This is a genomic window from Thermogemmatispora carboxidivorans (assembly GCF_000702505.1).
In the GTDB taxonomy this organism is placed as follows: Bacteria; Chloroflexota; Ktedonobacteria; order Ktedonobacterales; family Ktedonobacteraceae; genus Thermogemmatispora; species Thermogemmatispora carboxidivorans.
Window position 1 is genome coordinate 2132030 of the sequence record NZ_JNIM01000001.1, and the last position, 230686, is coordinate 2362715.

The window sequence follows — 230686 nt, forward strand, 5'->3', positions numbered from 1 at the left end:
ACGCGGCTACGCGATCGCATCGCGGCCCATGATCCGCACTTGAATGAGGTCTTTGCTCGGGCCCAGGAGCTGCGCCTGCAATGGCAGGCCGCCTTTAGCGCGCCAGACACCGCCGAGTCACGGCGTCGCGAGCCCGACCACAAGGCCTCTTCGGATCGCTAGACACTGCTCTATGGCCCTGGCCTTGACAAAGCAGCAAAAATATGGTATACTGCTAAAAGCACTGAGGAGCGGGCCACGGTCGGCGCTGCTCCTCATGCCAAGTGGTCCTTTTCTCTTTTTTTTGGTGTGGGTGTTGTTAACAATCTTGTAGACAAAATTGTTGAGTATGGAAGGGTGGTCTGTGAGGCGAAGAGGTGCCAGTGAGGTGCGCGGGGCAAGCGAGCAGGTGGTGGGGGTGTGCGCTTTTATTGTTAACAATTTTGTGGACAAGATTGGTGACAATACTCTGCTGGGTGAAGGGGCCTGGCGTCTAGGTAGCACAGCGCAGTCATCGGGAGTCGTGACCCGCTACAAAGGAGGTTCCGGAGCCATGTCCGAAGCGCTCTGCTTTGACATTGCTCACCTGGGGCATGTTGAGCTATTGACCCCGAGCTTTGACGAGAGCCTCTGGTTTTTCGTCGAGGTCCTGGGCATGGAGGAAGTAGCCCAGCTTGGGCGCTCGGCCTATCTCCGCTGTTGGGGCGACTATGAGCAGTATTCGCTCAAGCTAACCGCACATGAGCACGCTGGCGTTGGTCATACAGCCTTGCGGGCCATGAGTCCGGAGGCGTTAGAGCGGCGCGTGGCCATGCTAGAGCAAGGAGGCGTACGAGGGACATGGATTGAAGGGGACTTCGGTCATGGTCGGGCCTATCAGTTTCGTGGTCCCGACGGCCATCTGCTAGAACTCTATTACGAGACCGAGTATTATCAGCCTCCCATCCATCTACGTCCTGCCTTAAAGAACCAGCCCCAGAAGTTGACCGGGCGAGGGGTGGGAGTCAAGATGCTCGATCATGTCAATTTTCTCTCTTCGTATGCCGAGGAGGACGGTGAGTTCGTCGAGCGCTATCTGGGTCTGCGCCTGACTGAGCAGATTCTCCTCAACAATGGCCGGCGCCCAGGATTGTGGTACCGGGCCACCAACAAATCCTACGACCTGGTCTATACACAGGATGCCACAGGTGCCAGGGGGCGTCTCCACCACATCGCCTTTCACGTCGAATCCAACGAACTGATCTGGCGAGCGGCCAATCTCTTTGTGGATTACGGCGTCTTCATCGAGTTCGCGCCTAGCAAGCACGCTATTAACCAGACCTACTTTGTCTATGTCTATGAGCCAGGCAAGAATCGCATTGAGGTTTGCTCTGGCGGCTACCTGGTTCTGGCTCCCGACTGGAAGCCTGTTACCTGGACAGAGGAGGAGCGTGCGCGCGGTCAAGCCTGGGGGAACAAGACCGTTGAGACCTTCCATACCTATGGCACACCGGTGGTTTGAGGAAGATGGGAACGCAACTATTGAATGAACAGACCTGCTATGAGCGTCTTCGCAACTGGATCATTGACGGCACGCTGCAGCCGAATGAGCGGCTGATCGAGCTTGAGCTGACGGCGCGGCTGGGAGTCGGACGGGCGACCATCCGCACCGTGTTGGCCCGCCTGGAGCAGGAAGGGCTGGTGGTACGCGAGCCGAACCGTGGCGCGCGCGTTCGTTTCGTTTCGCACGAGGAGGCGCTGGAGATCTTAGAGGCGCGCACCGCCATCGAATCGCTCCTGGCCCGCTTCGCTGCCATGCGAGCCCAACCGGCAGATGTTGCCCAGATGCGCGACCTACTGGAGCAGATGCGGGCCTGCATTGAGCATGGAGACCTCGTCTCCTACTCAACCCTGAATACGGCTTTGCATCGGGCAATTGCGGAGGCCGCTCGCCATCGTACAGCGGCCAGATTACTAGAGACGCTTGGCTCGCAGAGTGTGCGCTATCAGTATCGCACCATTCTGGCGCCCGGTCGTCCTGCTACCTCGTTGACCGAGCATTCGGCAGTTGTTGAGGCCATTGCTGCCCATGATCCTGATGCCGCCGAGCAGGCTATGCGCGCCCACCTCTCAGGCGTCTGTGAAGCCCTGCGACGTCTGAGACAGGGTCTCTGAGGACCCCCAGCCACAACAGTCGGTCCGGGCTTGCTTATGGGCGGCTGTCTGATGCCGATGCTGAGGTCATGCCGTATGGGCAGGTGGGCAGTCCGGCCTGCTGGATAGAAAGAAAAGGGTAAGAGAGGCTTCAGCAAATCACAAGTCAAAGCGTAGAGGAGAGTGAACCGGTTGATCGACAGAGAGCGTGACGATCTCGTGCGCTTACTGGCTGGCGCTCTTGATATGCACCTTCATATTGAGCCAGACCTGATTGAGCGCAGCACGGATGATCTCTCGCTGGCTCGCGAATTTCTCGCTCTCGGTTGGGGCGGCTTTGTTCTGAAGTCGCACTACTTTCCCACCGCCGAGCGCGCCAGGGTGGTCTCCACTGCCGTTCCGGGGGTTCAGGTCTTTGGAGCGATCGCTCTGAACCATGCCGTGGGCGGCTTCAATCCGGTGGCTGTCGAGATCGCTGGCCGGGCTGGCACGCGCATCGTCTGGCTGCCGACGGTTGATGCGGCCAATGAGTCGCCAGAGAGGCAAGCGGCCCGTGGCGAGCGTCACCAACCATTCTGGACCCGCATTCAGCAAGAGATTCGAGCCAAAGGCTATGCTCCGGAGCCGCTCAGCGTCTTTGATGAACGTGGCCAGCTGCGGAGCGAAGTGCGGGCCTGCCTTGCCGGTGTTGCCGAGTACGATATGGTGCTAGCCACAGGGCACCTGGCGAGGGATGAAATCTTTGCCGTCGTGGCAGCGGCGCGAGAGAGCGGCGTGAAGCGCATTGTGGTTACTCACGCTCTCTTCCCCTCACAAGCTCTCTCCATTGAGGAGCAGCGACGGCTGGCCGACATGGGAGCCTATATTGAAGGCTGTTATACCACCTTCTATACCAACAAATGCCCGTGGGAACGACTTTTCGCGGCTATTCGCGCCGTTGGTCCCGAGCGAACCGTGCTCTCATCCGATCTTGGCCAGCGCTCGAATCCACCGATCGTCGCCGGCCTCCTCGATTTTGCCGCTCGTCTGCTTGCGGCTGGCTTCACGCCGCGAGAGGTGCAGTGCATGCTCGTTGAGAATCCGGCCCGGCTGGTGGTAGACGGATAAGCGCGATCTCTGGGCCTGCGCGACCCTGGGTGGACCCCTCGTCGGGCAGGTAAGGGGACGGAGGGCAGTGTAGTGGAGCCGGGCAAGGCCGACAGGTAGTGAGCATTGTGACAAATCCTTTGTGTTGAGTGAGGAGACAACATCTATGGCGAAGGCTGCAGATACGGGTACCTTGATGGTGGTGAGTGCCCATGCTGCTGACTTTGTCTGGCGTGCTGGGGGAGCCATCGCCCTCTATGTACAGCGTGGTTGGCGCGCACGGGTTCTCTGTCTTTCCTTTGGAGAGAGGGGCGAATCGGCGCGCCTGTGGGAAGAAGGCAAAACATTGGAGGAGATCAAAGCCATCCGCCGGGCTGAAGCCGAGCGGGCCGCGGCGATTCTAGGAGCAGAGGTACGTTTCCTGGACGCCGGCGATTATCCACTCGACGTGACGTCTGAGCTGCGCGATGCCCTTGTCCAGGAGTTTCGCCAGCATCGACCAGACATCATCTTGACCCATTCTCTGCAAGATCCCTATAACATGGACCATCCGCGCACGACCCAGCTTGTGCTGGAGAGCCGCATTCTGGCTCAGGCGCATGGCTATCCTTCTTCCTATCCCGTCATTGGGGCGCCCCAGGTCTTTCTCTACGAGCCGCATCAGCCAGAGCAGTGTGGTTTTCGCATAGATCTTCTGCTTGACATCACACCGGTCTTTGACAAGAAGCGTCAAGCTATGGAGTGTATGGCCGCGCAAGAGCACCTCTGGGCCTATTACACTGACGTTGCCAAGCGACGTGGCGTACAGGCGGGACGCAACTCCGGCCAGCGTGTCGTTTACGCGGAGGCCTATCAGCGTATCTATCCCAGCGTTGGAGGTGAGTTTGTATGAAGCGTCCCGTCGTCGTCACAGAGGTGCCACGACCGGAAGCGGCCCTGGTTGAGCAACTAGCGGCCTATGGCGTAGCTACCGTGCACGAAGCCCTTGGCAAAGAAGGCTTATTACAGCCGTATCTGCGTCCTATCTATCCCGAAGCGCAGGTAGCGGGGAGCGCTGTGACTGTCCTCTGTCCTCCTGGCGATAACCTCATGGTGCACGCGGCGATCGAGGTCTGTCGGCCCGGTGATGTACTGGTAGTGGCGACAGAAGCCCCATCGACCGATGGCATGTTTGGTGAGCTACTGGCTACCTCGGCGCGAGCGCATGGAGTAGTTGGTCTGGTCATTGACGCGGGAGTGCGCGATGTAGCGGCGCTGAGCGCCATGCGCTTTCCTGTCTGGTCGCGGGCCATCTCGGCGCGAGGAACCGTCAAAGAAACGGCAGGGGCAGTCAATATTCCGGTCGTCTGCGGTGGTGCGCTTGTCAGGCCAGGTGATGTCATCCTGGGCGACGCCGATGGGGTTGTATGTGTTCCTCGCCAGGCCCTGGCTCAAACCATTGCCCAGGCCGCTGCCCGTACTGCCAGAGAGAATACCACCCGCGAGCGTCTGGCTGCTGGCGAGCTAGGTCTCGATCTCTACGATCTGCGCAGCAAACTCAAGGCCCTAGGTGTCGAATACGTCCGCTATGACGAATGGGAGGGGTGAGCCATGCGTCTCGGCTTCGTCGGCTTTGGTGAGGCCGCCTCGGCGATTGCCGCTGGGCTAGCCGAGGAAGGGCTGCGTGAGCTATACGCCTATGATGTGGTCTGTGGCCCAGCCCTTATGGAACGGGCGGCCTGCTGCGGCGTCCACCTTGTGACCAGTCTAGCTGAGCTTGCGGCCCAGGCTGATCTTCTGCTCTCGCTGGTTACAGCGAAGGTCGCCTTGACGGTAGCGCGCGAGATTGCCCCGCACCTGCGAGTGGGAACGCTCTATGCTGATCTCAACTCGTGTGCTCCGAGAATCAAGGCTGAGATCGGCCAGGTGATTGCCCAGCTGGCTCCCGGAGCCAGCTATGCCAGTGTTGCTGTCATGTCTGCTGTACCTCCGCTGCGGCACCGCGTTCCTCTTGTAGCTGACGGGCCGGGAGCGAGACGCCTGCGTGAAGTTCTGGAACCCTATGGCATGAACATCGAAGTTCTGAAAGGGCCACTGGGCGCAGCCGCTACGCTCAAGATGTGTCGCAGTATTGTGCTCAAGGGCCTGGAGGCCCTCTTTCTAGAAGCCTTGCTAGCAGCCGAGCAGGAAGGTCTGACCGAGCAGGTGCTGACATCGCTCAATGCCTCTTTCCCCAATAAACCCCTGGGTGACCTCGGAGTCTATTTGCTTGACCGGCATCGGCTTCACGCCCAGCGCCGGGCCGATGAGATGCAGGAAGCAGCAGCGACCCTGGTCAGTCTCGAGATTGATCCCCTCGTTTCCGAGGGAGCTGCTCAACGCCTGCGCTGGTCGGCTGAGCGACTGACTCGTTTGGCGGCTCCGTCCGAGGCCGAGACCGAGGTGGGTGGTGGAGGCACCCAGGATGGAGGCTATCGTACCCTATTGCGCCAACTCAGCAATGCTTGAAAGCGGAAAGGAGGTGCAAAAACAGCAGACATTCAAATCTTGGTAGGCAGGGTAAGCAGATGATATGCTCCATAGTAAGAGGAGGAAAGTCTCATCATAGGCGATGGTTGGTCTTCCTCAGTGCTGAGGAAAGAAGCTGCAGATCGGGCCAGGTAAGCTGATGCTGAAAGACGAGGTGCCAGCCTGATGGAATTCAGCGAGCCAGGGTTGAGGCTTCCGTGGCTGGCATGCCCAGATCAGCAAGGGCACACTACGTATCAGACGAGCAGCGTCTTAGAGGATTGTTCATCGGGTCAAGTGAACAAGTGAACGAGCAGATAAGAAAAAGGAGTTTGCCGGTATGGCTTCGCCGCAGAAGAGGTCTTGGTTCCGTTACGAGAACGGTGTCGTTCTCATGATGTTTTTCACCTTTGGCTTCGTCTTTATGGAGCGACTCAGCATTGTCTACCTCTTCCCCTTCATAGCTCCTGATCTGAAACTCAACAATGCTGAGATTGGCATGATCGCCTCCGTGCTTGCCGTATGCTGGGCGGTCTCCGGGTTCATCTTTGGCTCGATCTCCGATCTCGTTGGTTCGCGGAAGAAGGTTTTGCTACCCATCACCCTTGCCTTTTCGCTCTTCTCGTTCCTCTCAGGGTTGGCTCGCAGCTTTTGGCAGATGATCCTCGTACGCGGTCTTATGGGGGTTGCTGAGGGGCCGGTGCTGCCGCTGGCGCAAGCGAGCGTCATTGCTGCCTCCACGCCCGAGCGTCGTGGTTTCAATCTGGGTTTTGTCCAAAGCTCGTTAGGGCTGATTGGCTCATTTCTGACGCCGATCATCGTCACGCAGATTGCTGTCCATTACTCATGGCATGAAGCCTTTTATCTGGTCGGTGTCCCTGGCCTGGTGATGTTCTTTGTCCTGCTCAAGTGGATGCGCGAGCCGGGTCGGGGGACGGCTCAGGAGGCCGAAGCGGTTGAGCACACCAAGGTACGTCTGGCTGACATCGGGGCAGTCTTTCGCCATCGCAACATGTGGTTCTGCGTGCTCATCGCGATCTTCTCAATGACCTGGCTGTTTGCCTTTACCACCTTTGCACCGACCTTCCTGACAGAAGTAAGCCACTATTCGCCCGATGAGATGGGGCTGATCATGTCGGCGGTAGGTTTGGGAACCTTCGTGTGGGGCTTCGTTGGACCGGCCATCTCCGATCGCCTGGGTCGCAAACCTACCTTAATCCTCTTCGCCTTCATTGCCTGCCTGTCACCGATCTGCCTGGCGTTGTTGCGGGCCCCCGTGGGGATCATGATGGTCGTTGCTTTCCTGACGACCGTTGGTCAGGCCGTCTTCCCGCTGTTCCTGGTGATCATTCCTGGCGAGTCCCTCCCGTATCGACTGGTGGCCAGCGCGGTCGGCCTGACCCAATTCATTGGGGAGCTGGTGGGTGGTACTTTCGCCCCCTGGCTGGGCGGCGTGGCCGCAGATCACTGGGGGTTAGTAGCTCCAATGTGGATTGCTGCCGCTGGCATGCTAGTCAGCGCACTGCTGGCCTTTGGCCTCAAAGAGACAGCTCCTGCGAAGGTCGGACGTGGAGCACTTGAGGCCCAGGAGATCGTAACCACGGCCTAACCCCATTGCCCTGCTCCCTTTTCCTTTGCTAGAAGCGAGTCCTTTCTCGGGACTCGCTTCCCTTTTTAGGGAAAATTTCTGCCAAATTGGCCAATACCCTCTTGACAACAGATCCAGGCTGTGAGATAATCTCACTCGCCTCGCAGAGAGAAACAAAAAGACAGCGAGCGAGGCCACTCAGCGAAAGCCGGCCATCCCGCTCATCGCTGGTGGGCCGTCCAGATCTACCACTGGCGGTCATTGCCAGTTACCTTCTCTTCCCAGGTGTTCTACGTGGTGGGGGTTTATGCCCTCAGCGAGACGGCGCCGGAAGGGAGTGGGCGGTGAGGTAACGGCCTGAGTGAGGCCAGGTGACTGCACCTTGACAATTGAAGAGTGGAAAACAGCAGAGGCGGATGTGCTGTGTTCGCTACTGATGAATTGCTGCGGAGGTGATCCTCTGTAGAAGAGGTTCGCCAGTCGACGCAGATCAGTTCGTCAGACGAGGCAGCGCAGATAGCCCTGACGTCCAGAAGAACAGTATAGCGGGTGGTTCGCTCAGCAGAGGCTGAGGAGCCAGCCGCTGGAGATAGAAGCTCGACATCGTACGTTCAATTAAGAACTGGATGGCGAGTTTGATCCTGGCTCAGGACGAACGCTGGCGGCGTGCCTAACACATGCAAGTCGAACGTCCTTTCCGCGAGGGGAGGGCGTGGCGGACGGGTGAGGAACACGTGGGTGACCTGCCCTGCAGTGGGGGATACCGGTGCGAAAGCGCCGACAATCCCGCATACGGTGGCGTCTTGCAAGAGGCGCCAGGAAAGCTCCGCGCCGGAGGGCGTGGGGCGCTGCAGGAGGGGCCTGCGCCCGATTAGCTGGTTGGTAGGGTAACGGCCTACCAAGGCGACGATCGGTCGCTGGTCTGAGAGGACGACCAGCCACACTGGGATTGAGAGACGGCCCAGACTCCTACGGGGGGCAGCAGTGAGGGATCTTCGGCAATGGGCGAAAGCCTGACCGAGCGACGCCGCGTGCAGGAAGAAGGCCTTCGGGTTGTAAACTGCTTTTCTGGGGGAAGAGAGAGGACGGTACCCCAGGAAGAAGCCCCGGCAAACTACGTGCCAGCAGCCGCGGTAAGACGTAGGGGGCGAGCGTTGTCCGGAGTTACTGGGCGTAAAGGGCCTGTAGGCGGTCGGGCAGGTTCCGGCTGACAGCCCGCGGCTTCACTGCGGGAGAGGCAGGAAGACGGTCCGACTTGAGGGCCACAGAGGGACAGGGAATTCCCGGTGGAGCGGTGAAATGCGTAGAGATCGGGAAGAACACCGAAGGCGAAGGCACTGTCCTGGGTGGTACCTGACGCTGAGAGGCGAAAGCTAGGGGAGCGAACGGGATTAGATACCCCGGTAGTCCTAGCCGTAAACGCTGACCACTAGGTGTGTGGGGAGATCGACCCCCTGCGCGCCGAAGCGAACGCATGAAGTGGTCCGCCTGGGGAGTACGGCCGCAAGGCTAAAACTCAAAGGAATTGACGGGGACCCGCACAAGCAGCGGAGCGTGTGGTTTAATTCGATGCAACGCGAAGAACCTTACCAGGGTTGGACAAGCGCGCTGAGGGTCCAGAGATGGGCCGGCCCGCAAGGGAGGCGCGCTCAGGTGCTGCATGGCTGTCGTCAGCTCGTGCCGTGAGGTGTTGGGTTAAGTCCCGCAACGAGCGCAACCCCCGCTCTCGGTTGGAATTCTCCGAGGGGACTGCCGCGCACAACGCGGAGGAAGGTGGGGATGACGTCAAGTCAGCATGGCCCTGACATCCTGGGCGACACACACGCTACAATGGTCGGGACAGCGGGCAGCGACCCGGCGACGGGGAGCCAATCCCTTAAACCCGATCTCAGTGCAGATTGCAGGCTGCAACCCGCCTGCATGAAGGAGGAGTTGCTAGTAACCGCCGGTCAGCACACGGCGGTGAATACGTTCTCGGGTCTTGTACACACCGCCCGTCACACCACGAAAGCCGGCAACACCTGAAGCCGCTGGGCGAACCCCTCAAGAGAGGGGAGGCAGGCGTCGAGGGTGGGGTCGGTGATTGGGGTGAAGTCGTAACAAGGTAGCCGTACCGGAAGGTGCGGCTGGATCACCTCCTTTCTAGGGAGTCGGAGCGTGGTGGCTCACGGTAAGGGAGACCTTGCTTCCTGATGAACCCGCTCCCTTCCAGGTCGATCCGTTTCATTGGCTCGCTGATTCGAGGAGGAGTCTCTCGAAAGGCAGCTCTGTGAGACGTGTCCAGAGTTCTACCGAGATAGATGGGCGCTGCGTGAGTTCAGGGCCTTGGAGCGAATGCAGTTACAAGCCTCTGCAGGTTTTCCACTTTTCAGGTGTCGGGGGCGGTGGCTTGCGTGGTTGCTGTGCAGCAAGGGGAAGAGCAGCGCGAGCCGCATGGCACTGGCACCAGCACCTTAACAACTGAGCGCAATTCTTGTTTCAATTTTGCCGAGAGTAAACAGGTCGTAGACAACTGTAGCAAAGGCCGAGTAGAGATAGATAGAGGACGCACAAGCGAGAAGCGTACGCGGGGGATGCCTAGGCGCTGAAGGCCGAAGAAGGACGCGGCGAGCGGCGAAACGTTCAGGGGGAGCTGCTGGCAAGCGATGAACCCTGAGTCTCCGAATGGGGCAACCCCTCCGGCGTGATGGCCGGAGATCGGCGGTCTGACAGGACCGCACGAGGGGCAGCGGGCGAACTGAAACATCTTAGTAGCCCGACGAAGAGAAATCAACCGAGATTCCCTCAGTAGTGGCGAGCGAACGGGGAAGAGCCTAAACCGTCACGCGACCTGGCAACAGGTCCGAGGCGGGGTTGTAGGGCCGGCGTGGGGCCAGGCCCGAGCGCTGGGATGCTGGACCCGAAGTGGCTGGAACGCCACACCAGAGGGGGTGAGAGTCCCGTAGGGGGACAGCAACCCCAGGGCTTGACGTCGGACCCTGAGTACCACAGGGCACGAGGAACCCGGTGGGAAGCAGGGGGGACCACCCTCCAAGGCTAAAGACCTTCAGCGACCGATAGCGGACAGAGTACCGTGAGGGAAAGGTGAAAAGCACCCCGAGAGGGGGATGAAAGAGTGCCTGAAACCGCGGACGCGAGCAGCAGTCAGAGACCCATGCCGTGGCAGGCCGGCGAGCGGGTCCCAGGCGACTGGGGCCGGCCCGAGCAGGCGCCACGTGCGGGTTGATGGCGTGCCTTTTGTAGAATGATCCGGCGAGTGCATCGTCGTTGCCACAGGTTAACCTCCCCACAGAGGAGGGGAGCCGGAGGGAAACCGAGTCTGAACAGGGCGCAGCCACCAGCTCTCTGGTGGCAGGTAGCGGCGATGGGACCCGAAACCGTGTGAGCTACCCATGGCCAGAGTGAAGCGGATGTGACAATCCGTCGAGGCTCGCACCCACTGGTGTTGCAAAACCAGGGGAGGAGCTGTGGGTAGGGGTGAAATGCCAAGCGAACACGGAGATAGCTGGTTCTCCCCGAAATGCATGGAGGTGCAGCCCGCCGCGGCAGCGTTGGGAGGTAGAGCGCTGTGTGGGTGCGGGGCCAGGAGCTGGTTACCAAGCTCATGCAAACTGCGAATGCCCAGCGCGAGCAGCGGGGCGGCGGAGTGAGTCTGGCGGGGATAACCTTGTCAGACGAGAGGGAAACAACCCAGACCACCGGCTAAGGTCTCCAAGGGGCTGCTGAGTGGCAAAGGAGGTCAGCTGGCCCAGACAGCCAGGATGTTGGCTTAGAAGCAGCCATCATTGAAAGAGTGCGTAATAGCTCACTGGTCGAGCGAGCTGGCGCCGAGAACACCAGGAGGCTGAAGCAGCCGACCGAAGCCGTGGAGCCTCTCGCAAGAGATGAGAGGCTGGTAGGGGAGCGTTCCGTCAGCCGAGAAGCCGGACCGCAAGGACCGGTGGAGCGGACGGAAGTGCGAATGCCGGAATGAGTAGCGCCAAGGAGGGTGAGAATCCCTCCCACCGAAAGCCTCAGGGTTCCTGGGCACCGTTGATCGACCCAGGGTTAGGCGGGCCCTAAGCCGAGGACGGTAGGTCGTAGGCGATGGAGAGCAGGTGGACAATCCTGCCCCAGAGGACGTCGTCAGGAGCGAAGGGGGGACGCGGTAGGGAAGGTGAACCCATCGAGTGGACAGGATGGGCTGCCTGGTGGAAGCGAGGCATCGAGGAAAAGCCCGATGCCACCAGACGTGACCCCAGGCACGAGCCTCCGCGAGGAGGCGACAAGTCATCGACCCCCAGGCCGCCAAGAAAAGCCTCTAGCCAGACGTACCTCTGCCCGTACCGCAACCCGACACCGGTAGGCAGGGGGGCAATCTCCCCAGGTGAACGAGTGAGCCTCTGTCAAGGAACTCGGCAACTTGGCCCCGTACCTTCGGAAGAAGGGGCGCCTTCGTAGCTGGCGCTGACCGGAGGGGTGCCCGCAAGGGCATCCGAAGCAGGTCAGGGTTGGTGAGGAGGCCGCAGGAATAGGCCCAGGCGACTGTTTACCAAAAACACAGGTCCCTGCGAACGCGGAAGCGGAGATATAGGGGCTGACTCCTGCCCAGTGCCGGAAGGTGAAGCTGGCGGGTGCACGAAGCTCGCCAGGGAAGCCCCGGTGAACGGCGGCCGTAACTCTAACGGTCCTAAGGTAGCGAAATTCCTTGTCGGGTAAGTTCCGACCCGCACGAAAGGAGGAACGACCTGGGCGCTGTCTCGACAGAGGGCTCGGCGAAATTGCAGTACCCGTGAAGATGCGGGTTACCCACGACAGGACAAAAAGACCCCGTGGAGCTTGACTCTAGCCTGGCCTGGTGCCGAGGGCACACCTGCGGAGGATAGGTGGGAGCCGAAGAAGCCGCCCTCGTGGGGGCGGTGGAGGCGCCGGTGAAATACCACTCTGGTGTGTTGTCGGGACTCATGCTGAGGCGGTAGAACCCGCCAGCAGACAGGGCTAGGTGGGGAGTTTGACTGGGGCGGTCGCCTCCTAAAGGGTAACGGAGGCGCCCAAAGGTTCCCTCAAGGTGGATGGACATCACCTGAGGCGTGTACAGGCAAAAGGGAGCTTGACTGCGAGGCCAACAAGCCGAGCAGGGACGAAAGTCGGGCTGAGTGATCCCACATGTCCGAGTGGAAGGCGTGTGGCGCAACGGACAAAAGCTACCCCGGGGATAACAGGCTGATCCTGCCCAAGAGTTCCCATCGACGGCAGGGTTTGGCACCTCGATGTCGGCTCGGCGCATCCTGGGGCTGGAGTAGGTCCCAAGGGTTGGGCTGTTCGCCCATGAAAGCGCCACGTGAGCTGGGTTCAGAACGTCGTGAGACAGTTCGGTCTCTATCCGTCGTGGGCGAAAGGAAGCGTGAGGGGAGTCCGCTCTAGTACGAGAGGACCGAGAGGGCTTGACCGCTGGTGAGCCGGTTGGCCTGCCCAGGCCAGAGCCGGGTAGCTACGTCAGGTGAGGAGAAGCGCTGAAAGCATCTAAGCGCGAAGCCGACCCCAAGAGCCGCTTCCCCCTCCAGGCTGGACCCCCAGCCGGAGATAAGGTCCCAGGCAGATCACCTGGTCGATAGACCGGAGGTGGACACCTGGTAACAGGTGCAGCTGACCGGCCCTAATGACCGAACGGCTTGTGCCTCTTATCTGTCTCAGCTCTGCCGTGTTACGCTGTCTACGGCTCCTCTCGGCAAAATTGAGGCAAGAATTGCTGCAGTTGTTAAGTGTTCTTTAAGAAGAGCTTGTCGTTTGACTCATTGTATAATGAGAAGGGGCCTACTGGTATCTTAGCTGGTAGGCCCCTCTCGTTGTGTTTATCGCTGATTGCCCCGTTGGAGGTGGCTCGCGTCAGGCGCTGAGCAAGAAACCTGTCTCATGGAGGAAAGATCAACCACGCCTGTCGGGAGTCACTCGATCGCTTAGCGTAAGCGACGTGCCAGCCAGTAGCCGATCACGGCACCAGCACTAGCTCCCACCCCAGCTAGCAACGCGCGCTGCCGCCGTCTCCGCCTACGAGCTACCGCTACCGTAGCGGGCCAGCGGTAAAGACCAGCGGCTCGATAAGCCTGATCGAGTAGCTCGACTGGATGCAGAACCTGCATTCTCAAGCCGCGCTCGCGAATACCCAGTGCAATCTGCATCATGCAGCCAGGGTTACCGGTAACTACCGCCTCTGCCCCCGCAGCTGCAATATTGTTCATTTTTCTCGCCAGCAGCTTGCCAGCCAGATCCTGGTTGGTGATATTGTAAATACCCGCGCTGCCACAGCACCAATCGGCCTCTTTCAGCTCCACCAGTCGCAGCCCTGGAATGCTTTGCAACAGGCGGCGTGGCTGCTGCTTAATCTTCTGACCGTGGATCAGGTGGCAGGCATCATGATAGGTGATCGTGAGCGGTACCTCGCCCATCTCTCGATTGAGATCGATCGAAGTCAAAAACTCGCTGATATCTTTTACCTTAGCGCTAAAAGCGGCAGCGCGCTCGGCATAGAGCGGATCATCTGCCAGCAAGTGACCATATTCCTTCAGATTGGAGCCACAACCTGCCGAGTTAATGATGATCGCATCGCACTGATAGGCCTCGAAAACATCGATATTGTAGCGCGCCAGCTCCCGCCCACGTCGTGCTTCTCCGGCGTGAACGTGTAAAGCACCACAGCAGCGCTGTTGTGGTGGCGTAATGACCTCGCAGCCGTTAGCAGCCAACACGCGGATAGTAGCCTCATTCACATCGCGGAATACCTGATCCATAATGCAACCGCTGATGAAGCCGACGCGATAGCGACGCTGGCCCAAGGCCGGCGTAATCTCCGGCAGGGGGCGAGCGAAAAGAGGGCCGCGTGCTGGGGCCATTAAAGCTTCCGGAGTCTTCAGCCGACCCCGAAAGGGTGTCGGGAGCGCATTCACCATGTCCAGTAAGCCAGTAGCATGGACCAGAGCCTGTAGACCGCTGCGCTGGTAAACCTTAAGAGCAGCAAAAAAAAGCGTCGTTATCAAGCGCGAAGGCAACAATACATCGAAGAAAGCCTGACGCAGGAGGCGGGTAGTACCTGACTCCAGAGCTGCTGTGGCAGCCCTCGCAGTTGGTAGACCCGCTGGCTCCTGCTCGGCTCGCTCGATCTCTAGCTGAATCTGCTCGCGCGCAGCCTCGATGAGCTTCCCGAACTGCACGCCAGACGGACAGGCGGTCTCACAGGCACGGCAGCCCAGGCAGCAGTACATGTGCTCCACAAACTCTGGGCTGATGGCGATTCGACCCTCTGCCACCGCCTGCATCTGATAGATGCGCCCACGTGGTGAATCCATCTCGACCCCAAGCAGCGCATAGGTGGGACAGGTGGGGAGGCAGAAGCCGCAATGGATGCACTGACGCATTAATTGGTAGGTATGCGTATGGCGGCGGAGTGGGCCTTCAGTAGGCGCAGTAACAGCCAGCGTCGTTGCCAGCGCCGTGGAGTGACTGGACATAATTTCCTCCCAGAGTAGTCTTACTTGCAGAGGACCGACCGATGAAGACGGTTAGGGTCGGGAGCACTTTTTCCGCGGCAGGGACGCCTCTCCTCCTTGATAGGGCGGCCAGCCCTGCGGCGCCCTGCAGCCTTTCGGCCTCATAAAGGGTCTACCTATCGCTCTCTCGCGAACCGGTCTCAGCTGAGTCATGTCGAGTCAAGAGCGGAAGACCACGTTGCGCGCCCCAGGCTTCTGCTCGTGATCGGTGACGACCCGCAAAAAGTCGGCTCTGACGAGGCGAGCCAGCCACAACAGTGACCTCCTGGCGATTGTGAAAGAGCTGACGAGCCTTCACGATCGCGTATGTTCCCTGTAGAATCGCCAGTGCCTCGCGAAGGACAGGTAGCGGCTGGATGTGCTTCGTGGCATGTGGCAACTTGAGCACGCTGAGGACAAAGCCATCACCTCTGAGCAGGTCTGCGGCTCGGACCAGTAGACGGGCTGCATCGCGAGCATCCATCCGCATATCATTGGTAATGACAGCGAAGCGCCGCGATCGATGTAGGGCCTCAGCGAGATAAACCTCGGCGGAGCAACGCTTATGCTCAAGGCGCAACCGAGCCTCCTCGTGCAGAGCCGGGGCGAGCGCGGCGGGATCAACGGCCACCACGTGCAGGCCAGCCTGAAGCAGAAGGCGAGTCCAACCGCCAGGAGCAGCCCCCAGGTCGAGGGCCTCGCCTTCCGTTGGCAGAGTCAGGTTAAAAACCTCGAGCGCCTCTAACAGCTTCAATTCCGCACGACTGATCTGCTCAGGCAAGCGGGCGAAATGGCGCTCGCCTCCTGGCCACGAACTGAGATTCTCCTCTGCCAGAGAGATCCCGACAAAGCCCCGCTCAGCGGTCAAGGCTATTGACAGCACGATACGTGGCTTACGAATCGACTCAATAGCTCTTGTTTCCTCGCTGATCACGCTTGCCAGCTTCTGATTGAGCTGACCGCTCGTATAGGCCAGTGAGCGGACTGGCGGCTGTTTGGCGGGAGGCAGCAGGCGTGCCTGGACCGCGAAATACTGTCCTGGTCCCAGCCAAGCGAACTCCGGCAAAGTGGCCAGAGCCAGGGCAAGGCGGGCGCAATCGTCTTCTATCGTCCCCCTCAGTTCAACAATGGCCTGTGCTGGTGCCAGATGACGCACAAACACGGGCGGATGCTCCATTGCCTGGCGCAATAACCTCCGCATCGCCGGAACGGCGCACAAAGCGATTCCTGGACCCAGCTCCTCCACCACTGTCAGCGCGCTACAGAGCGACTGCAGCTCAGCCAGTGCAGGCTGAAGGAACTCCGGCTGAGCCGTGGCAATCACCTGCTCTCCATCGTAATCACAAGCGTTGAAAAGCATCGCCTTCACTGCTGGCTAGAGACCTCCCACAAAACGACCCGTGACAAAGACTCCACTGGGATCGAAGCGCTGCTTAAGCCGCTGCATCAGCGGAAAATCAGAGCCGACTGGTCCCCAGACATCGATCTGGCGCTTTAAGGCTGTGGAGGCGCGTTCGATGACCAGGCTCCCTTTACCCTCCTGAGCCTGCTGCCGCAAAAGCCTGAGCGCTTCTAGCAGTTCGCTGCTCACCTCAACGGGGCGCAGTTCGAGATAAACGATGCCGCTTCCGGCATGGGCCACGGCAGCCATTTCCAGATTTAAGCGCCGACAGAGCTGCTCTGCGAACTGCAGGTAGGGGGCAATCGAAGTAATCAACATAGTCGCCTTACAGGTCAACTCGCCGCTTGTCTGGGCCCGCACGGCCTCCCAAAACGCCTCTTGTTCCGCTCCCGACAAATCCTCCCCCATCAAGGCCCCATGCTGGCGAGCTAACAGGCGTGTCTCATCCATTTGACGATGAATAGAGCTGAGGCTCCCCTCAAAATCGAAAGCCAGTGTATAACCGTTGGCTGGCAAGGCGAGGCTGGCGCGAGCCGCAATTGCCCTGGCAGCGCTTCCATCCAGCAGCTCAATGGCTGTTGGAGTCAAGACAGAGCCGAGCACCGCGCATACCAGGCGCATCGCATCGGTCACGGCTGGAAAAGTGAGCAAGAGCGTGCGCTCCGCCGCTGGCAAAGGGTGGAGCTTAAAATTGGCCTCAACAATGAGTGCCAGCGTTCCCAGCGAGCCAATATAGAGCTTATTCAGATCGTAGCCTGCCACATTTTTCACGACCCGGCCCCCGCTACGGGCGATTTCACCATTGGCCTGGATAGTGCGCAACCCAATGACCAGGTCGCGAGCGGTCCCATAGCGCAAGCGACGGGGGCCACTGGCATTGGTAGCCAGAATACCCCCGATGGTAGCCTGCTCGGCATGAGGGGGGTCCAAAGCCAGACGCTGACCACGAGTAGCCAATTGACTCTGGAGGGCTGCCAGCGTTATCCCGGCTTCGGTCTGACAAGTCAGATCGGCTGCCTCGTGTTCCTGCAAGCGTGACAGGCGAGTAAGCTCAATCACAGCATCGAGGCTCGTAGGAATACCTCCCAGGCCGAGGTGAGTACCACCCCCACGTGGCAGCAGGCTCACCTGATACTGGTGAGCTAAAGCCACTGCTCGCGCTGCCTCCTCCGTACTCGGCGGCAAGATTACGGCGCGGGGCTGTCTCTCATCGACCGCATAGCGCTGCAATCTTGCAGAATCAAGAAGGACCTCTGTCTGGGGTGCCTGCTCTTGAAGGGCAGCAATGAAGCTGGCGAAGTCACCCATCAGGCTCTGCTCCTCCAGAAAGAAAAAGTTAGCGCCAAACCCACGGCGCGGGGCGGAACCACCAGCCCAGTCACCGGACCAGCCGGCTGGCTTTGCCTGGCGCCGTCGCCGACATTATAGCATAATCGCCATTTCTCTCTCTTCTTCCCAGTGGTGGCCCTCACTCTGAGAGAGGGCGCAGCGGCTCTGCCAGCAGCAGAGCGACAACTGTGCGCAAGCGAGCCATCTAGCGGCCATACCTGCTCTCCATTACCTTGCCTGGTTTGCTAGCCACTGAGGCCAAGAGCGTTTATAATGGAAGCTATGACGAACGAGGCCCGGCAATTTTCCAGTGAGTTTGATCGCATTGCGCATGAAGTGCTTCAACTGCTGCAACAGGTCCCTGCGGCATTGCTTGACCATCCTTTCCCGACACCTGAAAGCTACTCCATCTTCATGCTGGCCACCTACTTAGTCGAAGTCGGGGAATTTTGGATCGTCGGCCAAATTGGCAAAAAGCCCTATTCATCCACGAGCCTGGCCGAATTTTGCGCCGCGGGAACCTTACCGGCGCTGGTCTCCCGCTATCAGCGCTGGCTCAAGGAAGTCCACGACATACTTGATAGCCTTTCGGACGAAGCGCTTGATGAGCCGCTAGCCTTTGCCCTGGCGCCGGGGGGGCTTGCGCACATGGCCTCAATGACTGCGCGAGCCTGTTTGCAGCAAGCGATCCGTCACTGTGGGCTGATCCTGGAGCATATGCGCACTCTTTCCCGTTCGCTTCTCAGCAGTGCCGAAGGGGGTGCGCCGGTCAACATCCCGGGCATCTCAGCGACAGCTGAGGAGCGGCAGAATCAGGACGGGCAGACCTGAGTCTGGAAGCAAAAGGTGAGTCAGCTTTCAGGCCAGCTTGCCGGCCCATCTCTGGCTTCTGCCTTGCGCTCTAACGCAGCTTGCTTGCTAGAGGGCAAACAAGCTAATGAGGGCAGTCAAGCGCGTATAGGCAAGTGCATGAAGGCAGAAGAAAAGCGAGCAAGTTGACCGGAGCGTCAAAGAGGCTGTTGAGTTCGACAGAGCTATCGACCTCAGAACTCGAACAGTTCCTTGTACTCAGAGCTGCTTCACCTCTGCACAACGTCCTGGGCGAGGGAAGAGCTTACCCGGATTAAAGAGCTGCTCCGGATTCCATGCTTCGCGAACCTGCTGCATCACACGCAGATCGACGGCACTGAAAATCAGGGCCATCTCCTCCTGTTTTTCCACACCCACACCATGCTCGCCGGTGATTGACCCGCCGACCTCTGCACAAACCGCCAGGATCTCATGGCCGGCCTGGCGTACTCGTTCGACCTCGCCGGGCACCTGTGAATCAAAGAGAATCAGCGGGTGGAGGTTGCCATCGCCGGCATGAAAGACATTCCCTACACGCAGGCCATAGCGTGTGCAGATCTCACTCACACGGCGCAGCACATAAGGCAGCTTCGTGCGGGGTACGACCCCATCCTGTACATAGAACTCGGGGCTGATGCGACCAACGGCTCCGAAGGCATTCTTGCGCCCGGCCCACAACAGCTGGCGTTCTGTCTCATTAGCGGCAATGCGTACAGAGCGAGCATGATTGCGCTGGCAGATCGCGACGATGCGCTCTGTCTGATCTTCCACCTCCTCACGCAGGCCCTCAGCCTCCAGTAGCAGCACAGCGGCGGCATCCAGCGGATAGCCGGCGTGCATATCTGCCTCCACAGCCTGCAGGATCATCTGATCCATCATCTCAATGGCGGCGGGGATCATCCCGCTGGCAATAATTTCAGAGACTGTACTTGAGGCATCGTCTATGCTATTGAAGACCGCCAGCATCGTTTTCACCTGCTCTGGCAGGTGAACGATGCGGGTGATGATCTTTGTCACCACACACAGAGTGCCCTCGGAGCCAGTAATCAGGCCCGTCAGATCGTAGCCTGGCCGATCTGGTGTCCAGCCACCAACCTCCACAACCTCGCCATCGGCGGTCACAATTTCAAGGCCCAAAACGTGGTTGGTGGTTACCCCATACAGCAGCGTATGAGGCCCGCCGGCGTTCTCTCCCACATTGCCGCCGATTGTGCACGAGCGCTGACTGCTCGGATCGGGTACATAGTAAAAACCGCGCGGATTCAGCGCATTGCTCAAGTGGAGGTTAACCAGGCCCGGTTGCACCGCGGCGCGCATATTCTCATAGTCGACCTCCAGAATGCGATTCATGCGCGCGAAGGCAATCACGATCCCCCCATAGAGGGGGAGCGCCCCACCGCTCAAGCCAGTGCCGGCGCCGCGCGGTACCACGGGAACGCGGTGGCGGGCCGCAATCTTCACGATGCCTGCCACCTCCTCAGTTGAGGAAGGAAGCACCACAATATCTGGCCGGCTCCGATCGATCGAGGCGTCATACTCATACAGCATCAAATCATAGGGATCATGGAGCACATAGCGCTCCCCCAGGAGAGCGCCTAGCTCGCGCACCACACTGGCCTTGCGCTCCTCCGAGAGGCGCTCAAAGGGAGGGGCTACCGATTCCTGGGTGGTAGTAGTCGCTGGCAACTCTCTAATGCTCATAAGCCAGGCCCTTCTTCCAGAGGCGCCGCTGCACAGCTGCGCCCTTGCTTCTGTGTTTCGCTCAAGCTCCGTGCTTGCTCTAACTTGCAACGAGGCCGTGGGAAGGATGAGGAGCACTTGCTTGCTCATCCTTCCAAGAGAATGATATCACCTTGGTGGACAATCTGGAAGAGAAGCTGAGGAAGAAGGCTGGTTTGCCACCCGCCGCCACCGGCAGCTGGCAACTGCTGGTAGAGCGCGGCCAAGGCAGCAGCTTTATCCTCCCGTGCGAGGAGGAGAGCGGAAGAGACGCCAGCACCAGAAACAACTAGCAACAAGAGCCAGCGCCAGGCCCGCCACTACCACCAGGTGCACGAAGCCCGCTCCACTGGTTGACTCTTCCTCCTGTGGAGTCATGCTAGACGAGGAAGAGAGAGAGGACAACGCAGAGCGGTCAGCATCGCTCGTGCCGGTAGCCGTCCCTGTAGCCGTAGCAGCGGAAGATGGCAGCCGCAGCGTGTCCCAGGCTGGCTGGGTACCGGTAATGGCGGGTGTAGGAGTGGCCTGACTCGAAGAGGCTGCGGTCCCTCCTGATCTCGTTCTTTGGGAGGAGCTTGAGGAGGCCGTTGGACTAGCCGCCTTAGAAGTAGGTGGTGGTGAGGGCTGAAGCGAAGGGGCATTACTACTACCGGGCGTGGGGTCGGTCGTTGAATGCCAGACCGGCGCACCATCGCTGATGCGGGCGAATGACTCATCGCTGTTCAGTAGGGGGACATTCACCTCATCAATGACAGCCGAGCCGTTGAAGAGCAACCGAAGCGTAAAGGGGACATTGGGGAAAAAGAACTGTGAGTCTGGGAAAACTACCAGAAAGCCGTGAGCTGGCAAGACCGAAGAGAGCGGTAGCAGAAACAGCGGAGTTTGAGGGCCAGTATCGAGCGCAGCATGGACTGCATACAGATCGACCGGCTGGTTAAGAGGATTATACAACTCCACCCAGGCATCGCGATTTGGGGTTGTCAGACTGGCTGAAGAGCAGTTCCAGGAGCTGGCGGGCCAGGTCAAAACCTCATTCAGCAGAATGGCATGAGGGCGAAGCGGTGGAGGAAGAGCGCTGGAGACCGCTGGGGGGGGAAGGGAGGCGCAACCATGAACGGCGGCAGCCTCACCTCCTTTCGCGCTCAAAGCAGACAAAAAAAGAAAAAAAGCCAGAGCAAGTAAGACTACCGTATACCGCACATGTGCCTCCCTACTATCCTTCTTCGCTATGCTTATGAGCGGATATACATTAGTAAACTCATTGAAGAGGAGAACAATCGAATAACTGGCCAGGGCCGGCCTCCACAGCCATCTTTGCGGAGGCAATGAGCTAACAAGCTGGACCAGCTGGGGGGAGCCTGGCAGGCTCGATCTCCTTCGTCAGCCGCGGTGCGGTGGCGCTAGCGCTACGCTCTTAAAATCACTGATACAGGTACTCAAACGGAATAGTGCGCCGCCGGTGCAGCAGCTTACGCAGAGCTTCGACGCTGCTTTCTCCGAGTGTAAAAGCGATCACCGAGCCGATGATGAAGCCGCAGATGCCGCCGAAGGCTACCCCTTCGAGGAAGACGCGATTGCGCAGAAACGTCATCATTGACCACCTTTTCTAGAGTAAAGTCTGCTATTGCAGGTAGACTACCGTTTTCGCCTCGTTCCAGAGGCGTTCGAGCCGGTAGTACTCCCGCTCTCTTGGCCCGAAGATATGGACGATCAGGGCGCCGAAATCCAAGAGGACCCAACCGGTGGCGGCATCGCCCTCTTGATGGAGCAGGCTAGCGCCCTGTTTCTCCAGCTCCTCCTCCAGGGCGTCGGCGATAGCCTGGATCTGGCGCTCATTGCTTCCGCTACAAATGACAAAGTAGTCGGCGATACTGCTCAGGCCCTGAAGGTCGAGCAGGACGACATCTGACGCCTTTTTATCAGACGCCACGTCGACCGCCGTCCGTGCTAGCTTACCTGGGTTGAGAAGCACTTGTTCCACAGTGACTCTTACAGGACCTCCGTCTTATCTGCAGCCAAGGGTGAGACAGACCCTCTCAGACTGATTCGAATTCATTGTGCGCTCTATTGTAACGGCATTATAACACGTTGGAGAGCAGTTGTTAAGAGTCTAGCCCCGAGAAAAAGAAAACTCAACCGATTGGGGGAGGGAGAAAAGAGAGCCAGCCCGGAGAGAACCGGGCTGGCCGGTGACTGATGAGCTCCTGCTGGAAGCCGCCAGCGACTCCCCGGAGGGATCGCTGCAAGTTGCCGGAGGACGGGGAACCACGACGGGGGGCCACAAGGCTGGGTCTATTCGATGCTCCTGAGCCACTCCTCGCGGGTGGTATGGTGTTCGAGCGTAGCTTGCTCACGGATTTCTGCTCGTAGTTCAGCCAGTGTGCCCCAGCCCTCGGCCACTACATCATATTTGTGGATGGTCTCCTCATTGCGTTGGCTGGCCCAGACAAAGGTATCGGGCGGGAGATGCTCATAGCGCTCAATAACCAAGCGTAGCATCTCGCGCACAACATCCTCGACGAAGCGCGGATTAGCGTGGGCTTTATTGACCACATACAGCTCATCAGGCCGTTTCAGCAGCGCATAGTTCTCCGAACTCATGGCATTCTCAGCAATAGTGATTAGCTCTTGGGCATCGATCAGGGCTTGAGTCCCGACCATGAGCGTTGCTCGTCCACGCTGATTATGGGTAGCGAGCGGCGTGACATCGAGCATCTTCTCGATGGCCTCGTCCGGGAAGCCCTCCTCACGCAGGCGCACGCGGGCGAGGGAATGCACCATATCCTGGGCGCAGGGGCAGGCGACCATACCCTCGACCTCGACGCCCACCAGACAACGTGTTCCTTTGCGTGTGGCCACGGCCTGGGCCAGCAGACCGTAGATCTCCTGAGTAGGGCGTCCCGAAATAGGGGTCCATTTCTGGAGCGGGTAAGTCGTTCGCAGATGAACCTCAGCCCGTAGCACCTGTTGTCGTTCGACAATGCGGCGTGCCAGGTGTTCAGCGAGCAGTTCGACTCGCGGCCAGGTTGTCAGGCTGATCTCGTCCAGAACCTCCTCCAGGGCCTCGCTGAAGCGCGACATATGCACGCCCGCCTTGACGGGACCAAGGTCGGCATAGAGATCAAAGACCACGTGAAACCACTGGGCTCGCTCGCCTCCGCCGACCAGAATGGCCCTTTGGAGGCCAGTCACACCTACCCGTCCCAGGCGCACGTGTACTGCTGGTCTGCTATTCTGGATATCATGCTCCAGTGGAACACGCAGGCTTTCCGCCAGCTTTTTGACGCCATCCTGGGGCACCGCATCCCGCAGTTCGCTGATGCTGCGCCCGCTACCTGGGTCAATGAGCTCGGGAGCAATCTCCGCTAGCGGCACCAGCACAAAGGCGCGCTCTCTCATTCTTGGATGAGGAATAATCAGATCCTCTTTGTCCATCTGCAGATCATCATAGAGAAGGATATCGATATCTATTGGCCGCGGTCCATTGCGCACGGTTGGACGGCGTCCCAGGGCGGTCTCGATGCTTTTGGCATAGGCCAGCAGCTGCTCAGCGGAGAGGGCGGTGCGTCCGGCACAGACCATATTAAAAAAGCGGGGCTGCTCAGCGTACCCCACCGGCTCTGTCTCGTAAACCGAGGAGACCCTACTGATCTCCACTACCTCCCGCAATCGTTGGAGTGCCGCAGCCAAATTCGCCCGTCGGTCTCCTAGATTTGAACCAAGTGCCAGATAGACGGTATGTGTTTTGACTGGAGATTTGCCATTCGACGAATACCCGGCTGAGGCAGTCAGGTCTAAGCTCATAAAAAAAGTGATCCTCCTGGAAGCCCCTTCCATTGTTGAACGGATAGCATCCTCATCGTATTGTAACACCGGGCGGAAGGTTTTCCTTCCACCCGGGCAAGCTGGCAACGTTTGGGGAGAGGGGCATGGGTCTGGATCGGGTCAGGGAGGGCGTGCTGTGGAGCAGGAGCGGAACGTGGGTGAAGTGAGCGAGGCTAGTTCCGGTATTCGAAGACCCAGATGTCGCTAAAAACGGCTTCACTACCACTATTGCTGTCGCCTCCCACGAGTAGCCCGATCAGACCTTCGCTGTAGGCGGAATCTGAGTAGCTGTTGATGACGAGCTGATTGTTGATGTAAAAACGGAATGAAGAGCCGTGAGCCAGAACCATGAGCATATTAGGGACGTTATAGCCAGTCTGAATGGCGTTGGAGTGGGTCCAATCGATGAGCGTCAGCCAGGCCTGGGGATTCGTTCCCGTGGCACGTACAAAGCGATACTGCCCCTGGCTATTGATTTCAAAGACATAGAAACTAGGAGTAGTCGGGTCGAGACGGAAGACCAGGCCGCAGAAGTCGCCGCGTAACAGACGGGCCTGAACCTTGATGACGGCATCAGTCATATGCTCCTGGCTTGAAAAGCACCAGGCGGCCTCATGTGGTCCCAGTGTCTGCACATGGTAGCCCTGAGCCGAGAAGAAGCACTGGCTGCCGGAGCTGGCCCAGCCGCCACCGGGGCTGCGCAAGTCGTACTGATAGAGCAGGTTTCCAGCTCCGACCGAGGAGGAGATACCGGCGGTCGCCTGAGCCCGCGAGCGTGCCAGCTGAGTAGCCATCGAGTTGTTCTGAGCAATAGCGGTCTGCGTGGCCTGGAGCTGTTGAGGGCTGAGTGGGCTGCCACTAGGGCTGGTACCTTTGCCGGCGGACGGTGAACCCCGCCAAAGGCTGACCAGCGGCACAAGAAGCAGGGCTAATAACAAGCAGGCAGCGATAAGGGAGAGCAGGCGAAAGCGGCGGCTGGGCAAGCGCCTGATAGTGGTGCTCGCTGCTAGCAAGGTGCTTTCGCTGGCAACCACCTCCTGGGGAGGATGGGCGGCTGAAGCGTTCTCTCTATCGCTTTCCTCGATCTGGCTATCAAGCTCGGGCCGTTCTGGCAGATCGGTGAGAGGAAAAAGCTGAGGTGTGGCCGGAGGGCGCACCATTTCCCGCTCTTCGTCAGGAACAATAAAGGTCTCTTGCTCTGCCAGGCGGGAAGGGCTGGGGGTGGCCTCGGCCTGGTTCTCCTCGGCGATCAGCGTTGAATCATCGTTGCCTGGTGTGGCGGTGGCAACGTTTTGGTCTTTCAGGGTCAATGGTCCAGGTCGAGACCGTGGACTGCGACCGCGCTCCTGCTGTAGGGCGCGCCAGTAAGCGGCGGCCAGCTCCTGGGCCTCCTGAAAGCGCTCGTTCGGATCTTTGGCGAGAGCTTTGAAGATCACTTCTTCAACAGCGGGAGGAATCTCGCTGTTGAATTCGCGTGGCGAGGGTGGTGGCGTTTGGATATGGCGCAAGAAAATCGCGACTGGTGACTCGGCGGTAAAGGGTACGCGCCCGGTGAGCATCTGGAAGAGCACGACCCCCAATGAGTAGATATCGCTGCGATAGTCGCTGATGCCGTTTGACTGCTCTGGGGCCATGTACTCTGGTGTGCCGACGATGGTGCCGTCGCTGGTCAGCGATTCGGCTCCCATGATGGCCTTGGCCAGGCCGAAATCGGCCAGATAGGCATAGCCGTCGGGCCGCAGCAGAATATTCGACGGCTTGACGTCGCGATGGAGCACACCATGATCATGGGCATACTGCAATGCTGACGCAATCTGATCGAGGAAGCTTGCAGCCTCTTCCAGAGTCAGACGCTTGCGCCGGTGCAAATAGTCGCGCAGCGTTCCTCCCTCGACATAGGGCATCACCAGATAATACCAGGGACTTTGCTCTCCAAAGTCGTAAAGCGGTAAAATGTGATCGTGCGAGAGAGCACCGACAGCCAGGGCCTCCCGCTCAAAACGGCGAATAAACGACTCATCTCGTCCATAGAGGACTTTGATAGCGACCTGTCGTTTGACACGGCGGTCGTAAGCCACATAGACTTCGGCCATGCCTCCTTGGGCGATGCGGCGGCGTAGCTCATAGCGCCCAAGCGTGAGTCCTTCGATCCCCTTCATCCTATGACTCCTGATCCGTTGCCTCGCTCCGGTAAAATGATGGCTACCTCCAAGCTGGCCGTTCTATTCTTGCTCTTTTCAGGCTAGAAAGCCCCTCTGGCCTATAACGCACTTGTTGATGATCGGGCCTTATTATATCTATTTTTCGGAACAAGTATGGATCATTTTATGACCATCATACCATATGGAAGGCCCCCGGCAGGTGGTTCGCACCACCTGCCTGCAGGAAAGTACCGCTCTGCTGGTCTAGCGGTAGCGGGGGGTCCAGTAACGTTCGAGATGGACGGTTTCCACCGGGCGAATGTTGTGGGTGTACTCGTCCATCAATTTGGACATGGATTCTTTATCGCCGAAAATCGCGGCGATCTGCGAGGCGTACATCTGGGAGGCTTCCTGGCGCAGGGGAAGCAGCTCAGACATCTCGACGTAGGCTGGTTCCAGCGTATCGCCAAACTCGTGCAGGCGCCGCTCCAGCTCGCCCAGGCGGGTAACGTACGGGAAATCTTCATAGAACTTGACATTGGCGTGGCGCTGCACCAGACGATCGGCTGCCGAGCAGACCAGCTGATGGTCGACGTGGTGACCCACGCCAAGAGGGGCATACCAGACGGTGTCGGGGAGCTGCTCGCTCAGGCTGACCAGCAACTGGCCGAGCTGCTGATCGATACTCAGATCGGCGGGATGAATGGCGCCAAACAGTTCCTCTTCGCGAGTATAATGGGGGGGATTCCCGCGATAAATGGCGTCGGGGTAGTCCAACCAGAGATAGTCTGCTCCAAGATAGGCGAGAGCGCGAGCGTCCTCGCGCTGGCGGGTCTCAACTGCCTCTCGCACATCGTGGCCGAAGCCCATGCTCTGGTGAACGGCGGTGGCCAGCGCACTGAGAGGCTGGTTCGCCGGTGGCAGGCCGGCGAAGACAGTAATGACCAGAGGATGCAGGCCGCAACTGGCCTGCAGGGCGATCGTTCCACCGCAGGAGAAGACGACGTCATCGAAATGAGGAGAGAGAAATATATGTCGATGCTTTTTGGCGATATCGGCAACACTTTGTAGCTGCAAGGGTAAGCCCTCCCGTGAGTAGTTCGATCAAGACCACTGGATGCAGGTGGCCCCGCGGGATGCTGGTGGGGCCGCGGTCTCCACGCAACATATCATACACTATGTTGCAATGCAATGGAGACAGTTATTGCCTCAGCAGGAGGGCCAACCGACCGGAGCTGACGCTGCGGCGAGACCAGCACCTCTGGCGGCCCTCAGAAGCGCCGAGCGAGTGGAAACGAGACTATGGCAGCCGTACCCCCTCTTCCTCCTGGTAATCAACCAGGCCGTCGCGGGCCAGGCGACTGACGAGCCGTTGGAGCCAGGGGAGATCGGCCTCCGTGTAGGATGGCTTGATGCGTGGCCCTAGCTCGGCCAGGGGAAGGCGCTGCTCTGGTGGCAAGGTTCGCAGCAGGGCGACGATGCGGCCCCGAAAATAGCGATCGCTTTGCGTGAATGGCTGAGCCTGATAGCCGCCCTTCTTCTCGGCCACTTTGCGCAGGGTGCGTAGGACTGCTCCCGAAGGAAAGAGGCTCTGAGCACTCAGCTCGCGGTAGGCCGCGCAGGCTTCGCGGATGGGACAGCGCTCGCACTGTGGGCTGGCGCTCGTACAGATCGTGGCTCCCAGGTCCATGAGGGCCTGATTCCACTCATAGGCCCGACCAGGAGGCAAGACCTGCTCTGCCAGGGTCAGCGTCTCGGCATCGCTCAGGCGTGGCTCAGGATGCTCCAGGCCGATGAAGAGTCGGTGGAGCACACGGCGGATGTTCGTGTCAACAGTGGCAACCTGCTGACGGTAAGCGAAGCAGGCAATGGCCCCGGCAGTGTAGCGTCCGATCCCTTTGAGCTTGAGCAGCTCCTCCAGGCTGTCAGGAATGCGCCCCTGGTAGTAGTTGACCACCTGGCGAGCAATGGCCTGCAGACGCACAGCACGCTGGTTATAGCCCAGGGGCACCCAAGTTGAGATAACTGCTGCCGTTGGCGCGGCGGCAAGGTCCGCAATGGTGGGAAAGCGGCTCAGAAACTCGTGATATTTGGGAATGACACGCTCTACCTGTGTCTGCTGGAGCATGATTTCGGAGACCAGGATGGCGTAGGCATCGTTTGTCATGCGCCAGGGCAGCGGTCGCTGCTCGCGGGCGTACCACTCTAGCAGAAGATGATGAACCCGCGCGAGCTGTTCGGGCGCGGGTTGCACGGCGGTTGAGGATGACGGTGAGCTTCGACGCATAGTCCCCTACCTGCTTCCTCCCTGGCGGATCAGCCTCTGATGCTGACAGCCGCCGGCTGCTTAGCCGCGTTGCACGACGGTGTCGTCAGATCTTCCCCGCCTATCGGAGCCGTTGGGGGAACCTGCAGCTCCTCCACGACGACCCGCCAGCGAGAAGAGTGTTTCACCACCTTCCTGCCAACAGCGGGCATCGGGGGCCGGTAGGTTTTCACAAAGAATCCAGTCATTGGCATCTCTGAGGACATGCCCCTTGATGCACTTGGCGTACTCGATATGCTCATTCAGCGCAGGATCATCGGGCCTGATCCCGGCAGTAGCGATCTTAGGCACAAAAAATTTACACCAGGGCACGGTATGGTACCTTCCTTGTTGCGCGTGTGATGAGATGAAAACATGACTGAGCGGCTAGACTGCGCCCAGGCTGTTTGCATTATACCCTATCTGCCGGCTCTGAATCTAGAGGAGAGGACCCTCGCTCGGCTGCCGGCTCGCCCGCGGCTCGCCAATCCTACTCGCGCCAACGACGTCGCCCGCCGAAAGAGAAGATGATATGATAAGGAGGTCAGATCTATTCTCCTTGGAGAGGTGTGCTCTGTGTTAGCACAAGAGGTAGCTGTGATTGATGGGGATTCGCCCCTCTGGGAACGTGCCAGGGGCCTCTTGAATGCCGCTCTCTTGTTAGAGCAGCAGAATGATGAGGGCTATGTCTGGCATGGCTGGACCAAAGGGCAGATCGAGGCCTTCCTACGTGGATTGCCCTCGCCCTGCTGCCTGGTGGTGGCTGTGTGGCAGGCCGCCTTGCCGGAGCAGCTCTCTGCTCAGACGCCGGGGGGGGAGGCCGCTGAACAGCTCATGCTGGGCCTGGTTTGTGAGGTGGTGGAGGGCGAGGTCCGCTCGCTGCGTACGTTTGAGGCCCTACGGGCGGCGGGCCTGAAAGCGGTGGATCAGTTGGAGCCGGGCTATGAGGATGGCCTGGCTATTCTGCGCGCGGCTCATGCTCTGGTCGCTCCAGTGGCCTGGGCCTTGTTTACTGACTGGCAGACCTGGAACGAGTGGCTGCTCGGCTCGGATGAGGGACTGCCGCCGCAGAGAGTGGTCGATAAGGGCGCGCTGTTGACTGCCCTGGCCCAGGCCGGTCGCTGCGTGCTGCTGGGAACGCAAACGGCCCATCGCTATCTGTGAACGCTATCTTCTCAGGATGCAGGCAGGGATGATATGTACGACGATGCGAAGGCTCTGGTATGGAATCCTATTTTGCGTCACTATGTGGTGAACGCACCGCATCGAATGCATCGCCGGGAGGGGACGGATCAATGCCCTTTCTGTGCCGATGTGCTCGAAGGGCGGGTTGGGCCTGAAACTCAGGTGTGGCTTCACCCTAACGATTTCCCTCCCTTTCATCCGCCGGTCGGAGAGGCTTATGTGGTCATCTACCACCGCGATCACGAGCGAACGTTTACCCGTCTGAGTGTGTCGGAGGTCTGTGCCGTAATGCAGCTCTGGCGCGAGCTGTATCGCGATCTGAGTCAGCGCTATGCCGCGGTGATGATCTTCGAGAACAGTGGCACGAGCATCGGCCAGACGCAATTGCATCCGCATGGTCAGGCTTATGGGGTCTCGGTGGTGCCGCCGCTACTGGAGCGGGAACTGGAGACGGTGAGGTTGGAGCTGGAGGCGGGGCGCGGCTGCCCTTTCTGCCGAGTGAGAGCCGAGCTGGACAACGGTCCTTATGAAATAGTGTCTAACGCAAGCTGGCACGTTTTTCTCCCTCCTTATGTGCGCTATCCTTACGAAACCCATCTCTATCCGCGCCGCCATATTGCCAATCTGGCGGCGGCTAGCGATGAGGAGCTGGCCGATCTGGCGGCCCTGCTGTTGCAGGTGGTGCGCGCCTACAATGCCCTCAGCAATGGCCTCATGGCCCCCATGCCCTATATGCTTGGCGTTCATCAGTTGGCCGATGAGCGTTTCCATCTCCATATTGAAATTCTGGCGGTTGGAAGAGCGCCGGGCAAGCTAAAGTATGCAGCCTCCTCCGAGATGCTCTGGTCGCTGTGGACCAACGATTCATCTCCTCTTCAAAAGGCGCGGGAATTGCGAGAAGCGATCGAGAGGATTGCTCATGGTGGCGAATGATCCAAAAGAGTTACCGTCTGCCGCGCGGCTAGCGCTGGAACTTTTTTCGACGGTCTTTGGCGCGGACGAGGAGCAGACTAACGAACGGGCTGTTCTGGGTGTGGCCTGGGCGCCTGGGCGGGTCAATCTGATAGGTGAGCATACCGACTATAATGAGGGCTTTGTGCTGCCCTTGGCGGTTGACCGTGTGGCTGCCTTTGCCGGGCGAGCGCGGGGTGATGGCCGAGTGTGCCTCTGGTCGCGACAGTTTCAGGAGCTGGCTGAGATCGAGTTAGAAGGTCTGCCAGCCACCTTCAACGCTCAGGCTGCGCGGCTGCCGTCCTGGGCGCGCTACGTGCTGGCGGTCTTGAGCGAACTCAAGGCGGCTAGTCTGGAGCTGCAAGGCTTCAGCGCGGTGCTTCATGGCGATGTTCCCCTGGGAGGGGGGATGAGTTCCTCTGCGGCTCTGGAAGTAGCGACGGCCTGGGCGGCCTCGTTGTTTTCAGGTGGCCGCTTTGCTATCGAGGAAGGGGTGGCGGCGCCAACGAGCCTGTCCCCCCTGGAGGTCGCTCGTCTCTGTCAGCGGGCTGAGCATCTGGCCTCGGGAGTACGCTGTGGCATTCTCGACCAGGCCGCCTCGTGCCTCGGGCGTCCCGGTCAGGCCCTGCTGCTCGATTGCCGCTCGCTAGACTTCCGCTATCTGCCCTTTGAGAGCGAGCGGGTGGCTCTGCTAGTGGCCGATACCCAGGTGCGGCGTGAGTTGGCGGCTTCGGCTTACAATGAGCGGCGGCAGCAGTGCGAGGAAGCGGCGCGTTTGCTCGCAGCGCTGGTGCAGGCTGAGACGGAGCAGGAATCTGACAGCAAAGCTGCCGGGCCGCAGATCACCTCTCTCCGCGATGTAACGCCGGAGTTGTTCGCGCGCTATGCCTCTCGGCTGCCCGAGGTGCTCCGAAGGCGGGCTGGCTATGTCGTAGCTGAAAATGAGCGAGTGCTGGCGGTCGCGCGTCTGCTAGAGCGTGGTGAGGTGGAGGCCGTTGGCCCTTACCTCTGGCAGACGCATGCGGGACTGCGTGATGAGTACGAGGTGAGCTGTCAGGAGCTTGACGCGCTCGTAGAGATTGCGCGTGGAGTTGAGGGGGTGCTGGGAGCGCGTATGATGGGGGGAGGGTTTGGGGGCTGCACCATCAATCTGGTGCGTAGCGCGGCAGTGGAGCGATTGAGAGAGGCGATCCTGAGCGAATACCCGCGCCAGACCGGGCGGCAGGCGAGTGTCGAGATCTGTCGGGCGGCTGCTGGCCCGGGCGCTCTCTCCTTGCCGGCGTAAATTGCACAGTCTAAGGAGCCAATTGACGATGAAGCTCTTTCTCTCGACTGATTTTGAAGGGACCAGTGGCATTGTGGCCTGGGAACAAATCATCGAAGGGCAGCCGGAATACGCGCAAGGGCGTCTCCTCTTGACACGTGAAGTCAATGCCGTCATCAGTGGGGCCCAGGAGGCCGGAGCCAGCGAGTTCGTAGTCAATGATGCTCATCATTTTATGCGCAATCTCCACCCGCAGGAGCTGGCTGGGGAAGCTATCCTCATCAGCGGTCGCCATAAACCTCTCTATATGATGGAGGGACTCGACAGCAGTTTCGCGGGCCTCTGCTTTGTCAGCTATCATGGCTCGATTGGAGCGGAGCGAGCTGTCCTCGGCCATACCTATAGCCCGGCTGCCATTTTGGAGGTCCGCCTCAACGGGCAGATCGTAGGTGAGGTGGGCATCAACGCCCTGGTAGCGGCTCATTATGGGGTCCCGATCGTGCTCGTCAGTGGCGACGACGTGACGGCCCAGGAGGCTGAAAGTGTGGCGCCTGCCGCCGAAAAGATCGTCGTCAAGCACTCCCTTGGACGCTTTGCCGCTGCTCACCTTCATCCAGACAAAGCCTGCGAACTGCTGCGCGCGGGAGCACAACGTGCCGTTGAGCGTCTGGCCCGCGGTGATGAGCGTCTGGTCCCTCCCAGTTTCGAGTTGCCAGTGCGGCTGGAGGTCACTTTCTTAGTGGCTGACATGGCTGAGATGGCCTGTAGTGTGCGAGGCGTTGAGCGGAGAGCAGCGCGTACGGTCTGCCTCAGTGGCGAGAATCTGTTAGACATCTACCGCCAGTTTGTGGCGGTTGTCATGCTGGCGCGGGCCCTTGCTGATCGCTAAGACAAAGCAGAGTGGGGTCCGCCTGGCAAAGGCTCTTCCCGATGCGCTCTTCTCTCCTCTGGAAACGCGAGGTCATCGATGGTTGAGTTTGTGTATCGCTACTGTCCTTTCTGTGCTACGCCCTTGCGGGAGCAGACCGTAGGAGCGGTGGCGCGACCGAGCTGTCCGGCCTGTGGCTTTGTGCTCTATCTTGGTCCAAAGGTAGTGACAGTTGTTATCATTGAGCATGAGGGGCAACTCCTGCTGGGCCGGCGCGCTATCGAGCCTGGGAGGGGAAAGTGGAGTTTCTGCAGTGGCTATGTTGAGCGCGGGGAAGAGCTGGAAGAGGCGGCACTGCGCGAAGTGAAAGAAGAGACCAATTTGCGCGTCGAGCTGCTGAACCTGCTCGGTCTCTACAGTCGGAAGGGCAGCCCCCATCTGCTTGTCGCTTATCGAGCGCGTCCATTCGCCGGCTCGCTAGAGGAGCTGGCTCCCCAGGCGAGCGAAGTTAGCGAACTGGCCTTTTTCCGGCCTGTGGCGATGCCTGAGCTGGCTTTCCCTTTTGACTATGTCATTTTGCGCGATTGGCAGGCGCTGATCAATGGGATCAGGTCGCAGGGTCCGCAGGGTCTCTAAGCCAGGACCAGGGAGCAGGTCGATGGCGATGAGGAGTGAGAGGCCTCATGCTTCGTTTCCTTGCCCCTGGCCCTGTGAGGCATAAAGACGTCAGGATTGACTGGGCCGATACTCTGGCGACTCGGCTCCGGCGCCAGTTCCGGCCTCCGTTGGGGCTGGCAGCGAGCGCTCGATACGCTCCACGACCTGTATCAGAGTGTTCAGGTGCTCTTCTAGCTCTGCTGACTGCTGATGAAGAGTACGGAGCTGGGTCGCCAGGGTATGCAGCTCCGGGTTCAGCAGAGCCAGTTCGTGGGCCCGAGAGTGCTCATGGTGATCCTCGCCAACGGGCAGGGCCTCCCGCTCCTCAGACTCGAGGGCGGGAGCCACCTCCACGCGCGGTGCAGCTGAGGTCGAGCCTCGTGCTGGAAGCTCCTCGGCTGCTGTGCTTCTGATTACCCAGATCAGGGCCACAATGGCCAGCAGACCGAGGACAAGTAAGCCTCCTGAGATGAGCAAGACCACTGTTTTGCTCCTTTTCTTGAGCGCTTCGAAGCCTTGATAGGTAAGCTTCTTCTACCTCTTATCTTTTGCTTTCTGATTTCCCCTCCAGCACAGCAATTCCAGACTGGGCTGAGTTAGTTGCTCTGTAACGGAGGCGAGGCCAGTCCCCTGGCGGGCTAGCGTTGCGACGCGACAGACGACTGTTAAGGGCGTCCTCAGTAACTGAGGGAAGGAGTGTTTCCCCTGAGCCAGCCCGGCCTTGGCTGTCGGAGTCTTGGCCGCTAAAACCAGGCTGCTGGATCTGGCCTCGCATCGGCAGCGGGCGAGTATCTGCCTCCATCATCGCTCCGCTCGCCTGGACGCAGCTGTTGAGCCAATGGTGAGCGGCAGCAGCTCGCCCGCGGAGTCTCCTTTAGTGAAGATGGATCGTCACTTCAGCGCTCATACCGGGCATCAAGGTCTTACCGGCGCTGCCATCCAGGCTAATAATCACCGGGATGCGCTGGCCGACCTTGGTGAAATTGCCGCTAGCGTTATCCTGCACCGGCAGGAGCGAGAACTCCGAAGCGGCAGCCTGGACAATCTGCTTCACATGGCCCGTAAACTTTGTGTCTTTATAGGCATCGATTGTTATATCGACACTCTGGCCAATTTGGATATTGTTGATAGCATTCTCGTCGACGTAGGCCGTTACCGTCAAGTGGCTGGGATCATAGATTTCCAGCAGTGGGGAACCGGCGACCAACTGCTGGCCGGGGACAGCCGCGACCTGGATCACCGTCCCGCTGATAGGGCTGGTCAGAGATACAGCCCGGGCTGCGTTTGTGCGAGTAGCCGCCGTAGACGCAGAGGCATTCTGTGCTGGTGAGGCAGCGCTTGCGCTCGCGCTAGTGGTCGTGGTCGCCACAGGTGTTAGCTGGGCTACGGCCTGACCGGCATTCACATGGTCACCCAGGTTAGCGCTCAGAGTAGTCAGCGTGCCGCTAGTGGGCGCGTTGATCGTAACAATCGGGGCAGTTACCTGAGCGTCGTCGGTGCTATAGTACGTGTAGTTATAGTAAATCCAGTAAGCGATCCCGCCGGCAATCGCAAATAAAGCGACCACCGTCAGGACGGGGATCAGAATCAAGCGTCTCATCTGAATCACACTCCTCCAATTAGTCCTTCTGGATTGCGTGAGGCGAAGTAAGCAAGCTCAAACTCCGTGCGGGTTGTGTTGGTCGGATAGTCATGTAAGAATCAGGCTGTCAATAGGGCGAGCGAGGCTAGCCGGCAAACATGGTCTCCATAGCGGCAGCCGTGCGCTCCTCGCTGGCCTGGGGGGTCCCACGACGGCGTGCCCAGCGAGGACGAACACCCGAGCGTACGAAGAGTGTCGCCACCATAGCCAGCAGCGTGGCCAGCAGGGTCACACGGAAAGCATCCTGCATGGCCAGCACGTAGCTGCGCTGCTGCAGCAGCTGAGCGATCAGCTGGAGAGCCGCGTTATAGGCCGAGCGAGCGTCAGCTCCATGCAGGATAAAGAGCGCCTGGATGCGCGGGATCAGCTGTCCCAGGGGAGAGCTGGGCGTCACCATCTCCGCCAGGTGGCCGAAATGGATCTGATTCTGCGTTTGGACCAGCGTTGCCAGCACGGCGATGCCCAGGGAGCTAGAGACCGACCGGGTGACCGTGCTGATCGAAGAGGCCTGAGCCAGCTTCTCGGGGCGAATCGTCGAGAGACTGGCCACGGCCAGCGGCTGCACCGAGAGGCCGAGGGCCACGCCACGCAGGACCAGAATCCACTGGAACCAGCCGAAAGGCGAGTGGACCGTGAGAGTCGTCAACTCCCAGTTTGCCAGCGCCAGGGCCAGCAGGCCCGGAATCATCACCGGGCGCACTCCGAGCCGGTCGACCAGTACCCCACCTAACACCGAGCTCACCATCGAGGCCAGAGCCTGTGGCAGAAGGAGCAGGCCGGCCTGGAAGGCGCTCAGTCCACGCAAATCCTGCAAGTAGATCGGGAAAAGGAACAGACCTCCAAACATGCCGAAGATGATGAAGACCTGGGCGATGGTACTGGTTGTAAAAGGACCATTGGCGAAGATGCGTAAGTCGAGCAGTGGCTCGCCTCCGCGCGCTGCTAGCATCAGCTCGATGGCTGTGAAGATCGCCAGTGCCAGTACGCCAGCGATCAAGAAGCCGCGTACCAGTGTCGAGCCCCAGCCGTAGGTACTGGCCTCGGAGAGAGCATAAAGCAGGGAGGCCAGGCCAGCAGCGGCAAAGACAAAACCCGCTGCGTCGAAGCGCGGCCTGCGCTCCACTGGCTGCTCGCGCAGCAGGAAGATCGCCAGCAGTACAGCCACGATCCCGACGGGCACGTTGATGTAAAAGATCAGCTGCCAGCCGGCATACGTGACCAGGTAGCCGCCCAGGGTTGGGCCGATGGCGGGCGCCAGCAGAGCCGGCACTCCGAAGAGACCCATGCTCATCCCGCGCTCCTCGGGAGGGAACTCCCTGAAGGCTAGAGCCATTGAGAGCGGGAAGAGCGAGGCGCCGCCGATGCCCTGCAGGATGCGGAAGAAGATCAGGGCTGGCAGACTCCAGGACAGACCGCAGAGAGCCGAGCCAAGTGTAAAGGCTGCCAGAGAGATGATATAAAAGCGTTTGATCCCCAACGTGTCGGCGAAGAAGGCCGCCGTTGGCGTGACCACGCCCTGGGTTAGAATATAGGCTGTCAGCACCCACTGGACGGTGTGCAGATCGGCTCCAAAGGCCGCTTGCAGATGGGGGATAGCAATATTGACGATGGTCTGGTCCAGAATCGACATGAAGACGCCGATGATCACCACAATCGCCACGATCCACTTATAGGCCAAACCACCCCCACGCCCCCTTGTTTGCTCGCTTGCTTGCATATAGCAAAGCTCCTCTTCTCTATCGCGAAACTCGCTCACTCACTCACTCACGCAGAGCGGGAACCAATCTTGGCTTGCAGGACTCCTTTTTAGCTAGACTCGCTTGTCTGGATCACAGGGTACCATGCCGTAAAAGAGCAGATCGACCACCTGCTCGATCAGCTCTTCGCGAGAAAACTGTCTCACGGACAGCTGGCTGAGCAGGCCACGGGCCACGACCCGTGAGACGAAGATCGAAGCCAGGATCTGCACGATCAGCTCCGGGGCAAAGGTGCGGCGAAAGCGACCTTGCTCCTGCCGCCTGCGTACAAAGCTGATCAGGATCTTGCGATTCTCCGTCAGCACCCTTGCCAGAATCTGAGCCGCGTCAGGGTGGCTATGGATCACCAGCATGGCCAGGCGCAACAAGTCGCGCTGAGGAGTAGCCATGAGCGTATCGTGGAAAGCCGCCACAATGCGGTAGAGTGCCGTACGGTCGTCAATCTGGCCTTCCTCGGCCTGCTGCACGGCTTCGGCAATAGCGGACTGCAGCGTCCCATGCGGAATGTAATGCCTGATCAGGGCTGCGAGCAACTCCTCTTTGCTGTGGAAGTGCCAGCAGAGGGTGCCGCGTGAGACCCCAGCCTCAGCGGCGATCTCATCCATCGTCGTAGCCGAGATCCCCGAGCGCGCAAAGGCTCGCAGCGCTGTCTCCAGGATCAGCTCGCGCGTATCCTGGGCCGGCCTCTCGCGTAGTAGCCCGCGCTCTACCAGCGTCGCCCGCAGCTGCTCTTTGCCGCCAGCAAAGTGGTAGTAAAAAGCCGGACGCGATAGCTTGGCCTCTTTGGCGATCTCCTCAACGGTCACTTCCTCAAAGGGACGGCTGCGCAGCAAGCTCTCCGTTGCCTGAATCAGGCGCTCTTTGCCCCTGGCTCTGGCGTCGCCAGGATCAGGATCACGCTCAGCCATGATGACTTCGGCTCCCCAGAAGCAAGCATACTGTACTATCCAATAACAGTGACTGTACTGTTTAGTCCAGACGTCTGTATAATATAGAAAAGATAGTTTGGGGTGTCAAGAGGCAAGCGCTGATCGCAGGTCGGGAGAGGGAAGAATGGGGCAGGCAGAGGGGCGCTGAACGTGGTATATAATGGGCAAGGGCAGGGCCTGCCAGGGAGAAGCCGAGGCTAGAGGCTGGTGAGACCCTGCTGGAGAAGCGAGCCGTTTCCCTGGCTTGCTTGACGGAGAGACGCACGTGAGGAGAGAGCTATCATGGCGTTACGATTTGGCCTATTGGTCCCCCAGGGCTGGCGCCTCGATCTGGTAGGTATTGCTGATCCGATTGAAGCCTATGAGACGATGACGCGCGTGGCCCGTGAGGCTGAGGACCTGGGTTTTGATTCGATCTGGCTCTTTGACCACTTCCATACAGTGCCGCAGCCGTTGCAAGAGGTGACCTTCGAGTGTTGGACGAGCACAGCGGCCCTGGCCCGCGATACGCGGCGGGTGCGTATTGGGCAGATGGTGACCTGCAGCGCCTATCGCAATCCGGCCCTGTTGGCCAAGATGGCGAGTACGGTCGATGTACTCAGTCACGGACGACTGGACTTCGGGATTGGGGCCGGCTGGTACGAGCACGAGTGGCGCGCCTATGGCTATGGCTTTCCAGCAGCTCCGGTGCGCCTGCGCATGTTGCGCGAGGCCGTGCAGATTCTTCTAAAGATGTGGACCGAGGAGGAGCCCTATTTTGAGGGGCGCTATTATCAGGTGCATGGCGCCATTAATCAGCCCAAGGGGGTGCAGCAGCCGCATATTCCCTTGCTGATCGGTGGTGGGGGTGAGCAGGTGACCTTGAAGCTGGTAGCTCAGTATGCCGATGCCTGCAATGTCGGCCATCTCGATCCGGCGGGAATTGCCCACAAATTCGCGGTACTGAGGCAGCACTGCGAGGCTATTGGGCGCGATTATCAGGCGATTAAGAGGACGGTGCTCTTTAATTGTGCTATTGCGGAGACCGATGAGGAGGCCATGCGCAAGGCTCGGCAGTCCTACATGGGGCGCAATGTGCTACCTGAGCAGCTGTGCGAGCGTGAGCTGGTGGGAAGTCCCGAGACGATTCGCCGGCGTTTGGCGGCCTATGAGGAGATTGGGGCGCAGGAAGTGATTGTCTATCTCCCTGATGTGGCCCAGCTTGAATCGGTGCGTCTCTTTGCTCACGAGTGTATGGCCAGGCTGCGCTAAGAAAGTGCCTCCGCAGGGGCGGACACAGACGCCACGCCTGCTGTATACTAGCAGCAGCAGAGCAGGCACGAGCTGACGGAGCGGAGGTTGTCTAGATGGACCTCCCGTTCCGCTCAGTGGCGAGCTGTGTTCAGAACCAGCAAGGAGGGTCCCTATGGATATCAGCGATGTGGTGCGTCAGGCTCGGGCGGCCAATGTGCGCCTGGTGCGTTTCCTCTATTGTGATAACGGGGGGATCATTCGGGGCAAGGCGACGCATGTGGAGAAGCTGGCGACGCGCATGCGCGAAGGCATCGGGCAGACCCTGGCGATGCAGGCTTTCACGGCGGTTGAGACCCTGGCGACAGTCGAGGGGATGGGGCCGGTGGGTGAGTTCCGCCTGATTCCTGATCCACAGACCTTTGTGGTGCTGCCCTATGTTCCGGCCAGTGCCAGTATGCTGTGCGACATGGTGCGTCTGGATGGTCAGCCCTGGGAGGCTTGTCCGCGCACCTTTCTGAAGCGTATGGTAGCGCGCCTGGCTGAGCAGGGCATGCGGGCCGAGGCGGCCATCGAGCATGAGTTTTATCTGGCGCGTGACGTGGGAGGCCGCTTTGTGCCGGCGGACCAGAGTCTCTGCTACAGTAGTATCGGCCTGGATGAGCAAGCAGAGGTGATCGATGCTATTCTTGCCGCGCTGGAAGCGGTCGGGCTCTCGGTGGAGCTGTTTCATACGGAGCTGGGACCAGCCCAGCAAGAGCTGTCGATCCGCCACGCCGAGGTCGTGACGGCGGCTGATCACGTCTGCCTGGTGCGTGAGGTTGTGCGTGGGACGGCGCGTCACTATGGCCTGTATGCGACCTTTGCCCCCAAGCCCTTTCTGGATCAGGCCGGCAGTGGGGCCCACATTCACTTCAGTCTGTGGGGCGCTGAGGGGAGTTCCCAGGCTGGCAAGAATCTCTTCTATGACCCGCAGCAGCGTGGTGGCCTGAGCCAGACTGGCAAATATTTCATTGGTGGGGTGCTCCGTCACTTGCCGGCGCTGGTGGCGCTGACCTGTGGCAGTCCTAACTCGTATAGCCGCTTGCTACCGCACTTCTGGAGTTCGGCGTATACGGCCTGGGGCTACGATAACCGTGAGGGGGCGATTCGCGTGCCATCGTCTTTCTGGGGACGGGAGGCCGAATCGGTCAATCTGGAGCTGAAGCCCTCTGATCATAGTGGTAATCCCTATCTGGCGCTGGGGGCTTTGATCGCTGCGGGTCTGGACGGCATCCAGCAGCAGATTGATCCGGGAGAGCCGGTCGAGGTTGATCCGGGCAACCTCAGCGATGAGGAACGCGAGCGGCGGGGCATTCGTCGGCTACCGGCGACGCTGGATGAGGCCCTCGATGAGTTGGAGCGCGATACGGTCCTCGTGGAGGCTCTGGGGCCGTTGCTGGCAGGTTCCTATGTGGCCGTGAAACGGGCCGAAGCCGATTTCTTCCGCGAGAAGACTCCGGAGGAGGTGGCCAGTCAGCATTTCTATAAGTACTAGCCGAAAGTACTGGTAGCGCCAGGCGGGCGGAGCAGCGCTGAAGATCCGCTTGATCGTGGAGGGCTGCGGCGACTGCAGCCTGCCTGCCCTGGCTGGAAAAGGCGATAGTCTGCGCAGGGATGATACAATAATGTGCAGGCTGTCGCATTTTTCTGCCTCTGTTACGCTGTTACAAGAACATGTGCAGGGAAGAATGAGCTGAGGACGAGGCGTTCTCAGCGGAAGTGTGTGCTATTGGGAATGATGATGCCTATGCCCAACGCTTTAGGAACATCACAGCAGACGACCTACGCCTATCGCATTGAGGGCGGCTATCCTGTCGTGGGCGAGATTACCTGTCTGGGAGCGAAGAATTTTGCGACGAAGGCGATGGTGGCGGCTCTGCTGGGAGAGACGCCGACGGTGCTCACCAATGTGCCGCCCATTGGGGATGTCCAGATCACGGCAGAGATGCTGATGGGGATCGGGGCACGGGTGGAACAGCTTGATGAAACAACGCTGCTCATCGATCCGACAACGGTCCATGCTTCGACGGTGCCCCTGGCTCAGTCTGGCAGCAACCGGGCGCCGATCTTGCTGCTGGGGGCCTTACTCCATCGGTTCGAGCGCGTCGCGGTGCCGGTTGTGGGCGGCTGCCAGATTGGGGCGCGCAAGGTGGATTTCCATCTCGATGCCATTCAGCGCTTTGGTGGTCTGGTGGAGGAGACCCCCGAGGGCTATGTGGCGCAGCGTGTGCAGTCCTTGCGCGGGACCCATATTCATCTGCCCTATCCAAGTGTGGGCGCGACCGAGACCTGTCTGTTTTTGAGTGTGCTGGCCGAGGGGCGCACGCTGATTTCGAATGCGGCGATCGAGCCGGAAATCTTTGAGCTGATTACGATGCTGCGTTCGATGGGGGCGATTATCTTCACCTCCCCGGGGCGTGATATTCGGGTCGAGGGGGTCAGGCGTCTGACAGGAACGCGCATGACGGTGCTGGGAGACCGCATCGAGGCGGCTTCTTGGGCGTCGCTGGCCTGTGCCTCCGACGGCAATGTGACGGTACATGGGATTCGCCCCGATAGTCTCGGCAATTTTCTCTCCTATTACCAGCAGGTGGGTGGGGGCTTCGAATTTGTCGACGCGAACAGTATCCGCTTTTTCCGCCGACGCATGCTCAGTCCGGCCATCATTGAGACCGATGTCTATCCGGGCTTCTCGACAGACTGGCAGCAGCCCTTTGCCGTGCTGCTGACGCAGGCCGATGGCATCTCGATTATTCACGAGACCGTCTATGAGAAGCGTTTTGGCTATCTTAAGGCCCTCAATCGTCTGGGGGCGCGGACGCAGCTGACGACGCATTGTTTGGGCAGCGTACCGTGTCGCTATCGCGATATGAATTATGAGCATAGCGCCATTATTATTGGCCCGACGCCCTTTACGGCGGTCGATGAGGAGATTGTGATTCCCGATTTGCGCGCTGGTCTGGCCTATGTGATCGCGGCGGCTATTGCGCGCGGTACCTCGGTCATTACAGGAATTCACTTCCTGGAGCGGGGTTATGGGAATATCGTGCCGCGGCTGGCGGCGATGAACCTGAAGATTGAGCGGATTCCTTATCGTACGCCGGCGGTGGCAGAGGCGTGAGCTGGAGGGCCGGGCCTGAGCCTCCGGCCTGGCTGGGGGGAGGGTGCTGTCACCAGGAGCCAGGAGCAGAGCCGCCTGCCCCTCGAAAGAGGCAGGCGCTATTGGGATAAGGCTTTGCGCGGGCCGCAAGCTGACCTGGGTTGGGCATGCTCGACCCAGGTGCAGATGCGGCGCTGCCGGACCGACTCCAGAACGATCAGGTTGGGCTAACTTTGATTGGATGGTTTGAGGGAGCGTGCGGTCTCGCTGACATCCTGCGCCGACTTCTGGGCCAGGCTGCCCAGTTCCTCGGCAGTGTCGCGCACGCGCGTGGCGGCCTGGCGCGCGTATTCCTTGACGTTACCAGCGGTCTGCGAGACGCGGCTGGAGACCTGCTGCATGTATTCATTCAGTTGCTCGTTGTCAGGGAGATAGCCGCGCAACTGCTGCAGCCGCTCGCCGAGTAGCTGGCGCATCTCTTCGCCGCGCATAGGAGCAATCAACAGGCCGATGCCAACGCCGACCAGAACTCCTCTAAAGAAGTTGTTCATCCTGCCCTCCTTCCTTCCTGCCAGATAGAGAAGGCATGGCCAGTCCAAGCTGGGCCATCATTGCTGATGGTCGCGACTGCCCGACTGCTGCCTTTCTTCTCTGTCAACACGCCTGAGTATGGCAAACGGTTTCAACGGTGAGTTTGGGCGAGCGTTACTAACATTTCGATATAGCGGACGAAGGCGGCGTAAGGTCCGACGAAAGGGATCTCCTGCGTCACTTCACGCAAGCGTACGGGCGGAAAGCCCTGCCTGGCCAGCTGTCTCAGCCAGGAGCAGGCGCGAGCGACGCGCTGGCGGTCCGCTTCCCGCACCGGCTGCTCAGGAGTTCCTCGCCCATAGTTATAGCGACGCAGCAGGTCGGGATCGCTGCGATAGGCCCGCAGCAGGGGACGGAGCACGCGCTGAATCATCTCAGCACTAACTGTATTATAGAGATAAGCTGCAAGAAGATCCTCATCAACGCTGTCGGCGAAGGTCATCAGATGGCGGAGGCGCAGGCGGCGCTCGTGCTCGACGCGCAGCGGATGATTGATCGCTCCCTGGTCGTTGAGGCGTAACTCGCCAAGAGTGGTACTCAAGGTCATGCCGTAGCCCAGGCGCCCGACCCAGCCGCCAGTGCTCAGATTGGGGGCCTGGGAGGAGCTGGGTCTCTCCTCCTGCCAGGCCTGCAGGGCTTGGGCGCTCAGGGGCCAGCGCAGCCAGGCGCGGGCGGGAGTAAGCAAGGGATCGAGAAAGACGAGGGTGCCGCTGACCTCGAGAATGGCCTCTTGGAAAGCCTCTTGCTTGTCGCGCCGATTGCTGCCGATGATCCAGAGATCGGTGATGCCGGCCTGCTGATAGGCCAGGTGGCGGCGCTGCCACTCTTCGAGTTCCAGCGGAGCGCACTGGAACTCAACGGCCAGCTGGCGGCCATCGGTGTGTTTCACGAAGACGTCGGCGATGCGATTCGGCTCGGGGAGCCGTTCCTCCAGAGTGACGCGAGCGGCGGGAAATTGCTGGCCCAGCCAGGCGGCCAGCACGGCCTTGCCACGCATGTGCCGCTCTGATTCCTCTTCGGTGCTCCAGGGGCATTCTCCTTTGCGGTGAGCGAAATGGAGCTGCGTCCGTCGTGCCGGACCGCCGCGCAGGTGCAGCACAGCGCGGCAGTTGGGGCAGAACAGCTGGCGCTGCTGCGACCATTCCTGCAGCTGATTCAAGGCCCGCTCATCAGCTATCACGGGCTGACCGTCTGGTCCATAGGCGACGAGCATGGTCCGCATCCTCTCCTCAGTGAAACGAGACCTGACCCTGATGCAGGGAGAGACAGACGGATGCTCTCCCTCCTTCTGATTCTATTCTGTCGCGCTGGCGCCTGGAAGGTGATAAGCTCCTTCCTTCTCCTCTCCGGTCAGGCTGCCTCGAGTGTGCGGCTGCTTGACGGATAGCTCTGCTTATGGCTTGCGCTGGGGGGTGGAAACGTGGTAGCCTATGAGCACAGCCCCCAGTCGTGCTGGCTGGGCGGGGCGCCCTTGTGGCGGGAGACTGGGCTGAACGAAGAAGATTGTTGCTCTGTTATTTCAGGAGGATTAGCTCAACCGTGGCCTGCAATTTGAGCAAGCGGCACTTGCTAAAATTGGAGGACCTCAGCGCTGAGGAGATTCGCGCCCTGTTGGCGCTGGCCAGCCGGCTGAAGGCGGCCAAGTCTGCCGGGAAAGAAGAGCAGTATTTGCGCGGCAAGAATATTGTCCTGCTGTTCGAACAGGACTCGACGCGCACGCGCACAAGCTTTGAAGTGGCGGCCTTTGATCAGGGGGCCCATGTCACCTATATTGGTCCCAGCGGCTCGCATGTCGGGCAGAAGGAGAGCATCAGGGATACGGCGCGTGTGTTGGGGCGGCTCTACGATGGCATCGCCTACCGTGGTCAGGCTCAGGAGACGGTCGAGGAGCTGGGCCGCTACGCCGGGGTGCCGGTCTGGAATGCCATGACTGCCCACTCACATCCGACGCAAGTCCTGGCCGACCTGCTCACGATACAGGAGCATGTAGCGAAGCCGCTGGAGGCGGTGAGCTTCTGCTTTGTGGGGAATGTGAGCTATAACATGGCCGATACGCTGCTGGTGGGTGGGGCCTTGATGGGGATGGATGTCCGCCTGGCCGGGCCGCGTCAGCTCTGGCCCGGTGAGACGCGCCTGCAGGAGGTACAGGCCCTGGCGGCAAACAGCGGTGCCCGCCTCACGGTGACCGAGGATGTCGCGGAGGCTGTGCGTGGCTGCGACGTCATCTATACTGATGTCTGGGTGTCGATGGGTGAGGACCCGGCACTGTGGGGGGAGCGCATCCGGCTCCTCACGCCCTATCAAGTGACGCCCCAGCTCATGGCCCTCACTCGCAACCCGCAGGTTCTCTTTATGCATTGTTTGCCAGCTCTCCACAATACCGAGACGGGCCTGGGTCGCTCCATCGCGGCACGCTATGGATTGGAGGCTCTGGAGGTCACCGACGAGGTCTTTGAATCGCCAGCCTCCATTGTCTTCGAGCAGTCTGAAAATCGCATGCACACCATCAAAGCTCTCATGGTGGCCACGCTGGCTGCGTTATCGCTCGATAGTTAGCTGGCGGGCGCTCGCTTCTGAGCGCCCGCTGACCCTCCCCTCATCCGCTGGCTCTCCACCATTCTTCTCGCCGGTCGCTCTTGACTTTCTCCGCATTTTGTTTATACTCAATTATTGAGTACTCAATCGATGAGCAAGATACTGCCGCCCACTTCGCGCTTCGTCGTCACGGCAGTCTTCACCAGCAGAGCGAGTTTCAGCGTGGTTAACGCTCATCGCATTGGGACTCTTCTTTTGTGCGGCATTTTTTGGGACGGGCCTGAAGAACGGGCTGCGTGCGAGGCGTTACGGACGGCGCGGTCAACCAGCAGCAATGAAGAAGGAGAACTATCATGACGCTGGCCGAGAGCAATGTCGCTGTCTTACCGGAAGTCCAGACCTTCGTCGGAAGTGGGCCGAAGAAGCTCTTTATTGGGGGGAAATGGGAAGAGGCCGCTTCGGGCAAGACCTTTCCCGTTTACAATCCTGCCACGGGCGAAGTGTTGGCGCAGGTTGCCGAGGGAGACAAAGAGGATATTGAGCGGGCGGTGCAGGCGGCCCGGCGCAGCTTCGAGAGTGGTCCCTGGCGCAGGATGAAGCCCTCGGAGCGTGGGCGCCTGATCTGGAAGCTGGCCGATCTCATTGAGCAGCACAGCGAGGAGTTTGCCCAGCTTGAATCGCTTGACAACGGCAAGCCCTTGCGCATTGCGCGCATCGGCGATGTGGCGCTAACCGTCGACATGTTCCGCTATATGGCGGGCTGGGCGACCAAGATCGAAGGCCATACCATTCCGATCTCCACGCCGGGCGACTATTTCGCCTATACCTTGCGCGAGCCGGTAGGCGTGGTTGGGCAGATTATCCCCTGGAATTTCCCCCTTTTGATGGCGGCCTGGAAGCTGGCCCCGGCTCTGGCCGCTGGCTGTACCATCGTCCTTAAGCCGGCTGAGCAGACCCCGCTCTCGGCCCTACGCCTGGGCGAGCTAATCCAGGAGGCGGGTTTCCCCGATGGGGTCGTTAACATTGTGCCCGGTTTCGGGGAGACCGCAGGTGCGGCCCTGGCGGCCCATCCCGACGTCGATAAGATTGCCTTCACTGGTTCGACTGAGGTTGGCAAGCTTATCGTCCACGCTGCCGCTGGTAATCTCAAAAAGGTGACGCTGGAGCTGGGCGGCAAGTCGCCGAATATCGTCCTCAAGGACAGCGACCTTGACTCTGCTATCAAGGGGGCGGCCCATGCCATCTTTTTCAACCACGGGCAGTGCTGCTGCGCCGGGTCGCGCCTCTACGTGGAGCAGGAGGTCTTTGATCGCGTTGTCGAGGGCGTGGCCGAGGAGGCCAAGAAGATCCGCCTAGGGCCGGGTTTTGATCCGCAGACGCAGATGGGGCCGCTAGTCTCCGAGGAGCAGCTGCAGCGTGTCTCGGGCTATATTGAGGCCGGCCTGGCCGATGGTGCGACGCCGCTCTGTGGGGCCAGACGGCACGGCGACCAGGGGTACTTTGTCGAGCCGACGGTCCTGGTCAATGTGCGCCAGGATATGAAGGTGGTGCAGGAGGAGATCTTTGGACCGGTGGTCACGGCCATGCCCATCAAGGAACTGGACGAGATCCCGCCGGTGGCCAATGATACAGTCTACGGGCTGGCGGCAGGCATCTGGACGCGCGATATCAGTAAGGCCCATCGTTTGGCACAGCAGCTGCGCGCCGGTACGGTTTATGTCAACTGCTATAATGTCTTTGATGCCGCGTTGCCCTTCGGTGGTTACAAGCAATCCGGTTGGGGGCGCGAGATGGGCCACGAGGTCCTGGAGAACTATACCGAGCTGAAATCGGTCTGTATTGGACTCTGAAGCCTCGGGCGCACTGGCGCCGTATTGGATAGTGTAAGCGCAACGAAACGACGAGCGAGCATGGCGGAACTCCTCGCGAGCAGGGAGGCGCTGCCATGCTCGCGGTTTGTGTGGGCAACGGAGCGGACAGGCGATACGTTGGAGCGTGCTCGCTGACCGGGTACGCCAGGCGAAAGGGGGACGATGCATCATGACTTTGCAGTTTAGTGCACGCAATCGTTTGCAGGCCACGGTCAAGGCTGTCAAGCTAGGCGATGTGATGGCTGAGGTGACGGTCGCTCTGCCTGATGGTCAGGAGCTGGTTGCAGCGATCACGCGCACCTCAGCGGAGTCACTGCAGCTGCAGCCAGGCGATCAGGTGGTGGCGGTCATCAAGTCGACCGAGGTCATGGTCGGCAAGGAAGTCTGAACAGCAAGAGGCTGGCAGTGAGCCTGTGCTGATCGGACGCCAACAAGGTCGGCTTTTTGAGAGGCCCCCTCGCTTGCGGGTGGTGCCTCATCGTGAAGGGGGCCACTCGCAAGCGGGCGGGCGCTGGCCCGGCAGGGCTTGATTGTTGACCCCCGAGGCTGCTATCATGAGCGGGATAACTCCAGTTCATAAGATAGCGCGCGAGGGTTACCATGCTCGATCTCAGCGATATACCGCTCGTTGATAATCACTGCCATCCGGTCTTGCTCGATCAGCAAATGGATCTGCTACGTTTCCGCAGCTATTTCACTGAAGCCGCCGATCCTGGCTTCGTCCAGCGTCATGTTGGCGAGTCGGTCTACTACCTCTGGCTGGTACGCCAGGCGACAGCCTTCTATGGCTGTCCGGCGAGCGAGGAGGAGCTAATCGCAGCTCGCAATACCCTGGAGAGCGATGCCCTGCTAGCGCGCCTCTTGCAAGCAGCAAACTTTGCCGCCCTGGTTATCGACACGGGCTTCCCTGAAGGCCCTCATGTCTACTCGCCGGAGCGGATGGGCGAGCTGGGTCACTGTCGCGCCGCCAGGCTCTTTCGTCTGGAGCCGCTCATGCAGCGCCTGGTCATGGCCTACAGCGACTTCGATGAGATGGTGGCTCACTATGAGCAGGAGGTGAGCACCATCCGCGAGCGTGGCTACTGCGGCTTCAAAAGTATCGTGGCCTATCGCTCGGGCCTGAATATTTTGGAATGGACCAAGGATGAGGCGGTGGCTGCCTTTGCTCAGGCCCGAGCCGAGGGATTGCGTCAGGGCACGCTGCGCATCAATCATAAGCCGTTGCTTGATTATTTGCTCCATATTGCTTTCCACTATGCTTCTCAGCAAAAACTGCCGGTGCAGTTCCATACGGGCTATGGGGATAGCGATACGAATCTGCTCCTGGGTAACCCGCTGCATCTGCGGAACATTATGGAGCGCGAAGATTATCGGGGGATGGCCATCGTCTTACTGCATGAAAGCTATCCCTATGTTCAATTGGGTGCCTATCTGGCGGCAATCTATCCTCATGTCTATTTCGATCTTTCATATTGTATCCCCTTTGTCGATCGGCTGGAGATGCTAGCCTTTACGCGCCAGGCCCTTGGAGTAGCCCCTGTTAGTAAGCTCGTCTATAGCTCTGATGGTATTCATCTACCAGAAATGCACTGGGCGGCGGCCCTGCGCGGACGCGCGATTCTGGCCCAGGTTCTCCAGGAGATGATCGATGCGGACGAGTTGGACTACGAACAGGCCCGGCATATGGCCCAGCTCATCCTCCACGATAATGCCTGGCAGCTCTATGGCCTCAGCGACTGAGCTGAGCTAGGGCGCGAAAGATCACCCTGCTCCGCCGGGCACCTGAATGAGAGGCTGGGATCATGTGGGCGTAGGCCACGCACGCTCAATCAGGGAGGAAAGGAATGCAGAACGCCGAGGTTGGGGCAGAGGCACTGGTGGGCGGCTCTGCCCGCTTCCGTGTGGGGGTTTTTGCCCTCATTTTCGATGACGAGGGACGAGTTTTGCTCGTGCATCGCAACGACATCGATTGGTGGAACCTTCCTGGGGGAGGGATGGAGCTGGGGGAGACGGTCGATGAGGCGGTACAGCGTGAGGTGCGCGAGGAGACCGGCCTTGAGGTGGTCGTCGAGCGGCTGGTGGGTATCTACTCCAAGCCTCAGAAGCAGGAGGTGGTCTTGACCTTCCGCTGTCGCGTCGTAGGTGGGGCGCTCACTCCTACCGACGAGGCGCGCGACTGTCGCTATTTCCCGCCCCAGGCTCTGCCGGCCAACACTCTGCCCAAACATCGACAGCGCATCGAGGACGCGCTCCTCAACCAGGCCGAGGCCGTGCTGCGGGCCCAGCGCAGCAGTACCGCCGAGGATCAGGGGCTGACGCAGTAAGTCAGTCGGCACGACAACGTAGAGAAGAACAACAGGCCGGGAGGCGGGCGAGCGAGACGCCCGACCGACGCCGGTGCCACGGCCTGCTAGTCCTCTTCTCGCAGCACCAGCGCGCTGCGTGGAGCCAGGCGTACCTGTCCACTGAACGTTTCTCCCTGGGGCAACCGTCGGAAATGGCCGTTGGGCAGGGAGAGCGTGACCTCCTGCTGGTTATAGTTCAGAAGAAAGTAGATGTTGCGTGCATCTGAGGTCAGGCGGCGCGAGACCTCGACGCCGGGAGGAGCCTCCAGCAAGGGGGTCAGGCCCGCCTCCTGACAAAGCTGGGTCAGGAGACGCTGCCGAAAGGCCTCTTCCGGCTGGGTTGCCAGGTAGTAGGCCCGGCCCTGGCCAAAGTGGTGGACGGTCAGCGCAGGGCCGCCAGCATAGTAGTCGCTGGCGAAACGCCCGAGGGCCTGGGCGCCTTCCAGCTCCAGCACCTCGCCCCACAGGCTGCAGGCGTAGCGTCCCTGCAGCGGACCCTCTTCGATCACCAGCGTGTTACGCATCTCCGCGGTCCAGGGATCGAACTCGGCCACACGCAGGCCCAGCAAACGCCGCAGTTCAGCCGGGTAGCCCCCAGTCACCACGCGGTCGTTGGCATCGACGATGCCGCTAAAGAAGGTCGTCAGCAAGATTCCGCCTTCAGCGACGAACATCTCCAGCCTCTGAGCCAGGCCGGGACGCAGCAGATAGAGCAAGGGGGCGATCAAGAGCCGGTAGCCTTGCCAGTTGCTCTCTGGCGAGACTACTGCCACAGGGATATTCGCGGCGTAGAGAGGCTGATGGTAGGCCAGGAGCAGGTCCCAGTAGCGAAGGCGATCGCTGGGGCCTGGCTGATATTCCACTGCCCACCAGTTTTCCCAGTCCATCAGCAAGGCCGCCTGAGCCGGTACGCGACTGCCAGCGACGATGGGGGCGAGCTGCTTGAGTTCGGCGCCGATCTCTTCGACCTCGCGGAAGGTGCGCGCGCGCTCGCTGCCGTCGTGGGAGACGATGGCGCTGTGGAACTTCTCCGCGCCGGCGCGCGACTGGCGCCACTGGAAATAGAGAACGCCATTGGCGCCGCGCGCTACGGCCTGTAGGCTTTGCAGGCGCAGCTCCCCAGGGCGGCGCTGGGGATTCTGCGGGCGCCAGTTGACGGGGCCAGGGGCCTGCTCCATGACCAGATGCGGCTGACCGCTCTTGAGCGAGCGCATCAGGTCATGGACGAAGGCCACCTCGTTGGGCGGTGTGGTGCGTGCTGGATAGTTATCGAAGGCGATCACATCCAGATGGGGGGCCCAGGCGAAATAGTCCAGCGGCTTAAAGGCCCCCATCAGGTTGGTCGTCACCGGGACGTGGGGTGTGATCTCGCGCAGAATGCGGGCTTCATTCAAAAAGCACTCCAGCAAGGAGGCGGACATGAAGCGCTGGTAATCCAGGCAGAGACTGGGAGAGGGCTGAGCTGGCGTCAGGCGCGGGGGGAGGATCTCTTCCCAGTGGGAATAGCGCTGGCCCCAGAAGGTGGTTCCCCAGGCCTCATTGAGGGCCTCCAGCGAGCCGTAGCGCTGCTGGAGCCAGGAGCGGAAAGCCTCGGCACAGTTATCGCAGTAGCAGGCCGGAACGTGGCAGCCATATTCATTGTTGACGTGCCAGAGGCGCAGCGCAGGATGCTTGCGGTAGCGTTGGGCCAGCTGACGGACCAGCTCGGCGGCCTCGCGGCGATAGTTCCTGCTGTTGGGACAGAAATGCTGCCGCGAGCCGTGGGAGAAGCGCAGGCCCTCGCGGGTCACTGGCAGGATGTCGGGATACTGCCGACTCATCCAGGGAGGGGGGGCAGCAGTGGCCGTGCCCAGATCGGCGGCGATGCCGTGCTCGGCCAGCAGATCCATCACGCGGTCGAGCTGCGAGAAATCGTACTGATCCAGGGCTGGCTCGAGCAAGGCCCAGGAGAAAATATTGATCGAGACCATATTAAGACCCGCCAGCTTCATTAAGCGCATATCCTCTGGCCAGAGGGAGGCGGGCCACTGCTCGGGGTTATAGTCGGCCCCGTAGAGCAGCGTTTCAAAGAGCGCGCTGGGACGGTTATTCTGACGTCGCAAGGCGTATCATCCTCCTTCGCGGTCGCGGCGCTGGGGTGCGAGATTGGCGGATTGGGTCTCAGCAGACTCGCTCTGCTGGCTATCGCGCAGTGCGTCCTCTAGAGCCTGCTCGACCTCGGCGCGCAGGCGAGCCGTCAGCTGAGCGTGCCACCCCTCGTCCCAGGCTCCGCTGTTCTCTAGCAGGCGCCGGCAATGGGAGAGCGGATCACACTCGGCTTCATCCTGCTCGGGGGAGCCGCGCGTCACCAGCATCTCCAGCAGGATTGGCCCCTGACCGGCGCGAGCCAGCTCCAGCGCCTCGCTGGTGAAAGCGTAGACCTCGCGGATATCGCTGCCGTCGATGCAGCGATAGGTGAGGCCGGAGGGGAGGCGGGCGGGGGAGAGGCGGAACACCTGGGCGTCGAGAGAGCAATCCTGTTCGCAGATGAAGAGGACGGGCAGGCGTTGCTGAGCGGCGAAGGTGAGTCCTTCCAGGAAATCCGGCTCGGCGGTGGCGCCGTCGCCGCAGTAGGCAATCGCTACGGCTGAGCTTTTGCGCAGCTTGCAGGCGAAGGCGATGCCTGCGGCGTGCAGAATCTGGGTTGCCACCGGGACGGGGCCGCTAATCATATTGTGCTTATGATAGCCCCAGTGCTGGATCGGGCGATGGAGACGCTGGTCGGGGTCGGTCAGGCTGCCTGGCCAGCCCTGCAGGTAGGTGCGGAAGATCTCGTAGGGAGTCATCCCGAGGGTCAGCACGACCCCCAGGTCGCGATAGTAAGGCAGGGTAAAGTCGAAGCTCGGGCGGATGCAGGCGGCGCTGCCGACCTGGGCCGCCTCGTGGCCACGACAGCTGGCCACGAAGCCGATGCGCCCACTCTGGTGGAGTTGCCAACAGTAGCCGTCAACCAGGCGCGTAAGTAGCATGCGCTGATAGAGGTCGCGTAGCTGCGTCGTGGATAGTGAAGGCTGAGTAGTCGCTAGCTCCACGTCGACACCACCAGATGCGTTTTCATACGATTCACGCCTTGATCTTCTCTTGTTGGATCGTAGAAGGAAGCCGGTGCATCGCCAGATGCACTGCTCATTATACGCCCTCGTCGCGCGGGCTAGCAATAGCGCGGCTAGTGAAGGGGAGGGTCAAAGGGGGTCAAGCTGGCCTGCTGAGGGCCTCCAGCTGATCAGCAGACGAACAGAGAAGGGGTTAGGCTGCTGCCTGTTTTGTCTGCTCTGGCCGATGTTTCAGGTTGGGCTTGTGGCTCCAGTGGTTGCTTTTCGCGAAAGTCGATTCTATAATGCCAGTGAAAAAAACCCTGGACAATGGAGCCGGGTCGAGATGTCAGCGTAGACGATTGGAGGCAGTAGCAATGACTCTGGAAGTGCAGGCAGCGGAATCCAGAACGGGCGCGCGGCCTGACGATCCCGTTGCGCTTTACCGCACCATGCTGATGGCGCGCAGCATCAACGAGCTGCTGAAAGTGCGCAAGACGCAAGGGAAGTTCCCCTTCTATATTGGGTGCGGTGGGCACGAGAGCATGGCCGCCGTAGTAGCTGCCGTTGATCCGCAAGACTGGCTCTCCCTCTACTATCGTGACCTGGCGGCGTGGCTGCAGCGGACAGGTGACATTTATGGTCCGCTGCGGGAAGCCTATTCGCGCACGACAGGACCGATGTGTGCTGGTCGCAACATGCCCTCGCACTACAGCAGCCGACGCCATCGCATTCTGCCGACCTTTAGCGAGGTGGCGGCGCTGGCACCCTTTGCCGGCGGGGTGGCCTTCTCGCTCAAGCGGCACGAGAGCAAGGAGATTGTGGTCTTCACGACCGGCGATGGCGGCGTGGCGACCAACGATTTCAATGTTTTGTTCCGTCTGGCCTCGGTCCATCGCCTGCCGATCCTCATGATTGTTGAGGATAATGGGTGGGCCATTACGACTGAGTCGGCGATTCAGTGGGCTGGTTCGCTGGTCGAGTGGGCGCGCGCTGCCGGAATCTTTGCCGAGGAGGTTGACGGCACGAATGCGATTCCGGTCTTTGAGGCGACGGCCCGTCTGGCTGAGTATGTGCGCTCGGGGCAAGGCCCGGCCTTGATGCATCTCAAGCTTGGTCTGCTCGATCCACACTCCAGCAGTACGGACATCTATTCGTACCGCAAGCGGGAGGAGGTCGAGTTTACCAAGGCGACCAAAGATCCGGTGGCTAACTATGGCCGCTGGCTGGTTGAACACGGCTATCTGCAGGAGGCTGATCTTGAGCGCCTGCGCCGTGAGGTACGAGCCGAGCTGCAACAGGCCGAGGAGCGTGTGCTGCAGGAGCCGGAACCGACGCCCGAGCGAGTCCTGCAGCATGTGGTTTATGTCCCGCAGTGGCAGGAAAATACGCCACGTGGTACTAAGCGCCCGACGACGATGTTGGGTGCGATTAATGAGGCGCTGGCTGAGCTGGCGCAGCGTGATCCCGATTTCTTCGTCTATGGTCAGGATGTGGGGAGTCCGAAAGGGGGCGTTTTCGGCGCCACTGCCTCGCTGGTTACGCATTTCCCTGGGAGAGCCATCAGTAGCCCCCTCAATGAGCAGTTGATCATTGGAGTCGCCGCCGGGGCGGCCATGATTGACGGGCGCGCGCGCTGTGCCGAGATCCAGTTTGTGGACTACCATCAGTCGGCGTCGCAGACGATTCGCCTGGCGGCGCGTATCTCCTACCAGAACTTTGGCGATTGGCGGGTGCCGTTGCTGATCCGCACGAAGTCGGGGAGTGGAGGAGGCGGTCCCATTTCGAGTAGTGCCGCCGGTGGTGGGGCCTTTGGCCACTCGAATGCGGGCGAGCAGTGGTTTACGAATGTGCCAGGGATGATCACGCTCTGCCCGGCGACGCCGTTCGATGCCAAGGGGCTGCTCTTGGAGGCAGCGCGCTCACAGTCGCCGGTAGTTTTTCTGGAGCGCGGACGCCTCTATCGCTCGGAGCCGCCGAAGGATCGCCACGGGCGCCCAATTGAGGTGATGGCCCAGTACTGGCAGGTGCCCGAGGGCTATTATACGCTGCCGATTGGCCAGGCTCGTCGGCTGCGCCTGGGCGAGGGAACGCCGCGGGTGGCGATTGTCAGCTGGGGGACGATGGTGCTGGAGGCCTGTATTGCTGCTTCCAGTGTGATCGAGCGGTATGGCGGAGCGATCGAGATTGTGGACCTGCGGACGCTGATGCCGTTCGATGAGGAGGCGCTGCGGGAGGCGGTGCGCGAGGCGAATCGGGTGGTGGTGGTGACGGAGGAGCCAGATCTGACGAGCTTCGCGCGCCATGTGCATTCATGGATTGTAGAGCATTGTTTCTATGATCTGGATGCAACGCCGCGCTTGATCTCGGCCCTGCCGGCGCCGGCGGCCCCCTATAACGAGCCGGAGGAGACGGCTTACTATCCTTCGGCCAGCACGATTGAGCGCTGCCTGGAGGAGTTGCTGGTCGAGTAGGAGGAGAGGCGAGGCGCGGAGGCGCACGCTGGCAAACTGGCGTGAGCCTGATGCTGATCGGCAGGAATCAGGCGGTTCGCTCTCGCTAGAGGGCAAGGTGAGCCAGAACGAGGAGCTATCTGCTCACGGTGGCCTCGGATTGAGTTGAGGCTCGTCCGTGGCGGGTGGCTCCTTTGTTGTGACGGTGGCTCGGCGCCTGCTCGCTCTGCGTTGCGGGGCCGGCAGGCAGGGTTGTAGTGCGGACTCTGACCAGGTGGGCCAGGCTGCCTCTACATGCCTGGTGAGGGGCTACCCGGGGCGCTGGCCTGGGGCAGCCCATGAAAAGGGGGAAGGCGTCATCCCAGGAGCCGAGGGTCAGGCTGAGGAAGAGGCCAGGGTCCTGGGTGGAGGGGGCGCTGCCTGCGTGGCCAGAGCGGCGCTCAGCCAGCCCGCGATAGCTTCCTGCCCTCGTCTCACGGCTTCCTCGTGGGTGCTCCCATGTGTCTGGCAGCCGGGCAGTTCTGGTACCGTCACTACGTACGCCTGGTCCTCTGCGCTCCATTGGATGGACAGCGCATAATGCCTTGGGTCGACTGTGCTCATGAGGGGCCTTTCACTTTCCTGAGCGCGGCTTGAACTGCTTTCAGCTGATAGGGCTTGACGCTCCCTTTTCTCTTCAGAGAATACCCCCTTTATGGTCATCCGGCAACCTGGCCCACGTGCGAGGGCCTTGCTCGGCGGCTTAGTTAAGGTGCTCGCGACGGGGATGGTCGCGCAAGGTGCGGGCCAGGTAGCGGATGAGCCGCTGACCAAGCTTCAGCTGCAGGGTAGCTGATTCGGGACTCACGCTATGCACCTGCTGCAGCATGCGGTCTGTCAGGCTCAGCAGCCGGCGCAGGCGCGGGATCTCGCTGGTGTGGAAATAGATGGGTTGGTCGGGGTCGCGCGCGATGGTTTCCTGGCAGCGGGCCTGGAGCAGCTCCAGACCTTGTTGTAGCTCGACCAGGAGTTTGAGCAGGTGGCGGTCGCCCTTGCCCAGGCGTCCGCTGGTGGACGTGGCAAAGTGTGGGTCGCGCTTCTCTTGCCAGTGCTGCCAGAGTTGTTGAGCGCGTGGCGAGAGGAGCGTGATGGTAAGGAGCTGGAGATCTTCGATGGTGCGCCCAGTCAAGGCCCACTCCAGTGGCCCGGGGATGAGTACGGGAGAGAGGCCGGCCAGCAGGTCGTTGGTGGGGCGCCTGGAGCGCTGGCGGCGATGGCGGTGGCGATGGCGGCTCATGGCTTGCACCCCCAGACGGTCAGGAGGCCGCAGCAGGTGCGCTGGCGCTCCCATTCGGCGGGGAGGGCCCTCAAGGTCTCTTCGACCAGGCTCAGAGGGACCTGGTTGACGCTGGCCAATATGGGGGCGACGCTCTGCAGGGAGGCGAGCAGGTCGCGGCGAAAGAGGGGGGCGCCGTAGGCTTTGCCAAAGAGGGGGGTCTCATAGGCGCGAACGGTGGGATGGAGACCGAGGGAGCGCAGCCAGTCGGGGATTTGGAGCGGTGCGGTCAAATGGAGGCCGCGCCGGGCGGCCAGGGTTTCGAACCAGGCGCGGACGCGGGCCTGGTGTGGTCCCTCGTGGAAGACCTGGCCGGTGGCCTCGACGAATTCGAGCCAGCCACCTGGAGCGGTGACGCGCAGGAGGTCGCTGAGAACGCCGGGCCAGGCGGTGAGGGGGATGGCGGCGACGAGCAGGCGCTGATGGATGTAGTCGAAGGAGGCGTCGGGGAAGGGGAGGCCGCTGAGCAGGTCGGCCTGCACGGGCTGGCAGTTTGGCGGTAGGGGAGTGCGCAGGAGGGAGAGGTCTTTGTCGAGGGCGATGAGGCGAGCCTGGGGCCAGCAGCGGGCGGCCTCGCGGAGCCAGATGCCGCTGCCGGTGCCGACGTCGAGGATGGCGCGCGGGTCGCGGACGGGAGCCAGGAAGTGGCTGCCAAGGAACTGGCGTAGGGCGAAGTGTTGCAGGTCGAGGCGGTTCTGTTCCTGGCGGGTGCGCGGCAGCACGTAGGTGTCGCCGGGACCGGTTGGGGTCAGGGCGCCGGGAGCCGTCGGAGACGGCGCGGCTGAGGCTGCAGTGGTGGAAGGGCTAGGAGAGGCCTGCAAGAGGTGCCTGAGCCAGTGGCGGATCATGCGCGGCCCTCCTCTCGCTCTGAGCAGAGCAGACGGCGTAGTTGCTGAAAGCAGTGTGGCGAGGGATGCCGCGGCAAGAGGATCAGGTGCGGCTGGCTGAGGTCGATGGCCTGGTGCAGGAGCAGGCGCTGATGCTGATGGCAGCGCGCACAGGCATGTGAAGACCGCCCGTGCGCATCTGTTAAAGGCTGGGGTGACGTAGCCATAGGTTGTATGTCTCCTTTCCTTTCAAGCTCCTAGAACAGGATAGTCAGGAGAGGAAAGGAAGCCTCTCAGAGCCTGTTCGAACTTTTTCCGAAGGAGGGGAGGGGTGAGAAAAAAACGCCTGTGCTATTCCTGTCTGAGCTGTTACTGCCAGGGGGAGATGCCTGTCCAGGACCACCCGCCGCTGAGCAGATAAACGCCGCTCAGGAAGGCACAAGCGCGTTTTTCGGTGCATAGCGGACGCGTCTGTCGAGCTGAATCGGTCAGGCCAGCAGCAGAGAGATCACGGTCGATCAGACACCAGAGAACGGGGCGTTAGCGGTAGACCCCTCTCCGATGCTGCCTGGTCTGAAGTACCATCCCCTGCCGGCGATGGCAGGCCGGGCGGTCGCTGCCCCTATCGGTTGATGAACAGATCAGCCAGCTCGATCAGAGAACGTTCGTGGTGCCAGGGGTGGTCTTCTGCTCGCACCCGGCGATACAGGGCTAAGGTTTCTCTCTGCAGGCTTAGACTTTTCAGCGCGGTCGCTTTGTGCATGCACTCTATCAGCAGGCAGGTAAAGGTCTCTCGCTCCTGCTGAATGAGCGCTGTCTTGGTTTCATCTAGGAGAATCTCCACCTCCAGGCGGGCAGGAGTCGTTACCCTCACAGGCATGGTTTTTAGCTGGCTGTACGTCTCCCATGCTCGCCGACTATAGCCCTTCTCGGGAAAACGCATGGCTAGGTAGAGGTAGACCCGGCCAGTCCACAGTATAAGGTTATCTTCGCGAAAACGGAAGTCGGGGAGAGCTTCGCTCTCGCCTTCCAGCTCAAACCGCTCGTGTGCCTCTCCGAGAAGATGCAACGCAGTTTCTTCGCGGCCCAGATAGGCCCAAGCCGTTGCCTGCAGACAAAGCACACTGCTTTGCATCACTGAAGGGCATGCTGCCAGCAATGGTGTGGCTGGCTCCAGATGGGCTAGCATAGAGGATACCTGGAGCCTATCATAGTAGAAAGCTAGACTCAAGTCGCGTAAGGCTGCTATCTGCGCCGGTGCATGTCCGCTCAGGGCTGCCAGGTGTGCCGCCTTTCGCGAGAAGAGCTGTTTGGCCCGAAGGTCTCCCTGATGGTGGCTGGCGGCGATGCCCGCAATACGGTTGGCTTCTGCAGCCAGACGGGCTGCCAGGGAGTGCTGTGGCTTGCCAGGCTGGGCTAGGCCTTCTAGTAATGGCAGATAGCGGGGAAGGATCTCTTGGACGATGCCAATGCCTTGGCTGTTGAGTAGTTGCCAGCAGGCGGTGTTTGCTGCCGCACAGAGGGGCAGCAGCTCCTCAGCAGGTGGGAGAGCGTTCCGAGCTCCCGTCAGGGTGGTCAGTGGCAAAGCTGCCAGCGCGCCCAGCATCTGCCGGCGCGAGATGGTGTAATCGCGATCATGCTCGTGTGGTGGCACAGTGGCAAGCTCCTCTTGGAGACGACGGCGCAGCTCAGCCCAGGCGGTTGGGTCCAGCCTGCCCCGGCTGCGCTCCTGGAAATGGATCAGCAGGGCTTCGACGCGCCGCTGTTGCCAGACAAACCACAGAGGGCTACCAACGGGCAAGGGCAGCGTCGGCAGGGCCGGATCAGGAGACGCTGCAGGCCCGAGGCTGCCAGGCTGGCGCAGGGGAGCAGCGGGGATGAGCAGGCTGGGCTGCGCTTCCTCGGCTGCATCTTCTGTCTGGGTCAAGCATACCATATCGGCAGGGGGCTTGACCAGCCGGAGCTGCTCCCAGGAGGGGAGGGAGTCACCTTGCTGGGCAGCGAGGGCCAGGACCTCCTCGTAGCAGCGGCGGGCTTCCCGTTCCTGGCTGTGCTGCAGCAGCACGTGTAGCCAGTCGCGCAGCGCCTCCTCATCGGCAGGATCGGCCTGAAGCAAGGCGCGGAAGTGCTCGCTGACCAGCCAGAGCCGTCCTTGCCGGGTGTAGATCTGGGCGAGCCAGCGGCGGCACTGGCGCAGCATGGCCTGACCGTGCAGACGGGCCGCATGCACCCAGAGGCCGCCCTCCTCTTCGAGCAGCTCACCGCGAGTGAGGTAGGTGAGGGCCTGCTCCAGGAGAGGGAGAGCTGCTTCGGTGGTGCGGCCATGCTGCTCGGCGGCGGTCAGGAGGGCCTGGGAGGCGTCATAGTCGGTCCAGATGAGGGAGGGATCGGCCAGGGCATAGGAGGACTCGATGGTGAGGACGAGGTCCTTGCCGATGGCGCGGCGGAGCTGGTTGATGGCGTTGTAGAGGGTTTTGTCGAGAGAGAGGGAGTCGTCGGGGGAGGGCCAAAGGTCGTCTTGGAGGGTGCAGCAGGAGAGGCGGCGAGAGGGGGAGAGTAAGAGGCGTTTGAAGACGGAGCGGGCGGGGCGGCCTTTGCCCCAGGCGTGCTTAGGGAGGGGGAGCCAGGAGAGGTCAGGGGAGCGTTGGAGGACGAGCAAGGGGCCGAAGAGGAAGACGCGAAGGCGGCACGAGGGAGCAGGCTCCCAGGCAGGTGAGGGAGAGGCTGAGTGAGCCGAGACCATCACAAACCTCCTCAGAGAACGGACGAGCCGAGAGCGCCGGAACGGGAGCGGGCGCGCTCGTGAGACGGATTGTTGGATAGGCGAAGAGAAGTATGGACATACGATAAGGGAGGGGGAAGGGAGTTGTCAAGTGGAGAGGGAGAGAAGAGGTGGCAAGGGGAGAGAGAGGCAGGCGGTGTTTCTGGGGGGAAGGTGATGCGCTGGGGAGCACTCCCTTGCTTCGGTCAGATACCCACGTGCTGGAAAGCCTTCGCAAAGCGATATTGGTGTTCCACGCCGGCGTTTCTCCCTTTCTGATAGACATAGTCGGTATCTATCACATATCAGAACAGGGCGTCTCGGGCTTAAGCTGGCGGGAGAGGGTTGAGGGGGAGGCCGAAGGCTCCTTCCTCCACCTTCAAAGTCGCAGGCTGAGCCGAGACCCCTGGCGATGAGGGCCGTTTGAGCGATCGATTCGAAACTCTCCGGAGCCAGCAACTAAATGCGGTCAGATTCTGACCGCATTACCGTGAAAGCATGCATGTTTTACTCTTTATATGATAAAGATAAGACTTATGCACTCTCGAAACTCGCCCCTTGCGGCTTGCAAAAAACGAGTTTCGAGAAATATCGTAAGGCGATGTATTTTGAGAGGGGGAGGGAGAGAAAAACGAGGCTCTTAGATGCCAAAAACGGGGCCTCAATCGTTGTAGTCTATGGAAGAAGTATCCCGGGTTCGCTTTCGTTGGGCGCGGTTGCAGAGGGGACGATCCGCACGAGGATACTGAAAGAGACGAATGAATACCTGGCGAGAGGTATTGCTCATGAAGTTGCAGAGGGGACGATCCGCACGAGGATACTGAAAGCGGTAAGTTTTCTGGACTTGATCCAGGCTGGCAGCATTGTTGCAGAGGGGACGATCCGCACGAGGATACTGAAAGTCCTGGCTCGGATGGTTGTTGAGGTGAGTCAGGGAGTTGCAGAGGGGACGATCCGCACGAGGATACTGAAAGTTCGTCAAAGTAAGGATGTTGTTTCTTCTCTATACTGGCGTTGCAGAGGGGACGATCCGCACGAGGATACTGAAAGACTTAAAGGAAGCATCTACTTGCTGGCTGCAGAAATGTTGCAGAGGGGACGATCCGTACCGAGGATACTGAAAGGGTTGTAGCCAGCGAGTGTGGCAGGCTTCACGCGAGTGTTGCAGAGGGGACGATCTGTACCGAGGATACTGAAAGGTCTTGCTCGTATTCCAGATAGTACAGGTTGTGACATTGCAGAGGGGACGATCCGCACGAGGATACTGAAAGGGCAGACTCCCATCAAGACCAGGCTCCATTCTTTACAGTTGCAGAGGGGACGATCCGCCTGAGGATACTGAAAGTCGCTCGTTCATGATGGACAGCATAGAGATTAAACCACGTTGCAGAGGGGACGATCCGCACGAGGATACTGAAAGCGATATAGGAGCAATATCGCACTGGGAAAAACTGCCGCAAGTTGCAGAGGGGACGATCCGCACGAGGATACTGAAAGATACGTCCTACGCTTGGGCTAGGGGAGTCACTTGTACGTTGCAGAGGGGACGATCCGCACGAGGATACTGAAAGATCAATCCGCCGGCGGCATCGCATTTAGATATTTTAGTTGCAGAGGGGACGATCCGCACGAGGATACTGAAAGAAAATTCGCGCTGTAATGGCCGAGAAGCCGCCTTACTTGGTTGCAGAGGGGACGATCCGCGCGAGGATACTGAAAGAAGAGCCTGCAAGATCCTTGCTAGGCGGGGACTCCGAGAGTTGCAGAGGGGGTGATCCGTACGAAGATACTCAAAAGAAGATACTAAATGGGATATCTCGAAAGAAGTATGCTGAACAGTTGATGAAAGAAATAAGAACGCTCCATCGGAGAATGCCCGCAGAAAGGCGAGAGATCACTGTCTGCACATAGCCATCGGCCAGCAATGGCGGATGGTGCTGATCCCTGGCAAGGGTCTCGCCTGCCGGCCAGCCATTAGCTTCCCTTAGCCCTCGCAGCACCTGCCAGAGACACAGCTTAGGCTTCCAGCTCCTCAAGGAGATCCTCGCGCCCCTGCTCCCGCGTAAACTCCACTAGCTCTGACCACCCCAGCACCGGCACCGCCAGACGCTTACAAATATGCCCCATTACCTGAAGCAAGGACCCGCGGAAAAGCGGCTGTCTCCGACGCTGCTCGCGCTCCACAAAGAGCAGCGTCTGCTCCAGAGCACTGCGACGCCGCAGCTGCTCGTCCTTACACCAGAGCTGGAAAAAATACCCATCCTCCTGACGCACATTGCCCACATCGCTCGGGCGCAAAGGCTGCCGCTCGCCTGTGCTGGCCGCCTGAAAAAGGCGCGGCGAGAGCACAAGCTGCCACAAGCCGGCAGCGTTGCGCGCAATCCGCGCCTCATCCGGAAGCTGCAACCCCTGACGCGAAGCATAACGTTCGATGACCTTGGGAACGTTGTCCTCGTCCAGCTCAGGAAACGAATAAGCAATCGCCGGCTTCTCCTGAATCAGTCGCTCGAAAAAGAGATCACGATGACCAGCGACAAGAGAGAACGCCAGATAGCGTTTCTTTACAGCATGCCGATAGTGCTCATCATAAGCGTGAGCCTCGACCACCGTCAACGGAAAGTAGGCCCGCGCCACCTGCCGGATTGCATTAGGCCCCAGCTCCAGCTCAGACGGCAAATTATACTGTTCCCGATCACCTCGCCTGGCCAATTGCCGCAACCGTTCAGGATCGAAGTACGAGCCACTGTACAGGCGCGTAATCGTGCGGTCGCCCAATCGCACCGCCTCCACCTCCGAGAGAATCAGAGACTCACGCTCATAGTAGCTCCGCGGCAGCGGCTGCGAATCAAACGCCTCAAAATAGAGCAAGCGCTGACTTTCCAACGGACGCAGAAACAACCCACTCTGCAGCGAAGCCTGTCCCAGCTCGGTCAGACGCAAATCCGCATCATCGCCGCTGACGTGGCCCACCGTCCGCAGAAAGTCCAGCGTCTTCGCAACGACTGCCGGTGGCAGCCCAAAAAAGCGCACCAGCTCTGCTGCTGTTCGCAGCTCCGCCTCACCGATCGCACGCTCAAGAAAACGCTCCAGCAGCTCATAAGGACGCTTCTCATACTGACGACCACTGATACTCACCCGCCACAAAGGCAACAGCAGGCGAAACTGGCGCAGCGGCACCAGCTCCCCCATAGCCTGCACGATCTCAACGACGCGGTTGGGAGAAACAAAAAGATTCCTGAGACGCTCCCCTCTTGTCTCCATCAGACGGACCCCTCTCCTGCTTCTCGCCCGCCTGCCGCACAGTGCCGCCCAGCTTCATTCAGGCCACGCTGCCGCGCGCCAGGCGGGCCCGGCAGGTGCGGAAACTCAAGCATTCCCCCTGACAGCGAGCATACTCAAGTAGATCCCGCATCAACCGGCGAAAATCCTCGGCGGGCCTGCCTCCGCTCATCGCATTGAGCAACGTATCGCTGTCCCCGACGAGGATCAGCTGGTCACGCGCCCGCGTCAGCGCCACATTCAAGCGCCGGTGCTCTTGCAGAAACCCGATCGCATGACGGCGGTTACTGCGCGTAAAGCTATAGAGCACCAGATCACTTTCGCCCCCCTGGAACGAGTCAACCGTCGCAATCAGCGTCTGCGGCTTAAGACCGTCCTCGCTCGCCGCCTGCCTGAGTAACTCGCGAATGTAAGTGGCCTGCTCCTGATAGGGCACAATAATGCGCCAATCCCGCCCCTGCTGCTGTGCGCGTAGCACCAGCTCAACAATGATCCTGGCCTCGGCCTCGTTGTAATAGTGGCCCCGCTCCATACGATAGGAACTCTCCATCTCCGCCGTATCAATAAAGGTAAAAGAGGCAGGAAACAAAGGATCGCTTTCGCAGTGAGCATGCCACAAGCGAGGGAGACTGGCAGTCCGGAGCCTGTTGCCATAGAACTGCGCTGAGACAAAGCGGGCAATGCGCTCGGGCATACGATACTGCTCAGTAAGCATGACAAAATGCTGCTCATCGACCCGCTCAACCAGCATCTCGAACATGCTCTTAGAGAGCAGGGTTTCAATATCACTCACCGCTTCCTCAGCGCCCTCTTCTTCGCTTATCGCCGCCTGTTGGCTCAGAGCAGCCAGGCGCTGGCGCACCGTCTGATCGACGATCGGCGGCAACTGCTGATGGTCGCCGAGCAGCACAGCGCGTTTGCCGCGCACCAGCGGTACTAGCAGATCAGCGAGACTAATCTGGCCCGCCTCATCGACAAGCACCACATCAAAGGTCACATCTGAAAGGATGCGTGCCGTCGCCGAGCCAATGCAGGTAGCGCCGATCACGTTAGACATACGCAACAGAGACGGATAAAGGTCCTGATGGCGAACCTCCAGCGTATGATGCCAGTCCCGTAACAACTGCAGCCGGTGGGTGAAGAGAGAACGCAGGCGACGCGACCAGCCCTCCGCAAAGTCCTGTAGCGACTGCAGCAACGAAGCATAATCGCTGGCCGGCGCGGGTAATTCCTCAGGAGGAAGCAGCGCCCTCAGCTCCATTAGAAAGCGCTGGAGCTGGCGAGCGACAGCCCCTTGCTCCTGCTGGAAAGCGCTCGCTGCCTGATTGTAGCGGCGCCGCAGAGAGCTGAGCGGCTCCTCCTGCTCAAGCTGAGCAAAGCGTCTGTCCAGGACAGCCAGATGAGAAGCTAGCTGCTGTAACTGCCCGCTGGTGGTCTGAAAAGCCTGTTGCAGCTCTGTCAGGCGCCGTTGCAAGCGAGGGAGGCGCCAGCGCCAGAAAGCGCCCAGCAGCGGCCAATGCAGACGACTCCTGGCCCTGGTGATGCTGCGAGTCAGACGCTCACCGCGCCGGCGGATCGTCTCTAGCCGCTGTTGACTCGTGGCATAACGCTGCTGGAGAGACTCGCGCTCCTGGTTGAACATCGCCTGTAGGCGCTGCTGCTCCTGACTATAGCGCATCCAGCTCATCCTACAGGCAGCGTTCAGCTCCGCGAGCCGCGCCTGAATCCGAGGGCTCAGCGCCACAAAACGATCGATCTCATCCTGGTGTGCGGCCAGCTTCTCAAACGCCTGGTGCAGTTCTGCCGTTCTCGTGAGCAGGCTAGTCTGCAGCGAACGGGCCCGCTCATCGATCAAGAGCGATCTCACTTCTGGCGAGACCAGCCGCTCCTGACCAACACGCAAGATATCCAGCTCTGAAGGAAGGCTCTGGAGCACGTTATCGACCGCCTTATGCGTACGCGCTGTGACCAGCACGCGCTCACCTCGGCGGGCACAGGCGCGCACAATCTCACTGATCGTATGCGTTTTGCCCGTCCCCGGCGGTCCCTGCACCAGCAGCAGATCCTTGACAGCTAAAGCCCGCCGGAAGGCAGTCGCCTGAGCCGCGTTGAGGTGCGGGTGAGGTTGGGGCAGAGGTTCTGAATAGGGCCGATAGCGACCTTCTGCCAGGACCGCCAGCAGAGCAGGATTCTCCGCCCCCCCGGAGCGCAGCCTCTCGACCGCCTCCTGCTGCACGCGAAAGGCCGCCTCACTGCCAAGCGGTAGAAAGGCTTGCGGCGGGCGCAGATCGTCGAGGTCGATGGCGTGCTCAAACTGAACGATGAAGCGGTCGCCCTGAACGTCCAGGACATGGCCGCGTAGCTCTCTGCGCTCTTCCAGCGCCAGAAAGAGGCCGCGCTCTAACTGCGCTGCCTGGGACGGATCAACCAGGCTAAAGATATAGATATCGCGACTGCTGTAGCGAGCCTCACCGGCGGCGTCGACCTGCCTGTAGAAGATGGGCCGTTTGCTCTCCTCGTTGGCCTTCTCAATCTCGTGGGTCAAGTTGATGGTGCGCTCCAGGGTCGCTAGTAGCGATTCCTGGGCCGGCGTGAGAGCCTCCTGTTCTGCCTGAGCGAGCAGGGCCTCTGCCAGAGCCGCCTGCTGGGCGCGCAGCCTCGCCTGGTGTCTCTGACTGGCCTTGATGATTTGCTTATAGTCATTGCTGAGCCACTCTTGCCATGCCCGCGGGATCTCCTCAAACCCGTTGACAAAATACCACCTTTCCACTTCCAGCATGAGGGCCTCGCCGCGGGCCAGGGCGTCATGCTCCCGGTGGCCAAGCGGCTGCAGGCTCAGGGCGATATAGGCGTCGCCTTGGGATGAGGGGACCACTTTCAGGGCATAAGTACTGGTGCAGAGCAAAAGATACGGCTGTCCGCGCTCCCGATCAGGGCGCACCAGAACAGGAATCCGAGTGTAGGAGCGCTGCAGCTCCTCCTGGAGACGCTCCACATTGGCAGGCCAGGCGGGATAGCGCCGCCGCAGCTCCGGCAAGATCAGGGCGAGCTTACCAACGACAAGCACAAGGACACGGAGTTTGAAGCTGCTTTCCTGCATTCCCCGGCTGCCTCCTCCTCACGCGCGAGACCAGTTTTGCAAGACGCCGTTGAGAGCCTTGGCAAAAGTGGCCAGGTCCGGCCAGCGCTGCGCCGGCTCTCGTTCAAGCGCGCGCATGATGACAGAATCGAGCGCCGGGGGAAGCTCCGGCTGCAAGCTGGAAGGAGGCGCTAACCCATACATGAAGGAGCCGGGCAACTTGCCGGTCAGCAGATGGTAGAGCAAGGCCCCCAACTGGTAGAGGTCGGTGCCAGGTGTTGAATATCTGGCGTTGAGCTGCTCGGGGGCGGCATACCCTCGGGGCCCCTCACCAATGCGGGCGGGTCGTGTGGCCAGTCCAAGGTCACGCAAGCGCAAGACAGGCGGGCCGTGCCGGCGCGGTTCCATGATCAGGCTGTCACCAGAAAGATAGCGATGGGCAGCCCCAAGCCGGTGCAGAGTGGCCAGGTGACGGCAGAAAGGCGGCAACGCACGTAACAGCTCCCGCGCTCTAAAAAGGTCAGCCGGCTGATCTTGCTCGGGAAAACAGCGACTTACAGGTCGGCCTGGAGGATAGCGCTGTACGAGCGTGCAGCTCTGAGAACCGGTCTCGGTCACCAGGAGAGCAGGGAAAATCGTACCCGCTGGAAGCTGCATCAGAAGCTTTCTCTCATTTTGCAATAGCTGTAACAAACGCTCTCCCCTTGCCATTGGGAGGCGAAGGACGATCTGTTTGATGAGCACATGCTCAATGCCCCGGCGTCGTTTCTGCTCCTTCGGCAGAAAAGGGCGAGCCAGATACCAGCGCTCCACGGCTGGCGGGTCGGAACTGGTCTCTTCTCGCAAACGCTCGGTCAGCAGATACTGCCCGCTGGCAATTGTGATGAGCTGACCAGGCTGCCACTCTTCCTCTACGAAAGGATCGGCGGGAGGCCGGGGCGCTGCAACAGGCGCAGACGGCTCGCGAATGAGGTAGGTAGTGAGTTCTGGCCAGCTCTGGCACAGGCTCCCGAGAGGCAGCATCACGGGGCGGCTGGTATACGAGCCCCACCAAATGACCTCTTTCACCATCCCAACCACGGCCTCCTCTGTCTCATCCCAAATGGGCGCGCCGCTGAAACCTTCCCGAATAATATGCTCAGAACCCGGATCGCTGGCCATCTGAACGCCGCCCGTCCTATCCTCTCCCTTGAGTTGGCCCTCGGCCCAAACGCCTTCTCCAGACTGATCGCTGAAGCCCAACACTCGATAGGGGTGATCCCAGAAAGTCCCGAGCCGCTTCAGAGGCATGGGCCGGGCCTCCGCCGGCGCCCGATCGCGCAACTCAAGGACGGCCAGATCGTGCTGTGGAGAAGGGTCCACGTGGACAATGGAGGCACGCAACGGCTCGCGAGCATTGAGGAAGGGGAAGTCAAGCAGTAAGGTGCGTCTCTTCAGTTCCTCTGGCTCCTGGCAGTCCAGGGCTGCGCTCACCACGTGAGCACAGGTCAGAAGCCGACGTGGGGCGATCAGAAAACCGGCACCGCAGACACTTGTCTGCTCAGACGCAACAAGGATGCGGACAATGGCGCACCGAATAGCATCTTCGAAAGCTGGCATCGAGATGACTCAGCATTCCAGACAGGTCGGTATTGCTCCTGATGAATGCGTCTCAAATATACAGCTTGTCAGCCTGGATGTCAATGGGCCGTAGGAACGGCGCGACAGCTCCCACGGCCCGCAAAGTGTCGCTAGCGCACTGGGCGATCTTTGCCATACCAGTGCAGCGTGATATCAAAATTGGCCTCACTGCCAGCCGTGGCGAGAATAGCGCCCAGTGAAGCATTGAGCTTGATCCCAAAAGCGATCTCAACCTCATCGGGCTTGAGATCCAGATGGTGTAATTTCTCCGCCACTGCCTTAATGGCCGGTAGGACCTTCTGCAGCGCCTTCTCCAGCGTTTCCGGCGCCTGCTCCGGCCTCGTCAGAGAGCGGGCAACCGGGGTCCGCTTGCCCCCTTCCGGCTCCGGCTCCTCAACCTCAATCACCACCTGCCCACCATCCTCCAGGGGAAAGGCAACCAGCTTCTTCATAGGCTTTTCTCTCTCCTCATGCTTCTCTTTTCTGACAGAAACGAAATAGTCAGAGATAAACAGCGTACAACTTCGATGGGAAAAGGACAGCCTGCGACAAGCCTTGCACCCCTTGCCCTGGCTGTGCTTCTATAGAAAAGACGGACGAGAGCAGCACTCTCAAAGGGCGGAAGGAGACAGAAGATGAAGCCAGCAGAAGAGCACCGGATCGAACTTGCGGTGACAGGGATGGATTGTCCTGAGTGCGCCGGACAGGTGCGCCAGGCTCTGGAAGCGCTGCCGGGCGTGCACGAAGTGACCGTCCTCCTGAGCGCCGAAAAGGCCCTTCTCACAGTCGATCCCACACGTGTTGACCTGCCAGCCCTCTGCCAGGCTGTAGAGCAGGCCGGCTACCAGGCCAGCCCCCCGCTTCTTCGGCAGAAAACAGCGACAAGCCTCGCCGAACAGTCCCAGCGGCGTCTGACGCGCACCCTCTTCACCCTCTATGGCCTCCTCTTCGGGGCCGTACTCTTGCTGATCATCGTTGGCGAGTGGCTGGGCCTGCTCGATCGCCTCACCGATCGCCTGCCCTGGCCGATTGGGGTCGGCCTGACCCTGCTCGCCGGGGTCCCCATCTTCTGGGACGTGCTGCAAGCGGCCCGACGCGGACGCATCATCTCGCATACCCTGATGTCGCTCGGCGTCCTGGCGGCCCTCTTCATCGGCCAATGGCCCACGGCTGCCGTCGTGGTCTTCTTCATGCACGTCGGCAAATACAGCGAACGCCTGACCAGCGAGCGCTCGCGCCAGGCCCTCAAACGCCTGGCCGCTCTGGCGCCCCAGCAGGCGCGCGTCATCCGAGAGGAAGAAGAGCAAGTTATCCCGGTCGAAGAGGTAGCCCCTGGCGAAATTGTCGTCGTGCGTCCTGGTGAGGCCATCCCCGTCGACGGCGAGGTCGTTGCCGGCCAGGCGACCGTTAACCAGGCTGCCATCACGGGCGAAGCCCTCCCTCTGGAAGCCACCCCGGGCAGCCAGGTCTTTGCTGCCACCCTCGTGCAAGGGGGGAGCCTGCGCATCCGCGCGACGCGAGCCGGTAGCAACACCACCTTTGCCCGTATCGTGACGCTCGTCGAGGAGGCCGAGGCCCAGCGCGCCCCCGTGCAACGCCTGGCCGATCGCTTCTCAGCCTGGTTCCTGCCGATCGTTCTCGCCGTTGCCCTGCTGGCCCTGCTGCTAAGGCGCGATCCACTGGCCGCGGCGGCGGTGCTTGTCGTGGCCTGCTCCTGCTCGCTGGCGCTGGCGACACCGGTCGCCATGCTGGCCTCGATCGCCGTCGCCGCCTCGCACGGGCTGCTGATCAAGGGCAGCGCCCATCTGGAGCGCCTAGCCCGGGCGGACGTCCTGCTCATCGATAAGACAGGAACGCTCACCAGCGGCACACTGCAGATCTGCGATGTGCTGCCGTTAGCAGGGATGACGCGCCGGCAGCTGCTGCACCTGGCCGCCAGCGCCGAACGCTACTCGGAGCATCCGCTGGCCGAGGCCGTACGGCAAGCAGCGCGCGACCAAGGGGTGACTCTGAGCGATCCCGAGACCTTCGAAGTGCTGCCAGGACGAGGCGTCCGCGCCAGCATCGAGGGCCGCCTGGTGAGTGTGGGTAATGCTTCCTTGCGGCCAGAGGGACAGCAGCTCGCTGAGGCCCGAAACCTGGCCGCGGCGGGCAAAAGCCTGCTCTTTGTCTGTTGCGAGGAAGAGCTGATCGGCATCCTGGCGGCCAGCGATAGGCTGCGTCCCGAGGTGGTGGAGGCCCTGGCCCAACTGCGCGCCCTTGGTTTCCAATCGATCGAACTGCTGACCGGCGATCACGAGGAGGCCGCCGCCAGCCTGGCGGAACCACTGGGAATCAGCTATCGCGCCCGGCTGCTGCCCGAAGACAAAATCGCCATCGTCAAAGCCTATCAGGCCCAGGGGCACTGCGTCATCATGGTAGGCGACGGCATCAATGATGCTCCAGCCCTGGCGCAGGCCGACGTCGGCGTCGCGCTCGGCGTGGTAGGAACAGATGTCGCCCTCGAAGCGGCCCATATAGCGCTCCTGCGTGAAGACTGGAGGCTTCTGCCAGCGCTGGTACAGATCGCGCGGCGCACCATGCGTGTAGTGCGGCTCAACCTGGTCTTCACTCTCCTCTACAACCTGCTTGGGCTGAGCCTGGCCGCCTGGGGCCTGCTCCCGCCCATCATCGCCGCGGCGGCGCAGTCCCTGCCCGACCTGGGCATCCTGGCCAACTCAACGCGCCTCCTACGCCAGCGGATCACGTCCGGCCCCAGAGGCTGACCAGACGATGCGCCCGCCCTTGATCACATAGAGACGGGCGGGCAGATCCGCTAGAATATCCTCGCCGCGCTCACAATCGAGCACCACCAGATCGGCAGGCTCTCCCACACCTAACCCGGCCTGCCGACCCAGGGCTGCCGCTGCCTGCGTCGTAATGCTCTCCAGCAGCCAGCGCTGTTCCTCGGGACTCCCCATCTGCGCCGCGTAACCGAGCAACTGCCCCATGTGGAGCAAATCGGGGCTGCCAAAGGGATTAAACATATCCTTAATGTTGTCTGAGCCGCAGAAGACCGTCACCCCCGCCGCCAGCAGCTCCTTCACACGCGTAATCCCCCGGCGTATCGGCTGACGGTCGCGGCGGCCCTGCAGATACAGATTCGTTGCTGGCAAGGTGGCTACCGCCATGCGCGCCCGCGCCACCAACTCGATGGTGCGCGCTGCCGTAGCATCGTCAACCGCTGCCAGCGAGCAACAATGACCGGCGATCACCCGTCCCTCGTACCCTTCCTGCAGCGTGCGCTCCGCCAGATAGGGTAGCACGAAGTCAGCGGGCGACTCCGACTCATCGATGTGCAGATCCAGAGGACGACCATAGCGCCGGGCCAGGCGAAAGACCTCATCGATGAACCCACGCTGATCCTCCTCGACTAACGGAGTGCCCCCGATCGCATCGGCCCCCTCCTCCAGGGCCGCCTCCAGCAGCTCTCGCCCACGCCGCCCCTGCTCTCCCAGCAAGCGATTGGGCAGCGCCACAATCTCAATATCCAGCACCGGGCGCAACCGCTCGCGCACTCGCAGCAGCGCATGCAGACCGCGCAGCTCAATCTGTGGATCGACATTGACATGCGTCCGCAGGGTCGTCGTTCCGCAGCGCAAGGCCCACAGCGCCGTGGTCGTCGCCCGCTCTACAATATCCTCCTCGCTGACACTCGCCGACAATGTCAGATTGCAGCGAATGGCCTCGGCCAGCGTCCCCGAGCGATTGAGAACGCGATCGCGCGTCAGGGCCTTATCAAGGTGAATGTGACCCTCGACCAGCCCCGGCAGCACCAGGCGCCCAGCCACATCGAGGACAGGGAGGTCGCTCTCGGCGACCGGCAGGCTGGGAGCCAGGGCTGCGATCTGGCCAGAGCGAATCAAGATATCTACTGGAGCTGGCCAGGCGGCCTGATCCAGCGCCAGACGCGCCTGACGCAACAGCAGATCAGCCATGTCTCTCACCTCGCCGCAGGCTGGGCAGTGCCGCCAGAATCAGCTTATGCAGTCCCTGCCACTGGCTGCGTCCGGCGGTCCGCGGCGCCCGGCTGCCAAGACCACGCCCCAGCATCGCCTTGATGCCCAGCTCGCGCGCCGCCTCAAAATCGGTGCCACCTGGGGCCGAAGCAATATCCAGCACAAAAACATCGCGTTGCATCTGCTCCAGCACCGCGCGCGTCAGTACCAGAGCCGGCACCGTATTGAAGACCATATCGCAGTCAGCCACCGCTGTCGCCAGCTCCGCCAGCGGCAGAGGACGCGCCCCCAACTCCCAGGCCCGCGCGCGCTGCACCGGATTGCGGGCCGCCACACGCACATGAGCCCCCATATTCAGCAACAGCCGCGTCAACGTAAAGCCGATGCGCCCGAAGCCAACCACCAGCGCCTGGGCATCGTGGATGGATACCTCCGTGTTGGCGATGGTCAGACCGATGGCCCCCTCGGCGATCGTCGGCGCCCGCAGGATCATCAGCTCATCGTCATCGCCGTACTCCTGAATGCGCAAGCCGCGCTCTTGCGCCAGGGCCTTCAACTGCGGCGTACTGGTACCGATCAACAAAAGCGCCCCCGGCTTCGCCTCAGTCAGGGCCGTCGCATCCAAAAAAAGCGGCTCTGGCCACTGAGGCGCGTAGAGACTGCCATCCGGGGCGATCACCGGCACCGGAGCAATGATGACATCGCTGCCGGCAATGGCCTCGGCCAGCGTCCGGCACTGGGGCCGCCCCATAACCTCAGCAGCCGCCGGCGGGCAGCCGCAAGCCCGCACCGCAGCCCCCGCGGCCAGCAACCCTTTCAACACTTCCAGCTCGCGCCCATCGCCTCCGATCACGGCGGCCTGCAGTCCGCTCAGCGTAGCCTGCTCTCCACGTCTCTCCTTGCCTGCTGCTGCTCCCATTGTCAAATGCTCCATAGTGAGACAATCCCCCATTCAGCTTTGCGCTGGCTCGAAACCTGGGCAGGAACCAACCCGACCCTGATCCATTGCCTCCCTCAACGCAGCAAAGCGAGCGCCGCCTCGCGTACGGGCGGCAGACCCAGACGCGCCAGTGTCCAGCCCTCGGCCCGGTAATCGCGCCGGCTGATACAAGAGGCCAGCGTGATCAAGGCATCCATCACCGGCGTCGCCACTCCCAAAGCCCGCCCCAGCTCGCTCATCGGCACCAGACCAAAGGGCATATCCTCATGCAAATAGCGGCTATCCAGGCTGGCGGGCGCCTTAATAAATTGATTGGGTGCGCTTTCACGCAACATACGCAGGAATGAGCCGCTGGCCCCCGCCTCCGGCGAAGTCGAGCCAAGATCGGCGAACAGCTTGGGAAAAGGCTCCAAAGCCAGGCCCCAGGCCGCCGCCACAGCCAGGCGCTCGCGGTCAAGGTCGGCCATCACCTGGGCCACCGCCGGTGTCCCGGCGTCGTAGTAGTAGCGAAAATCGCCGCCGCTATGCTCGATCCAGGCCGCGCTCAACACTATCCCTGGCGGATGCAACACTGCATTGACATTGCTCAGGGCCGTCACCAGCACATGCTCCACCGGTCGCAGCGAGGGATAGAGGCGGCTCAGCAGCGGCCAAAGCACCTCGATCGCCGACGCCGGCAGTGTAGCAAGGCGCACATGCTGCACCAGGGAAGAGATGTAGATCTGGCCCTCGCTCTGCTTCCGGCAGATGTAGGTCAGCGTATTGGTCTCAGCAATAGGCGGCGGGTCGGCACAGCCGGCCTCGATGAGCAAGCGGCGGAAGACCAGGCTACCCCCCGTGTTGCCGGGATTGAGCAGCACGGGCGGCCCACCAGCCTGCCCCAACAGAGGAGCGAGAGACCGCGCCAGATCGGCGAAGGCCGTGGCCGGTACGCAGAGCATCACCAGCTCAGCCCCAGCCAGCGCCACGGCCAGATCGTTGGTCAGACAGGCCACCGGCGCCAGGCCCTCACCAGCAGCGCCACTGTAAGCAATACCGCCGCGCTCGCGCGCCATCCGCAGCGTCTCCGGTGAACGGCTATACAGGTGGACTCGCTCACCGAGCGCAGTGAGATGAGCAGCAGCGGCGAAACCTCCATTGCCGCCGCCGAGCACTGCAATGGTTGCCATTCTCAACACGCTCCTTTCAGCTTGATCATCTCTCCTGCCAGGCGAGCGGACTGGGCCGGCGAGAACCCTTCCACCTACAACCGGCCCAGCCTGGCGCCCACCCCCAGCCGTAAGGCCGCACGGCGTGTCGGTGGCTCAAAAAAAGGTCAGAGCGCCACAGCATACTTCGCCAGCTTGCGCTCATCAACCTGCACCCCCAGGCCCGGGCTTTGCGGAACCAGCACCGCACCATCTTCGTAGGCCAGAGGCTCGCTGATAATGTCGTCGAGGTAGTAGACGCCAGCGATCTGCCCTTCCAGAGCCTCCGCCGGACGACTCACCGGGCAGACACTGGCCAGCTCAGCAATGCGCGTTGCCGCTCCCAGGTGCAGATTCGCCGCATTGCCCACACCCATCTCGATCGAGCCACCGATATCGCAGCGCAGGCCAACAGCCTCGGCGACCGTCGCCACCTCGCGCGCGCGAAAGAGGCCCCCTGGCTTGGTGACATAGAGCGAGATCAGCTCAGCAGCCTGCAAAGCGTGGATGCGCAGAATATCCTGCGGCGTCCAGGCACCCTCGTCCGCCATCACCGGTACCGCCACCTGACGCGCAATCAGGGCCAGCGCCTCAACATCAGCTACCGGCTGCTCGGTGAAGGCCAGATCAAAGGACTGCATGGCGCGCGTCACCCGGACCGCCTCGCTCACCGAGCGATAGCCCTCGTTGGCATCGACGCGAATCTGAATTCCAGGCCCCAGAGCCTCGCGCAGCAAGCGCACCAGCTCGATGTCGCGCTCTGGATCAAGACCCGTCTTGGCCTTAATGGTGCGCGCCCCCTCAGCAACCGCACGCTCGGCCTCTGCCACCGCCTGGCGGTTCTCCATAATACCCAGGCTGTGAGCGATCGGCAGGCGATCGCGATAAGCCCCGCCGAGCAGCTGGTAGACTGGCACCCCCAGCGCCTGACCGGCCAGATCGTAGAGCGCCATATCAACCGCCGCCTTCGCATAGGGATGGCCCTTGACCACCCGATCCATCGCCGCATGCAGCGGGCCAATCTCTAACGGCGAGTGGCCGACAATGACCGGGAACAGATAATCGGCGATGATGTGGTGTACCGTCCGCGGCGTCTCGCCGAAGTAGGTCATATGAGCGCCGCCCCAGGTCGCAATAGCGGGCGCCTCACCCCAGCCGATCAGGCCCTCGTCGGTCTCCAGGCGCAGCAGGAGATGGCTCCCGATCGGCGTCTCCATCTTACTCGCCCAGTTATGAACCCGGCGCGACGGCAAGGTCACCAGATAGCAGCGATAAGCAGTAATCTTCACCGGCCTGCTCGTCCTTTCAAGCGGGGATCACGAACAGCTCCGAAGCGTCATACTGATCCGTAATCAGCTCGTAGCCGTCTTCGGTCACAATCAGCTCATCCTCATACTGCACGCCCCAACGGTCGGGATACCAGCAGAGCGGCTCGATGCAAAGGACCATGCCCGGCTGTAAGGTGATATCGGTATAGGGGCCGAGATACGGCTCCTCATGGAGAGTCAGCCCCAGACCATGTCCCAGAAACTTGATCGGAGGCAGTCCCCAGCGCTCCATCTGGGCCGCGTAGCGCTGGTAGAGGGCGCGCGTACTCTGGCCGGGACGAATCCCATCGAGGGCGGCCTGGCGGGCCTCAACCATATGCGACCAGGTGCGTAGCTGCTCCTCACTGGCCTTCCCGACGACAGCGGTCCGCGCCACATCGGAATAGTAGAGCTGACCGGTGCCAATGACATCGATGCGTACCAGGTCGCCGTAGCGCAGAGGTCTGCGTGTCGGGGCGGCATTGGCCAGACCACTACGCTCGCCGGCGCCAACGACCAGCATCGTCAGACGATCGCCGCCATTGGCCAGATAAGCATCGGTAATCAACTGGCCCAGCTCCATCTCAGTCATACCGACGCGCGCCTGCTCGAAAGCCTGACGAGCTGCCCGCTCTGCCGCCTTGCCGACTGCGCGCAACCTTGCCAGCTCCCCCGGTGTCTTGATCATCCGTAACTCGCTCAACAGCGTGTCGCTGGCCACAAACGTGGCCCGTGGCAGGGCCTCGCGCAGTGTTTCGTAGCTCTTCTGGGCAATGGCAGTGAGTTCAAGACCGATGCGCCCTTGAGCCAGGCCGGCGGCGCGCAAACGCTCGGCCAACAGGCGCGTGGGATCTTCGGTAAATTCGTTGTAGGCGATGACCGAAGTAATCGAGGCTGTGCCTCTGACAAAGCTCTCCTCGATGTCAACGACAATGATTTCGGGTGCGCCCTGCAGTGGCACCAGGCAGTAGACCAGGCGATGGCGCACGATGGTCTGTGATGGCACGACAACATCGGCTGTATAAGCGATGTTCTCGGGCGAAGCGATGACCAGTGCGTCTAGCCCACGCTCCTGCATGGCGACGCGCTGCCTGGCAATAATCTCGCTGGACATAGAGCTGTTCCTCAATAAGACTGCACCCTGCCCTTCTCCTCGCATGAGAGCGACGTTGCTCCACTGGAGAGGCACTGTGCATAATATGTGCAGTTTGCCTGTTCTTATCTTGAACCTGTGATGCGATTGATATGCAGCCAGCTAGCCGGCCTGAGAACGGGAAGCCTTCCTGACGGGAGATCGATTGTCTGCCCATCAGGTCACCCGCCAGTACAGGCTGACCGAATGATACGGGCCATACCGCCCACCGCCGCTAACGCTGGGTGGGCGTCGCGGTCGGCGTTCGGTCTGGTCGCCTTGGCTGCGACCTAATCGTGGCACTCGATGCGGACACCGTCAGGGTCGAGAAAATAGAGGGAGATCCCATAAGCGGTTGGCTTCGGTCCATCGACAATCGGCACCCCGGCGGCGCGCAGCTCGTGCTCAAGCTGAGCAATATTCTCGACGCGAAAGGCCACATGCTCCAGGCTTTGACCCGCTTCCTGGCGGAGGCGCTTCCCTTCCTCGGACAGCTCAGTCAGGCCCAGGCCCTCGTGCATAACCACCAGTGGGCGCCCGTCGCGGAAGGTTGTGCGCTCGCGCACATGGAAGCCGAGCACCTCCACATAGAAGCGCTCGGCGCGCGCCAGATCGCTGGTCTGCAGCAAGAGGTGGGAGACCCCGCGGATCGTTGCCATTAGCCTCCTCCTTTCTCAGGCGTAGATGGCGCGTCGCCACCGCCGCCAGGTGGGCCGCTGGCCGAGTCGCGTTCAGTACCCAGGCGCCCGGCCAGGGCCCAGTTTTCCGGTGCAACCTCGTGCAAAATGACATGCAGATGATCGGGGCGCGCCCCAGCATGCTCGACCATCGCCTCTGTGACCGCCTTCACTAAGGCCCGCTTCTGCTCGGGCGTGCGCCCAGGATACATCTCGATGATCACGACTGGCATGGCTCTCGTCCTCCTGTGGCCGGAACAGGCTCAGGCACTGTCGGCCTCGACCGAGATCGAGACCGTTCCTGGTCCTGGTTATGCGCGCTACCTGCCTGAGCCTGCCGTCGTGGCGACTCGACATCCTTCAGGACACTCTCAAAGTGCTCGTGAAGTGCCGCCTGAGCTGCCAGAGGATCACGCTCCTCGATCGCCTGAATGATGCACTCGTGGTCGTGCAGCGAGCGCTGGAGACGGTCGGGCAGACTGAAGACGACCAGCCGATCGTTGTCGAGTACGGCATTGAGCGAGAGCAGCAGCTGAATGAGAATGGGATTCTCGCTTGCCTTGACAATGGCACTGTGAAACTCGCTATCGAGGGCTGAAACCTCATCGATCTGGCCATGCTCGCCGGCGCTGCGCATCCTCTCCAGAATTTTGCGCAGGCGCGTGACCAGTGCCGGACGAGAGCGCTGCGCGGCCAACGCAGCGGCCTTGCTCTCCAGGGCCTCCCGTACCTGAAGCAAGTGAATCAAGTCCTGACGATGGGCGATGTACCAGGCGCTCCACATGGCAGAGACGCTGTGTTGAGGCACTTCCGCAGTCACATAGCTGCCACTGCCGTGGCGCACCTCGATGAGGCCGATGGCCTCTAGAGTACTGATAGCCTCGCGCACCATTGTGCGGCTGACACCTAGCAACTCCGCCAGCTTGCGCTCACTGGGCAAGCGATCGCCAGGGGCGAAGTGGCCGCCCTCGATCAGTTGCCGTAACTGCTCGGCTGCGCTGCTGCGCGCGGTGGACAAATGAAGTGGCCTGATAGCCGCTTCCGCTTCAGTTTTGCTCATCTCTGAGATTCCTCTATCTGTGTAGTCTCATATGCGGTTATACTCCTTGGCAGATATATCTTAGTATGACTCCCCGCAACACGTACAGACTCTGGCGGGCGCTCCTTGCTCCCCACTCCGAAGCGCTCGCCTGCAGGCCGAAGAGGGGCAGGAACGGCAATGGCCTCTCCCCTGAGAGCGGGCCGGGCGAACTCGCGCGCCGTCAGCGGAGCTGAGCGGCTTCCTCCGGGCTGCCAGCCAGGATCAGCAGCGGCGTGCCCACCGGGACCGTCTCCCCATCGGCCACCAGGACGCGGGCCACCACGCCGCTAAAAGGAGATGTCAGCTCGACAGAGGTCTTCTCTGTCTCCACAACTGCCAGGATATCCCCTTTCTCTACCGTATCGCCCTCGCCGACCATCCACTCGACGATGGTCCTCTCTTCCATCGTCAGACCCCACTTCGGCATGGCAATGGTTTCTGCCATAGCGGCTGACTCCTTTCTTCCTCGCCCATCCGTTGCGGCGCCTCACGTCCATATCGTCTGGCTGGCTGATCAGGCGCCGCCACTGCCCTGACACTGACATCAGCCACCTGATACCGCGCGCACCGTGCTGTGTACCGTCTCGCGTACCCCGGCAGCGATGCGCTCCTCATCGGGAATGACAAACTGCTCCAGCTCAGGGGCATAGGGCATAGGCGTATTCGTGCCACAGACGCGCTTGATCGGCGCCTTCAACAGCGGGAAAAACTCCTCAGCAGCAATGGCGGCGATCTCCGCACAAAAGCCATTGCGGCGTGGGGCCTCCTGAACAATCACCAGGCGCCCAGTCCTCTCCAACGAGCGACGCAGGCCATCGCGATCGAAAGGCACCAGCGTGCGCGGGTCCCACACCTCGACAGAGAGACCCTCGCTGGCCAGCATCTCAGCCGCCTTCAGCGCGCGCGGCAGCATATACAGATAAGCCACGAGCGTGACATCAGTACCTTCGCGAACCACCCGCCCTTCGCCCAGTGGAATCAGGTAGTCCTCTGCTGGCACTGCCCCGCGGCTATTGTAGAGCAGCTTATGCTCGAAAAAGAGGACCGGGTCAGGATCACGAATAGCGCTCTTGAGCAAGCCCTTAGCATCGGCGGGCGTCGAGGCGGTCACTACCTTCAGCCCGGGTGTAGCCGTGAACCAGGCTTCCAGGCTCTGCGAATGCTGGGCTGCCGTTGCACCTGCTGTGCCCGTCACCATGCGGATCACCAGCGGCGCGCTCGTCCGCCCTCCGGTCATGTAGCGAAACTTGGCGGCCTGGTTGACAATCTGGTCCATAGCCAGCGTGGCAAAATCGCTAAACATAATTTCTGCCACCGTTGGCACGCCGAGGAGAGCCGCGCCGAGTGCTGCCCCGATGACAGCCTCCTCGGAGATCGGCGTATCGAGCACCCGCTCCTCCCCAAAGCGCTGCAGCAGGCCCTGCGTCACGCCGAAGACCCCCCCTGGCTCACCGATATCCTCGCCAAGCAGCAGCAACGACGGATCGCGCTCCATCTCCTCGGCCAGCGCCTCGCGGATGGCCTGCGCATAGGTCAGGCGGCGCTCCTTCTCAGCCTTGGGCGTAGCAGTCATAGTAAGGCCCTCCCCCCATAGCTTTCAACAAAGACATCCTCAAGTGCCTCCTCGGGCGCTGGATGCGGCGAGGCCTTGGCAAACGCCACGGCCTCCTCTAGCTCCTGCTCAACCGCCTCATCAAGCGCCTGCAGCTCCTCCTCGGAGCAGACTGTTCCGGCCAACAGCAGGCGGCGATAGTTCTTGATGGGATCGGCTTCCAGCCAGAAAGCCACCTCCTCGGCGGGGCGGTACTGGCCCATATCCCCTTCGTAGTGACCGCGGTGGCGGTAGGTCTTGCACTCGACCAGGGCTGGCCCCCGCCCCTTGCGCGCATCCTCGGCAGCCTTGCTGACCACACGATAGACGTCCAGCACATCGTTACCATCGGCAATCAGACCGGGGATGGCGTAGGAGCTGGCGCGTGTGGCGATATCACGGATTGGCTGATGCTTGTGCTGTGGCGTAAACTCGCCATAGAGGTTATTCTCGCAGACGAAGATCACCGGTAGGCGCCAGAGGGCGGCCAGGTTGAGCGACTCGTGGAAGGCTCCCTGATTGGAAGCCCCATCGCCAAAGAAGGTCACTGCCACCCCATTGGCGCGTCGCGCCCGCGGATCGTCGGGACGATGAACGGCGATCTGGCGCGCCTGCTTGAGGGCCAGACCGGCGCCTACAGCGATCGGAATGCCGCCCCCGACGATGCCGTTAGCGCCGATGATCCCAAGCTCAATGTTGGCAATATGCAGCGAGCCACCTTTCGCGCGGTTGTAGCCATCGCGGCGGGCGAACAGCTCGGCATACATGTAGCGCGGATCGCCCCCGCGCGCCAAAATATGGCCATGTCCACGGTGGGTGCTGGTAATATAGTCGTGCGAACCAAGCGCGGCGCAGGCTCCCACTGCCACCGCCTCCTGGCCGATGTAGGGATGCAAGAAGCCCGGAATGTAGCCTAGACTGCGCAGCTCCGCCGCCCGCTCCTCGAAGCGGCGAATCAGCACCATCTTGCGGTAAAGCTCTTTCAGAAAAGCAGGCGAATAGCCAGCCAACGATTGCACGCTCTCTGCTCCTTCCTGGTTTGGCCTGCCAGATCTGCCCGTGTCAGATGGGGTCAGGCCATATAGAGGCCACCATCGACATGGATCGCCTGACCGGTGATGTAGCTCCCGTCAGGCCCACACAGAAAGGCCACTACGCCGGCGATATCCTCCGGCCTGCCCAACCGTCCCAAAGGGATATCCCGGGGGCGTTCACTCAGAAACTGGCCCGGTTGCTTCCCTTCGCGCACTGCCACCGCGCGGTCGACCTCCTCCAGCATAGCGGTCATAATATTGCCCGGGCAGAGGGCATTAACACAGATGTTGTAGCCGGCCAGCTCTACCGCCAATGAGCGTGTCAGGCCCAGCACGCCCGTCTTCGAAGCGCAATAGGCATAGTCGCGCCCAAAAGCCACCCTGCTCATCATCGACGCCTGGTTGACAATACGTCCCCAGCGCTGGGCGATCATGTCGGGTACCACTGCCCGAGCGCAGAGCAACTGACCGGTCAGATTGACAGCCAGGCTCAGAGACCAATCCTGCAAGGAAGACTCCAGGAGAGGAGTATCACGGAAGATCCCAGCGTTATTGATGAGGATCGTGATCGGACCCAGCCGCGCGCGGACCTGCTGTACCCCCTCATTGACGCTCTCCTCCCGACTAACATCCAGTTGCACCGGCAGCGCCTCGCCGCCAGCGGCCCGAATCTCCTCAGCCACAGCGGCGATACCCTGCTCATCGATATCAGCCACTGCTACCCGTGCCCCCTCGCGTGCCAGGCGCAGCGCGATTGCGCGACCCATCCCGCGCCCGGCGCCAGTCACCAAAGCCGTGTGTCCTTCCAACGTCAACATCATTGTTTTCCCCCTTTGCAAGTACATCCCGCGACATGCGCAGCCTATTCAGCCAGCCAGTTCTGTGACCCAGACCCTACCAGGGGCCTGTCCCTGGCCTCGACCACCAATGCAGGCTAGGTTACCGGCCAGTCGCCGCTGACCAGCCGCTGCGGTTGGAGCTGTAACTGCGGCACCTGCTCCGGGCGCGTGCCCGCCATCAGCAGGCCCAGATGCGTCAAATCGACCGCTGCTGCTGGCAGCGTTTCCAGAATACGCCCCTCATAGATCACACTAATGCGGTCACTCAGAGCCAGAATCTCGTCGAGATCAGAGGAGATCAGCAGCACCGCGCAGCCACGATCACGGGCCTCGACAATACGCCGATGGACATAGGCGATCGCCCCTACATCCAGACCACGGGTCGGCTGCATGGCGATCAGTAAGCGTGGCTCACGGCCCAGGGCACGGGCCAACACCGCCTTCTGCTGATTGCCGCCCGACAGGTGGCGCATGGGAGTCAGCGGACCCGGGGCCCGCACATCGAAAGCCGCCATCAGCTGCCGTGCCCGGGCTACTACTGCTCCAAAGCGACGCCAGCTGTAGCGCGTATAGGGTGGATGGTCAAAGACATCCAGCACCATATTCTCGGCCACGCTCAAATCCAGAATCAGACCCTGCCGATGGCGGTCCTCTGGAATATGAGCCAGGGCCAGATCCAGACGTGCCGCCGTATCGAGCAGCGTAATATCGCGTCCCTCGAAAAGAATGCGGCCCCTCTCGACACGACGCAAACCCATCAGCACCTCCAGCAGCTCACTTTGACCATTGCCATCGACACCTGCCAGACCGTGGATCTCTCCAGCGCGCAGCTCCAGTGAAATGCCGCGCAAGGCAGCCTGACCATTGCTCCCGCGTGCCTGCACCTCTTCCATCCGCAGGCGGACCTCGCCCGCCTCGACTTCCTCTTTGGCCACCCTGAGCGCGACCGCCCTCCCCACCATCAGCCGCGCCAGCTCGGAGGGCGTCGCCTGCTGCACCTCCAGCGTGCGCACCACTCGCCCCAGGCGCATCACCGTCACGCGATCGCTGATGGCCATCACCTCTTTCAACTTGTGACTGATAAAGATGATAGTCACTCCCTCAGCACGTAGACGACGCAAGAGGACAAACAGCTCCTCGCTCTCCTGGGGCGTCAGCACCGCCGTCGGCTCATCGAGGATCAGCAGACGTGCCCCCCGATAAAGTGCCTTCATGATCTCGACCTTCTGCTGCTGCCCGAGTGTCAGATTCTGCACGCGCTCATAGGGTGAGGCTTCCAGCCCGAGACTCTGAGTGAGCTGAGCAATACGCTGCTCTGCCTGGCGCAGGTCAAGCAAGGGTGCCCGCTCCGGCCTCGTTCCCAGCACAATGTTTTCCAGGACCGAAAGGGCGGGAATCAGCATGAAATGCTGATGCACCATGCCAATACCCAGCTGCATAGCCTCGCGCGGTGTCCTGATCTGCGCGCGCTTCCCCTCAACCAGGATCTGGCCCTCATCAGGGCGATAGAGGCCGTAGACAATATTCATCAGCGTCGTCTTACCAGCGCCGTTCTCACCAAGCAGAGCATGGATCTCTCCCCGGCGAATGGCCAGCGTCACATGGTCGTTTGCCACTACTCCCGGAAAGCGCTTCACGATCTGACGCAGCTCCAGCACAGTTCCCGCTGTTGCTGGCGTCGTCTCCTCTGTCGCCTGCTCTTCGCTGGCGGCGGCACCCTTGAGCAACGTGCGCGCTCCTTCGGTGCTATAGGGCTGGCCACTGGCCGCCGGGCCGCGTGCATTGCGCATCAGCAACATCAGCGCCAACAGCGTGATCACGTAAGGAAGCGTCTCCAGCAGTTGGTAAGGCACATTGACACCGTAGGCTTGCAGGCGAATCTGCAAGGCATCGCCAAAGCCGAAGAGCAGCACCCCCAACAGAATGCCCAGAGGATGCCAGCGCCCGAAGACGATCGCCGCAAAGGCCACATAGCCGCGCCCGGCAGTCATATTCTCCTGAAAAGCATTCACACCGCTGGCGCTCACCAGAGCTGCGCCGCCAGCGCCGGCCAAAGCCCCGCAGACCAGCAAGGCCAGATAGCGTACGCGCTGTACCTCGACGCCGACCGTGGTCGCCGCCAGCGGCTTCTCGCCAACCGCCCGCACGGCCAGGCCCCAGGTTGTGCGGTAGAGCACGAACCAGGTCACCGGGACCAGGACCAGGGCCAGGTAAACCAGAGCATTCAACTGAAAGAAGGCTGGCCCAAGATAGGGCAGCGAGCTGAGCAGCGGAAAAGAGAGCGAGCCGAAGCCAGGAGCCGAAGGAAACTGCGACACGTTGCCGAAGCGCAGGCGAAACACATAGGCCGTGGCCGCCAGGGCAAAGAGGTTAAGGCCGACCGCACTCACGATCTGATCGACGCGCAGCGTCACCGAAAACCAGGCATGCACCAGGGCGACGAGCATGCCGACCACCATCGCCAGCAGCAAACCGACCCAGGGACTATGCCCGGCCAGCGCGCCCATATAAGCCGCCAGGGCCCCACAGAGCATGATAGCCTCCAGGGCCAGATTCAGCACTCCCGCCAGCTCGTTGAACAGCCCGCCCAGTGCAGCCAACAACAGCGGCGTCATGGCCACCAGCGAAGCCACCACAAAATCAGGCGAAGTGAGGAGCGCAATCAGACCACCGGCCCCCTGGCCAGCGGCGGATCGGTGGCCCGTCACCACATTGAGAATCATCAGACAGGCCAGCAGCAGCACGATGGCCAGGCCGATCCAGAGCCACCGTCGAGACGGTTGCTTGCGCATAGGCACTCCCTCACTCTGCAACAAAGGTCTCAGGCTCAAGACGACTCGTCGGCGGCTGCCCATCTGGGCCAGCAGCCCTGACAGATGATAGGTCGCCTCCGCCCGTCTCCTCGCCAGCATGCTGGCGCCGGCGCACCAGGTCGAGAATCACCGGCGACGAAACGGCCAGCACTGCCAGTATCGCCAGCGTCCGCACGATATCCGCCAGCTGTGATGGCAACTGGGCGATGGCCTCCATAGCCGAAGCACCGTTGGCCAAAGCTCCGAAAAAGAGGGCTGCCAGTCCCACACCCCCGGGATTCAAACCACCAAGCAGCGCGACAGCGATGGCGTCGTAGCCCGTATTGGGAGCAAAGCCAGTGATCAGCTGGTAGCGATAGCCCAGGATCTCGATTGCCCCGGCCAGGCCGGCCAGCGCCCCGCTAATGAAGAAGGAGAGCAGGTAGACGCGGTCAACATGCACCCCAGCGTGACGGGCCGCCTCGCGGTTCAGACCCACCAGGCGGATGCGATAGCCCCAGGTCGTAGAGCGCAGCAGCACAAAGATCACCACCAGGGCCAGCAGCGCCAGGAAGAAGCCAGCGTTCAGATCACTGCCTCGCACCAGAATGGGAAAAGTGGCGTTCGGCTGGACCGGGAATGAGGTCGGAGCAGCCGTAAAACCCGGAGCATGGATCGGGCCGGAGATCATATAGTCGATAAAATAGATCGCGATATAGTTGAGCAGGATACTCGTAATGACCTCATTGATGCCGAAGCGGACCTTCAGCAAGGCGGCTGGCGCGGCCCACAGCCCCCCGGCCACGAAGCCGGCCAGGGTTGCCAGCGCCAGATGCAGACCACCTGGCAGGCCAGCGAACTTGCCGCCGACCACCACAGCGGCCAGGGCGCCCAGATATTCCTGACCGACGCCTCCGATATTGAAGGCCCCAGCTCGGAAAGCGACCGTGATCCCCAGGCCAATCAACAGTAGCGGCGTCGCCTCATTGAGCGTCTCAGCGAATTGGGGCAGCGTCCCGAAAGCACCTTGAAAGAGGCCCGAGTAAGCATCAAGCGGACTAAAGCCACTGCTGAGCATCACCACGGCCCCAAGCAGCAGCGCCAGCCCAATGGCCACCACCGGTAGCACGAGCGAGAGCCACCAGCGCCTCAGCCGCCCCAGGCCGAAGCGAGCACCTGTCACAACACGCATCATAGCCATAGCCAATTGCCCCCGAAGAGCGAGAGTGGCGAGGAAGGGAGCAAGCTGGTGCCTGTAGGAACCGCAGCCCTTGCCTCCCTCGTTCTCTCGCTCAGCTGCTCACACTGGAGGAGCGTCGAAAGTGCAAGAACGTCAGACAGCCCGGCCTAGGCGGAGGCAGCTAAACCAATATCCAGCTTACCGGCCAGATACTGCTGGACCGCCGCCTCCACGCGGCTACGGACATCCTGGGGCACCCAGTCGCCCCACTGTCCCAAGTGCTGTACCTGCTCCTTGAAGCCGAACTGATAGGTCGTATTACCCTTCAGCTGACTCTCCTTAAAAAGCTTGGCGATCTGCAGATAAAGGCCCGGCACCTCCTGCACCCCACTCGTCACAATCGTATTGGGGGCCAGCGAATAGGCATCCGTCGACCAGCCAGCGATCACCTTCACACCCTTTTGCTGGGCCAGCTTGATGGCCGGCCCATCAAAAGCATTGCCCATAATCGTGAGCACATCCACGCCACGATCAAGCTGAGCCTGCGTCACCTGCTGACCCTTGACCACGTCATCGTAAGAGCCAACAAAGGCCACGCTCACGCTAGCCTGCGGATTGACCGCAGCCACACCCTTCTTAAAGGTATCGATATCGGCGGTCACCTGGGGCGCATCGACTGCGGCCACAATCCCAATCTTCTTGTTCTTTGTCACCAGGCCGGCGGCCATGCCAGTAAAATAGCCCAGCTCGCCATAGCGGAACTCCGTTCCGCTCAGATTGGCCAGCGACCCTTTACCATTGATGATCACAAAGTGCGTATTGGGAAACTCCGGAGCCACGGCCTTCACCGAATCGGCATACTCGAAGCCGTGGGCGAAGATCAGATTGTAGCCCTGGCGCGCATACTGACGGAGCACGTTCGCCTGTTCTGCCTGCGAAACGTTCTCCGAATAGGCGAACGTCCAGCCCAGCTGCTCCTTAATCAGCTGTACCCCCTTGAGGGCATCTTCATTCCAGCTGTGATCATTCACCGGACCGCTGGTGACCATTGCCACTCGCATTGGCTGCGAGCTCCCAGAGGTCCCCGAGGAAGATGAAGAAGACCCCTGGTTGCCACAGGCGCTGAGCAAAAGCAAGAGGAGGAGAAATAGAGGTATCCCGAAGAGCCGAAGCCGGGGAAGCCGAGAACCTTTCAGCATAGCCAGCCAACCTTTCGCTCCATGAGCTGGAGCCAGCGACTTCTGACAGGACGAACCGAACGGAACGGAATGCACGGACAACAACAGCAGGCGAGAGCGCGCGATGACCGTGCCAGCTAGCACCGCTCAGCGTCAGGATCAGGATCGGGGAAGGGGAAAATAGCGCGGATGGCTGCCAATACCTCCGCAGTAGAACTGTCTCCCGGCACACACTCGAAACCGACCTGGCCATCATAGCCAAGGGCCAGCATCTCACGATAGATCCTGGCGATGTTGATCTCCCCCGTACCCGGAGCACCACGCTCGGGGACATCGGCGATGTGGATCGCGCCGACCAGATCAATGGTCGCTCGCAGGTTATTGATCAGATTCCCTTCGTTGATCTGTTGGTGGAAAAGATCAAAGACCAGCCTCAGCCGGGGTGAATTGAGACGCCGGACCAGACGAGCAGCGTCGAGGACGCTGCGCAGCAAATAGCCATGCACGTGCAGCTTGCTGAGCGGCTCAATCAAGAGCGTCACCTCCAGTCCCGAGCTATCAACCAGCTCCACCAGGCGCCAGAGTCCTTCCTCTAGCGCCTGCCAGCGCTCTCCCTCGCTCTGAGGACGGGCTGGAGGCACTACCTGCCCCCCAGGACCAACTTCGTCGCTCTGGACAAAGAGGGCCCGGATGCCGCAGCGCCCAGCCGTCTCCAGCGATTCACGAAACTGGTCGAGAACGCGGGCATGGTCAGCAACATTGCTCAGCGAGCCGCGCCGTGAGCCAAAGACCGAATTGATAAAGATGCCGTGATCAGCAGCGACCCGAGCCAGATGGTCAATATCCTTGTCAATCCAGTCCCAGAAATCAACACCGGCGAAACCCGCACACGCCGCCTCTTTGATGCGCTCCTCAACCGGCAACTCGCGCCAGAGAAACTGGTACTGCGGCGCCTCCGCTATCGCTTCAATCATGGCAATGTACTGCATGGTGCCATCCTCTCGCTGGCGCCCTTTGCTTGCACTGGGCTTCCATCGATGTGGTATAGTGATTATACCACTTCTGGCAGCGATCAACCCGGTCCTCGACTGGGGAGGACAGGGGTGGGCGCTCTCTTTTCGGCTGCCAATGTGGTATAATCACTATACCACTTTTTGCGGAACCCGTCAAGCCTCTCGCCGCTCCCGTGGTCGGGGCGGCCCTGGGAGAGAAGGAAGCAGAGAGGGTTGTCGGAGAGCAAGGTCGGTCTGTGCCAGCCCTTGCCCTGGCCAGCCCAACTGATCGGATCAGCATGGGAAGCGGCCCGACCCTCGGACAGGTGGGTCTGGCGCAGCCCAGCAACATGCAACCAGGAAAGAGAGGGAGCGAGATGAACTTCCAGATCGACCCTCGCGCAACTGCCCTACTCGTCATTGACGTCCAAAACGCCTTCTGTCATCCGCAGGGGACGCTTGGTCTCAGCGGGGTTGACACCGGGCCGCTGGCGGCCATCATCCCCCACATTCGCCGTCTGGTAGAGGTGTGCAAAGCCTGCGGCATCCCCGACATCTGGACCATCCAGCATCACTTTGCCGAAGATCGCACGCGGGAGCTGCACCGTATCACCCCGCACACTCAGAAGCGGACCCGGATCGCCTGTCAGCCCGGCACCTGGGACGCTGAGATCGTTGCCGAACTGCAGCCCCTTATCGACGAGCGCAGCCATCTCATCGAAAAGCATAAATTCAGTGCCTTTTACGGCACGCGGCTAGAGGTGCTTCTGCGAATCCTTGGGCGGCGGCTGTTGCTCATCACTGGCACCACCACCAACGCCTGTATTGACACCACTGTCCGCGAGGCTTACATGCGCGACTACGACATCGTCGTTGTCCGCGAATGCGTTGGGGGGATTGACCCGGCCTGGCACGAGATGGCCCTGGCTGTCTGGGAGCGCTACATTGGGGCCGTTGTCTCCCTAAACGAGCTGCTGTCTGTCCTGGGGCAAGTTGCCACTCAAGTCGAGCCAAAGAGCTAAGCCACCGTGGCGGGCGGTCCATCCACGCCGAGCGCTTCGCCAAAGGCCAGGTCGACAACGTCGTCAGGCGACTAGAAGAGAACAGAGAGCAAGAAGAGAGGAGCGAGCAACATCATGGCACAAGCGGACCTCGTCATCAAGGATTGTCACATCGTCACGCCCACCACCACCTTCCGCGGCTGGCTCGCTGTGCGCGACGGCAAAATCAGCGCTCTCAGTGACGACGACAGCCCGCCAGCGGCCCAAGAGACCATCGACGGACGCGGTCACTATTTACTCCCTGGGCGAGTCGAGCCTCACATTCACCTTGGCGTGCACTATCCTTTTGATCAAGACGTCGAACAGACCAGTGCCGCCGCCATCGCCGGAGGCACCACCGTCATGATGCCGCACAACCGGGCCAAGGCCTCCTATCTAGAGGTCTACCCGCGCTGGGAGCGTAGCATCGCCGAGCACTCCTACTGTGACGTAGTTATTCACCTGCAGATCCAGAATCGGCAGCACATCGACGAAATCCCTCTCTACCACGAACGTTTTGGCGTCCTCTGCTACAAGCTCCATCTTGACTACCGTGCGCGTGCGATTGCCGAGCTAGACATCGAACCCCTAGACGACGGTGATGCCTACCTCACCATGAAGCAGTGCGCACCCTTCAATGGGCTAGTAGCTCTTCACTGCGAAGATGTCGAGATCGTGCGCTACACTCTGCCGGCCATCCAGGCCACTGGGCGCAAAGATCTGCAAGCCTGGAGTGATGGGCGGCCTGCCTTCTGCGAGGTTGCCGACATCCACACGATGGCCTACCTCAGCGAACTCACCGGCTGCCGCATCGTCGTCCTGCACCTCAGCACCGCCGACGGCGTCGACGCTGCCGCCCGCTGGACCAAAGTCCCGCCCGTTCTCGAAACCCTCGTCCAATTCCTGACGGTCTTCCCCGAGGAGGCGGGAGCGCGCATTGGCGCCATCGGCAAAATGAATCCCCCCTTGCGCGATCGAGCCAACGGTGAACGCCTGTGGGAAGCCATTCGCCGTGGAGCCATTGCCACGGTCGGCACCGACCACATCGCCTGCGAAAAGCACGAAACCGATGACCTCTGGAGCGTCACCGCGGGCATGCCCGGCATTGAAGTCGCCCTCCCGCTGCTGCTCTCCGAAGGCGTGCACAAAGGACGCATCACCCTGCAGCAACTGGTTCACGTTGCCGCCCTCACTCCTGCTCGTCTCTACCACATTGATGACCGCAAAGGCTCAATCGCCATTGGCAAAGACGCCGATCTCGTCCTCGTCGACATGGAAGCCGAGCGTATTGTTAGTCCCGAAACCACCTTCTCCAAGCTCAAGACGCCGGCCAACGGTATGGCAGTCAAAGGCTGGCCGGTCCTCACCATCAAGGGGGGCCAGCTTGTCTATCGCGACGGTCAACTGCTTGTCAAGCCAGGCATCGGGCGCGTCCTGCGCTCCTATCCCTAAGCGAGGAGAGGGCTGCTGGCCAGACCAGTCGGCGGCCCAACGGTAGCAGCCTGCAGTCTCGTCAGCTGATCGAACGAGAGAGCCAGAAAACAGCGAGGAAGAAAGCGATGACACGCATCCTCATCGATAACGTCGACTATCTTCTGACCGTTGACCAACACGACAGTGTCCTGGAACATGCCTCGGTCGTCATCGAAGACACACGCATCGCCGCCGTGGGCCGGGCCGACGACATCGCCGCCCGTTACCGCGGCAGCCACTTCGACCGCATCATCGACGGGCGACGCACCCTGCTCATGCCCGGTCTCATTGAAGCCCATGTCCATCTCTCTGAGCAGCTCAGTCGCGGCCTCTTTCCTGATAGCCTCACCACGCGGCCCTGGGTCTTCAACTGGGCCAAGCCCTTCTACGCTGCCGTCGACGAAGAGGCCGAACACTGGAGTGTCCTCTTAGCCTGCCTCGAAATGATCAAAACGGGCACCACCTGCTTCCTGGACATGGGTTCCCAGAACGATGCTGGCATCACCGTCCAGGCGGCAGCTCAGGCTGGCATGCGCGGCATCACGGGCCGCCACGCTGCCGACGTCAAACCGGAGGTCATCCCGCCCTACTGGACTCCTGAAATGGTCGCCCATCACTTCTTCCGCGACGCTGACGAAGCCCTGGCCGCCCTCGAAGCCTGTGTCAAGCGCTGGCACGGCTATGCCGATGGACGCATCCGTTGCTGGGTCAACATCGAAGGCAAAGAGCCATGCAGTCCCGAGCTGCACCGTGGCGCCCGCCAGCTAGCCGAGCGGCTTGGCGTCGGCACCACCTATCATATTGCCTCCTCCATCGAAGAGGCGCGTGTCAGCGAGCAGAAATATGGACTCTGGCCAGTCGAGCGCCTGGAGCGCATTGGCGCCTTGGGGCCGAATCTCGTCCTGGCCCATGTTGTGGCCATCAAAGATCACGAGATTGACCTGCTGGCTCAGCGGGGAACCAAAGTTGCCTTCTGTCCCGGCACCTCACTCAAGATTGCCAAAGGGGCCACGCGCATCGGCAAATATCCCGAAATGCTGGCAGCCGGTGTCACCGTTGCCCTTGGCTGCGACGGCGTTTCCGCTGCTGGTGCCCTTGACATGACACGCCAGCTCTACCTGGCGGCGGGCCTCTTCAAAGACGCGCGCATGGATGCCGCCATGATCCCAGCCCGGCAAGCCATTCGTATGGCCACCATCGAAGGCGCGCGTGCCCTGCTCTGGGAGGATGAAATCGGCTCCGTCGAAGTTGGCAAGCGGGCTGACCTCATCCTCTTCGATCTCAACCAGGTCGAATGGGTACCTTGCAACGATCCCGTGCAGACCCTGGTCTACGCCGCCACTGGGAGCAGCGTCAAGCACAGCATCATCAACGGCACCCTGGTCATGGAGAATCGCCGCCTTCTCACCCTTAACGAAAGCGAAGTCATTGAACAAGCGCGACGACTCACGGAGCGAGTCGTCGCGCTTGCGGGCCTTAAAGGCAGTCAGATTCCCATTACCACCAGCCTCTACGACTGAGAACTGGGATTACTCGGAGGAGTCGTCAGCGGAGGGGAGCCGGGGCCAGTGCCATTCAGGGCCGTCGGAGTCGTCGCTCCATCGCTGCTAGTGGCGTTCACTGGTGCACTGGCCACCGGCTCGCCCTCGCCATCGCCATAGAGAAAACAGTGTGTCCAATGGCCGTTGCCCAGTTGGGTGCGGCGTGGGAAGCGCTGGCGGCAGACCTCCATCGCATGAGGGCAGCGCGGATGGAAGCGGCAACCGCTGGGAGGATTAATCAGGCTGGGGATCTCGCCGCGGGCCGGCAGCTGCACCTGCTGACCAGCCATCATACGATCGGGATCGGGAGCCGCTGACAGCAGCAACTGAGTGTACGGATGCTTCGGACGCTGCGTCACCTCCTCGCTGGGGCCGCCCTCCACCATCTGCCCGGCATACATCACCAGCGTCTCCTCGGCGAAGTAGCGAGCGCTGGCAATATCGTGGGTAATATAGAGCAGCGCGAGTCGTTCCTCATCCTTGAGGCGTAGCAGCAGATTCAGAATATCGAGACGGATCGAGACATCGAGCATCGAGACCGGCTCGTCGGCCAGCAGAACCTCCGGGCGCACGGCCAGGGCGCGAGCGATGGCGATACGCTGACGCTGACCACCGCTAAGCTGGTAAGGATATTTTTCAATAAACTGCTCAGCGGGCGTCAGGCTCACGCGGCGCAGCAGCGCCAGAATCTGCTCCGTCTCCTCCTGACGATTATGGGCGTGGCCATGCACTCGCAAAGGACGACTAAGATGGTAGCGAACACTGTGGATCGGGTTCAAAGAAGCGAAGGGGTCCTGAAAGATCAACTGCACATGGCGGCGATAAGCCCGCAGAGCCTGGCCACGAGCCTTCAGATCGACAGGCTGGCCGTGGAAGCGGATCACCCCCGACGTTGGATCGTAGAGACGGGCCAGCATACGAGCTACGGTCGTCTTGCCGCTGCCACTCTCCCCCACCACTGCCGTTGCGCGTCCGGGGTAGAGGGCCAGCGAAGCATCGTCCACGGCATGGACAGCGCGTGGGGGACCGAAGAGGCGGATCGAGCGCAGCGGAAAATCCTTACGTAAATGCTCCGCCTCCAGCACTGGTGCCAGAACCTTCTCAGGAGTCTCTTGCACTGTCAGCTGCTCGAAAACGCTCATGCGATTGCACTCCCTTCAGCTAGAGCCTCGTAGCGTGCCGCGAACTCGGCGCTGCTCGGCGGTCCTTCTGGACGTTGATGGACATCGTAGAGATGGCAGGCCACCAGTTGATCTGGCGTCTCAGCCGTCGAGGGCTGCAACTGGGGCTCAAGCTGCTGGCAAGGCTGCCAGGCAAAGGGGCAGCGAGGATGGAAGGCGCACCCAGCGGGGACAGCGCGTAGATCGGGAGGAGAGCCAGGAATTCCGGCCATGCGGCGAATAGGGCCGTGCAACTTGGGGAAAGAATTCAGCAGGCCGTAGCTATACGGATGACAGGGGTGAGCGTAGAACTGCCGACTGCTCGCCTTCTCCACCATCCTGCCGGCGTACATTACCGCAATCGTATCGGCCAGCTCCAGCAGCAGTGACAAATCATGAGTAATAAAGATCAGCGCCGTTGAGAACTCGCGGCAGAGCGAGCTGACCAGATCGAGGATTTCGCGCTGGACCACCACATCGAGTGCCGTCGTTGGCTCATCCATAATGATCAGCTCTGGTGTCAGCGCCAGGGCAATGGCGATCACTGCGCGCTGGCGCATACCGCCACTCAGCTCATGAGGATAGCTGCGGAGACGATCGGGAGCGATACCGACGATCCTTAGCAACTCAGCAGCGCGTTCCCTGCGCTGTGCAGCACTCATTTCAGGGCAATGCGTTTTCAGCACATCCATAATCTGAGTGCCAATCGTCATCACCGGATTGAGGGCATTCATAGCGCTCTGGAAGACGATCGCCATCTCATTCCAGCGAAAGGCCCGCAGCTGAGCAGGAGAGAGCCGCAGCACATCGATCGTCTCCAGAGAAGCAGCAGCATGCTGACCCGACTGATGATCGGCCCCCAGATCGCTCACCGCTACAATTTGAGAGGCTTTTTCGAGCTTCTCGCCCTTGCGCGGATGATAGAGCACCTGGCCGCCGGTGATATAAGCTGGAGGGCGCAGAAGACGCGAGATCGCGTAAGCGAGCGTCGACTTGCCGCAGCCACTCTCGCCCGCCAACCCCAGAATCTCGCCCCGCCGCAGCTCGAAGCTCACCTCTTTGACCGCGTGCACGATGCCGTTGACCGCGTAGTAGTCAACGCTCAGATTGCGGACTTCCAGCAGGACACCATTGCCGCTGCTCTGATTGTTCGGGGTATGGAGAGACTGGTTGTCCGTCATAGGCATTACGTTACCGCCTTCTCTTTGAGTTCCTTCGGCACATGCTCGCTGACCTCGCTGCGCAGACGCGGATCGGCGATCTCATCGATACCGAAGTTGATCAGCGCCAGGGCGGCACCAAGCAAGGCGATGCAGCAGCCTGGGGGAGCGAACCACCACCAGAGGCCGGAGAAGATCGAATCGGACTGCTGAGCCCAATAGAGCATACTTCCCCAGCTTACGGTATTGATATCACCCAGACCCAGGAATTCCAGTGCCGTCCAGGCCAACAGCACAAAAATCACTGTGCTCACAAAAGCCGCCGCTACAATGCCGATCTCGTTGGGGAAAATCTCGAAGAAAATGATGCGCCACACACTTTCACCGCTGGCCCGCGCCGCAGTGACAAACTCCCGGCTGCGCATCGAGAGCGTCTGAGCCCGCAACAGGCGGGCATTGAACGACCAGTTGGTGAGGATAATCACCAGGGCGATCGTCAGCGGCCCCTTGGGGAAGTAGCCGACCGCCACAATGGCCAGCGGGAGCGCAGGGATCACCAGGAAGACGTTGGTCGCCAGTGAGAGAAGCTCATCGATGATCCCGCCGAAGTAGCCGCTCACCAGGCCGACCACGACCGAGACCAGTGTCACCAGCAGGCCGGTCAGGAAACCCCAGAAGACACTGCTGCGCGTGCCGTAGAGCAGCTGCGAGAAGATGTCCTGACCCGTGGCCGTCGTGCCCAGCCAGTGGGCTGCCGAGGGCGGCGTTTCCGAGAGCCTGGAGGTCGCGGTGGGATCATAAGGGGCCAACAGTGGCCCAAAAATGGCCACCAACAAGAAGAAGGCGACAATGCTGCTGCCAATCGCCACCTTGCGATTGCTCGTCAAGACCCGCCAGACGAGCCGAAGGCCCTCTCTCAGGCGGGCCAGCCGCGAATCCCTGCGTGGAAACTTTTTTGGAAACGTTGACGGGATCGTTTCCGGCTCTAGAGTAGCAACGTGCTGAAGATCCTTGCCCAGGCTCATGGTGGTCAGGCGCTCCTTTCGAGGCGGACACGGGGATCGAGGAAGGCGTAGCTCAACTCGGCGAGGAAATTGGCGCCGAGCACGCCGAGGGCGACGACCAGGAAAATGCCCTGCATCAGAGAATAGTCCTGGTTTTGGACCGCCTGCAGCAGGGAGTAGCCGATGCCGGGGTAGGAGAAGACCATCTCCGTCAGCAACTGGCCGCCGACAATGAAGCCTAGCGAGATAGCGAAGCCGGCCACATTGGGCAGAATCGCATTGCGGGCCGCGTAGGCGAACATAATGCGACTGGTGTGCAAACCTTTGGCCTTCGCCATCAGCACGTAGTCCTCTGAGAGCGTCGTAATCATCGAGTTGCGCATGGTGAGCATCCAGCCGGCGACGGAAGCGATAACAATCGTCAGGGCTGGCAAGATCCCATGATATATCACGCTTGCGATGAAATCAAGCGTCCATCCTGGGTCGACGTTCAGCTCATCGTAGCCACCGGTCAGGGGGAACCAGCGCAGCTCGAAGCCGAAGATGTAGAGGATCAAGAGGGCCATCCAGAAGTAAGGAATCGCCGACAGGAAATTCAGCAGTGGCGACAGGATCGTATCGAGCAGCGAGCCGCGTTTCCAGGCCACAACGATGCCCACCAGGCAGCCGAGGGCAAAACTGAGGGTCACAGAGACCAGGCCCAGACCCAGCGACCAGAAGATATCGCGCCCGATGACGTTGGTCACCGGTTCGAAGGAGGAGGTTACTGCCACCCCAAGGTTGCCGTGCAACAAACTATTGAGGTAGTCGAGGTACTGGACAGGGAGCGGGTCGCTGGTATTGTAGCCCAGCTCCGCCTGGATGGCCTTCAAGTAGGCGGCGCCCACGTGAATACCGCGGCTCTGCAGATTGCCTAACAGCACCGCTGCCGGGTCACCTGGAGCCAGGCGCGGAATCACAAAGTTCAGAGTAATTGCCGCCCAGGCAGCAAACAGATAGAACAGAATGCGACGAAGCAAGTGGCGCATTCAGGGACTCCTTCGTACCTTCCATGATCTACGCTGCGCCAGACCTGTTATCGAGGCTCGCGGGCAGCGCAGATAGGCAAGGCGCGCTCCTCAGAGATTCTCCCCATCTGGGGGGAGTATACCATCAAGATTGAAGCAGAACAACGGTCAACGTAGAGAGATGACTCGCCTGCGCCTGCCGTTCCTCTCACCTGGACTGGTCTCAGACAAGAGGATGGCCTCTCTGGCCAGGGCCGAGAGGCCATCCCGCTGCTCGGCAGGTCCCGGAAGTAGGGGAGGGAGCCTACGAAACGGGCTGCAGGTGCATCACAATGATCTCATTATCGGGATAGGAGTAAGGCGAGCCGACAGCGTACTGGTTCTGCTGGTCGGGCCAGCCGGTGAAGCGCGTCGTGTTGTACTCGAACCAGCGAGCGCCGGCCACCACCGGAATCCAGGGCACCTGCTCAACCATGATGCGTTCCAGACCCTGGATCGCCTGCTTCTGGGCCGAGGGGTCCATCGTCGAAGCGAACTGCTGGAGGAGCTTATCGGTCTGGGCGTCCTTCCAGTAGCTGCTGTTGCGCCCATTGGGCGGAATGTTCTGGCTGCTCAGCGTGCCATTGTAGATGGAGTAGGGAGTGGGGCCACCTCCCACGCCGCTGATCATCAGCTGGTACGGTTTCGCTGCTGCTCGGAAGGTCAGATACTGGGCCTCCGGCATCAGCTTGATATGGATATCGATGCCCGCGGCCTTCAGGTTGCTCTGCACCACCTGGGCCCACTTGTTCCAGTCAGAGTACTCGGCGACCGAGATCAGCTCGAAGGAGAGGCGCTGACCATTCTTGGTGAAGATCCCGTCGCTTCCCTGGGTATAGCCGGCACTCTTGAGGATCTGTTGAGCCTGGCTCGCATTGGGAGCCGTAGACAGGTTGGCATACTCTGGCAAGGCGTATTGCTGATTGCCAGGCGTGGGGAGCAGACCTGTTTGTGGTGCGGGGGGCACAAGGCCCGACTCGCCCTGCTGGGCCGCCGCTTGCCGGTCGATAGCTACGCTGATCGCCTTGCGGATCGCCACATCGCTCAGCAGTGGATCATGCACGTCGATGAAGATGCCAAACTCGTCAACTGGGGCCATGAAGTAGTGGAAGTGCTGCGGGTCCTTGGCTACAAAGTTCTGCTGCAGGTTGTCTGCATAGTAGCCCGACCAGTCGACCTGGCCGCTGGGCATGACCAGCTTGAAGGCATCGTTGTCTTTGTAGCGCGGCTCCTTGATTTGATCGACCTTGACAAGGTTGGCCTGATAGTAGTTGGCGTTCTTGTCCAGTACCAGAAGATCAGAGGTATATTTGCCTACGACGAAGGGGCCAGTGCCGACTGGCTTGCTGCTGTAATATTTGGTAACGTCGCCGACCGATTCGAAAATGTGTTTGGGGATGATGACGGTCAGGCCGGCAATGTAATAGATCGCCCCGGGGAAGGGCTTCTGAAAGGTCATGACAACCGTGTTGGCGTCAGGGGCCGTGACGCTCTTGAGATAGCCCCAGTCGCCATTGAGGTCCGCAGCAGGATATTGCTTGAGAGCGTTGAAGGTGAAGACGACGTCGTCGGCGCTAAAGGGCTGGCCGTCGTTCCATTTGACGCCCTGCCGCAGGTGGAAAGTGACCTGGGTGTAGTCACTGTTGAATTGATGGCTGAGGGCTAGCAGAGGATGATAGGTGTTGTCGTTGACGTTGCAGAATTCAAGTGGCTCGTAGACGAAGCCGTTGATGCCGATGTTCGGCGTGGGAGCATAAGGGTTGAAACCCTGGTCGGTGAAGGCGCTGGCTTGCGCAGCCAGAGTGAGGACCTTCTTGCCGGACTGGCTGCTCTGCGAGCTGCTCCCGCCACAGGCTGTGAGCAGCAGCGCAAGGATGGCCAGGAGGCTGAGACACAGGGTGCCGACCTTGCGCTTCATGCCTGTTGTGCGCTCTGGGTTGCCAAACACAAAGAACCTCCTGTAACGGCTCTTGAAATACGGTGAGTGTTTACCGCTTGTTGGTGCTCCGCGTGGGCCTGATCAGCGCAGGCTGGAAAACGCTGTCTCTGAACGCCAGCCCAGCCTGCCCCTGGCCAGGGAGGAAATGAATGCCTGCGCTCTCTGGCTTCTGCCGCGCCGCCCGAGTTGCTCCTTGCCTGACTGCTCGCCTCGGCACGGCCCAAGCTGAGCCGCTCTCTCGGTTGTCGATACTGCTAAGCTAAGGTGATGGTCGCCCCTCTCGTCTCGTGTCTCTGCGGATCGGTGCCACGAGCGCGCGCGTTTACCCGCTCCCCGTTGCGGGCGCCACGACGCCGCCCTGCCTTCCTCTCGTCACTCCTTTCCCGGTCGGCGCAGCCCTTCTGCCTCCGACCCCTCTTTTGAGAAATATGACAGATCGTCTAGACCAGTTCTCTAGAAACTATACTCCCTTTCCTGCGATCTGTCAAGACATCTAGACCACTAGACCAAAAATTGACGAGGAACACCCGCGCTACCGGGCGCGATCTGGCTGGCAGGCTCACAATCGCGCCATGCCATTTATCCTTCTGTTAGCGCCAGTGCCACTTAGGCGGCTGTCGTCGCCGCTCTCCCGGCGTGAGATGACCACCTTGCTCTCGCTAAAGAAACGCGCGGTGTCCTGGCCTGGGGGATGGAGGATGCCAGGCCACGGTCGGTGGGTTGGTCCGTGTTGGGCGTGATGGGGCGGGCCAGCTCTTTGCGCGGCTCATCTCGTATGGGCGCCGTTTGAGGAGGCAGCGAGCGCGTTCCTCGGGGGAGTGTGGCGCGCCGGCTCGGCAAGGCAGCGGCGGTGCTGGAGATGGTGGCCCCAATCTCTCGGGCGTTGCTGAGAGGGACGCTGGTCACTGCTGCCTCGGTGGCGGGATGGCGTGCTTCCAGGGTGTCACTGCCATCAGCCTGGTGCCAGGTACTGCCGATAGGGTTGCGCAGAACCAGTGGCTGGGTTGTTGCTGAGACCATCGCTCTCTGCTCCTGTCGCCCGTGTGCTGTGTTTGGTTTGAGCTGTTGCTGGGTCCTGCGGCTGCTCTCCTGTGAGTGTAGAGGGCGCGCGCTGCTGAGCCTGCACCGGCCCGCTGCTCTCTGGTTGTTGAGTTGTGGCTATACTCTTGTGCTTCTACTGGCCTGCCCTACTACTCAAGAAGGGATGGAGGGGAAAGCTTCCACCTTTCTTATTGGTTTAGTTATAGGCAATGGCTATGGGTGTGTCAAGGGCGAATGGCTTCAGAGGCGGTTTGGCCGGGGGTAAGCTTCGAGGGATGGGAAACTGAGTGAGGCAGAGACCTTTCCTGCGGTCAATGCCATCGCCTTTCTCCTCGTTAGCAGGGCCAGGCAAAGAAGAGAACTGGCTCGGTCCTGGCCTCGGGCGTCGGGCGAGCAGCCCCTCTCTGCCTGGATGTGGGCAGTGGAAAAGCGAGCTGCTACTCGCCTTTTTTGTGCCCTTTCTCGTGGTGCTGCTTCATGACGGTGCGGGCAGCGACCTCACGTGCTCGCTTGCCGTAGCGCCCACTCTTCTCGGCCTCTTCTTTGATGTGTTCGTACTGCCGCTCTTCTTTTTCGCTTACCCCTTTGAGGGGCTTTTTGTCTGGCATGGTAACCTCCATGACTTGCTGGGACAACGATGCCATTCTTGGCCGTGAGCGATGCATCACCTCCCTCAACACGAGTGAGCGGGGGACGAGAGAGACAGGAGGAGCGAGTCAGGGTGGCGATCTTCTGGCCAGAGGGGCCACTGAGCGCCTCATGGTCTCCAGTGGCCCCGAAACCAGTGATGGCTTGTATAAGCAGTAAGTTAGATGGTTAATCCATATGAAACATTTCAGGCAGTAGTGGCGGCCACTGCGTCTGTGGATCGATCTCCTGGGTCAGAATGTCGGCCATCCACTGTTGCCAGCGCTGATTAACCGGGTCTTCGGCCAGGGTTTTGGCCATGCGCTCGAAATCATCGGTTTCCAGGTACGCGAAGAGTTGCGTGCCGTGACGGAAGATGCTGTAGTTGCGGGCGCCGGCGCGACGCAGCGCCTCCACCATCTCTGGCCAGATCTCGTCGTGGCGGCGCTTATATTCCTCCTCGTGGCCGGGCTTCACACTCATCAAGAAGGCAATGCGTTGCATGGTGGTGGCTCCTTTCTCCCTTCTCGTTGTTGACTCTCCGGTAGATAGGCGCACCGTGGTCGCTGGCGAGTTGGCAGAGTGCCAGCGTTGCCAGGGGCTCCTTCTTCTCAGTCTAGCGCATGCTGCAGCAGTGAGGGAAGCTGGCGGCGCAGCAATTTGCCGGAAGAGTTGCGCGGCAGCTCGGCCACAAAGTGGACAGCGCGCGGCAGCTTATAGCGTGCCAGGCGTGTTTGCAGGTGGGAGAGCAGCGACTCGGCGCTCGTTGAATGGCCTGGACGCAGGCGTACAAAAGCGATCGGTACCTGGCCCCAGTGCGGGTCGGGCTGGCCGCAGACGCCGGCTTCCGCGACAGCGGGATGGCTCAACAAGGCGGCTTCAATTTCGGCAGGATAGATGTTTTCACCGCCCGAGATAATCAGATCGGAGCGGCGGTCGAGCACATAAAGATAGCCCTCTTCATCGAGATAGCCGATATCACCGGTTGCCAGCCAGCCATCTTGCAATGCCTCGCCTGTAGCCTCGGGACGGTCGAGGTACCCCGGGGTAATAGTTGGGCCTTTGAGATAGATCATCCCGGCTTCTCTGGGAGCAGTGCATCGGCCATTCTGGCGGATTTCCAACTGTACTGGAGGCAGCGGGCGCCCGGCAGAGCCAAGCTTGCGCAGGGCATCGGCGGGCGAGAGCGTGGCGGCCTGCGAGCAGGCCTCAGTGAGGCCATAGGTCTGGACGACGGGAATGTCGCGCGCGGCGCAGGCTTCGAGCAAGGGGCGTGGGGCTGGTCCTCCACCCAGTAGGACGCAGCGCAGGTGGGCCGGATAGCGCGCTCCTGGCTGCTCGCTCTCCAGCGCCTCTAGCATGCGCTGGAGCATCACGGCCACGACTGAGATGATCGTGACGCCCTCGCTGAAGATGGAGCGATTGACGGCGCTGGCGTCGAATTTCTCGTGAACATTAATGCTGATGCCGTAGATGGCGCTGCGCATGATGATGGTCAGGCCGCCGATATGGAAGAAGGGCAGGCAGGCCAGCCAGCAGTCGTCGAGCTGGTGACCCAGGTTCAAGGCAGAACCGATGGCATTCCACCAGTGCATCCCATAGGTAATGAGCACGCCTTTGGGCTGGCCCGTGGTGCCAGAGGTGTACATGATCGCTTGTACCGCGTTGAGATCGATCAACGGGGCAGGGGTCAAGCCGCCGGTCTGCGTCTGCGTGGGGAAAGGATCGAGCGCCACGCTGCCCTCCGGTCGTAACTGCAACACTGCCGAGGAGAGCTGTGGCAGTGCTGCGACCAGGCGGCGCGCTCGCTCCGCCTGTCCTGGATCGCTCAGGAGCAGACTGACACGGGCGTCCTGGAGCTGCCAGCTGAGTTCGGCCTCGCTCAGGCGCGTGTTCAGCGGGACAAGAATGGCCTGCAAGCGGGTCAGGGCGTGGACGCAGGCGACGTAAGCCGGGCTGTTAGCTGCCAGCAGGGCAACGCGGCTGCCGCTGCTGATGCCAAGGGCAGCGAGCTGCTGGGCCAGTTGGGTAGTCTGCTGGGCCAGCTCTGCAAAGCTCCAGCGCAAGACCCCACTCTGAACGGCCAGATGCTGAGGACGATTTTCTGCGCAGCGCTGCAGCCAGTCGGGCAGGTGGACGGACCCCGCTGCCGTCTGGGATGTATCCGGGTCCATGTTTCTCTCTCTTCTCCCTCCTTTCGATGCGCTTCTTCTCATAGTACTGAATAGTGGGCCAGAGCTGCCTGATCCGGTCTCACGCCCAGGCCCGGCCCGGGCGGTAGTTGGAGCTGGCCGGTATTAAGGGCGAGCGGTTCTGCGAGTAGGTCTGTGCTCAGTAGCGAGAGGGTCGCCAGGCCGGCAGCCTCGGTCAGGGCGGGATGCGCGGCGGCCAGGTGCAGGGCGGAGCAGACGCCGATGCCCGCCTCTAGAGCGCTGGTGATGACGCAGGTCACCTTGTGGGCGGCGGCTTCCTCAATGAGCTGGAGGGCTGGTCGGAGGCCGCCAAAAAACTGCGGTTTCAGAATGAGCACATCGGCGGCCTCCAGGCGCAGCACCTGGCGAGCGCTTTCCAGACTACTCAGACTCTCGTCGACGGCGATAGGAACAGGACTGCGACGACGCAGCTGACGCAGCCCTTCCAGGTCATTGGCTGCCAGGGGCTGCTCGACGTAGGCGATATTATGCTGGGCATAGGCCCGTAGCAGGCGCTGGGCCTGCGTCAGGCTCCAACTGGCGTTAGCATCCAGGCGCAGGGCGATGGCCTCTCCCACGCTGGCGCGCACCGCTGCCAGGCGCTCGTCGTCCTCCTGCTCATTGCCGCTTAGCTTGAGCTTGAGGCAGCGAAAGCCGGCGGCCACTGCCTGGCGAGCAGCCTGCGCGGCCTCGTCAGGTGCGGAGGCGCCAATGACGGCATTGACGGGTACAGCGCGGCGGGCATAGGGAGCGAGCAGGCCCTGCTCGCGTGCGCGGGCGTCCAGATCGAGCAGGGCCACCTCCAGCGCGAAGGTCGCCGGGGCTGGTAGACTGCCTGCCGCTTGCTGTTCCTGGAGCAGGGCCAGGGCCTCACCCAGTGAGATCCTTTCCAGGCTCTTCACCAAGGCAGGCAGAGCTGCCAGAACGCTGCTCAGCGCCGGACTAAAGGGCGGCAGGGGAGCCAGCTCGCCGTAGCCCTGGAGGCTCCCGCCGACGCTACTCACCTCGACAATGGCTCCCCAGCGCTTACTGAGCAGGCCGTGAGCGGTGCGAAAGGGAGCGCGCAGCGGCAAACAATAGACCTGCCAGCGGATACGCTCAAGCGTGAGATCGGCGACCATCGCGGCTCTGTCCTCGCTCGGCAGCCTGGTGCACTAGGGCAGGCGTGGGAACTTGGAGAAATTCGGCTTACGCTTCTCCACGAAAGCGTTGCGTCCCTCTTTGCCCTCCTCAGTCATATAGAAGAGCATGGTCGCATTGCCGGCCAAATCCTGCAGACCAGCCAGGCCATCCGTATCGGCGTTGAAAGAGGCCTTGAGGAAGCGCAGGGCCGTGGGACTCTTCTCCAGCAGCTCCTTAGCCCACTTGATGGTCTCCTCTTCTAGCTCCTCTAGCGGTACCACCTTATTGACCAGGCCCATCTCGTAGGCTTCCTGGGCGGTATACTGACGGCACAGATACCAGATCTCGCGGGCTCTCTTATGGCCAACGATACGCGCCAGCATGGTCGCGCCCCAACCGGCATCGAAGCTGCCTACGCGCGGCCCGGCCTGACCAAAGCGCGCGTTGTCGGCGGCGATGGTCAGGTCGCAGAGCACATGCAGCACATGGCCGCCGCCAATGGCATAGCCGGCCACCATCGCAATGACAGGCTTGGGCAGATACTTGATCACTTTCTGGAGATCCAGGGCATTGAGGCGTGGCACGCCGCCCTGATCAACGTAGCCGCCCTCGCCGCGCACGCGCTGGTCGCCGCCGGAGCAGAAAGCTTTCGTGCCGGCGCCCGTCAGGATCACCACGCCAATTTCGGGGTCTTCGCGACAGCGGTTGAAGGCGTCGATCATCTCGCTCAGGGTCTCGGGACGGAAAGCGTTGTGGACCTCCGGGCGATTGATTGTGATCTTGCCGATTCCCTCGGCCTTCTCGAAAATAATATCTTGATAATCGCAGACCTTTTGCCAAGCAACAGGCATAGCTTTGCACTATTCCCCTTTCTTCGTTGAGGTTACTCACGGCGCTGTTGTCCCCTCAGCTCCTCTGCTCTCCTGCGAGTGCCAGGGTGGAGCAGAAAGAGAGAACCAGCTCAGTGAAGCGGGCTGGTTGCTCCAGATGGACCGTGTGGCCGGCCTCTGGTACGATCGCTAAGGTGGCCTTGGGCAGGAGACGAACCATCTCCTTGCCAATGGAGCAAAACTTTTCGTCCAAGGCCCCACAGATCAGCAAGACCGGCAGCTTCAACTCCGGCAGCCGCCCATGTAGGGGGGGCTGTACGCCGGTGCCTAGGCCGCGCAGACTGCCAGCCAGGCCCTGCTGACGATTGGCCAGGCGTTGAGCCCGCAGGGCAGCCCGTTGTCCCTCGGGCAGGCGCTGTTGACTGGCGAAGAGCGGCAGCCGCTCCCAGCGAGCAACAAAGGCCGCCACTCCTTCGCGCTCGATGCTGGCGGCTAGCTCCTCGTCCTGGCGCTGGCGCGCTGCACGCTCCTGAGGATCAGCAATGCCAGGCGAGGCGCTTTCCAGAATGAGGGCGCGGAAGAAGCCAGAGAAAGCACAGTAGAGCGCGATCCGTCCCCCTAGCGAGTAGCCGAGGAGAATCGCCTCACGGGGGGCGATTCCGAGCTGTCGCAAGGCGGCGAGCAGGTCGGCCTGACAGTGCTCCATGCTGTAGCGCTCAGGAGTGGCGGGCGCCTCTGAGAGGCCGTGGCCATGCAGATCAAAGGCGATGACCTTGAAACCTGCTCCGGCAAACTCCTCGAGCAGTGCACCCCAGCTGAGAGCGCTGCCAGTGAAACCGTGTAGCAGAACCAACGTCGGCTGGCTCTGCTGGTCTAGCGGGAGAGCCTGAAGCAGGCTGAGATGCAGCCCATTGACCTGAAGAAGAAGGCGCTCAACCTGTACCTTCCCCATTATACCCCCTCGCTGGCCACGGAAGGCAATGCCTGATCCACCGCTCGCCAGAGCTGGCGATGGAGCTGTACATTGCTCGCCCGCTCGGTGACAACCTCGATCACCTGTAGCCCGCCGTCTCTCAACCCCTCCCGGCAGGCGTGGCGGAACTCCTCCCAGGAGCGAACGCGGCGAAACCGCCCGCCATACATCTCTACAGCGGGTGCGAAATTCAGACCGGTGGGCGTCCCAAAAAGCTGCTCGAAGTGCTGCGGGTAGGCTGCCTGGGGCAGGAAGGAGAAGATTCCGCCGCCGTCGTTATTGATCAGAATAACCAATAGCGGCAACCGGTGCAGATGGGCAGCGATCAGACCATTGAGATCGTGGAGAAAAGCCAAATCACCGATGACCAGCACCACCGGTCCCGCATCGGCCAGGGTCTGCTGAGCGGCGCTCACCCCGAGGGCACTGGAGAGGAGGCCGTCGATCCCATTGGCGCCGCGATTGCCCAGGCAGCGGATGCGCCGGGTGCTCCAGAAAAAGGTATCCAGGTCGCGCACAGGCATGCTATTGCTCGCATAGAGCGTGCTGCCGTCGGGCAGCAGCTCTGCCAGCTCGCTAAAGACGCGGCCTTCGAACAGCGGGCGAAATGTCTCCATTGTCCGGCGCAGGACCTGCTGGGTCAGCCGCTCGGCCTGCTGCCAGTGGTCAAGCCACCCCTCCTGATGCTCTTCGTTGCTGCCTGTCTGAGCCAGGGCCTCGACCAGCTGCTCGCAGACGACCACAGGATCAGCATGAAGCATTTCGCTGGCGAGCTGCGTCGGCTCCTCCCAGCCGCCGGCTTCGTCGACCACCAGCAGTGGTCGATCGGCGTAGCGCTGCAAATAGAGCAAGAGCGGCTTAGAGGTAGGCATGGCGCCAAAACGTAGCACCAGTTCAGGGGCGGCGCTGGTGACAAAGCGCTCGCTGCGCAGAAAGGCATCGTAGCTGCACAGGACTGAACCGGTGGACTGCCCGCTGCTGCGCACCTGTGAGAGGGGATCAGCCAGGAGCGGATAGCCGCAGCGCTCGGCCAGGCGTTGGAGAACCGGGGCCAGACCTGGCTGGCTCTGTGGCCCGGCAATAATCAGGCCGCGGCGGTGCTGACGCAGCAGGGTTGCCAGGCGTGCCACCTCTGCCGCGGGCAGGCCAGCGCCTTCCGACTCCGTGACCCGCACATAGGGAACCTGCTCGGCTCGTCCCTCCCAGGCGAACGGATCACGCTCAGTGGTGGGGGGCAGCAGCTGGGGCTGTGGCTCAGGCGTCAGTGGCTCACGGAAAGGCAGATTGAGATGGACAGGGCCGGCGGGCCTGGCGCGTGCCAGTGCCACTGCCCGATTGGCCAGCGTGCGAATATAACGTAAGGCTGTCGTGGTTGCCTCGGGCAGGGCCGCGTCCATAAACCATTTCACGTAGACGCCATAGAGACGGATCTGATCGATGGCCTGGGGGGCTCCGCAATCGCGCAATTCATGCGGGCGATCAGCGGTCAGGATCACCAACGGCACGCGCGTCAGCCGGGCCTCGATGATGGCCGGAAAAAAGTTTGCTGCTGCAGTCCCCGAAGTGCACAGCAGAGCCACGGGCGAGGCCAGCCGCTTGGCCATCCCAAGGGCAAAGAATGCTGCCGCACGTTCGTCGATGTGCATCCAGACGCGCAGGCCCTCTTCCTCTGCGCAAGCCAACGCGAGCGGTGTCGAGCGCGATCCGGGGCAGATCACCACATGAGCAATACCAGCCCGCCGGAGCTCGGAGACAAAGGCTCCTACGTAAGCGTAGAGTGGATTGGCTGGAGTCGATCTATCGGAAGTTGCTCTCGTCATCGTCTTCATCCACTCCCAGCGCCCCTAACATGGCGCGAAATTTCCATTGGGTCTCAGCATATTCGCTGGCCGGATCGGAATCGGCCACAATCCCGCCGCCTGCGAAGAGCGTCGCCTCCTGACCTCGCAGGAGGGCTGAGCGCAGAGCCACAGCGAAAGACCCATTGCCGGCGGCATCCACCCATCCAATAGGGGCCGCGTACCAGCCACGATCAAGCTGCTCGCCAGAGCGAATCGCTGCCAGAGCGGCGGCCCGTGGAAAGCCACCAACCGCCGGAGTGGGGTGTAGTTCTTCTAGGGCCTCCAATACTGAACGACCAGATGACAATTTGCCGGTAATGCGCGTCTCCAGATGCTGAATATTCTTCAAGCGACGCAGGCGCGGCTCGGGATCGCTATGAATCTCGGTGCACAGGCGTCCAAGGGCTTGCCGCAGCATCTCCACTACAATCTGATGCTCGCGCTGATTCTTGCTACTGCCCAGCAGCTCACGGGCGAGCTGCTCATCCTCATGAGGAGAGCGACCACGGGGAGCGGACCCAGCCAGGGCCATGGTCTCTACTGCGCCGCCTTGAGCCTGGACCAGGCGTTCAGGCGTAGCTCCCAGAAAGCAGCTCCCGGCGCGACTGAAGGCGAAGAGGTAGGCCTCCTGATAGCCCTCGCGTAGACGCTGAAGGGCCGGTTCTGGCTCAAAGATGCCATCCTGGCGCAGCAGGCGCATGGCGCGTGCAAGGACGACTTTGTCATAGGCGCCACTGCGGATCTGGTCGACAGCCCGGGCGACCTGTGCCTTCCAGGCTGCCGGCGGCAGCAACGGCTCAAGGCGCAGAGAAGATGGCGTTGCTACCGCAGCTGTAGAGAGAGGAACAGCAGGAAGACTGGCCAACGCCCGGGCCAGAGCCTCCAATTGCGCCATAACAGTGTCCCCCAGCTGTAGCGGGTCCATTGCTGCTTCGACCAGTACGTTGACCGTTAGGGTGGGCTCGGACGTAGCAAAGGTGAGCAAGAAGGTGGGGAGCATCAGCAGCCCATCGGGAAAGTCCTCCCAGAGCGTTGAGCGTGGCTGCTCTGGATCGAAAGCGAAGCCTCCGAAGAGGAGGAGCTGGCCGTGACCGGCGGGCGCTGGCTCCGCCACAATCAGGGCCTCCGCCGCCAGGCGTTGCCAGGCTCCGGCCAACTGGTGGAAGCGCTCAGATCCCTGGGCCTCCAGCGTGACCGCACTCCCGAGGCCGACCAGAATCCGTTGCTCCCCTGGCTCTTGCCAGTAGAAGCGTTCTGTGAAGCCCAGCGCTGGCCCGATTGCGAAACAGATCAAGGGATCAAGCCCAGTTGAGGCTATTGCTGTTGCTCGCTCGCTCTCGTTGGCAGAATGCGGATGGGCGTCGGTGCTCTCGTCCGCCGGCGGCTGGTGGGTTATGGAGAAAGGCAAAAGCTGCCTGGCCAGCGCCAGAGGGCCGCTGACGCTCACAAGCACGGGATGCCTTGTGTGCAAAGCGCGCTCGTGGGCTTCCATCAGCAGAGGAAGCAGGCGCTGTCGCTGCCAGAGGAAAAACGCAGGCTCTGACTCTGTGCTTGTGCCCAGAGTGCTGCTAAAGGCGTTTCTCATCAATTCAGAATCATTCCTATCCAGCGAAAGTAATGGCGTCGCCGCCCAGTTCATGACTTGGGAGCACAGGGGGCTGATCACGGCGCGAAGGCCGCGGCGGCAAGCTAAAGGCCGCCCTGCTGAAGCGAGCGGCCTTCCGTCCGAAAGCACTGCCTTGTAGTATTATAGAGCGACCTGACTATCCTGACCAGAAGAGCGCCTGTCGTAAAGCCAGGAAGTTGTAAGAGGTGAGGCGGGCTAGCAGCCTCACTGGCTGGTGTTGGCAATAGCCGGGTAGCATCAATGCTCTTGACGCCCCTTCCTGTATTGAACTACCCTTGAGCGCGAAAATGCGCGAGCAGCCTGCCTCGAGCCAAGTGGCTATCAAGGCGCCTGGCTGTGGGGCGCGCACGGATGAAAGGCAAGAAGACTGGAAGCGTGTATTGCTCAGAGGTCCTCGTCTGATCGTAGCAGTCATCACTGTGGAGAGGCAGGTTCGGCCATGCTTGATGATTCTCATCAGGGCCAGCAGGCCCGGCCCGACGTACACGATGCCTATCTATTGCCTCGCACAGCCAGCGAGCAGGATCGCCTGGAATTTCAGCACTATACCCTCTACCGTCTTCTGGGCACCCATTTTCTGGCGCCAGTTGAGCGTCCGCGCGTCATTCTTGACGTAGGCACAGGAACAGGTATTTGGGCGAAGGAGGCAGCGCGCTACTGGAGAGAGGCCGCCGTGCTTACAGTTGACAGCGACCTGACCCTCTTGCGCAGGCTACCGCGTAACTGCCAGGTACTGCGGGCCAGCCTGCTTGAAGGACTACCCGTAGACGATGGCATCAGCGACTATACCCATCAGCGCTTCCTGGCGGAAGCCATTCCTCTGGCGGCCTGGGACCAGGTCCTCAAGGAATTGAGGCGCGTGACGGCTAGCACCGGCTGGATCGAACTGGTCGAACTGAGCGATCGCTGCCTGAATCCAGGTCCCCGAACCTTACTGGTCCAACATTGGCTGCGCCGACTCTTCCTCTGCCGGGGCATTCAGCTCTCACTGGCCCTGGAGCTGCCTGAGCTCCTTACCGCGCTTGGCTTGGTGCCCCATGTACGCAGGATCGTTGCTCCGCTTTGGGGGTCAGCCGTTGGGAGACTCTTCTGCTGTGATGTGCTCCAGGCCCTGCGCCACCTGCAGCCAGCGCTGGTGACCCATCTCGGGCTAACGTCTCAGGAAATGGCCCAGGCCCTCAACGAGCTGCCGGCTGAGTGGGAGCGCTACAGAACAAGCTGGCTTTGCATTGCAGTCTGGACTCAGGTGCGCTAAGTCTGCCAGACGATCACAGCCTTGCTGTTGGTCCGGCCAGGGGGAGGAAAGCGTCATCCCCCCGGGAGAGTCGAGGTGAACTGCGTCAGTGTCCCCGCTGAGAGATGCACATCAGCTGACACTGTGCCCAGCCGCCATGCGTGTTGGCTGTAGTACCAGAGCAAGGCATGGCATGAGCGAAAAAAAACGGATAAGCAATCAAACAGACAGGCTTGCCCGAGTAAAGAAAGAGGAAGAGCAATCATGACAAGTACTGACGCATCTCTGGCAGTCTATGACGCCATCATCATCGGTGCTGGCCAGGGAGGTGGCCCCCTGGCTACGGCACTGGCCCGGGCTGGACGCAAGACGGCCCTGATCGAGCGCGAGCACGTTGGCGGCACCTGTATCAATACGGGTTGCACTCCTACCAAAACCATGATTGCCAGCGCCCGCGTCGCTTACCTTGTCCGCCGGGCCGCCAGCTATGGGGTGCGTCTTCCTGAAGGGGAAGTACAGGTAGAGATGGGCACAGTGCGCCAGCGCAAGCGTGCCATCGTTGAGAGCTTCCGTCAAGGAAGCGAGCGACGAATCAGAGAGGCGGCGGGTCTCGACCTGCTCAAAGGGGAGGCCTACTTCGTCGCCCCCAAAGAGTTGGAAGTGAGGCTCGCTGATGGAGCCCTGCGCCGTCTGCGGGCCGAGACCATCGTGATCGATGTCGGGGCCAGATCGGCCCGGCCAAGGTTGGCAGGACTGGAGAGTGTACCAGCCTTGGATTCGACCTCCGTGATGGAGCTGGATAGCTTACCATCCCATCTGCTCATCATCGGTGGGGGCTATGTGGGCCTCGAATTTGGCCAGATGTTTCGTCGCTTTGGCAGCCGTGTCACACTCGTTCATCGTGGCAAGCAGCTGCTGGCGCGTGAAGATGAGGATGTGGCCGAGGCGGTGGCTCAGATTCTGCGCGAAGATGGCGTCGAGCTGCTGCTGGAGAGCACCCCTCAGCGAGTAGAGCAGGACCCCGATGGCCAGCTGCGCCTGAGCGTAACCACGCCCCAGGGCGAGCGCCAGGTTAGCGCCTCGCATCTGCTGTTGGCCACTGGTCGACAGCCCAACACTGATACCCTGAATCTCGAAGCCTGTGGTGTGCACACCGACGAGCGTGGGCACATCCTGGTGAACGAGCGTCTTGAAACCAGCGTAGCCGGCATCTATGCCATCGGCGATGCCCGTGTCGGTCCTGCCTTCACGCACATCTCCTACGATGACTTCCGCATCCTGCGCACTAATCTCCTGGAGGGTGGTCAGGCAAGCACCCGTGACCGTCTTGTCCCCTACACCATCTTCATTGATCCCCAGCTCGGACGCATTGGCCTGACCGAAGCTGAGGCGCGGGCCAGCGGACGGCGCATTCGCGTGGCCAAAATGCCCATGAGCGCCGTCGCTCGCGCGCTCGAAGTAGATGAGGCCCGTGGCTTCATGAAGGCCATTGTCGAGGCCGAAAGTGGGCAGATCCTGGGGGCGGCTATTCTCGGGATTGAGGGAGGTGAGATCATGGCCATGCTGGAGCTGGCCATGCTCGGCCAGCTCCCCTATACCGTTCTGCGCGACGCCATCTTTGCGCATCCCACGCTCTCCGAGGCCCTCAACAATCTCTTCAGCTCCTTTGCTGACGAAAGGTAGCTTTTGGGCGTGGAGAGCCAGAGAGCAAGGTCGGCCCTTGCCTCGGTGCTTAATGCGCCCCCAGCACGTCCCGAGCTTTACTCCTGGGCGGCGCGCACGGTGGGAATACCCTGCTGAGCTGCCCAAAGGTTCAAGTCACGGCGCTGCAGGGCGGCGGCCATCAGCTCGGGAAAAAGGTCCGGTGTGCAGGCGAAGACCGGGATGTCCATAGCTGCTAGCTGCCCGGCCAGCGCACTATTAAAGGCCGGCGTCCCTTGATCGCTGAGGGCCAGCAGGCAGATGAGCTGCACACCGCTGCCCACCAGCGCGGCAGCGCGCTTGAGCAATTCCTGGGCGTCGCCTCCCTCGTAGAGGTCCGTTATCAAAACCAAGACCGTTTCTTGAGGACGTCTAATGATCTGCTGACAGTAGCACAGGGCCTGGTTAATATCGGTGCCCCCGCCGAGCTGAGCGCCGAAGAGCAGTTCGACAGGGTCTTGCAAATGCCCGCTCAGATCAGCCACCGCCGTATCAAAGACAATCATGCGCGTCGAAACAGCTCGCAGCGAGGCCATCACTGCCCCGAAGATCGAGGCATAGACGACCGAGGCCGCCATAGAGCCACTCTGGTCGATGCAGAGCACGACATCGCGCAGAGCAGCATGACGCTGCCGCCGTTGATGTCCAATCAGCCGTTCGGGAATAAGGGTGTGCTGCTCAGGCTGGTAGTGCTTGAGATTGGCACGAATCGTGCGGTCCCAGTCGATCTCGGTAGGGCGCGGGCGCGTGCTACGGCTCATATGACGAAGGCTACTGCGTACTGCCTGCTCCATACGGAGGGCTAAACGGCGCTCCAGCTCCTCAACAAGCTTGCGCACAACGCTGCGCGCTGTCTCGCGCGTGTGCTCGGGCAGAGCACTCTTGAGCGAAAGCAGCGTCGTGACGAGCTGCAAGTCGACCTCGACCGTTGTCAATAGCTCTGGCTCTAGCAGCAATTGTCGCAGATTGAGTAATTTGACGGCGTCCTGTTGAAGGATGCGCACCGCTGAAGTGGGGAAGTAGGTGCGGATGTCTCCCAACCAGCGCGCGATATAGGGCTTTGAGCCATCCAGGCTGCCAGAACGCTCAACGCCATAGAGCAGCTCCAGGGCCTGATCGATCTTCCTGTCATCTTCGCCGAAGCCGGACTGATCTTCTGTTGGTCCACCGATCCCCAGCGCAGTGGCGGCCTGGGGGCCGAGGATAAGGCGCCAGCGGCGCAGACGCTCGTATTCTTCAATCGGCATGCAGAGTCACCTCCAGCAATTGGCTCAGAATAGGCAGGACAAGGCTAGCTCGCTTTTCATCAAGGTCAGCGGCGCTGCTGCTGGCCTGCTCCGGGCGAGGACGGTAGAGATAGCGGACCTTTTCGCCCATCGCGCGCCGCTCGGCACTGCTGAAGCCGCGAAAGGCACGTCTCAGCAGGGGGAGCAGTGGCAGAAACTGCTCAGCAGTAAGCTCTTGTAGCCATCCATCGAGAGCCTGCCACAGCTCATCGATGGCCAACAGACGTTGGCCTCGACCAGCCAGCAGGCCCTCCAGCCAAAGAGCGGCCTCTTCCAACGAGACAGCGGGAGACAGTTGCTGATGAGCCAACCTGGAGAGCCTGGCAGTCTCCAGGACCTGTCGATCCAAGAGGAGTCGGCAGAAGGAGCCCCGCAGAAGGGGATGGAGGCCCTCAGTCTCGCTCAAGCGCTCCAGCAAAGAGCACCAGGCCGTGTACATCTCCTCGTCGGCGAGTGCCAGGATACTGCTGTCCAGGCGCTGGATACTGGCGAGCAGTTCGCGGGCGGCCTCCTCGTCGGGAACCAGACAGGCGCTTGGCAGAGCGATCAGAATGCGAGCGAAAAAAGCCTCGACGACAGTCTGCACCTGCTGTGTATCGCTCCCGCGTACATCGCCGTAGCGGGCAACACGAGCCAGCGCGGGCAGAGCATCCATCAGATGGCGCACATCGCTGGCCAGAGCGGCGCGAGCGTGGATCTGATCCAGCAGGCCAGCAACGGCTGATGGCAACTGGGCCAGCAACACTTGATCCAGCAGTTCCGTGAGCCTTGCCAGCTCCTGGCAGTGCTCTGCTTCCCTGATAGCAAAGCTCGTAGCGGCGCTCTCCAGCGTATTGCCCCAAACGTTAGCCTCGATCAGGAGGAGGACAAACTCATGCTGCCATTGCAACTTCCAGCACTCATGAAAGGTGCCACGCTTGCTGGCCGCGACAGCCAGCGGCTCACCCCAGGGAATACCGAGCAGGCGTAGCCGATGAAGCAGGCGGCTGCGGGCGCGGTCGGTCTCGTTGCGCAGATCCAGCTCAAGCTCCTTGAATTCGGTAGAAGGCTTCAAACGGAGAAGTCGCTGTTGTTGCTCTAAATCATGTTGAAGAGGAACAACAGGCGTTTCCGGCGGGACTTTTCCCATACGCGAGCCAGTGACCAGGCGCTCTTCAATCAGCTGCATAGGGGCCGTCTCTCCCCGGCAGAACACGCTCTGAATGGCCTCTTGCAGCTCTGCCAGGCCCGGAGCGCTCACATCGCGCAACGCTGCCAGAGCCTCGGCCAGGCGTACGGCCTCGATCACACTGGCAGATGAGACATCGAAGCCCTCCTGACGCAACAGCTCGGCGGCGCGTATCAGCCAGCGTATACCGGCCTGTGCCGGCGCCGACCAGAGAAGCTCATACCAGCCGGGGGCGGCGATGCCTGCGCCATAGCCACTGGCGTAGGTCAGACGGTCATTGCTCCAGGGAATCCAGGTTGCCACGACACTCACGGGCTTCAAGCTCTGCAGCAAGGCGCGATCATCAACTTCCGAGAAAGCGTCGAGGTCTTCAAGGGCGGGCAGATGCCAGGCGCCGCAGACGACGGCGATGCGTTGAAAACCCTCTGAGCGGGCCTGGCGCAGCATTTGACGCATGTGGGCCTCGCGCTGGGCCTCCTCGCGATGGCGTGGCGTCCTTCCTCCACGAAGCACACGCATCGCCTCGCGAAGCCCCTCGAAGATCCCCTGGACATTCCGCCGCTGCTCAATTTGCTGCTCCCACCACAGTTCATGATCCTGATAGCCGGCTGCCAGAGAGAGCAGGCTCAGCGGGTCGTCGGCGATCTCCTCAAACGCCTCTGGTTCCTCCTCGGAAGGAGAGCACGGGTCAGCTGCCTCCTCCTTTGCTTCCTCTTCTGGCTCTCTGCTGTCGAGGCGTAGCGCCAGCGGCAGATCGATGAAGCGCGTTGGAATATTGTGCTGGAGAGCATAGCGTAGCGCCTGCCACTCGGGTGAGAAGACCGCCAGCGGGTAGTAGCTTGCCTGACGTGGCTGATCCTTACGATAGATAATAAGAGCTACTGGAGGAGACATCTGCGGGTTATTGAGCAATGGCACAATCTCTTGAGCATCAGCTGGGCCTTCGACGAGCAGCAGATCGGGAGCCAGCTCCTTCAGAGCCAGGCATAAACTGCGTGCACAACCAGGACCATGATGGCGGATGCCAAAGAAATGAAAGCACACAGCTTACACTACCTCCCGGCAAGCGCGATAGAGATCTTGCCAACTGCGACGCTCCTTCATCACCGTCTGCAGATACTCCAGCCAAACGATGCGGTCCTGGACCGGGTCCTTCACGATGGCTCCCGTCAGACCAGCGGCCAGATCGCCAGCTCTGAGCGTTCCATCGCCGTAATAAGCGGCCAGCGCCAGACCATTGTTAATCACCGAGATCGCCTCTGCCGTCGAGAGTGTCCCGCTGGGAATCTTCAGCTTGAGGCTGCCATCGAGCGTTTTGCCCTCGCGCAGCTCGCGGAAGATTGTCACGACGCGTCGGATCTCCTCCAGGGCGGGCTTCTCGGCAGGTAGCTCCAGAACCTGGCCCAGATCTGCCACACGCCGCTCAACGATACGTACTTCCTCTTCTATGTCCTGGGGCAACGGAAGCACCACTGTATTGAAGCGGCGCATCAGGGCGCTAGACAGGTCATTGACGCCCTTGTCGCGGTTATTAGCCGTCGCGATAACATTGAATCCCTTACGCGCCTGTACCTCTCTGTTCAGCTCAGGAATAGGCAGCGTCTTCTCCGAAAGAATAGTGATCAGCGTATCCTGCACCTCGCTGGAGATACGTGTCAGCTCCTCGATGCGCGCCAGTTTTCCGGTCTGCATGGCCGTCATCAGCGGACTGGCCACCAGGGCCGCCGGTGATGGTCCTTCGACGAGCAGGCGCGCATAGTTCCAGCCATAGCGTAGCGCGCTCTCATCGGTGCCTGCTGTCCCCTGAATGAGGAGGGTTGAGTCACCGGAGATCGCCGCTGCCAGGTGCTCGCTGACCCAAGACTTGGCCGTACCAGGCAGACCGTAGAGCAGCAGGGCGCGATCGGTCGCCAGGGTGCTGATGGCGATCTCGATCAGGCGGGCGTTACCGATATATTTGGGCGAAACCTGGAAGCCGTTCGGTAGACGTCCGCCGAGCAGGTAGGTACGCACGGCCCAGGGTGAGAGGCGCCAATTGGGCGGTCGCTGCTGCCGATCCGCCCTGGCCAGTTCCTCCAGCTCCTCGGCAAACTGCTGCTCGGCGTGCTGACGCAGAACGCTGTTGCCGCTCTGTCCTTCGGCATGGGTCGAAATTTGCTCTTGCTGTCCTTCGGTTGGGACAAAAGGCTCTGTTGCTCTCTGCTGAATATGCTGCTTGGAATCTTTTTTCATTGATTCTCAAACTCCCTGAGTAATCTATGATGAAAGGTTATCTCTTCGATGAAGGTGATGATCTGACGATTGACGTCGCGCTTGATGAAGTATATATTTCTCGCTTCTAGCTCTTCTGATTGCTGAAGGGGCTGAGCCAGTTGCAGGGCAAGTTCAAGGCAGTTTGCGGGCAAGGCTCGGGCAGCGATCTTGAGAGCCGGCTCCCACTGTTGGTGCCATTGCATAGCTGCGCGGGCTAGTTGTCGGATCTCCGGCTCGGCAAATCCTCTATCCATGCTTGGGTGGTTTGCCAGCTCTTGCAGCCGTTTCTGCATATGCTCAAGAAAGCTGACTCCAAAAGAGGTGCTCCACGGTCTAGGTAGCCTGGTCAGTAGTGCTGGCCAGCGTGCATGCCAGGCGTGCTGAGAAGAGGCCAGGGCCTGTAGCAGAAACTGCTCTGCCTCCTCTTGTTCCAGGCAAGAGAGGAGATCTTCGGCCCCGGCGAGCGGCTCGTGCGTAGCGGCGTCGGCCCACGAGAGCAAGGCCCGGGCCCAGGAGGGTAGGCGATGACGCCGGGTTGCCTGCACAAGGCCAGCCAGTACCTCAGTGCGCCAGGTGCTCTCAAGCGAGTGCACGATGCTAGCGGGGGAGAGCTGCAGCCGCTCTTCCCAATAGCCAGGGGGGACCAGGCTGATCAATTCTTGCAGCCAGGAGACGTGTTGTTTCTGCCCCTCGGATAAGCTCTTCTGTTCGATACCAAAGCGCTGCCAGCTGGGTGGAGGTGTTTCCGGCAAAACGACCCGCACCACGTACCCTTCCTCTGATTGCTGTTCTCTCTGAAGCAAGCCATGAGCCACCACGGGCAGCTCACGGCGGCAGGCAGAAGAAGGCAAGCGCAGGAGCAGGCTGACGGCCAGGCGGCGCTCCTGGTAACTGCGGCGATTACGTACCTTTTCTAGGAAAGCCTCATCATCTTGCTCAAGGCCAATCTCAAATGTCTCTAGGAGGGCTAGCCGTTGCTCTCGCTGCTCCTGTGGCCAGACTTCCTCCAGCCATTGGCGGGCCAGGGGACGGTTGTAGGTTCGTAGCTGGCGCAGAAGGGCCAGACGTCCCGCAAAGCTGCCCTCGTACCAGAGGCTATTCAGCTCCTGCTCGCTCAACTCGGTCACAGGCAAGCTGCTGAGCAGGATGCGCCAGGAAGGGTTCTGGCGGATGAGCCAGCGTCCGCGTTCCCCTATCACCTGCGCTAAAACAGGCCATGTGGCAGCTGCGGATGGCCTGGCTAGAGCAGCAAAGACGGTCGGCAGCAAGGAAAAGGGCAGGCGACGCCCATGACGGGCCAGTAACTCCAGTGCCAGAGGCAGCAGCTCGCTATGCGATTCCTGCAGGACACTCTTGATCAGGGCTGCGGCCTGGGGTGAGCAAGGGGGCAGCTTCTCTGCAGGTGCCGGAATGACTGCCACCCCCAAAGGGAAGGGAGAGGTTCCAGCCAAGGCATAGACTGCTTCCGCGCCAGCCAGCAAGAGCAGCTTGCGTTCCAGGAGCATGGCCGCCGGTAGCTCGTCAAGCAGCCGCTCGAAAGGTGTTGAAGCAAGAGCGGGCGGTGGCGGCTCCTGACGTGTGCCGATCAAGGCGCAATGGACCAGAGATTCGATGCGACTCATACGACTCATATGTCTGATTCACCTCTCTCAGACGGGCTGCTCTGTCTACTTCTGCGGGGGCTGTAGCAAGCAAAAGCCTTCGATAGGAGCAAGCACGGCTAGAGGAAACAGCTCTTCTCCGTTCCACTCGCCGATGAACGTCAGTGGGTAGCCGCCCGAGAAAGCCAATAACTGCCAGTGTGAGCCGTGGCTCAGCGGTAGTGCCTGCCCGTGGCGATCGCGGAGATACCACTGCTGACCATCATCGAGGCAAACCGGGAGAGCCTCCTGAAGAATGCACAAGAAGTGTTCTAGCCAGGGTTGACGTGCCAGCGCTCTTGCCACCGTCTCCAGAAACTCGGCGAAACTGGCCGTCCCTGGTATACTGCTGGGCAAAGGTGTAGCGGGGCTAAGGTGCTCTAACAGTCGGGCCCGTTGTGGATAGGCGCCGGGCCAAAAGAGCAGTTCCGCCTCCTGTTCGCAGCCAAGAGGGTACTGCTCGGTGAAAGCTTGCTGTTTGCCTGGGGCAAATTGCAAGAGCAGAGCCTGGCGCCCTGTCTGCTGCCCAAGCACCCAGGTACGCTGCTGCCAGAGCTGATCTCGCTGTTCCAGACGCTGACCGAGAAAGAGCCAGCGATCTCGCACTCGCTCGCCGCGGGTGAGCAGCTCCTCTGCGGGCAGGGAAAGGCCCAGGGCCTGGCGCACATCCTCCTGTAGCCCGGAATCCAGTCGCTCCAGATGACGAAATGCCTCGCTTAAGAGGGCGAGCCGTCCAAGCTGGCGCAACAAAGCTGCTGGCCAGTCGGGGCGGCTATACGGCACGGTCGTCAATGTCCGTAAGCGGGAGGCCAGGCCCGGAATCTGAGCGTCATCCAAGGCGGCGGCCTCCTGTTCCCACTGACGGAGCATCTCACCCTGCACATCGGCCAGACCATTGCGCAGCACATCGCTGAGCCACAGATCGAAGCGCTCCAGACCCCGCAACATCCGCTGCTGACGTCGTTGCATACGTTGCTGGCGTCCCCGCTGTTCTTGTTCGGCGCTAGCGGTTCCTCCTTTTTCTCCATTTGCCGGTGCTGATTGTCTCTGGGCGCCTGACTGTCTGGTGGATGATGCAGCGTGGCGTTGGAGCCAGGCCTCAACCCACTCTGGCGCTTTGGTTGCTGGCAATCTGTCAGCCTCGGAGATTGCCAGGCAGAGCAGCCCGATACTATGCTTACAGGGGGTCTTGCGACTGGGGCAGCTACAGGAGGTCTTCAGCGAACGCCTATCTACGCAGACGCGGTAGAGGGCACTGCCCTGGCATTCTCCCCACAGGGCTTCCTCATCCTGACCCAGGGACTGCCAGTGTCTCTGGTCGGCAAGCTTCTGTCCGGCCTTCATTACTTGCTCGTCGGGAGCAAGGGCTGCGAGAGTCTCAGGTGTTAATACCAGCTCCACTGTCTTGTTCCTGCTCTCTCCTTTGTCTTCCTGCGGAGGATGTGATGGAAGTTGTGCTCTGTAGAAGGATTCTTTTCGTTCTGCGTCAAATTGGAAACAGCTCGATGGCTGAGCTATGTTGCAAGCTCAGCCTGACACTCTGACCGGCTGCGCGTCGTGCCTCTTCTTAGAAGGAGACGAAGAGAGCCAGCAAATGAAGTGATCGAACGTAGCTGAGCATGTTTCTAAGCTTGGCAGGAGGAGAATCGGCGATGCAAGAGCGACTGAAGATCCACCATGTCCCTGTCAAAGTCTACCGGAGCGACGAGCGTCTGGTTGTGGCGGCTCCCATGCCAGGTATGGAGCCGGAGGACATTCACATCGAGTTACAAGAAGACGGGCGCCTGATCCTGCATGGGGATGTACGCGCCCTTCTCAAAGAGGTCAAAGAGCTGCTCATCGACGAATGGAGTATCGGGGCTTACCATCGCGAGCTGCAACTCGCGCAGCCAGTTGATGGCGAGCGGGCAAACGTCACCTATGGGAACGGGGTCCTGATCGTAGCCTTACCATTGAGTGCCACCATGCGCCCGGCCCACCTGACTCTCGCGGCTCGTGGTCTGGCGCACGGTCTTCATCAAGGCGGGGCAGGCCATCCCTCTGCCTGGACCTGAAGCATCCAGCCTCAGCCCAGGCGGCCCCTGTCCGCCCAGATCCCTCTTTCACCTTGAACCCTGCTGGTTGTGCCTGCCTCCGCTGCGATAATATAGAGAAAGATCATTATTGACTGTCTGGAGCCGTCTTTCCGGTGCTGGCCGATGAGCGATCGCTCTGCTGGTCGTGGATCGGCCTGTCGCCTGAAGGACTTCCTGGCAGCGAGAGCAGCGCAGGGAAAGGAGGCAACAGCACGTGACTGCCGATTCCACCTCTTCCGCAGGAGAGAACCGCTATTTTATCGATATTGAGCAGGGAGCGGAGACCGCTCGACTGCTTGAGCAGGAGCGGCTCTTTAGCGAAGCGATGGGGGGCTTACTGCCAGAACTGGAGGATCTTGGCCAGCTTCGGCGTGTGCTTGATATCGCCTGTGGTCCCGGAGGGTGGGCCTTGGAGCTAGCGGCACGCTACCCTCATCTAGAGGTCGTAGGTATCGATATCAACCCGACCATGATCGATTATGCTCTTGCCACCGCTCGTGTGCGCGAGCTTGCCAACGTTGCCTTCGATGTGGCGGATGCCCGTCAGCGCCTTCCCTTCCAGGATGCCACCTTTGACCTGGTCAATGCGCGGCTGATTATGGCCTTTATGGATCAGCAGACCTGGCCAGCCCTGCTGCGAGAATGCCGGCGTATCCTTCGGCCCGGTGGCATCATCCGTCTCACCGAGATTGAGACCCCGGTGAGCAATAGCCTGGCTTATCAACGCCTCTACACCTGTCTCAACCGCGCGCTGGCCCAACAGAAGCGGACCTTTTCCGTCGACGGCAACTCAACGGGGATTGTCTACATGCTGGCGCGCCTCTTGCGCGAAGCCGGCTTTATCAACATCCAGCGCCGTGCCTTCTATTACGATGGCTCCTATGGCATGCCCATGCATGAAAGCGGGTACAGAGATATGCAAGCCCTTTTTTGCCTGACGAAACCTTTCTTGTTGGCCAGTGGCGTCATTGACGAAGCGGAATTTGAACAACTCTATCAGCAGATGCTGCAGGAGATGGCTGCCGAAGACTACACCATCGTTGGCTTTGGACTCACGGCCTGGGCCACCAATCCCAGCGCGGCCCCAGCGAGCGAGTGAGCCATTGAGCTTGGACACTGCCCACGGGCTCGGCTAGTGCCTCTATGGCACTAGCCGTCATTCCCATACCAGCCTGTCCTGGGGATCTAGGAGCGGGTGCGGGATCACGCGGGATCACAAGGCAGGCGCCAGGCCTGATTTCCCCGCCCGGGTCTCCTGGCTGGCTAAGGTGAGGATGGCCCGATACCTATTCGGGTTTGGAATCTGCCTGTTGAGCCGCGATAGCGGTGACCATCTCTGGATGGAGCTGCCAGCTCCCATCTATCAACACTTGCTGATCCCAGGGAAAGATCACCAGCTCATCCGTCGTCAGGGCCACGCATGTGGGCTGGGGCTTCGCCCAACTATGGCTGACCAGGGCGGCTGTGATCACCTCGGTTGCTCCGAGCGTGCGCGCCTGCTCTGCCACCAATGCCTGCGTTTCCCCACTATCGGCGGTCTCATCGACAACGGCAATACGTTTGCCCGCGACAGCCGCGACTAGCGGTACGTGCCAGACCGGTGAAGGAAAACGCACCTCATCCTGAAGGCGTCGACTCACGCGCACAGGATAGAGGTCGAGCCGCAGGGCACAGGCAGCCAACGTAGCTGGGAAGAGGCCGGCGCGAGCAATACCAACAATGGTCTCGATCCGTTCGCTGGCCAGGGCCTCACACAGCTTGCGCCCCAAGGAAGCGAACTCCTCCCACGAGAGGAAGCGCACTCCCCGTCGATGGACATAATCGTAACTGCGAACCTCCAAATCGTAGGGCCTCCTTTGCTTTTCTGCATGCTAGGGAGCGCTGTGGCACTCTGATCAAAGAAAGAGACGCTAGCTTCCCATCCCATCGTGAGTGGACTTACAGAGAGAAAAGAGGCCCGCAGAGACCTGCAGGAGAACGCACTGCGGGCCTTGCGGGCCATCCTTCTCGGTGCCTGGCCTGTTGGCCAAAAGAGGCGCCTGGGGAGCAGCGCACAGCGGCCAGGCAGAGGGATGTCTGCAGCTCAAGAGCCCCCGAGGTAAGCCTGCCGTACCAGGTCGTTTTGCAGCAGATTAGAGGCTGTATCGCTCAGCACGATTTTCCCGGTCTGCAGGACATAGCCGCGGTCGGCCAGGCCGAGGGCCATCGAGGCGTTCTGCTCCACCAGAAAGATGGTCACCCCCTCCGAGCGGATGCGCACGATCGTCTCAAAGACCGTCTCCACCAGAAGAGGGGAGAGGCCCATCGATGGCTCATCCATGCACATCATCCGTGGGCGCGACATCATTGCGCGGGCCATAGCCAGCATCTGCTGTTCGCCGCCCGAGAGAGTCCCGGCAATCTGCTTCAGGCGCTCCTTAATACGAGGGAAAATCTGACAGACGTGGTCGAGGTCCTGCTGGATCTCAGCCTTATTCGCGCGCGTGTAGGCGCCCATCTGTAAATTTTCCAAGACCGTCATGCGCGGGAAGATGCGTCGCGCTTCTGGGACCAGGGCCAGGCCCAGGCGGACAATATCGCTAGCGGGCCGGTTATCAATACGCTGTCCGTCGAAGGTGATCCTTCCCTGACGTGGGCGGATCAGGCCGAAGATCGTCTTCATGGTGGTCGTCTTGCCGGCGGCGTTGGCGCCGAGCAGGCAGACGATTTCTCCGCGGCGCACCTCCAGGTTGATATCATGGAGCACCTGGATGGGGCCGTAGAACGTATCGACATGTTCCAACTGCAGCATCACATCGTTCATCGATCCCCTCCCACACATGCAGCGGTTTGGCAATCAACGAACAGCGGCATAGCGCTTGGCACAGTCAGCATCTCACTCATGATGGTTATTTGCCTCCCCCTCCGGCTGGGGCCGGAGCGCTGCCTGCCAGGTTTGGCGATCGGCAGCAGCTGCCTTTCCGAGATAGGCCGTAATTACCCGCTCATCGCGGCGGACCTCATCAGGTAGCCCCTCAGCAATTTTGCGTCCGTAGTCGAGTACGGCGATGCGGTCGGAAATGCCCATTGTCACCATCAGCTTATGCTCGATCAGCAAGATCGTCAGATGCAGCTCCTCGCGCAGGCGGCGGATATAATGCACAGCCTCCATCGTCTCCGCCTCATTCATACCGGCGGTTGGCTCATCGAGCAACAGCAATTTAGGGCTCGAAGCCAGAGCGCGGGCGATCTCCACGCGGCGGCGATCAGCGTAGGAGAGATTAATCACATACTCGTCCTGGCGATCGACCAGATGCTGACCGAAGAAACTGAGCAGCTCAATGGCGCGTTGGCGGGCCTCCTCCTCCTCCTGTTTGACCCACGGGGGACGGAAGACCGCATCCAGAATCGAAGCCTTCAGACGCAGATGCTCGCCCACCAGCACGTTTTCCAGCACCGTCATATTATTGAACAGACGGATGTTCTGGAAGGTGCGTGCGATACCCTGCTGCACGACCTGATGGGGAGTTGGCTTCTTCAAGGGCTGGCCCTCGAAAAGGATCTCTCCCGAAGTGGGGAGATAGATCCCGGTAATCAGATTGAAAACCGTGGTTTTCCCCGCGCCATTCGGCCCGATGATACTGACAATCTCCTGTGGGTAGATGGCCAGGTCCAGGTCCTGGACCGCGGCGAGGCCGCCGAAGTGCTTGGTCACCTTTTGCAGCTCTAGCAAAGGTTGGCGCGTGGACTGAGGGGCCTGATCGTGCTCAGCGGTCATGATTGCAGCCTCCAGCTAGGAACAACCTCAATAGTTGGTAGCATGTATCTCTGCTCCGTCGCACTTCGTCACACATACTCGCACGCTTCACTCGACCCGCATCTCTGACTCGAAGCCTGGGGTCCCGGGGGGAGTATCGAGCGAGGTGACCTCTACACCTTCGGCCTCGGTGCGGTGCAACTCACGACGTCGGCGTGTACTGGGGATCAGGCCCTCTGGCCGGAAGATCATGAGCACTACCAGGATGATCCCGAAAATCAGGTTACGAATATTGCTGAACGAGAAATTGGGGATCACCTGCAGGATTTGTGTATAGAGCGGGTGAATAATACTGCCTGGATCGTTCCCCAGAGCGTCGAGCTGGGGCAAGACCAGGACGTTGACAGCATAGACAGCCAGGGCGCCCACAACCACGCCGGGGATGCTTCCCAGGCCACCGAGGACCACCATTGCCAGATAGATCACCGAGTCGCTGAAGCTGAAGTTGCCGGACGTCACCGTACTGAGCTTGGCAGCGTAGTAGGCGCCGGCGATTCCAGAGAAGAAGGCGCCCGCCGCGAAGGCGAGAAGCTTTGTCCGCGTCAAATTGATCCCCGAGGAGGAGGCGGCGATCTCATCCTCGCGCATTGCTATCCAGGCGCGTCCAATGCGCGAATCGCGCAGGCGCAGATTGGCCAGCAACACGATGGCGATCAGCGCCAGGATCAAGTAGTAGTACGGCTCCGAAGTCGAGACGTTCCAGCGTACCCCAAAGAAAGCCGGCGAGTAGATCCCGGTCAGGCCATTGGTGCCATTCGTATACTTATCCAGGTTCTGGACCACGATAGGGATGATCTCACCGAAGCCGAGCGTCACGATAGCCAGATAGTCGCCACGGAGGCGTAAGGTGGGGGCACCCAGCAAGACGCCCCAGAGAGCGGCGATCAGGGCGGCCACAATCAGCATTGGCCAGAAGAGCCAGGGCCAGACATCGGGACTAATGTGAATCCCTGTCAGGACCGTTAACTGAGGTGAGCCAATCATGGCCCAGGTGTAGGCTCCGATCACGAAGAAGGCCACATAGCCCAAGTCTAGCAGGCCGGCAAAGCCCACGACGATATTCAAGCCCAATGCCAGAATCACATAGTAGCCAGCGTTCCCGTAGTTATCCAGACGTGAGTCTGTGCCCGGGCCAAAGAGGAAGGGGTCGATCATGGGGTAGAACAAGAGCAAGGCGAGGAGCAACAGGAGGTAGAAATTGCGCGCGCCTGTGCTACGCAGGGGGAGATCATTGGGGACCAGATCGCGTGCCTCCTCGCGAGCGCGGGTAGCCGAGAGCAGGCGCAGTCGGCGTGTACTGGCCGAGGCGCCGGCGCGATCTCCGTTGCTGCCATTGCCGTTGGCCTGCACAGCATGGTGGATTGCCACCCGTCCGCCCAGGCTGCCAAGTAGCCAGCCTGCCGCAGGCAGTAAGACGGAACGCAACAGAATCCAGATCAGGAGCACCAGCGAAGCCTGACCGTACTGGCCAGTGAAGTAGAAGAGCAGGTCGGCCAGTAACCAGATCAGAGAGAAGGAAAAGGCAAACCAGAAACTTCCGAGGCGGGCCCGCGTCAGCAGCGTCTCGCGCATCTCAGCATCGAGCACTTTCAGGCTCGGGAGGGGAGGGAGAGGAGCAGGGGGGAAGAAACGCTGGACGAGACGGCGCCCATAATAGTAGACGGCCCAGATCACAACAGAGGCGGCCAGGCCAACAAAGAGATTGGCGGTGATGTAGATCAAAAGGATCGGCACCACCGTGAAGAAGAACATCGAGATCCACAGATCCAGCAGGCCCTGACGGCCACTATCGGCGGCGACCAGGTAGCCTGTCAGCCCCGTGATGACGCCGTAAAAGAACAGCATAAAGAGGCCGGCGGCAATTGCTGCTGTTGGGGAAACGTCTCCCGGAGCATTGCCGCCGAAAAAGATCGTCACCAAGGCGGCATTCAGAATCGCCTCGCCACTCCAGACGAGCGTAAAGACGAGCACCGGCACCAAAAGAGCAACAACCCATTTCACAAGCAACCGGCGGGTCTCGCCTGTCTGTGGCAGGATCTGGGAAGGGACCAACATAGCCATTGTGTTATACCTCTTACAACAACGTGCGCCTGTTCACGCTTCGCAGCTAGACCTTCTCTGCCAATTGCTGCCCGAGGAGGCCAGTGGGACGGAAGACCAGGATCAAGATCAGGATAGCGAAGACTACGGCATCCTGCCAGGCAACGCCGCCGTGTGGGAGACCAAAAGGAAGGTCGCGATCGGGGATGTAGGTCACCAGGGCACGGATCAAGCCAATCAAGAGACCGCCGAGCATAGCACCAACCAGATTACCAATGCCTCCCAGCACAGCAGCAGTAAAGGCGAAGAGGCCCAGCTCAAAGCCAATGTTGAAGACCGTATTGTTAGTCGAGAGCAGGAACACAAAGCCCCCTGCCCCTGCGATACCTGCCCCGATAAAGAAGGTGATCGCAATCACGCGGTCCACATTGACTCCCATCAGGGCCGCGGCCTCACGGTCTTGGGCTACAGCGCGCATAGCGCGCCCGATGCGGGTACTGGTGACCAGCCACTGCAGGCCCACCATCAGGATCAGGGCCACGATCAGCACAATGAGATCTGTATTGGTGATGTCGACGGAGCCGACACTATAGTGGACCAGGGGGACCAGGTAAGGCGCCGCAACCGGGTTAGGGCCAATGATGGCCTTGGCAATGTCTTCCAGTGCCAGCGAGACACCGATAGCTGAGATCAGCGGTGCCAGGCGGGGAGCGTTGCGTAGCGGACGGTAAGCGACACGCTCAATGAGCACGCCCAACAGGGCGCAGACAGCGATCGAAACCAGGCAGGTTGCGACCAGCATGAGCAGCATGCTGCCCAGAGGCATCTTAGAGACGTCGGACAGGTGAAAGACATTTGTTACCATGAACAGGCTTACCAGTGTGCCCATCATGAAGATATCGCCGTGAGCGAAATTAATCAACTCGATGATCCCGTAGACCATCGTATAGCCCAGGGCGACCAGCGAATAAATCGACCCGATGACAAGCCCTTCGACGAGCAGTTGCAAAAACAGGGTCATAAAACCTGCACCTCACCTTTTGCCAGTTTATGATACCAGCACCTGACGGGTAGGAGCAAGGCAAGAGATAGCACCAGTCAATACTTGGGGCTAGTTGGCTGATTGATGGGCTAGCGAGCTACCTGACTGACTTGGCTCTCTCCTGCCTTATCCAGCAAGGTCGGCTGAAGTGGGCAATGAGGACTACAGGGACAGCAGCAAACGCTGCAAGAGCGACAGGAGCCACAAAGACACCAGCCTGGGGAGAAACTTCAGCCAACCGAGGACAGCAACAGCTACAGCAAGTAGGAGTCTGAAAGGCAGGTCAGTAGCGGTCTGGACCGACTGGACGGCACAGGCCTGACTGACCTGCCTGCTCTTGTGCTGTGTTACTACTGAACGGTGACGACTTCCTTCGCCTCCAGGTCTGGCTTGCCATTCACATTGGCGACCTGATAGACAGTGAAGATCTTGTTGGTCGTATCGCCGTTCTGGTCGAAGGAAATCTTGCCGGTGATACCGTTATAGGTGATCGTCTTCAGCGCGTCGATGACCGCCTGACGGAAGACCTGAGCCTGAGCCGCATCGCTTGAGTCTTTCGGCGTGTGGGTCTTCGTCAGCGCCACCTTGATGGCCTGAATCAGGATATTCATGGAATCATAAGCGGCGGCGCTATAGGGTCCCACATCGCCGTACTTCGCCGTGTAGTTCTTAATGAAGGTCTGCGCGGCAGCGATCTTGGAGACATCTGGCGCGGCCACCGTCATATAGGCCTTGCCGCCCGAGGTGACGATCTGCTTATAGAAATCCGAGCTGCCAGTCAGACCATCGCCGCCCGCGAAGACTGAGTTCTTCAGCGTGGGGATAGTCATCATCTGCTGCTGGATCAACTGCCCTCCGGTGGAGTAGTTGCCACCGAAGTAGATCACATCGGGCTTGGAGGCTGCTGCTGCCGTCAGCAGGTTCAAATAAGAAGTGGTGCTCTTGACGCTGTGGCTCTTGCCGTCGACCACCGTGCCGCCCAGCTTTGTCCACTCCTGGACGAAGTACTTGGCGAGGCCGGCGCCGTAGGTCTCGGTATCGTCGATGACGTAGGCCGTGCGCAGATGCAACGTATTATACAGGTAGTCCGCCATAGCGGGTCCCTGATGGTCGTCGGTGGCTGCGACGCGGAAGTAAGTCACCTTGCCTGTGGGGCGCAGCTTCGGAACCAGGTCATTCGCTCCGGTGCAGCCCACATCGGCCCCTTCCTTGGTCAGACAGGGGTTGGTATTCGCCGGGCTGATCATTGCCAGCGGGGCCTGGTTAGCGATCGGCATCTCCGCCTGCGCCACGTTACTGTTGAGCGGGCCGACCACGCCCGCCACCAGGGCATCGCCGACCAGAGCTTTCATGTTATTGGCGCCCTTCGTCGGATCGTGGACGCCCGAGGCACCAACATCATCCTGGGGATCGAACTGCAGTTTATAGCCGGGGATCACATTGTTAGCATTGGCCTCATCAACAGCCAGGTGCGCTCCGTTCTCAGTCGATTTGCCAATACCAGCATCCGAGCCGCTGACTGGAAAATCAGTGGCCACCTTGATGATGGTGGACCCCTGCGACGTGCTGGTGCCCGTGCCTGTTGTCGTCGTGCCGGCTCCGCAGGCTACCAGCATTGCTATGAGCAAGGGTATGCCCATCGTCAGAGCCATGAAGCGTAGCCAGTTTCTCTTCATGGAAGAACAGCCTCCTTCGCAAATACCAGGTCTGCACCGCGCAAAGCGGGTGACAGCAGGGCGGTGAGCGCAACTTTTTGGGGAGCGCACAAATTCACCCCCTACGAGACATTACGCTATGGTCCTGGTAAAACCTCACACGGCCTTGCTTTCACCGTCCCATCACCCTTCTGCTGACCTGACCTGGATTTGCCTCCAGCAGGATATGTGGCTTGCAAGATCAACCAGGCTGGTAGATGGGCTGATTATAAAGAACCCCAGTTTTCTCTGTCAATATCTTCTTTATGCTTCCATTCTGGAACTTCTGTTTCACTCTGCTCTATCCTTTCCCACCTCGCTTCACTCGACCCGGTGGGCCTGTCTTGAGCGCGCCTTCCCATCCCTTTTCTGGCCCGTGGGGTGTATACTTAAAGATGGATCGGCGATTGCTTCCTGGGCAACGGGGGCCAGACAGACAGAACCGTACCGGGAGACAGTCCACCGGAATCTCATTCTAAGGAGGGAGCAGTGGAACAACAAGCCGTCAAAAACAGCGTTGGGATTTGGGCCTTTGGCCCCAACGTCACACGCTTTGTCCCCCCTGGCTACCATCCCGAGGTGGCTGATGAGGACATGGTCACGCGCACGAAGCGCGTGGTTGATGGACTGGCCGATCTGGTTGATGGCCTCGAGTACCATTATCCGGGTGAGATCAACGAGGACACTGTCGAGGCCATTAAGGCCGCTTTAGGCCCAATGGATATCTATTGCATTGCCGCTGGCCTTCACACCGACCCCACCTATAAGCTCGGGGCCTTCATTAACCCTGATCCCGCTCTACGCCGTCGTGGTATCGAAACCCTCAAGCGTGGGGTCGATCTGGCCGCCGCTCTGGGCGCCAATTTCATTATCTGGCCGGGGGCTGAGGGCTATAACTATAACTTCCAGCGCGACTATGCCCGCACCTGGGACCTCTTTGTCGAAGGCGTGGGTGAGGTTGTCGCCCATGCTGCTTCCAAGGGTGTCAAGGTCTTCTTGGAGCATAAGAATAGTGAACCAGCCATGAATATCCTGATGCGCAATATCGCTGCCTGTCTCTATACCATCGAGCGCATCGGGCGTCTGGGTGTCGATACTTCGCGGTTGCTGGTCAATATGGATTGGCAGCACCTGATCATGAATGGGGAAAACCTGGCGGAGTACGCTGCCCTCTTACATGCTGAGGGGCGCCTGGGTCATCAGCATGCCAACTCGGGCTGGGGTACCTTTGACGACGATAACATGGTTGGCGCTTCTTTCTTTATGCAGACCCTGGAACTGGCTATGACCCTGCAAGATGTCGGCTATGGTCAGCATGGCGAGCGCATCGGCTACGATCTCTATCCCTACACCGAAGACCAGATTGCGGCGGTGCGTCGCTCGGTCCTGCACTGGGCCTTTATCGATGACCTGGCGCGCAAAATCGATCGTCAGGCGCTTGCCGAGGCGCGGGCGCGTGCCGATGCTGTTGAGGGCTATCGCATCGTCTATGAGACGCTAGGTCTGGACCAGGCCTATATCGAGCGCATCATTCAGCAGCGTAAGAGGCGCTAAGGAGCACGACACGGGTTGAAAGGTGACAGCAGAGGAGGGTCTTTGTGTGGTTGACCGTACCAGGCTGACAGCCAGGTAAAGACCTGCATTCATCTGGCTGCCAGGAGGCTGATCCTGGTGCGACGAGCAGACGCAAGACCCTGCTCTGCTGATCTATTTTCCCAGGATGCATGGCAATGGAAGCGCTACTTGGTATTGATCTAGGCACCACTGGCGTGAAAGCGGCCATCTTTGCGGCGGCGGATGGCCGTCCTCTGGCCTCGGCTTTTGTGGACTATCCGCTCTTTCATCCACGTCCCGGCTGGGCCGAGCAGAATCCGGCTGACTGGTGGCAAGCGACGCTGAAGGCAATTCGCGCCTGTCTGGAGCAAGCGGCCAGGGCTGGGGTGCAGCCCACAGAGGTGCGTGGCGTGGGTCTCTCTGGCCAGATGCACGGCATCGTGCTCTTGGATGAGGCAGCTCAGGTGATTCGTCCTTGCATCATCTGGGCTGATCAGCGCAGCGAGCCGCAATGTCGCTGGATGACCGAGCGTGTGGGGGCTACGCGGCTGATCGAGTTGGTCTCTAATCCAGCTCTGACGGGGTTCTCGGCGCCCAAGCTTCTCTGGGTGCGCGAGCATGAGCCGGAGCTGTTTGCGCGTGTTCGTGCTGTCCTGTTACCCAAGGACTATCTCCGTTATCGCCTGACTGGGACGATGGCGATGGAGATCTCCGATGCTGCTGGGACCTGTTTGCTGAATGTGGCTGAGGGAAGCTGGTCACCTGAAGTATTGGAGGCTCTTGAGCTGGACCCTGCACTGTTGCCGCCGGTGGTGCCGGCGGATGGTGTCGCTGGTACGATTACAGAGGAGGTGGCTGCTCTCACGGGGCTGCCCGCTGGTACGCCAGTTGCCGGTGGGGGAGCTGATAACGCCTGTGGAGCGGTTGGTAATGGTGTGGTGCGGTCTGGCCTGGCCCTGGTTTCGATCGGCACCAGTGGGGTTGTGCTGGCTCATGCTGAGGCCCCACATGTCGATCGCTCAGGTCCGATACCCCGCATTCACACTTTTAATCATGCCGTGCCGCGAGCCTGGTATCTGATGGGGGTCACCCAGGGGGCAGGTCTCTCGTTGCGCTGGGTACGCGACTATCTGGGGCTGTCTGAGCGGGCCCTGGAGCGTTGGAGCGGTCTGGATGCCTATGAGCTGCTCACGCGTGAAGCGGAGAGTGCGCCACCTGGCTGCGAGGGACTACTTTTCCTGCCCTATCTACAAGGGGAGCGCACGCCACATCTGGATGCCTACGCCCGTGGCGGTTGGATTGGCCTGACTGCTGCTCATGATCGCCGCCACCTCATTCGGGCCGTACTGGAGGGAGTGGCCTTTAGTCTCAAGGACTGCTTCACCATTATTGCGGCTCAAGGTTTGCAGCTAGAGCAGGTGCGGGCCACCGGGGGAGGCGCCAGGAGTCCTCTCTGGCGGCAAATTATTGCCGATGTCTTGGGTGTGGAGCTGGCTGTAACCAATGCCAGCGAGGGGCCAGCCTTCGGAGCGGCATTGCTGGCGGGTGTGGCGGCAGGCATCTATCCCTCGCTCGAGGCAGCCTGCGAGGCCACGGTCAGAGTGATCGAAAGCACAGCTCCTCGGCCTGAGCTGGTCTCGCTCTACGCTCGCTTCTATGAGCAATATCGTGCGCTCTATCCCGCTCTCAGGACCGTCTTTCATGCCCTGGCTGGTCTGAGTTAGGCCCGGCCCTTCTGGCTCTCAAAAGACAGGCTGAGATAGTGGTCATTCGTTCTCAGCGTGGCTGGCAGCCGAAAGGCAGAAGCGTCCAGGGAGCTAAGGGAGGAGCACGCCGGTCGCGGTTCCCGGTTCTGTCTGGTACTGTTCTCTGACTGCGCTGGTGGGTGTAACCAGCACGCGCCGGCGTGCTCCCCTATGTTTTGTTTAGGGGGCTCAACGCCTGGAGCTTATCAGTCGGGCCAGCTGTCCAAGAAGGGCGCAGAGTGCTGCTATCAGCAGCAAGGCAGTGATCGCGATGAAAAGGTACCACTCGCCGCTGGCGTCCAGCAGCACATAGGCCACGGGTAACAGCAGCACACCGCTCAGGGCCAGCTCCAGGCAGAAGCGGGCCAGGCTAGACAAGGAGAAGCCGTGCTCAACAAAGCTATCGATTGCCAGTCCTGTGAACATAAGCGCGGCCAGGGTGAAGGCAAACAGTGGGATCAGCGTCAGGTTATCCAGCATGCTTCTGTTCCCATCTCCTCCCGATCCTGTTCAGGCGCAGGCATCATGCGGCGACTGCATTTACTTACAGTGTAGCTGATCGGGGGCTGTCTGACAACAATGAAGCGGCACGAGCCGTCTGACCAGGTTGTCGATATACAAAAAAGGAGAGTCGCAGACAGGGGGCTAAGGAATGGCATGGTTTGATCAATGGCTCACACCGGAGCTACGGGCGCTGCGCGAGCGCATACTTCATCATCCTTTCTGGAGCGGGATTGAAGCGGGCACGCTTGCCAGGGAGAGGCTAGGCCTCTTTGCCTTACAGGACTGGCTCATTGTCCGCGATGCCTATCGTCTTGATGGTCTGGCCATTGCGCGGGCCGCTCCCCATTTAGAGCTACAGGAGATGCTCATCGATAAACTAGCAGCTAAGAAAGGGGGCCCTGAGCTGCTGCTGCGCTTCGGCACGGGGGTCGGCGTACCACGGACGGCCTTTGCCCAGGTTGAGCCGTTAGCCGCCTGTCAGGCGCTGCTCAACTTCTTTTACTGGGTTCTCGAAACGGGTACCCCTATAGAATGGCTGGCAGCAGTAGGGGCCAGCGAAGAAGTCTTTGCCCGGCTTTGTCTGCGTATCTACCCGGCGCTCATGCGACATTACAACCTGGAGGCTTCGCAGGTAGCCTTTTTCAGTGCCCATCTGGCCATCAGCGAACAGCTCACCCCTCTGGAGCGCTGGCTCAGCGAGCAAGACCTGGGGCTGGCAGAGCATCAGCATCTGGCCCGCGTGATACATCTCAGCCATCAATACGAATTACAGTTTTACGATGCCGTACTCCAGGCGCCGCTCGCCTCCTCCTGATGCCTACCGAACGGACAGGCAGCAGAGCAGGCGTTTCGACGCCTGGGGTGGCTTCTCTCTCTCAAGCCACGGCAGGGGAGGGGTGAGCCGGAGCCGGAGCGCTGACTCAGAAGAGCCTCTCTGAGCGGCGATTGATTGAAGATAAGGAGCACACGCAGGCTGTCGGCGGCTTGGCGAGAGCGGGGGAGAACCATGACAAAGTGGCGGCCCGCGCCCGTAGAAACGCTTTGCCGGCTGCCTGGTCAGGCGTCCTTGATAGCCACCATCTGGAGCCACATGCGCGGAACCTCCTGTACTCCAAGCTCCTGGCCAGCCTCATAGACTGCCACTGCCAGCGCCTGGGCGCCGATGGGCAGAGGCACACCGGGCAGAGCCCCTTCGATAAAGAGCCAATACTGACCCAGGTCCTTCCAGGCGTCGAGTGAGATCGACACCTGTCTCTGTGTCATCTCCACACGGCTGAACCCCCCGTCGCGGAAAAGCGCAGCGTATTCCTCGGGAGAAAGCCACTGCATTGCCTGAGCTTTGGTCTCGCGCGAGGGACGAATATCCGGGTGGGTCTTGCGTAGCCAGCCCACAGCGCGGCGAGTCCACATCCGATAGAAGCGCTCGCTTCCTGCGACATACGTGCCCTCATAAAAGGCGCTGTTGCAAGCGAAGATCCCGCCTGGGCGCAGAATAGCTGCGATCTGACGGAAAGCGGTCAGCTTATCGGCGACCAGATGGATGGCGTTGCAGAAGAAGGCCATATCAACGTTCTGCACAATGCGTGGTAAGTCTTCGCTTTCGCCCTGGATAAACTCGGCCTGCATACCCAGGGCCTCCATGCTTTTATGGGCGCGACGCAGGGCTTCCGCCGAAGGATCGACGCCGATCAGGCGCGCCTGTCGTCCGCGGCGAGTCAGCTCCTCGGCGATCAGGCGGGTGACCGCGCCGGTGCCGCAAGCCATATCGACAATAGTCAAGGGCTGCTCGTGAGGTTGATCCTCCAGGTGAGCCAGGGCCTGCTGCACGAGTGCGCGGTTAATCTCGGTATAGAAGTGGTGTGCGGCGAACGGTTCAAACGTAAACTGGTTAGTTTCCTCGGTTTCAATCAAGCCCATCAGTTGAGCCTCCTGAGCTGGTGTCGGTGTTATCGAATTAGAGCAAGTTCGCCCCAAAATTGTTTCAAGATCAGGGGCCCTGCGCCGAAAATTCTCCGGTGAAGGCGAGGGAGAGTCGAGCAGGGCGGCAAGAAAGAAGCCAGCAACAGAGGGATTGATCGAAACCGAGGAGCCAATGGAGAGAGGGAGGCCGGCTGATCAGATATGCATGGCCATGCCTCCGTCGACGCAGATGACCTGACCGGTGATATAGCCAGCCTCGGGCGAACAGAGGAAAGAGACAGTGGCGGCGACCTCCTCGGGGGTCCCAAAGCGCCCAAGAGGAGTCAGGTCGAGCATCTGCTTGCGCTGCTGTTCTGTCAGCTTGGCGGTCAGCTCCGTCGGGACAAACCCGGGTGCCACGGCGTTGGCGGTGATATTGCGGCTCGCCATCTCGCGCGCGGTGCTCAACGTCAGAGCGATGAGAGCGGCCTTTGAGGCGCTGTAGTTAGCCTGGCCGGCATTGCCGAGGAGGCCGGCAACCGAGGTCACGTTGACGATCCGCCCCCAACGTGCCTTCATCATCGAACGGAGGGCGGCGCGAGTGCAAAGAAAAGCGGAGCGAAGATTGATGTTCAAAATATCTTCGAAATCAGCCAGCGACATCTGCAGAATCAGCTTATCGCGCGTGGTTCCTGCATTATTCACCAGGACGGTGACCGGTCCCAGCTCTCGATTGATCTGCTCGAAGAGCCGGCTGACTTCTTCCTCCTGGCTGACATCGGCCTGGACCGCGATAGCGCGCCTGCCGAGGGCTTCGATCTGGTCCCGTACCTCCTCGGCGGCTTCTGCGTGGCGATAATAGTTCACGGCGACATCAGCTCCCGCCTGAGCCAGACGCAGAGCCACTGCCCGCCCGATACCCTGGCTACTTCCAGTCACAAGTGCGATCTTGCCTTCCAGTGGCAGATGCTGTTCTCTGGCCATAAAACGTCTACTCCTTGTCGAATACCTTGGCGTCCCCGCCCGTTTGCCGCTCTAGTATAGCATATTTGTGCTGCCTGTGAAGTGCTGGAATAGCGGAGCGGAGCGGGCCAGCTGACAAGAGCACTTCACTCGTCCTCGGGGCGCCGCCGTGCGTGCCACTTTCCCTGCAGCGCCTGGTAGCGCTGCAAAGCACAGGGAGCCTGGAGGAGGTGCCAGAGACAGCGTCACCTCGCTTTACGAGGAAGCTTGCTCTCCAGGGGCTGGTGACTTCTGCTTGATCGCGCGCAGCTCCTGCGTGTCAACGATGTGATCGGTCACCTGGGGATCGAGCAGGCTTTCGGTGCTGGTGTGCTCTGACTCAGGCAGAGGATCAACCAGGCGTTCGATAAAAGGTAGGGTATCGAGGGTAGGAACGGAGAAAGGCGTTTCCGGGACCTGCGGGAAGTCCGTGGAGGACTCAGACTCAGACTTGGTGGCTTCCTCCTGGGTCTCCTGGGTCTCCTGGGCCTCCTGGGCTTCGCTGGCGCTGGTGGCCTGGGTCTGGTAGGCGCTATCCGGCACGCGGAAGGCGAACGGAGTTGGGTTGACCCTCAATTCCTCAACATCCTGGTGGCTTTCCTCCTTTGCGGTGCCTGTCTCTTGCTGCGAGAAGGAGCCGAAGCGTTCAACGGCCTCTTTCCAGGCGCGTTCCCAGCTAGAGGCCGTCCAGGGGAGAGTGGCGGAAGAAGGAAACTCCTCTTGCTGGTCAAGGCTCTCGGAAGAGTAGAGGGAAGTTAGAGGCCTCTCCGCGGCTGTCATCGGCTGCTCTTCATGGGCAAGCCCTGGCGAGGCGAAGCTCTGGGATTCGGTCTCAGTCTCAGAACCTGTAGTGAAACCGAAGGGTGTGCCCCCTGCTGAGGTCTCAAGTGCTTTCAACCAGGCAGGGATCTCAGACTGCTGGCCGGCTGGTCTCTCTTCCATCATATAGGCCAGGCTCTCGGGAGAGAAATAGTCCTCGCCGTTCTCCGTCTCCTGGTCTATCTCTCCTCCACCCACTTCCTCGGCAGGCAAACCAGCCGACGCCAGCGGCTTGTCCTGTTCCTCGGCGCTCGGGGAGGAAGTTGCTGCCGAAGCTGGTTCAGGCGCCGTACTGGCGGTGAACAGTGGCGAAGAGGTCGACGAATTGAGGGCACTTGCAAAGGAAGATGCGGCCTCTTCTACACGCGGGGAGGTGCTAACAGAGCCGGAGTGCGAACTGCTCATGTCGGCTGAGCTCATGGGAGGAGTGGTCTCTGCCGCTGGGGCGGAATTGTCCTGACCTCGTGAGCGGGAGGCGCTTGTACTTGTAGTAGGGGCTGGACGCTCGGGGATAATGCGCGTCGGACGGACCGCCGGCATTCGTGGCGAGGTTTCTTCTACTTCGGCCTCGCTGTGGTGGGCCTGCGAACCGCGGATGGCCGAGCGTAGCTGCTCCTCTGTCAGGCTATAGATATTATCCAGGCGGGCCCCAGTCAGATTGGTCTGGTGCAGATCGGCGACCAGCAGCGTGGCCTCGCTCAGGTTAGCGTCGCGCAGGTCGGCGTACGAAAGATTGGCTCCTGTCAAATTCGCCCTTGTCAGATCGGCGCCAGCCAGGCAGGCGCGTGAGAGATCGGCCATCGAAAGATTAGTGCCAACCAGACGTGCCCCACGAAGGTCGGCACGGCCCAGATAGCGATGGGAAAGGTCACGCTGCGAAAGATCGGCCTTATATAAGTTCGCAGGCCGCCAATGGGCGGGCATAGTCCTCCCCTCCTCGGCAGCTTTCGAGAGAATGGGAGTCTCATCCACCCGAGGCAGGCGTGCCAGCTCTAGCTCTACTCCAAACTGGCTGATCGCCTGATTGAGGCGCTCCTCGTAAGCCTTGCGCAGCTGCTCAACCTGGTTAGCCAGACTCTGCTTCTGAGCGGCCATCTCGCGCTGCTGCTTCTGCTCCCAGACCTGGCGTCGAGCCTCCTCTGCCCGCTCCCACGCTGCTTGTTGCTTGCGGACGCTTTCGATGAACAGGCGCTGAACACGCAAGCCGAGGACGATTCCCAGGCCACCTGCCAGCAAGAAGGCAATAACGCCCCCAATAATCAACGTTACGACCATAGCACTAGACTCCTGGCTTGATCTCTCTTCTCCGCACTATTGTGAATGGTAGCAGCTCCTGTGTCCCCTATTATAAACAACTACGTACGTCTCGGTCTATTTTTGTCTGCTGACCAGGACTTTTGCGAGGGAGGAGGGGCCCGGTGGCCAGCCGGAGGCGACAGAGGTTGCTCCGGTTCCAGCATACCAGTGATTAAGCTGGCGAACCTTGCGTGAGCTACCTGGCGAGGCGCAGCTCGGCGCTGGCCTGACGCGCGGCACGTAGAACCTGGGCGCTGAGCCATTCCCCGCGACGCGAGAGCAAAGTGCTGCGAAACGAAATAGCGATAGCCGCCGCCACACGACCTTGAGCATCCCTCACAGGCGCTGCTAAACAGGCCGTATCGGGGTGAAGCTCTTCGCGATCGATACTGTAGCCCTGATGAGCAATGGTGTGCAGCTCCTCGCAGAGACGGCTGCGCTCCACAATGGTTCGCTGCGTCAGACGGATCAAGGTGTGGCGAGCCAGGTAGTCCTCGACAAAAGCTGCTGAACTATAGGCCAGAAGAACCTTTCCCAAGGCATGGGCATGAGCCTGACCACGGTAGCCGATGTAGACGCCTGGAATACGCTCAGCGTGGGCTGGCTCGACGATGGCCTGTAACTCCACCTCGCCGTAGCGCCAGCTTGCCAGATAAGCCGGCTCCTGGCTGCGCTCGCTCAAATTGTGAAGGATGGGACGCAGCCGCTGTGGAAGCGAGGGCTGCCGGACTGGCGGGAAAGCGACGGCTGTCCAGCCTTCCGGCGACTCCGTGGTGGGCCAATCGTGACTGAGGGTGCGCAGGTAGGCATCATTCAAATACGGGATCTGTGGCCCGAGCACATAGTGGCCGCTGGGAAGGCGCTCGACATAGCCGGCGGCCAGCAGTGTATTCAGACTGTGGTAGCAGGTGCTGATATTGAGCTGAAGCAGTCCGCTCACTGCGCGGACGGTGAGTCCACCAGGGGTACGGGCGATCAGGTCAAGGATGGCAAGCACGCGCTGCGCCGAGCGCAGGATATCGCGCTTGGACTCGGAAAGCGGCAGTGCCGGGGTTTGAGGGTGGGCGTGAGAGCGCTTGGCCATGACTCAGTTGCTCCTTTGCATGGCTGAGGATACGGGCCACGCTGGGCTTGCTGGCCTGGAGTGGCTACGATCCTTCCTTCCTTCCTTCCTTCTAACTAAAGCAGGGCCTTCCTTACCTGGGATTATACTGGGCTGCGTCTTAGTGTCAAGCAGGTTGAGACAATATTTCAAATAATGAAATTGCAACCTACACACTGATATCGTTTTATGCTATGCTGGCAACGTAGGCAAAGGGACTGGAAGCGGTCCGGCTGAGTCCAGACCGCTTCCAGTCCGGTCGGTTGTCCGATTGATCGGATCAGCCTGCGCAGGCAAGGTCTCGCGTCACAGCACGGCATGACAAGCGTACAAGTCAAAGGATTCGCCTGTTCTGAAGGAGTAGGGAGCGTAATGCGTTTTATTTCCCTCGTTTGCTCGTGATTCACTGGAGGCTCAGCCTGGCTCTGAGGCTGGCGTCGGCGAAGCGAGCGATGGGGGTCCTGACCGGGTCACTGTTGACCCGCTGGACACAAAGGAGGCCAGCTGATGTTTCGCACCTCGACGGGCGAAGAGATCTTCATCATTGACGCCCACACGCACCTCTGGGATGCCAGTCCCGCCAATCAGCGCAATCAGTACGGGCGCGGTTGGATCGACTGCTTCTATGACTATCATCGCAACCTTTCCCCAGCTGAGTATGTCTGGCCGCTCAGCGACTTCGAGCGTTATAGCCCGGAGCGTATGGCCCAGGATGAATTTGTCAGGGGCTATATTGATATGGCCATCCTTCAGCCCACCTATCTCACCGATTTCTTCATCAATGGCTTCAACACCATCGAGCAAAACAGTGTCATGAAGCAGCGCTATCCAGAGCGCTTTATCCTCAATGGCGCCTGGGATGCGCGCGATGGCGAAGCCGGTCTGGAGTATCTACGGCGTCAAAAGGGAGAATGGGATATCAAGGGAGTTAAGCTTTACACGGCGGAGTGGCGAGGCTCCTCCAAAGGCTATAAGCTCTCTAGTCCTGAAGCCTATCGTTACCTGGAGGAATGTGCCAAACTGGGGATCACCAACATTCACGTGCATAAAGGCCCAACCATTTACCCGCTCAACCGTGATGCCTTCGATGTGGCTGATGTCGACGACGCGGCCTCCCGTTTCCCCGAGCTGAACTTCATCGTCGAGCATGTTGGCCTGCCCCGTCTGGAAGACTTCTGCTGGATCGCTGTCCAGGAGAAAAACGTCTATGCCGGCCTGGCGGTAGCTCTGCCTTTCATTTATCCGCGTCCCCGCTACTTTGCTGAGATCATGGCCAATTTGCTCTTCTGGGTGGGACCCGACAAGATCCTCTTCGGCAGCGACTACGCTATCTGGGAACCCCGCTGGCTGGTTGAGCGCTTCATGACCTTCGAGCTGCCCCAAGATCTCAAGGACGAGTTCAAGGTCGATTTGACGCTCGATGTGAAGCGCAAGATTATGGGTTTGAATGCGGCACGCCTCTATGGTATTGATCCCGAAGAACAACTGCAGAAGCTGAGCAACGACGAGCTGGCCCATCAGCTAGCCAGCACCAGGGCGGAAGGGATGAGTCAATCCCAGGCGGGGGAGGCCAGTAGCTCTGCCCGGGCTGAGACAGGGGCCTGAGCGAAGGGGAGCGGCGGCCAGATGGCGCAGATGGTGCTGAGGCCCGGCCTCCTTGCTGGAGGCAAGCTAGCGGTACTGCTGGAATTGCTGTCCTGGCTGCCGCCTCGCTTCTCCCCGAAGATATGGCGCGTATCGATGGCAAGACAAGAGGAGAACAGCTATGTCGTCCCAAGAAGTCGCAGACGCTCCCCTCGTCGGGCCAGACCAGATCTGGGCGGCCATCGCCGATGTCCTTGATCCCGAGCTAGATACGCCCCTGGTGCGCCTGGGTTTCGTCGACCGTATCGAAATCAGCGGGACGAAGGTCGACATCTTTTTGAAGTTACCGACCTTCTGGTGTGCTCCCAACTTTGCTTATCTGATGGCCTCAGACCTGGCCGAGAGAGCGCGAACCGTGCCAGGGGTAAGCAGCGTTCAAGTGCATCTACTCGACCACTGTGAGGGAGAAACTATCTCGGAGGCGGTCAATAGTGGTCTCAGCTTTGCTGCCGCTTTTCCCGATGAGGTCACGGCGGACAATGATCTGCAGGAACTGCGCCGCACCTTTCTGAAGAAAGGCTTTCTCATGCGGCAGGATCTCCTGCTGCGTCGCTTGCTGCGGGCTGGCCTAAGCGAGGAGGGGTTGCGGACGCGGTCTCTAGAAGATCTCTCGTGGGATGAAGCGGGTGATATGGCCTGCCTCGGCCTGCCCGGAGCTACCCTGCAGCTAGCGGCACTGGGCAGATCTGCCCGGGCCTATGTCGAGCGTGGGAAGGCTTTAGGGTTATTGAGGGCAGGAGGTCCCCTTTTTGTTGACGAGCAGGGGGAGCCTATCCCTGCCGGTGATCTCCAGAGCTTTCTGCGACGCCTGCGCTCTGTGCGCCTGAGTCTGCTCTTCAATACCGCCATGTGCAGTGCCCTCTTTCGCACCCGTTACCAGCACGCGAGCGCAGAGACAGCGCACAACGAGGAAGGAGAGAATCCCCTATGAAAGCCGTTCGTCTCCATGCCTATAATCAATCGCCAGTGGTTGAAGAGGTTGCTGAGCCGACCATCAGTGGCCCCTTCGACGTCATTGTGCGCATTGGGGGGGCCGGCCTCTGTCGCACAGATCTGCACATTATTGAAGGACAGTGGGTCGAGAAATCGGGCGTAACGCTGCCTTATACCTTGGGGCACGAAAACGCCGGCTGGGTGCATGCCGTTGGCTCGGCGGTCAGCACCGTCGCCGTTGGCGACACGGTCATTGTGCATCCACTCATCACCTGTGGTTTCTGCCGGGCGTGCCGGGCTGGGAATGACATGCACTGTACCAGCTCAGCCTTCCCAGGAATTTCTACCGATGGTGGCATGGCCACTTTTCTAAAGACTACGGCGCGCGCGGTAGTGAAGCTTGATTCTTCGCTGGCGCCCAAGGACATCGCCGCTCTGGCTGATGCCGGCCTGACGGCCTACCACGCTGTCAAGAAGGCTGTCCCTCTGCTCTACCCTGGTACCAGAGCAGTGGTGATCGGGGCTGGTGGGTTGGGCCATATCGGCGTCCAGTGTCTCAAGGCTCTGACTCCCGCTGAAGTGATCGTTGTCGACAGGTCGGCGGAAGCTCTGGAGCTGGCGCGTGGCTGGGGAGCGGATCACACGGTGCTCGCCGATGGCAGTGAGGTGAGCAAGGTGCGCGAGATAACCGAGGGCCAGGGCGCCGAGGTGATCCTGGATTTCGTGGGCGAGGGCGGTGCTCTGGAAAGCGGGATTGCCATGCTGCGCCGCGCCGGTTACTACTACGTCATCGGCTATGGCGGTCGTCTGGTCGTGCCGACCATTGATATTATCTCGACCGAGATCAACTTTATCGGCAACCTGGTCGGAACCTACAACGATCTGGTCGAGCTAATGGCCCTGACAGCACAGGGGAAGGTCCGGCTGCATACGGCGGTCTACCCGCTAGAGGCGGCCCTGGACGCCATTCACGATCTGGAGAGTGGGCGCCTGCACGGGCGCGGCATTCTGGTGCCTGAAGGCGCCTGAGAGGGCGCTGGCGGCTCTTCTGAGCGCAAAATAGAAGAAGACGGGGATCGGTCATTAGCCCTTACCACGCCGATGGTGGGGTCAGCGCTTGACCGCTCCCCTCTCTTCTTCTTGACCCCGCTTTGTCAAGAACCGGAGAGATGTCGGGAGCTGTACAACTCCGCTCTACTAAAGGAAGGCCAAGATGCGGATTGTCTGGCTGGCAGGCCCATCGGCTCCTCTGACTAGCAACAGGCCCTCCCTGTGATTAAGTGATGAAGCAGGGATCGGGAGCCGGTATATCAGCAGCGTGCTGCTTTCTGATCCTCAAGGGTATGCGATCAGGTAATCGCTGCTCCCTGTAACCCAGGACAAGACAAGAAGGGAAACCGCGAAGATGCAGCCGAACCCTGATGATCTCTTGCATTCACCGCTGGCCATGCTGTTACTTGCCAGCTGCATTATCGAAGTGAGCGGCCCGCCAGCCGACAGGCCTTGGGTTAAAGCTGAGGGCCTGGGGAGCACTGAAGCCTCCAGCCTGGCTGAGTGCCTGCGCGCGCTTGCGTTGAGAGAGCTACACGAGGGGTACTTTGACGGGATCTCCACCGAGCGCTTCTCTCAGCTGATCGCCCATTGCGGGGCGGAGCTGACTCCTTATGCTGTCAGCTATCCGCAGCAAGTCAAGGTACTGCTCAGCGTTGGCCCTGCCCTCAAGCCGTTCGCAGCGCACCTGCTGGCTGCTCCCGGAGCCGCCAACTGGTTTAGCAATCTTGATCGCCAGCGCCAGGAGTGGGTTTCTACCACAGGCCAGCCTCCCCAGGCGGCTGCTTTTGTCCCCGACTTGCGACCCTGGGGAGCTGGGATCACCAAGCCACGTCGGGCATTGTGGACCTCCACCAGCTTGAGTGAATCGAGCAGTAACTGGCTGCATTACCTCCACCTGAGAACAGAGCTTCCTTTCCTGGACCCTCCCTTCAGGCGCTGGCGCCTCTACGTCGCGCCCTCAGCGCGAGTGTATGAGATTCGCGGGCCACAGGACTGGCATGATCTCTGTCGGGCCTATCCGGCGCCCTCCTCTCTGCCTGTGGCCAGGCAACTCCCCGCGGACCACGCCAGCAGGCCGATACTGGTTGAGCTTGTCCCGCTTCTTGCCTCTCCACAGGCCGCGAGGCGGGGAAGAGGAACAAAGTTGTCACGGAGGCGACCAGAACTTGCCTTCAGGCGACCAGGCGCATCCTGGCTGCGGCTGCTCACGGGTCACAGATCTCCATCAGCCAGGCCTGAGCGTCCCCCTGACAGGGCTGAAGCTGAAAGAACCTTCATTGAGCCGGACTGGAGAGCTGTGGTGAGCGACTGGGATGGTGTCCACCTGTCGCTTGGGGGCTTCTTGAGCAGCGAAGGGGTGATCTGGGGCAGACCAGAAGAAGGGCAAACCCACCTTTTTGGCTGGAGTACAGAAAGTACGCTCTGGTTACGCTGGGCTTTCGCAGACGTAGAACCTCTACCAGAAGCCACCTGAAAGCCGGCCCTATCTCCTTGGCCAGCCAGCTCAGGTGCAGGGCTGTCCCCCTCAAAAGAGGAGGGAGCGGCCAGAGAGCAGCCTGCCATTGACAGGGCGGCTGCTGACGACCGCTCCCTTTCCTTTGCCGCGTTAGCTATTGGTTGGCGCTGGGAGCAGCCTCGTCGGTCACTAGTTCGCCGGAGACACTCCCAAGAGTCGAGCGCTGCTGCTCAAAGCGTCCCCACAGATAGAAGATCACTGCCACCACCAAGACAATGGCGATCGGCAGCAGCTGAGTCAACTCATAGGTCAAGCGACTGATCTGGTAGCCGCTGACCGTTTCGTCCGTTGGAACCAGCGTAAAATAGGCCGTCACCAAGACCGAAGCTAGAGCCAGCAACGTCACCACCCAGGGACCGACCATCCCCCCAGGCACCCGATATGGACGTTCCACATCCGGGTACTTATAGCGCAAAACAATATAGGAGATAAAGATGAACGCATAGGACAGAGCGGTCGTCGAAATCGTGAAGCCCAGTACCAGCGAGAAGAGCGTTGACAGCTCGCCGGAGCCGAAAGCAGTCACCAGAATCGCTGCCACCATCGCCACTGTTGCCACCGTACCCGAAAGCAAGTTCGTGGCCAGTGGGGTACCGAAGCGAGCGCTGAAGCGTCCCAGGATCAGGGGAGCGGCCCCGTCGAGTGCCGTCACGGCGTAGGTGCGGTCGGCTCCCATCAACCAGGTGCCGCCAGCGCTGGCCAGAGTCAGAATCAGCGCCAGGGCTATCAGCCAGCCGAGGACCGTCGCCACTGGCGCGGGCAAGACGCTGGCCACTGCCTGATAGGCATCGAGGAAGCCACCGACATTGGAGAGCTGGTCTTTCGGTAGCGCGAACAGAATCACCAGAATCGGGATGGCATAGGCCAGCACGCCAATCACGCCGGCACGCAGCAGCGAGCGAGGAACATCACGCTGTGGCTCTAACATCTCCTCACCGGCCCCGTTCTGCAGCTCGAAACCAGCCCAGTTGAAGACCAGTACCGGGATAATGCTGCTGAAAATCACACCCAGGTTCGTAGTAGGCAGCAGATCCCCCCAGCTCAAGTGAGCGCCGCTCGCTTGTCCTTCGAAGAAGAAGGCCAAAGCCAGGATCACGAACAGCCCCAGCAGGGAAAGCTTCAAAATAATCCCGATTGTTGAAAACCACTTACCGATGCGCAAGGAAACAATCGCGCTCCAGGTCGTGAACCAAATAAAGACCAATGCGATCAAGATCTCAACGATCGCATCACTCACCTTATTCCCGCCGAAGAGTAAATCGCTATTCCCGAACCAGAACGTCTTCAAAGCAGCGATGGTGGTCACTGCCAGAGTACCGCCGACCCAGAGTGGATTAGAGACCCAATAGAAGATCGAGGCGATGGCAGCAAAGAAACGTCCACCTGCCAGCTTGCACCAGACATAAATGCCGCCCTCCTCTGGAAAGGTGCTGCCCAGCTCTGCCGTCAACAAGCCGTACGGGATAAGAAAGGTCAGGGCCGTAATCAGGAGCCAGGGGAAGACCTGGCCTCCCTGGGAAGAGACGGCCCCCAGCGTATCGATGTTGATCATAGCTGTCAATGTGAAGCAGACCATGAAGAAGAGCGAGAGCTCCTTGCGTAGCTTGCGCTTTTCCTGCTGGGCTGCCTCACTCAACACCAGTGGTTGCGGCTCTAACATAGCAAGCCTCCTTCAGAGTGATCTTGTCTGGTATCATCAGCCGAATCTGGATGTATCGTCAAGGGAAGCAGGGAAGACAAGCGGTGGGCTGGTCATAGGCGCCTGCTTCCCTGGAGATAAGCAGCTGACCTTCAAAGCTTATAAACCAGCTTGCCCTCGCCAGCGCTCCCAGCTTGCCTCTCCGCGTGCCACCATGCTGCCTAGCAATCCTAGCGTGAGGCAAGCGAGCGTTGTACCGCCGACTGCCATCCACCAGGCTGTAGGGGTCAAGAGATCGGGAATCCAGGAATTCAGCAACGTATCCGCGATAGCCAACAAGCAAGAGAGGGTACCCAACAGGGCAAGGAGCCAGAAGAAGGGATAAGGAAGAATGCGATGCTCCTGGAAGAGCGCTGGCTGGCGCCGTGCAGCCACGAGTACGTCGATGAAAAGAAACGGGATCGAGATCAGCCAGACAAGGGTAAGCGCAGCCAGGGAGACCGTGAAAATAATTGTCGACAAGTCAGCTGGCTGACCAATGGGGAAAAGGTAGGGAAGGAGGAAATAGCTGAGCGCCGTAAAAACCAGGGCTACTGCCGACTGGAAATAAATAGCGTTAGCCGGGACGCGTGCACGATTGAGCTTGGCCAGGATTGTCGGTAAATGGCCGTCAATAGCTGCGACTAGCAACAGGCGTGCGAAGGTATAATTGTAAATCAGCGGAGCAATCACGAAAAAACAGAGAAGACAGACTGCTGTCGCGTTACCGGCGATTCTTCCCAAAGCCTGATCGACCAGACTAATGAAGACGACGGGATCAGAAGCTCCCTGTGGGCCACGAACCACGAGCACGGCCAGGGTGGTGAAGAGGTAGCTGGCGACGACGAGCAGGCTGCCCCAGCGCAGATGGGAGCGAATGGCCTGCCGACGTTGCTCGGGGCGAACCTCGCCAGCCAGTGCCAGAGGAACCTCGGTGCCCAGGTATGACTGAATGAGAAAGCCAAAGAGCACGAAGTTATCTGGTCCTGGCCGCCAGTCATCCAGATGGCCAAAGGTAGTGGCTGAGGTATGGCCTGTCCACAACCAGACAAAGGCGGCCACAGTGATCAGAAGCACCGCCAGTAGCAGCAGACCTACGGTGACATTCAGCACGCTTTGCAGCACCCGTAGAGGCTGCACGGTCAGAGCGGTGCCGATGAGGATGAGCAAGGCCAGCACGGCTCCCTGTTGCCAGGGGGCGGTCAGCCAGCCCTGATGCAAGCCTTGGAGATAGGTGATAGCAGTACCGAAGCCGCTGACGAGGGCCAGAATACCTGGGAGCCAGGCACAGAAAGCGGCAAAGAAGCCCCAGAAGGTTCCCAGAGTGCGATAGGTCCAGTTGTAAAGGGCGCCCTCGTAGGGAAACAACAGGCCCAACTGAGCCGTACTCAAGACGCAGGGAAGAAAAAAGGCTACTCCGCAGATTAGCCAGTAGAGAAAGGAGACCACACCAGCTGTAGCAGCTGTGGCACTATTTGTCAGGTAGAAGATAGCTGCGAAGAAAATCGCTGTCAGGTCCGCCGTCCCAAGGACAGGAGGCATCACCCGCTCCACGTAATGCTCGGAAGGTAATGCGCGGCCTGATGGTGGATGTGTTGCTAGCTGCGCAGCAGAGCTTTCCACTTCCATAAGGTCCCTTCCTTTCCTTTATCGTTACCTTCTGGTGGGGAGAGCCTAAAGCAGAGCTTTTAATAGAAGTCTACCGTTATATTTCGAAATGTCAATGCTTTAGGGCATCTTATCCCATTCGCTTAAGATAGATTGTCTCGGGAGGGTAAAGTTCTGAACTACAGGATGCCAGAGGCCTCCAGTCTTCTCGGAAGGCAATTCCGTTCTTGTGAGCAACTCCAGCACCAGAGATCAGGAGGGCAACACTGGCTCATAGCCAGGTGGGCATTGAGGGGAAAAGAGGGGCACCAGAAACCCAGGGCGTTGCTCGCGCGTCTACTCTAGTGAACTCAGTTTCAGCTTCATAGGACAGGAAAGCGCTGGTAACGAAGAATACTCCAAGAGGAAGATTCGTTTCTAACGAGAGATATGTCTATCTTTCTTTTTATCCTGCTCGGCCTGCTCGTATATATCGCGGCCTTGGTTGTCCTTACGAGGGCCACAGCGCGATTGCGCTACTATCGCTTCGATGAAGCTGGTTTTCTAGGGATGGCGGCCCTGGATATCGTTGCGGGTATTCTTCTCTTCTCGGCGGTAGCAACGCCGCTCGTCCTGCTGACCGGCAATAATGTTGAGATCATCGAAGGCCATGTCCTGGCTCTTCTTCTCCTATTGGGCGTTGTCCTGGTGGCTGGCGTCATGGCCTGGCGGAGCCTGGGCTGGACTCCAAGCTCGCAGACCCTCTCGCGCCTGCTGGGGGGACTCTATTGTCTACTCCTGGCGGTTGCTGCTCTTGTCTGCATGGTCCTCATCTTCTTGCCGGGTCGCTAAGCCTGTCTGGCTGCCTGGAGCGACTCCCAGCCAGGAGGCGGCTGCTGAGCACATCCTGGACGAGCAAGACAAGACGAGCCAAGAGGGGAGGGGAAGCAATGCTTCCCCTCTCGCTGCTGCCGGTCTCCGTCAGGGTGAGGCCGGGCCTGCGTCTGTCAGGCCGGCGTTAGCTGCCTGCACTGCTATGCTTCCTGCCGCAAGAAACGCTGAAACCATTCCAACGTACGGCGCAGGCGATCGCAGCGCTGGGCTGGGGTGCCAACTGTTGGCCAATCCATCCAGTGGCTGGCACCGGGATAGCGCACCAGCTCAACCAGCTGACGACGTTTGCGCAAAGCGGTAAACAGCTGCAATGACTCGCTGAAGGGGCAGCGCAGGTCATCGCCGGCGTGCAGAAGCAAGAGAGGAGCCGTGATCCGCTCCACAAAAGCCAGTGGCGAGCGCTCCACGAAGCGCTCCTCCCCGGCGCCGCCCATAGCCAGATCAAACCAGAGGGCCTGATCCGAGAGCAAGCGACAGAGTGGAAGGTAGATCACCGGGTTGCGACAGACAGCGGCCTTGAAGCGCGTCGTCTGAGTAATAGCCCAGGCAGTCATATAGCCCCCGTAGCTCAGACCAGTGATGCCCAGGCGCCTCTCGTCGATAGGTGCGGTCTTGATAACATAATCCAGGCCTGCCAGCAGATCACCCAGGTCCTTACCGCCCCAATCATTGAGGATATGGCGGCGAAAAGCCTCGCCGTAGCCATCGCTGCCGCGTGGGTTGGCCGCCAGAACGGCAAAGCCCTGGCCAGCCAATACCTGGAACTCATGGACATAGGCTTCGCCCCAAGCGCAGCTTGGGCCACCGTGAACGGCCAGAATCAGTGGGGCCTGCTGACCAGCTGCCAGTGGCGGCAGATAGAGCCAGCCCTCGATCGTCAGGCCATCGGGAGCCTGCCAGCTCAGGCGCCGCGGGCGAATCAGCCGATGGCTGCGCAGAAAGCGTTCATTGACCCCTGTCAGCCGCTGCAGTTGCGACCCATCGCCCTGTAGGGACCAGATATCGCCAGGCGTAAACCAGTCGGCCCGCACGACAGCGATCAGCGAGCCATCGCTTGCGAGATGAGGACTCAGGTAGCGCCCTGGGCCACTGGTCAAAGCTGTCATCTGCTGCGTCTCATGATCGATGCGGTAGAGATGGCCCTGGCCATGCTCATGGATTGTCACCAGGAGATGGCGGCTATCGGGATACCACTGCGGGCGGACGAGCCACTCGCTGGGGGGACGCAACTCATCGGTAATGGTGACCTGACAGGTGTAGTCGGCCTGCTCAGGAAAGGCAGGGCGCGGCGCCTCGCTGCCGTCGGCTGCCACAATCCACAGGGTAACATTGCTGGTCTCGGTTTGATCAGGGGCATAATAGTAAGCGAGGTAGCGGCCATCTGGCGACCACGAAGGCATCTGAGCTAGCCCTTCCTCGGGGGTCAGACGACGGAGCTGGCCCGTTGCCAGCGTCAGGACCCAGAGGGCCATACTGGTACTGAGGTCGGGCTGTGGGCGGCGATTAGCACAGAAAGCGACTTCACTGCCGTCCGGTGACCAGCATGATTGGACCAGATGTACCGGCTCGGCGGTTAGGCGTACAGCTTCGCCCTCCAGGGGAACGAGCCAGAGCTGTATCCGGCGTCCATGCCAATGCCCTATGCCATCCCACTGCTCGTCGAGCCGTGTATAGACAAGGGCTGTCTCCTCCTCCCTCGGACCGGCTTCCTGGTCATCGGCTGGTTTCCAAGGACTATGCACCAGCAGGGCTTGACCATCGGGACGCCAGCTATAATCGCTGACCCCATTGGGCAGGTGCGTCAACTGGCGCGCTTCCCCGCCATGAAGCGAGAGCAGAAAGAGCTGAGGCTGACCACCGTGGCGCGTGCTCAGAAAGGCCAGGTCATCACCTCGTGGCGACCAGCGAGGCAGAAAGTCCTGGTGCTCGCCGGCAGTGAGCTGTCGCGCCCCACCAATGGCCTCTTTGCGGCTCGGGACCAGCCAGATAGCACTTTTACTGCTCTGAGTATTCCGATCGTTCCTTTGCAACGTGAAGGCAATCAGGGAATGATCGGGCGAAAGCTGTGGGTCCCAGGCAATCTGCAGATCCAGCAGCTCCTCTACTGTCACAGGAGCTAGCCCCGTTGATACCGTAACTGTAGTCGAGACCGATGCCCCAGCAGCGGCAGCGTCTCCACCCTGGACGGTTGCCGGATCTGCGACCTCCTGCTGGCTGATCTTGCCGCTGGCCTCGCCCTGATCTAACTCTGCCTGGTGAGAAGCTTCGGAGGAGGCGGTCGCCTGTGCTGACACCGGGCGCGGCACCGTTTTGTTCTCATCTTGCTCTTCTAACATCGCTCGCTCCAATACTTATTCAAGACAAACATCGTCATTGATACGAATAAACGGTAGCAAGAAGGCGGCCAGGGAGAGGAAAGCGAGAAAGTAGTTCTGCCAGCGCGAGGGTGATGACGCCTGTGATCGGCCTGGAGGAGGAATAATCTCGCAGTGAGAAAGAAGCCTGGCAAGGCCCGCATGCAGAGGAAGAAAAGCGGCGATTACCGAGTCCGAAAGTAGGGGAAGAACGGCGTGCCCGCGGTCGTTGCTGATGAGCGAAGCTCGTTGTTGGCAGACTGGTAAGCCCTATCATAGGGATGTGATACCACATGGGGAACTGCCACGCAAGGGTGGCTGCCGACGGCCAGGGAGAGGCCATCGAGAGAGAGCAAGATCAGCGACCTGCAAAAGGGGCCACTCAGGGCAGAGAGGACCTCGCCAGAGATGGCTCCCCAGAGACTTCGGAAGGCAAGCAGGCCGGAATAAGATGGAGAAGAGAGCACGGTCGGACCTCGAACGAGAGAGTAGCTGTCTACTCGCCAGCCAGGCACAAAGAAACCCTACCCAGACGAATCTCTGCAGGGCCTACGCCGTCCTGCCCGCTGCCTAAAGGTCTCTCACCTGCAAGATTACTCGGTCAACAAGGCCACCAGACCCACGATTGTGGCGGTGACAACAATCCAGAGCATCTGGAACCAGTAGAAGAAAGGTATGCCGAAGAGCGTTGGCTCCACCTGGTTGTAGAGGGCTGGACAGACGGCGGTGAGAAAGGGAATGAGCAAGAGCGCGAAAGGCCAGAGACGCCCCCGCCTTTGGAGCGATTCTTCAGGTAGCATCGTCGTCACACTCTCCCCGGTCATAATCGCCCTGCCTTGTGCAGGAATGAAGATTGCCTCTTTCCTCAAGGCTGGATCACTCAAGTCTAGTATAGGCTCGTGAGAGAGGCCCAAGCAGCTTTACTTTGACAGAATTAGGAAAGAAAGGCTATGATCCCCCGCCGTACTTTGATGTAGTGCTATACTGACACTTATCGAAGAGCGTACAACATGATAAAAACGAACCAGTCAGAGAGAGGATAGAACAGACTGAATTATCTGGATACATGGTACACAAGATACAGTTAAGGAAATGAAGCACTACAGTTGAGTAGCTCTTCGTGCAGGAGAATAGTAGGAGCGGGTCAGGCATCTTTGGCGGACACAGTGTTGTGATGTGATATTTTCCTGAAAGACACGTGCCATAGGAGAAGAGACATATGATTCAATGGGGAATGCTAGCGGCCTTCGTAGGCGTTTTCATGGTAATGACTATCATGGGCCTATTGGCCGCGCGCTGGCGGCCTGGCGATCTGAACAGGCTTCAGGAGTGGGCTCTGGCGGGAAGGCGCTTTGGACCAGTGGTGTCCTGGTTCCTCATTGGCGGTGATCTCTACACTGCCTACACGTTCATGGCGGTGCCAGCTCTGGTCTATGCCCAGGGGGCACAAGGCTTTTTTGCCTCACCCTATCTGACCCTGGCCTTTGTCTTTGCTCTGATCATGATGCCTCGCTTTTGGGTCATTGCGCGCCATCGCGGCTATGTTACTCAGGCCGATTTTGTGCGTGAGCGTTTTGGTAGCAGTACCCTGGCCCTGATCGTGGCGGTCACCGGCATCATGGCCACCATGCCCTATATCGCCATCCAGATCTACGGTATCCAGGTCTGTATTGCCCAGATGGGGATCAATGTCGAGCTGGCTCTCTTCATCGCTTTCCTGATCCTGGCTCTCTACACCTATGTTAGCGGCTTGCGGGGACCGGCCCTCATCGCTATCTTTAAGGACCTCTCTATCTGGCTGGTAGCCATTGCAAGCTTCGTCATCATCTCTCTCCGCCTGGGAGGCTTGCCACGTATTTTCGCCGCTGTCCCCGCTGACAAGCTAACACTCTCTCCTACACAGTATAGCACCTTTTCAACGCTCATTCTTGGCTCTGCAATGGCTCTCTTTCTTTATCCACACGCCTTTACCGCGATGTTGAGCGCGAATAGTCGCCGTACGTTGAAGCGGACCCTGCCGTTTCTGCTGGCCTACACCTTTCTGCAGTCGCTCATCGGCTTATTTGGCTTTATGGCTATTGCTGCTGGTATCAAGCCCTCACCTCTCTACAAGACCAATAGTGCTCTGCCAGCGCTTTTCGCCAGCATGCTGCCGCCGTGGCTGGCCGGTTTCGCCTTTGCGGCCATCTCCATTGGCGCCCTGGTTCCTGCTGGTGTCATGTCGATTGCGGCGGCCAACCTCTTTACTCGCAACATTTATCGTGAATATTTCCATCCTAACTGTACAGAGCGTGAGGAATCGGCGGTAGCCAAGACGGCCTCTCTCGTCATTAAGTTTGGGGCTTTGCTCTTTATCCTCTTCTTCCCAACGGATTTCGCCATTAATCTGCAGCTGTTTGCCAACGTCTGGATCATTCAAATCCTGCCTGCGGTGCTTCTGGGCCTCTATACGCGCTGGTTCCACCACTTAGCCCTGATCTGTGGCTGGGCTGGGGGTATGGTCCTTGGCACCTGGATGGTCCTTACCCAGAACTTTGGGACGGTCTACTCCCTGGCCCTGGGAGGCCTCTCGTTCCATGTCTACGCTGCCTTCGCCGGGCTAGTGCTCAATCTGGTCCTGTGTTGTGCTCTGACGCCCCTCTTTGACCTGCTCGGTCTGCCACGTGGGCAGGATAACACCAGTCCGACTGACTACGCAATCCGCCCAGTAACCGGTTTCTCAGAGGAGCGACTCCTGCAGCAAGCGAGCCAGCTCCGTCAAACCTCTCCTGCCGGAGCGTTTCCTTTACAGGACGAGCGGGTGGCCAATCGCTAGAACCCCTTGTGATTGGCTGGCTAGCGCAAGGGCTAGCGAAGGAGCGACGCAGAGAAAGCAGGCTCCAGGTCAGAAAGGAGCATGTTGCGTCGGCAGAATGGAGTTGCTTGAGCAAAGGCATCGCTTTCCCTTTCTTCTCGATTCTTCTGGATGGTCTGGTTGTGCTACGAGGGTGCTATCCAGGCTCGTACGTCCTTTGGCAAGGATGTCTTGAGCTGGGGTGTGACGGTTATGGCTGGTTTCTCTGGGGAGCAGGCTTATGTCAGAGCAGGAAGGCGTGACGGATCACCTGGTCACCATTATTCAGCTGATCCAGCTCGCGCGTGGCAGCGGCACGCTTACGACCTGGCGGGGGACTGGCGACCTCTTTGAGGAAGGGGTGATCACCTTTGTGAAAGGTCAGGTCACCCAGGCCAGTGCTGGTCGCCGCAAGGATCATGCCGCGCTCAATTGGCTGAGTACCTGGGGGAGGTGTCGCTATAGTTTTACTCCCGCGATGCTTGATGAGGCAACAAAGCAGTTACTGGCCTGGCTGGCTGCTGGCATTACACAGCCGCCGCGCCCAGCGACGCCAGCGCCCTCGTCAGGGCCGCCTTCTGTCGCGGCTCGTGGCTCCCAGTCGGGGGCGGGTGTGGTTGGGCAAGGGCAGCAGGGCGCTCGTTCCTCGGATGCTTCCTACTACGCGGTGCCTTATCCCGTGCTGCCCTTCCAGCAAGCCCTGCTTCTGATCGAGCAGTATCATCTCTCACGCGCCCATCGTCAGCTCTTTTTGCTGATTGATGGCCGACGCCGGCTGCTCGATCTGGCTCAGCTGATGGGCAAGGAGCCGCAGGTGGTGGGCCAGCTACTGAGTGATCTGGAGCAACGTGGCATCATTCAGAGGAAAGGATTGTAGGTTGTATGCTTGAGGTTGAGCCGCAGTTAGGGGGACTCGGACGAGAAGAGGCCCTGGTGGAGATCGTCCAGGCCTACCGGCAGGAGCGTGTTCCTATGCTTGATGGTGCCGATCTGAGTCGGCTTGATTTGCAGAAAGTAGATCTCAGTGGCGGCAATCTGCGCGGGGCCAATCTCTCGGAGGCCAATTTAAGTGGGGCCTATCTCTGTGGGGCCTATCTACGTAAAGCTGATCTCAGTCATGCTAATCTCAGTCGGGCCAACCTGAGTAAGGCCTTTCTGATCGGGGTCAATCTGATTGGGGCGAATCTCCTGGGGGCCTCGCTGCGTGAGGCTGACCTGCGCTCGACGGATCTGGGAGGAGTGGATCTACGGGGGGCCGATCTTCATGGGGCGATGTTGGTTGAGGCTGGCCTCATTGGGGTCGATCTGCGGCGCTGTGATTTAAGCCAGGCTCGCCTGAGTCTGGCCAATCTGAGTCGTGCCAATCTCTCTGGAGCCGATCTGAGTGGGGCCGATCTGAGTGGCGCAATTCTGGATGAGGCCGATCTGAGTCGAGCTGATCTGAGTGGGGCCAATCTGGTCGGTGCTCATCTGCGCGAGGCTAACCTGAGTGGGGCTAATCTCAGCGGGGCGCGTCTCAATCTGGCTGTCCTGAGCAAGGCGAACTTGAACGGGGTCTATGCTTGTGGTGCCTCGCTCTATGGCGCCAATCTGGTTGATGCGGCCCTGCATGAGGCCAATCTCCGAGGGGCGAGCCTGAATCGCGCCTATCTGTTCCAGGCGGTGCTCAGAAGGGCCGATCTGAGCAAGGTCGACTGCGCCAGGGCCAATCTCTCGCGTGCTGATCTGGGTGGCTGTGATCTCAGCCGGGCCTCATTGGTAGAGGCACTGCTCAAAGGCGCCGACCTCTCCGAGGCCTATCTGTACGCTACCGATTGTCGCGGCGCCAATTTGCAGCAGGCGCGTCTGACCGGGGCAGTGCTGACCAATAGTCTCTTTGTGCGTGCTGATTTACAGCAGATCCAGGCGGAACCTGAGCAGTTCAACGGCCTTGATCGCAGCGCGCTGGAGGAGATTGTGATCGATCCCTATACCGGCTGGCGTCTGGGGATCGGCTCCAACGTGGTGCGTCGGCCTCTGTGAACGGAGACCTTGACGGATATGCTCCACGGCTGCTGGGGAGGGAGCAGGCAGCAGGCGGACCCTGCTGGTAGCTGGTGAGCAGCTCTTGTACGACTACTTTTCTGCTGCTACAGGGCCCGCCTGTCCGTTGTTCCTCCCGCGCTTGATGCGGGAGCTTCTTTGTCAGGAGCCAGCTCCCATGCGCACAATCAGGGCCTGCCGCATTTCGGGTGTCTGAACGTAGGCAGTGCCGATGCTCAGTTGCTCAATCTGTTCTGCGACCTGGTTGACCTGGCCAGCGCGGATAAAGCCCGCGGCTTTCCGCGCTTCGGGATGGTTCAGGCGAAAGATGATGCGTGTGCCGGCGTTGTTGAGAATCTCGGGGTGAAAATCGCCCAGGCCCTGGCTGGCGACGATCACTGAGATGCCGAACTTGCGTCCCTCTTTCATGAGCTTGGGCAGGGTCTTGTCCTTGGCCAGGCGATGGGCCTCGTCCAGGACGATGGCCAGGCGCAGCCGCTCGGCAGGACCCCAGTGGAACATGTCTTTATAGATCTTGTGCAGGAGGAAGGCGCCGGCGCTGAGCTGCAGCAGCTCCGCGTAGAGCTGATGCAGGTCGATGACCAGCCCATGCCCGATCAGCGAGGAGAGATTGACGGGGGACTCTGCGGGTTGGAAGAGGTCCATTTCCAGTAATGGCCGGCAGCGTGCGGTCACGTGGCCCACCCGGCGCCGCTGCTCCAGTCGCCCAATACGATGGAAGACCTCGTGAAGCGATGGATAAGTCAACGCACTGCGCTCTTCTGCACTCAGTTCGTCCTCAAAGCCGTGGAGCCGGTAGGCGTCACGGATAGCTGTGTAGACGACATCACGTTGCATCTCTCCAAGCCCGGCGACCTGAGCGAAGATCTCAGAAATTGCCAGGGCGTTGTATCGCCAGGCTGGCCCGGAGACGCTGCATTCAAAGGGGCTGAAGGGCAGGCCCTTCGCCGCGTCGAGGACCTGCGGCTGAACGCTTTGGAAGTAGCGCCCCTGGGGATCGGCAAACTGGCCGTGGAAGTCCAGCACCAGGGCCGGGACGCCTTGCTGACTGAGTGCACTCAGTAGGTGCTCAATTGTCCATGATTTCCCCTGTCCGGGAATACCCAGGATGAAGAGGTGCGGGCTACCCTGAATGCCCGGCTTCCAGTAAACCGGGCCACTGGTGGCCTGCCCCAGCTGAATGCGTGCGGACATAGAGACAGGCCCGGTTGGCATCTGGCCCTCTTCCTGGCCGGTGCGAATGAGCAGCGTGCGCTCTGCTTCTGCCCGCCCGATTTTCTCTAATTGCCGCTCAAGCCTGGGTGGAAGAGCAGGCTCAGCGGCTGGCCGGCCCGCTGGTTCTGCGGTGAATGCCTCTCCTTCTCCTAAAGGTGTGGCCGCTGACAGCTGCTCTTCAGATTCGGCGAAAGGCGTCTGTTGCCCCCGTTCTGCCTGCTCCTCGGAGACCAGGGCCTCTTCCTGGAGATTGAGGGCTGGCTCCTGTAGAAGTTCGGGCAGGTTCTGGAAGTCGCTGGCAGTCAGCAGGCGGATGCGCGCGCCTTCGACGATCAGTGGTTTACGTGGCTCACTCTCAAGGCTGACGATATAGCCCTCATAGCTGGGACGGAAGTCCAGCTCTTCTTTTTCAAAGCGGGCCAGGTTTTCCAGGAAAGTGCCTTCGGCCTCGGGATTGAAAAGCTGGTAGCGACGGGCGCGCTCGAAGTAGAAGCGCAGGACATTGGCCAGATAGGCGCGTTGCAGAGCGCCATCGAGCTGCCGACGATCGAAGAAGCGCTGGCGCATCGTCTCGGCGGTCGTTTGCATCTGCAGGGCCATATCGGCAGCCAGGCGCTCAAGGGGTGCGGTGCCGCGGCGCCACTTGACCTCGATAAAGGTCGTCTCGACGATGTTCCGCTTCAGGGTGATGAGGGCCAGATCGCAGCGGCGCTCGCTCTGGACGGGCTGCTCTGTACTGTTCGGGTAGAAGATGCGCGGGTAGAGGTCGACGGGTAGCAGGACAGCCTGCTTGAGGCGGCCCTGACGTTGGAGCCAGGCTGTGACCACGCCGAGGCCCACGGCGGCGGCGGTGCTGGTTGGGGACTCCAGCGCTTCCAATGCCAGGCGTCCCGAGATGATTTTCAAGTAGTGCAGCAGATGGCTGACACTCTCCTCGATCTGCGAGAAACCCAACTCGTCCATAGCTCGGGCAAGCATCGAGCTGATTTCCTGATGCCAGGAGGTGGTCACCATCATACGGTGGCCCAGCCCTTCGGTGAACTCAGGCGAATAGTCCAGCACATACTTACGGGCTATGTCCTCCAGTCCGGGCAAGTGGGGCGAGTCGTAGTAGTCCAGCGTAAAGAAGCGGTCCAAAGTAATAACCCAGTTCGTTCTTTGATGCAGCTTCTCCAGCAGGGCGCGGCGCTCGTCTGTGAGCGCGACCTCCAGAGTGGGCTGAGTTTCCGCCCTACCGCTAAGTAAGTAGCCACCGGCTTTCAGAAGCGCTGTGTGCAGATTGACCAGTGTCTCGCTATAGCGTGGTCCCTCGGGATGCGGAAGGGGCCTGCCGCCGAAGGTGTTGACCTGGTAGTGCCAGAGCAAGGTACCGTTCTCCTGGCTGAACTGGGAGATAAAGCGCGCGAGCAGACCATAGAGGGAGAAGCTGCTAACTGTGCTGCTCGGCGAGGACGCGCCCGGCGTCGATGTTGCAACGACGCGCGGACGCATCAGGTCGCTGACGATGGCCAGGTGAGCCTCGGGTGGCTCTTGCTTTCCTTCCTGCAACAGGCGCAGCGGGCGGGCGGTGGTTGAGATGGCCGGCAGGAAATGGTCCGTCTGGTAGCCTGCGTTTCGGAAGAGCCAGTTGCCATGCTGTTGCAGCGTTTGGGTCAGAGTCTGCAAGGTGCCACTCTGCCAGCTTTCGCTGTATGAAGTGATCTGGAGCAGGGGCAGGGTGCCGACTGGTAGCTCTGTCTCCTCCGCTTCATTTTGCGAGGGGGCCAGACCCTTCAGGGCCTCGCCCAGCAGGGCGCCGCGGTCCGGGTTCACCAGCGTTAAGACCAGCGGATTGGCATAGGGATGGAGGGTCTGAAAGAGCTTGAGATGCTCGCCAAGCCGCTCAGGGCGAATATCGCCCGGGACGGCCTGATCCGGGCTGGCCTTGAGCACGGTGGCGACGTCGGTGTAGCGCCGATGCGGATCAGGGGCATCGGCGGGAAGTGCCACTCCGTGGAAGAAGAGCAGATTCTGGAAGAAAATGAAGACCGTCGATGTGGCAGCGTGGTAGGCAAAGGGAGGAACGTTGGCCGGGACGAGCAGGCGCAGTGCTTCCAGATCGACTTTCTGTTTACGCTGACTCTCCTGTTGTTCCAGCAGCTCCTCCTCCCAGGAGGAAAGCAGCCGGGTATAGCCGGCGAACCAGGCGGCGCGCAGCGGGTGGGTTGGCAGGATGACCAGGGCCTCTTCGGCCTGCCGCTGATGCAGAAAGCGGATGAGCAGGCTGTCAATCGAAAGAGCCTGTTTGATTTCGCTCTCATCAGCCGCGCGTGCTCGCAGGTCCTGGAGCAAGTCGTGGTAAGCCTGAGCATAGCGGACAGCGGCATCGGCCAGCTCAGGGCTGCTGCTCCAATCGGCCACCTCGATGAGGTCGCGTCCCTCAGACTGGCGCAGGCGTCGGAAGAACAGCTCGCGCTGGCGCCAGAAATGTTGCCAGCTCTCGCTTTCGCCTGGGGCGAGCTGAAACGTTTGAATAGCTTCCCCATCGACGGGCTGCAGATCATCAACTTCCAGAAGGAAACAGCCACCCTGAGCCGGCTCCTTCAGAACGCGCTGCTCCAGCTGCTGCAGCGTCTCGCTCAACGTCAGCGTCAGTCGGTGCTTGCCATTGAGCAGCAGGCTGAAATAGGCGCGCTCCTTCTGCCATTGGGGCAGGCTTTCCTCCAGGATTGTCTCGCGGACCTTGCTACCGACTTTGAGCCGTCCGAAGGCCAGGGTCGGAACTATTTGGCGCTTTTCGCGGGGAGTCTGCTCAGGAGGCAGGTGGGCTGGATCGAGGGTCAGGTAGAACGCCAGGCTATCTTCGTAATAGAGCTGCTTCTCTCCATCGTTGTCCTTCACCATCTCATTGCCATCAGGCCCCAGGGGGGCGATGCGCACGCAGAGCAGGTAATCGGGCAGCTCCTCACTATCGAGTCCCAGCTTCTCTAGCTTGATCGTGACCTTGCGTCGCCCAGGGGTGAAGTCCTGCTCCCACAGGCTTTCGCGGAAACCTGGCTCGCTGCCATCGGGCACGATGGCCACGCGCCAGCCGCCGAGGTTGCGCGGCTTATCGGGTTTGCATTTCCAGCGTACCACCACATCGCCGTTGCTCCCGTAGTAAGCGTAGAGGGCGCCACCGATGCCGTCTGGCTGAGCCAGGTGGCAGAAGTGTTCAACTGCTCCTTTGGCATTGACGAAAGATTCGATCTCAAATTTATGCAGGTCGCTCTTTTCATGCTGGATGAATTCCCAACGATCAAGCGTCAGCTCTTTCTCTACCAGAGCGCATGACCAGTTATGCACATCGCTGAGGGCTTTGCCCTGGAGGAAGCGCAGCAGCTCTGTGGCGGTTGTGCTCTCAACCTTCAGCTCTTGCACGCGCTCGACCAAGGTGGCATCGAACTTCTTGGGACGGGCTAACAACGTTGTCAGGCGCCGATTGGCTTCCAGAAAATTGACGAAATCGGGGCGTGCATCGCTGATGAGGCCGACGCGCCAGAGTTCCAGACCAATCGTCTCCGCTGTGCCATCCTGTACATGGGCATAGACGGCGGTAACGAAGTCCAGACGTCGCTCGTAGCTTAAGCCAGGCCAGCGGCGCAGGTGGCTAAAAACTGCCTGCACCTGGGCGGCGGCCTCGGGAGAGCGCTCCTGGAGTCGGCGCCGTAGCTGCTGGAGGGCAGCCTCATAGAGCGCCCGTCCATCGATGGGAGCGAAGGCATTGGCCAGCGAGCTGGCGGTGGCGTCTACACTGCCAGCAGGAATGAAGAGGCAGAAGCGTCCAATTTTGCGGTTGCGTAGCTCAATCGCGCGGTCAGGCGTGATAAAGAGCGAGTCGTCGGCGCCAGGCTGGTGCTCAGTAGCCAGGATATGGAACATGGTTCCCTGCTTTGCCTGCTCGCTTGTGCGTAGCCGTTGGCAAAGGGGCAGCGCATCGTCCAGTTCCAGAAAATCAATACGAGCACAATGGCCGGCGCCTGTCCCCCTGATTTCTTTTAACAGCGCCTCGGCCAGTAGCTCGATCTTCAGCTCACTCTGTGGAGAAGAGATGACCATAGCTAGACCCTTTCCAGGCTCAATGCTTCTTCTTAGTAGTAGCTGGTTGGCGCGGATGTGGCCGCATAGGGTGGATGCAGACGCTGGACCGTGAAGTCGTCGGAGAGGTCGCGGAAGATACCCATCTGGCGCAGGCGGCGCAGCATGGCCCGTAGATTCTCCTGGGCCGCAGCAGTATACTCGGCGCCCACAAAAGGAGCGGGCGGACGGTCAACCAGCAGCCCAAAGCGCTCGTCGAGGAAGCGCAGGAAGTCCTGCAGGCGGATGGGCATGGGACCATGATTGCTCTGGTCTCCATTCAGGCCATTCTCGCTGCCACTCAGACGGGCAGCGGCAAGCTGCACCAGAACCGCCAACAGATCGTTGGTCGGAGCATATTGCCAGGATGGGCGATATTTGAGCTGCCCGCGAAGCAGCCCCTCAGCGCGCGTCAGTCCTCCGGTGCTCCAGTACCACTTAACAAACTGTTGGGTGGCATCGCGCTGGCCTTCTTTCAGCAGGATGACCAGACCATCTAAATCGCTCTCAGCGCTGTCGAGCAGCTCATCCAGGTATTTTATTGCTAGTTTGCTTTCTGGGTCTTCTGGATCTTTATTCTCTTCAAAGATCTTGTCAGTATCATCACGGGCCTGGGCCTGAATATCGGCGCAGATACTGGATTGGTCGCGTAGCATCAGTAAACGCTGCAGGTAAAGAGGGCCTGCGGTTGCGCCTCCAAGGAGGCTTTCTATGACAGCTCGACGGCGACTGTTCCGTCTGAGTTGCTCCACATAGCTTTGCAGCTGGCGCAGCAGCAGATTCGCCGAGAGAAAGCTCTGGTAGGCTTCGATATCGCGACGTACACAGGCATGGGCCATCTCCTGGCTGGGGCCAGGCTGGCCGGTGAAGTCCACATAGAGAGCTGGAGGCGATGGGGCCGGAGGCTCGCCCATCGCGGGGGGCAAGCTCTCTGGCTGCGCGACCAATGCATTCACTGCGTAGACGACCTTCAGGGTGTAGATAAACAGCTCGAAATTGATCAAGGTCAAGAGATGATGAATAAAAGCCGGCATAGGCATTGCCCTGTGGTAAGCCGACATATATTGCACAAGGTCAGCCGCTAGCTCGTAGGTCAGTCCGGGGCAGGCTCCGGGATGGGCATCTTTTTCACGACTCAAGCCTGGTCGGGCGCTCTCAAAGCCATCGAGAAAGGCTAGCGAGAGGCGCGTCAGCGTATCTACCTCAGTAATGCCATCGTATTCCCCGCCCAGGTCGCCCGCCTTGCCGAGTTTAACACCGCGACCGAAAATCTCTTTGAGAAGCTGGCGCAGGGCCTGATCGCCTTTCAGGTAGCCGCGCAGGATCTGATAGAGAAAGGTATCGACGTTGCGCAGGCGGCTGCCCTCTTTGGGGAAGCCGGGCTTGTAACAGAGGAGGCTGTGCGGTATGACAGAAGTAATCTGCTCCTCTTTATGACCACGGCCAACGCGCCCAACGGTGATCAGGGCAGTGCGTACCAGACGTTCCAGCAGACGTCGTTCTTGAAGAGTGGTGAAACCCTCAAGTGCGGGATGCTGGCTAAGCTTATTAATATAGACATCGATGGTCCGAGGGTCGTTTGGTATGCGAGCACGTCCCCGGCCCTCGGCCAGAATAGTAAAGAAGAGGATAGGCAGCAACAGCTCGATATCGAAATCATTCAGCTCAATGGGTAGTACCAGAGAAAAGCGGACTCCGCGTAGTTCCTTCGGCAACTTGACCTTCACGATGGCCCTCCTTCCAGCGGATCAAGCAATGGCTGTTCTGACCACCTTACCGTCGCGCTGCGTCAAGTGATGCAGGTGCTGGCCTTTCTCGATCAACACGAGATCCTTTGTTTCCATCAGCAGCAACGCATGCTTGAAATGGCGCAGATCCTCCAGCAACGGCTGCAGCTCTAGAGCCTCTGGCTGCAAGCCATCCGCCAGGCGCAGCAGCAGCTCAAACAGATCGAGAGAGATCTCCAGGCGAGGCGTTCCCGAGCGATGGCGCAGTACCAGAAACTCGGGCAAAGTCTCAACGACCTCATTATCGCTGGTGCCGACTGGCTCCAGAATGAACTGCTCCAGCGGGAGCTGCTTCAGAATAATCAGTTGCTGCTCCTCCGAAGCGCGCACCACCACACTCAAATGGCCATCTGGCAAATCGGCGTTAATCCCATCCGATCGCAAAATGCCAAGGGCTAGCTTGCGGCGCGTCTCCTCCAGCTCTTCCTGTTCACCTTTCAGCAACTGCAGGTAGAGCAGAGCATAGCGGTAAGGCAGAAGGTCGGGCCAGCGCACAGAAGGCAGGTCTGGACTCAGATCCTCATCATCCAGACGCGGGCCATAGAAATAGAGGCGGCGCTTCCAGGCAGCCAGCCAATCGTGCTCTTCGCGGAAACGCTGGCGCGGCAAATCTTTTCCATCAGCCATCAACTCAACGCGCAGCAGGGCATCCGATGACCCTTGATGGAAATGCAGGAAGCGATCCAGATGAGGCTGAGGAAAGCGTGCAGGATCAAACGCCCGCAGATCGCGCAACAACTCATCGTCGATCTCGATGGCAGCAAAAGCGCTCTGCCAGCACGCGCGCTCGAGCAAAGCCGCTCCCCCATCTTCGCCCTGGCGAGCAGCATGCACCTCGCTGCAACTCAGATTACCTGTGATCAAAAAGGCCAGAGCCGAACGCAGGTCACGCATTGTCATATGGCGCTGATGGCGCAGATGATGTAGCAACAGGATGAACTCCAACCGCTGCTTGGTGCGGTTCTGACGCAGCGTCTCTGCATTCTGGTAAATCGGACAGATGGCCTCGGCAGTGCAAGACTGGCAGATCGTCCAGCGCTCCTTTGCCACCAGGCTATCCAGCACGCGGCGGAAGAGCGAGCGATCCCGCTCGCCGGGCAAGGCCACAAAAGCGCGTCGCTTCAAATCAACCAGCCAGACCTCTTGCTCTCGCAGCGACTCACTGCGGCGGGCCCGACTCAGCTGCCTCTTTAACCAGCTAAAGCGCTCGCCGTAGCGCTCAAAATAATCGGCCAGACGACCATCATTGATAGCCACCAGCACCGTCAGCGCTGCTGCTGGACGCTCGGAGCCTTCCAACTCCTGGAGCCGGCGCGTAAGCTGCTCATCGGCGCTCAACTCGCCGTGAGCCTCAGAAGCATCGTAGCAACTACAGAAGACATGGCCCTGATAGACCAACTCCCAGCCGCTTTGATCGGAGCGCTCTACTACGGGATTGGCGCCTAGCTCGACCAGCTTCTGGCGCACCTGTTCTAAGAAAGCCGTCTTGCCGTCGCCAGGATTGCCCGAGAGGAAAAGCGCGAGCGGGCGCTGGGCCAGCACAAGCGGCAGCAGCTTCCGATCGAGGGCCGTCTCTACGTAGGTCTGCCGCACAAAGTCACTATCCAGGCCGCGATTGTCGGCGTTGCCGCTGGAGCTCTTGCGATAGAGACCGCGCACCTGCTCCACCCAGGGATTGACTTGCGCCTCCCGCTCCTGACCAGTTTCAAGAGCTGGCGTTGTCTCCTCTGCCGCCACCACTGCCGCCAGCTCGGCCTGTTCCAACTCTGCCAGAAACTGACGAGCGCTGACAGGTCGCCGCTGGGGATCGGGATCAAGCGCGCGCAAGAGCACGGCAGCCAGGCGCTCCACATGCTCATCAGCACCTGGCAAGTCCTCTACAGGGCGCAGAATACGTTGTCCCTCCGTGCTGTAGGTAAAAGGCAACTGGCCTGTCAACATCTTAAAAAGCACGACAGCTGCCGCATAGCGATCGCAATCGGCGGGCGGACTAGCAGCAGTCAGCGCCTCGGGCGGCAGATAGAGCGGCGTACCAGCCAGGCTACGCTCTTCACCTCGCCGGATGGCAAAGCCGAAATCGATCAGGACCGGATGGTTATCGACCTCGTGCAAGATAATGTTGGCAGGTTTGATGTCGCGGTGAAGAATGCCATATTCCTCCAGTGTCGCCAGAGCCTTCAGCAGGTCCTGGGCGAAGGGCCACCAGCGCTCTAGAGACCAGGGGAATTCTCCTTCGAGCTGCTGCAGCGTTGGGCCAGGGATATACTCCATCACAATGTGAGGGTCTTCTCCTGGCTCATAGATGTCATCGATAGCCGGAAAATACTTGCTCTTTATATTTTTTAAAGCTTTGTATTCTTGAATTGCATGATCGTGGGCCTCAGTTGGCTGCAGGAACTGTTTCAGCACCAACTGTCCCCGTCCTGGCTGGTCTTTCTCGCTCACCAGATACGTACGGGCCATTGCTCCCTGGCCGAGCAAGCGGTGGACGACAAACTTGCCGTTCACCAGGGTTTGAGGAAGCTCACTGACCTGGGGCTGCTGAGCCTGGCGTAGGATCTCTTCCAGGCGCTGAGCCAGCTCCTCAGCGCTGGGGGGCTGCTCCTCCCGCGAGGGCAGCAGGACTGAGCGGAAAAGCTCTGACAAGGCTGCCGATGGCTCAGGAGGAAGGAAAGACCGCCAGCGGGGGGCATCGGGCAGACGTGGTGGTTCATTGACCGTCGGGCGCAGCAAGGAAATAGGAGTATCGGAGAGGCGTTCAAGCATTACCAGAGCCAGGCTAAAGGTATCCGTCTGCCGTGTCGCGAACTCGTAGCTGATGAGTACATCCTCGGCAGCGTAGGGGTCGTCGACTGCAGTCTTATCGAGCTTCGCTGCAATAGACATACCACTGACGCGCGCTGCATAAAAGTCGGTGAACAGCACACGGGGCGGCTGACCCTTTGGAAACTGCACTATGAGCGCAGCAGGAGTTAACGCGCGATGAAGGACGCCCTGATCATGGATCTGGGCCAACCCTTTGAAGGCGATCGCCGCCATTTGCAGGTCTTTCAGAAACTCCTCGCGCGTCTCCGGTAGCGGCAGAGCGCTTAGAGCACGGCCCTCGCCCTCGGGTGGAACAATGGGCACCACCATAAACCTATCCGACCAAGGGAAAGGGGTCTCGGCTCGCGGCACCAGGCCCGTTGGCTGCAATTGCTCCAGCGCCTTATACGTGTGCGTATAGAATTCCTTCGTCTCCTGGCGTTCTAGTGGATCAAAATCAAGCTCATAGAGCATAACAATGCGAGGGCGATTGGCTCCAGAAACCTTCTCAACGGCGCGGCAGCGGTAGAGCTTCGGGCGTACCTGTTCTGCCTCCTCGATCTGAAGCTCGTCGCCGATCTGACGTGGAAGCTGGGGGCGCGTGCGCAGGCCCGTCAGCGTGGTCCTCAGCAGCGAATGCAACTGACCGATCAAAGGATTGCCCTGGTGCTCATCTAACTCCAGCAGACGCTCGCACACCTCGTCCAGCCTAAAAAGGGCCGTAGAGGCCCGCACATCGCGAATCATCGGCTGAGCGATTGGCGAAGAGAGGAGGACAACGCCATGCACGAAGTGCTCATTCCCCTTCAGCGAAGGGATTTTTTCTCGCAGGGAGCCGGCCACCACCTTAGCCACGTAATCGACCTTTGCCAGCGGACTCTGCTCTGATGTCCCATCGGCCCGAAGCCAGAACTCCTCGTTGCCCCGCAAGGGACCCTGCCAGGACTTCTCATCGATCACAAAGATCCAGCGCTGGCCTATTGCTAGAAAATCAATCTCGAAGGATCTCCCATTCTTCGCGGGAAAGACCTTATTACAGATCACCAGCCACGAGGCGGGCAACCCCTGGCGCAAGACCGCAGCTGCCCGCTGCTCTCCCTCGCTTGCGAAGTCGCTCGTACTGATCAACTCAGCCACAGGTGCGCCTCCTTACTCCTTGGTCAAAGAGAGACCGGGACAGTAACGACGCATAGCGTCTCTTGCGAAAAAGCCCTCATTACAGCGTGATATAGCAATCATATGGCTGCAAAAGGGATGTCGGATTATAACATGTTTTCCTCCTGGCGAGCAAGCATCCATTTCTCTACCATCGGTGCAGGCACAGACAAAAGAGCCAAAGCCCTTACTAGCTGGTGCGCAACAGCAATAAAAAGGGAGCAGGCTAGGAGCGGGGAGCGATGCCGCAGAAACCGCTTGCGCCCCAACCGACAGCCACGCCGTGACCGGGTCCATGCAGACGCAGGTAGGCGTAAAGAGCATCTGCGGGTCGCGTGTCCTGCCAGGCCGGTTCCAGGTGCGCAAAAGGAGTACGTGCCGTGCGCTCACCGTCTGCGCCGTCGCCCTCAACCGTATCCACCACCAAACGACGTGCACCACTCTCAAGAAGCTGACCTCCAAAGGTCTTGACATCAGTAAAACGCAGGCAAGGGCTAATTGTAATCTGCGTCTTTACTCCCAGGCGACTGGCCTGGCCTACCAGCTGCCAGCGGCGTTCCAGCGCGGGCCCACCCCCCAACTGGCGCAGATAGGCCATGTCATCCGTCTCGATCGTCACCGAAAGCCAGGCATAAGGAATCTGGTGCAGTAGATCGAGGTCGCGCTCTGCCAGCGGTGAGCGCGTCTGCACCACCAACAAATCAAGGTCAGGGTAAGAAGCAAAGACCTCCAGACAGCGGCGCGTCACCTGATAGCGCCGCTCAAGCGGCTGATATGGATCAGTGGTTGTACTCATAAAAATGCGCAGACCACGCCGTCGCTCGGGGGACATACGACCCAGTGTCTGCTCCAATAGCAGCGGGGCATTGATTTTCACCTGCACGGCCAGACCCCAGGGAACACCCAGGCCAGCAGTCTTCCAGTTTGGCAAAAAGCGGGCATAACAATACTGACCACACGCTGTCTGACCATAGGCGCAGCCTGTATAAGCCGACAAGGCGTGTGTAAACGGATAGGGAGGCGCGACCAAAAAACCCCCACGCTGCGGTGTAAGGATGCCGCTGGCCTCCACACCAGAGACATGCATGGTTTCCCCCTTATCGTAAGCACGAGCTCGCCCATTCATTCAGAATAGCACACCCTCGGATAAAAACTTCTGCCCCCGGCAAAAAAAAGCGGTAAATCCCCCTTGACAGTAACCCAGGCCATCCACTATACTGCTAATGCACACGTGTGCAAAGATCAAAGCCAGAGCAGAGCGGCTGATAGCGGGAAGCAGGAGGAAGAGAAACAGAGTGAGCAGTTCGTCTGCCACACGTCGAGTTACTGACACGAGACGCTCGCGTGAGATCTCCATTGCCGATATTGCGCGCGTGGCCGGCGTCTCCCATACCACTGTCTCGCGAGCCTTGCGCGATAGCCCCTTGATCAGTGAAGAGACGCGGAAACGTATCCAACAATTGGCGCTGGAGATGGGCTATACACCCAATGCGATCGCCCAAAGCTTGCAAACACGGCGCACCAGCACGATTGGCCTGGTGGTAACCTCAATTGCCGATCCCTTCCTGAGTGAGGTTGTGCGCGGGGTCGAGGAAGTTGCGCGTTCGGCTGGCCTCAGCGTCTTCTTGAGCGCGACGCATAACGATCCCGCGCAGGAGATTGCGGTGATTGAGACGTTCCATCGCCGGCGCGTTGACGGCATCTTGGTGGCTTCTTCGCGTATTACAGGGGAATATAAGCAGCGACTTGATCAGATTCGCGTACCGACGGTGTTGATCAACAGTCAGGCTGAGTCGCAGTACGAGCTGCTTCACTGGGTAGCAGTTGATGATGTTGCAGGGGCGCGGCTGGCGGTTGAGCACCTGCTGACTCTCGGTCATCGCGCCATTGGCTATCTGGGCACAAATAGCCGCCCACGCTCCTGCCGCCAACGGCGGGAAGGTTATCAGGCCGCGCTAGCCAGTGCCGGCCTGGTGCCACGCGAGGAGTGGGTGATAGTCATGGCGGCGGAAGAAGCCTCTCCCCAGGAAGATGTCCTGTGTGGGCGCCGCGCGCTTCAGCGCCTGCTCGATGCAGGAGTGACTGCTGTCTTCTGCCAGAATGATATGATGGCTGTCGGAATCCTGATGGCCTGCTATCGTCGTGGCCTGGCGGTCCCTGCTGAGCTGAGCGTCGTTGGCTTTGACGATATCGAGATGGCCAGCTATATTAGCCCCCCCTTAACCACGGTGCGTCAGCCGCGTATCGAGCTTGGGCGTCTGGCAATGCAGGTGCTGCTTGATCTGCTCCAGGATCAGGAGGGCTGCAATCATGTCCTTTCCCCGATGCTGGTGGTGCGTGAAAGCACCGCTCAGCCATCGACCTCTCGTCCTGCGACGAGAAGGTGAAGAGAAAGAGAGAGCAGAGGAAGACCAGGCGACCGTTGGGCCGGCTCAGATCTGGCCAGAGCGCTGTAGGGCAGGTAAGAGCGCAAGAGCTATCGCCGTCGCTCGCCTGATCGTACAGACGCTTGTCCGCAGGACAGATCAAGCAGGCGATCTGAGACAAATGGGAGACGGCAGAGAGCCAGGGGTCTGGAGCGCGGTGTATGAGACTGGTGGTCAGATCATAAAGATGCGGTGCAAGCTTGAGTCAGGCTCTCCTTATTTGAGATAGGCCAGTGTGGTGGGCGTGAGCGTCTCCATTCGGCCAGAGGTGATCAGATCACAAGGGAGGCTTGTCGATGGAGCGAGGGCAGCGACAGCAGCCTGCTTATGATCTCGTTGCTATAGGGCGCTCCTCTCTCGACCTGTACTCCAACGACATCGGAGCGCCGTTTGAGGAAATTAAAAGTTTTGCTGCCTATGTTGGCGGTTGTCCCACAAATATCTGTGTGGGGGTCCGGCGGCTGGGATTGCGCTCGGCGCTGTTGACTGCCGTTGGCGATGATCAGGTGGGCAATTTTATCCTCCGTTTCCTGGCTCGCGAGGGCGTGGAGACACGGTATGTAGCGCGCAAGCCAGGGTATCGGAGTAGCGCTGTGGTGCTAGGAATCCAGCCGCCAGACCGCTTCCCGCTCACCTACTATCGGGATCACTGCGCTGACATTGAACTGACGATCGACGATGTGCTGGCGACACCGCTCGGTGAGTGCCGCGTCTTGCTCATCACTGGTACCGGATTGAGCAAGGAGCCGAGTCGTAGCGCCACACTCTTTGCTGCCGAGCTGGCTCACGAGCAGGGTGTGATGGTAGCTCTGGATATCGATTATCGTCCTGACCAGTGGCATGACCAGCGCGCCTTCGGGGTGGCAATCCGCTCGACGCTGCCGCTGGTCAATCTGGTAATCGGTACTGAGGATGAGATCAAAGCGGCCTTGCTGCGCGATCCTGGACAGGTGCAGGTGGCGCACTCGCAGATCTCCGACGCCCGCGTGTGTGGCAATGTCGAGGAGGCCATCCAGGAGATGCTGCGTCGCGGACCACAAGCGCTGGTGGAGAAGCGGGGCGCTCGCGGCTCGCGGGTTCATCTGGCACCATTGGAGAACCGGCACGGCTCTCCACGCTGCCTGGAGATACCTGGATTTCCTGTAGTCATTCGGAATATTCTGGGCGCTGGTGACGCCTTCGCTGCCGGCCTGCTCTACGGCTTACTGCAGGGCTGGGATTGGTATCGGGCTGCACGTTTGGGAAACGCCTGCGGGGCGATCCTGGTAACGCGGCATGGCTGCGCCGATTTTATGCCAACCTACGCTGAGGTACTGGCCTTCATCGAGGAACACGGTGGCTTCTAGGAAGAACTGCTGAGCTGTCCTGAGCTGTCCTGAGCTGTCCTGAGCTGTCCTGAGCTGTCCATAGAACGGGGGGAAACACATGAGCAGGGCAAGTGTCAGACGAATGTGGGACCAGGGAGCGGTTGCGACAAGACGCGGAGTCCAGCCGCCTGCTTGCACCTCCTCCTTGTTTCCTTGCCAGCGAGCGCGTTGACTGTGAGCGAGCCGATTACTCGGAGGAGAACGATGAGTGAGCACACTGGCCGACGCATGACTATGGCCCAGGCGCTGATTGCTTTCCTGCGCAATCAGTATGTAGAGCGCGACGGTGTAGAGCAGCCTTTTTTTGCTGGCTGCTTTGGGATCTTTGGCCACGGCAATGTAGCGGGCATTGGCCAGGCCCTCCAGGAGATGCCCGATTTCCGCTATTACCAGGCGCGTAACGAGCAAGCAATGGTCCATACGGCCATTGCCTACGCAAAAGTCAAGAACCGCCTGCAAACCTTTGCCTGCACCTCCTCGATCGGGCCAGGGGCCACAAATATGGTCACCGGTGCCGCCACCGCTACCATTAACCGGCTTCCTGTGCTGTTGTTGCCTGGCGATTTCTTTGCCCGACGCAATGTGGCTCCGGTGCTGCAGCAGTTGGAGTCAGAACATAGCCAGGATATCTCGGTCAATGACTGCTTCAAGCCAGTGAGTCGCTACTGGGATCGTATCACGCGCCCGGAGCAGCTGCTGACTGCCTTGCCTGAAGCAATGCGTGTGCTGACGAGTCCCGTGGAGACGGGCGCGGTGACCCTGGCTTTGCCCCAAGATGTGCAGACGGAGGCCTATACGTACCCGGAGGCTTTTTTCCGTAAACGGGTCTGGCCTGTCCCCCGCCCGCGGCCAGATCGGCGACAGCTAGAGGAGGCCGCCGCCTGGATACGGGCCAGCCAGCGCCCTCTGATTATCGCCGGTGGCGGCGTGATCTATGCTGAAGCCTGGACGCTCTTGGAACGCTTGATAGCTGAGACGGGCATTCCTGTAGCCGAGACGATGGCTGGGAAGGGCAGCCTGCGCTTTGATCATCCACTCAATCTGGGAGCAATCGGCGCTACGGGTACGTTCGCGGCGAATCGCCTGGCCCGCGAGGCCGACCTGATTATCGGGATTGGAACACGCTATAGCGACTTTACGACAGCTTCCAAGACCGCTTTCCGGCATCCAGCAGTGCGTTTCATCAATATCAATGTATCGGAGTTCGATGCAGCGAAGCACTCGGCCCTCTCGCTGGTGGGAGATGCCCGCGCAACGCTCGATGAGCTGCTGCCGCTGCTAGCAGGCTACCGGGTGCCGCCCGAGTATCGACAATGTGCCGAGGCTCTGCATTGCGAGTGGGAGGCTGAGGTTTCGCGCATCTATGGCCTGCGTCATGGGCCGCTACCCTCACAGGGCGAGCTGATTGGGGCTGTCAATGAATATGGCTCTCCCGAAGGGATCGTGGTCTGTGCCGCCGGAAGCTTGCCGGGTGATTTGCATAAGCTCTGGCGAACACGTCATCCGAAGCAGTTTCACCTGGAGTATGGCTATAGCTGCATGGGCTACGAGATCGCCGGTGGCCTCGGAACAAAAATGGCTGCTCCCGAACGGGAGGTCTATGTCCTGGTCGGCGATGGCTCCTATCTGATGATGAATGGGGAAATTGTCACCTCGATTCAGGAGGGCTATAAGCTGGTTATCGTGCTCTTCGATAACCAGGGCTTCAAGAGTATCGGCTCGCTGAGCCGCTCGCTCGGCCAGGGAGGCTTCGGGACACGCTATGTCTATCCCCAGAATGGACGCTTGCCCGGCGATGAAGCCGGCTCCGAGGTAGTGCCGCTGCCCGTTGATCTGGCAGAAAATGCTCGTAGCCTGGGCGCTTATGTGATCCGCTGCCGCAATACCGCCGACGTGGTCGCCGCCCTGGAAACCGCTCATGCAATGGATCGCACGACAGTGATTTATGTGCCGTGCGACCGCTATGAGGGTGTCCCCTCTTATGAAAGCTGGTGGGATGTGACTGTGGCAGAGGTAAGCTCCAACCCCCAGGTCCAGGCTGCTCGCCTCGAATGGGAGACCATGCGCGCTACGGAACGCTGCTTCCTATAGCCAGAGAATAGATGTAAGGGTGGCTGCTGCTCCTCTGCCGATTGATTGATTGCCCTTGTCGGTATGGGGGTGCAAGTCAGGTGTCTGCCGGCAACGATGAAGAAGGTGCTACCGATGTATGGCGGGAGAACGAGTGCGTGGTCTTGAAGCGCGGGTTGGATGGCATATGACGGGCATATGGCGAGCATATGACGATCGCCGATCGATCTTTTGCTGCAAGGTGGGAAGAAATGGCAACGGAGCAGATTCGCATCGCAAACGCGCCCTGCTCGTGGGGAACGCTGGAGTTCGATGAGGCCCAGACGCAGAAGCCGGCCATTCCCTGGGGGCAGATGCTGGATGAGCTACGAGCCACTGGCTATGAAGGAACAGAATTAGGAGACTGGGGCTATCTGCCTACGGTGGCAGATCACCTGGCCGCAGAGCTGTACAGACGCGAGTTGACACTCGTGGCGGCCTTTGTCCCCGTGATGCTCAAGAAGATGAGCGCACTGCGGGCAGGACTGGAGCAGGTCCTGCGCATTGCCAGTTTGCTCGCCGCAGTCTCCCAGGCCACGGGAGCCGCCTGGCGACCGCTCTTGCTCCTGGCCGACGAGAATGGCCGTGATCCTCTCCGAACGTCCTGCGCTGGACGCATTTCCCCTGCCCAGGGACTGACCCCTCGCGAGTGGCGCATCTTCGCACGCAACAGCGAGATCGTTGCTCGTGTCGTCTACGAGTCCACAGGACTACGCACAGCCTTCCATCATCATTGCGCTGGCTATGTGGAAACACCCGCGGAGATCGCTCACTTTCTGGAGCTGACAGATCCGAGCCTCATTGGTCTGGCTCTCGATACCGGCCACTACCTCTACGGCAGCGGCAGCAGCGAGCCAGAGCTGATCGAGGAGGCCCTGCGCCGCTTTGGTCTACGCATCTGGCACCTCCATTTTAAAGACTGCTCACCAGCAGTGGCACAAGAGGCCCGCACTCATGGCTGGGACTACTTTACCGCACTGCGCCACGGTCTCTTCTGCGAGCTAGGGCAAGGGATGGTTCCATTCCCGGCAGTGGTGACCTGGCTCCGCCAGCACGGCTATCAGGGCTGGATCGTCGTCGAGCAGGATGTGTTGCCCGGTATGGGCAGCCCCTATCTCAGTGCCCTGCGCAATCGCCAGTACTTGCGCAAGCTTGGCCTCTAGTTCAGCTCAGTTGGCTGACCCTTTGCTTAGAAGAGAGTCAAAGGGAAGGAGAGCAAGATACTCGCCCTCAGCAAGACTTGTCAACCCGCTGCCGAAACGAGCAATGAGAGAACAAGAGCAGGCAAACCATAGGAAAGGATGACGGGATGACTGTTAAACAGCTGACCGTTGGTTTAATCGGTGCAGGACGGATCGGACGCCTCCATGCTCACCATGTGACGAGACGTCTTTCACACGCTCGGCTGCTGGCCGTAGCCGATGCCTGTGCTGAGGCTGCCGAGTCCTGCGCTCGCGAGTGCGGTATACCTCGCTTCTGCTCAGACTATCGGGAAATCCTGGCAGATCCACAGATCAAGGCCGTTCTGATCTGCTCACCGACAGATACCCATGCCCAGCTTGTTCAGGAAGCTGCTCGCTCTGGGAAGCATATCTTTTGCGAGAAGCCGCTGGCCCTTGACCTGGAGACGATCGATCGAGCACTGGCTACCGTTGAGCAAGCAGGAGTCAAACTACAGACAGGCTTTAATCGCCGCTTTGACGCAAATTTCCGCCGTGTCAGGCGGGCTGTTGAGCAAGGGGAGATCGGCTTACCGTTGATGCTCCACATTACAAGCCGTGATCCCACCCCCCCACCGGCTGCTTATCTCCGGGCCTCTGGCGGGTTGTTCCTCGATATGACAATCCATGACTTCGATATGGCCCGCTTCCTGCTGGGCAGCGAGGTCGAGGAGGTCTTTGCTTTGGCCCATAACCTGAATGAACCAGAAATTGCCCTGGCTGGGGACGTGGCCCACGCTGCCGTGATGCTGCGTTTCACCAATGGGACGATCGCCACGATCAGCAATAGCCGCCGCGCTCGCTATGGCTATGATCAACGCATCGAGCTGTTCGGCAGTGAAGGAAGCATCGCCATCGACAATGCCTATCCCAACACGGCAGTCATCAGCGACCATCACGGTGTGCGACGCGATCTTCCTTTGCATTTCTTCATGGAGCGCTATACCGAAAGCTTCGCCGCCGAGCTGCAAGCCTTTGTCGATGCGGTCCTGAGTGACCAGCCTGTGCCTGTCAGCGGCTACGATGGCCGCGCCCCGGTGGCTATCGCCCTGGCAGCGCAACGCTCTTTACAGGAACATCGCCCAGTCTGCCTACGTGAGGTAAACTGAGAAGCAGCTATTCGGCAACGCGCAGTAAAACCGCAATGGAGAGTCTCACGGTAGAAAGAGGAGAGGTCGCTGTGTATAGAAGAGAAGATCTGAACTATACGAGCATTGAAAACATGCGAAATAAGCTGAAGAGGTTGCGGTCCTGTGCCGATGAGCACGGCATCATTACTGCCCTAGCCATTGACCACCGCACGAATCTGGCTCAGGCTTTGGCCGTGGCCCGCGGCTCGCACGAGGAGGTCAGCGCCTCTGACCTGGGCACCTTTAAGCGCCTGGTCACGCGCATTCTCTCTCCCTATGCGAGCGCGGTCCTACTTGATCCCGAGTATGGTCTGGATGCCCTGGCGGTACGCCATCCCAGCACAGGCGTGATACTCGCTTACGAGCGCTCTGGCTATAGCGCCAATGGCCGCTATGAACCTCCCGAGGTGATCCCTGACTATAGCGTACGACGCTTGGTGGAGGTTGGGGCCCAGGCTATCAAGGTTTTGCTGCACTATAATCCCTTCGATAGTCCAGACATCAATCGCGTCAAGCAGGCTTATGTCGAGCGCATAGGGGCCGAGTGCCAGGCCCTGGAAGTGCCTTTCTTCCTGGAGCCGCTCGTCTATCCTGGCAAGGAGATAGCTGAGGAGGACGCCGAGCTGAACTTTGCCCAGGCCAAGCCGACCTACGTCGTTCTCACCGTGGCCGAGTTTGGACAGCCACGCTACGGCGTCGATGTTCTGAAAGTAGAGTGGCCCATCGTACCGACCTACACCGCCGGGCTGCGGAGCTGCAGGGCATCCACGCCGGCCTACTCGCGTGAGGAGGCCATCGAGCTGCTACGTGCCGTGGGAATTGCTGCTTCGAAGCCTCTTGTCTACTTGAGCGCAGGCTACAGCGCCGCTACTGTCTGCGAGCTGCTGGAGCTAACCGCTGAGGCCGGCGTTCCCTTCTGCGGCATGGTCTGTGGCCGCGCCCTCTGGCAAGAAGGGATCTCTCTCTATGCCAGGGAGGGAAGTGCCGCTCTGGAGCGCTGGCTGGCACAGGAGGGAGTGGCTACCCTACAGACAATCGCTCGTGTCCTGCATCGCTGCGCCACTCCCTGGTGGCAGCTGCTGCCCTCTGGCTAGGACGGCCCTCTGCCCGAGCCAATCCGCCAATTCCCCAGGGTGGGCAAGCGAAGACCTGGCCCACACTCGGAAACCTGCCTTCAAGCAGAAACGGAGCCAGGCAGCCAGACTGAATCGAAGAAAAGAGTGGCCGTCGTCCGCGCAAACAGAGGCAACTGCCCGGCAGACGCATCACCAGGCAGGGTCTTCATGCTATAATGTGAATATCGCCTACCATCTCGCTGACGCCGCTTGCTCAGGCAAAAGCGAGCCTTGTTCAAGGAAGGACAGTCGACAATTCTGCATTCAGGGAAGAGAGAACTATGTCTTCATCCGCATCCAGAAAGCGAGCAAATCCTCCCACCTCACAAACGCGCTCGCTGGGGCGCACATCTCAAGCCTCCACCGGTTCCGTCAGCAAGCATGTGCAAACTGAGGCCAGGCCCAAAGGGACGCTTCCCAGGCAGCTGCAGCGGGCAGGCCGACGGCGAGGTGTTTCAAGCTGGCGCGCCTACCGTTGGTGGCTGGTCGGTGCCACTTTGATCTTGATCGGTGCCATCGTCGGCCTCTTCCTCTTTCTCAGCTACCAGAACTTGACCACTCACACCAACGCTAGCCGCTCTGCGACAGACCCGCAGGTCATGAACAATCTGGCTCTCATCAATGACAGCCAATTCTCTAAAGTAGGCACCGGTGACCTGTCGAACCCTCTGCGCGTCATTGCTGATCGCCCAATGCTGCGCGGATCTGGCAGTAAGCCGGAGTTCTTCTATTGGGGGGCCGAATTCTGCCCTTACTGTGCCGCGGAGCGCTGGCCAGTCGTCGTAGCCCTCAGTCGCTTTGGCACCTTCAGCCAGCTGCCAGAGACAACTTCCTCTGATACAGATGCTTACCCAAATACCGCAACGTTTACCTTTCATGGCAGCGCCTACCAGAGCAACTACCTCGATTTTGCCCCGGTTGAGCTGGAGGACCGCGAAGGCCACCCTCTAGAAGGGCCGACAGTGACGCAGCAGCAGATCATTAGCTCCCTCAATCCTGACGGCAGCATCCCTTTCCTCGATATTGCTAACCTCTACCTGGTGCGGGGCCAGAGCTTTGATCCAGGCATCCTTACCGGACTGTCCCAGCGCGACATTGCCCTGCAACTGACTGATCCCGGCACCCCCGTGGCTAAGAATATCCTGGGCGTCGCTAACTATTTGACCGCTGCGATCTGCGTGGCCACAGAAGACCAGCCGGCAAGCGTCTGTAAAACTTCCTATATCCAGTTTATCGAAAAGCAGCTGCCGCGCTCACCTTATGCTCCCACCCCGGCGCCATCTGCCAGCCTGCCGTCAGATCTGCCGACAACGGCGCTAGGACTGATAGCGCCGCTACCCATTGTTCGCCGGCCCCAGTGAGAGGCGAAATACGACCTGGACAGCGCTAGGAGCAAAAAGGAGAAGGAGAAGAAGCATTCGAAGCCAGGGCAAAACCAGCCGTGGGCCGCGAGGGAAGAGTACCCTCCGCCACGGCTGGCCATCTTTTCATCCTGCTGCTGCTCTCACCGCTGGCTGGCCTCTTGCCAGGCCCGTACGATGCGCTCTGGGGTCATAGGCAGCTCCGTCAAGCGTAGTCCAAGTGCGTCGCGCAGGGCGTTACCAATGGCTGCGGCCACTGGGACGACCGGGGGCTCGCCAGCCCCGCGGGCCCCGAAGGGGCCAAGCTCGCACGGCACCTCGATGATCAGCGGTGTAATCGGAGGCACATCCTGGCAGTGAGGCAGGGCGTAGTCCATCAAAGTCCCTGTGAGCAGTTGGCCCTCCTCACCATAGGCCAGCCGCTCCAGCAAGGCCCAGCCAATACCCTGCGCCACGCCTCCGTAGATTTGGCCCTCCACCTCGCCGCGGTTCAAAGCGCGTCCCACATCCTGAGCCGCGACGTAGTCCAGTACCCGTACCTCGCCTGTCTCGGGATCGACGGCCACCTTCGCCAGATGCACAGCAAACATCGGACCAGACGTAGCGTTTGCCGAGCGACCACGGCCAAAAACAGGGGCATAGCGAGCGCCGAAATTGGTCGAACTGGCCGCCACCTGCCGGAGCGTCACATACTTGTCGGGAACGCCGCGCACCGTGACCCGCCCATCGCGCAGGTCGAGATCCTCGCGCGCCGCCTCCAGCAACTCCGAAGCGATGGTCAGAATCTGTTCGCGGGCATCCTGGGCCGCCGCCAGGACGGCAGAGCCAAGGGCGTAGGTTGTCTTACTGCCAGCCGTCAAGCCGCTGTAAGGCATCGTGTCGGTCCCCTCATGAATCACCGTAATCGAGCGCGCTGGCAGGCCCAAGATCTCCGCTGCGATCAGGGCCAGGGAGCCGTCGGAACCTGAGATATCCACGCTGCCAACGATGACTGTCAGGCTACCATCGTCCTCCAGGCGACAGAGAGCCGCTGCAGGCTCGGTAGCTCCCGGCCAGCCACCAGCCGCCAGGCCGATGCCGACTCTCCAGCCACTTAGCTCCGCTGGTAACTCACCCCGAGCCCGCTCGCGCTCGCTCCAGAGGGGATGGTTTCCGACTGCCTCCAGGCACTCTACCAGACCGATACGGGGCCAGCGACCTCCCAAAACACGCGCGTCCCCCTCACGCAGGGCATGGCGCAGACGGAATGCCAGCGGATCAAGCCCAAGACGGCGACACAGCTCGTCGACCGTCGACTCCAGAGCAAAATAAGCCTGGGGACCGGTCGGGGCCCGGTAAGCGGCACTGCCCGGCTTGTTCGTTTGCACCAAATAAGACTGGATGGCAAGGTGCGGGCAACGATAGAGATTGCTGAAGTGGAAGCCGCTCAACCCTGCCAGCGGGTAAGGATAGGCGCCCGAATCGAGGATCTGGCGCACCTGGATGGCCGTCAGGGTCCCGTCCCGGCGCGCTCCTAATTTTACCGTAATCGCGGTCTGCGGTGCTGGATTACCGGCCAGTAGCTCCTCTTGGCGCGTGTAGACCAGGCGCACCGGTCGACCCAACTGCAACGCTGCTGCCGCTACCAGTGGCTCTAGCAGCACCTCCTTCCCCCCGAAACCGCCACCGACCGGCACCGGCTCTACATGGATCTGCCGCTCGGACAAGCCCAGCGCCAGCGCCACTGCCCGACGAGCGTTGAGCAGCCCCTGCGTACTGGAATAGATCGCCAGCTGCCGGGTGCGCGGATCGGGGACAACCAGGACCGTCTGCGGTTCCACGTAGGATTGATGCACGGGCGCAGTCTTATAGTGCTCCTCCACAATGACCTCTGCCTCTCGCCAACCCTCCTCGATGTTCCCCATAAGCAGCGGCGGAAGTACGGCAGCGTTGAACGAAAGACCTTCCTCCTCCAGGGAAGTGCCAGGCGGCAGAAAGAGCGCATGGCTCTGCCGCAGGGTCTCGCGGAAATCGCGCTGCAAACAGGCACGTGGAGCATCTGGCTGACAGGCGGCCTCGGGATCGAGCACAGCCGGCAATGGCTCATAATCAACCTCGACGGCAGCGGCCCCATCCTCGGCCAGCGCCTCCGTCTCCGCAACGACCAGCGCCACAGGATGGCCGCACCAGCAGACCTCGGTACTGGCCAGCGGCTCCAGTGAGCGGACACTGCCGTCCGAGGGCCGCAGGCCCAGATTGGCAGCAGTGAAGACGGCAACCACCCCCGGCAAAGCCAGGGCCGCTGCGGGATCGATGCGTCGGATGAAGGCATGGACGTAGGGACTGGTTACCAGACGAGCATGCAGCAGTCCCGCTGGCCAACGATCGCCCGCATAGCGAGCACGCCCGCTGACTTTAGCCTCGCCGTCCTGGCGCGGCAGCGCCGTCCCAATCAAGACAGATGACGCCTGCCTCTGTGCTTCATGCAACATCGATACAGACCTCCTTTCGCCTCCTGCAGAAAGAGGAAAACCAGGCTTGTCTCAATAGCGCCGGGCCCCAGCTCGCCCGCTCGTACCAGGCAGAGCGGTACCGCTTTTCATTGAATGCCAACGGCGCTGCTCCCGTCAAGTCCTCAACGCTAACGCTGCCAGAGCAGAGAGGCTAAGCAGGATGACCTGCATGGCCGACCTCCCGCTCCCGCCCTGGCTGTCAAAACAGTGACTGCCAGATGTCCGCTACCTGCTCTGGCCTTACGGCGCAAGCAGCCCTATGCTCTCCCTTAGCAAGGAATGCCAAAAGGGACCTCCCCGCCCAGAAAGGACGCAGTATGTTCAGCAACAGTAACAAGAAGCCAGCCTACCGCTACCTCTCCTCGCTGCTTGGCTGTGCGACCATCACAGTGCTCGCCGCCATCAGCAGCCTCCTGCTTATCGGAAGCCCGCGCCATGCCGCGCAAGCAGCCTCCGGCTTTGTCACCCGCTGTGGCATCCACTTCTGCCTCAACGGCCAGCTGTTCTACTACGCCGGAGCCAATAGCTACGACATCTTCACCTTTGGCGATGGCAGCAGTAGCAGCACGCAGGATGACATCGAGAACAAATATATGGACAAGGCTGCCATCGATGCCTACTTTAGCAACGCCCAGAGCGACGGCATTACGGTCGTGCGTACCTGGATGTTTGACCACGAGACCTGGCACGGCTTCGAACCTTCGAAGGGCGTCTACAACGTCGCTGAGTTCGATGAATTTGACTACATCATCCAATCGGCCAAGGCGCACAACATCCGCCTTATTCCGGTCTTCGAAAATTACTGGGAGGCGTATGGCGGTATCGATACCCGCCTGCAATGGGAAGGATTGCCCACCGGCCAGTCCAACCGCTGGCGCTTCTTCAATCAGCAGCAGTGTCCAGGCTGCTTCACCCAGTACAAGAACTACGTTTCATATGCCCTCAATCATGTCAATCACTACTCAGGCATTGCCTACAAAGATGAGCCGACCATCTTCGCCTGGGAGCTGATGAACGAGCCACGCTACGAGAACGCTACCCCCGATGAGAGCACAACCGGTACTACCCTGCGGGCCTGGGTCGACACAATGGGCGCTTTCATCAAGGGCATCGACCCGAACCATATGCTGGGGACTGGCCTCGAAGGCCAGGGAACAGCATACGGCTACGGCGGCAACTCCGGTAACCCTTTTGTCTATATCCATCAATCTCCATATATCGATTTCACTTCCGCCCACTTCTACCCGACCGAGAGCTGGGCGAACCTGAGCATGAGCCAGGCCCAGCAGGTCATCAACAAGTGGGTCAGCGATTCCCACAACGTCGTCGGCAAGCCGTTTATCCTTGGAGAGTTCAACAGCCGCTCGGATGTTGGCAACCGGACAGGCTGGTGGACCATGTTTTACAACACACTGGAGCAGGACGATGCCGACGGAGACAACTTCTGGATGTACGTTGCGTGTAATCCTGACAGCATCTACGGTGTAACGCACGGAGCCCCCGAGCTGGCCATCTTCCTGCAGCACTCACAGCACCAGCAACAGAAGTCCGGTGGTAGCCCAGGCACGGGCACGACGCCGACGCCGGGTGTCACGCCGACCGCTACAGCAACCGCTGCGGCCAGCCCGACGCCGACTCCCAGGCCGACAGTGACACCGACGCCGACCCCGTCACCAACTCCGGCTGTCACGCCGACGCCGACCTTAACACCGACACCTTCCAGCGGGCTGAGCTGCCGGGTGCACTACGCCATTACCGCCCAGTGGCCTGGTGGCTTTGGGGCCAGCATCTCCATCACTAATACGGGCAGTACGGCCATCAATGGCTGGACGCTCAAGTTCACCTTCCCGAACGGGCAGACGGTCACCCAGGGCTGGAATGGCAGCTTCAGTCAGCAAGGCAGCACCGTCACCATTACCAATTTGTCCTATAACGCCACCATCCCGGCGGGAGCGACGCTGGGGAGCGCCCCCGGCTTTAACGGTACCTGGAACGGCACAAACTCACCCCCGACGAGCTTCACACTGAACGGAGTAACCTGCAGCACCCAGTAATACCCTCTGGGCCAGCCCTGCCACCACCGGTCGCCAGGCAGGAGTCTGGCCCATCCCCCTCCCTCAACCTGCCTGCGGATGTAGAGAGCAGGCCCTTTCGGCCTCCGCTCAGAGTGAGCCTGCTTCCCTGGCCTCATCCTCCTCTTTCCCTCCTCTTTCGAATCTCGAAAATGTTGCGAAAAAAAAGTCCCGGAAGTCTTGACGGAAACCGGTTTCAATGTTATAGTTTCGCCAGAAACCGGTTCCAGAAGCTGGCACCACCCGCGCAGGAACCAGGTGCACAACCAAAGCCTTAGACGTTGGAGAGACGGACAATGGATGAGAAGCTCACCATCCAGGATATCGCCCGCCTGGCCGGGGTCTCGAAGTCGAGCGTCTCGCGCGTCCTGAATAATTATCCTGCGATCAGCCAGGAGCTGCGCGAGCGCGTGATGCGGGTGGTGCGCGAATACAACTTTGTGCCGAATGTGACGGCCCGAGGATTGGCCGGCGGCAAGACGCGCCTGGTTGGGGTATTGACCCCGCCGCTGACCTGGCCAGCGATTCCGGAGATACTGCGTGGGGTGGCGGAGTATATCGAGCGTACCTCCTATGAGATGGTCCTCTACAGCATCAATTTTGAGAATCCTACCCACACGGACGTCGTCGATCGCATTCTCTCTCTGCGTATGGTCTCGGGCCTGCTGGCCATCCTGCCCTGCGATTTGACCCCCCATTTGCTCAGGCATTTTGAGCGCGGGCTGCCGATGGTCATGATCAATGACCAGGAGCCGCCAGAGCATTTCCCTTGCCCGTGGGTGGGGGTGGATAATCGCACTGGGGGCTATCAGGCAACTCGCCACCTGCTCGACCTGGGCTATCGGCGCATTGCCCATGTGATGGGGCCGAAGCGCTACTACTGCGCCCAGGAGCGCTATGAGGGCTATTGTCAGGCGCTGCATGAGGCCGGGCTCGCGCCTGACCCCGAGCTGCTGCTGCAGGGCGAGTTTGATCCCGCCAGTGGCCGCCGCTGTGCCCGCGAGTTGTTCGCCCGCGAGCGAACGCGCTGGCCCGAGGCGATCTTTGTGGCCAATGATCAGATGGCCTACGGCTTTCTAGAAGTAGCCGAGGAGCAGGGCATCCAGATTCCCCAGGATGTCGCTCTGGTCGGCTTCGATGATAACCTGGTCTCGTCCCATGTCCGCCCGCCGCTGACAACGGTGCGCCAGCCGTTCTCTCAGATGGGGGCGAAGGCCATCGAGCTGCTCTTGATGATGGTCGATCCCGATCATGTGCTCCCGCGCACGCGGGCCAGCCAGGACGGGAAGCATAGCCAGGCTGGGGCAGGGATGACCCCGGCAGGTGGGCCTCTGGCCACTGCCGCCGCTGGCTCCGACCATCAGCTGGGTGCGCGCGCGGGAGCTGTACTCGAAGCCTCTGCTCCCTATCGCCTGGACGGGGCCATTCATATACAACTCGATACCAGCCTGGTGGTACGAGCGTCAAGTGTACCTGCCTGACACCGGCTCGCCCTTCCGCGTTGCGTTGGACCGCACGAGGCGAGCGCTTCATCCAGATAACGCTTGCTTGCTCTGCCAGAGGATGTCTTGTCTGAGTCGCATGGATGCGTCTCTCTGCCGGAGAACAGTATGTCTTGTCGTACTGTTGTCCTGCTTTCTAAGCTGGCCGGTGAGCCGGGCCGCCTGGCAGCGGCTCAGGCATACAGGGCCTGGGACTCTGTCTTGCCTGCCCCGGCTCGGCTCGCCGGGTCCTGCCCTCTGCTGACCGCCAGACGGCAGCCAGACAGACTGGCTGGCTGGCAGACAGACAGACGGACAAGCAGGGAGACCAGCTATCTGGCTCAACCACGCTGCTGGTCTGGCCATCCAGTGTACCGCCTGGAAGGAGGGGGTGGAAGGAGGTGGATGGCTGGCCAGTGCGCTGTGGCTGCTGGCCACTCTTGCCGGCGCAGTTGCTGCTGCCGGCACTGCAGCACTGCTGTTGGCTGCGTCCGCTCGCTGCTTGCCCGCCAGAGCGCCAGGCGCGGCGACGCTGGCTCTTCTCTCTCTGGCCGACGGCGTGCTGCCAGCTCAGCTGCAGTGCAGCTGATGACTTTTCCGCAGAAGAAAGGAGTATTGGATGCGGATATCTCAGCGTAGAGTTCACAGGGATGTTGATGAGCCTGCTCGTTCCGGCTCCGCTTTCCGTCGGTTGCCCTTCAGGTGGCTCCTCTTCGCCGTCTGTGCCCTGGTGGTCTGCCTTTCGACCGGGCTGTTCCTCGTGGCCCGCACAGTCCCCCAGGCCCATGCTGCTACCTGGACCCAGGTCTGGGGCGATGAGTTTAGCGGCTCGGCAGGCTCTCCGCTGAATACGTCGCAGTGGATCTACGATATCGGCACTGGCTATGGCACTGGGGAGATCGAGACGACGACTAATAGCACGGCCAATGTCTCCCTGGATGGCAATGGCCACCTGGCCATCACGCCCCTGCGCGATGCCAATGGCAACTGGACCTCGGGCCGCATTGAGACGGTTAACGATAGCTTTGCTGCTCCTCCCGGCGGCGAGCTGGAGGTGACGGCCTCCCTGCAGCAGCCCAATGTCTCCGGCAATGCTGCCCTGGGCTACTGGCCGGCTTTCTGGATGCTCGGTACACCTTACCGCTCCGACCATAACTGGCCCAACGATGGCGAGGTCGACATTATGGAGGATATCAACGGCCTCAGCTCGGTCTTCGGGACGATGCACTGTGGCACCTATCCCGGCGGCCCCTGCAATGAGCCAAATGGTATCGGCAGCGGTCAGAAGCCCTGCTCCGGCTGCCAGACAGGCTTCCATACCTATACGGTCATCATCGATCGCAGCGTCTCGCCTGAGCAGATCCGCTGGTACCTGGATGGCAATAACTACTTTACGGTCAGTGCCAATCAGGTGGATGCCACGACCTGGGCCAATGCTGTGGATCATGCTTTCTACATCATCTTCGATCTGGCCATCGGCGGTGGCTTCCCCGCTGCCTTCGGCGGCGGCCCGACCTCTTCTACTCAGCCCGGCGTGCCTATGCTGGTCGATTATGTGCGCGTCTATACTGCCAATGGCTCGGCAGTGACGCCGACTGCGACTCCTACCCCTAGCCCAACACCAACGGCCAGCGGCGGCAGCGGCAGCGGCTTCACACAGGGAGTCAAAGCCATCAGTAGCAATCAGGTGCAGTTCTGGTTTCAGCCGAGTGGCTGGACGGCGGGCTATGTGATCCTGCACTACACGATTCCCGGTCAGGCTCAGCAGAACGTGCAGATGAGCTATAACAGCAGCGCCGGCCAGTGGCAGTATACAGTCAGTGGGGTCAGCTCGGGACAGACTATCACTTATTCCTTCACGTACCAGAAGAGCGGGCTGCAGTACGATACGTCCACCTATACCTATACGGTAGGCTCTTCGGCTGCCACCCCTACGCCGACACCGACGCCCTCGGGCGGCAGCGGCTTCAGCCAGGGAGTGAACAGCGTGAGTGCTACTCAGGCGCAGTTCTGGTTTCAACCGAGCGGCTGGACGGCGGGCTATGTGATCGTGCACTATACGGTCCCCGGCCAGGCCCAGCAGAACGTGCAGATGAGCTACAACAGCAGCGCCGGCCAGTGGCAGTACACGGCTGGTGGGATGAGTTCGGGGCAGACGATCACGTACTCGTTTACCTACCAGAGGAACGGGTTGCAGTACGATACGTCCACCTATACCTGGACTCATCCGTGAAAGCTGTCCCGCTTTCGTGACCTTCGTCCTTGCTTGCGGTGAGTTGATTCCTCACCTCTCCCTTGCTCGGCGCTGCTATCATCAGGGCTGCCGCTGCAGAGAGCCAGACGGCCAGACAGAGGGGCAGCGCCGAGTGGGGATGGCGGTGGTGTCAGATCCGGCTGATTTCGGGGCTGATGCCGGATGCGGTCCGCTGAGCTCAGGAGGAACTCGGCCTGGAAGTCCGATCAGGAGGGCTGGCTGGTCCAATGCTGACCGCGATGAGACGATGCTTTGTTCGCTCAATCGACGTCCGATTCGCTTTCCAAGGAGGTGCGCTTATGTGCGATAAGACCGGCCTCACTCGTTCTTCTCCACGACCTGGCTCTGTGGCTGGCCTGGGGCGCGTTGTGCTCTCGCTGCTGGCGCTGAGCATGTTGCTCCTCTTGGCTGCCTGTGGGCAGGGAAGCACTAGCAGCTCATCCAGTAAGACGCACGTGCTGACGGTCGTGCCCAGCCCGAAAGGTGACTTCACCAACGGCTTTAGCCCCTACTCGGCCAACGCGAACTACGGTTCGCAGGGCATGATCTACGAGACGCTGCTCTTCTTTAATCGCATGAATAGCCAGATCACGCCCTGGCTGGCGCAGAGCTACGATTTCTCCAACGATGCCAAGACCCTGACCTTCCACCTGCGCCCTGGTGTAAAGTGGTCGGATGGCCAGCCTTTCACGTCGGCGGATGTGGTCTTTACGCTGCAGATGCTCAAGCAGTATCCGACAGCCGACGGCAATGGCCTCTGGCAGTATCTCCAGAGCGTCCAGGCTCCCGATGACCAGACGGTGACCGTTACTTTGAAGGCCCCCTATACGCCGCTCCTCTGGTATCTGGCTGGTCAGACCTGGATCGTCTCGAAGCATGAGTATGCCAGCGCCGGCGACCCAACCAAGTTCGTCGACGCTAATCCCGTCGGTACCGGCCCCTTCATGTTGAAGTCCTTCTCGCCGCAGCTGATTACGCTCAAGAAGAACCCCAACTACTGGCAGCCCGGTAAGCCGGCTGTCGACGAGATCCGCTATCCCGCCTTCGATTCGAATACCAGCGCCGAGCTGCTGCTCAGCCGCGGTGATGTCGATTGGACGGGCCTCTATACGCCCAATATCCAGCAGACCTATGTGGCGAAGGACCCTGCGCATAATCATTACTGGTTCCCCAACCGCAATATTGTGATGCTGTATTTGAATACGGCCAAGGCTCCGTTCAATCAGCTGGCGGTCCGTCAGGCCATCAGCGCGGCCATCGATCGCGAGCAGATCTACAAGGTGGCCGAGAGCGGCTACGAGCCGGTGGCCAGCCCGACTGGCCTGGTGCTCCCCGAGAACCAGAGCTACCTGAATCCGAAGTACGCCAATGTCTCCTTCGCCAAGGACCCCAATCAGTCACAGCGGCTCCTGGAGAGCGTTGGCTTCCATAAGGGGTCGGATGGCATCTATGCCGATAGCAGCGGCAAGAAGTTGTCGTTCCAGATCAATGTGGTGACCGGCTGGACTGACTGGGTGACGGCGGTCCAGATCATCGCGAACAATCTGAAGACCATCGGCATCGATGCGAAGGTGAATTCGATTTCCTTCAACGCCTACTTCAGCGCTCTGCAGATGGGCAGCTACGATATGGCGATCTCCTGGACGAATCCAGGACCGACGCCCTTCTACTTGTATAATTCGTTGCTCAATAGCACGAACAGTGCTCCCCTCGGGAAGCCGGCGGCTTCCAACTGGGAGCGCTGGATCGACTCGACGACCGATAAGCTGCTGGCTCAGTACGCGACAACCACTGATCAGACGCTGCAGCAGCAGGCGCTCTATGGTCTGCAGCAGATCATGGTAGAGCAGCTGCCGAGCATTCCGCTGGTCTATGGGGCAACCTGGTACGAGTACAGCAGCCGCAATTTCACCGGCTGGCCGGATGCGAATAATGCCTATGCTTCCCCGGCTCCCTTCGACTTCCCCGATGCCGAAGTGGTGGCCTTGAATTTGAAGCCCGTTGCCTGAAACCCCGTGCGTAGGTGAGGTGAGCGGGCCGATCGGGTGCGGCTCTCTCACCTCCCTCCGCAACGGCCCGCTCCGCCCGGCGCTCCGCTTCCCATTCCCGAGGAGCGCCTGGACCAATCCGCCGCTCTGGCTTCGTCAGCAGGCGGCAGCCAGGCACGGCACCGACCATCAGCCTTCGGCTCGGCACCTATTCCGATAGCGCTCCTTTTCGCTTTCGCTCGTTCGCTGGCACTGGCCACTGGCACTGGCCACTGGCACTGGCCGCTGGCACTGGCCATGAATTGAGATGGTAACGAAATGGCAACGGACAGGCAAACGGGTTTGCTTTCCTGATAATAAAGGAGCGACTTTGGCCAACACCCGGCAGGCATTGGCAGTGCGCACCGACACGCCCAGCAGAGCAGCTGGTGAGCGCTCAGGTCACCGTTGCTCGCTGTGCGCTGCGCCGCCTCTCTCGGCTGGGAGGAAAGGGGACCCAGAATGAGGCATGTACTGCGCCGCCTTGGCTTCTACCTGGTGGCCTTGTGGGCCTCGATTACCTTGAATTTTATTATCCCGCGCTTGATCCCGGGCGATCCAGCAGGGGCGCTGATGGCCCGTTTCCAGGGGCGCATGACACCCCAGGCCATCCATGCTCTGGAACTGCAGTTTGGCATTTCGCACGATCCGCTCTGGGTGCAGTATATTCAGTACCTGGGGAATCTGCTCCACGGTGATCTCGGTACTTCTTTTACCTACTTCCCGACGCCCGTGGCTACGGTCCTGGCTCAAGAGCTGCCCTGGACCCTGGCCCTGGTCGGGATGTCTGTGCTGATCAGCTTTGTCTTGGGGTCGCTGCTCGGCGTCTTTATCGCCTGGCGACGAGGTTCGTTCCTTGATAATGTCCTGCCGCCTTTCTTGACGTTCTTCTCGGCCATTCCCTACTTCTGGCTGGCGCTGATTGCGCTCTATCTCTTGGCCTATACTTTGAGGTGGTTCCCGGTGAACGGCGGCTACGATACGTCCTTGACGGTGGCGCTGACACCGGATTTCTTGCTGAGCGCGCTCAATCATGCTCTGCTGCCCGGTTTTACCATCGTCCTGGCCTCGATCTCCGGCTGGATGCTCGGGATGCGCAACGCCATGATTACGACCCTGACCGAGGACTATGTCTTGCTGGCCGAGGCCAAGGGCCTCAAGGAGGGGCGGGTGATGTTCTCCTATGCGGCCCGCAATGCGATTCTGCCGAATGTGACCGGCTTCGCCCTTTCGCTGGGCTTTGTGGTGGCTGGCTCGCTCTTGACAGAAGTGGTCTTTTCGTATCCCGGCGTGGGCTTCGCCTTGTTGCAGGCTGCGCAGAATTCCGATTATCCCTTGTTGCAGGGCATTTTCCTGCTGATTGCCCTGGCAGTCCTGGGCGCCAATTTTCTGGCCGACCTGGCCTATCTGGTGCTTGATCCGCGCGTGCGCTAGCCTGGCTGGTTCGGGGCGGATGAGTGGTGAGCGCAGCAAGGGGACGGCGACGGTGCGGTCGGTTGGCTGCAACCACGTGGTCCGCAGCGAGCGCAGCAGTGCTGTGAGAGTCGCAGACGGAGAGAGAGAAGGAGAGATCGATCATGGCTATGCTACCGCAATCGCCAGAGCCAGTGGTCGCGCCCCTGAGCCAGCCTCAGCAGGGGGCAGGGGCGGGTACGACGGCGGGGCTGGGACCGGCTGCTCTGCCTGGCCCGGCACTGGCTCCGACTCCGGTGTCTGAGCGGCCCTGGATGAGTCTATGGCGCATCTTTACGCTCAATCGCAAGGCGATGGTGGGGATATGCATTGTGGGGTTCTTCTTCCTGGTGGCGATCTTTGGGCCGTTTTTTATCCATAGGGACCCGAGCGCTTTGTCGAACGATGTGCTGGTGCCGCCATCGTCCAGTCACTGGCTGGGGACGACGCAGACTGGTCAGGATATCTTTAGTCAGTTGGTGGTGGGCACGCGGGTCTCGATCCTTTGGGGCATGGCCACGGGCCTGGTGGTGACGGCTATTTCGGTCCTGGTGGGCCTGTGCGCCGGCTACCTGGGGGGGATCGTCGATGAGGTGCTTTCGCTGCTGATCAATGTCTTCCTGGTGCTGCCGAGCTTCCCGCTGGCGGTGCTGCTGGCCGCTTACGTGCCCTTTAAGGGGCCGTTGACGGTGGCGGTGGTGATCACCCTGACAAGCTGGGCCTATCAGGCGCGGGTGCTGCGCGCGCAGACGCTGTCGCTGCGCCGGCGCGATTTTGTGGAGGCGGCCCGCTCTGGCGGTGAGTCAACCTGGCGCATCATCTTCTTTGAGATTTTCCCGAATGAGATCGCCATTGTGGCCGCGGGTTTTGTGGGCACGGCGATCTATGTGATTCTGGCTGCCGCCGGCCTGGAGTTCCTGGGTCTGGGCGATGTGACGGTGGTCGACTGGGGCACGATGTTCTACTGGGCCCAGAATAACGATGCTTTGCTGCTGGGGGCCTGGTGGTGGTTCGCTGCCCCGGGCCTCTGTATTGCCCTGCTGGGGGCCGGGCTGGCTTTGATCAATTTCGGCATCGATGAGGTGGCCAATCCTCGCCTGCGCAGCGAGGCCCGACCGAGCAAGCGCCTGCTGCGCCAGATGCTGGCCCGCTCCCTCGGGGGAGGCCCTGGCTCCGAGACGGCTCCTGTCGGTGCCTCACGTAGTCTCGGCTAGCGGTGGCGGGCGCACTGCCTGGGCCCTGGCCTGTGTCGTTGCGGGCTCGCTCTCGCCGCCTGGCAGAGGCAGAGGCCAGGGCCTCTCTCCCGGCTCCGCCGACTGGCCGCTTGCTCTCTCTTGCTTGAGTGAGAGACCATCATTCCCGAGAGGATAGAGAACAGGAGAACGCATGACGAGTATCCCCACTGTCTCGTTCCAGGCGGTTGAGGACCTGGCTGCACGCTTTCCCACTGGCTTCTTCTGGGGAGCCGCGACTTCTTCGTATCAGGTGGAGGGGGCGGTCGCTGAGGATGGCCGCGGCCCTTCGATCTGGGATGATTTTTCGGCGACGCCGGGCCGGGTCGCCGATGGCCAGAGCGGGGCGCCGGCTGCAGATCATTACCGTCGCTATCGCGAGGATGTGGCTCTGATGGCGCGCCTGGGCTTGAATGCCTACCGTTTTTCTATCGCCTGGCCGCGAGTGCTGCCCGAGGGGCGTGGCCCGGTCAATCCGGCAGGTCTGGATTTCTATGATCGCCTGGTGGATGCGCTGCTGGATGCGGGCATTCAGCCGTTTGTGACGCTGTATCATTGGGATCTGCCGTCAGCCCTGGAGCGTGAGGGCGGCTGGCGTGCGCGCTCGACAGCCTATGCTTTTGCCGACTATGCGGAGGTGGTGGCCCGTCGGCTCGGCGATCGCGTCTTGCATTGGATGACGCTCAATGAGCCGTGGTGTAGCGCCTATCTGGGCTACGGTATCGGCGTGCACGCCCCGGGCCTGTGCGATCGGCAGGCGGCGGTCGATGCGGCCCATCATCTCTTGCTGGCTCATGGGCTGGCTGTCCCTCGCCTGCGGGCAGTCTTGCCAGCGCAGGCCCAGATCGGAACGGCCCAGGTGCTGGTGAAGGTCTATGGGGCCGATGAGCGCCCGGAAACGCTGCGCGATATGGCTCTGGCCCATGCGTTCTCAAATCGCTGGTTCCTTGACCCGCTCTATCACGGGTGCTATCCCGAGGGCCTCTTTGCCGCTTTGGGCCTCAATCCGCCGCCGATCGAGGAGGGCGATCTGGAACTGGTGGCGGCCCCTCTGGATTTCCTGGGGGTCAATAACTATTCGCGGATGGTGGTGCGCGGGTCACCGGAGCCGCCACTGGCCGATCAGTGCCGAACGGTCTCACCGGTCCCTAATGCCTGTTATACCGATATGGCCTGGGAGATCTTTCCCCAGGGCCTCCGCGATCTGCTCCTCGATGTGAGTCGCGAGTATCCGGTGCAGCGGCTCTATGTGACGGAGAATGGGGCGGCGTTCCCCGATGAGTGGGATGGAGGCGAGACGGTCCACGATCCGCGCCGCGTGGCCTATCTGGCGTCGTATATCAGTGCCTGTGCTGAGGCGCTGGAGCAGGGGGCGCCGCTCTGTGGCTATTTTGTCTGGTCCCTGCTCGATAATTTCGAGTGGGCCGAGGGCTACCGTAAGCGCTTTGGCATCGTCTATGTTGATTATGCCTCGCAGCGACGGGTGATCAAGGAGAGTGGCCACTGGTATGCGGCCCTGCTGCAGGCTTTCCGCACACGCGCCCGCTGCTGCTAAGCCTGGGTGGGTCCGACGGAGCTTGACAGCCCGCTGCCGCTCCTTCCTTCCTGCCCTGTCGACGGCGCAGGCGGCGCCTGAAACCGCGGGGACAGGCCAGATTGTTCATTCTGTCCCTGTGCTTGCTTTCCCTCCCCAAAGGCTCAGCCCTGACTCTCACGACGAGGGCCAGGGCTGAGCCTCCCTCTGATAGCCCCTTCTTCTGACTCTGGTGCCGGCTGGTCTGTCCTGCCCGGCTGACCTGCTCTCTCTCCCCTCGGTGGTGGCCTGGCCGAAGGCGCCTCTTCTTGAGGGATTGGTCGCCGTGGTGCGATCTGCTAAATCTGTGGCTTGGGCGCGTTTTATTTCTAGTGAAAATAGTGGTAATATACTTTGATATAAAGCAGTTGATTGCCAGGTCTGCCGCCCCGCGGGGTACGTTTGTTTGGAGGGTACGCTGATGGCCGCTGGTGATTGGTGTCTCTTGCAAAAACCTGAATTTCTCCGTGCGCTGCAAGCTCTCTCTCCTAAAGAGATCCGCCTGGTTATCGAGAAGCTCAATCTCCTGTTGAAGGACCCTTATCCCGATGGCTACACGCGCTGTCAGGTTCGCCATATGGGGATACCGGTCTATCGCTTGCGCTGCGGGGTCTATCGCATTTTCTATGCGCTGAAACGTCCGTATATCTATGTGCTGGCCCTGCGCCGGCGCGATCAGGCAACCTACGACGGCGAGCTGGATGCCGCTGTCCCGGCTGAGGAGCTGGACCTCGCGCTGGTGGCTGCCGTCGAAGGCGCCGCTGAGGAGAACCGGCAGGCGGCGCCGTCTGCCCCGGCTCCGGCCTACTGGGAGCGCTGGCTGGCGCCTCAGCCTGCGCCCAGGCGCCCGCTGCCCGAGCCGATCACTGCCGAGCTGCTGACGCGCCTGCGGGTGCCGCCGGAGTTCCATGCCCGCCTTTTGCCTTTGGCGACCGAGGAGGAGTTGCTGGATTGTCCGGGCGTGCCCGATGAGTATTTGCTGCTGATCGATCAGCATATGTTTGAGCGGCCCCTGGTCTCGGTGCTCCAGCAGCCGGACTATCTCCTGAGCGATGTTGAGGATCTGCTGCGCTATCGCGAGGGGGAGCTGGTTGGCTTTCTGTTGCATCTCTCGCCGGAGCAAGAGACCTTTGTGCTGCGGGGCCTGCGCTCGGGCGGCCCGACGCTGCTCAAGGGTGGTCCGGGAACGGGGAAGAGTACGATTGCGCTCTATCGGGTGCGGGCTTTGCAGGAGGAGCTGCGCCGCCAGGGGCGGCGGGAGGCGCGCCTGCTCTTTACGACCTATACCAATGCGCTGGTGCGCTCGTGTGAGCAGTTGCTGCGTCAGTTGCCGGGGGTGGATCTGCGCTTTGTGGAGGTGCAGACGGCGGATCGTTTGATCTTTCAGTTGCTCAGCGATCTGGGGGAGCCGCCCAGGCCGCTGACGCCGCAGGAGGAGCAGCAGCTCTTTGCACAGGCCCTGGAGACGGTGCGCTTCACAGGGTCGCCGGCTCAGCAGCGGGCGCAGCGTCAGGTGCTGGGCCAGCTTGGGGCGGAGTATCTGAGGCGCGAGCTGACTCAGGTCATTCTGGCGCGTCAGATCCCTTCGCTGGAGGCGTATTTGCGGGCGCCGCGTCCGGGCCGGCGGGTGGCCCTTTCGCCACTGCAGCGCCGGGCGGTGTGGGCGCTCTATGAGCGCTTTGTGGCCCTGGTCCGTCTGCGGGGTAAGGAGACCTGGCAGCAGGTGCGGGCCCGCGCGGCAGCCTGGGCTGCGGCTGGACGGCTGGCGCCTTGCTATGATGCGGTGCTGATCGATGAGGCTCAGGATCTTGATCCGGCGGCGCTGCGCCTGCTGGTCTTGCTCTGTCGCGATCCGCGGCTGCTCTTCATTACAGCGGATGCCAATCAGTCGATCTATGGCAGCGGTTTTGCCTGGACGGAGGTCCATGAGTTGCTGCGCTTTCGCGGGCGGACCGCGGTGTTGACGGTCAATTATCGCTCGACGCGCGAGATCGGCGAGGCGGCGCGGACGTATTTGCAGGCTCAGGTGGCTGGCGAGCTGGATGGGGAGTCGGGCGAGCGGCGCTATGAGCATAGTGGGCCGATGCCGGCTTTGCGGCGCGTGGCTTCGCAGGCTGAGGAGGTCGATCTCTTGCGCCGCTTTCTGCCGGCGGCGGCCCATGAGCTGCGGCTGGGAATTGGGGCCTGCGCGGTGCTGACGCCGACGAGGCGGGCTGGCCAGCGGCTGGCGGCAGCGCTGCAGGCTCAGGGACTGCCGGCCAGCTTTATGCGCGGCCATGAGCTGGATCTGCAGGCGGCGGGGGTGAAGGTGCTGACGCTGCAGTCGGCCAAGGGCCTGGAGTTTCCGGTGGTGGCCCTGGCTGGCTTTACTGAGGAAGGCTGGCCGCGGAGCGCGCTGTCGGCTCTAAGCGCGGAGGAGCAGAGCGAGCTGCAGGCCATCGATCGGCGGACGCTCTTCGTGGGGATGACGCGGGCCATGCGCGCCCTGCTGGTGGTGGTCCCGCAGGCGGCTACGTCGCCGTTGCTGGAAGGCTTCGATGCCGCCTATTGGAATGTGGCCTGAGCCTGAGTGGGGGCTGGCCCTGGCCCCGTGAGGAGACGGCGAGTCGGCCCGGGACGGCGGTTGCTGTATGGCGAGCTGTGTACTACAATACAGCGAAAGACGGTCTCGTCTCTCTGTGGACGAAGGGCTGTCAGCAGTCTCCTGAAGGGTGGGTTTCTCTGACGATGATGCAGCCTGTGCGGCCTGATGCGGCTGGTCCAGAATCGCAGTCTGCCGATGGCGGAGGGCTTCCTCCGGTGCACCTGGCGCGGGTGTATCAGCGGCTGCTGGAGGTCTATGGTGAGCCTGTCTGGCGGCCTTCCGGTGAGCCGTTGGGGGAGCTGATTGGGACGATCCTGTCGCAGCATACCTCGGATGTGAATTCGGAGCGGGCTTATGGGCAGTTGCGAGCCGCTTTTCCGGCTTGGGAGGAGCTGCTGGCAACTCCGACGGAGCGGCTGGCGGCGGTGATTCGCTGTGGCGGTCTGGCCAATCTGAAGGCGCGCCGCATTCAGGAGGTGCTGGCTGAGCTGGCGCGTCGGCGTGAGGCTCAGGCTGAGTGCGCTCCGGCGACGGCTGGCGGTGAGTCGCTGGAGGCTTTCTTGTGCGCCGAGCTGCGCCGCCGCCAGCCTTTGGAAGCCTGGGAGTATTTACAAGAGCTGCCGGGCGTAGGCCCGAAGACGGCGGCCTGTGTGCTGCTCTTTGCGCTGGGCTGGCCGGTGATGCCGGTCGATACGCATGTGCACCGGGTGGCGCGCCGCCTGGGTCTGCTGGGGCCGAAGGTGAGCGCCGAGCAGGCGCATGTGCTGCTGGCTCAGATGACGCCGCCGGCCTGGGTTTATGCGCTGCATGTTAATCTGATCCGTCACGGACGGCGCGTCTGCCTGGCGCAGCGCCCGCGCTGTCCCGCGTGCCCGCTGCTGAGCGAGTGCCGCTATGCCGGTGGCCTGCTGGCTGAGGAGGGGGCGGCGGCGCTGTCGGCAGGGCAGGCCGCTGCCGCTCCTTCGTCGATAGAGGAGCACTAGGGGGCGCTGCTGACTGCCGGCGCGCCCGGCCCGGCTGTTCTGTTCGAGAGAGCGGTGAGGCCAGGGTGCTCAGCGCCGCCCTGTACTGATGTACTGATGGCTGATTCCAGGGGAGGACTATACTGATGGCGTCAGGCCAGGACTGGAGCCAGATTATTCACCAGAGTGAGGGTGAGCGCTTTGTGGGGCGCGAGCAGGAGCTGGCGCTCTTTCTGGAGGAGCTTCGCCGCGAGCCGCCGCGTACGCTGATCTTTTATCTGACTGGCCAGGCTGGCGTTGGGAAGACGACGCTGCTGCGCCGCTTTCAGGCCCTGGCCCGCGAGCTGGGCTTTCTGGTGGCTGAGTGTGACGAGCGCCAGCGCGATGTCCTGGCCGTTTTGGGCCATCTGGCGGCCCAGTTCGATCAGCGTGGGCTGCGCCTCAAAGCCTTTGAGGATCGTCATCGCCTCTACTACCAGCGTCTGCATGAAATTGAGTCTGATCCCCAGGCGCCGCACGGTCAGGGGGGCCTGTCGGTGCGAACGCTCTTGCGCCTGGCCTTTGTGGCCGGCGAGTTGCTGCCGGTGGTTGGGCCGGCTTTCTCCTATCTCTCGCTGGAGGAGGTTGAGGAGCTGGCCAGTGAGTGGGGGCGCTATCTGCTGCGCAAGCTGGGCAATCGCGAGGAAATCGAGCTGCTGCGTGAGCCGGAGGAGGTTCTGAGCCAGCTCTTTTTCGCCGATCTCAATCGGGTGGCTGAGCGCTGGCCGGTGCTGCTCTGCCTCGATAATTTCGAGGCGACGCGCCCGGCCCTCTTCTGGTGGTTGCTGCGCCTGCCTGAGTATCGCCCCTCGGGGCGTATCCGCCTGGTGGTGGCCGGTCGTGATCCGCTGGAAAACGAGTGGGGCGTCTTGCGGGGCGTGACGCGGCTGATTCGCCTGGATGTCTTCACGGAGGAGGAGGCCGAGGCCTTTCTCGATCTCTATCATGTGCGCGATCCGTTGCGACGCCAGGAGATTATCGAGGTTTCGGGCCGGCTGCCGGTGCTGATGAGCTGGCTGGCGGCCCCGCGCGAGACGGGGGCGACCTATACAGTGCTGCCGGCCAGCGATATGGTGGAGCGCTTTCTGCGCTGGGTCAGCGATCCGGCGCTGCGCGAGACGGCGCTGCTGGGGGCGCTGCCGCGTCTGCTCAATCGCGATGTGCTGGCCTGCCTGCTGCGCTGTGCGCTGGGGGAGCAGGCTCCCCATGTCGAGCGGGTCTTTAGCTGGTTGATTGCTCTGCCCTTTGTCAGTGAGCGCGGCGAGGGCTGGCGCTATCATTCGGTGGTCCGGCGCATGATGCTGGAGTACCTGCGCCGGCGCAGTCCCGTCGAGTATCGCGAGCTGCATGCCTGCCTGGCGACCTTCTACCTGCAGCAGCGGGATGCGCTCTACGTGCCGGGGCAGGAGTACTGGCAGGCGACCCGCTGGCAGGAGGCAACGCTGAACGCGCTCTATCATGGGTTGATCGCCGATGCCGGCAGGTATTGGCGGGAGCTGCTTGAATACTTTACGCTGGCCCTCTATCAGGAGCGCCGCTTTGCTACTCGCCTGCTAGAGATGGCGGCTTTGGAGGAGGTGCGGCGCGGTCTGGAGCAGGAGCAGCGTGAGCTGTTGGAGCTGCTGCAGGCCGGGCTGCGGGCGATGGATGAAGGCGATTGGGCGACGGGCCTGCGCCTCTTTGATCGGCTCTGTCAGTATCCGAGCCTGTCTCCACGGGCCCGCGCGGCAGCCTACTTTTTTCGCGGACGGGTGCAGCGTTACCGCCAGGCCTATCCGGAGGCTCTGGCCGATCACAGCCGGGCTATAGCGCTGGATGAGTCGAATGTGTGGGCCTTTGTGGAGCGGTCGCGCATCTTGCGCCGCCTGCGCCGCTATCCCGAGGCCCTGGAGGATCTGGCGCAGGTTCTCTCTCTTAATCCTTTCGATGCGCGTTCGTGGGCCAGTCGCGGCCAGGTCTATACGCGCCTGGGGCGCTATGAGGAGGCGCTGCAGGATTTTGAGCGCGCTTTAGCGCTGGATGAGGGCTATGTCTGGGCGCTGGTGCATCGTGCCGAGACCTGCCGCCTGTGTGGCAACTATGAGCAGGCCCTGGCCGATCTGGAGCGGGCCTTAGCGCTCAGTCCGCATGAGGCGCGGGCCTGGGGCGAGCGCGGGGAGATCTGTCGCTTGTTGGGCCGCTACGAGGAGGCGCTGACGTGCCTTGAGCGGGCCCTGACCCTGCGCCCAGACTATGCCTGGGCTTTGGCCTGTCGCGGTCAGGTGCTGGCGGCCCTGGGGCGACGAGCTGAGGCCCTGGCCGATCTGGAGCGGGCCTTGTCTCTCGATGCGACGCTGGAGCTGGCGGCGGTGGCTCGGACGGCTCTGCTGACCTCGCAGCCGCTCGCCGGCGCTCCTCCAACGGTGGTGCTGGCTGAGGCTCCTGCCGGGGAGGTGCCTGCCTCGGCGAGTGAGAGCCTGGCGACGGCTCCTACGCAGCCGCTCCCGGCAGGGGAGGAGGAGCAGGCGCTCTCGACAGGCCAGGATGAGACGCCCGCTGGTCCGTCGTCCGCCTCCTCCTGAGCGCTCTGCTTCGTCTGCTTGTTCCCTCTCTCTTTGGCTGATTGTCCCTCATGAGGCTTCTGTCTTGTCGGCGGGCGGTCCGGCGGCAGCCTGCTGGCTGTCGTTCTCGCTGGTCTCTGTCTCCGGCACCTCCGGCACGGGCAGCCCGAAGAGGCGCATGATCTTGAGGGCGTTGGTGGTTGGGCAGGGGCCGGGCCGCAGGCGGTAGTCGAAGACCATTGCTCCGTCGCTGATCTCCTCGCGAAAGTGGTAGTTGCTGATCCCCGGGAGTTCCTCGGCGAGGCGGGTCAGGTCGAGGTCGTGGGTGGCCAGCAGGCCGGCGCAGGGTTTGCCCGTGGTAGCGAGGGCGCGCAGGTAGGCACGACTGCCGATGCGCCGTTCGCGGTTGTTGGTGCCGCGGAAGATTTCGTCGATGAGGAAGAGCAGCGGCGCGCTGTCGGGGTGTTCGACGGCGTCCAGCAGGGCGCGCAGGCGTCGTACTTCGGCGTAGAAGTAGGAGGCGTCTTCGGTCAGGGCGTCGTTGATGCGCATGCTGGCGAAGAGGCGCAGGGGGGTCAGGCGCAGGCGGACGGCGTTGACCGGGGCGCCGGCGTTGGCCAGGACCAGGTTGAGGCCGACGGTGCGCAGGAAGGTGCTCTTGCCGGCCATGTTGGAGCCGCTGATGATGGCAATGGCTCCCGGCTGGCGCAGGGCGAAGTCGTTGAGGATTTTTCTGCTGGGCGGCAGGAGGGGATGGCCCAGACCCTGGCCTTCGTAGAGGAGGGCCGGAGCCTGGGGACCGACGAGGAGCTCGGGAAGGTGGTAGTCGGGGTTGAGGTCGGCGAAGGTGGCCAGTGAGCAGAGGGCTTCCAGCTCAAACCAGGTCTCCAGCCAGCGCCGCATCTGCTGGGCCAGGCGGGCTTTCCAGGCGTTGAGGCGCAGGGCGATGAGGAATTCCCAGGGGAGGAAGAGGTGTAGCAGGAGGGTGAGGAGCAGGTTCTGCCCGAAGGAGGCCAAGCTGAGGAGCAGGGAGAGATGGCGCAGGGCGCGGGCGGGACTGAGCTGGCCGGCGCCGGTGAAGGGCTGGCAGAGTTGCTGCAGGTGGGGCTGCTGGGGATGGCGGCGCCGTTCGACGGAGGCGAAGGTGGCGCTGAGCTGGGCGCAGGTGCTCTGCAGGGCGAAGGCTTCGTCGAAGAGGTCGCCGGCGTCGCCGCGCCGCAGGAGGAAGAGGAGCAGGCTGAGGGCGGCGCTGATGGGCCACCAGGGGGGCAGATGCAGGAGGAGCTGCCCGGCCAGGAGAAGCAGGGTCAGGAGGTTGAGGCTGCCCATGAGGGCCAGGCTCTGCTTGAGGCGAGCCGGGGGCGCTTCTTGCCGCAGACGCCCAAGCAGTTGGGCGCCGCGCAGGAGGCTGCTCTGTCCGCCGGCCAGGCGCGCTTCGATCTGCAGGCGGTGGCGGAAGAGGCGCAGCGGCTTCAGTTCGGCGACCAGGGCCTGCCGCCGCTGGATGGTGGCCGGCTCGACGCTCTCGGCCAGCAGCCAGCTCTTGAGGAGCAGGCTCCCCTCGCGGGTGGTGGCCGTGTTGAGCAGGCGGTGCAGGGAGCGCGGCCCGCTGATGTCGAGGTCGAAGTCGAAGGGGTGGGTGGCGTCGCTGTCGGAGAGGTCGCGCCCGCCGGGCAGGGGGGCGATGGTCTGCCAGTCGACGAGCAGGCGCGCGCGTTCGTCGCGGGTCAGCCAGACGAGCAGGCGCAGGCGGGCCAGGTGGCGCTCGATGCGCCGGTGCTGGGCGGCGAGGCCGCCGAAGATGAGCATGGCCAGGGCGAAGCTGATCAGGCCCGCCCACCAGTGCAGGGCCAGGCCCAGGATCAGGCCGCTGGCCAGGCCGACGGCGAAGATGGCGACGCGCAGCCATGAGTAGCGGTTGCTGCGCGTGTCCAGGCGCGCGATGCGCCGCAGCAGGCGCTCCTCGTGTCGCTGGAGGGCCTGCAGTCGGGCGGCTTTTTCGGGATGCATAGGCGATGCTCCTCTGTCTGTGCCAGGGCTTGTGATCAGGCCGCCGCGCGCTCTGACTCGGGCCGGACCGGGTCGCGGCACCCCTGGGACGGCGGGCGGACGGGCGAACGGTCGGACGGCTGGCGAGGACTCGGGCGGAGGCGGGCGGCGCTTGGGAGGGCGTGCCGTGAATGTCGGTCTGCCTGGGCACGCTTCCCGTTTGATCAGATGATAGCGCGTCTGGCAAGAGGAGAACAGGGGGGAGGGTCTGGCCGGAGGGAGCGGCTGGCGGAGAAAGAGAAAGAGATCCCCGCCCTTGAGCAAGGGCAGGGATCTCAGCAACGAAGAGAGGAGGCCGGGAGGTTGTTCGTTCGCCAGGAACGCGCTGCAAGGGGCGGGCGTCCCTGCCCAACCTGCTGAGCTGTGGTTGCTGGCCCTCCCGTTGTGCTTAAGGCCGGGTATCAGATCAGGGCGGGCCAGGCTTATGGCCCGCTGGTGCCGGGAATGGGAAGAAGGGTCTCGCGGCCATCGCGGCCCATGATGACGACGCCAATGCCCGCGCGAGGAGCCAGGCGCCACCAGCGGCGGATCTCTTCTTCATCGGTGGTGGCGCAGGCCAGCGTGGGGACCCGCGGGTGAGGCGCACTGCAGCCCGGACGCTCGCAGGTACAGCGCCCGTCGGGAAGGCGCTCGTAGAGAGGCACGACGCGCCAGCCGTGCCGCGCGTAGGACAGGGCGTAATCCAGTAAGCGGCCCCTGTCGATGACGACGTGTCGTTCCAGGTAGGTCACCATGGGCCGGCTCCTTTCTTTCTTTCTTTCTTTCTTTCTTTCTTTCTTCCTTCCTTCCTTCCTTCCTTCGGTGCGCTGAGACTGCCTCCCTTCGGGAGGAGAGACCGCCCGCTGGCTCGGCGCTCGCTACCCCGCTGACCGACTGCCTGTCTGCCTGCCTGCCTGGGGCTTCCCCCGTCCTGTCCCGTCCTGTCCCGTCCTGTCCCGTCCCACACCGGCCTCTCCGGCGGAGCCCCCACTCCGCCGGAGCCGGTGGGTGCAGCCTTCCAGTAACCAGAAGGATTACTTATATTGTACGCGATGCTCCAAATATATGTTTGTCGATATAGGACCGCTGCTGACAGTGCTGCTCGCTGGCTGGCGACCTGGGAGGCACTGGTTGTGGAAGGGTGCACTGGGGCAATCTTCGGCTCATGTGGCCCTTGCGCGGGGCCGCTTCGAAACCCGGCGAGTGCCCCCGGGAAATGCGGTCAGATTCTGACCGCATTGACCTCTGGACGTGGAGCTTCTGCCTGTGGTATACTCGAAAATGCGATGCTGCCTCTTCGAAACTCGCCCCTTGCGGTTTGCAGAAGACGAGTTTCGAGAAAGGTCGTGGGACGATATGTTCTGCGCGCGGGAGAGGGAGGAAAACGAGCCTCTCAGACGCCAAAAATGGGGCCTCAATCGTTCGTGGATGGTGAAGCACTATTCCTGACCTCTTTCTGCCGCCCGCGGTTGCAGAGGGGACGATCCGGGAGAGGATACTGAAAGGCCGATAGCTCTTCGTCATCGAGGAGGTTTTCAAAAGTTGCAGAGGGGACGATCCGGGAGAGGATACTGAAAGGCTTGCCGGATCTTGATCATCAAGCGGCTCAATCAGGTTGCAGAGGGGACGATCCGGGAGAGGATACTGAAAGTTGCCTCCAATGAGTTGTCTGTCATGACAATTGGCTGTTGCAGAGGGGACGATCCGGGAGAGGATACTGAAAGGCGCTTCTCCAAGCAACGGCAATCTCACTGTGCCGTCGTTGCAGAGGGGACGATCCGGGAGAGGATACTGAAAGACGTAGACGTTATAGCTGGTGGCATTGGGCACCCGGAGTTGCAGGGGGGACGATCCGAAGGAGGATACTGAAACGCGATACGTGGTATACTACAAGATAGTGAGAAGTGAGAGGCAATACTGATTTGACTGGCACACACGCGGATCGTTGTCCGCTCCTGACCGCCTGGCCGCTCCCGTGGCCATAACCAGGACTGGGCCAGACGACGCTACGCTGCCCTGTCCTGCCCTGGCCAATAGCCCAGGCTCCCGGCTGCTCCATCCTACACGCTCGCGCAACTGAAACGACAGCTGAGCAGCTCAGCCAGCAGCCACCAGGAGAGGAGACGATGACGAACCAGGCTCTGCCCCTCTCGTTCGCCGGCTAACTGCCTCGGGCAGCGCCAGCCAGCCGCGTCTGTCCGCCTGTCTCTCTGTCTCTCTATCTATCTCTGTCTATCTATCTGGCTGTGCTCGTATGCGAGGCCGGGGAGGGCTTTCGTCTATGACACGCGATCAGGGGCCTGGCGAGGATGGGCGGCAACAGGAGGGAACAGGCAGCCGCATCGGCAATTATCGCTTGCTGCGCCGCCTCGGACGCGGCGGCTTCAGTACCGTCTATCTGGCTCGCCATCTGATTCTGCAGTCGCGCCCCCCCGTGGCCCTCAAGCGCTTGCTGACACCCCTCGATTCTCCACGCGCGCGCTCCCTCTTTATCGATGAGGCCCGCTTGCTGGAGCAACTGCGCCATCCCCATATTCTTCCGCTCATCGATGCCGGCATCGATGACGAGGGCTTCCCCTATCTGGTGACGCTCTACGCCGCCGGCGGCTCCCTGCGCGCTCGCTTGCAACGCGCCAACGGGCGCCCTCTGCCCCTGGAGGAGGCCCTGGCCATCGTCGCTCAGGTCGGCTCGGCCCTCCACTACGCCCACGAGCGCGGCGTGATCCATCGCGATCTGAAGCCGGAAAATGTGCTCTTTACCGACCACGGCGAGGCCCTGCTGGCCGATTTCGGTATCGCCTTCTTGCTCGGCTCGCGCAGCCTGGAACAGGCCAGCGTGAGCGGCACCCCCGCCTATATGGCGCCCGAGCAGTTCCGCGGCCAGGTCTCCCGCCAGAGCGATCAGTACGCCCTGGCCTGCCTGACCTATGAGCTGACGACCGGCCACCGCGTCTTTGAGGATCACGATGCTCTGGTGCTGATGTATCGCCATACGCAGGAGGAGCCACGCCCTCCGCGGGCCTATAATCCGCATCTGCCCGCTCCGATCGAGGCGGCGATTCTGCGCGGCCTGGCTAAGGAGCGCTCCGAGCGCTATCCCAATGTGCTGAGCTTTGTGCGGGCCTTGCATGCTTTCCGCCCCTTCGGCGGCCCCGGCCCGGATCTCGGAGTAACCGCGCCGATGGCCGGCGTTGACGATGAAGAGGGGAACGATCCCGCCGCGGGCCTGGGGGACGATCCCGGCGGCAATGGCTCGCTGTGGGATGCGGCTGAGGATGCGACGGGAACGGTCTGGCGCGAGGGCACTCGCCGGGCGTTGCTGTGGCCGGCGGCCAGGCAGGAGGAGCCTCCCCCAGAGGCGGAGATGACTGGTAGTGGGGAGCTGGCGACGCGCTCGCTGACTCCCGATTGGGCCTGGGCCGCCCCGGCTGCTGCTGGCCCCGGCTCGGACGAGTGGGAGGCCGAGCCGCGCTGGACTCCTCCAGACCCGGGCTACGGGGCGACGTTGCTTCCCCCGGCTCCAGAACCCGGCCAGCTTGAACGGCAGACCGGTTCTCCGCTTGTCTCGTCGCCCGCTCCGGCTGACGGCCCCGCTATTATTGCCCTGCCTCGCCGCTCGCGCTCGTCGCCGCCAACCCGGACGGCACTACCCTCGCGCCAGGCGTCCGCTGCGCCTGCACAGCGCAACCGTCCGTCACGCAGTCCCTCGATCTCGCCCGCAGGCCCGAGTACGGGGAGCGCTCCGGCGGCACTGGCGGCCTCCGCACCGGCAGCCTCCGCACCCGTTCGCGCTGCTGCGGGATCGGCTACCTGGCTGCCGTGGCTCGCGGCCCGGGCCTTCTCGCGCCTGGGCCTGACAGCGCTGGCCCTGCTGCTGGTGGCAGTCCTGGCGCTGACGCTGCTGCCGCTCGGCCTGGGCCTGCTGCATCCCTCGGCCACCGTGACGCTGGTACCGGCCACCCATACGCTGCAACGCACCTATACGCTGAGCGCCCGCGTCGGCGCCCAGGCCGATCCCGCTCGCCTGGTCGTCCCCGCTCGCCTGCTCTCGACACCGCCCCAGTCTCAGTCTCGTACGACGACCGCCTCCGGCCACGCCTCTACACCTGCAACGCAGGCACATGGGACGCTGACATTTTATAATGGTGAGGCTGTTTCTCAAACAGTGGGTAAAGGAACGATTATAACAGGTTCTGATGGGGTAAGAGTAGTAACAGATGCTGAGGCTAATATCCCTCCTGCGAAAGCTCCTGTCTATGGGCAGGTGGATGTTCCTGCTCATGCTATAGACGGCGGAGCACGTGGCAATATCCCTGCTTTAGATATTAATCAGGCTTGTTGTAGTAATAACGATACTATCTTTGTGAGGAATCTTGCAGGCTTCACCGGGGGGCAAGATCCGCAGAGCTACACCTTTGTCCAGCAGAGCGATATCGATAACGCTGCGGCGGCCCTCAAGCCGGCCCTGATCGGCAGCGCCCGCACCGCCTTCGCCAGCCTCAAGGACAGCGCTGAGGAGAGCGTCGGCGATCCCCAATGCACCAGCCAGGTCAACAGCGACCACCGCGCCGGCGAGCGCGCCAGTAGCGTCACTGTGACCGTGACCGCCTCCTGCAGCGGCCTCGTCTACGACCGCAACAGTGTCATCACCCTCGTCACCGCCCTGCTCAACGCCGACATCGCCCGCAGCTACGGCAGCGGCTACCATCCGACGCAGCCCATCCAGACACAGATCAGCGCCGCCCGCTCCGGCGGTCAGAGCGCCGTCCTCACCGTCCAGGCGCGCGGCACCTGGCGCTATCAGTTCAGCCCGAGCCAGCTCGACGCCCTCAAAGCGCTCATCGCGGGCCGCGATCCCGAGCAGGCTCGCGCCCTCCTGCGCCGCCAGCCGGGCATCGCCGACGTCACCCTCAGCCTGGCCTTCGGACAAAAGACCCTGCCCGGCGATCCCGCGCGCATCACCATCAGAGCTACCCCCTGAGCAGCCGCCTCGTCTGTCCGTACGCTCTCCCGGCTCAACCTGGGCGGCCTCAGCCTCACCGTGCCACCAAACAGACAAACGGCGCCAGGCATGCCTTGCCTCATGGCAGGCATACCGACGCCGCTCTCGAGCATGCTCTTCCGCGCGCGCCGGCCCACTCCCGGCACCGCTCTCCTCTAGAGACGGTTCAAGGCGATCTGCGCCAGGCTCTGCTCAAGATCAAGCTGGCGATGTCCCGGGCTGAGCGCCTCGACCACCAGCACCGTGTTATCCTTGAGCACCGTCAGCAGTGTCTCCTGCCCGAAAGACGAACTGCGCTGCGTCTGAAAAGCCGCGTCGCCCAGGCTGACCGTCGCTGTCTGCCGGCTCAGGTCGAGGGCCGCGCTCTTGGCCTGATTGTAGAGCTGCTGGGCGCTGGCCGCATCGGCGGTAATCGAAAGGGCCAACGAGGCCCGCGCCACGTGGCTGTCCGAGGACGAGGTATAGAGGCACTCGCTCACCGTGGCGTTCTTGGGCTTGCTCACCACCTCCTGCGGCTGCGAACGCACCGCGGCCCCCAACACCTGCCGCGCCTCGTCTGTCGTGATCAGCGAGCAGGCCGTTGTCGTGGTCGCCACTTGCTTGCTGCTGCCACAGGCAACCAGCAGGAAGAGGCAGAGAGCACCAGCCATCAGTAGCAGGGCCGCTGTGTGGGGGAAACGTCTTCCACGCATCGAATCACACACTCCTTTTTCTTTCTGACACTGCAATCTGCAATCCACAATCGACAATCCGCCATCGCCAGAACCAGAATCAGAAAGCCAGCCAGCCGGACGGCGCGCCACCTGGCCTCACCGCCGGCTACTGTTCATCACGCTCCACCAGCACCCCCTTTACTGCCCCTACCCAAAAGTCCGTTAGGGTACGGCGCATCCCCCTTCGGTCTGCTCGCTCTGTTTTGTAACTGAGTGTGATGATCGGTGATCCTGCTGCCTTTTCCTCTGTGGCTTCACATAAGCCCTGCTTTCCTGCCGTTGCGCTGATTCATCTTCGTCTACGGTCTCTATCAAATCCTCGACACGAACATTGAGCGCCTCAGCAAGCTTTGCCAGTGTAGTGGTCGTAACCTCGACATAGGGATCGTGAAATATACGGCGGATGGTGTTATAGGCTACCTCGGACTTAATATGAAGCCTGGTCATCGAGAAGCCCTTTGCTTTTGCTACTTCTTTAACCCGCAGCCGGACTTTCATGGCATGAGAATAACCTATTTAAGGACTTGACAGTAGAGTGCTTAGGATGGTACTATTCTGAAAGCGACATCAAAATGGCGACTTTGAAACGGCAAATATAGGTACAAAGGAAAGGAGGAGAAGCCGCAGTAGGGAGCCGAAGAGAGGCAAGTGGAAGAAGGAAAAGGGCCTGCCGCCGGCCTCGTCCTCCGCGGGGGAGGGAAACGAGGGAGTGAGAGGCGGTCAGGCCCTCCGGAGTAAGGGAGGAACAGTTAGGACGATGGGAAAGAGAATCTGCTCCGTGGCTGATAGCGGCGAGGGGGGCGGGCGCGCTTAGGAGGCGTCCCGGGGGGTGTCTCCTCATCGGGCAGGAACTCGATCAGGGTATGGGCCTGCACCCCCAGTGCCATCGCGATCTTGACGAGCGTACGCAAATTCACCTGTGCATACGGATCGCGGAAGATCCGGCGCACGGTGCGATCGTTGAGGTTGGCGGCCTTGCAGAGGGCGGAAGGAGTAAAGCCCTTCGCCTCGGCAATTTCCTTGATGCGCAGCCTGAACACGATCAGCTCCTTCCTGATCAACGCGGGCGAGCCTTGGCTTCGGGATGGCGCCGATAAGGACACGTACGCGGGCGACCAACGTGGATGCACCTTTTGCTCGGGCGTACCATCGACACGTCGAGCTGTGCCATTTTAAGAATATCGTCGGCAGGCTTAAAGAGGATTTTCAGAATCAAAAAGCGGACCTTTCTCCCTTCGATCATCCGCGCACCTCGACTGGCTCCTTTCAAAGGACAACACTCAAACCAGACTGCCGTCAACGGTGTAAGGCAGCGCTGACAGCGGCAAGAGGCGCTCAGAGCGCCAGCGCCCTGCGTCGGGTCTCCCGGTCTCAAACGCAGAGGGCATGCTTGTACGGCTCTGGCGCATTCTGGGAGAGCCAACTCTCCTATCTTTAAAGACGATGATACAAGAGAAAATTGAAGCACGGACTGGGTGATTTTCCCAGACTTTTGACCTGGCCGGCTAAGACTTGGGGAGGTCCGCCTCGTCAGGCACGTCTTCGATCAGCTCGGGGGTGGGAACGCCCAGCGCCCGCGCGATTTTGGCGAGCGTAGAGATATTCACATCTTTGTAAGGATTACGAAAGATGCCTTTAATCGTGCGAAAGTTGACATCGGCTGCCCGGGACAGCGAAGACATATTAAAGCCGCGGGCTTCGGCAACCTCTTTCACTTTGAGCCGCACCAATGGCCACATAAACAACCCTTTCAACTGGCTTCTTATCGTTCAAAGGAGCCTTGCGCTACGTCTGGGGCGGCGCCGGCGGCTGATCCTCGTCGGGTACATCTTCGATCAGCTCATGGGAAGGGACCTCGAGAGCCTTCGCCAGCTTCTCGATCGTCTTGATCGAGACCTCGCGGAAGGGATCGCGCCAGATCTGCTGGATCGTCTTGTAGTTCACGTCTGAGATGCGGGAGAGTCGCGACATGCTTACGCCCTTAGCCTGAGCGACCTCCTTAACGCGCAGACGAATCATATGCTTGACCTGCCTTACCAGACCCGTAGTAGGTAAGGCGATTGTATCAGAGTACCAGGGTTGACAGAACTGCGACCGTAATGGTAGATTCTAATACACCACCATTCTAAGGGTGGTAAACAAACACAGGAGAGAGGAGACTTGCATGAGTGGAAGTGAGATTGCGCGCCTGCGCCGTCAGCTAGAGGCCGAGTATCTGGCCGGGCGCTGGGCCTTATACGGTCTGGCGTGTGGCTGGGCCAAGCACGAGTATATTCAGCGTCGCCTGCGCAACATGGAAGAATACCAGAGCAAGCTGGCCCGGCTGGTTGGGCAGGAGCGAGCGGCGGCCATCGTCTGCGAAGTCATCGACGAGGTCCGTGACCAGGAACGAGCGACGCGGCCAGTCGTTCCTGTTGTGGGGGGCGAGGAGGGTGGAGAGGCGCAGGCGCGGGTGGAGGTGGAGGTCGAGGTCGAGGCAGAAGTGGAGGCGCCTGCGGCGGGGACGCTGGTAGGAGGCGTCAATGGCAAAGGGGCGCTGCCGGTCTCCGCCTGGCGCTCTCAGGGCGAGGGCAAAGCTGAGGCCCAGGCTGAGGAAGACGAGGACGAAGAAGAGCCTGAGCGCCCCATCGAAAAGATCCTCTGGCTGCTGGCCTATCGTCACGGCGAAGAAGAGGCCGACCTGCTCTATCTCTTCTATGCCATCAGCGACGAGGAGGCCAAAATCATCGCCGACCTCAAGATGGAGCAGGCTGGGCGCCGCTGCCGTCTCCTCTCGCTGCGCAAGCTGCCGAGCGGTTTTGGCGTGCCCTATGGGCGCTATCGTGGCCGCATCCACGTGCGTTCCGACGGCAGCATCGTCGAAGGCGACTATCTCACCATGCGGACCATTGCCCGCGAGTGAGCGCATTCGGGTTAGGGGGACCGAACCAACGCCAGATACCTCTCTCTTCTAACTACCGAGTGGTCCGCTTGCCTTTGTCTGTCTCTTTCGAGCGCCGGTCTGCCGGGGGAGAGCGCTGTCCGCCAGCGTGCCCCGGCAGACCTTCTTATAGCCATAGGATCTACGGTAGCTGCAGGCGGCAAAAAGCGGGCAACCAATCAAAAGACCTGACTGAGAGCTGCCTGCTTGTTTCCTGTGGCCTGGGCTGACCTGGGCCAGCTCCTCGGCTGCTGTCCGCCAGTTCATTTTCTACCTCTCCTGCCAGATCCCGAACCCAGCCATTGCCGTAGGCGCCCCGGATGGGGTATATATACCTCTAAACGAGCATCGTGCCAGGAGCATTCTCACCCCGAGCGCAGCACCTGAGTGAGAAGCGGGGAGGGGGACGTTCCCCGAGCAAGCGCACGACCCTTGTCTTGGTGCCGCCGCCGTCGCCGAATTGTCGTCGCCGAAGCCAGCCTGGAAGAGCAGGGACCAGATTACCCAAACAAAGCAGCCAACGAGCGAGTCGAGTGTTGTCCAACAGACGAGACGACAGGAGAGAGCGACAGTGAGCGAACGAGAGCGACAGGCAGGCACCTTTGTCCAGGGACTCCTCATCGAGAAGCAATGCGACTACGACTCCTTCTATCACCTCACCTTTCTATTGCGCAACAGCATCCTGCTGCCGGTCTTCAGCAGCGCCTCCCGAATGGGCGGATCACAAGGGAAGCCGGGGGTGCAGCTCCAGGTAGGGAGGAACTACCACCTGCTCCTCCTCATCCGACCGCGGCAGCTCAAGTATCGCCGCCCGGAGGAGAGCGCAGGAGCGGGAGCGAGCAAGCCGGGTCTGGCGGCCCTGGCCCTGCGGCAAATTGCGCGCGACGCCCGGGGAGTCTCGGGTGAGCGTATCATCCTGCAGCATCATCCCGTGGCCGGGCGCATCATTGACCCTGACTGGGAATGGGAGAGGCACCGCTACATTCTGATCGAGACCGCCATTGGCAGAGCGGTCCTCAACCGCAAAGCGACGGAGGATGATCTCAAAGGGCGAGGAGGCGAGCTAACCGTGGGGGGATTCTTAGAATGGGAGCTATGGCGCAGCGAGCTGCTGGCTCTCCTCGACCACCCGGGGACCTGGCCAGGCCAGGGAACAGAGAGACGAGCGGGCGGGTAGAGCGGGCAGGCGGCAGGCAGAGCCAGCTCCCTCCCTCCTTTCCTTTCCTTCCTCCTGACAGAGAGACAAGCGAACCTGGAGCAGAGCGTGCCGTCCTGGCCCGTGCCGCCGGAAACCAGAAAGCGGACGTCTGTTTCCCAAAATGGGGGCGTCGGCGATTGCGCGCACCGCGAAGGTAGTGTACAATGTATCAGGTTCAGGCGAAAAGGCCATTTCTTGGGACATGCGAGGGTAAGGCTGATGAGACAGGCAGATGGCTCAGAGCTGCTCGGTGCAGGCGACCCGCGTGCAGAAGAGATCGGCGTTATCTACGTTGCGCCTACGGACGAGCGAAAAGATGTACTGACAGCGATTCTGACCCAGGAGAAGCTTGGACGCAAGCAGATTGCCATTGTCCTGCCGGAGCAGAATCGCGCCTTCCAGCGCCGCGTTGATTTTGAAGTGCTCAAGATGCGGCGCAACCCGCAAGCGCGCCTCATCTTCATCGCCCCACCGCGTTCGGAGCCAGCGGAGTACGCGCGCCAGCGGCGCTTTCCGGTCTACTCATCTCTCGACAACTACGTGCGCTCACTGCAAGACATGTGGGAAGAGGGCAAGGCGGAAGAAGGTCAAGGGCCTGCCTGGTCACAGCGGCTGCGCCGCCTCCTGCGGCTCCGCGAGCGCGAGAGCGCAGGGGGGGGAGGGGGAGAGGGAGAGCGAGCAGCCACGGGGGCCGAGCAGCAAGCGAGCGATGTTCGTCCTGAACCGTCACGACCGGCCTTTCGTGGGACCTCACTGGGTGGCGCGGCAGCGGCAGGAGCTGCCGGAGCCGCTGCGGGCCTGAGCTGGAGCGCCCTGCAGCGCGAGCAGGAGCGGAAGGCCGGAACCGCAGGCGGAATGGCAGAACCCGCGGAAGAACCTGCGGAGGAGCAGGGTCCTGACAGAGTGGGAGCAGGAGCGGGACCCTTCCAGGAAGAGGAAGAAGACGAAGAGCTGCCGCCGGTTGAGAGAGCGCGCTTCTCGCCGGCACCGGCAGCGGCTACCCCTGCAGGGACGGGCACGGGAGCAAGACAGGAGCCGGCCCCTGCGACGCCGTCCGAGGAAGAGAGTTCCTCACCGATCTCACCGGCGGCGGCAGGAGCAGCGGGCCTGGCCGCGGGAGCGGCGGCAGTGGCTGCTGAAGAAGGCCGCCAGAAGCAGGGGCCAGACGAGGCCAGGGCCAGCGCCGCACCACCACGCACTCCAGCCGCCAACGCGGGACCGGGCATTATCCAATTCCCCCACTCGCGCCGCATTACGGCCAAGCTGCCCACAGCCAGCAACGCCTATGCGCCCGATGCAGAAGCGGCGCGGCGCGGTAGCTCACCGCAGTCCGGGCGAGGAGCCGCCGCCGCAGCAGGCGCCGGGGCCCTGGCCGGGGCCGCCGCTGGTATGGCCCTGGCAGGGAGCAGCAGCGGAGCAGGAGGAGGAGGAGGAACCGCCAGCGGCCCCGCCGGAGGAGCAGCAGCGATGTCGGCCAGCGGAGTGTCGACCGTACCACCGCCGTGGACACCGCCACGTCAACAGCGGAGGAGGCAGCGGCGACGGGGAGTGCTCTGGCTGGCACTGGTGGCGATTCTCCTGTTGCTATTGTTGATCGGCTGCGGCGCGCTGGCGGCAGTGAATCCGAAGCTGCTGGGACCGGTGGCGGCCATGATGCCCTTTGGGACGCCAGGGGCAACGGTGACGATCACACCGGCCAGCGTCGACCTGAAGAACCAGTACCTGATCACCGGGGTAACGGGAACACCCGACCCGGCCCAGCGTCAGATTCAGGCGCGCGTCCTGACGGCGGCCCCGGCGGCGCAGACGAAGACGGTTCAGGCGACGGGCCACGGCCAGACACCCGGCGTGCAGGCCAGGGGAACGATTACGTTCACTCATAGCGGAGGCACATGGGAAAGCGTGCTGAGTGGGACAACCTTTACACTACAGAACGGGCTCAAAATCGTCACCGATGCCCGCGTTGACCTGCCACCCCAACCCAGCCCATCTCAGCCTGTTTCGAGATCGGCCCCGGCCCATGTTGTCCAACCGGGAAGCGTCGGTAACCTGCCCGCTGGGGCTATTAGCAACCAACTCTGCTGCGGCGCTACTGACATCTATGCCACCAGCAGTGCCTTCACCGGTGGGCAGGACCCGCAGAGCTACACCTTTGTCCAGCAGAGCGACATTGACAGCGCCGCCAACCCGCTCAAAGCCAGCCTGGCACAGCAGGCGCAGCAACAATTTCAGCGCCAGCTTCGCGCGGGCGAGCAGCTCATCAGCCAGCCCACCTGCAGCACCAACGTCAAAAGCGACCACCAGGCCGGCGACCACGTCACCAGCGCCACCGTCACTGTCTCGGCCAGCTGCAGCGGCGAAGCCTTCGACAAACAGGCTGCCCTCCGTCTGGGGGCCAACCTGCTCAGCCAGGAGGCCAGCAAGAGTCTGGGTGCTGGCTATGCGCCCGTTGGCCAGGTCATGACCAACATCAGCGGGGCGACCCCGATCAGCAGTGGAGCCAGTAAGGGCAGCATCTCCATCACGGTCACCGCCGAAGGCCGCTGGGCCTACCAGTTCGACAGCGCAGACAAAGAGAGCCTGGCGCGCCTCATCGCCGGCAAAACCAGAAGTGAAGCCCTGCAGCTCCTGCAGCGGCAGAACGGCATCAAAGAGGCTGACATCGCCATCGCCCACGGCAGCGATCGCCTGCCCAGCGATGCCAACCAGATCAGCATCACCATCAACAGTGTGAGCGGGCTGACGCCGGCCCCCAGTGCCAGCATCGGGCCGGGGCCGACCAGCTCGCCCACAGCGGCACCGACCGCGCCCAGCCCAGGCAACAACACCCCAACCTCTGGCAAAGGCTAATCGAAGCGGCGCCAGGCGGCTCCTGTAGCCTGCTACAGTGCCAGCACTGGGCCATCATCGTAGGAACAGTTGGCAGTAGAAAGGCATACTATTCTCAATCCAATTGCCTAAGAGCAAGAAACGTGGCAGCGAGACGAACCGGGGAGGGTCTCGTCTATGGATCAAAGCAAGGAGCCGAGGAAGCCAGAGGAGCGCCACGAGCCTGGTCCACCGGTCCTCGGCGATTATGAACTGATTCGCAAACTGGGACGCGGCGGCTTCAGCACAGTCTACCTGGCACGGCATCGCCTGCTCAGCCGCTGGTCCACGGTAGCCCTCAAACGCCTCCAGACCCCACTTGACACAGCCGAAGCCCGAGAGCAATTCCGGGCCGAAGTTCGCCTCCTGGAGCGGCTCAGCCATTCCCACATTCTCCCACTGCTCGACGCCGGCATTGACCAGCAAGACTGCCCCTACCTGGTAACCCCCTATGCCGAAGGCGGCTCGCTGCGCCAGCACCTGCGCTCGGCGGCTGGGCACCCGCTCCCGCTGAGTGAGAGCCTGCAGATCCTGGCTCAGATCGGGGCCGCCCTGCAGTACGCCCATGAGCGCGGCATCATCCACCGCGACCTCAAGCCTGAGAACATCCTCTTCGCCATTGACGGCACGGCCCTGCTGGCCGACTTTGGCCTTGCCCTGCAGCTCGGCTCGCGCAGCCTGGAGGCAGCCAGCATCAGCGGCACCCCGGCCTACATGGCCCCCGAGCAATTCAGAGGCCAGGTCGGACGCGAGAGCGACCAGTACGCCCTGGCCTGCATCGCCTACGAACTCTGCACCGGTCGCCGCCTCTTCGAACACCATGACCCGGTAACCCTGATGTACTGGCACACCCAGCGTGAGCCGCAGCCGCCGCGCCACTTCAATCCAGCACTACCGCCGGCACTGGAGGCCGCCATCCTGCGCGGGCTGGCCAAAGAGCGTCAGGAGCGCTACCCCTCGGTGAACGACTTTATAACGGCCCTGCTGAGCGGCGCACCGGCAGGCCCAGCACCGGCCAGGCCCCGCGTCTCGCCCTGGAAAGGCGCCATCTGGGGCGAGGACGAGAACAGGGAGGCAGCGCAGGCCAGCGAAGACCAGCAGCCAGAGCCGCTGGCGCAGTTCCCAACCAGCCGGCTGGCTGCCCACGAGGAAGAGGTAGAGGTAGAGGCAGAGGAGCTGGCGACACCGCCCCCACCGACATCCGGCTCAGAGCAGCAGCGCTCATGGCAGCGCTTTCCCCACCTGCGCCGTTCACAGATTCAGCGCCGGCAGCAGAGAGAGAGGCAGGAAAGCCGCGCCGGACCTGAACCCACAGGCGTGCCCCTGCGGGAGAGAGCCAGCCTGGCTGCCCTTACTCCCCCGCCCCTCATGCTCCCAAGAAGCCCCAACGCGGTAGAGCAAGTGGCCACCAGACACCTGCCGCCGCCAGAGCAGCCGCCAGGCAAAAGAGGCGGGCGCCGTCCTGCAGCTCGCTGGAGCAGACTGCTGCTGTCCACCGTAGCGCTGCTAGTGCTCCTTCTGGCGAGCGGGCTGGTCATGGCCTACAGCGATCCGGCGGCCCTCGGCCCCCTGGGAACGATCCTGCCCATTGGGGCCCCGCTGGCGACGGTGCACATCAGGCCGACCAGCGTGCTGCTGACGCGCCAGTACCTGATCACAGGCGTGACAGGGAGGCCCGACCCGGCCCAGCGCCAGATTCAGGCGCGCCGCCTGAGCGTGACGGTCAGCTCACCGGCGAAGACGGTGCCGGCCACCGGCCACGGCGTGATAGCCGGCACGCAAGCACATGGGACGATTACTTTCTACAACGGCACAGGTCTCGCTCAGACTGTCCCCAAGGGGACCATTCTAGCAGTGAGGGAAGGAATCAGCATCGTCACCGATGACACAGCCTCAATGCCTCCTAGCCCTGATCTAGACCACCGGGCTACCAGCACCGTCCCTGCTCATGTTCTACAGCCAGGCAGTATTGGGAATCTACCTGCTGGGGCATTGAACCAATACTGCTGCAATGAGGCGCTAGCAATCCAGGCTATCAATGGCCCTTTCACCGGTGGGCAAGACCCACAGCCCTACACCTATGTCCAGCAGAGCGACCTCGACAACGTCGTCAACCCGCTCAAAGCCGGCCTCCTGCAGCAAGCCCAGCAACAATTTCAGCAGCAAGTTCACAGCGGCGAGCGCGTCGTCGGTCCCGACTGCAGCACCAGCACCAGGAGCAATCACCACGTTGGCGACCATGCCACCAGCGTCACCGTCAGCCTGGCGGTCACCTGCAGCGGCGCAGCCTACACGCCGCAGGCCGCGCTTGACCTGGCCACAGCCCTCCTACGCCAGGAAGCCGCCCGTGATCCCGGACCGGCCTACGCCCTCGCTGGCCAGATCAGCAGCAGCATCATCGACACCAGCCTCAGCGATCCCCAGAGCGGGCGCCTCATCATCACCGTGAAAGCCCAGGGGCGCTGGACGTATCGATTCACAGAAGGAACACAACAGCGCCTGGTCCAACTCATCGTCGGCAAAAGCCGCAGCCAGGCTCTGCAACTCCTGCAGCGGCAGCCCGGCGTCAACCAGGCGAATATCAGCATCGTTCGCAGCGACGGCGACCGGCTTCCCAGCAACCCGGTCTTTATCGCCATCATCATCGAAAACAGCACCTAGCGACCCAAGAGGTACCATCAGCGGCACTCGCAGAAGTCAACGCGCGGGAAAAACCGCCACTGAGGAAAACGTCTAGACTAGTAGGTCAGCAGCCGACGGCTGTGGTACAATAAAACGACAGCCAGAGCAACGAAGCACTCGACAGGAAAGACAAGCCGGCCTGTCGCCGGTGCGTCCGTCGACCAAAGAGCGGAGCGGGGCCGGTCCTTCCTGACCCCATCCACAGACACAGCCACAGATGAGACGAAAGGATAGAGAGACAGCAGGCATGCTCGCGTTGGAAGGCAGGCAGCTCGGCAACTACGACGTCATCCGGCGCATCCGCGTCGGAGGTATGGGCGCCGTCTACGAAGGGCGCCAGCGCACCGCCTTTGGCAGGCGCGTTGCCATCAAAGTCATCCTCGGCAACTACGCCAGCGACCCCGACATGCGGCGGCGCTTCGCCCGCGAGGCGCGCACCATCGCCCGCCTGCAACACCCGCACATCCTGCCGCTCATCGAATTCGGCGAAGAGCAAGGGCTGCTCTACCTTGTCATGCCCTTCATCGACGGCGGCACCCTCACCAGCTACCTGCGCCGCATCTACCGGCCCCAGGTCACTGGACGAGAGCCTCTCCCCTTCAACCTGCACGAACTCATCGACATGTACCTGCAGCTCCTCGACGCCGTCGAATACGCCCACGACGAGGGCCTCGTTCACCGCGACATCAAATCCTCCAACGTCCTGCTGGAGCTACCACGCAGCGGCGTCCCCCACGTCTACCTGGCCGACTTCGGCCTCGTCCGTCCCGCGCGCCAGGCCGAGCACCAGATTGGCCGTCCCATCCCCCTCGACCAGGTACCCGGCACCCCCCAGTACATGGCCCCCGAACAAACGCGCGGCATCGTCACCCCCCTCACCGACATCTACGCCCTCGGCGTCCTCCTCTTCCAGATGCTCACCGGCGAACTCCCCTACGACGACCCCGACGACATCAAAGTCATCCAAATGCAACTACGCGCCCCCATCCCGCGCCCCTCGCGGCGCAACCCCCAGATCCCGCCCGCCTTCGACCGCGTCGTCCGCAAAGCAATGGCCAAACGCGACGACGAACGCTTCCAGAACATCGCCGCCCTACGCGAGGCCGTCCTGCTGGCCCTGGAAGAAGAACAGCAAGAACAGCAGGAACTGCAACCAGACTGGCCCGAAGCACCAATCGAGCAACCACGAGAACCGCGAGAGGCCCACCCCTCGCGGGAGCTGCCTCCCCTGGACTACGTCTATAGCGGCCCCAACGAGCCGCAGATCGAAGAACTGCCGCCCGACGAAGACATCGCCGCCGCCACCACCTTGCCCGACGTCACCGCCGAAGCCCTCTCGCGGCCCAGGCCCCAGCCTGACTACCGCTCGCGCCAGGAGCTGCGTACCATCGCCCTGCCCATGCCCGAGCCGCTCACCATCCCACGCCGGGGCCGTCCGCCCGCACAGGCCCACCCTGCCATCCAGCGCATCACCGAAGAGCCACAACCGCCACTGAGAGGACGAAGCAGCCGTCAGCAGACCAGCGGCAGCAGCAGGCGCCCCCTCTCGCTCTTCGTCGCCATTGCCCTCATCGTCATCGCCATCCTCCTGCTCCTCCTCTTCGCGGCCCGCAGCCTCAACATCGGCCTGTTCCCGCCGGGCGTCCCCCTGCTTGGCGCCGATCCCACCGTCGTCGTCACCATCAAAGCCCGGAGCCAGACCCTCCAGGACACCTATCTGCTGACAGCCGCGCCGCAGGTCCAGACCGTCGACCTTGGCACGCGCACCATTCCCGCCCGCCGCCTCAGCGCCAGCCGCAGCCTCACCCAGACCCTCGCCACCAGCGGCACACGCACCACCCAGGGCAGCAACGCCCAGGGCCGCCTCCTCTTCAGCAACCACGGCCTGCAACCGGTCACCGTTCCCGCAGGCAGCATCTTCACCGGCACCTCCGGCATCAGCGTGCGCCTCCTCACCACGGTTGTCGTCCCACCGCGCCAGGGAGACCAGGACGGCACCGCCAGCGCCACCGCCCAGGCCATCAACGCCGGTCCCCAGGGTAACATCCCCGCTGGCGACATCGCTCAGCCCTGCTGTGGGCGCCCGACCCAGCTCCAGGTCACCAACCCCGCTGCCTTCAGCGGCGGCAGCAACAGCCAGACCATCCACATCGTCGCCCAGGCCGACCTCGACCGCGCCCGTCAGACCCTCCTCCCCCAACTGGAGCACCAGCTTGAGGAACAGCTACAGGCCGCCCTCAAAAGCGGCGAAGCCCTGGCCGGCACCCCAACCTACCAGGTCACCCTCACAGCCAACCCACCGCTCGGCAGCCAGGCCGATCAGGTGCGCATCCAGCTCCAGGTCACCGCCAGCGCCACCGCCTACAACCCAACGCAGGCCCGCCAACTGGCCAGCGCCCTCCTCAGCCGCCAGGCCCAGCGCGCCCTCGGCTCCGCCTACCAGCTGCGCCCCCGCAGCCTCAGCGCCTCTACCCCCACCGTCACCGCCCACGGCAACCGCGGCATCGTCTACCTCAGCGTCACTGTCCACGGCCTCTGGAGCTACCAGATCAGCCCCCAGACCATCGCCCGCTGGCAGCAAGACCTGCGCGGCACCAGCAGCGACGTCGCCCAGACCTACCTGCGTTCTCAGCCGGGCGTCGCCTCCGTCGACATCCGCCTGCCCTTTGGCAGCCACAACCTGCCCCAGCAAGCCGACCAGATCCAGATCGTCATCAACGACCAATAAAAAAAGAAAAAGCGGGCAAAATTGGTCCAGCCCACCCTTGACAGCCAGCCGGCCCCACAGGTATCATTGAACATGATGACTGACTGGTATTCAGTCAGTTACACAACACAACCAGGCAGAGAGGGACCCCGCTCACCGAGAGCAGAGGGCACCCGGACAGAAAGCAGGCAAGCATGACCCAGACTCAGAGCACACACGCTGCCTTCGTCACCACCAGCGAGCGCGGGCTGCGCCATGACATCCTCCCGATGCGACTCTACCACAAAGCCAAGAAACTGGGCATCTGGGACCCGCGCGCCATCGACTTCTCCCAGGACATCCAGGACTGGCAGCGCCTCAACGAGGACGAACGCGAAACCCTGCTCTACCTCAGCTCCCTCTTCCAGGCCGGAGAAGAGAGCGTCACCCTTGACCTGCTTCCCCTCATCCTCACCATCGCCCGCGAGGGCCGGCTCGAAGAAGAGATGTACCTCACCACCTTCCTCTGGGAGGAGGCCAAACACACCGAATTCTTCCGCCGCTTCCTCGACGAAGTAGCCCACGAGCACAGCGACCTCCACCGCTACCACACCCCCAGCTACCGCAAAATCTTCTACGAAGAGCTACCGCAGCGCATGAACGCCCTCCTCAGCGACCCCTCGCCCGAAGCCCAGGCCCGCGCCAGCGTCGTCTACAACATGATCGTCGAAGGCGTCCTGGCCGAGACTGGCTATCACGCCTACTTCAACATGCTCGAACGCCTCAACATCCTGCCTGGCCTGCGTCAAGGCGTCGGCTACCTCAAGCGCGACGAATCGCGCCACCTGGCCTACGGGGTCTTCCTCCTCTCGCGTCTGGTCGCCCAGGAGCCACGCCTCTGGGACGTCATCCAAGCCTACATGAGCGAGCTGCTCACCTACGCCCTCGGCGTCATCAACGAACTCTTCGAAGCCCGGGCCAGCCAAGAGAACCCGCCCTTCGAACTGCAGCTTGACGACTACCTCTCCTACGCCACCAGCCAGTTTCAGAAGCGCCTCGACCGCATCGGACGCGCACGCCAGCAAAGCCTCGAAGACATCTATCAGTCTAGCGAAACAGACGAACCGGCATAGCCTTCTGTGTATTGCAGCGTCTCCTTCTATAACGATGTATGGTCACCGCTCACCGAGGCCCCCTGAGTCAGCAAACTCAGAGGGCCTCGGCCCTCCTGCCCACCCAGACACCCCGGGGATGTGCTATAGTACAATCAGCAAGAGACACCACCCAAAAAAGAAAGGAGGGCCAGACGACCTGGCCCCGGCCTGCCACACCGCCTCAGGAGCGAGAGAGCCGAGACCAGCCTGACCATGTCTGACCACAACTATCGCCATCCCGTCAAAACCATCGTCATCTTCGATGGCAGCTGCGACTTCTGTACCGCCATCGCCGAACTGCTGCGCCGCCTGGACCGCCGGAGACGGCTCACCTGCCTTCCCTTCCAGATCGCCGGCCTGCCCGAGCGCTACGGCCTCAGCGTCCGCCAGTGCGAAGAGAGCGTCTGGACCATCCTCCCCGACGGACGACGCTACCGCGGCGCCCAGGCCCTCGCCTCCATCCTGGACCTGCTGACCGGCTTCCCCCTCTGGCAGCACCTCTACCACCTGCCCGGCCTGGGGCCGCTCTCCGAGCACCTCTATCGCTGGGTCGCGGCCCACCGCCAGTACCTGCCAGGCGTCAGACCCTACTGCCAGCGTCCCAGAACCCCCTGCGGCGCCGCCCACCCCGAGCCAGCGCAGCGCTAAGCCCCTCCACCTCTGCTTCAGGACTCCTCTGGCTCCACCAACAGGGTCCCGCTGCGCAGCGCCCGGCGCACCTCCTCTATCTCGCGCTCATCCTGGAGCGCACGCTCACTATAGGAGCGCTGCCAGATCCGTAAAGGCGGCGTCGGACCGGGCGCGCGCACCTGCTCCAGATGCGCCAACCAGGCCACCGCCACCAGCGACTTAAAAGCCTCCACCACTCGCCCCAGGGTGATCGTCCGGTTCGTATTCCCCTCCAGGGAAAGAATACACTGCACCTGCTGCGGCCCGATCACCAACGTATCCAGCATCAGCCCAGGAAAAGGACGAGGCAACGCCTGCCAGGTCTCCTCTAAAATCCGACGCAGCGCCGGGTCCTCAAAGCTCGGCGCATACGGCTCCGCCCGTAACGTCACCAGATAGGTCCCTGTCCAGCCATAGTTATGCGTCGGCAACCGCAGCGGGCGCCCAACGAGGCTTTTCTCATAGCGGGGAGTTGCAGGAACAAGTGTCTTCTTCATCTGCATACGCCACATACCTCTTTCCACATAACCTCCACGATCACCGAACCCTCTCACCACAATCCCATCGCAAAGATGTAAATCCCTCAAAAGGAGAGAAAAATCGAATTGCGCGGCAGCTCCTTTACAGGATAGCACAGCAGCACAGCTGCGGCAAGTCTTCCGGTCCCACCGCCAGGGAACGACGAGGGAGCCGACTACGGCTGACCAAGAAGACGCTGCACACAGAAAGGACGACGGGGAGCCAACTGCAGCAGGCGCTCGCGCGTCACCTCGATCGCCAGCGGGCTGCTATCGCAGGCAATCCAGCGCCGACCCAGGCGCTCGGCCACCGCCGGCGTCACGCCGCTCCCACAGAAGCAGTCGAGCACCAGATCATCCCCCTCACTGGAAGCCAGCAGAATACGCTCCAGCAGAGCCGCCGGCTTCTGCGTCGCGTAGCCGTTACGCTCGGGATCACGCTGATGGAGGTGGCTGATATCGCACCAGACGTCGGCGGGCGTCATTGGCTCATCCTCGTAATAGCGATAGAGACGACCCCCGGAACGGATCGTCCAACACACTCGCCCATCGGCCTCCACCTGGCGCCGCATATGATTACGCCGCTCACGCCCCCGCGGCGGGCCGACCCGCTCACCATGAAAACGATACTGACGCGAGCGCGTGTAGAGCAGCAACGTATCATGTTTACGCGCAAACCCCCGGGAACGCCGGGGCCGCCCACCGGAATGATAATGCCAGATAATCTCATTCTGGAAACCGCCACCCGCCGAGGCCGCCTCGCGGAAAACCTCATCCAGCATCAGTCGGGCAAAGTGGACTGCGCGCCAGTCCAGATGCACATAGAGGCTCCCATGAGGAGCCAACAGACGATAGAGCAGCAAGAAGGTCTCATAGAGCCATTGCAAATACCCATCAAGATTGCCCTGCCAGCGATCGTCATAGGCCAGGCCCCGGCCCCCGCGATAGGTCCGCTCGCTCATAAACGGAGGATCGATATAGATCAGATCAACGGCTCCAGCAAATTCCGCCAACAAGGCCGGCAGCACCAGACGCTTATCACCCTGGATCAAGCGATTCTCCCACTCAGCCGCCGTCTCAGCCTCACACCCAGGACCGGAACCAGTCAGCGCCGGAAAACGCTCGCAGGTCTGCAGGCGCGGAGCCGGCGGCAGCCCCGCTGCATAGGGATTATGCTTCTGCTGCCAGATCAGTTCTGCCACCACTCCCGAACTGACGCCTCCCTCCGGGAAATCTCTTCCAGCCCTCCCCCACCAGGCCAGCCGGACAGAGCTGCCCCCTGGCCTGATCAGTGGCGGCTGCCTGCCCACCCGCTCCCAGTGAGTGAGCACAATCTATTACTATAGCACAGCAGCACGCCCCCGCAAATACAAGCCCTCATCGGCAGGCCAGGCCCAGGCCCCAGCAGCGGTCGCGCCGCCCACACGCTCTACAGCCCTATCTCCATATGGACATATGGAAAGAGAGAAGGTACAATGAAAACCAGTGGGAGCGTGAGGAATGGCGAAATCCGCAGCAATGGACCAGAAGGAGGTGAGACCCTTCAAGCGCCACCACTTCATAGAAGCAGCATCACATCAGGCAATGCATTCATTGCCACGGCGCCCACTGGCGGGCGAACCCAGGCTACTCGCTGGCGGCCAGCGCTCCGAGTAGCCTGCAGTGCAGTGCGCCGAGCAGACGCACATTCACCATCACTGCAATGGAGGCAAAGCGCTCATGGATGCAGCAGAACGTCGCATTACCGTAGCCTCACGCATCGATCGCCTGCCCCTCTCCTCACTGCACCGCAGGCTCTGCCTCGTGCTAGGCATCGGTACCTTCTTTGACCTCTACGACATCTTCCTGGGCGGCCTACTTGGGACCGTCCTCACCCCCCTCTTCCACCTCTCCACTTTCGAGACCGCCCTCATCATTGGCTCCGGCTTCCTCGGCATGTTCATCGGTGCCATCGCCCTCGGCGTCATCTCCGACTACATCGGGCGGCGCAGCATGTACATGATTGACCTGCTCATCTACTCCCTCTTCTCCCTCATCGCCGCCTTTGCCCCAAACTTCATCTGGATCGTTATCTTTCGCTTCCTGGCCGGTATTGGCCTCGGAGCCGAGCCACCCCTGATCGACATCTACATGGGCGAAATGATCCCACGCCACGCCCGCGGACGCTACACCGCCTGGTCCTACACCCTGGGCTTCTTCGGCGTCCCTGTGGCCGGCTTCGTCGGACGCCTCGTTGTCAAAGGCAGCTTCCTGGGCCTGGACGGCTGGCGCTGGCTCCTCATCGTCGGCTCACTGGGAGCCCTGATCGTCTGGTTCCTGCGCCGCCACCTGCCTGAGTCGCCGCGCTGGCACGAAATCCGCCAGGACGAAGCCGCCGCCAACGCAGCCCTCACCAGCATCGAAGAGCAGGTCATGCACGAGCATGGTCTCAAAGAGCTGCCCGAGCCGCAGCCGGTCATCGTCGAGCCACAGACGCGGGCCACCATCGCCGAAATCTTCAGCGGCGTCTACGCCAAACGCACCATCATGCTCTGGATCTTCCAGATCCTCCAGACCGTTGGCTATTACGGCTTCGCCACCCTGGCCCCCGCCGTCCTCACGGCCAAGGGCTTCAGCATCGTCACTTCGCTGGGCTACACTGCCCTCAGCTTCCTGGGCTATCCCCTCGGCTCCTTCATCTCCATCTTCCTCGTCGAGCGCATCGAGCGCAAATGGCTCATCGTCACCTCAGCTCTGCTCATTGCCCTCTTCGGCCTCAGCTTCGGCTTCGCCACCTCCGCCATCGTCCTGATCATCTCGGGCTTCCTCCTCACCACCGTCAGTAACCTCTTCTCCAACGCCTTTCACATCTACCAGGCCGAGATCTTCCCCACGCGCATGCGCGGCACCGCGGTCGGCATCGCCTACAGCCTGAGTCGCCTGGTCAGCGCCATCCTGCCCTTCGCCGCCCTCCCCGTGCTCCAATCGCTGGGGCCAGTTGCTGTCTTCGCCGGCGAGGCCGTCCTGCTCGTCTTTCTCTGTTTGGACGTTGCCCTCCTTGGTCCCCCCAGCACCGGGCGCACCCTGGAGATCATCGCTCGTTAGCCTGACCCGCCCTGCCTGCCCATCACTGGGCCTTGCCACTCGGACTGGCCAGGGGGCAAAATAGAAGGCTGAGAGAAAGGGAACGGTCATCGTCCCTCCCTCTCTCAGCCTTCTCTGCTGGCCAGACGCTTTTCTCTAGAATGAGGAGTGAATCCACTACCGACTATGGATCTCAGGAACCTCCCAATCTCAGCCTTCATCTCGCCCATCCCCCCGAGACCAATCTCCTCTGTTTCCGCCTCGAGCCTGCCTGGCTGCCCCCCGCTGCTCACGATGCCCTGAACGCTCGGGTTCAGGCTGCACTGCTGGCGCAGGAGCGCATCTTTCTCTCCCTGCCCCTCTACCAGGGCAAGCGCTGGCTGCGGGCTGTCCTCCTCAACCCCTATACCGATGAGCACATCATCGAACGGCTCACCACCGGACTGGCCCGCCTCCTGCGGCAGGAGCACCAGCAACAGGACAGCAGCCAGGCGCCAGGCCGCTGAGGGCATTGACGCCCCTGGGAGGCTACCCGCTATACTGAGACCAGCAACCACTACAACGGGAGAGGAGAGTCGTTGCTCCACCCAAGGAGCCAGCCAGGCTATGACCATCTCAGCCACTATCAGCGTTGAGCATCTGCGCAAAGTCTACCGCGTCTACGAGCGCGAGGCCGGTCTGCGCGCCGCCTTGCGTGGCCTCATCCAGCGTCACGCCCAGGAGGTCATTGGAGTCGATGACCTCACGTTTCGCATCGAGTCGGGGGAGATCGTGGGATTTCTCGGTCCCAACGGGGCCGGCAAGACAACGACCCTCAAGATGCTCGCCGGCCTGCTCTATCCCAGCGCTGGTACCCTTCAGGTCCTGGGCTATCTCCCCTGGCGCCGTGAACGCTCCTTCCTGCGCCAGATCGCCCTGGTCATGGGCCAGCGCCAGCAACTCATCTGGGACATCCCCGTCATCGACTCCTTCGAGCTGAACCGCGCCATCTACCGCATTCCCTCAGCTCAGTATCGCCAGACCCTGGACGAGCTAACGGACCTGCTCGAACTTGCCTCACTCCTTCAGAAGCCTGTACGGAACCTCTCCCTGGGAGAACGGATGAAATGCGAGATCGCTGCCTGCCTCCTGCACCGTCCCCGGGTGCTCTTCCTCGATGAGCCAACCATCGGCCTCGACGTTGTCATGCAGCGCCGTATCCGCGACTTTGTGCGCGAATATAATCGTCGCACCGGGGCCACGGTCCTGCTGACCAGCCACTACATGGCCGACGTCGAGGCCCTGTGTCAGCGCATCATTCTGATCCATCATGGCAAGATGCTCTTTGACGGCGAACTCACACGCCTGATCGAACGCTTCTCGCCCTATAAGACCATCGCCGTGCGCCTGCAGGAGCCGGCCAGCCTGGACCCCTACGGCGAAGTCATCGGCCAAAGCGAAGATCGGATCACCCTCCGCGTCCCCAAAAGTGCGGTTGCCCCCGTCACCGCGCGCTTGCTCACAGAGCAGGCAGTGATCGACCTCAGCGTCGAAGATCCCCCCATCGAGGCCGTCATCGAGCACATCTTTACCCAACAAGAGGAGGTAGTTTGACCCCCATGAGACAGCTTTTGGCCGTCTACCGCCAGCAACTGAAAACAGCCCTGGCCGAGCAGCTCCAGTACCGGGCTGCACTCATCATCTGGTTGATCGAGGTGGCACTAGGACCGGCGGTCTCCGTCAGCGTTTGGTCGACAGTAGCTCGCAATGAGGGAGGAGCAGTCAACGGCTACAGCTCGGCAGGCTTCGCCGCCTATTTCATTGCCACCATGCTGGTCAACTACGCCACCCAGACCTGGGTATTTTGGGAATTCAGCCGCCGCGTGCGTGAAGGCGAATTCTCGCCGCTGCTCCTGCGCCCCATCCACCCGATTCACGCCGACCTGGCAGACAACCTGGCCTACAAGATCCTCATGCTGCCCGTCATCACCCTCGTCACTCTGATCCTCTTCTTCGCCTTTCACGCCAGCATTGCCCTCACCCTGGCCAACGTCCTTGCCTTCCTACCGGCCCTGGTCCTGGCCTTCGCCCTGCGCTTCATCTTAGAGTGGACCCTGGCCCTGTTAGCCTTCTGGCTGACTCAAGTCAACGTGATCAATCAGCTCTATGTGGTCGTGGTGCTCTTCCTCTCGGGGCAGCTCGTTCCGCTGACCCTTCTGCCCACCCCTGTGCAGGTGGCCTCAGCCTGGCTTCCCTTCCAGTGGATGGTCGCTTTCCCGGCGGAGCTGCTTGTCCATCGCCTCAGCCCTCCGGCCCTCCTTACCGGCCTCCTCGCTCAGCTCGCCTGGCTGCTGGTCGGCCTCGCCCTCTTCTCCCTCACCTGGCGCCTTGGCATCAGACGCTATACAGCAGTAGGAGGATGAAACGAAACACCATGCGCGACTACCTGCGCCTCCTGGGCACCTTCTTCCGCGTCAGCCTGTTAGGAGAACTAGCCTATCGGGCCAATTTCTGGCTGCAGGCCATCGAATCCCTCATCGAGTTAGGAACGGCCCTGGCCCTGGTCAGCGTCGTCTTCACCTATACCCAGAGCCTCAACGGCTGGCATGCCTCTGAGCTGCTCATACTCATCGGCACCTACTTTCTGATCGGCGGCGCCATCAATATGATCATTACACCCGGCATGAGCCGCCTCATCGAGCAGGTCCGTCTGGGCACCCTGGACTATCTGCTCACCAAGCCTGAAGAGGCCCAGCTCCTGGTCAGCATCCAGCGCCTCGATCTCTGGAAACTACTGGACCTCCTCTTCGGACTGGCCCTACTCGTGGCCGCTGCCAGCTGGCATGGCAGCTGGCCTAGCCCGCTGCAGATCCTAGCCTTCGCCCTGACCTTGCTGGCCGGGGCCATCATCGTCTACAGCTTTGTGCTCTTCCTGGCTACCCTCTCCTTCTGGTACGTGCGCGTCGAAAACATTCTGGTGATCTTCGAAAGCATGTACGAAGCTGGGCGCTGGCCGGTCGATATCTACCCCGGCTGGCTGCGCGCTACCCTCACCTTCATCGTGCCGGTGGCCTTCGCCGTCACCGTCCCCGCTGAGGCCCTGACCGCCCGCCTCACCTGGCTGGCTCTCCTGGGCACCCTCGCCCTCGCTGCCCTGGCCCTGCTGGTGACCCGCCTCTTCTGGCGCTTCGCCGTGCGCCACTACAGTGGCGCCTCATCCTGAACTTCTTCCCGAAGAACAGGAAAGAAGTACCAGGGGAGAGCCGGCCTCTCCTGCTTGACTTCCGACACAACATATGGTATCTTACCGCCCGTACCTGCCTATATCTTGTGCTTGCTCATTGGCAACCGAAGAGAGAAAGACACCCACAGGGCGATGCTGTCGTGGCATCGCTGAAAGATGGGGGAAGTCCGGTGAGAATCCGGCGCTGTCGCGCAGCGGTAAGCTGCCCCGTCCTGATCTCCAGCGTGACCTGGCCTGCTCGCAGTCAAAGCAGGTCAGGGCCCAGGGAGAGTGACAGCAACGGCCCCAGCAAATGAGCCAACAGCCAACGGAAGGACGGAGGAGCTAAGCCCGAATGCCCACCTGTGGGATCTGGCTCGATCCCTTCGCGTGAAAGGGAAGACCAGTGGACAGCCCACCTGTGAGGCTGTCCGTGTGCGTCAGCCTGTTTCCGTCGAGGGAGCAGGCTTTTTTCATCTCAAGGAGGGACAACGGCATGTCATTCCCAGCGAACCAGACGCGCCCGGCCACACCCGTGGCCATCGACCCCGAGCAGGTGCTCGCCGAGGTCTGTCGCGGCTTCGAGGACCGCGCTGACCGCGCCCAGCTCCTGGAGGAGGTCCAGGCCACCCTGAGCGCCGACCTCTCCGAAACGGAGCTGTGGCAGGCGCTGCTCCTGGTGGCGCGTGCCCATATCGAGCAAGAGCCAGCCTTCAGCTTCATCACGGCTCGCATCCTGCTCCTCTCGCTCTATCGCGAGGCGCTCAGCCCGGATGAGCACCTTCCCGCCAGCTTTGCCGAGATGGACAATGCCTATCGGCACTATCTGCCGCGCTACATCCAGCGGGGCATCGATACCGGGCTGCTCGATCCCCGCCTGGCCACCTTCGATCTCGAGCGCATCGCCGCCCTCATTCGCCCCGAGCGCGACCTGCTCTTCACCTATCCGGGCCTGCAGACCCTCTACGACCGCTACCTGCTGCAATATGAGGGCCAGCGCTTCGAACTGCCCCAGTTGCTGTGGCTGCGCGTGGCGATGGGCCTGGCCCTCAACGAGACCCACAAGGAGCAGCGCGTCGCCGAATTCTATGAGGTCCTCTCGCAGTTCTCTTTCACTCCGGCAACCCCCACCCTCTTCAACGCCGGCACTTCCCATCCGCAGCTCTCCTCGTGCTACCTGACTACCGTCAAAGACGACCTCTGGCACATTTTCAAGAGCATCCAGGATAATGCCCTCCTCTCCAAGTGGGCCGGCGGCCTGGGCAACGATTGGACGCGCGTGCGCGCTCTGGGCGCCCACATTCGTGGCACCAATGGCCGCAGCCAGGGCGTCATCCCCTTCCTCAAGGTCGTCAACGACACCGCCGTGGCCGTCAACCAGGGCGGCAAGCGCAAGGGCGCTGTCTGCGCCTACCTGGAAAACTGGCACCTGGACATCGAGGACTTCCTCGACCTGCGACGCAACACAGGCGATGAGCGACGACGCACTCATGATCTGCACACCGCCTGCTGGATCTCCGACGAATTCATGGGCCGCGTCGAGCGCGGCGAGCAATGGACCCTCTTCAGCCCGGACGAGGTCCCTGATCTCCACGAGCTGTATGGACGCGCCTTTACCGAGCGCTATCGCCACTACGAGCGCCTGGCCGACGAGGGCAAGATCCGCCTCTGGAAGCGCCTGCCAGCGGTCGAACTCTGGCGCAAGATGCTGACTCGCCTCTTCGAGACCGGCCACCCCTGGCTGACCTGGAAAGATCCGGCTAATGTGCGCTCACCCCAGGATCACACCGGTGTCATCCATAGTAGCAACCTCTGCACTGAGATCCTGCTCAATACCTCGGAAGAGGAGACGGCGGTCTGTAACCTCGGCTCCCTGAACCTGGTGGCCCACATCGTTGATGGTCAGCTCGACCATGCAAAGTTACGGTCAACCGTTCAAACGGCCATGCGCATGCTCGACAACGTCATCGACGTCAACTACTACCCCACGCCCGAGGCACGTACGGCTAACCTGCGCCATCGTCCCGTTGGCCTGGGCGTTATGGGCTTCCAGGATGCGCTCTTCTTGCTTGGCCTCAGCTATGCCTCGCAAGCTGCGGTCGAGTTCGCCGATCGCAGTATGGAAGCCATCTCCTACTACGCCATCCTGGCCTCCAGCGAGCTGGCCGCCGAACGCGGCTCCTACCCCAGCTACCACGGCTCAAAGTGGGACCGTGGCCTGCTGCCCAGCGACACCATTGCTTTACTGGAGCAGGAGCGCGGCCAATCGCTGGAGATGGACCGCAGCACAACGATGGACTGGGAGGTCGTCCGGACCCACATCCGCCAGCACGGCATGCGCAACAGTAACGTTCTGGCCATCGCCCCGACAGCCACCATCTCCCTGATCGTTGGGGTCAGCCCCTCGATCGAACCAATCTACAAGAATCTCTATGTCAAAAGCACCCTGTCTGGCGAGTTCACAACCGTCAATACTTTCCTGGTCAACGATCTCAAGGCCGCTGGCCTCTGGAATGCCGACATGCTGGAGGCCCTCAAGTATTACGATGGCTCCCTCCAGGAGCTGCCGATGGTGCCAGAGGAACTCAAGCAGCGCTATCTGACGGCCTTCGAGATTGATCCACGCTGGCTAATCGAGTGCGCCAGCAGACGTCAGAAGTGGATCGACATGGGGCAGTCCCTCAATCTCTATCTGGCTTCGCCCAGCGGCAAGCAACTCCATGAGATCTACCTGCGGGCCTGGAAGAAGGGCTTGAAGACCACCTACTACCTGCGTACTCTGGCCGCTACCCAGGTCGAAAAGTCGACGGTGGATATCAATCGCTGGGGCATCCAGCCACGCTGGATGAAGAACGCCAGCCCTTCCAGTACCGTCCAGGTCAGGCGCGGAGCCTTCAAGGAGGCCAGCCCAGCCTCGGGCGCTGACCACGACGGCGCGGAGTCGATGCTACCGGCTCCCTCGTCGGCAACCGGTCCGGTCACCGCCTGCTCCCTCGACGACGAGTGTGAAGCGTGCCAGTAAAGCGGCAGTGCCCGGCTCACTCTTGCTGGGTGAGCCAGGGGCCGGGCACTGCCTGACTTGATCTTGTTTCCGATCCAGTGCACCACCGCTTGAGCCAGCTGCCCTGACGGTGAGGCACGCATCCCCACTGTCCGGCCCCGGTGCCGGGCCACGCACCAGCAAGGCACCCTAGGAGGAGAACTGCAAACCAATGGCGACGCATGCCTTCAATGAACAGGACATTCTTGCGGAGAAGCGGCTCATCAATGGACCTGCCGTCAGCGTCAACCAGCTCATGCCGCTCAAATATCGTTGGGCCTGGGAGCACTACCTCAATGGCTGCGCCAACCACTGGATGCCCAACGAGGTCCCGATGGCCAGTGACATCGAACTCTGGCGCAGTCAGCGCCTCTCCGAGGCCGAGCGCCTGGTCATCATGCGCAACCTCGGCTTCTTTGCAACCGCCGAGAGCCTGGTGGGCAATAACCTGGTCCTGGCCATCTTCAAGCACATCACCAACGCCGAATGTCGCCAGTACCTGCTCCGGCAAGCCTTTGAGGAAGCGGTCCATACCCATGCCTTCCTCTATATCGTCGAGAGCCTGGGCCTGGACGAACGCGAAGTCTTCACTATGTATCACCGCATCCCCGCCATTCAGCGCAAGGACGCCTTCGAAATGAAGCTCACTTCCGCCCTCCTTGACCCCACCTTCTCGACCGCCGAGCCGCAACAGGCCCAGCAGTTCCTGGACAACCTCATCGGCTACTATGTGATCATGGAGGGCATCTTCTTCTACAGTGGCTTCGCCATGATCCTCTCCTTCCACCGACGCAACCTCATGACCGGTATTGGCCAGCAGTTCCAGTATATTCTGCGCGACGAAACCATCCATCTCAACTTCGGTATTGACCTGATCAACGGGATCAAGGTCGAGAATCCTGGCCTCTGGACACCCGAGTTTGAGCGGCATATCATGGAATTGATTGAAGAGGCGGTGGAGTTAGAGATTGCCTATGCGTACGACTGTCTGCCAGAGGGGATCGCGGGCCTTCATGCCCCGGCCTTTGCTCGCTATGTTCGCCATATCGCCGACCGGCGCTTAGAGCGCATCGGCTTGCCGGCGGTCTATCACGAGCCACATCCCTTCCCCTGGCTGAGCGAGACCATTGACTTGAGCAAGGAAAAGAATTTCTTTGAGACGCGAGTCACGGAGTACCGGTCGGCGGCAACGCTCGAATGGGATTAAGGTGGGTGCATACCCTGTCCCGCTTGCCACTGCAGCGGACCGGACCAAACCGAACCAGACGCGAGGAAAGGACAAGGGAGGAGTATGGTGCAGGCTACCAATCTCGGCTACCCGCGCATTGGCGCGAAACGCGAGCTGAAGCGCGCGCTCGAGCAGTTCTGGGCAGGAAAACTGGATGAGCAAGGACTGCGCGAGCTGGCCGCTGCGCTGCGCCGGCAACACTGGCAGCTCCAGCAGCGCCTGGGGCTGGACCAGATCCCGGCCAACGACTTTTCCTTGTATGACCACGTGCTGGATATGGCACTGGTAGTAGGGGCAGTCCCGCGGCGCTATCGCCGCACCAGCGACAATGGAGCGCTGGCACCGGATCTGTCGACCTATTTTGCGATGGCCCGCGGCGTTGAAGCCGGCCCGGGTGGCGAGGCCGTGCCACCGATGGAGATGACCAAATGGTTCGATACCAATTATCATTATATCGTGCCCGAGTTTGAGGATGATCTCTCGTTTCACCTCGCCTCAACCAAGCCACTGGATGAGTTCAATGAAGCCAGAGCCTTGGGCATCCAGACGCGTCCCGTCTTGCTGGGGCCGGTCTCG

168 protein-coding genes, 2 rRNA genes, 2 pseudogenes, 3 CRISPR repeat arrays and 1 riboswitch (2 of these 176 cut by a window edge) are annotated in these 230686 nt (G+C 61.0%); of the genes and pseudogenes, 78 read left to right on the forward strand and 94 right to left on the reverse strand.

Features of this window, described 5'->3' with window-relative positions; genetic code table 11:
- The 10 genes from N688_RS08335 to N688_RS08380 form a co-directional block, all read left to right on the forward strand.
- Positions 1-162, forward strand: partial view of a prephenate dehydrogenase gene (locus N688_RS08335; protein ID WP_052888851.1) — the final stretch only. Its footprint begins 759 nt before the window's first position; the window shows 162 of its 921 coding nt (coding positions 760-921); its start codon lies beyond the left edge, outside the window; the stop codon is at positions 160-162.
- A 370-nt stretch (positions 163-532) separates the two neighbouring features.
- Positions 533-1480 carry a VOC family protein gene (locus N688_RS08340; protein ID WP_052888852.1) on the forward strand — a complete coding sequence of 316 codons (948 nt, stop codon included), beginning with the start codon at positions 533-535 and terminating at the stop codon, positions 1478-1480.
- Positions 1481-1485: 5 nt separating this feature from the next.
- Positions 1486-2133 (forward strand): GntR family transcriptional regulator, encoded by a 648-nt coding sequence (locus N688_RS08345; protein WP_052888853.1) that lies wholly within the window; start codon positions 1486-1488, stop codon positions 2131-2133.
- A gap of 225 nt (positions 2134-2358) precedes the next feature.
- Positions 2359-3219, forward strand: a complete 861-nt coding sequence (locus N688_RS08350) for a DUF6282 family protein (protein WP_081839184.1) — start codon at positions 2359-2361, stop codon at positions 3217-3219.
- 145 nt (positions 3220-3364) lie between these two features.
- Complete coding sequence (locus N688_RS08355) at positions 3365-4090, forward strand: PIG-L deacetylase family protein (RefSeq protein WP_052888855.1); 726 nt, start codon at positions 3365-3367, stop codon at positions 4088-4090.
- Positions 4087-4785 carry a 4-carboxy-4-hydroxy-2-oxoadipate aldolase/oxaloacetate decarboxylase gene (locus N688_RS08360; protein WP_052888856.1) on the forward strand — a complete coding sequence of 233 codons (699 nt, stop codon included), beginning with the start codon at positions 4087-4089 and terminating at the stop codon, positions 4783-4785. Before N688_RS08355 ends, N688_RS08360 begins: the two co-directional genes overlap by 4 nt.
- Positions 4786-4788: 3 nt before the next feature.
- Positions 4789-5685, forward strand: a complete 897-nt coding sequence (locus N688_RS08365; protein WP_052888857.1) for an NAD(P)-dependent oxidoreductase — start codon at positions 4789-4791, stop codon at positions 5683-5685.
- A gap of 340 nt (positions 5686-6025) precedes the next feature.
- A complete protein-coding gene (locus N688_RS08370; RefSeq protein WP_052888858.1) occupies positions 6026-7294 on the forward strand; it encodes an MFS transporter in 1269 nt (422 codons plus the stop codon).
- Positions 7295-7896: 602 nt separating this feature from the next.
- Positions 7897-9415, forward strand: a 16S ribosomal RNA gene (locus tag N688_RS08375).
- A 405-nt stretch (positions 9416-9820) separates the two neighbouring features.
- A 23S ribosomal RNA gene (locus N688_RS08380) occupies positions 9821-12932 on the forward strand.
- Together the 16S and 23S rRNA genes form the textbook arrangement of a ribosomal RNA operon.
- A gap of 277 nt (positions 12933-13209) precedes the next feature.
- Here N688_RS08380 and N688_RS08385 read toward each other — a convergent pair.
- From N688_RS08385 to N688_RS08395, 3 genes are all read right to left on the reverse strand, one after another.
- The gene (locus N688_RS08385; RefSeq protein WP_052888859.1) at positions 13210-14757 is read right to left on the reverse strand and encodes a (Fe-S)-binding protein; all 1548 of its coding nucleotides are present in this window, start codon (positions 14755-14757) and stop codon (positions 13210-13212) included.
- A 151-nt stretch (positions 14758-14908) separates the two neighbouring features.
- Positions 14909-16135 (reverse strand): SAM-dependent methyltransferase, encoded by a 1227-nt coding sequence (locus N688_RS08390; protein ID WP_052888860.1) that lies wholly within the window; start codon positions 16133-16135, stop codon positions 14909-14911.
- Between the two features lie 15 nt (positions 16136-16150).
- Positions 16151-17485 carry an FAD-binding oxidoreductase gene (locus tag N688_RS08395; RefSeq protein WP_052888861.1) on the reverse strand — a complete coding sequence of 445 codons (1335 nt, stop codon included), beginning with the start codon at positions 17483-17485 and terminating at the stop codon, positions 16151-16153.
- A 294-nt stretch (positions 17486-17779) separates the two neighbouring features.
- Here N688_RS08395 and N688_RS08400 point away from each other — a divergent pair, with 294 nt between their 5' ends.
- The gene (locus N688_RS08400) at positions 17780-18337 is read left to right on the forward strand and encodes a DinB family protein (RefSeq protein WP_052888862.1); all 558 of its coding nucleotides are present in this window, start codon (positions 17780-17782) and stop codon (positions 18335-18337) included.
- Between the two features lie 237 nt (positions 18338-18574).
- On the opposite strand, the gene N688_RS08405 is transcribed toward N688_RS08400, so the two are convergent.
- The 9 genes from N688_RS08405 to N688_RS22735 form a co-directional block, all read right to left on the reverse strand.
- The gene (locus N688_RS08405; protein ID WP_081838645.1) at positions 18575-20056 is read right to left on the reverse strand and encodes an FAD-linked oxidase C-terminal domain-containing protein; all 1482 of its coding nucleotides are present in this window, start codon (positions 20054-20056) and stop codon (positions 18575-18577) included.
- Between the two features lie 255 nt (positions 20057-20311).
- Positions 20312-21274, reverse strand: coding sequence for a hypothetical protein (locus N688_RS08410; RefSeq protein WP_052888863.1), 963 nt, complete (start codon positions 21272-21274; stop codon positions 20312-20314).
- A 220-nt stretch (positions 21275-21494) separates the two neighbouring features.
- Complete coding sequence (locus N688_RS22730; protein ID WP_156025349.1) at positions 21495-21668, reverse strand: hypothetical protein; 174 nt, start codon at positions 21666-21668, stop codon at positions 21495-21497.
- A 27-nt stretch (positions 21669-21695) separates the two neighbouring features.
- Entirely contained in the window at positions 21696-22055 is a 360-nt protein-coding gene (rsfS, locus tag N688_RS08415) for a ribosome silencing factor (RefSeq protein WP_202901870.1), read from the reverse strand.
- Between the two features lie 311 nt (positions 22056-22366).
- A complete protein-coding gene (gene mptA / locus N688_RS08420; protein WP_081838646.1) occupies positions 22367-23878 on the reverse strand; it encodes a GTP cyclohydrolase MptA in 1512 nt (503 codons plus the stop codon).
- 194 nt (positions 23879-24072) lie between these two features.
- Positions 24073-26058, reverse strand: a complete 1986-nt coding sequence (locus N688_RS08425; RefSeq protein ID WP_052888864.1) for a protein kinase domain-containing protein — start codon at positions 26056-26058, stop codon at positions 24073-24075.
- 246 nt (positions 26059-26304) lie between these two features.
- Positions 26305-27117, reverse strand: coding sequence for a PIG-L deacetylase family protein (locus tag N688_RS08430; RefSeq protein WP_052888865.1), 813 nt, complete (start codon positions 27115-27117; stop codon positions 26305-26307).
- Positions 27118-27340: 223 nt separating this feature from the next.
- Positions 27341-28327 (reverse strand): HhH-GPD family protein, encoded by a 987-nt coding sequence (locus tag N688_RS08435; protein WP_052888866.1) that lies wholly within the window; start codon positions 28325-28327, stop codon positions 27341-27343.
- 60 nt (positions 28328-28387) lie between these two features.
- Positions 28388-28678: a hypothetical protein gene (locus N688_RS22735; protein WP_156025350.1), complete on the reverse strand. Its 291-nt coding sequence runs from the start codon at positions 28676-28678 to the stop codon at positions 28388-28390.
- A gap of 243 nt (positions 28679-28921) precedes the next feature.
- Between N688_RS22735 and N688_RS08440 the strand changes: the two genes are divergently transcribed.
- The 5 genes from N688_RS08440 to N688_RS08460 all read left to right on the forward strand — a co-directional run bounded on the left by N688_RS08440 (position 28922) and on the right by N688_RS08460 (position 33249).
- On the forward strand, positions 28922-29509 hold the full coding sequence (locus N688_RS08440; protein ID WP_052888867.1) for a hypothetical protein: 588 nt from the start codon (positions 28922-28924) through the stop codon (positions 29507-29509).
- A gap of 33 nt (positions 29510-29542) precedes the next feature.
- Complete coding sequence (galT, locus tag N688_RS08445; RefSeq protein WP_052888868.1) at positions 29543-30463, forward strand: galactose-1-phosphate uridylyltransferase; 921 nt, start codon at positions 29543-29545, stop codon at positions 30461-30463.
- The gene (gene galK / locus N688_RS08450; protein WP_052888869.1) at positions 30450-31766 is read left to right on the forward strand and encodes a galactokinase; all 1317 of its coding nucleotides are present in this window, start codon (positions 30450-30452) and stop codon (positions 31764-31766) included. The genes galT and galK overlap by 14 nt, the downstream gene beginning before the upstream one ends.
- 28 nt (positions 31767-31794) lie before the next feature.
- Positions 31795-32634 carry a M55 family metallopeptidase gene (locus N688_RS08455; RefSeq protein WP_052888870.1) on the forward strand — a complete coding sequence of 280 codons (840 nt, stop codon included), beginning with the start codon at positions 31795-31797 and terminating at the stop codon, positions 32632-32634.
- Positions 32635-32712: 78 nt separating this feature from the next.
- Positions 32713-33249, forward strand: a complete 537-nt coding sequence (locus N688_RS08460; RefSeq protein ID WP_052888871.1) for an NUDIX domain-containing protein — start codon at positions 32713-32715, stop codon at positions 33247-33249.
- Between the two features lie 90 nt (positions 33250-33339).
- Here N688_RS08460 and N688_RS08465 read toward each other — a convergent pair whose 3' ends face one another.
- The 4 genes from N688_RS08465 to N688_RS08480 form a co-directional block, all read right to left on the reverse strand.
- Positions 33340-33753, reverse strand: a complete 414-nt coding sequence (locus N688_RS08465) for a hypothetical protein (RefSeq protein ID WP_052888872.1) — start codon at positions 33751-33753, stop codon at positions 33340-33342.
- A 391-nt stretch (positions 33754-34144) separates the two neighbouring features.
- Positions 34145-34870, reverse strand: coding sequence for an HlyD family efflux transporter periplasmic adaptor subunit (locus N688_RS08470; RefSeq protein WP_052888873.1), 726 nt, complete (start codon positions 34868-34870; stop codon positions 34145-34147).
- A gap of 127 nt (positions 34871-34997) precedes the next feature.
- Entirely contained in the window at positions 34998-36629 is a 1632-nt protein-coding gene (locus N688_RS08475; RefSeq protein ID WP_052888874.1) for an MDR family MFS transporter, read from the reverse strand.
- Positions 36630-36722: 93 nt separating this feature from the next.
- Positions 36723-37577, reverse strand: a complete 855-nt coding sequence (locus N688_RS08480; protein WP_052888875.1) for a TetR/AcrR family transcriptional regulator — start codon at positions 37575-37577, stop codon at positions 36723-36725.
- A 303-nt stretch (positions 37578-37880) separates the two neighbouring features.
- On the opposite strand from N688_RS08480, the gene N688_RS08485 reads away from it, so the two are divergent.
- From N688_RS08485 to murA, 3 genes are all read left to right on the forward strand, one after another.
- The gene (locus tag N688_RS08485) at positions 37881-38849 is read left to right on the forward strand and encodes an LLM class F420-dependent oxidoreductase (RefSeq protein WP_052888876.1); all 969 of its coding nucleotides are present in this window, start codon (positions 37881-37883) and stop codon (positions 38847-38849) included.
- Positions 38850-39003: 154 nt separating this feature from the next.
- On the forward strand, positions 39004-40365 hold the full coding sequence (locus N688_RS08490; protein WP_052888877.1) for a glutamine synthetase family protein: 1362 nt from the start codon (positions 39004-39006) through the stop codon (positions 40363-40365).
- A 240-nt stretch (positions 40366-40605) separates the two neighbouring features.
- Positions 40606-41991: a UDP-N-acetylglucosamine 1-carboxyvinyltransferase gene (gene murA / locus N688_RS08495; RefSeq protein WP_202901871.1), complete on the forward strand. Its 1386-nt coding sequence runs from the start codon at positions 40606-40608 to the stop codon at positions 41989-41991.
- Between the two features lie 206 nt (positions 41992-42197).
- On the opposite strand, the gene N688_RS08500 is transcribed toward murA, so the two are convergent.
- Both N688_RS08500 and N688_RS08505 read right to left on the reverse strand, forming a co-directional pair.
- Positions 42198-42521 carry a YtxH domain-containing protein gene (locus N688_RS08500; protein ID WP_052888878.1) on the reverse strand — a complete coding sequence of 108 codons (324 nt, stop codon included), beginning with the start codon at positions 42519-42521 and terminating at the stop codon, positions 42198-42200.
- A 131-nt stretch (positions 42522-42652) separates the two neighbouring features.
- Positions 42653-43774 carry a competence protein CoiA gene (locus tag N688_RS08505; protein WP_052888879.1) on the reverse strand — a complete coding sequence of 374 codons (1122 nt, stop codon included), beginning with the start codon at positions 43772-43774 and terminating at the stop codon, positions 42653-42655.
- A gap of 326 nt (positions 43775-44100) precedes the next feature.
- On the opposite strand from N688_RS08505, the gene argF reads away from it, so the two are divergent.
- The 5 genes from argF to N688_RS08530 all read left to right on the forward strand — a co-directional run bounded on the left by argF (position 44101) and on the right by N688_RS08530 (position 49291).
- Complete coding sequence (gene argF, locus N688_RS08510) at positions 44101-45117, forward strand: ornithine carbamoyltransferase (RefSeq protein ID WP_052888880.1); 1017 nt, start codon at positions 44101-44103, stop codon at positions 45115-45117.
- A 332-nt stretch (positions 45118-45449) separates the two neighbouring features.
- Positions 45450-46946 carry an aldehyde dehydrogenase family protein gene (locus N688_RS08515; RefSeq protein ID WP_052888881.1) on the forward strand — a complete coding sequence of 499 codons (1497 nt, stop codon included), beginning with the start codon at positions 45450-45452 and terminating at the stop codon, positions 46944-46946.
- A 190-nt stretch (positions 46947-47136) separates the two neighbouring features.
- The gene (locus tag N688_RS08520) at positions 47137-47355 is read left to right on the forward strand and encodes a TOBE domain-containing protein (protein ID WP_202901872.1); all 219 of its coding nucleotides are present in this window, start codon (positions 47137-47139) and stop codon (positions 47353-47355) included.
- Positions 47356-47567: 212 nt separating this feature from the next.
- Complete coding sequence (locus N688_RS08525; RefSeq protein WP_052888882.1) at positions 47568-48707, forward strand: amidohydrolase family protein; 1140 nt, start codon at positions 47568-47570, stop codon at positions 48705-48707.
- A 104-nt stretch (positions 48708-48811) separates the two neighbouring features.
- Positions 48812-49291: an NUDIX hydrolase gene (locus N688_RS08530; RefSeq protein ID WP_052888883.1), complete on the forward strand. Its 480-nt coding sequence runs from the start codon at positions 48812-48814 to the stop codon at positions 49289-49291.
- Positions 49292-49377: 86 nt separating this feature from the next.
- Here N688_RS08530 and N688_RS08535 read toward each other — a convergent pair whose 3' ends face one another.
- Both N688_RS08535 and N688_RS08540 read right to left on the reverse strand, forming a co-directional pair.
- Positions 49378-51414: a beta-galactosidase gene (locus N688_RS08535; RefSeq protein ID WP_052888884.1), complete on the reverse strand. Its 2037-nt coding sequence runs from the start codon at positions 51412-51414 to the stop codon at positions 49378-49380.
- A gap of 6 nt (positions 51415-51420) precedes the next feature.
- Positions 51421-52383, reverse strand: a complete 963-nt coding sequence (locus N688_RS08540; protein WP_052888885.1) for a thiamine pyrophosphate-dependent dehydrogenase E1 component subunit alpha — start codon at positions 52381-52383, stop codon at positions 51421-51423.
- 377 nt (positions 52384-52760) lie between these two features.
- Here N688_RS08540 and N688_RS08545 point away from each other — a divergent pair, with 377 nt between their 5' ends.
- Entirely contained in the window at positions 52761-54857 is a 2097-nt protein-coding gene (locus N688_RS08545) for an alpha-ketoacid dehydrogenase subunit alpha/beta (RefSeq protein WP_052888886.1), read from the forward strand.
- Positions 54858-55211: 354 nt separating this feature from the next.
- Here N688_RS08545 and N688_RS23950 read toward each other — a convergent pair whose 3' ends face one another.
- The 8 genes from N688_RS23950 to N688_RS08585 form a co-directional block, all read right to left on the reverse strand.
- Positions 55212-55538 (reverse strand): type II toxin-antitoxin system HicB family antitoxin, encoded by a 327-nt coding sequence (locus tag N688_RS23950; protein ID WP_420341004.1) that lies wholly within the window; start codon positions 55536-55538, stop codon positions 55212-55214.
- Between the two features lie 40 nt (positions 55539-55578).
- Positions 55579-56112: a hypothetical protein gene (locus N688_RS08550; RefSeq protein WP_156025351.1), complete on the reverse strand. Its 534-nt coding sequence runs from the start codon at positions 56110-56112 to the stop codon at positions 55579-55581.
- Positions 56109-56999 carry a class I SAM-dependent methyltransferase gene (locus tag N688_RS08555; protein ID WP_052888888.1) on the reverse strand — a complete coding sequence of 297 codons (891 nt, stop codon included), beginning with the start codon at positions 56997-56999 and terminating at the stop codon, positions 56109-56111. Before N688_RS08555 ends, N688_RS08550 begins: the two co-directional genes overlap by 4 nt.
- 601 nt (positions 57000-57600) lie before the next feature.
- Positions 57601-59721 (reverse strand): AfsR/SARP family transcriptional regulator, encoded by a 2121-nt coding sequence (locus N688_RS08560; RefSeq protein WP_052888889.1) that lies wholly within the window; start codon positions 59719-59721, stop codon positions 57601-57603.
- A gap of 733 nt (positions 59722-60454) precedes the next feature.
- A CRISPR array of direct repeats spans positions 60455-60790; the repeat unit is 37 nt; unit sequence GTTGCAGAGGGGACGATCCGCACGAGGATACTGAAAG.
- 183 nt (positions 60791-60973) lie between these two features.
- Positions 60974-61535: a CRISPR direct-repeat array (repeat unit 37 nt; unit sequence GTTGCAGAGGGGACGATCCGCACGAGGATACTGAAAG).
- 220 nt (positions 61536-61755) lie between these two features.
- Positions 61756-63000 carry a hypothetical protein gene (locus N688_RS08570; RefSeq protein WP_052888891.1) on the reverse strand — a complete coding sequence of 415 codons (1245 nt, stop codon included), beginning with the start codon at positions 62998-63000 and terminating at the stop codon, positions 61756-61758.
- Positions 63001-63058: 58 nt separating this feature from the next.
- Positions 63059-66118, reverse strand: a complete 3060-nt coding sequence (locus tag N688_RS08575) for a DEAD/DEAH box helicase (protein ID WP_052888892.1) — start codon at positions 66116-66118, stop codon at positions 63059-63061.
- Positions 66119-66136: 18 nt separating this feature from the next.
- Entirely contained in the window at positions 66137-67696 is a 1560-nt protein-coding gene (locus N688_RS08580; protein ID WP_052888893.1) for a trypsin-like peptidase domain-containing protein, read from the reverse strand.
- 131 nt (positions 67697-67827) lie between these two features.
- Positions 67828-68169: a CU044_2847 family protein gene (locus N688_RS08585; protein ID WP_052888894.1), complete on the reverse strand. Its 342-nt coding sequence runs from the start codon at positions 68167-68169 to the stop codon at positions 67828-67830.
- Between the two features lie 183 nt (positions 68170-68352).
- Between N688_RS08585 and N688_RS08590 the strand changes: the two genes are divergently transcribed.
- A complete protein-coding gene (locus tag N688_RS08590; protein WP_052888895.1) occupies positions 68353-70482 on the forward strand; it encodes a heavy metal translocating P-type ATPase in 2130 nt (709 codons plus the stop codon).
- Here N688_RS08590 and N688_RS08595 read toward each other — a convergent pair.
- The 16 genes from N688_RS08595 to N688_RS08670 all read right to left on the reverse strand — a co-directional run bounded on the left by N688_RS08595 (position 70447) and on the right by N688_RS08670 (position 87642).
- Positions 70447-71694, reverse strand: coding sequence for an amidohydrolase family protein (locus N688_RS08595; protein ID WP_052888896.1), 1248 nt, complete (start codon positions 71692-71694; stop codon positions 70447-70449). The two genes, N688_RS08590 and N688_RS08595, sit on opposite strands and share 36 nt — an antisense overlap.
- Complete coding sequence (gene dpsA / locus N688_RS08600; protein ID WP_162179518.1) at positions 71687-72649, reverse strand: dipicolinate synthase subunit DpsA; 963 nt, start codon at positions 72647-72649, stop codon at positions 71687-71689. The genes N688_RS08595 and dpsA overlap by 8 nt, the downstream gene beginning before the upstream one ends.
- 80 nt (positions 72650-72729) lie before the next feature.
- The gene (locus tag N688_RS08605; RefSeq protein ID WP_052888898.1) at positions 72730-73824 is read right to left on the reverse strand and encodes an NAD/NADP octopine/nopaline dehydrogenase family protein; all 1095 of its coding nucleotides are present in this window, start codon (positions 73822-73824) and stop codon (positions 72730-72732) included.
- 146 nt (positions 73825-73970) lie between these two features.
- Complete coding sequence (locus N688_RS08610; RefSeq protein ID WP_202901873.1) at positions 73971-75131, reverse strand: mandelate racemase/muconate lactonizing enzyme family protein; 1161 nt, start codon at positions 75129-75131, stop codon at positions 73971-73973.
- Between the two features lie 16 nt (positions 75132-75147).
- Positions 75148-76263 carry a M24 family metallopeptidase gene (locus N688_RS08615; protein WP_052888899.1) on the reverse strand — a complete coding sequence of 372 codons (1116 nt, stop codon included), beginning with the start codon at positions 76261-76263 and terminating at the stop codon, positions 75148-75150.
- A 308-nt stretch (positions 76264-76571) separates the two neighbouring features.
- Positions 76572-76940 (reverse strand): VOC family protein, encoded by a 369-nt coding sequence (locus tag N688_RS08620; protein WP_052888900.1) that lies wholly within the window; start codon positions 76938-76940, stop codon positions 76572-76574.
- Positions 76940-77191 (reverse strand): 2-hydroxymuconate tautomerase, encoded by a 252-nt coding sequence (locus N688_RS08625; RefSeq protein ID WP_052888901.1) that lies wholly within the window; start codon positions 77189-77191, stop codon positions 76940-76942. The genes N688_RS08620 and N688_RS08625 overlap by 1 nt, the downstream gene beginning before the upstream one ends.
- Positions 77179-78018 (reverse strand): FadR/GntR family transcriptional regulator, encoded by an 840-nt coding sequence (locus N688_RS08630; RefSeq protein ID WP_052888902.1) that lies wholly within the window; start codon positions 78016-78018, stop codon positions 77179-77181. Before N688_RS08630 ends, N688_RS08625 begins: the two co-directional genes overlap by 13 nt.
- A gap of 202 nt (positions 78019-78220) precedes the next feature.
- Complete coding sequence (locus N688_RS08635; protein ID WP_052888903.1) at positions 78221-78484, reverse strand: biotin/lipoyl-containing protein; 264 nt, start codon at positions 78482-78484, stop codon at positions 78221-78223.
- A gap of 99 nt (positions 78485-78583) precedes the next feature.
- Positions 78584-79612 (reverse strand): alpha-ketoacid dehydrogenase subunit beta, encoded by a 1029-nt coding sequence (locus tag N688_RS08640; RefSeq protein WP_052888904.1) that lies wholly within the window; start codon positions 79610-79612, stop codon positions 78584-78586.
- The gene (locus N688_RS08645; protein WP_052891425.1) at positions 79609-80595 is read right to left on the reverse strand and encodes a thiamine pyrophosphate-dependent dehydrogenase E1 component subunit alpha; all 987 of its coding nucleotides are present in this window, start codon (positions 80593-80595) and stop codon (positions 79609-79611) included. Before N688_RS08645 ends, N688_RS08640 begins: the two co-directional genes overlap by 4 nt.
- A gap of 107 nt (positions 80596-80702) precedes the next feature.
- A complete protein-coding gene (locus N688_RS08650) occupies positions 80703-81485 on the reverse strand; it encodes an SDR family NAD(P)-dependent oxidoreductase (protein ID WP_162179519.1) in 783 nt (260 codons plus the stop codon).
- 113 nt (positions 81486-81598) lie between these two features.
- A complete protein-coding gene (locus N688_RS22280; RefSeq protein WP_162179520.1) occupies positions 81599-84295 on the reverse strand; it encodes an ATP-binding cassette domain-containing protein in 2697 nt (898 codons plus the stop codon).
- 10 nt (positions 84296-84305) lie between these two features.
- Positions 84306-85496, reverse strand: a complete 1191-nt coding sequence (locus N688_RS08660) for an ABC transporter permease (RefSeq protein ID WP_052888906.1) — start codon at positions 85494-85496, stop codon at positions 84306-84308.
- A gap of 146 nt (positions 85497-85642) precedes the next feature.
- Positions 85643-86536 carry a BMP family protein gene (locus tag N688_RS08665; protein WP_052888907.1) on the reverse strand — a complete coding sequence of 298 codons (894 nt, stop codon included), beginning with the start codon at positions 86534-86536 and terminating at the stop codon, positions 85643-85645.
- A gap of 254 nt (positions 86537-86790) precedes the next feature.
- On the reverse strand, positions 86791-87642 hold the full coding sequence (locus N688_RS08670) for a TIM barrel protein (RefSeq protein ID WP_052888908.1): 852 nt from the start codon (positions 87640-87642) through the stop codon (positions 86791-86793).
- A 380-nt stretch (positions 87643-88022) separates the two neighbouring features.
- On the opposite strand from N688_RS08670, the gene N688_RS08675 reads away from it, so the two are divergent.
- The 3 genes from N688_RS08675 (at position 88023) to N688_RS08685 (ending at position 91678) form a co-directional block, all read left to right on the forward strand.
- Positions 88023-88667 (forward strand): cysteine hydrolase family protein, encoded by a 645-nt coding sequence (locus N688_RS08675; RefSeq protein ID WP_162179521.1) that lies wholly within the window; start codon positions 88023-88025, stop codon positions 88665-88667.
- A 114-nt stretch (positions 88668-88781) separates the two neighbouring features.
- Positions 88782-90137, forward strand: a complete 1356-nt coding sequence (locus N688_RS08680; protein WP_052888910.1) for a dihydroorotase — start codon at positions 88782-88784, stop codon at positions 90135-90137.
- Between the two features lie 107 nt (positions 90138-90244).
- On the forward strand, positions 90245-91678 hold the full coding sequence (locus N688_RS08685; RefSeq protein ID WP_052888911.1) for an amidohydrolase family protein: 1434 nt from the start codon (positions 90245-90247) through the stop codon (positions 91676-91678).
- Here the strand turns inward: N688_RS08685 and N688_RS08690 are convergent.
- The 14 genes from N688_RS08690 to N688_RS08755 all read right to left on the reverse strand — a co-directional run bounded on the left by N688_RS08690 (position 91669) and on the right by N688_RS08755 (position 108219).
- Positions 91669-92841, reverse strand: a complete 1173-nt coding sequence (locus N688_RS08690; RefSeq protein ID WP_052888912.1) for an oligopeptide/dipeptide ABC transporter ATP-binding protein — start codon at positions 92839-92841, stop codon at positions 91669-91671. The two genes, N688_RS08685 and N688_RS08690, sit on opposite strands and share 10 nt — an antisense overlap.
- Positions 92838-94040 (reverse strand): ABC transporter ATP-binding protein, encoded by a 1203-nt coding sequence (locus N688_RS23775; RefSeq protein WP_052891427.1) that lies wholly within the window; start codon positions 94038-94040, stop codon positions 92838-92840. Before N688_RS23775 ends, N688_RS08690 begins: the two co-directional genes overlap by 4 nt.
- A gap of 5 nt (positions 94041-94045) precedes the next feature.
- Entirely contained in the window at positions 94046-95044 is a 999-nt protein-coding gene (locus N688_RS08700; protein ID WP_081838656.1) for an ABC transporter permease, read from the reverse strand.
- A gap of 5 nt (positions 95045-95049) precedes the next feature.
- Positions 95050-96051 carry an ABC transporter permease gene (locus tag N688_RS08705; protein WP_052888913.1) on the reverse strand — a complete coding sequence of 334 codons (1002 nt, stop codon included), beginning with the start codon at positions 96049-96051 and terminating at the stop codon, positions 95050-95052.
- Between the two features lie 283 nt (positions 96052-96334).
- The gene (locus N688_RS08710) at positions 96335-98017 is read right to left on the reverse strand and encodes an ABC transporter substrate-binding protein (RefSeq protein WP_052888914.1); all 1683 of its coding nucleotides are present in this window, start codon (positions 98015-98017) and stop codon (positions 96335-96337) included.
- A 597-nt stretch (positions 98018-98614) separates the two neighbouring features.
- On the reverse strand, positions 98615-99028 hold the full coding sequence (locus N688_RS08715; RefSeq protein ID WP_052888915.1) for a hypothetical protein: 414 nt from the start codon (positions 99026-99028) through the stop codon (positions 98615-98617).
- 458 nt (positions 99029-99486) lie between these two features.
- A complete protein-coding gene (locus N688_RS23345) occupies positions 99487-99657 on the reverse strand; it encodes a hypothetical protein (RefSeq protein ID WP_202901875.1) in 171 nt (56 codons plus the stop codon).
- 208 nt (positions 99658-99865) lie between these two features.
- Positions 99866-100180: an L-rhamnose mutarotase gene (locus N688_RS08725; protein ID WP_052888917.1), complete on the reverse strand. Its 315-nt coding sequence runs from the start codon at positions 100178-100180 to the stop codon at positions 99866-99868.
- A gap of 107 nt (positions 100181-100287) precedes the next feature.
- The gene (locus N688_RS08730) at positions 100288-101850 is read right to left on the reverse strand and encodes an o-succinylbenzoate--CoA ligase (RefSeq protein ID WP_052888918.1); all 1563 of its coding nucleotides are present in this window, start codon (positions 101848-101850) and stop codon (positions 100288-100290) included.
- A gap of 38 nt (positions 101851-101888) precedes the next feature.
- Entirely contained in the window at positions 101889-102989 is a 1101-nt protein-coding gene (gene menC / locus N688_RS08735) for an o-succinylbenzoate synthase (protein WP_052888919.1), read from the reverse strand.
- A 33-nt stretch (positions 102990-103022) separates the two neighbouring features.
- Positions 103023-103841: a 1,4-dihydroxy-2-naphthoyl-CoA synthase gene (gene menB / locus N688_RS08740; RefSeq protein WP_052888920.1), complete on the reverse strand. Its 819-nt coding sequence runs from the start codon at positions 103839-103841 to the stop codon at positions 103023-103025.
- A gap of 55 nt (positions 103842-103896) precedes the next feature.
- Positions 103897-104772 carry a 2-succinyl-6-hydroxy-2,4-cyclohexadiene-1-carboxylate synthase gene (menH, locus tag N688_RS08745; protein WP_052888921.1) on the reverse strand — a complete coding sequence of 292 codons (876 nt, stop codon included), beginning with the start codon at positions 104770-104772 and terminating at the stop codon, positions 103897-103899.
- Complete coding sequence (gene menD / locus N688_RS08750) at positions 104772-106613, reverse strand: 2-succinyl-5-enolpyruvyl-6-hydroxy-3-cyclohexene-1-carboxylic-acid synthase (protein ID WP_052888922.1); 1842 nt, start codon at positions 106611-106613, stop codon at positions 104772-104774. Before menD ends, menH begins: the two co-directional genes overlap by 1 nt.
- Positions 106591-108219 (reverse strand): isochorismate synthase, encoded by a 1629-nt coding sequence (locus tag N688_RS08755; protein ID WP_052888923.1) that lies wholly within the window; start codon positions 108217-108219, stop codon positions 106591-106593. The genes menD and N688_RS08755 overlap by 23 nt, the downstream gene beginning before the upstream one ends.
- A 481-nt stretch (positions 108220-108700) precedes the next feature.
- Here N688_RS08755 and N688_RS08760 point away from each other — a divergent pair, with 481 nt between their 5' ends.
- Together N688_RS08760 and N688_RS08765 are read left to right on the forward strand one after the other, a co-directional pair.
- On the forward strand, positions 108701-109516 hold the full coding sequence (locus tag N688_RS08760; protein ID WP_052888924.1) for a class I SAM-dependent methyltransferase: 816 nt from the start codon (positions 108701-108703) through the stop codon (positions 109514-109516).
- A gap of 243 nt (positions 109517-109759) precedes the next feature.
- A complete protein-coding gene (locus N688_RS08765) occupies positions 109760-111178 on the forward strand; it encodes a mercuric reductase (protein ID WP_052888925.1) in 1419 nt (472 codons plus the stop codon).
- Positions 111179-111255: 77 nt separating this feature from the next.
- Here the strand turns inward: N688_RS08765 and N688_RS08770 are convergent, their stop codons facing one another.
- The 6 genes and pseudogenes from N688_RS08770 to N688_RS23955 all read right to left on the reverse strand — a co-directional run.
- Positions 111256-112443 carry a VWA domain-containing protein gene (locus tag N688_RS08770; protein WP_052888926.1) on the reverse strand — a complete coding sequence of 396 codons (1188 nt, stop codon included), beginning with the start codon at positions 112441-112443 and terminating at the stop codon, positions 111256-111258.
- Positions 112433-114694, reverse strand: a complete 2262-nt coding sequence (locus N688_RS08775; RefSeq protein ID WP_052888927.1) for a DUF5682 family protein — start codon at positions 114692-114694, stop codon at positions 112433-112435. Before N688_RS08775 ends, N688_RS08770 begins: the two co-directional genes overlap by 11 nt.
- A gap of 3 nt (positions 114695-114697) precedes the next feature.
- Positions 114698-115882, reverse strand: coding sequence for an ATP-binding protein (locus N688_RS08780; RefSeq protein ID WP_081838659.1), 1185 nt, complete (start codon positions 115880-115882; stop codon positions 114698-114700).
- Positions 115879-117534, reverse strand: a complete 1656-nt coding sequence (locus tag N688_RS08785; RefSeq protein ID WP_052888928.1) for a DUF5691 domain-containing protein — start codon at positions 117532-117534, stop codon at positions 115879-115881. Before N688_RS08785 ends, N688_RS08780 begins: the two co-directional genes overlap by 4 nt.
- A gap of 36 nt (positions 117535-117570) precedes the next feature.
- Positions 117571-118512: an SWIM zinc finger family protein gene (locus N688_RS08790; RefSeq protein WP_156025352.1), complete on the reverse strand. Its 942-nt coding sequence runs from the start codon at positions 118510-118512 to the stop codon at positions 117571-117573.
- A 195-nt stretch (positions 118513-118707) separates the two neighbouring features.
- Positions 118708-118887 (reverse strand): annotated as a pseudogene (locus N688_RS23955) (SWIM zinc finger family protein); the annotation flags it as partial.
- Between the two features lie 308 nt (positions 118888-119195).
- Here N688_RS23955 and N688_RS08800 point away from each other — a divergent pair.
- Both N688_RS08800 and N688_RS08805 read left to right on the forward strand, forming a co-directional pair.
- A complete protein-coding gene (locus N688_RS08800) occupies positions 119196-119597 on the forward strand; it encodes an Hsp20/alpha crystallin family protein (protein WP_052888931.1) in 402 nt (133 codons plus the stop codon).
- A gap of 235 nt (positions 119598-119832) precedes the next feature.
- On the forward strand, positions 119833-120717 hold the full coding sequence (locus N688_RS08805; protein WP_052888932.1) for a class I SAM-dependent methyltransferase: 885 nt from the start codon (positions 119833-119835) through the stop codon (positions 120715-120717).
- A 187-nt stretch (positions 120718-120904) separates the two neighbouring features.
- On the opposite strand, the gene N688_RS08810 is transcribed toward N688_RS08805, so the two are convergent.
- The 7 genes and pseudogenes from N688_RS08810 to N688_RS08835 all read right to left on the reverse strand — a co-directional run bounded on the left by N688_RS08810 (position 120905) and on the right by N688_RS08835 (position 128172).
- Positions 120905-121459, reverse strand: a complete 555-nt coding sequence (locus N688_RS08810) for a phosphoribosyltransferase (RefSeq protein WP_052888933.1) — start codon at positions 121457-121459, stop codon at positions 120905-120907.
- Between the two features lie 242 nt (positions 121460-121701).
- Complete coding sequence (locus N688_RS08815) at positions 121702-122421, reverse strand: ABC transporter ATP-binding protein (protein ID WP_052888934.1); 720 nt, start codon at positions 122419-122421, stop codon at positions 121702-121704.
- Between the two features lie 72 nt (positions 122422-122493).
- Complete coding sequence (locus tag N688_RS23960; protein ID WP_420341014.1) at positions 122494-122787, reverse strand: ABC transporter ATP-binding protein C-terminal domain-containing protein; 294 nt, start codon at positions 122785-122787, stop codon at positions 122494-122496.
- A gap of 6 nt (positions 122788-122793) precedes the next feature.
- Positions 122794-123375 (reverse strand): annotated as a pseudogene (locus tag N688_RS08820) (ABC transporter ATP-binding protein); the annotation flags it as partial.
- A gap of 87 nt (positions 123376-123462) precedes the next feature.
- Positions 123463-125475 carry a branched-chain amino acid ABC transporter permease gene (locus N688_RS23350; protein WP_052888936.1) on the reverse strand — a complete coding sequence of 671 codons (2013 nt, stop codon included), beginning with the start codon at positions 125473-125475 and terminating at the stop codon, positions 123463-123465.
- A gap of 46 nt (positions 125476-125521) precedes the next feature.
- Positions 125522-126475 carry a branched-chain amino acid ABC transporter permease gene (locus N688_RS08830; RefSeq protein ID WP_052888937.1) on the reverse strand — a complete coding sequence of 318 codons (954 nt, stop codon included), beginning with the start codon at positions 126473-126475 and terminating at the stop codon, positions 125522-125524.
- Positions 126476-126846: 371 nt separating this feature from the next.
- Complete coding sequence (locus tag N688_RS08835) at positions 126847-128172, reverse strand: branched-chain amino acid ABC transporter substrate-binding protein (RefSeq protein ID WP_052888938.1); 1326 nt, start codon at positions 128170-128172, stop codon at positions 126847-126849.
- A 507-nt stretch (positions 128173-128679) separates the two neighbouring features.
- Here N688_RS08835 and N688_RS08840 point away from each other — a divergent pair.
- Both N688_RS08840 and xylB read left to right on the forward strand, forming a co-directional pair.
- Positions 128680-129744 carry a sugar phosphate isomerase/epimerase family protein gene (locus N688_RS08840; RefSeq protein WP_052888939.1) on the forward strand — a complete coding sequence of 355 codons (1065 nt, stop codon included), beginning with the start codon at positions 128680-128682 and terminating at the stop codon, positions 129742-129744.
- Between the two features lie 176 nt (positions 129745-129920).
- On the forward strand, positions 129921-131468 hold the full coding sequence (xylB, locus tag N688_RS08845) for a xylulokinase (RefSeq protein ID WP_052888940.1): 1548 nt from the start codon (positions 129921-129923) through the stop codon (positions 131466-131468).
- A 210-nt stretch (positions 131469-131678) separates the two neighbouring features.
- On the opposite strand, the gene N688_RS08850 is transcribed toward xylB, so the two are convergent.
- Positions 131679-131969 (reverse strand): hypothetical protein, encoded by a 291-nt coding sequence (locus tag N688_RS08850; protein WP_052888941.1) that lies wholly within the window; start codon positions 131967-131969, stop codon positions 131679-131681.
- A gap of 172 nt (positions 131970-132141) precedes the next feature.
- On the opposite strand from N688_RS08850, the gene N688_RS08855 reads away from it, so the two are divergent.
- On the forward strand, positions 132142-132807 hold the full coding sequence (locus tag N688_RS08855) for a thiaminase II/PqqC family protein (protein WP_052888942.1): 666 nt from the start codon (positions 132142-132144) through the stop codon (positions 132805-132807).
- A 242-nt stretch (positions 132808-133049) separates the two neighbouring features.
- Here N688_RS08855 and N688_RS08860 read toward each other — a convergent pair whose 3' ends face one another.
- The 4 genes from N688_RS08860 to N688_RS08875 form a co-directional block, all read right to left on the reverse strand.
- Complete coding sequence (locus tag N688_RS08860) at positions 133050-133910, reverse strand: class I SAM-dependent methyltransferase (protein WP_052888943.1); 861 nt, start codon at positions 133908-133910, stop codon at positions 133050-133052.
- A 198-nt stretch (positions 133911-134108) separates the two neighbouring features.
- The gene (gene fabG, locus N688_RS08865; RefSeq protein ID WP_052888944.1) at positions 134109-134876 is read right to left on the reverse strand and encodes a 3-oxoacyl-[acyl-carrier-protein] reductase; all 768 of its coding nucleotides are present in this window, start codon (positions 134874-134876) and stop codon (positions 134109-134111) included.
- 234 nt (positions 134877-135110) lie between these two features.
- Positions 135111-136988 carry a pentapeptide repeat-containing protein gene (locus N688_RS08870; protein ID WP_052888945.1) on the reverse strand — a complete coding sequence of 626 codons (1878 nt, stop codon included), beginning with the start codon at positions 136986-136988 and terminating at the stop codon, positions 135111-135113.
- A 217-nt stretch (positions 136989-137205) separates the two neighbouring features.
- Positions 137206-138093, reverse strand: a complete 888-nt coding sequence (locus tag N688_RS08875; RefSeq protein ID WP_052888946.1) for an IclR family transcriptional regulator — start codon at positions 138091-138093, stop codon at positions 137206-137208.
- 525 nt (positions 138094-138618) lie between these two features.
- Between N688_RS08875 and N688_RS08880 the strand changes: the two genes are divergently transcribed.
- From N688_RS08880 to N688_RS08890, 3 genes are all read left to right on the forward strand, one after another.
- The gene (locus N688_RS08880) at positions 138619-139716 is read left to right on the forward strand and encodes an amidohydrolase family protein (protein ID WP_081838661.1); all 1098 of its coding nucleotides are present in this window, start codon (positions 138619-138621) and stop codon (positions 139714-139716) included.
- A 160-nt stretch (positions 139717-139876) separates the two neighbouring features.
- Positions 139877-140686: an iron-sulfur cluster assembly protein gene (locus tag N688_RS08885; protein ID WP_052888947.1), complete on the forward strand. Its 810-nt coding sequence runs from the start codon at positions 139877-139879 to the stop codon at positions 140684-140686.
- On the forward strand, positions 140683-141717 hold the full coding sequence (locus N688_RS08890; RefSeq protein WP_052888948.1) for an NAD(P)-dependent alcohol dehydrogenase: 1035 nt from the start codon (positions 140683-140685) through the stop codon (positions 141715-141717). Before N688_RS08885 ends, N688_RS08890 begins: the two co-directional genes overlap by 4 nt.
- Before the next feature lie 1634 nt (positions 141718-143351).
- Here N688_RS08890 and N688_RS08900 read toward each other — a convergent pair.
- Together N688_RS08900 and N688_RS08905 are read right to left on the reverse strand one after the other, a co-directional pair.
- Positions 143352-144917, reverse strand: coding sequence for an APC family permease (locus tag N688_RS08900; RefSeq protein ID WP_052888950.1), 1566 nt, complete (start codon positions 144915-144917; stop codon positions 143352-143354).
- A 138-nt stretch (positions 144918-145055) separates the two neighbouring features.
- Positions 145056-146564 carry an APC family permease gene (locus N688_RS08905; RefSeq protein WP_052888951.1) on the reverse strand — a complete coding sequence of 503 codons (1509 nt, stop codon included), beginning with the start codon at positions 146562-146564 and terminating at the stop codon, positions 145056-145058.
- A 408-nt stretch (positions 146565-146972) separates the two neighbouring features.
- Between N688_RS08905 and N688_RS08910 the strand changes: the two genes are divergently transcribed.
- Entirely contained in the window at positions 146973-147374 is a 402-nt protein-coding gene (locus tag N688_RS08910) for a hypothetical protein (protein WP_052888952.1), read from the forward strand.
- A gap of 182 nt (positions 147375-147556) precedes the next feature.
- Here N688_RS08910 and N688_RS08915 read toward each other — a convergent pair whose 3' ends face one another.
- A complete protein-coding gene (locus tag N688_RS08915; RefSeq protein WP_052888953.1) occupies positions 147557-149752 on the reverse strand; it encodes a S9 family peptidase in 2196 nt (731 codons plus the stop codon).
- Between the two features lie 611 nt (positions 149753-150363).
- Positions 150364-150594, reverse strand: a complete 231-nt coding sequence (locus tag N688_RS08920; protein ID WP_202901876.1) for a DUF3311 domain-containing protein — start codon at positions 150592-150594, stop codon at positions 150364-150366.
- A 398-nt stretch (positions 150595-150992) separates the two neighbouring features.
- Here N688_RS08920 and N688_RS08925 point away from each other — a divergent pair, with 398 nt between their 5' ends.
- The 3 genes from N688_RS08925 (at position 150993) to N688_RS08935 (ending at position 154625) form a co-directional block, all read left to right on the forward strand.
- Positions 150993-152585, forward strand: a complete 1593-nt coding sequence (locus tag N688_RS08925) for a sodium:solute symporter family protein (protein ID WP_420341015.1) — start codon at positions 150993-150995, stop codon at positions 152583-152585.
- Between the two features lie 259 nt (positions 152586-152844).
- Positions 152845-153480 (forward strand): DUF4388 domain-containing protein, encoded by a 636-nt coding sequence (locus tag N688_RS08930; RefSeq protein WP_052888954.1) that lies wholly within the window; start codon positions 152845-152847, stop codon positions 153478-153480.
- A 5-nt stretch (positions 153481-153485) separates the two neighbouring features.
- The gene (locus tag N688_RS08935; protein WP_052888955.1) at positions 153486-154625 is read left to right on the forward strand and encodes a pentapeptide repeat-containing protein; all 1140 of its coding nucleotides are present in this window, start codon (positions 153486-153488) and stop codon (positions 154623-154625) included.
- Between the two features lie 162 nt (positions 154626-154787).
- Here the strand turns inward: N688_RS08935 and N688_RS08940 are convergent, their stop codons facing one another.
- From N688_RS08940 to N688_RS08955, 4 genes are all read right to left on the reverse strand, one after another.
- The gene (locus tag N688_RS08940; protein WP_052888956.1) at positions 154788-159938 is read right to left on the reverse strand and encodes an ATP-binding protein; all 5151 of its coding nucleotides are present in this window, start codon (positions 159936-159938) and stop codon (positions 154788-154790) included.
- A 32-nt stretch (positions 159939-159970) separates the two neighbouring features.
- Positions 159971-161683 carry a methylation-associated defense system protein MAD7 gene (mads7, locus tag N688_RS08945; protein WP_052888957.1) on the reverse strand — a complete coding sequence of 571 codons (1713 nt, stop codon included), beginning with the start codon at positions 161681-161683 and terminating at the stop codon, positions 159971-159973.
- A 21-nt stretch (positions 161684-161704) separates the two neighbouring features.
- Positions 161705-165685 (reverse strand): serine/threonine protein kinase, encoded by a 3981-nt coding sequence (locus N688_RS08950; protein WP_052888958.1) that lies wholly within the window; start codon positions 165683-165685, stop codon positions 161705-161707.
- Positions 165686-165929: 244 nt separating this feature from the next.
- Entirely contained in the window at positions 165930-166829 is a 900-nt protein-coding gene (locus N688_RS08955) for an SPL family radical SAM protein (protein WP_156025353.1), read from the reverse strand.
- A gap of 169 nt (positions 166830-166998) precedes the next feature.
- Here N688_RS08955 and N688_RS08960 point away from each other — a divergent pair, with 169 nt between their 5' ends.
- The 7 genes from N688_RS08960 (at position 166999) to N688_RS08990 (ending at position 176431) form a co-directional block, all read left to right on the forward strand.
- On the forward strand, positions 166999-168090 hold the full coding sequence (locus N688_RS08960; RefSeq protein WP_052888960.1) for a LacI family DNA-binding transcriptional regulator: 1092 nt from the start codon (positions 166999-167001) through the stop codon (positions 168088-168090).
- A 335-nt stretch (positions 168091-168425) separates the two neighbouring features.
- Positions 168426-169475: a 5-dehydro-2-deoxygluconokinase gene (gene iolC / locus N688_RS08965; protein ID WP_052888961.1), complete on the forward strand. Its 1050-nt coding sequence runs from the start codon at positions 168426-168428 to the stop codon at positions 169473-169475.
- 225 nt (positions 169476-169700) lie between these two features.
- A complete protein-coding gene (gene iolD, locus N688_RS08970) occupies positions 169701-171587 on the forward strand; it encodes a 3D-(3,5/4)-trihydroxycyclohexane-1,2-dione acylhydrolase (decyclizing) (RefSeq protein ID WP_052888962.1) in 1887 nt (628 codons plus the stop codon).
- Between the two features lie 230 nt (positions 171588-171817).
- Positions 171818-172768 (forward strand): TIM barrel protein, encoded by a 951-nt coding sequence (locus N688_RS08975; RefSeq protein WP_052888963.1) that lies wholly within the window; start codon positions 171818-171820, stop codon positions 172766-172768.
- 146 nt (positions 172769-172914) lie between these two features.
- Positions 172915-173934, forward strand: coding sequence for an inositol 2-dehydrogenase (gene iolG, locus N688_RS08980; RefSeq protein WP_052888964.1), 1020 nt, complete (start codon positions 172915-172917; stop codon positions 173932-173934).
- A 71-nt stretch (positions 173935-174005) separates the two neighbouring features.
- Positions 174006-175049, forward strand: coding sequence for a tagatose 1,6-diphosphate aldolase (locus tag N688_RS08985; protein ID WP_202901878.1), 1044 nt, complete (start codon positions 174006-174008; stop codon positions 175047-175049).
- A gap of 302 nt (positions 175050-175351) precedes the next feature.
- The gene (locus tag N688_RS08990) at positions 175352-176431 is read left to right on the forward strand and encodes a DUF929 family protein (RefSeq protein ID WP_081838665.1); all 1080 of its coding nucleotides are present in this window, start codon (positions 175352-175354) and stop codon (positions 176429-176431) included.
- 143 nt (positions 176432-176574) lie between these two features.
- Here the strand turns inward: N688_RS08990 and N688_RS08995 are convergent, their stop codons facing one another.
- Positions 176575-178902 (reverse strand): xanthine dehydrogenase family protein molybdopterin-binding subunit, encoded by a 2328-nt coding sequence (locus tag N688_RS08995; protein WP_052888966.1) that lies wholly within the window; start codon positions 178900-178902, stop codon positions 176575-176577.
- A gap of 338 nt (positions 178903-179240) precedes the next feature.
- On the opposite strand from N688_RS08995, the gene N688_RS09000 reads away from it, so the two are divergent.
- The 12 genes from N688_RS09000 to N688_RS09055 all read left to right on the forward strand — a co-directional run bounded on the left by N688_RS09000 (position 179241) and on the right by N688_RS09055 (position 197160).
- Positions 179241-180977 (forward strand): cellulose binding domain-containing protein, encoded by a 1737-nt coding sequence (locus tag N688_RS09000; protein ID WP_052888967.1) that lies wholly within the window; start codon positions 179241-179243, stop codon positions 180975-180977.
- A 314-nt stretch (positions 180978-181291) separates the two neighbouring features.
- A complete protein-coding gene (locus N688_RS09005; RefSeq protein ID WP_052888968.1) occupies positions 181292-182476 on the forward strand; it encodes a LacI family DNA-binding transcriptional regulator in 1185 nt (394 codons plus the stop codon).
- Between the two features lie 391 nt (positions 182477-182867).
- The gene (locus N688_RS09010; RefSeq protein ID WP_052888969.1) at positions 182868-183065 is read left to right on the forward strand and encodes a hypothetical protein; all 198 of its coding nucleotides are present in this window, start codon (positions 182868-182870) and stop codon (positions 183063-183065) included.
- A 30-nt stretch (positions 183066-183095) separates the two neighbouring features.
- Positions 183096-184709: a glycoside hydrolase family 16 protein gene (locus N688_RS09015; protein WP_069804146.1), complete on the forward strand. Its 1614-nt coding sequence runs from the start codon at positions 183096-183098 to the stop codon at positions 184707-184709.
- 320 nt (positions 184710-185029) lie between these two features.
- Positions 185030-186739: an ABC transporter substrate-binding protein gene (locus tag N688_RS09020; RefSeq protein ID WP_052888971.1), complete on the forward strand. Its 1710-nt coding sequence runs from the start codon at positions 185030-185032 to the stop codon at positions 186737-186739.
- A 36-nt stretch (positions 186740-186775) separates the two neighbouring features.
- Positions 186776-187024, forward strand: a complete 249-nt coding sequence (locus N688_RS22740) for a hypothetical protein (RefSeq protein ID WP_156025354.1) — start codon at positions 186776-186778, stop codon at positions 187022-187024.
- A gap of 195 nt (positions 187025-187219) precedes the next feature.
- Positions 187220-188191: an ABC transporter permease gene (locus tag N688_RS09025; RefSeq protein WP_052888972.1), complete on the forward strand. Its 972-nt coding sequence runs from the start codon at positions 187220-187222 to the stop codon at positions 188189-188191.
- Between the two features lie 143 nt (positions 188192-188334).
- Positions 188335-189423: an ABC transporter permease gene (locus N688_RS09030; RefSeq protein ID WP_141727752.1), complete on the forward strand. Its 1089-nt coding sequence runs from the start codon at positions 188335-188337 to the stop codon at positions 189421-189423.
- Between the two features lie 172 nt (positions 189424-189595).
- Positions 189596-190996 (forward strand): GH1 family beta-glucosidase, encoded by a 1401-nt coding sequence (locus N688_RS09040; protein WP_052888974.1) that lies wholly within the window; start codon positions 189596-189598, stop codon positions 190994-190996.
- Between the two features lie 439 nt (positions 190997-191435).
- The gene (locus N688_RS09045; RefSeq protein ID WP_052888975.1) at positions 191436-193577 is read left to right on the forward strand and encodes a UvrD-helicase domain-containing protein; all 2142 of its coding nucleotides are present in this window, start codon (positions 191436-191438) and stop codon (positions 193575-193577) included.
- A 164-nt stretch (positions 193578-193741) separates the two neighbouring features.
- Positions 193742-194581, forward strand: coding sequence for an endonuclease III domain-containing protein (locus tag N688_RS09050; RefSeq protein WP_052888976.1), 840 nt, complete (start codon positions 193742-193744; stop codon positions 194579-194581).
- Between the two features lie 125 nt (positions 194582-194706).
- Entirely contained in the window at positions 194707-197160 is a 2454-nt protein-coding gene (locus N688_RS09055; RefSeq protein ID WP_052888977.1) for a tetratricopeptide repeat protein, read from the forward strand.
- A 48-nt stretch (positions 197161-197208) separates the two neighbouring features.
- Here N688_RS09055 and N688_RS09060 read toward each other — a convergent pair whose 3' ends face one another.
- Together N688_RS09060 and N688_RS09065 are read right to left on the reverse strand one after the other, a co-directional pair.
- The gene (locus tag N688_RS09060) at positions 197209-199149 is read right to left on the reverse strand and encodes a MutS-related protein (protein WP_052888978.1); all 1941 of its coding nucleotides are present in this window, start codon (positions 199147-199149) and stop codon (positions 197209-197211) included.
- Between the two features lie 461 nt (positions 199150-199610).
- A complete protein-coding gene (locus N688_RS09065) occupies positions 199611-199922 on the reverse strand; it encodes a bifunctional DNA primase/polymerase (RefSeq protein WP_052888979.1) in 312 nt (103 codons plus the stop codon).
- 713 nt (positions 199923-200635) lie between these two features.
- Positions 200636-201039: a CRISPR direct-repeat array (repeat unit 37 nt; unit sequence GTTGCAGAGGGGACGATCCGGGAGAGGATACTGAAAG).
- Positions 201040-201448: 409 nt separating this feature from the next.
- On the opposite strand from N688_RS09065, the gene N688_RS09070 reads away from it, so the two are divergent.
- Entirely contained in the window at positions 201449-204148 is a 2700-nt protein-coding gene (locus tag N688_RS09070; protein WP_052888980.1) for a protein kinase domain-containing protein, read from the forward strand.
- 176 nt (positions 204149-204324) lie between these two features.
- Here the strand turns inward: N688_RS09070 and N688_RS09075 are convergent, their stop codons facing one another.
- The 5 genes from N688_RS09075 to N688_RS09100 all read right to left on the reverse strand — a co-directional run bounded on the left by N688_RS09075 (position 204325) and on the right by N688_RS09100 (position 206901).
- A complete protein-coding gene (locus N688_RS09075) occupies positions 204325-204861 on the reverse strand; it encodes a hypothetical protein (protein ID WP_052888981.1) in 537 nt (178 codons plus the stop codon).
- A 183-nt stretch (positions 204862-205044) separates the two neighbouring features.
- On the reverse strand, positions 205045-205380 hold the full coding sequence (locus N688_RS23965) for a helix-turn-helix domain-containing protein (RefSeq protein WP_081838668.1): 336 nt from the start codon (positions 205378-205380) through the stop codon (positions 205045-205047).
- 251 nt (positions 205381-205631) lie between these two features.
- Positions 205632-205922, reverse strand: a complete 291-nt coding sequence (locus N688_RS09085) for a helix-turn-helix domain-containing protein (RefSeq protein WP_052888983.1) — start codon at positions 205920-205922, stop codon at positions 205632-205634.
- A 465-nt stretch (positions 205923-206387) separates the two neighbouring features.
- Positions 206388-206621: a helix-turn-helix domain-containing protein gene (locus N688_RS09095; protein WP_052888985.1), complete on the reverse strand. Its 234-nt coding sequence runs from the start codon at positions 206619-206621 to the stop codon at positions 206388-206390.
- A 46-nt stretch (positions 206622-206667) separates the two neighbouring features.
- Positions 206668-206901, reverse strand: coding sequence for a helix-turn-helix domain-containing protein (locus N688_RS09100; RefSeq protein WP_069804137.1), 234 nt, complete (start codon positions 206899-206901; stop codon positions 206668-206670).
- A 145-nt stretch (positions 206902-207046) separates the two neighbouring features.
- Here N688_RS09100 and N688_RS09105 point away from each other — a divergent pair, with 145 nt between their 5' ends.
- From N688_RS09105 to N688_RS09135, 7 genes are all read left to right on the forward strand, one after another.
- Positions 207047-207784 carry a hypothetical protein gene (locus tag N688_RS09105; protein ID WP_052888987.1) on the forward strand — a complete coding sequence of 246 codons (738 nt, stop codon included), beginning with the start codon at positions 207047-207049 and terminating at the stop codon, positions 207782-207784.
- Between the two features lie 589 nt (positions 207785-208373).
- Positions 208374-208979, forward strand: coding sequence for a hypothetical protein (locus N688_RS09110; RefSeq protein WP_052888988.1), 606 nt, complete (start codon positions 208374-208376; stop codon positions 208977-208979).
- A gap of 240 nt (positions 208980-209219) precedes the next feature.
- A complete protein-coding gene (locus tag N688_RS22745; protein WP_052888989.1) occupies positions 209220-211850 on the forward strand; it encodes a baseplate J/gp47 family protein in 2631 nt (876 codons plus the stop codon).
- Between the two features lie 156 nt (positions 211851-212006).
- Entirely contained in the window at positions 212007-214529 is a 2523-nt protein-coding gene (locus tag N688_RS09120; RefSeq protein ID WP_052888990.1) for a serine/threonine-protein kinase, read from the forward strand.
- 268 nt (positions 214530-214797) lie between these two features.
- Positions 214798-217278, forward strand: a complete 2481-nt coding sequence (locus N688_RS09125; RefSeq protein WP_052888991.1) for a serine/threonine-protein kinase — start codon at positions 214798-214800, stop codon at positions 217276-217278.
- A 173-nt stretch (positions 217279-217451) separates the two neighbouring features.
- Positions 217452-218369, forward strand: a complete 918-nt coding sequence (locus N688_RS09130; RefSeq protein WP_052888992.1) for a R2-like ligand-binding oxidase — start codon at positions 217452-217454, stop codon at positions 218367-218369.
- Positions 218370-218603: 234 nt separating this feature from the next.
- Positions 218604-219038: a thiol-disulfide oxidoreductase DCC family protein gene (locus N688_RS09135; protein WP_052888993.1), complete on the forward strand. Its 435-nt coding sequence runs from the start codon at positions 218604-218606 to the stop codon at positions 219036-219038.
- A 17-nt stretch (positions 219039-219055) separates the two neighbouring features.
- Here the strand turns inward: N688_RS09135 and N688_RS09140 are convergent, their stop codons facing one another.
- Positions 219056-219562: a hypothetical protein gene (locus N688_RS09140; RefSeq protein ID WP_052888994.1), complete on the reverse strand. Its 507-nt coding sequence runs from the start codon at positions 219560-219562 to the stop codon at positions 219056-219058.
- A gap of 191 nt (positions 219563-219753) precedes the next feature.
- A complete protein-coding gene (locus N688_RS09145; protein WP_052888995.1) occupies positions 219754-220782 on the reverse strand; it encodes a DNA methyltransferase in 1029 nt (342 codons plus the stop codon).
- Between the two features lie 514 nt (positions 220783-221296).
- On the opposite strand from N688_RS09145, the gene N688_RS09150 reads away from it, so the two are divergent.
- The 8 genes from N688_RS09150 to metE all read left to right on the forward strand — a co-directional run.
- Positions 221297-222661: an MFS transporter gene (locus N688_RS09150; protein ID WP_052888996.1), complete on the forward strand. Its 1365-nt coding sequence runs from the start codon at positions 221297-221299 to the stop codon at positions 222659-222661.
- Between the two features lie 140 nt (positions 222662-222801).
- On the forward strand, positions 222802-223146 hold the full coding sequence (locus tag N688_RS09155; RefSeq protein WP_052888997.1) for a hypothetical protein: 345 nt from the start codon (positions 222802-222804) through the stop codon (positions 223144-223146).
- 100 nt (positions 223147-223246) lie between these two features.
- Positions 223247-224233 carry an ABC transporter ATP-binding protein gene (locus N688_RS09160; RefSeq protein WP_052888998.1) on the forward strand — a complete coding sequence of 329 codons (987 nt, stop codon included), beginning with the start codon at positions 223247-223249 and terminating at the stop codon, positions 224231-224233.
- 5 nt (positions 224234-224238) lie between these two features.
- Positions 224239-225042: an ABC transporter permease gene (locus N688_RS09165; protein WP_052888999.1), complete on the forward strand. Its 804-nt coding sequence runs from the start codon at positions 224239-224241 to the stop codon at positions 225040-225042.
- The gene (locus tag N688_RS09170; protein ID WP_081838671.1) at positions 225039-225842 is read left to right on the forward strand and encodes an ABC transporter permease; all 804 of its coding nucleotides are present in this window, start codon (positions 225039-225041) and stop codon (positions 225840-225842) included. Before N688_RS09165 ends, N688_RS09170 begins: the two co-directional genes overlap by 4 nt.
- A gap of 130 nt (positions 225843-225972) precedes the next feature.
- A riboswitch (cobalamin riboswitch) is annotated at positions 225973-226223 on the forward strand.
- A 115-nt stretch (positions 226224-226338) separates the two neighbouring features.
- A complete protein-coding gene (locus tag N688_RS09175; RefSeq protein WP_081838672.1) occupies positions 226339-228864 on the forward strand; it encodes a ribonucleoside-diphosphate reductase subunit alpha in 2526 nt (841 codons plus the stop codon).
- Between the two features lie 190 nt (positions 228865-229054).
- Positions 229055-230089 carry a ribonucleotide-diphosphate reductase subunit beta gene (locus tag N688_RS09180; RefSeq protein WP_052889001.1) on the forward strand — a complete coding sequence of 345 codons (1035 nt, stop codon included), beginning with the start codon at positions 229055-229057 and terminating at the stop codon, positions 230087-230089.
- Between the two features lie 84 nt (positions 230090-230173).
- Positions 230174-230686 carry the 5' portion of a 5-methyltetrahydropteroyltriglutamate--homocysteine S-methyltransferase gene (gene metE / locus N688_RS09185; RefSeq protein ID WP_052889002.1) on the forward strand. Its footprint extends 1824 nt past the window's final position, so the window shows 513 of its 2337 coding nt (coding positions 1-513); it begins with the start codon at positions 230174-230176; its stop codon lies beyond the right edge, outside the window.

What these genes read in the sequence shown, in the direction of transcription:
- N688_RS08880 (WP_081838661.1), top strand. Translation starts at nt 138,619, where the DNA reads ATGTTTCGCACCTCGACGGGCGAAGAGATCTTCATCATTGACGCCCAC.
- N688_RS08630 (WP_052888902.1), bottom strand. Translation starts at nt 78,018, where the DNA reads ATGAGCAAAACTGAAGCGGAAGCGGCTATCAGGCCACTTCATTTGTCC.
- N688_RS08530 (WP_052888883.1), top strand. Translation starts at nt 48,812, where the DNA reads ATGCAGAACGCCGAGGTTGGGGCAGAGGCACTGGTGGGCGGCTCTGCC.
- N688_RS08460 (WP_052888871.1), top strand. Translation starts at nt 32,713, where the DNA reads ATGGTTGAGTTTGTGTATCGCTACTGTCCTTTCTGTGCTACGCCCTTG.
- N688_RS09050 (WP_052888976.1), top strand. Translation starts at nt 193,742, where the DNA reads ATGATGCAGCCTGTGCGGCCTGATGCGGCTGGTCCAGAATCGCAGTCT.
- N688_RS09040 (WP_052888974.1), top strand. Translation starts at nt 189,596, where the DNA reads ATGACGAGTATCCCCACTGTCTCGTTCCAGGCGGTTGAGGACCTGGCT.
- murA (WP_202901871.1), top strand. Translation starts at nt 40,606, where the DNA reads ATGATGATGCCTATGCCCAACGCTTTAGGAACATCACAGCAGACGACC.
- N688_RS23350 (WP_052888936.1), bottom strand. Translation starts at nt 125,475, where the DNA reads ATGGCTATGTTGGTCCCTTCCCAGATCCTGCCACAGACAGGCGAGACC.
- N688_RS09160 (WP_052888998.1), top strand. Translation starts at nt 223,247, where the DNA reads ATGACCATCTCAGCCACTATCAGCGTTGAGCATCTGCGCAAAGTCTAC.
- N688_RS09030 (WP_141727752.1), top strand. Translation starts at nt 188,335, where the DNA reads ATGGCTATGCTACCGCAATCGCCAGAGCCAGTGGTCGCGCCCCTGAGC.
- N688_RS08905 (WP_052888951.1), bottom strand. Translation starts at nt 146,564, where the DNA reads ATGGAAGTGGAAAGCTCTGCTGCGCAGCTAGCAACACATCCACCATCA.
- N688_RS08595 (WP_052888896.1), bottom strand. Translation starts at nt 71,694, where the DNA reads ATGGCTGATCTGCTGTTGCGTCAGGCGCGTCTGGCGCTGGATCAGGCC.
- N688_RS08395 (WP_052888861.1), bottom strand. Translation starts at nt 17,485, where the DNA reads ATGGGTGACTTCGCCAGCTTCATTGCTGCCCTTCAAGAGCAGGCACCC.
- N688_RS08515 (WP_052888881.1), top strand. Translation starts at nt 45,450, where the DNA reads ATGACGCTGGCCGAGAGCAATGTCGCTGTCTTACCGGAAGTCCAGACC.
- N688_RS08785 (WP_052888928.1), bottom strand. Translation starts at nt 117,534, where the DNA reads ATGAGTCGTATGAGTCGCATCGAATCTCTGGTCCATTGCGCCTTGATC.
- N688_RS09000 (WP_052888967.1), top strand. Translation starts at nt 179,241, where the DNA reads ATGTTCAGCAACAGTAACAAGAAGCCAGCCTACCGCTACCTCTCCTCG.
- N688_RS08400 (WP_052888862.1), top strand. Translation starts at nt 17,780, where the DNA reads ATGGAAGCTATGACGAACGAGGCCCGGCAATTTTCCAGTGAGTTTGAT.
- N688_RS09130 (WP_052888992.1), top strand. Translation starts at nt 217,452, where the DNA reads ATGACCCAGACTCAGAGCACACACGCTGCCTTCGTCACCACCAGCGAG.
- N688_RS08755 (WP_052888923.1), bottom strand. Translation starts at nt 108,219, where the DNA reads ATGAGAAACGCCTTTAGCAGCACTCTGGGCACAAGCACAGAGTCAGAG.
- N688_RS08690 (WP_052888912.1), bottom strand. Translation starts at nt 92,841, where the DNA reads ATGAGCGTTTTCGAGCAGCTGACAGTGCAAGAGACTCCTGAGAAGGTT.
- N688_RS09125 (WP_052888991.1), top strand. Translation starts at nt 214,798, where the DNA reads ATGCTCGCGTTGGAAGGCAGGCAGCTCGGCAACTACGACGTCATCCGG.
- N688_RS08700 (WP_081838656.1), bottom strand. Translation starts at nt 95,044, where the DNA reads ATGAGCCTGGGCAAGGATCTTCAGCACGTTGCTACTCTAGAGCCGGAA.
- N688_RS08940 (WP_052888956.1), bottom strand. Translation starts at nt 159,938, where the DNA reads ATGGTCATCTCTTCTCCACAGAGTGAGCTGAAGATCGAGCTACTGGCC.
- N688_RS08520 (WP_202901872.1), top strand. Translation starts at nt 47,137, where the DNA reads ATGACTTTGCAGTTTAGTGCACGCAATCGTTTGCAGGCCACGGTCAAG.
- N688_RS09005 (WP_052888968.1), top strand. Translation starts at nt 181,292, where the DNA reads ATGGATGAGAAGCTCACCATCCAGGATATCGCCCGCCTGGCCGGGGTC.
- xylB (WP_052888940.1), top strand. Translation starts at nt 129,921, where the DNA reads ATGGAAGCGCTACTTGGTATTGATCTAGGCACCACTGGCGTGAAAGCG.
- N688_RS08875 (WP_052888946.1), bottom strand. Translation starts at nt 138,093, where the DNA reads ATGGCCAAGCGCTCTCACGCCCACCCTCAAACCCCGGCACTGCCGCTT.
- menC (WP_052888919.1), bottom strand. Translation starts at nt 102,989, where the DNA reads ATGGTCGCCGATCTCACGCTTGAGCGTATCCGCTGGCAGGTCTATTGT.
- N688_RS08800 (WP_052888931.1), top strand. Translation starts at nt 119,196, where the DNA reads ATGCAAGAGCGACTGAAGATCCACCATGTCCCTGTCAAAGTCTACCGG.
- N688_RS09025 (WP_052888972.1), top strand. Translation starts at nt 187,220, where the DNA reads ATGAGGCATGTACTGCGCCGCCTTGGCTTCTACCTGGTGGCCTTGTGG.
- N688_RS08575 (WP_052888892.1), bottom strand. Translation starts at nt 66,118, where the DNA reads ATGCAGGAAAGCAGCTTCAAACTCCGTGTCCTTGTGCTTGTCGTTGGT.
- N688_RS08455 (WP_052888870.1), top strand. Translation starts at nt 31,795, where the DNA reads ATGAAGCTCTTTCTCTCGACTGATTTTGAAGGGACCAGTGGCATTGTG.
- N688_RS08900 (WP_052888950.1), bottom strand. Translation starts at nt 144,917, where the DNA reads ATGTTAGAGCCGCAACCACTGGTGTTGAGTGAGGCAGCCCAGCAGGAA.
- N688_RS09020 (WP_052888971.1), top strand. Translation starts at nt 185,030, where the DNA reads ATGTGCGATAAGACCGGCCTCACTCGTTCTTCTCCACGACCTGGCTCT.
- N688_RS23965 (WP_081838668.1), bottom strand. Translation starts at nt 205,380, where the DNA reads ATGAAAGTCCGGCTGCGGGTTAAAGAAGTAGCAAAAGCAAAGGGCTTC.
- N688_RS23960 (WP_420341014.1), bottom strand. Translation starts at nt 122,787, where the DNA reads ATGAATGAGGCGGAGACGATGGAGGCTGTGCATTATATCCGCCGCCTG.
- N688_RS08620 (WP_052888900.1), bottom strand. Translation starts at nt 76,940, where the DNA reads ATGGCAACGATCCGCGGGGTCTCCCACCTCTTGCTGCAGACCAGCGAT.
- N688_RS08640 (WP_052888904.1), bottom strand. Translation starts at nt 79,612, where the DNA reads ATGACTGCTACGCCCAAGGCTGAGAAGGAGCGCCGCCTGACCTATGCG.
- N688_RS08585 (WP_052888894.1), bottom strand. Translation starts at nt 68,169, where the DNA reads ATGAAGAAGCTGGTTGCCTTTCCCCTGGAGGATGGTGGGCAGGTGGTG.
- N688_RS08705 (WP_052888913.1), bottom strand. Translation starts at nt 96,051, where the DNA reads ATGCGCCACTTGCTTCGTCGCATTCTGTTCTATCTGTTTGCTGCCTGG.
- N688_RS09015 (WP_069804146.1), top strand. Translation starts at nt 183,096, where the DNA reads ATGCGGATATCTCAGCGTAGAGTTCACAGGGATGTTGATGAGCCTGCT.
- N688_RS08670 (WP_052888908.1), bottom strand. Translation starts at nt 87,642, where the DNA reads ATGCAGTACATTGCCATGATTGAAGCGATAGCGGAGGCGCCGCAGTAC.
- N688_RS08990 (WP_081838665.1), top strand. Translation starts at nt 175,352, where the DNA reads ATGTCTTCATCCGCATCCAGAAAGCGAGCAAATCCTCCCACCTCACAA.
- N688_RS08525 (WP_052888882.1), top strand. Translation starts at nt 47,568, where the DNA reads ATGCTCGATCTCAGCGATATACCGCTCGTTGATAATCACTGCCATCCG.
- N688_RS08560 (WP_052888889.1), bottom strand. Translation starts at nt 59,721, where the DNA reads ATGGTCTCGGCTCACTCAGCCTCTCCCTCACCTGCCTGGGAGCCTGCT.
- N688_RS08890 (WP_052888948.1), top strand. Translation starts at nt 140,683, where the DNA reads ATGAAAGCCGTTCGTCTCCATGCCTATAATCAATCGCCAGTGGTTGAA.
- N688_RS08580 (WP_052888893.1), bottom strand. Translation starts at nt 67,696, where the DNA reads ATGCCAGCTTTCGAAGATGCTATTCGGTGCGCCATTGTCCGCATCCTT.
- N688_RS09045 (WP_052888975.1), top strand. Translation starts at nt 191,436, where the DNA reads ATGGCCGCTGGTGATTGGTGTCTCTTGCAAAAACCTGAATTTCTCCGT.
- N688_RS09105 (WP_052888987.1), top strand. Translation starts at nt 207,047, where the DNA reads ATGAGTGGAAGTGAGATTGCGCGCCTGCGCCGTCAGCTAGAGGCCGAG.
- N688_RS08685 (WP_052888911.1), top strand. Translation starts at nt 90,245, where the DNA reads ATGACACGCATCCTCATCGATAACGTCGACTATCTTCTGACCGTTGAC.
- N688_RS08480 (WP_052888875.1), bottom strand. Translation starts at nt 37,577, where the DNA reads ATGGCTGAGCGTGATCCTGATCCTGGCGACGCCAGAGCCAGGGGCAAA.
- N688_RS08435 (WP_052888866.1), bottom strand. Translation starts at nt 28,327, where the DNA reads ATGCGTCGAAGCTCACCGTCATCCTCAACCGCCGTGCAACCCGCGCCC.
- N688_RS08830 (WP_052888937.1), bottom strand. Translation starts at nt 126,475, where the DNA reads ATGACCCTGTTTTTGCAACTGCTCGTCGAAGGGCTTGTCATCGGGTCG.
- N688_RS08385 (WP_052888859.1), bottom strand. Translation starts at nt 14,757, where the DNA reads ATGTCCAGTCACTCCACGGCGCTGGCAACGACGCTGGCTGTTACTGCG.
- N688_RS08590 (WP_052888895.1), top strand. Translation starts at nt 68,353, where the DNA reads ATGAAGCCAGCAGAAGAGCACCGGATCGAACTTGCGGTGACAGGGATG.
- N688_RS08725 (WP_052888917.1), bottom strand. Translation starts at nt 100,180, where the DNA reads ATGCAACGCATTGCCTTCTTGATGAGTGTGAAGCCCGGCCACGAGGAG.
- N688_RS08555 (WP_052888888.1), bottom strand. Translation starts at nt 56,999, where the DNA reads ATGATCCGCCACTGGCTCAGGCACCTCTTGCAGGCCTCTCCTAGCCCT.
- N688_RS08680 (WP_052888910.1), top strand. Translation starts at nt 88,782, where the DNA reads ATGGCACAAGCGGACCTCGTCATCAAGGATTGTCACATCGTCACGCCC.
- N688_RS09055 (WP_052888977.1), top strand. Translation starts at nt 194,707, where the DNA reads ATGGCGTCAGGCCAGGACTGGAGCCAGATTATTCACCAGAGTGAGGGT.
- N688_RS08850 (WP_052888941.1), bottom strand. Translation starts at nt 131,969, where the DNA reads ATGCTGGATAACCTGACGCTGATCCCACTGTTTGCCTTCACCCTGGCC.
- N688_RS08485 (WP_052888876.1), top strand. Translation starts at nt 37,881, where the DNA reads ATGGCGTTACGATTTGGCCTATTGGTCCCCCAGGGCTGGCGCCTCGAT.
- N688_RS08570 (WP_052888891.1), bottom strand. Translation starts at nt 63,000, where the DNA reads ATGGAGACAAGAGGGGAGCGTCTCAGGAATCTTTTTGTTTCTCCCAAC.
- iolD (WP_052888962.1), top strand. Translation starts at nt 169,701, where the DNA reads ATGAGTGAGCACACTGGCCGACGCATGACTATGGCCCAGGCGCTGATT.
- N688_RS08915 (WP_052888953.1), bottom strand. Translation starts at nt 149,752, where the DNA reads ATGTTAGAAGAGCAAGATGAGAACAAAACGGTGCCGCGCCCGGTGTCA.
- N688_RS08345 (WP_052888853.1), top strand. Translation starts at nt 1,486, where the DNA reads ATGGGAACGCAACTATTGAATGAACAGACCTGCTATGAGCGTCTTCGC.
- N688_RS09120 (WP_052888990.1), top strand. Translation starts at nt 212,007, where the DNA reads ATGGATCAAAGCAAGGAGCCGAGGAAGCCAGAGGAGCGCCACGAGCCT.
- menD (WP_052888922.1), bottom strand. Translation starts at nt 106,613, where the DNA reads ATGACGAGAGCAACTTCCGATAGATCGACTCCAGCCAATCCACTCTAC.
- N688_RS08910 (WP_052888952.1), top strand. Translation starts at nt 146,973, where the DNA reads ATGTCTATCTTTCTTTTTATCCTGCTCGGCCTGCTCGTATATATCGCG.
- N688_RS08390 (WP_052888860.1), bottom strand. Translation starts at nt 16,135, where the DNA reads ATGCTTTTCAACGCTTGTGATTACGATGGAGAGCAGGTGATTGCCACG.
- iolC (WP_052888961.1), top strand. Translation starts at nt 168,426, where the DNA reads ATGGAGCGAGGGCAGCGACAGCAGCCTGCTTATGATCTCGTTGCTATA.
- N688_RS22745 (WP_052888989.1), top strand. Translation starts at nt 209,220, where the DNA reads ATGAGACAGGCAGATGGCTCAGAGCTGCTCGGTGCAGGCGACCCGCGT.
- N688_RS08955 (WP_156025353.1), bottom strand. Translation starts at nt 166,829, where the DNA reads ATGAATGGGCGAGCTCGTGCTTACGATAAGGGGGAAACCATGCATGTC.
- N688_RS08405 (WP_081838645.1), bottom strand. Translation starts at nt 20,056, where the DNA reads ATGAGCATTAGAGAGTTGCCAGCGACTACTACCACCCAGGAATCGGTA.
- N688_RS08650 (WP_162179519.1), bottom strand. Translation starts at nt 81,485, where the DNA reads ATGATGTTGACGTTGGAAGGACACACGGCTTTGGTGACTGGCGCCGGG.
- N688_RS08770 (WP_052888926.1), bottom strand. Translation starts at nt 112,443, where the DNA reads ATGCCGATTGAAGAATACGAGCGTCTGCGCCGCTGGCGCCTTATCCTC.
- N688_RS08475 (WP_052888874.1), bottom strand. Translation starts at nt 36,629, where the DNA reads ATGCAAGCAAGCGAGCAAACAAGGGGGCGTGGGGGTGGTTTGGCCTAT.
- galT (WP_052888868.1), top strand. Translation starts at nt 29,543, where the DNA reads ATGTACGACGATGCGAAGGCTCTGGTATGGAATCCTATTTTGCGTCAC.
- N688_RS08790 (WP_156025352.1), bottom strand. Translation starts at nt 118,512, where the DNA reads ATGCAACGACGTCAGCAGCGGATGTTGCGGGGTCTGGAGCGCTTCGAT.
- N688_RS08635 (WP_052888903.1), bottom strand. Translation starts at nt 78,484, where the DNA reads ATGGCAGAAACCATTGCCATGCCGAAGTGGGGTCTGACGATGGAAGAG.
- N688_RS08365 (WP_052888857.1), top strand. Translation starts at nt 4,789, where the DNA reads ATGCGTCTCGGCTTCGTCGGCTTTGGTGAGGCCGCCTCGGCGATTGCC.
- N688_RS08860 (WP_052888943.1), bottom strand. Translation starts at nt 133,910, where the DNA reads ATGGGCTTGATTGAAACCGAGGAAACTAACCAGTTTACGTTTGAACCG.
- fabG (WP_052888944.1), bottom strand. Translation starts at nt 134,876, where the DNA reads ATGGCCAGAGAACAGCATCTGCCACTGGAAGGCAAGATCGCACTTGTG.
- N688_RS08995 (WP_052888966.1), bottom strand. Translation starts at nt 178,902, where the DNA reads ATGTTGCATGAAGCACAGAGGCAGGCGTCATCTGTCTTGATTGGGACG.
- mptA (WP_081838646.1), bottom strand. Translation starts at nt 23,878, where the DNA reads ATGAGCTTAGACCTGACTGCCTCAGCCGGGTATTCGTCGAATGGCAAA.
- N688_RS08615 (WP_052888899.1), bottom strand. Translation starts at nt 76,263, where the DNA reads ATGTCCAGCGAGATTATTGCCAGGCAGCGCGTCGCCATGCAGGAGCGT.
- N688_RS08715 (WP_052888915.1), bottom strand. Translation starts at nt 99,028, where the DNA reads ATGGTCTCAGCAACAACCCAGCCACTGGTTCTGCGCAACCCTATCGGC.
- iolG (WP_052888964.1), top strand. Translation starts at nt 172,915, where the DNA reads ATGACTGTTAAACAGCTGACCGTTGGTTTAATCGGTGCAGGACGGATC.
- N688_RS08545 (WP_052888886.1), top strand. Translation starts at nt 52,761, where the DNA reads ATGACTCTGGAAGTGCAGGCAGCGGAATCCAGAACGGGCGCGCGGCCT.
- N688_RS09170 (WP_081838671.1), top strand. Translation starts at nt 225,039, where the DNA reads ATGAAACGAAACACCATGCGCGACTACCTGCGCCTCCTGGGCACCTTC.
- N688_RS08920 (WP_202901876.1), bottom strand. Translation starts at nt 150,594, where the DNA reads ATGACCGGGGAGAGTGTGACGACGATGCTACCTGAAGAATCGCTCCAA.
- N688_RS08645 (WP_052891425.1), bottom strand. Translation starts at nt 80,595, where the DNA reads ATGGTGCTGATTCGCCGCTTCGAGGAGCGGGCGGCGGAGCTGCGCAGT.
- N688_RS08935 (WP_052888955.1), top strand. Translation starts at nt 153,486, where the DNA reads ATGCTTGAGGTTGAGCCGCAGTTAGGGGGACTCGGACGAGAAGAGGCC.
- N688_RS08605 (WP_052888898.1), bottom strand. Translation starts at nt 73,824, where the DNA reads ATGGCAACCATTGCAGTGCTCGGCGGCGGCAATGGAGGTTTCGCCGCT.
- N688_RS08505 (WP_052888879.1), bottom strand. Translation starts at nt 43,774, where the DNA reads ATGCTCGTCGCCTATGGACCAGACGGTCAGCCCGTGATAGCTGATGAG.
- N688_RS09135 (WP_052888993.1), top strand. Translation starts at nt 218,604, where the DNA reads ATGTCTGACCACAACTATCGCCATCCCGTCAAAACCATCGTCATCTTC.
- N688_RS09155 (WP_052888997.1), top strand. Translation starts at nt 222,802, where the DNA reads ATGAGGAGTGAATCCACTACCGACTATGGATCTCAGGAACCTCCCAAT.
- N688_RS08815 (WP_052888934.1), bottom strand. Translation starts at nt 122,421, where the DNA reads ATGAACGATGTGATGCTGCAGTTGGAACATGTCGATACGTTCTACGGC.
- N688_RS08665 (WP_052888907.1), bottom strand. Translation starts at nt 86,536, where the DNA reads ATGCGAGTGGCAATGGTCACCAGCGGTCCGGTGAATGATCACAGCTGG.
- N688_RS09065 (WP_052888979.1), bottom strand. Translation starts at nt 199,922, where the DNA reads ATGGTGACCTACCTGGAACGACACGTCGTCATCGACAGGGGCCGCTTA.
- N688_RS09070 (WP_052888980.1), top strand. Translation starts at nt 201,449, where the DNA reads ATGACACGCGATCAGGGGCCTGGCGAGGATGGGCGGCAACAGGAGGGA.
- N688_RS09140 (WP_052888994.1), bottom strand. Translation starts at nt 219,562, where the DNA reads ATGCAGATGAAGAAGACACTTGTTCCTGCAACTCCCCGCTATGAGAAA.
- N688_RS09100 (WP_069804137.1), bottom strand. Translation starts at nt 206,901, where the DNA reads ATGATTCGTCTGCGCGTTAAGGAGGTCGCTCAGGCTAAGGGCGTAAGC.
- N688_RS08675 (WP_162179521.1), top strand. Translation starts at nt 88,023, where the DNA reads ATGAACTTCCAGATCGACCCTCGCGCAACTGCCCTACTCGTCATTGAC.
- N688_RS08360 (WP_052888856.1), top strand. Translation starts at nt 4,087, where the DNA reads ATGAAGCGTCCCGTCGTCGTCACAGAGGTGCCACGACCGGAAGCGGCC.
- N688_RS09060 (WP_052888978.1), bottom strand. Translation starts at nt 199,149, where the DNA reads ATGCATCCCGAAAAAGCCGCCCGACTGCAGGCCCTCCAGCGACACGAG.
- menB (WP_052888920.1), bottom strand. Translation starts at nt 103,841, where the DNA reads ATGCCTGTTGCTTGGCAAAAGGTCTGCGATTATCAAGATATTATTTTC.
- N688_RS08780 (WP_081838659.1), bottom strand. Translation starts at nt 115,882, where the DNA reads ATGAAAAAAGATTCCAAGCAGCATATTCAGCAGAGAGCAACAGAGCCT.
- N688_RS08855 (WP_052888942.1), top strand. Translation starts at nt 132,142, where the DNA reads ATGGCATGGTTTGATCAATGGCTCACACCGGAGCTACGGGCGCTGCGC.
- N688_RS09175 (WP_081838672.1), top strand. Translation starts at nt 226,339, where the DNA reads ATGTCATTCCCAGCGAACCAGACGCGCCCGGCCACACCCGTGGCCATC.
- N688_RS08730 (WP_052888918.1), bottom strand. Translation starts at nt 101,850, where the DNA reads ATGGACCCGGATACATCCCAGACGGCAGCGGGGTCCGTCCACCTGCCC.
- N688_RS08550 (WP_156025351.1), bottom strand. Translation starts at nt 56,112, where the DNA reads ATGAGCCGCCATCGCCACCGCCATCGCCGCCAGCGCTCCAGGCGCCCC.
- N688_RS22280 (WP_162179520.1), bottom strand. Translation starts at nt 84,295, where the DNA reads ATGCGCAAGCAACCGTCTCGACGGTGGCTCTGGATCGGCCTGGCCATC.
- N688_RS08625 (WP_052888901.1), bottom strand. Translation starts at nt 77,191, where the DNA reads ATGCCAGTCGTGATCATCGAGATGTATCCTGGGCGCACGCCCGAGCAG.
- N688_RS08885 (WP_052888947.1), top strand. Translation starts at nt 139,877, where the DNA reads ATGTCGTCCCAAGAAGTCGCAGACGCTCCCCTCGTCGGGCCAGACCAG.
- N688_RS08355 (WP_052888855.1), top strand. Translation starts at nt 3,365, where the DNA reads ATGGCGAAGGCTGCAGATACGGGTACCTTGATGGTGGTGAGTGCCCAT.
- N688_RS09165 (WP_052888999.1), top strand. Translation starts at nt 224,239, where the DNA reads ATGAGACAGCTTTTGGCCGTCTACCGCCAGCAACTGAAAACAGCCCTG.
- N688_RS08490 (WP_052888877.1), top strand. Translation starts at nt 39,004, where the DNA reads ATGGATATCAGCGATGTGGTGCGTCAGGCTCGGGCGGCCAATGTGCGC.
- N688_RS09150 (WP_052888996.1), top strand. Translation starts at nt 221,297, where the DNA reads ATGGATGCAGCAGAACGTCGCATTACCGTAGCCTCACGCATCGATCGC.
- N688_RS08340 (WP_052888852.1), top strand. Translation starts at nt 533, where the DNA reads ATGTCCGAAGCGCTCTGCTTTGACATTGCTCACCTGGGGCATGTTGAG.
- N688_RS08870 (WP_052888945.1), bottom strand. Translation starts at nt 136,988, where the DNA reads ATGGTCGTAACGTTGATTATTGGGGGCGTTATTGCCTTCTTGCTGGCA.
- N688_RS08760 (WP_052888924.1), top strand. Translation starts at nt 108,701, where the DNA reads ATGCTTGATGATTCTCATCAGGGCCAGCAGGCCCGGCCCGACGTACAC.
- N688_RS08500 (WP_052888878.1), bottom strand. Translation starts at nt 42,521, where the DNA reads ATGAACAACTTCTTTAGAGGAGTTCTGGTCGGCGTTGGCATCGGCCTG.
- N688_RS23775 (WP_052891427.1), bottom strand. Translation starts at nt 94,040, where the DNA reads ATGACGGACAACCAGTCTCTCCATACCCCGAACAATCAGAGCAGCGGC.
- N688_RS08425 (WP_052888864.1), bottom strand. Translation starts at nt 26,058, where the DNA reads ATGAAGGGGATCGAAGGACTCACGCTTGGGCGCTATGAGCTACGCCGC.
- N688_RS08835 (WP_052888938.1), bottom strand. Translation starts at nt 128,172, where the DNA reads ATGAAGAGAAACTGGCTACGCTTCATGGCTCTGACGATGGGCATACCC.
- N688_RS08370 (WP_052888858.1), top strand. Translation starts at nt 6,026, where the DNA reads ATGGCTTCGCCGCAGAAGAGGTCTTGGTTCCGTTACGAGAACGGTGTC.
- N688_RS08660 (WP_052888906.1), bottom strand. Translation starts at nt 85,496, where the DNA reads ATGGCTATGATGCGTGTTGTGACAGGTGCTCGCTTCGGCCTGGGGCGG.
- N688_RS08350 (WP_081839184.1), top strand. Translation starts at nt 2,359, where the DNA reads ATGCACCTTCATATTGAGCCAGACCTGATTGAGCGCAGCACGGATGAT.
- N688_RS23345 (WP_202901875.1), bottom strand. Translation starts at nt 99,657, where the DNA reads ATGCCAGACAAAAAGCCCCTCAAAGGGGTAAGCGAAAAAGAAGAGCGG.
- N688_RS09095 (WP_052888985.1), bottom strand. Translation starts at nt 206,621, where the DNA reads ATGTGGCCATTGGTGCGGCTCAAAGTGAAAGAGGTTGCCGAAGCCCGC.
- galK (WP_052888869.1), top strand. Translation starts at nt 30,450, where the DNA reads ATGGTGGCGAATGATCCAAAAGAGTTACCGTCTGCCGCGCGGCTAGCG.
- N688_RS08765 (WP_052888925.1), top strand. Translation starts at nt 109,760, where the DNA reads ATGACAAGTACTGACGCATCTCTGGCAGTCTATGACGCCATCATCATC.
- N688_RS23950 (WP_420341004.1), bottom strand. Translation starts at nt 55,538, where the DNA reads ATGACCATAAAGGGGGTATTCTCTGAAGAGAAAAGGGAGCGTCAAGCC.
- N688_RS09180 (WP_052889001.1), top strand. Translation starts at nt 229,055, where the DNA reads ATGGCGACGCATGCCTTCAATGAACAGGACATTCTTGCGGAGAAGCGG.
- N688_RS09075 (WP_052888981.1), bottom strand. Translation starts at nt 204,861, where the DNA reads ATGCGTGGAAGACGTTTCCCCCACACAGCGGCCCTGCTACTGATGGCT.
- dpsA (WP_162179518.1), bottom strand. Translation starts at nt 72,649, where the DNA reads ATGGAGCATTTGACAATGGGAGCAGCAGCAGGCAAGGAGAGACGTGGA.
- N688_RS08930 (WP_052888954.1), top strand. Translation starts at nt 152,845, where the DNA reads ATGTCAGAGCAGGAAGGCGTGACGGATCACCTGGTCACCATTATTCAG.
- N688_RS08975 (WP_052888963.1), top strand. Translation starts at nt 171,818, where the DNA reads ATGGCAACGGAGCAGATTCGCATCGCAAACGCGCCCTGCTCGTGGGGA.
- N688_RS08470 (WP_052888873.1), bottom strand. Translation starts at nt 34,870, where the DNA reads ATGAGACGCTTGATTCTGATCCCCGTCCTGACGGTGGTCGCTTTATTT.
- N688_RS22730 (WP_156025349.1), bottom strand. Translation starts at nt 21,668, where the DNA reads ATGATGACGTTTCTGCGCAATCGCGTCTTCCTCGAAGGGGTAGCCTTC.
- menH (WP_052888921.1), bottom strand. Translation starts at nt 104,772, where the DNA reads ATGGGGAAGGTACAGGTTGAGCGCCTTCTTCTTCAGGTCAATGGGCTG.